The sequence below is a fragment of the Nannocystis sp. genome (genome assembly GCF_016714285.1).
In the GTDB taxonomy this organism is placed as follows: Bacteria; Myxococcota_A; Polyangia; order Nannocystales; family Nannocystaceae; genus Nannocystis.
In genome coordinates this window covers 1-230,686 of record NZ_JADJNN010000008.1, presented here as the reverse complement: position 1 = coordinate 230,686, position 230,686 = coordinate 1, and the positions used below count along the sequence as shown (strand labels likewise).

Annotated in this window: 183 protein-coding genes, 2 tRNA genes, 1 pseudogene and 1 riboswitch (1 of these 187 cut by a window edge); of the genes and pseudogenes, 110 read left to right on the top strand and 76 right to left on the bottom strand. The window is 72.2% G+C overall.

Going from position 1 to position 230,686, the window contains the following annotated elements; translation table 11 throughout:
- A protein-coding gene (locus tag IPJ59_RS16090) for an aldo/keto reductase (protein WP_293272379.1) crosses the window boundary here: on the top strand, window positions 1-485 show its 3' portion. The gene continues 238 nt to the left of window position 1, outside the view; 485 of the gene's 723 nt are visible here — the last part of the coding sequence; its start codon lies beyond the left edge, outside the window; it ends in the stop codon at window positions 483-485.
- 333 nt (window positions 486-818) lie between these two features.
- Here the strand turns inward: IPJ59_RS16090 and IPJ59_RS16085 are convergent, their stop codons facing one another.
- The 4 genes from IPJ59_RS16085 to IPJ59_RS16070 all read right to left on the bottom strand — a co-directional run bounded on the left by IPJ59_RS16085 (window position 819) and on the right by IPJ59_RS16070 (window position 5,129).
- Window positions 819-3,218 (bottom strand): SPFH domain-containing protein, encoded by a 2,400-nt coding sequence (locus IPJ59_RS16085; protein ID WP_293272378.1) that lies wholly within the window; start codon window positions 3,216-3,218, stop codon window positions 819-821.
- A 107-nt stretch (window positions 3,219-3,325) separates the two neighbouring features.
- Window positions 3,326-4,225 carry a hypothetical protein gene (locus tag IPJ59_RS16080; protein ID WP_293272377.1) on the bottom strand — a complete coding sequence of 300 codons (900 nt, stop codon included), beginning with the start codon at window positions 4,223-4,225 and terminating at the stop codon, window positions 3,326-3,328.
- On the bottom strand, window positions 4,222-4,533 hold the full coding sequence (locus IPJ59_RS16075; protein WP_293272376.1) for a hypothetical protein: 312 nt from the start codon (window positions 4,531-4,533) through the stop codon (window positions 4,222-4,224). Before IPJ59_RS16075 ends, IPJ59_RS16080 begins: the two co-directional genes overlap by 4 nt.
- Window positions 4,534-4,547: 14 nt before the next feature.
- The gene (locus IPJ59_RS16070; RefSeq protein ID WP_293272375.1) at window positions 4,548-5,129 is read right to left on the bottom strand and encodes a hypothetical protein; all 582 of its coding nucleotides are present in this window, start codon (window positions 5,127-5,129) and stop codon (window positions 4,548-4,550) included.
- A 140-nt stretch (window positions 5,130-5,269) separates the two neighbouring features.
- On the opposite strand from IPJ59_RS16070, the gene IPJ59_RS16065 reads away from it, so the two are divergent.
- Window positions 5,270-8,461: a serine/threonine-protein kinase gene (locus tag IPJ59_RS16065; protein WP_293272374.1), complete on the top strand. Its 3,192-nt coding sequence runs from the start codon at window positions 5,270-5,272 to the stop codon at window positions 8,459-8,461.
- Window positions 8,462-8,480: 19 nt separating this feature from the next.
- Here the strand turns inward: IPJ59_RS16065 and IPJ59_RS16060 are convergent, their stop codons facing one another.
- On the bottom strand, window positions 8,481-9,206 hold the full coding sequence (locus IPJ59_RS16060; protein ID WP_293252236.1) for a hypothetical protein: 726 nt from the start codon (window positions 9,204-9,206) through the stop codon (window positions 8,481-8,483).
- A 90-nt stretch (window positions 9,207-9,296) separates the two neighbouring features.
- Window positions 9,297-10,115 (bottom strand): hypothetical protein, encoded by an 819-nt coding sequence (locus IPJ59_RS16055; protein ID WP_293252234.1) that lies wholly within the window; start codon window positions 10,113-10,115, stop codon window positions 9,297-9,299.
- A 104-nt stretch (window positions 10,116-10,219) separates the two neighbouring features.
- On the opposite strand from IPJ59_RS16055, the gene IPJ59_RS16050 reads away from it, so the two are divergent.
- Window positions 10,220-11,173, top strand: coding sequence for a hypothetical protein (locus IPJ59_RS16050; protein WP_293272373.1), 954 nt, complete (start codon window positions 10,220-10,222; stop codon window positions 11,171-11,173).
- Window positions 11,174-11,224: 51 nt separating this feature from the next.
- On the opposite strand, the gene IPJ59_RS16045 is transcribed toward IPJ59_RS16050, so the two are convergent.
- Both IPJ59_RS16045 and IPJ59_RS16040 read right to left on the bottom strand, forming a co-directional pair.
- Window positions 11,225-12,214 (bottom strand): aldo/keto reductase, encoded by a 990-nt coding sequence (locus IPJ59_RS16045; protein WP_293272372.1) that lies wholly within the window; start codon window positions 12,212-12,214, stop codon window positions 11,225-11,227.
- Window positions 12,150-14,222, bottom strand: coding sequence for a hypothetical protein (locus tag IPJ59_RS16040; RefSeq protein ID WP_293272371.1), 2,073 nt, complete (start codon window positions 14,220-14,222; stop codon window positions 12,150-12,152). Before IPJ59_RS16040 ends, IPJ59_RS16045 begins: the two co-directional genes overlap by 65 nt.
- Window positions 14,223-14,316: 94 nt before the next feature.
- On the opposite strand from IPJ59_RS16040, the gene IPJ59_RS16035 reads away from it, so the two are divergent.
- Together IPJ59_RS16035 and IPJ59_RS16030 are read left to right on the top strand one after the other, a co-directional pair.
- Entirely contained in the window at window positions 14,317-14,769 is a 453-nt protein-coding gene (locus IPJ59_RS16035; RefSeq protein WP_293272370.1) for a hypothetical protein, read from the top strand.
- A 13-nt stretch (window positions 14,770-14,782) separates the two neighbouring features.
- On the top strand, window positions 14,783-16,417 hold the full coding sequence (locus IPJ59_RS16030) for a hypothetical protein (protein WP_293272369.1): 1,635 nt from the start codon (window positions 14,783-14,785) through the stop codon (window positions 16,415-16,417).
- A 60-nt stretch (window positions 16,418-16,477) separates the two neighbouring features.
- Here IPJ59_RS16030 and IPJ59_RS16025 read toward each other — a convergent pair whose 3' ends face one another.
- Both IPJ59_RS16025 and IPJ59_RS16020 read right to left on the bottom strand, forming a co-directional pair.
- Window positions 16,478-17,371 carry an aminotransferase class IV gene (locus IPJ59_RS16025; protein WP_293272368.1) on the bottom strand — a complete coding sequence of 298 codons (894 nt, stop codon included), beginning with the start codon at window positions 17,369-17,371 and terminating at the stop codon, window positions 16,478-16,480.
- A gap of 16 nt (window positions 17,372-17,387) precedes the next feature.
- Window positions 17,388-18,113, bottom strand: coding sequence for a polyprenol monophosphomannose synthase (locus tag IPJ59_RS16020; protein WP_293252222.1), 726 nt, complete (start codon window positions 18,111-18,113; stop codon window positions 17,388-17,390).
- 276 nt (window positions 18,114-18,389) lie between these two features.
- Here IPJ59_RS16020 and IPJ59_RS16015 point away from each other — a divergent pair, with 276 nt between their 5' ends.
- From IPJ59_RS16015 to IPJ59_RS15960, 12 genes are all read left to right on the top strand, one after another.
- On the top strand, window positions 18,390-19,007 hold the full coding sequence (locus IPJ59_RS16015; protein ID WP_293252220.1) for a PilZ domain-containing protein: 618 nt from the start codon (window positions 18,390-18,392) through the stop codon (window positions 19,005-19,007).
- A 5-nt stretch (window positions 19,008-19,012) separates the two neighbouring features.
- Entirely contained in the window at window positions 19,013-20,869 is a 1,857-nt protein-coding gene (locus IPJ59_RS16010; RefSeq protein WP_293272367.1) for a hypothetical protein, read from the top strand.
- A 201-nt stretch (window positions 20,870-21,070) separates the two neighbouring features.
- Complete coding sequence (locus IPJ59_RS16005) at window positions 21,071-21,571, top strand: DciA family protein (RefSeq protein ID WP_293272366.1); 501 nt, start codon at window positions 21,071-21,073, stop codon at window positions 21,569-21,571.
- Window positions 21,572-21,905: 334 nt separating this feature from the next.
- The gene (locus IPJ59_RS16000; RefSeq protein WP_293272365.1) at window positions 21,906-22,964 is read left to right on the top strand and encodes a globin family protein; all 1,059 of its coding nucleotides are present in this window, start codon (window positions 21,906-21,908) and stop codon (window positions 22,962-22,964) included.
- Between the two features lie 109 nt (window positions 22,965-23,073).
- Window positions 23,074-24,117, top strand: coding sequence for a hypothetical protein (locus tag IPJ59_RS15995; RefSeq protein ID WP_293272364.1), 1,044 nt, complete (start codon window positions 23,074-23,076; stop codon window positions 24,115-24,117).
- Window positions 24,118-24,216: 99 nt separating this feature from the next.
- On the top strand, window positions 24,217-25,998 hold the full coding sequence (locus tag IPJ59_RS15990; protein ID WP_293252210.1) for an alanine/glycine:cation symporter family protein: 1,782 nt from the start codon (window positions 24,217-24,219) through the stop codon (window positions 25,996-25,998).
- A 320-nt stretch (window positions 25,999-26,318) separates the two neighbouring features.
- Window positions 26,319-27,686, top strand: a complete 1,368-nt coding sequence (locus IPJ59_RS15985) for a TrpB-like pyridoxal phosphate-dependent enzyme (RefSeq protein WP_366524603.1) — start codon at window positions 26,319-26,321, stop codon at window positions 27,684-27,686.
- A 425-nt stretch (window positions 27,687-28,111) separates the two neighbouring features.
- The gene (locus IPJ59_RS15980; protein ID WP_293272362.1) at window positions 28,112-30,127 is read left to right on the top strand and encodes a GAF domain-containing sensor histidine kinase; all 2,016 of its coding nucleotides are present in this window, start codon (window positions 28,112-28,114) and stop codon (window positions 30,125-30,127) included.
- Complete coding sequence (locus tag IPJ59_RS15975) at window positions 30,124-31,542, top strand: tryptophanase (protein ID WP_293252204.1); 1,419 nt, start codon at window positions 30,124-30,126, stop codon at window positions 31,540-31,542. Before IPJ59_RS15980 ends, IPJ59_RS15975 begins: the two co-directional genes overlap by 4 nt.
- A 130-nt stretch (window positions 31,543-31,672) precedes the next feature.
- Window positions 31,673-32,140 (top strand): response regulator, encoded by a 468-nt coding sequence (locus IPJ59_RS15970; protein WP_293252202.1) that lies wholly within the window; start codon window positions 31,673-31,675, stop codon window positions 32,138-32,140.
- Window positions 32,141-32,353: 213 nt separating this feature from the next.
- On the top strand, window positions 32,354-32,737 hold the full coding sequence (locus tag IPJ59_RS15965) for a hypothetical protein (RefSeq protein WP_293252200.1): 384 nt from the start codon (window positions 32,354-32,356) through the stop codon (window positions 32,735-32,737).
- A gap of 101 nt (window positions 32,738-32,838) precedes the next feature.
- On the top strand, window positions 32,839-34,200 hold the full coding sequence (locus IPJ59_RS15960; protein ID WP_293252198.1) for an alpha/beta hydrolase-fold protein: 1,362 nt from the start codon (window positions 32,839-32,841) through the stop codon (window positions 34,198-34,200).
- A gap of 79 nt (window positions 34,201-34,279) precedes the next feature.
- Here IPJ59_RS15960 and IPJ59_RS15955 read toward each other — a convergent pair whose 3' ends face one another.
- Entirely contained in the window at window positions 34,280-35,575 is a 1,296-nt protein-coding gene (locus IPJ59_RS15955) for a vWA domain-containing protein (protein ID WP_293252196.1), read from the bottom strand.
- A gap of 513 nt (window positions 35,576-36,088) precedes the next feature.
- Here IPJ59_RS15955 and IPJ59_RS15950 point away from each other — a divergent pair.
- A complete protein-coding gene (locus tag IPJ59_RS15950; protein WP_293272361.1) occupies window positions 36,089-36,934 on the top strand; it encodes a ribulose phosphate epimerase in 846 nt (281 codons plus the stop codon).
- A gap of 37 nt (window positions 36,935-36,971) precedes the next feature.
- On the opposite strand, the gene malQ is transcribed toward IPJ59_RS15950, so the two are convergent.
- The gene (gene malQ, locus IPJ59_RS15945) at window positions 36,972-38,600 is read right to left on the bottom strand and encodes a 4-alpha-glucanotransferase (protein ID WP_293272360.1); all 1,629 of its coding nucleotides are present in this window, start codon (window positions 38,598-38,600) and stop codon (window positions 36,972-36,974) included.
- 110 nt (window positions 38,601-38,710) lie between these two features.
- Here malQ and glgX point away from each other — a divergent pair, with 110 nt between their 5' ends.
- Both glgX and glgB read left to right on the top strand, forming a co-directional pair.
- Window positions 38,711-40,813, top strand: a complete 2,103-nt coding sequence (gene glgX / locus IPJ59_RS15940) for a glycogen debranching protein GlgX (protein ID WP_293252192.1) — start codon at window positions 38,711-38,713, stop codon at window positions 40,811-40,813.
- Window positions 40,814-40,955: 142 nt separating this feature from the next.
- Window positions 40,956-43,409: a 1,4-alpha-glucan branching protein GlgB gene (gene glgB / locus IPJ59_RS15935; protein WP_293272359.1), complete on the top strand. Its 2,454-nt coding sequence runs from the start codon at window positions 40,956-40,958 to the stop codon at window positions 43,407-43,409.
- A gap of 146 nt (window positions 43,410-43,555) precedes the next feature.
- On the opposite strand, the gene IPJ59_RS15930 is transcribed toward glgB, so the two are convergent.
- The gene (locus IPJ59_RS15930; RefSeq protein WP_293252188.1) at window positions 43,556-44,293 is read right to left on the bottom strand and encodes a 4'-phosphopantetheinyl transferase family protein; all 738 of its coding nucleotides are present in this window, start codon (window positions 44,291-44,293) and stop codon (window positions 43,556-43,558) included.
- A gap of 92 nt (window positions 44,294-44,385) precedes the next feature.
- Between IPJ59_RS15930 and hemH the strand changes: the two genes are divergently transcribed.
- From hemH to IPJ59_RS15915, 3 genes are all read left to right on the top strand, one after another.
- A complete protein-coding gene (hemH, locus tag IPJ59_RS15925) occupies window positions 44,386-45,456 on the top strand; it encodes a ferrochelatase (RefSeq protein ID WP_293252186.1) in 1,071 nt (356 codons plus the stop codon).
- Between the two features lie 120 nt (window positions 45,457-45,576).
- The gene (glk, locus tag IPJ59_RS15920) at window positions 45,577-46,554 is read left to right on the top strand and encodes a glucokinase (RefSeq protein ID WP_293272358.1); all 978 of its coding nucleotides are present in this window, start codon (window positions 45,577-45,579) and stop codon (window positions 46,552-46,554) included.
- A 50-nt stretch (window positions 46,555-46,604) separates the two neighbouring features.
- Window positions 46,605-47,144, top strand: coding sequence for a hypothetical protein (locus IPJ59_RS15915; RefSeq protein ID WP_293252182.1), 540 nt, complete (start codon window positions 46,605-46,607; stop codon window positions 47,142-47,144).
- 119 nt (window positions 47,145-47,263) lie between these two features.
- Here the strand turns inward: IPJ59_RS15915 and IPJ59_RS15910 are convergent, their stop codons facing one another.
- Window positions 47,264-47,761, bottom strand: coding sequence for an NUDIX domain-containing protein (locus tag IPJ59_RS15910; protein ID WP_293252180.1), 498 nt, complete (start codon window positions 47,759-47,761; stop codon window positions 47,264-47,266).
- Between the two features lie 64 nt (window positions 47,762-47,825).
- On the opposite strand from IPJ59_RS15910, the gene IPJ59_RS15905 reads away from it, so the two are divergent.
- Genes IPJ59_RS15905 through IPJ59_RS15895 form a run of 3 tightly spaced genes read left to right on the top strand, consistent with a single transcriptional unit; the run spans window position 47,826 to window position 50,926 of the window.
- Window positions 47,826-48,338: a DUF507 family protein gene (locus IPJ59_RS15905; RefSeq protein ID WP_293252178.1), complete on the top strand. Its 513-nt coding sequence runs from the start codon at window positions 47,826-47,828 to the stop codon at window positions 48,336-48,338.
- Window positions 48,338-49,150, top strand: coding sequence for a hypothetical protein (locus IPJ59_RS15900; RefSeq protein WP_293252176.1), 813 nt, complete (start codon window positions 48,338-48,340; stop codon window positions 49,148-49,150). Before IPJ59_RS15905 ends, IPJ59_RS15900 begins: the two co-directional genes overlap by 1 nt.
- A gap of 12 nt (window positions 49,151-49,162) precedes the next feature.
- Entirely contained in the window at window positions 49,163-50,926 is a 1,764-nt protein-coding gene (locus IPJ59_RS15895) for an acetate--CoA ligase family protein (RefSeq protein ID WP_293272357.1), read from the top strand.
- 163 nt (window positions 50,927-51,089) lie between these two features.
- Here the strand turns inward: IPJ59_RS15895 and IPJ59_RS15890 are convergent, their stop codons facing one another.
- The 3 genes from IPJ59_RS15890 to IPJ59_RS15880 form a co-directional block, all read right to left on the bottom strand.
- Window positions 51,090-52,352 carry a CCA tRNA nucleotidyltransferase gene (locus IPJ59_RS15890; protein ID WP_293272356.1) on the bottom strand — a complete coding sequence of 421 codons (1,263 nt, stop codon included), beginning with the start codon at window positions 52,350-52,352 and terminating at the stop codon, window positions 51,090-51,092.
- Between the two features lie 67 nt (window positions 52,353-52,419).
- A complete protein-coding gene (locus IPJ59_RS15885) occupies window positions 52,420-52,965 on the bottom strand; it encodes a hypothetical protein (protein WP_293252170.1) in 546 nt (181 codons plus the stop codon).
- Window positions 52,966-53,098: 133 nt separating this feature from the next.
- The gene (locus IPJ59_RS15880; protein WP_293272355.1) at window positions 53,099-53,713 is read right to left on the bottom strand and encodes a TetR/AcrR family transcriptional regulator; all 615 of its coding nucleotides are present in this window, start codon (window positions 53,711-53,713) and stop codon (window positions 53,099-53,101) included.
- A 47-nt stretch (window positions 53,714-53,760) separates the two neighbouring features.
- Here IPJ59_RS15880 and IPJ59_RS15875 point away from each other — a divergent pair, with 47 nt between their 5' ends.
- Together IPJ59_RS15875 and IPJ59_RS15870 are read left to right on the top strand one after the other, a co-directional pair.
- Window positions 53,761-55,065, top strand: coding sequence for an ABC1 kinase family protein (locus tag IPJ59_RS15875; protein WP_293252166.1), 1,305 nt, complete (start codon window positions 53,761-53,763; stop codon window positions 55,063-55,065).
- Between the two features lie 63 nt (window positions 55,066-55,128).
- Window positions 55,129-55,686, top strand: coding sequence for a hypothetical protein (locus IPJ59_RS15870; protein WP_293272354.1), 558 nt, complete (start codon window positions 55,129-55,131; stop codon window positions 55,684-55,686).
- Between the two features lie 8 nt (window positions 55,687-55,694).
- Here the strand turns inward: IPJ59_RS15870 and polA are convergent, their stop codons facing one another.
- On the bottom strand, window positions 55,695-58,502 hold the full coding sequence (gene polA / locus IPJ59_RS15865) for a DNA polymerase I (RefSeq protein WP_293272353.1): 2,808 nt from the start codon (window positions 58,500-58,502) through the stop codon (window positions 55,695-55,697).
- A gap of 212 nt (window positions 58,503-58,714) precedes the next feature.
- Between polA and IPJ59_RS15860 the strand changes: the two genes are divergently transcribed.
- Together IPJ59_RS15860 and IPJ59_RS15855 are read left to right on the top strand one after the other, a co-directional pair.
- The gene (locus IPJ59_RS15860) at window positions 58,715-59,029 is read left to right on the top strand and encodes a hypothetical protein (RefSeq protein WP_293252160.1); all 315 of its coding nucleotides are present in this window, start codon (window positions 58,715-58,717) and stop codon (window positions 59,027-59,029) included.
- Window positions 59,030-59,043: 14 nt separating this feature from the next.
- Window positions 59,044-59,673, top strand: a complete 630-nt coding sequence (locus IPJ59_RS15855; RefSeq protein ID WP_293252158.1) for a class I SAM-dependent methyltransferase — start codon at window positions 59,044-59,046, stop codon at window positions 59,671-59,673.
- A gap of 4 nt (window positions 59,674-59,677) precedes the next feature.
- On the opposite strand, the gene IPJ59_RS15850 is transcribed toward IPJ59_RS15855, so the two are convergent.
- The gene (locus IPJ59_RS15850) at window positions 59,678-61,816 is read right to left on the bottom strand and encodes a chloride channel protein (RefSeq protein WP_293272352.1); all 2,139 of its coding nucleotides are present in this window, start codon (window positions 61,814-61,816) and stop codon (window positions 59,678-59,680) included.
- Between the two features lie 78 nt (window positions 61,817-61,894).
- Here IPJ59_RS15850 and IPJ59_RS15845 point away from each other — a divergent pair, with 78 nt between their 5' ends.
- The gene (locus IPJ59_RS15845; RefSeq protein ID WP_293252154.1) at window positions 61,895-62,398 is read left to right on the top strand and encodes an alpha/beta fold hydrolase; all 504 of its coding nucleotides are present in this window, start codon (window positions 61,895-61,897) and stop codon (window positions 62,396-62,398) included.
- 7 nt (window positions 62,399-62,405) lie between these two features.
- Here IPJ59_RS15845 and IPJ59_RS15840 read toward each other — a convergent pair whose 3' ends face one another.
- Window positions 62,406-65,090, bottom strand: coding sequence for an MMPL family transporter (locus IPJ59_RS15840; RefSeq protein ID WP_293272351.1), 2,685 nt, complete (start codon window positions 65,088-65,090; stop codon window positions 62,406-62,408).
- A gap of 122 nt (window positions 65,091-65,212) precedes the next feature.
- Between IPJ59_RS15840 and IPJ59_RS15835 the strand changes: the two genes are divergently transcribed.
- On the top strand, window positions 65,213-65,668 hold the full coding sequence (locus IPJ59_RS15835; RefSeq protein ID WP_293252150.1) for a YybH family protein: 456 nt from the start codon (window positions 65,213-65,215) through the stop codon (window positions 65,666-65,668).
- A 148-nt stretch (window positions 65,669-65,816) separates the two neighbouring features.
- On the top strand, window positions 65,817-67,127 hold the full coding sequence (locus tag IPJ59_RS15830; protein WP_293272350.1) for a vWA domain-containing protein: 1,311 nt from the start codon (window positions 65,817-65,819) through the stop codon (window positions 67,125-67,127).
- Window positions 67,128-67,232: 105 nt separating this feature from the next.
- Here IPJ59_RS15830 and IPJ59_RS15825 read toward each other — a convergent pair whose 3' ends face one another.
- From IPJ59_RS15825 to IPJ59_RS15745, 17 genes are all read right to left on the bottom strand, one after another.
- Window positions 67,233-67,700, bottom strand: coding sequence for a CBS domain-containing protein (locus tag IPJ59_RS15825; RefSeq protein ID WP_293252146.1), 468 nt, complete (start codon window positions 67,698-67,700; stop codon window positions 67,233-67,235).
- Window positions 67,701-67,789: 89 nt separating this feature from the next.
- Window positions 67,790-70,822, bottom strand: coding sequence for a hypothetical protein (locus tag IPJ59_RS15820; RefSeq protein WP_293272349.1), 3,033 nt, complete (start codon window positions 70,820-70,822; stop codon window positions 67,790-67,792).
- A gap of 109 nt (window positions 70,823-70,931) precedes the next feature.
- A complete protein-coding gene (locus IPJ59_RS15815; protein ID WP_293272348.1) occupies window positions 70,932-74,045 on the bottom strand; it encodes a hypothetical protein in 3,114 nt (1,037 codons plus the stop codon).
- Window positions 74,046-74,059: 14 nt separating this feature from the next.
- Window positions 74,060-74,968 (bottom strand): alpha/beta fold hydrolase, encoded by a 909-nt coding sequence (locus IPJ59_RS15810; RefSeq protein WP_293252140.1) that lies wholly within the window; start codon window positions 74,966-74,968, stop codon window positions 74,060-74,062.
- Between the two features lie 142 nt (window positions 74,969-75,110).
- Window positions 75,111-76,946: a phosphoenolpyruvate--protein phosphotransferase gene (gene ptsP / locus IPJ59_RS15805; protein ID WP_293272347.1), complete on the bottom strand. Its 1,836-nt coding sequence runs from the start codon at window positions 76,944-76,946 to the stop codon at window positions 75,111-75,113.
- On the bottom strand, window positions 76,943-77,221 hold the full coding sequence (locus tag IPJ59_RS15800; RefSeq protein WP_293252136.1) for an HPr family phosphocarrier protein: 279 nt from the start codon (window positions 77,219-77,221) through the stop codon (window positions 76,943-76,945). Before IPJ59_RS15800 ends, ptsP begins: the two co-directional genes overlap by 4 nt.
- A complete protein-coding gene (locus IPJ59_RS15795; RefSeq protein WP_293252134.1) occupies window positions 77,218-77,676 on the bottom strand; it encodes a PTS sugar transporter subunit IIA in 459 nt (152 codons plus the stop codon). Before IPJ59_RS15795 ends, IPJ59_RS15800 begins: the two co-directional genes overlap by 4 nt.
- The gene (rapZ, locus tag IPJ59_RS15790) at window positions 77,669-78,607 is read right to left on the bottom strand and encodes an RNase adapter RapZ (RefSeq protein WP_293252132.1); all 939 of its coding nucleotides are present in this window, start codon (window positions 78,605-78,607) and stop codon (window positions 77,669-77,671) included. The genes IPJ59_RS15795 and rapZ overlap by 8 nt, the downstream gene beginning before the upstream one ends.
- A 1-nt stretch (window position 78,608) precedes the next feature.
- A complete protein-coding gene (hprK, locus tag IPJ59_RS15785; RefSeq protein WP_293252130.1) occupies window positions 78,609-79,655 on the bottom strand; it encodes an HPr(Ser) kinase/phosphatase in 1,047 nt (348 codons plus the stop codon).
- Window positions 79,656-79,802: 147 nt separating this feature from the next.
- Window positions 79,803-80,465, bottom strand: a complete 663-nt coding sequence (gene hpf / locus IPJ59_RS15780; protein ID WP_293272346.1) for a ribosome hibernation-promoting factor, HPF/YfiA family — start codon at window positions 80,463-80,465, stop codon at window positions 79,803-79,805.
- Between the two features lie 27 nt (window positions 80,466-80,492).
- Window positions 80,493-81,956: an RNA polymerase factor sigma-54 gene (gene rpoN / locus IPJ59_RS15775; protein WP_293272345.1), complete on the bottom strand. Its 1,464-nt coding sequence runs from the start codon at window positions 81,954-81,956 to the stop codon at window positions 80,493-80,495.
- A 159-nt stretch (window positions 81,957-82,115) separates the two neighbouring features.
- Window positions 82,116-83,750 (bottom strand): CTP synthase, encoded by a 1,635-nt coding sequence (locus IPJ59_RS15770; RefSeq protein ID WP_293272344.1) that lies wholly within the window; start codon window positions 83,748-83,750, stop codon window positions 82,116-82,118.
- A gap of 69 nt (window positions 83,751-83,819) precedes the next feature.
- A complete protein-coding gene (locus IPJ59_RS15765; RefSeq protein WP_293272343.1) occupies window positions 83,820-85,340 on the bottom strand; it encodes an acetyl-CoA carboxylase biotin carboxylase subunit in 1,521 nt (506 codons plus the stop codon).
- Window positions 85,341-85,393: 53 nt separating this feature from the next.
- Window positions 85,394-85,708, bottom strand: coding sequence for a hypothetical protein (locus IPJ59_RS15760; protein WP_293252120.1), 315 nt, complete (start codon window positions 85,706-85,708; stop codon window positions 85,394-85,396).
- Window positions 85,708-86,268 (bottom strand): DNA-directed RNA polymerase subunit omega, encoded by a 561-nt coding sequence (gene rpoZ / locus IPJ59_RS38700; protein WP_293252118.1) that lies wholly within the window; start codon window positions 86,266-86,268, stop codon window positions 85,708-85,710. Before rpoZ ends, IPJ59_RS15760 begins: the two co-directional genes overlap by 1 nt.
- A 165-nt stretch (window positions 86,269-86,433) precedes the next feature.
- Window positions 86,434-86,865 (bottom strand): tellurite resistance TerB family protein, encoded by a 432-nt coding sequence (locus IPJ59_RS15750; protein ID WP_293252116.1) that lies wholly within the window; start codon window positions 86,863-86,865, stop codon window positions 86,434-86,436.
- 141 nt (window positions 86,866-87,006) lie between these two features.
- The gene (locus IPJ59_RS15745) at window positions 87,007-88,620 is read right to left on the bottom strand and encodes a hypothetical protein (protein ID WP_293252114.1); all 1,614 of its coding nucleotides are present in this window, start codon (window positions 88,618-88,620) and stop codon (window positions 87,007-87,009) included.
- Between the two features lie 216 nt (window positions 88,621-88,836).
- Window positions 88,837-89,046: riboswitch (cobalamin riboswitch) on the top strand.
- Window positions 89,047-89,205: 159 nt separating this feature from the next.
- On the opposite strand from IPJ59_RS15745, the gene IPJ59_RS15740 reads away from it, so the two are divergent.
- The 9 genes from IPJ59_RS15740 (at window position 89,206) to IPJ59_RS15700 (ending at window position 100,948) form a co-directional block, all read left to right on the top strand.
- Window positions 89,206-91,425, top strand: coding sequence for a TonB-dependent receptor plug domain-containing protein (locus tag IPJ59_RS15740; RefSeq protein ID WP_293272342.1), 2,220 nt, complete (start codon window positions 89,206-89,208; stop codon window positions 91,423-91,425).
- Between the two features lie 3 nt (window positions 91,426-91,428).
- Window positions 91,429-92,712 carry a hypothetical protein gene (locus IPJ59_RS15735; protein WP_293272341.1) on the top strand — a complete coding sequence of 428 codons (1,284 nt, stop codon included), beginning with the start codon at window positions 91,429-91,431 and terminating at the stop codon, window positions 92,710-92,712.
- 2 nt (window positions 92,713-92,714) lie between these two features.
- Complete coding sequence (locus IPJ59_RS15730) at window positions 92,715-93,935, top strand: LVIVD repeat-containing protein (protein WP_293272340.1); 1,221 nt, start codon at window positions 92,715-92,717, stop codon at window positions 93,933-93,935.
- Entirely contained in the window at window positions 93,932-94,837 is a 906-nt protein-coding gene (locus IPJ59_RS15725) for an ABC transporter substrate-binding protein (protein WP_293272339.1), read from the top strand. Before IPJ59_RS15730 ends, IPJ59_RS15725 begins: the two co-directional genes overlap by 4 nt.
- 72 nt (window positions 94,838-94,909) lie before the next feature.
- Window positions 94,910-95,908 carry a FecCD family ABC transporter permease gene (locus tag IPJ59_RS15720; RefSeq protein WP_293272338.1) on the top strand — a complete coding sequence of 333 codons (999 nt, stop codon included), beginning with the start codon at window positions 94,910-94,912 and terminating at the stop codon, window positions 95,906-95,908.
- Window positions 95,909-96,488: 580 nt separating this feature from the next.
- A complete protein-coding gene (locus IPJ59_RS15715) occupies window positions 96,489-97,535 on the top strand; it encodes a hypothetical protein (protein WP_293272337.1) in 1,047 nt (348 codons plus the stop codon).
- A gap of 127 nt (window positions 97,536-97,662) precedes the next feature.
- Entirely contained in the window at window positions 97,663-99,231 is a 1,569-nt protein-coding gene (locus IPJ59_RS15710; RefSeq protein ID WP_293272336.1) for a hypothetical protein, read from the top strand.
- Between the two features lie 120 nt (window positions 99,232-99,351).
- The gene (locus IPJ59_RS15705) at window positions 99,352-100,383 is read left to right on the top strand and encodes a 3-oxoacyl-ACP synthase III family protein (RefSeq protein ID WP_293272335.1); all 1,032 of its coding nucleotides are present in this window, start codon (window positions 99,352-99,354) and stop codon (window positions 100,381-100,383) included.
- Window positions 100,384-100,459: 76 nt separating this feature from the next.
- Window positions 100,460-100,948, top strand: coding sequence for an OmpA family protein (locus IPJ59_RS15700; protein WP_293252098.1), 489 nt, complete (start codon window positions 100,460-100,462; stop codon window positions 100,946-100,948).
- Here the strand turns inward: IPJ59_RS15700 and IPJ59_RS15695 are convergent.
- The gene (locus IPJ59_RS15695) at window positions 100,932-101,504 is read right to left on the bottom strand and encodes an RNA 2'-phosphotransferase (protein ID WP_293252096.1); all 573 of its coding nucleotides are present in this window, start codon (window positions 101,502-101,504) and stop codon (window positions 100,932-100,934) included. The two genes, IPJ59_RS15700 and IPJ59_RS15695, sit on opposite strands and share 17 nt — an antisense overlap.
- A gap of 535 nt (window positions 101,505-102,039) precedes the next feature.
- On the opposite strand from IPJ59_RS15695, the gene IPJ59_RS15690 reads away from it, so the two are divergent.
- A complete protein-coding gene (locus IPJ59_RS15690; protein WP_293252094.1) occupies window positions 102,040-102,639 on the top strand; it encodes a CAP domain-containing protein in 600 nt (199 codons plus the stop codon).
- Between the two features lie 321 nt (window positions 102,640-102,960).
- Here the strand turns inward: IPJ59_RS15690 and IPJ59_RS15685 are convergent, their stop codons facing one another.
- The gene (locus tag IPJ59_RS15685; protein WP_293252092.1) at window positions 102,961-103,443 is read right to left on the bottom strand and encodes a hypothetical protein; all 483 of its coding nucleotides are present in this window, start codon (window positions 103,441-103,443) and stop codon (window positions 102,961-102,963) included.
- Between the two features lie 45 nt (window positions 103,444-103,488).
- On the opposite strand from IPJ59_RS15685, the gene IPJ59_RS15680 reads away from it, so the two are divergent.
- The 8 genes from IPJ59_RS15680 (at window position 103,489) to IPJ59_RS15645 (ending at window position 116,284) form a co-directional block, all read left to right on the top strand.
- Window positions 103,489-104,382, top strand: a complete 894-nt coding sequence (locus IPJ59_RS15680; protein ID WP_293272463.1) for a DUF4159 domain-containing protein — start codon at window positions 103,489-103,491, stop codon at window positions 104,380-104,382.
- Window positions 104,383-104,556: 174 nt separating this feature from the next.
- The gene (locus IPJ59_RS15675) at window positions 104,557-106,965 is read left to right on the top strand and encodes a hypothetical protein (protein WP_293272334.1); all 2,409 of its coding nucleotides are present in this window, start codon (window positions 104,557-104,559) and stop codon (window positions 106,963-106,965) included.
- A gap of 162 nt (window positions 106,966-107,127) precedes the next feature.
- Window positions 107,128-107,580: a co-chaperone GroES gene (locus tag IPJ59_RS15670; protein WP_293252086.1), complete on the top strand. Its 453-nt coding sequence runs from the start codon at window positions 107,128-107,130 to the stop codon at window positions 107,578-107,580.
- Entirely contained in the window at window positions 107,577-110,219 is a 2,643-nt protein-coding gene (gene sppA / locus IPJ59_RS15665) for a signal peptide peptidase SppA (RefSeq protein ID WP_293272333.1), read from the top strand. The genes IPJ59_RS15670 and sppA (IPJ59_RS15665) overlap by 4 nt, the downstream gene beginning before the upstream one ends.
- A 12-nt stretch (window positions 110,220-110,231) precedes the next feature.
- Window positions 110,232-111,500, top strand: a complete 1,269-nt coding sequence (locus tag IPJ59_RS15660) for an AAA family ATPase (protein ID WP_293272332.1) — start codon at window positions 110,232-110,234, stop codon at window positions 111,498-111,500.
- 204 nt (window positions 111,501-111,704) lie between these two features.
- The gene (locus tag IPJ59_RS15655; protein WP_293272466.1) at window positions 111,705-111,932 is read left to right on the top strand and encodes a hypothetical protein; all 228 of its coding nucleotides are present in this window, start codon (window positions 111,705-111,707) and stop codon (window positions 111,930-111,932) included.
- A 19-nt stretch (window positions 111,933-111,951) separates the two neighbouring features.
- Entirely contained in the window at window positions 111,952-114,936 is a 2,985-nt protein-coding gene (locus IPJ59_RS38695) for a M16 family metallopeptidase (protein WP_293272462.1), read from the top strand.
- A gap of 67 nt (window positions 114,937-115,003) precedes the next feature.
- Window positions 115,004-116,284: a hypothetical protein gene (locus IPJ59_RS15645; RefSeq protein WP_293272331.1), complete on the top strand. Its 1,281-nt coding sequence runs from the start codon at window positions 115,004-115,006 to the stop codon at window positions 116,282-116,284.
- Between the two features lie 64 nt (window positions 116,285-116,348).
- On the opposite strand, the gene IPJ59_RS15640 is transcribed toward IPJ59_RS15645, so the two are convergent.
- The 3 genes from IPJ59_RS15640 to IPJ59_RS15630 are packed head-to-tail and all read right to left on the bottom strand — an operon-like array spanning window position 116,349 to window position 122,432.
- Window positions 116,349-117,083 (bottom strand): hypothetical protein, encoded by a 735-nt coding sequence (locus IPJ59_RS15640; RefSeq protein ID WP_293272330.1) that lies wholly within the window; start codon window positions 117,081-117,083, stop codon window positions 116,349-116,351.
- Window positions 117,084-117,134: 51 nt separating this feature from the next.
- On the bottom strand, window positions 117,135-119,813 hold the full coding sequence (gene sppA, locus IPJ59_RS15635) for a signal peptide peptidase SppA (protein WP_293272329.1): 2,679 nt from the start codon (window positions 119,811-119,813) through the stop codon (window positions 117,135-117,137).
- Window positions 119,814-119,852: 39 nt separating this feature from the next.
- Window positions 119,853-122,432, bottom strand: a complete 2,580-nt coding sequence (locus tag IPJ59_RS15630; protein WP_293272328.1) for an endonuclease MutS2 — start codon at window positions 122,430-122,432, stop codon at window positions 119,853-119,855.
- Between the two features lie 154 nt (window positions 122,433-122,586).
- On the opposite strand from IPJ59_RS15630, the gene IPJ59_RS15625 reads away from it, so the two are divergent.
- The 10 genes from IPJ59_RS15625 to IPJ59_RS15580 all read left to right on the top strand — a co-directional run bounded on the left by IPJ59_RS15625 (window position 122,587) and on the right by IPJ59_RS15580 (window position 130,724).
- The gene (locus IPJ59_RS15625; protein WP_293272327.1) at window positions 122,587-123,042 is read left to right on the top strand and encodes a Na+/H+ antiporter subunit E; all 456 of its coding nucleotides are present in this window, start codon (window positions 122,587-122,589) and stop codon (window positions 123,040-123,042) included.
- A 4-nt stretch (window positions 123,043-123,046) separates the two neighbouring features.
- Complete coding sequence (locus IPJ59_RS15620) at window positions 123,047-123,310, top strand: MrpF/PhaF family protein (protein ID WP_293272326.1); 264 nt, start codon at window positions 123,047-123,049, stop codon at window positions 123,308-123,310.
- Window positions 123,311-123,313: 3 nt separating this feature from the next.
- The gene (mnhG, locus tag IPJ59_RS15615) at window positions 123,314-123,634 is read left to right on the top strand and encodes a monovalent cation/H(+) antiporter subunit G (protein ID WP_293252064.1); all 321 of its coding nucleotides are present in this window, start codon (window positions 123,314-123,316) and stop codon (window positions 123,632-123,634) included.
- Complete coding sequence (locus tag IPJ59_RS15610) at window positions 123,631-124,836, top strand: Na(+)/H(+) antiporter subunit B (RefSeq protein WP_293272325.1); 1,206 nt, start codon at window positions 123,631-123,633, stop codon at window positions 124,834-124,836. Before mnhG ends, IPJ59_RS15610 begins: the two co-directional genes overlap by 4 nt.
- Window positions 124,833-125,312: a cation:proton antiporter subunit C gene (locus tag IPJ59_RS15605; RefSeq protein WP_293252060.1), complete on the top strand. Its 480-nt coding sequence runs from the start codon at window positions 124,833-124,835 to the stop codon at window positions 125,310-125,312. Before IPJ59_RS15610 ends, IPJ59_RS15605 begins: the two co-directional genes overlap by 4 nt.
- The gene (locus tag IPJ59_RS15600) at window positions 125,305-126,816 is read left to right on the top strand and encodes a monovalent cation/H+ antiporter subunit D family protein (protein ID WP_293272324.1); all 1,512 of its coding nucleotides are present in this window, start codon (window positions 125,305-125,307) and stop codon (window positions 126,814-126,816) included. Before IPJ59_RS15605 ends, IPJ59_RS15600 begins: the two co-directional genes overlap by 8 nt.
- A gap of 76 nt (window positions 126,817-126,892) precedes the next feature.
- On the top strand, window positions 126,893-128,476 hold the full coding sequence (locus tag IPJ59_RS15595; protein ID WP_293272323.1) for a monovalent cation/H+ antiporter subunit D family protein: 1,584 nt from the start codon (window positions 126,893-126,895) through the stop codon (window positions 128,474-128,476).
- On the top strand, window positions 128,473-128,706 hold the full coding sequence (locus tag IPJ59_RS15590) for a hypothetical protein (protein WP_293252054.1): 234 nt from the start codon (window positions 128,473-128,475) through the stop codon (window positions 128,704-128,706). Before IPJ59_RS15595 ends, IPJ59_RS15590 begins: the two co-directional genes overlap by 4 nt.
- A complete protein-coding gene (locus IPJ59_RS15585; RefSeq protein ID WP_293272322.1) occupies window positions 128,699-130,492 on the top strand; it encodes a Na(+)/H(+) antiporter subunit D in 1,794 nt (597 codons plus the stop codon). The genes IPJ59_RS15590 and IPJ59_RS15585 overlap by 8 nt, the downstream gene beginning before the upstream one ends.
- 16 nt (window positions 130,493-130,508) lie before the next feature.
- Window positions 130,509-130,724, top strand: coding sequence for an MbtH family protein (locus IPJ59_RS15580; RefSeq protein ID WP_293252050.1), 216 nt, complete (start codon window positions 130,509-130,511; stop codon window positions 130,722-130,724).
- Between the two features lie 138 nt (window positions 130,725-130,862).
- On the opposite strand, the gene IPJ59_RS15575 is transcribed toward IPJ59_RS15580, so the two are convergent.
- The 4 genes from IPJ59_RS15575 to IPJ59_RS15560 all read right to left on the bottom strand — a co-directional run bounded on the left by IPJ59_RS15575 (window position 130,863) and on the right by IPJ59_RS15560 (window position 137,199).
- Entirely contained in the window at window positions 130,863-133,946 is a 3,084-nt protein-coding gene (locus IPJ59_RS15575; protein WP_293272321.1) for a serine/threonine-protein kinase, read from the bottom strand.
- A 110-nt stretch (window positions 133,947-134,056) separates the two neighbouring features.
- A complete protein-coding gene (locus IPJ59_RS15570) occupies window positions 134,057-135,337 on the bottom strand; it encodes a carboxypeptidase-like regulatory domain-containing protein (protein ID WP_293252046.1) in 1,281 nt (426 codons plus the stop codon).
- 43 nt (window positions 135,338-135,380) lie between these two features.
- A complete protein-coding gene (locus IPJ59_RS15565) occupies window positions 135,381-136,493 on the bottom strand; it encodes a phosphohexomutase domain-containing protein (protein ID WP_293272320.1) in 1,113 nt (370 codons plus the stop codon).
- A 25-nt stretch (window positions 136,494-136,518) separates the two neighbouring features.
- Entirely contained in the window at window positions 136,519-137,199 is a 681-nt protein-coding gene (locus tag IPJ59_RS15560) for a phosphohexomutase domain-containing protein (protein WP_293272319.1), read from the bottom strand.
- Between the two features lie 244 nt (window positions 137,200-137,443).
- Between IPJ59_RS15560 and IPJ59_RS15555 the strand changes: the two genes are divergently transcribed.
- From IPJ59_RS15555 to IPJ59_RS15535, 5 genes are all read left to right on the top strand, one after another.
- Window positions 137,444-139,681, top strand: coding sequence for an ABC transporter permease family protein (locus tag IPJ59_RS15555; protein WP_293252042.1), 2,238 nt, complete (start codon window positions 137,444-137,446; stop codon window positions 139,679-139,681).
- 124 nt (window positions 139,682-139,805) lie between these two features.
- Window positions 139,806-140,636, top strand: coding sequence for a polyamine aminopropyltransferase (gene speE, locus IPJ59_RS15550; RefSeq protein WP_293252040.1), 831 nt, complete (start codon window positions 139,806-139,808; stop codon window positions 140,634-140,636).
- Between the two features lie 69 nt (window positions 140,637-140,705).
- Window positions 140,706-142,157, top strand: coding sequence for an MYXO-CTERM sorting domain-containing protein (locus IPJ59_RS15545; RefSeq protein WP_293272318.1), 1,452 nt, complete (start codon window positions 140,706-140,708; stop codon window positions 142,155-142,157).
- 11 nt (window positions 142,158-142,168) lie between these two features.
- On the top strand, window positions 142,169-143,398 hold the full coding sequence (locus IPJ59_RS15540; RefSeq protein WP_293272317.1) for a hypothetical protein: 1,230 nt from the start codon (window positions 142,169-142,171) through the stop codon (window positions 143,396-143,398).
- Between the two features lie 114 nt (window positions 143,399-143,512).
- Window positions 143,513-144,229: a hypothetical protein gene (locus IPJ59_RS15535; RefSeq protein ID WP_293272316.1), complete on the top strand. Its 717-nt coding sequence runs from the start codon at window positions 143,513-143,515 to the stop codon at window positions 144,227-144,229.
- Window positions 144,230-144,600: 371 nt separating this feature from the next.
- On the opposite strand, the gene IPJ59_RS37810 is transcribed toward IPJ59_RS15535, so the two are convergent.
- Window positions 144,601-146,025, bottom strand: coding sequence for a thrombospondin type 3 repeat-containing protein (locus IPJ59_RS37810; RefSeq protein ID WP_366524601.1), 1,425 nt, complete (start codon window positions 146,023-146,025; stop codon window positions 144,601-144,603).
- 117 nt (window positions 146,026-146,142) lie between these two features.
- Window positions 146,143-147,210: a choice-of-anchor L domain-containing protein gene (locus tag IPJ59_RS15520; protein WP_293272315.1), complete on the bottom strand. Its 1,068-nt coding sequence runs from the start codon at window positions 147,208-147,210 to the stop codon at window positions 146,143-146,145.
- Here IPJ59_RS15520 and IPJ59_RS15515 point away from each other — a divergent pair.
- From IPJ59_RS15515 to IPJ59_RS15500, 4 genes are all read left to right on the top strand, one after another.
- Complete coding sequence (locus IPJ59_RS15515) at window positions 147,188-147,550, top strand: hypothetical protein (protein WP_293252028.1); 363 nt, start codon at window positions 147,188-147,190, stop codon at window positions 147,548-147,550. The genes IPJ59_RS15520 and IPJ59_RS15515 overlap by 23 nt on opposite strands.
- A gap of 38 nt (window positions 147,551-147,588) precedes the next feature.
- Window positions 147,589-149,004, top strand: a complete 1,416-nt coding sequence (locus tag IPJ59_RS15510) for a M23 family metallopeptidase (RefSeq protein WP_293272314.1) — start codon at window positions 147,589-147,591, stop codon at window positions 149,002-149,004.
- Window positions 149,005-149,016: 12 nt separating this feature from the next.
- A complete protein-coding gene (locus IPJ59_RS15505) occupies window positions 149,017-149,871 on the top strand; it encodes an MBOAT family protein (RefSeq protein ID WP_293272313.1) in 855 nt (284 codons plus the stop codon).
- 166 nt (window positions 149,872-150,037) lie between these two features.
- A complete protein-coding gene (locus IPJ59_RS15500; RefSeq protein ID WP_293272312.1) occupies window positions 150,038-151,795 on the top strand; it encodes a proprotein convertase P-domain-containing protein in 1,758 nt (585 codons plus the stop codon).
- 129 nt (window positions 151,796-151,924) lie between these two features.
- Here IPJ59_RS15500 and IPJ59_RS15495 read toward each other — a convergent pair whose 3' ends face one another.
- Window positions 151,925-152,776, bottom strand: a complete 852-nt coding sequence (locus IPJ59_RS15495) for a transglutaminase domain-containing protein (RefSeq protein ID WP_293272311.1) — start codon at window positions 152,774-152,776, stop codon at window positions 151,925-151,927.
- Window positions 152,777-152,943: 167 nt separating this feature from the next.
- Between IPJ59_RS15495 and IPJ59_RS15490 the strand changes: the two genes are divergently transcribed.
- Window positions 152,944-153,291: a hypothetical protein gene (locus tag IPJ59_RS15490; RefSeq protein ID WP_293272310.1), complete on the top strand. Its 348-nt coding sequence runs from the start codon at window positions 152,944-152,946 to the stop codon at window positions 153,289-153,291.
- A gap of 305 nt (window positions 153,292-153,596) precedes the next feature.
- Here IPJ59_RS15490 and IPJ59_RS15485 read toward each other — a convergent pair whose 3' ends face one another.
- Both IPJ59_RS15485 and mnmG read right to left on the bottom strand, forming a co-directional pair.
- Window positions 153,597-154,457, bottom strand: coding sequence for an acyl-CoA thioesterase (locus IPJ59_RS15485; RefSeq protein ID WP_293272309.1), 861 nt, complete (start codon window positions 154,455-154,457; stop codon window positions 153,597-153,599).
- Between the two features lie 30 nt (window positions 154,458-154,487).
- Window positions 154,488-156,269, bottom strand: a complete 1,782-nt coding sequence (gene mnmG, locus IPJ59_RS15480; protein ID WP_293272308.1) for a tRNA uridine-5-carboxymethylaminomethyl(34) synthesis enzyme MnmG — start codon at window positions 156,267-156,269, stop codon at window positions 154,488-154,490.
- An 89-nt stretch (window positions 156,270-156,358) separates the two neighbouring features.
- On the opposite strand from mnmG, the gene cobA reads away from it, so the two are divergent.
- The 4 genes from cobA (at window position 156,359) to IPJ59_RS15460 (ending at window position 160,745) form a co-directional block, all read left to right on the top strand.
- Complete coding sequence (cobA, locus tag IPJ59_RS15475) at window positions 156,359-157,927, top strand: uroporphyrinogen-III C-methyltransferase (protein WP_293272307.1); 1,569 nt, start codon at window positions 156,359-156,361, stop codon at window positions 157,925-157,927.
- Window positions 157,928-158,019: 92 nt separating this feature from the next.
- The gene (locus tag IPJ59_RS15470; RefSeq protein ID WP_293272306.1) at window positions 158,020-159,144 is read left to right on the top strand and encodes a tetratricopeptide repeat protein; all 1,125 of its coding nucleotides are present in this window, start codon (window positions 158,020-158,022) and stop codon (window positions 159,142-159,144) included.
- Window positions 159,145-159,280: 136 nt separating this feature from the next.
- Window positions 159,281-160,108, top strand: a complete 828-nt coding sequence (locus tag IPJ59_RS15465; RefSeq protein WP_293252010.1) for an SCE4755 family polysaccharide monooxygenase-like protein — start codon at window positions 159,281-159,283, stop codon at window positions 160,106-160,108.
- Window positions 160,109-160,127: 19 nt separating this feature from the next.
- Window positions 160,128-160,745: a class I SAM-dependent methyltransferase gene (locus IPJ59_RS15460; protein ID WP_293252008.1), complete on the top strand. Its 618-nt coding sequence runs from the start codon at window positions 160,128-160,130 to the stop codon at window positions 160,743-160,745.
- Between the two features lie 146 nt (window positions 160,746-160,891).
- Here the strand turns inward: IPJ59_RS15460 and IPJ59_RS15455 are convergent, their stop codons facing one another.
- From IPJ59_RS15455 to IPJ59_RS15445, 3 genes are all read right to left on the bottom strand, one after another.
- Window positions 160,892-163,384 carry a hypothetical protein gene (locus IPJ59_RS15455; RefSeq protein ID WP_293272305.1) on the bottom strand — a complete coding sequence of 831 codons (2,493 nt, stop codon included), beginning with the start codon at window positions 163,382-163,384 and terminating at the stop codon, window positions 160,892-160,894.
- Between the two features lie 20 nt (window positions 163,385-163,404).
- Window positions 163,405-165,192, bottom strand: coding sequence for a serine/threonine-protein kinase (locus IPJ59_RS15450; RefSeq protein WP_293272304.1), 1,788 nt, complete (start codon window positions 165,190-165,192; stop codon window positions 163,405-163,407).
- A gap of 161 nt (window positions 165,193-165,353) precedes the next feature.
- On the bottom strand, window positions 165,354-166,610 hold the full coding sequence (locus tag IPJ59_RS15445; RefSeq protein ID WP_293272303.1) for an endonuclease/exonuclease/phosphatase family protein: 1,257 nt from the start codon (window positions 166,608-166,610) through the stop codon (window positions 165,354-165,356).
- Window positions 166,611-166,829: 219 nt separating this feature from the next.
- Between IPJ59_RS15445 and IPJ59_RS15440 the strand changes: the two genes are divergently transcribed.
- From IPJ59_RS15440 to IPJ59_RS15430, 3 genes are all read left to right on the top strand, one after another.
- A complete protein-coding gene (locus IPJ59_RS15440) occupies window positions 166,830-168,170 on the top strand; it encodes a M16 family metallopeptidase (RefSeq protein WP_293252001.1) in 1,341 nt (446 codons plus the stop codon).
- Between the two features lie 150 nt (window positions 168,171-168,320).
- On the top strand, window positions 168,321-169,703 hold the full coding sequence (locus IPJ59_RS15435; protein ID WP_293272302.1) for a M16 family metallopeptidase: 1,383 nt from the start codon (window positions 168,321-168,323) through the stop codon (window positions 169,701-169,703).
- Window positions 169,704-169,760: 57 nt separating this feature from the next.
- Window positions 169,761-170,651, top strand: coding sequence for a S1 family peptidase (locus IPJ59_RS15430; RefSeq protein ID WP_293251998.1), 891 nt, complete (start codon window positions 169,761-169,763; stop codon window positions 170,649-170,651).
- A gap of 62 nt (window positions 170,652-170,713) precedes the next feature.
- On the opposite strand, the gene IPJ59_RS15425 is transcribed toward IPJ59_RS15430, so the two are convergent.
- Window positions 170,714-170,977: a hypothetical protein gene (locus IPJ59_RS15425; protein ID WP_293272301.1), complete on the bottom strand. Its 264-nt coding sequence runs from the start codon at window positions 170,975-170,977 to the stop codon at window positions 170,714-170,716.
- A gap of 88 nt (window positions 170,978-171,065) precedes the next feature.
- On the bottom strand, window positions 171,066-172,520 hold the full coding sequence (purB, locus tag IPJ59_RS15420) for an adenylosuccinate lyase (RefSeq protein WP_293272300.1): 1,455 nt from the start codon (window positions 172,518-172,520) through the stop codon (window positions 171,066-171,068).
- 118 nt (window positions 172,521-172,638) lie between these two features.
- On the opposite strand from purB, the gene IPJ59_RS15415 reads away from it, so the two are divergent.
- Window positions 172,639-173,289, top strand: a complete 651-nt coding sequence (locus IPJ59_RS15415) for a sigma-70 family RNA polymerase sigma factor (protein ID WP_293272299.1) — start codon at window positions 172,639-172,641, stop codon at window positions 173,287-173,289.
- Window positions 173,286-174,161, top strand: coding sequence for an anti-sigma factor (locus tag IPJ59_RS15410; protein WP_293272298.1), 876 nt, complete (start codon window positions 173,286-173,288; stop codon window positions 174,159-174,161). Before IPJ59_RS15415 ends, IPJ59_RS15410 begins: the two co-directional genes overlap by 4 nt.
- Window positions 174,162-174,226: 65 nt before the next feature.
- Here the strand turns inward: IPJ59_RS15410 and IPJ59_RS15405 are convergent, their stop codons facing one another.
- On the bottom strand, window positions 174,227-175,552 hold the full coding sequence (locus IPJ59_RS15405) for an Lcl domain-containing protein (RefSeq protein WP_293251988.1): 1,326 nt from the start codon (window positions 175,550-175,552) through the stop codon (window positions 174,227-174,229).
- Window positions 175,553-176,022: 470 nt separating this feature from the next.
- On the opposite strand from IPJ59_RS15405, the gene IPJ59_RS15400 reads away from it, so the two are divergent.
- The 4 genes from IPJ59_RS15400 to IPJ59_RS15385 are packed head-to-tail and all read left to right on the top strand — an operon-like array spanning window position 176,023 to window position 181,489.
- The gene (locus tag IPJ59_RS15400) at window positions 176,023-177,981 is read left to right on the top strand and encodes a response regulator (protein ID WP_293272297.1); all 1,959 of its coding nucleotides are present in this window, start codon (window positions 176,023-176,025) and stop codon (window positions 177,979-177,981) included.
- A complete protein-coding gene (gene hflX / locus IPJ59_RS15395) occupies window positions 177,978-179,894 on the top strand; it encodes a GTPase HflX (protein ID WP_293272296.1) in 1,917 nt (638 codons plus the stop codon). Before IPJ59_RS15400 ends, hflX begins: the two co-directional genes overlap by 4 nt.
- Window positions 179,891-180,934: an undecaprenyl-diphosphate phosphatase gene (locus IPJ59_RS15390; RefSeq protein WP_293272295.1), complete on the top strand. Its 1,044-nt coding sequence runs from the start codon at window positions 179,891-179,893 to the stop codon at window positions 180,932-180,934. The genes hflX and IPJ59_RS15390 overlap by 4 nt, the downstream gene beginning before the upstream one ends.
- Window positions 180,935-180,946: 12 nt before the next feature.
- Window positions 180,947-181,489, top strand: a complete 543-nt coding sequence (locus IPJ59_RS15385) for a DUF1003 domain-containing protein (RefSeq protein ID WP_293272294.1) — start codon at window positions 180,947-180,949, stop codon at window positions 181,487-181,489.
- Between the two features lie 32 nt (window positions 181,490-181,521).
- Here IPJ59_RS15385 and IPJ59_RS15380 read toward each other — a convergent pair whose 3' ends face one another.
- From IPJ59_RS15380 to IPJ59_RS15370, 3 genes are all read right to left on the bottom strand, one after another.
- Window positions 181,522-183,381 carry an alpha/beta hydrolase-fold protein gene (locus IPJ59_RS15380; protein ID WP_293272293.1) on the bottom strand — a complete coding sequence of 620 codons (1,860 nt, stop codon included), beginning with the start codon at window positions 183,379-183,381 and terminating at the stop codon, window positions 181,522-181,524.
- 50 nt (window positions 183,382-183,431) lie between these two features.
- A complete protein-coding gene (locus IPJ59_RS15375; protein ID WP_293272292.1) occupies window positions 183,432-184,973 on the bottom strand; it encodes an FG-GAP repeat protein in 1,542 nt (513 codons plus the stop codon).
- A gap of 93 nt (window positions 184,974-185,066) precedes the next feature.
- A complete protein-coding gene (locus IPJ59_RS15370; protein WP_293272291.1) occupies window positions 185,067-185,414 on the bottom strand; it encodes a hypothetical protein in 348 nt (115 codons plus the stop codon).
- Window positions 185,415-185,477: 63 nt separating this feature from the next.
- Between IPJ59_RS15370 and IPJ59_RS15365 the strand changes: the two genes are divergently transcribed.
- Both IPJ59_RS15365 and IPJ59_RS15360 read left to right on the top strand, forming a co-directional pair.
- The gene (locus IPJ59_RS15365) at window positions 185,478-186,404 is read left to right on the top strand and encodes a hypothetical protein (protein ID WP_293272290.1); all 927 of its coding nucleotides are present in this window, start codon (window positions 185,478-185,480) and stop codon (window positions 186,402-186,404) included.
- 43 nt (window positions 186,405-186,447) lie between these two features.
- The gene (locus tag IPJ59_RS15360; RefSeq protein WP_293272289.1) at window positions 186,448-187,977 is read left to right on the top strand and encodes a serine/threonine-protein kinase; all 1,530 of its coding nucleotides are present in this window, start codon (window positions 186,448-186,450) and stop codon (window positions 187,975-187,977) included.
- Window positions 187,978-188,063: 86 nt separating this feature from the next.
- Here IPJ59_RS15360 and IPJ59_RS15355 read toward each other — a convergent pair whose 3' ends face one another.
- Window positions 188,064-188,537 carry a hypothetical protein gene (locus tag IPJ59_RS15355; RefSeq protein ID WP_293251966.1) on the bottom strand — a complete coding sequence of 158 codons (474 nt, stop codon included), beginning with the start codon at window positions 188,535-188,537 and terminating at the stop codon, window positions 188,064-188,066.
- A 101-nt stretch (window positions 188,538-188,638) separates the two neighbouring features.
- On the opposite strand from IPJ59_RS15355, the gene IPJ59_RS15350 reads away from it, so the two are divergent.
- Window positions 188,639-189,313: a hypothetical protein gene (locus IPJ59_RS15350; protein WP_293251964.1), complete on the top strand. Its 675-nt coding sequence runs from the start codon at window positions 188,639-188,641 to the stop codon at window positions 189,311-189,313.
- Here the strand turns inward: IPJ59_RS15350 and IPJ59_RS15345 are convergent.
- The 3 genes and pseudogenes from IPJ59_RS15345 to IPJ59_RS15335 all read right to left on the bottom strand — a co-directional run bounded on the left by IPJ59_RS15345 (window position 189,306) and on the right by IPJ59_RS15335 (window position 192,685).
- Window positions 189,306-190,684: pseudogene (locus tag IPJ59_RS15345) on the bottom strand (dihydrolipoamide acetyltransferase family protein). The gene IPJ59_RS15350 and the pseudogene IPJ59_RS15345 overlap by 8 nt on opposite strands.
- 93 nt (window positions 190,685-190,777) lie before the next feature.
- Window positions 190,778-191,758 carry a pyruvate dehydrogenase complex E1 component subunit beta gene (locus IPJ59_RS15340; protein WP_293251960.1) on the bottom strand — a complete coding sequence of 327 codons (981 nt, stop codon included), beginning with the start codon at window positions 191,756-191,758 and terminating at the stop codon, window positions 190,778-190,780.
- Window positions 191,759-191,761: 3 nt separating this feature from the next.
- Window positions 191,762-192,685 carry a thiamine pyrophosphate-dependent enzyme gene (locus tag IPJ59_RS15335; protein WP_366524607.1) on the bottom strand — a complete coding sequence of 308 codons (924 nt, stop codon included), beginning with the start codon at window positions 192,683-192,685 and terminating at the stop codon, window positions 191,762-191,764.
- A gap of 379 nt (window positions 192,686-193,064) precedes the next feature.
- Here IPJ59_RS15335 and bioB point away from each other — a divergent pair, with 379 nt between their 5' ends.
- Together bioB and IPJ59_RS15325 are read left to right on the top strand one after the other, a co-directional pair.
- Window positions 193,065-194,168 (top strand): biotin synthase BioB, encoded by a 1,104-nt coding sequence (gene bioB, locus IPJ59_RS15330; protein ID WP_293251956.1) that lies wholly within the window; start codon window positions 193,065-193,067, stop codon window positions 194,166-194,168.
- A gap of 82 nt (window positions 194,169-194,250) precedes the next feature.
- On the top strand, window positions 194,251-196,008 hold the full coding sequence (locus tag IPJ59_RS15325; RefSeq protein WP_293272287.1) for a monovalent cation:proton antiporter-2 (CPA2) family protein: 1,758 nt from the start codon (window positions 194,251-194,253) through the stop codon (window positions 196,006-196,008).
- 96 nt (window positions 196,009-196,104) lie between these two features.
- Here IPJ59_RS15325 and IPJ59_RS15320 read toward each other — a convergent pair whose 3' ends face one another.
- The 5 genes from IPJ59_RS15320 to IPJ59_RS15300 all read right to left on the bottom strand — a co-directional run bounded on the left by IPJ59_RS15320 (window position 196,105) and on the right by IPJ59_RS15300 (window position 200,843).
- A complete protein-coding gene (locus tag IPJ59_RS15320; RefSeq protein ID WP_293272286.1) occupies window positions 196,105-197,322 on the bottom strand; it encodes a pyridoxal phosphate-dependent aminotransferase in 1,218 nt (405 codons plus the stop codon).
- 34 nt (window positions 197,323-197,356) lie between these two features.
- Window positions 197,357-197,938, bottom strand: coding sequence for an RsmD family RNA methyltransferase (locus IPJ59_RS15315; protein WP_293272285.1), 582 nt, complete (start codon window positions 197,936-197,938; stop codon window positions 197,357-197,359).
- 201 nt (window positions 197,939-198,139) lie between these two features.
- Complete coding sequence (locus tag IPJ59_RS15310) at window positions 198,140-199,144, bottom strand: hypothetical protein (protein WP_293272284.1); 1,005 nt, start codon at window positions 199,142-199,144, stop codon at window positions 198,140-198,142.
- A gap of 35 nt (window positions 199,145-199,179) precedes the next feature.
- A complete protein-coding gene (locus IPJ59_RS15305) occupies window positions 199,180-200,046 on the bottom strand; it encodes a hypothetical protein (protein WP_293272283.1) in 867 nt (288 codons plus the stop codon).
- A gap of 119 nt (window positions 200,047-200,165) precedes the next feature.
- Window positions 200,166-200,843, bottom strand: coding sequence for a Coq4 family protein (locus IPJ59_RS15300; RefSeq protein ID WP_293251944.1), 678 nt, complete (start codon window positions 200,841-200,843; stop codon window positions 200,166-200,168).
- A gap of 71 nt (window positions 200,844-200,914) precedes the next feature.
- Here IPJ59_RS15300 and IPJ59_RS15295 point away from each other — a divergent pair, with 71 nt between their 5' ends.
- A complete protein-coding gene (locus tag IPJ59_RS15295) occupies window positions 200,915-201,562 on the top strand; it encodes a TetR/AcrR family transcriptional regulator (protein WP_293272282.1) in 648 nt (215 codons plus the stop codon).
- Window positions 201,563-201,660: 98 nt separating this feature from the next.
- Here the strand turns inward: IPJ59_RS15295 and IPJ59_RS15290 are convergent, their stop codons facing one another.
- Complete coding sequence (locus IPJ59_RS15290) at window positions 201,661-203,721, bottom strand: hypothetical protein (protein WP_293272281.1); 2,061 nt, start codon at window positions 203,719-203,721, stop codon at window positions 201,661-201,663.
- Window positions 203,722-203,875: 154 nt separating this feature from the next.
- Here IPJ59_RS15290 and IPJ59_RS15285 point away from each other — a divergent pair, with 154 nt between their 5' ends.
- The 8 genes from IPJ59_RS15285 (at window position 203,876) to IPJ59_RS15255 (ending at window position 212,782) form a co-directional block, all read left to right on the top strand.
- On the top strand, window positions 203,876-205,081 hold the full coding sequence (locus tag IPJ59_RS15285; protein WP_293272280.1) for an NAD(P)-dependent oxidoreductase: 1,206 nt from the start codon (window positions 203,876-203,878) through the stop codon (window positions 205,079-205,081).
- 46 nt (window positions 205,082-205,127) lie between these two features.
- A complete protein-coding gene (locus tag IPJ59_RS37805; protein WP_366524605.1) occupies window positions 205,128-205,454 on the top strand; it encodes a sirohydrochlorin chelatase in 327 nt (108 codons plus the stop codon).
- A 918-nt stretch (window positions 205,455-206,372) separates the two neighbouring features.
- Window positions 206,373-206,786, top strand: a complete 414-nt coding sequence (locus IPJ59_RS15280; RefSeq protein ID WP_293272279.1) for a hypothetical protein — start codon at window positions 206,373-206,375, stop codon at window positions 206,784-206,786.
- Between the two features lie 58 nt (window positions 206,787-206,844).
- The gene (locus tag IPJ59_RS15275) at window positions 206,845-207,585 is read left to right on the top strand and encodes a hypothetical protein (RefSeq protein ID WP_293272278.1); all 741 of its coding nucleotides are present in this window, start codon (window positions 206,845-206,847) and stop codon (window positions 207,583-207,585) included.
- Window positions 207,582-209,075, top strand: a complete 1,494-nt coding sequence (locus IPJ59_RS15270) for an NCS1 family nucleobase:cation symporter-1 (RefSeq protein ID WP_293272277.1) — start codon at window positions 207,582-207,584, stop codon at window positions 209,073-209,075. Before IPJ59_RS15275 ends, IPJ59_RS15270 begins: the two co-directional genes overlap by 4 nt.
- 234 nt (window positions 209,076-209,309) lie before the next feature.
- Window positions 209,310-210,257, top strand: coding sequence for an NAD-dependent epimerase/dehydratase family protein (locus IPJ59_RS15265; RefSeq protein ID WP_293272276.1), 948 nt, complete (start codon window positions 209,310-209,312; stop codon window positions 210,255-210,257).
- A gap of 146 nt (window positions 210,258-210,403) precedes the next feature.
- Entirely contained in the window at window positions 210,404-211,990 is a 1,587-nt protein-coding gene (locus IPJ59_RS15260) for a hypothetical protein (protein WP_293272275.1), read from the top strand.
- 78 nt (window positions 211,991-212,068) lie between these two features.
- The gene (locus IPJ59_RS15255) at window positions 212,069-212,782 is read left to right on the top strand and encodes a hypothetical protein (RefSeq protein WP_293251924.1); all 714 of its coding nucleotides are present in this window, start codon (window positions 212,069-212,071) and stop codon (window positions 212,780-212,782) included.
- Window positions 212,783-212,799: 17 nt separating this feature from the next.
- On the opposite strand, the gene IPJ59_RS15250 is transcribed toward IPJ59_RS15255, so the two are convergent.
- Window positions 212,800-213,615, bottom strand: a complete 816-nt coding sequence (locus IPJ59_RS15250) for a hypothetical protein (RefSeq protein ID WP_293251922.1) — start codon at window positions 213,613-213,615, stop codon at window positions 212,800-212,802.
- 92 nt (window positions 213,616-213,707) lie between these two features.
- On the opposite strand from IPJ59_RS15250, the gene IPJ59_RS15245 reads away from it, so the two are divergent.
- Window positions 213,708-216,167 (top strand): heavy metal translocating P-type ATPase, encoded by a 2,460-nt coding sequence (locus IPJ59_RS15245; RefSeq protein WP_293272274.1) that lies wholly within the window; start codon window positions 213,708-213,710, stop codon window positions 216,165-216,167.
- Here IPJ59_RS15245 and IPJ59_RS15240 read toward each other — a convergent pair.
- The gene (locus tag IPJ59_RS15240; RefSeq protein WP_293251918.1) at window positions 216,118-216,651 is read right to left on the bottom strand and encodes a cyclic nucleotide-binding domain-containing protein; all 534 of its coding nucleotides are present in this window, start codon (window positions 216,649-216,651) and stop codon (window positions 216,118-216,120) included. The genes IPJ59_RS15245 and IPJ59_RS15240 overlap by 50 nt on opposite strands.
- 168 nt (window positions 216,652-216,819) lie before the next feature.
- Here IPJ59_RS15240 and IPJ59_RS15235 point away from each other — a divergent pair, with 168 nt between their 5' ends.
- The 5 genes from IPJ59_RS15235 to IPJ59_RS15215 all read left to right on the top strand — a co-directional run bounded on the left by IPJ59_RS15235 (window position 216,820) and on the right by IPJ59_RS15215 (window position 220,528).
- Entirely contained in the window at window positions 216,820-219,165 is a 2,346-nt protein-coding gene (locus IPJ59_RS15235; RefSeq protein WP_293272273.1) for a peptidylprolyl isomerase, read from the top strand.
- A gap of 154 nt (window positions 219,166-219,319) precedes the next feature.
- Window positions 219,320-219,502, top strand: a complete 183-nt coding sequence (locus IPJ59_RS15230) for a hypothetical protein (RefSeq protein WP_293251914.1) — start codon at window positions 219,320-219,322, stop codon at window positions 219,500-219,502.
- Between the two features lie 202 nt (window positions 219,503-219,704).
- A tRNA-Gly gene (locus IPJ59_RS15225) sits at window positions 219,705-219,776 on the top strand.
- A 46-nt stretch (window positions 219,777-219,822) separates the two neighbouring features.
- Window positions 219,823-220,029, top strand: a complete 207-nt coding sequence (locus tag IPJ59_RS15220; RefSeq protein WP_293251912.1) for a hypothetical protein — start codon at window positions 219,823-219,825, stop codon at window positions 220,027-220,029.
- A gap of 40 nt (window positions 220,030-220,069) precedes the next feature.
- Window positions 220,070-220,528 (top strand): HNH endonuclease, encoded by a 459-nt coding sequence (locus tag IPJ59_RS15215; protein ID WP_293251910.1) that lies wholly within the window; start codon window positions 220,070-220,072, stop codon window positions 220,526-220,528.
- 87 nt (window positions 220,529-220,615) lie between these two features.
- Here the strand turns inward: IPJ59_RS15215 and IPJ59_RS15210 are convergent, their stop codons facing one another.
- The 3 genes from IPJ59_RS15210 to IPJ59_RS15200 form a co-directional block, all read right to left on the bottom strand.
- Window positions 220,616-220,936, bottom strand: coding sequence for a hypothetical protein (locus tag IPJ59_RS15210; RefSeq protein ID WP_293251908.1), 321 nt, complete (start codon window positions 220,934-220,936; stop codon window positions 220,616-220,618).
- Window positions 220,937-220,961: 25 nt separating this feature from the next.
- Window positions 220,962-221,879 (bottom strand): ATP-binding protein, encoded by a 918-nt coding sequence (locus tag IPJ59_RS15205; RefSeq protein WP_293272272.1) that lies wholly within the window; start codon window positions 221,877-221,879, stop codon window positions 220,962-220,964.
- Between the two features lie 97 nt (window positions 221,880-221,976).
- Window positions 221,977-223,977: a serine/threonine-protein kinase gene (locus IPJ59_RS15200; RefSeq protein WP_293272271.1), complete on the bottom strand. Its 2,001-nt coding sequence runs from the start codon at window positions 223,975-223,977 to the stop codon at window positions 221,977-221,979.
- A 96-nt stretch (window positions 223,978-224,073) separates the two neighbouring features.
- On the opposite strand from IPJ59_RS15200, the gene IPJ59_RS15195 reads away from it, so the two are divergent.
- The 5 genes from IPJ59_RS15195 to IPJ59_RS15175 all read left to right on the top strand — a co-directional run bounded on the left by IPJ59_RS15195 (window position 224,074) and on the right by IPJ59_RS15175 (window position 229,605).
- Window positions 224,074-224,147: transfer RNA gene (locus IPJ59_RS15195), tRNA-Pro, on the top strand.
- Window positions 224,148-224,654: 507 nt separating this feature from the next.
- Entirely contained in the window at window positions 224,655-226,925 is a 2,271-nt protein-coding gene (locus tag IPJ59_RS15190) for an RCC1 domain-containing protein (RefSeq protein ID WP_293272270.1), read from the top strand.
- Window positions 226,926-227,151: 226 nt separating this feature from the next.
- Window positions 227,152-227,619, top strand: a complete 468-nt coding sequence (locus tag IPJ59_RS15185; RefSeq protein ID WP_293272269.1) for a hypothetical protein — start codon at window positions 227,152-227,154, stop codon at window positions 227,617-227,619.
- 301 nt (window positions 227,620-227,920) lie between these two features.
- A complete protein-coding gene (locus IPJ59_RS15180) occupies window positions 227,921-229,093 on the top strand; it encodes a hypothetical protein (protein ID WP_293272268.1) in 1,173 nt (390 codons plus the stop codon).
- Between the two features lie 272 nt (window positions 229,094-229,365).
- The gene (locus IPJ59_RS15175; protein WP_293272267.1) at window positions 229,366-229,605 is read left to right on the top strand and encodes a hypothetical protein; all 240 of its coding nucleotides are present in this window, start codon (window positions 229,366-229,368) and stop codon (window positions 229,603-229,605) included.
- Window position 229,606: 1 nt separating this feature from the next.
- On the opposite strand, the gene IPJ59_RS15170 is transcribed toward IPJ59_RS15175, so the two are convergent.
- Window positions 229,607-229,732, bottom strand: coding sequence for a hypothetical protein (locus IPJ59_RS15170; RefSeq protein ID WP_293272266.1), 126 nt, complete (start codon window positions 229,730-229,732; stop codon window positions 229,607-229,609).
- Window positions 229,733-229,913: 181 nt separating this feature from the next.
- Between IPJ59_RS15170 and IPJ59_RS15165 the strand changes: the two genes are divergently transcribed.
- Complete coding sequence (locus IPJ59_RS15165; protein ID WP_293272265.1) at window positions 229,914-230,195, top strand: hypothetical protein; 282 nt, start codon at window positions 229,914-229,916, stop codon at window positions 230,193-230,195.
- The last annotated feature ends 491 nt before the right edge of the window (window positions 230,196-230,686 follow it).

The following is a 230,686-nucleotide window of genomic DNA, read 5'->3' as shown; positions in this document are numbered from 1 at the left end:
ATTTGAAGGAGACCGGGACCCGCGATCGCGTGGTGCTGGCGACCAAGTTCGCGTTCAGTCCGGGCCCCGGCGATCCGAACGCCGGCGGCAACGCGCGCAAGAACATCTACCGCGCGCTCGAGGGCTCGCTGCGCCGGCTGCAGACCGACTACATCGACCTGTACTGGCTGCACGCATGGGACGGGCTGACGCCGGTCGAGGAGGTGATCGGCACGCTGACCGACCTCGTGCGTGCGGGCAAGGTCCGCTACATCGGCCTGTCCGATGCCCGTGCGTCCCCCCCACCTGGCCGAGTGCCAACCTCAGCGGATCCTCCGTCCGCTGGAACGCACTCAACGCAGCCATCCCGGCGGCGATCGAGCTGGCGGGCGTGTGCCCTGGCCCTGCGCGCTGCTGTCGGCAGTACAGCCGCCCGGGCCGGGCCCCGAGGGCAGGCTCGGGGCCCTGCAGACCTCGGAGAACCCGGCCTTCCTCAAGCTGTTTAGCAGGCCTGGGAGATCCAGGTGCTGACGCGTCCGGGCTCGACCTCGCAGGTCGCCTCCTGGGTCCCGCGCCCGGTGACCTCACGATCGGCGCACCCCGAGCAGCTCGCGGCAACCGGGCGCCAGCCCGCCCTGGCGGCGGCTCGACGGCGGGGCCGCTGTGCACCCCTCTTAGCCCGGGATGAGCATGCAGACCGGCGGCACCGCGGTGCACGCCGAGCCGCGCTGGTATCGCAAGCGACGCTGAAGCAACGGCGCGGACGAGGTCGTTCGCGCCGTTTCTTCACCACCGCGGTGTCGGAGTACGCGGACCGCTTCCGGTCCGCGCCGTCGCGCTCAGGTCTTGCTCGCCTCGACGGCCTTCGCCTCGAGCAGGCGGGCCAGCGGCGTCCCGCGCAGCAGCCGGCTGAGCACCTCCGACACGCTCTCGCCGCCGAGGATCGCCAGCGGGGCCATGCTCTCGGCCATCTTGCCGGCCAGGGCCTTGTCGCCGAAGGCCTGCAGCGCCGCGATGAGGTCCGGCGAGACCGCGTGGGCCTTCTCGGCCACCGCGCTCACCTCGGCCGCCAGCTCGCGCAGCTTCTGCTCGAGCTTCTGCTGCGCCAGGGACAGCTCGAGCTCCTGCGCCGCCTTGCGGCGGGCCAGCTCGGCCTGGTGGATCGTCCCCACCCGCTCCTGCTCGGTCAGCAGCGCCGTCTGCTGGCGCTCGTGCAGCTCGATCTTCGCCGCCTGCTCGGCCAGCTGGTGGCGCAGCAGCTGCTCGACCTCGAGGGTCTTGAGCCCGCTCTGCTTCTGCCGCGTCTGCGACTGCAGCTCCGCGATCTGCTGCCCGATCGACTCGCTCTGCCGGGTCGCCTCGAGGCGGCGCTGCTCGGCGGCCAGCTGCAGCGTCTGCTGCACCGCCGCGTGCTGGGCCTGGACCAGCAGCTCGGCGATCGTCTCGTCGCCGATCGCCACCTCGAGCACCTCGACGTCGTAGATGCGCATCCCGTTCTCGTCGAAGCGGCGACCCGGGCGCTTGCTGTCCTCGCCGACGGTGCCGAGCACGATGTCCCGCAGCACGCTCACCGCGTTGGCGTAGAAGTGCTCGATCCCGTGGCGCTTCACCGCGTGGCGGATCAGCGAGCGCAGGTGGTCGGTCAGGAACTTCACGTAGTTCTCCACCTCGAACCAGCGCGCCGGGTCGCCCTCGAAGTTCACCCGGTACGACAGCTGCAGGTGCACGCGCACGAGATCGAGGGTCTCGGCCTCGACGACGTCGGTCACCTTGTTGTTGAGCGTGCGCAGGTACACCGTCTTGTAGAGGTTGGCGTCCGACTTCGGCGTGCCGGTCGACAGCTCGAGCACCTGCAGGTTCTCGTCGTACTCGAGCAGGCGGGTGTGCGGCCCGCTGACGACCTGGCGCTCGCCGGTCTTGCTGACCACCAGCACCGCGTAGCCGGTCCACACGTCGATCGCCACGGCCCCCTCGAAGCGGGTGTCGAGCACGATCGTCCGCGGCCCGGTGAAGTTCTGGTTGCGGTTGAAGTCGTCGCCCGCGAACTCGTTGGGCGGCGGCGGCGGGGCCTGGGTCTCGCGGGTGGCGATCGCCCCGGACGCGGCCTTGGCCGCCGCCGGCGCGCCCGCGGGGGCCTTGGCCTGGGCCGGCGCCGGCGCGCTCAAGGCCCCGGCGTCGGCCGTCAACGGCGGCGCGCTCTGGGCCGCCAGGCGGCGGTTGTGCTCGTAGGCCTCGCGGTTGCCGGGGAACCACAGCGCGACCGTCTTCGGGTCGAGCACGCGGCGCACGATCACCTCGCGCCGCGGGTCGGGCAGGAACATCGCCGGGCCGCGCACCAGGCTGATCTTGCCGTTCATGCGGTCGAGCACGTAGCGCGCCTCGCCGGCCGGGATCGCGACCGCGTGGTGCTTCTCCTGATCGCCGTACTTGACGATCGCGTGCTCCGTGCGCGGGAAGTAGATCATCGTGTCGCGGCCGGTCAGGAAGATCTCGTCGCCGACCTTGTAGGCGACGCCGTTCTCCTCGTAGGGCGCGATGACCTTGAGGTACAGGCCCGAGTTCTCGTTCAGCTCGATCGCCCGGAACTTCCGCGAGCCCCGCATCCGCACGATCACCTCGGTCGGCTTGGGGAACACCACGTCGGGCCCGACGATGAAGCGCTTGGAGCCGTTCTCGTCGAGCAGGATGCAGTACTCGAGGCGCTCGAGCGTGACCGCCTCGCGCACGTAGTTGCCGTCGACGTCGGGCACCACCTCGACGCCGGTCGGCGGGATGTAGAACGACACCTCGGTGCCGCGGATGACCAGCAGGTTGCCCATGGTCAGGTCCGGCAGCGCCTCGAGGTGCTTGATCCCCTCCCCCTCCGGCTCGCCCTCGCCGGTCTTCTGCGGCTTGATCACCGCGTTCTTCCAGTTGGTCTTGGCCGCCTCCTCGTCGTACACGCGGACCAGCAGGTACTGGTTCGAGCGCAGGTGGTGGCCCTGCAGCACGCGCACCATCTGGCCCGGCCACAGCGCGAAGGACACCGGCCCCGGGATGTTCACCTTGCGGCCGGTGTCGAGGTTCGGCAGGTTGTTGAGCGCCCCGGTCCGCGGGTGGCTCTTGTCCGACGCCGGGTTCTTGACGACCAGGTACCAGCCCTCCGGCGCGATCGAGATCATCTGGATCGCCTGATCCAGCGTCTTGCGATCGAAGCGCTTGGTCCCCGAGTCGAAGACCACCGGCACATCGAACCGCACGCGAGCGGGCACTCGCGCGCGCGTCCTGGATGCACGACTGCATCGTTTCGATGCAGCCCGGCGCGCTGCACCGAAACGATACAGCGGCGCGTGCCTGCAGGACGAGCTCAGCGCGAGCGCAGCGCTTCGCGGATCTTCGCCAGCGCAAGGTCGAGGCGGGCCAGCGGCACCGACACCCGCGTCGGCATCCCGCCGCCAAGCTCGAGCAGCGTCACGAAGTTCAGCCCGCTGTCGAAGCCCGCCGCGATGTTGACGGTCGTCCCGTCGACCACGATCGCCACGCTCGCCCGCCGCTGTCCGAGCAGCAGCAGCTCCGTCTTGTCGAAGGGCCGCGGGTGGCTCGGCAGGTGCAGCAGGGCGATGTCATCCTCGACCGTGTAGCGCGACGCCAGCGCGACCGCCTCGCTCGCGCGCTGATCGAAGTCCGCCGCCGCCGCGACGATCGTGTCGTGCTCGACCCCGGGTCGCAGGCCGCGGCACAGCCAGTGGACGATGCGCTGCTTGAGCACCGCGTCGTCGAAGTGCACCCGCAGCGCCTTGTCGATCAGCTGGGCCCGCGGGCTCACCTCGCCGACGCGGGTGTCGACCGCGCGGGCGTCGGCGTCGGCCCCCGGGTAGGGCTCGCGTCCGCCGAGGATCCACTTCGCCGCCGCGTACAGCCCGTCGAGGTCGAAGTGGGCGACGATCGTGTCGATCGGGCCGGTCCGCGCGACCAGCTCGGGGGTGATGATCTCCGGGCACGCGCCGTGCTCGGCCTTGGTGTGCAGCACGAAGCGATCGTCGCCGCGGTACTGCGCGTGCAGGTCGTGGTCGTGGTGGTCGACCCAGCGAGCCAGGCGCGGCCCGAGCTCCTTGAGGAAGCGGCCGGTGATCTTGGCGAAGCCCGGCCCGCCCATGCCGTCGGCCGCGAAGGCCAGGTCGAGCACCACCACCCGCCCCCGCAGGTCCGCCGCGCGCGGCAGCTTGCGCGGGCTGGCGAACACCAGGTCGGGCGGGAGCTCGCTCAATCCAGGGCCGCCCTCGCGGCCTGCAGCTCACCGAGCGCGTGGCTGTCCCCGGCCGCAGTGGCCGCGGCGACGCCCCGCGTGAACACCTCGCGCGCGCCATCGCGGTCGCCCCGCGCGAGGCGAGCGTTGCCCGCCATCAGGTAGGCCGGCACGTAGCTCGGGTGGCGCGTCATCAGCTCCACGAACGCCGCGTCGGCCTCGGCCGCCAGACCCCGCTTGCTGAGCTCCATCGCCAGCCCGTAGCGGGCGAAGGGGTCGTCTGGCTTGTCGGCCACGAACTTCTGCAGCAGCGCCAGGCGATCCATCACGCGTGCTCCTCGGCTCAGGCCGCCGGCTGCGTGGTGATCATCGGCGTCGGCGAGCGCTGGGCCTTGGGCTTGTACGAGAGCTTGTGCGCCTCGACGTACTTCGCCGCCGCGTCGGCCGACATCCCGAGCGAGGTGAGCACCTCGGGCGTCTGGTCGTAGACCGGCGTCTCCTGCAGGTGACCGACCAGCAGCAGGTAGGTGGCCACATGCGCCGCCGGGTACTTCTTGAGCAGCTCCGCCACGCCCTCGCGCAGCTGGGCCTCGTCGCGCGTGGCGCAGAAGTCCTCGTCGGTCTCACCCTGGCGGTGCTTCACGCCGAGGAAGTCGAGGTAGTCGACCAGCATGCTCCGGTGGTGGCGCATCAACCACTCGAGCAGCAGCGCCAGCGCCAGCTGATCGTTGCCCCCGCCGAACTCGGCGTCGAAGCGCTTGCGCCACGCGCGACGACGGGCGGACTGGGTGTACGCGGTCTCCGGGACGTTGACGCTGCAACCACCCGCCTTGAGGACGGCGCGGACTTCCTTGCCGGACAGCTCGTCGTAGTACGCGTCGATGTGTCCCTGGCCAAGGTGCTGACAGATCTGGATCGGCTTCACGAGTATTTCCTGGGGCGAACGGGCGCACACCCTACTCCGCGGCCCCGCGCGAACGCAAGCCGCGGGCACCTGCGCCGGTGTTCAGGATCGCCCGCCCCTGCGGCCGCCACTCGCCGCGATTTTCAGGGATGATCCCCGCGGTGGATGACTCCGAGGTCACGCGCATCGATCAGGTCGGTGATGGCCCGCGCGACCGGTCACAAGTCGGGTCGGGTGCCCTGTCGGGCCTCGGGTCCCATGGCGGCCCGCATGTCCCGGCCACGGCGCCCGGCAACGCCGTCGACCTCGCCCTCCCGCGGGCCACGCTGCCCGCGCCGACGCCGACGCACATCGATCGCTTCGTGATCGTGCGCAAGCTCGGCGAGGGCGGCATGGGCGTCGTCTACTACGCCTTCGATCCCGAGCTCGAGCGACCCGTCGCGCTCAAGCTGCTGCGCCCCGCGATGCGGAGCGAGCACCACAGCCAGGGCGAGGCCCGCCTGCTGCGCGAGGCCCAGGCCATGGCCCGCCTCTCCCACCCCAACGTCGTCCAGGTGTTCGACGCCGGCAAATTCGCCGACGCCGTGTTCCTCGCCATGGAGTACGTCGCCGGTCGCGATCTGCGGGCCTGGCTCACCGCCGAGCCGCGGACCTGGCGACAGATCGTCGGCGTGTTCCTGCAGGCCGGCCAGGGCCTGGCCGCCGCCCACGCGGCCGGCGTGGTCCACCGCGACTTCAAGCCCGACAACGTCCTGGTCGGCGACGACGGCCGGGTCCGCGTGCTGGACTTCGGCCTCGCCCGCCCGCCGCGCGGCGTCCCCGATCTCGATGAGCACGTCGAGACCACGCCCTCGCCGAAGGTCACGCTCACGCAGGTCGGATCGTTCATCGGCACGCCCGCGTACATGTCGCCCGAGCAGCACCTGTGCCAGCCCGCCGACGCCCGCAGCGATCAGTTCGCCTTCTGCGTCGCCCTGTTCGAGGCGCTCTACGGCCGCCGCCCCTTCACCGGCCGCACCGCCGCCGAGATCCGCGTCGCCGTGTTCCGCAGCCTCGAGCTGCCGGTCGAGCTGCGCCCCGTGCCCGGCCACCTGCGTCGCCTGCTGATCCGCGGCCTCCAGCGCGCCCCCGCGGACCGCTTCCCGAACATGCCCGCGCTGCTCGCCGCCCTCGCGGCCGACCCGGCGCGCCGCTGGCGACGACTCGGCCTCGGCGGCGCCGCCCTCACCCTCGGCTTCGCGGCCGCGATCGGCTCCGGCTACCTCGCCGCCGAGCAGCGCTGCGACCACGGGGCCGAGCGCGTGCGCAAGGTGTGGGACGAGGACCGCGCCGCGGCGGCCCGCGCCGCCTTCCTCGCCACCGGGGTCGTCTACGCCGCCGAGACCTGGCCCAAAGTACAGGCGGAGCTCGACGCCCACGCCGCCGCGTGGTCGCAGCAGCGCGACGACTTCTGCGCCGCGACCCACCTCCGGGGCGAAGCCTCGAGCGAGCTGCTCGACCTGCGCAACCGCTGCCTCGACACCAACCTCGACGAGCTCGACGCCCTGGTAGCGACCCTCGTCACCGCCGACGCGGCGACGGTCGAGCGTGGCCTGCAGCTGGTCAGCAGCCTCACCCCGCCGGGGCGCTGCGCCGAGGACCGCTTCGTGCGTGAGCGGGTCGCCCCGCCCGGCGACCCCGCGCTCGCCGATGTCGTCGCCCGCGCCCGCACCCACCTGGCCCGCGCCGCCGCCCGCCGCGAGGCCGGCCGGCCCCGCGACGCCCGCGAGATCGCCAGCGCCGTGCGCCGCAGCAGCGAAGACCTCGACTACCTCCCGCTGCGCGCCGAGGCCCTGCTCGAGCTCGGTCGCAGCGAGGAGGCCACCGCCGACTACGAGCTCGCCCGCGGCCACCTCGCGTCCGCGTATCACCTCGCCCTCGGCATCGCCCACGACAGCGTCGCCACCGACGCCGCGATCACCCTCAGCCTCGTGCACTACCGCGTGGCCCGCTTCCCCGAGGCCTTCGCCTGGTCCGAGCACGCGCGCAGCCTGCTGCAACGCACCGGCGAGCCCCCCGACCAGCGCGTCTGGTACCTCCTGTACCGCAGCTACATCCAGACCCGGCTCAGCCTGTTCGTCGACGCCATCGCCGCGGCCAGCGAGGGCCTCGCGCTCGCCGAGGCCAGCTTCCCCGCGAACGACCCTCGCACCGCCCGCATGGTCGCCGGCCTGGCCCACGCGCGCTGGGCCGGCGGCAGCCCCGACGAGGCGCTGGCGCTGTTCCTGCGCAGCCAGGAGATCCTCCGCGCCGGTGTCGGCCGCGAGCACCCGTCGCTCGCCAGCGCCGGCATCAACATCAGCTCGATCCACCTCCACCGCCACGAGTGGAGCGAGTCCCTCGCCGCGCTGCGCCCGACGATCGAGCTGATGGAGCGCGCCTACGGCCCCGACAGCCCCAACGTCGCCGACTGTCTCATCAACCTCTCATCGATCCTCGCGGCCCGCGGCGAGCTGCGCGAGGCGGTCGCCGCCAGCGAACGGGCCGCCGCGATCTACCTCCGCCGCAACGGCCCCACCGGCCTGGCCATCGTCGCCTTCATCCAGCTGGGTGAGCTCCAGACCCAGCAGGGCCGCCACGACGCGGCCCTGACCACCCTGCGCCGCGTCCTCAGCTTCCGCCGCGACGCGCCCCCGCCCGAGCGCGCCCAGGTGCACATCCTCATCGCCGACGCCCTCGCCGACGAGCGCCGTGGCGAGGCCGCCGAGCTCGAGTACCAGGCCGCCCTCGATCGCGTCGGTCAGGACCCCGGCCGCGACATCCGTCGCGCCGTGCTCCGCGGCCGCGCCCGCCTCGCCCGCGATCGCGGCCAGCCGGGCGAGGCCATCACCCTCGCCCGCGAGGCCCTCGCCCTCGACGACCCCGAGCCCCGCCGCGACCGGGACGAGCAGGCCTCCCTCGACAACGTGCGCGCCATCGTCCTGCACGAGCTCGGCGCGGCCCTCCTTGCGACCGGCCAGATCGAGCCGGCGCTGCTCGCCTGCAAGGAGGCGCTGGCCCTCGCCGAGCTGTCCCATGGGCCAGGTGCACCGCTGACCTTGCGCGCGCGCCTGTGCGTCGCCCGCGTCTACCTCGCCCGTGATCAACGGGCCGCCGCCCGGGATCTGCTCATCCAGGCCGGCGAGCAAGTCGCCGGCGGCGAGCATGCGCCGGCCCTGCGCGCCGAGGTCCAAGTCGCCCTCGCCGACACCCTCGAGTTCGACGATCCCGAGCGCGCCGCCAGGCTCCGCGCCGCCGCCATCGCCTACCTCCGCGCCGCCGGCCCGGCCTCCGCCCGCGACCTCGACGCCGCGCCGGCCCCAGCGCGCCCGTGATCGCCTCGCGCCGAGCGGGCTACAGCTCGTCGACCGGCAGCTGCATCTTGCCCATCTTCTCGGCCACGTCCCGCGCCGGCCGCTTGCCGCCCATCATCGGCCGCCGCCTCGGCGGGTCATCGGGCTGCTTGGTCGCGGGCTCATCCTTCGCCGCGGGGTCGCAGGGCACCAGCGTCGGCTTCGGCTCCGGCGCCGCCATCACCAGCCCCTGCACCTCGCGCTCCGGCTGGGCCTCGATCACCGGCACGCGGCCCTCCTCCACCACCGGCTCGGCGATCGTCTCGCCCTCGCCCGACATCCGGCACAGCGCGTGCCCGGCCGGCAGGTGGAAGCTCGTGAAGGGCCCCGTCGTGTAGATGCATCCACCGTCCACGCTCGCCACCGTGCTCTCGCGGACGGTCTCGATGATCGCCTCGCCGAGCCCCTGCAGCGGCGCCTCCCCGTGCGGCGTGCAGGCGGCCAGCGCCGCGGCTGCGAACGCCGTCCGCACGATCTTCCGCGTCAGGCTCGCCCGCGGCACCAGGTCGCGAAAGCGCAGGGTCCCGTCGGCCTCGCTGCTGTAGCGCACGCACAGGTGCTCCTTCGCCTTCGCCGCGAGCAGCGCCTGCGCCTCGTCGTGCGCCATCGCCGAGAGGTTGTGGACGTGCTTCTGGCACACCCCGCAGAAGCGACGCGCCGCGTCGCCCTGCATCGCCTCCCACGACTCGTGGCAGGGGCTGTCGATCGTCACGGTGTTGCTGTGCATGGCGGCCTCGCTAACGTGCGGGTCGATGGCTGGTTCTCCCAGCTCAATCGTGGCTCAATCGTGGCTCAATCGTGGCTCAATCGTGGTGGCTCAATCGTGGCTCGGGGCGATCTTCCCCATCAGCTCGCGCTCGGGCTCCGGCTCCGGCGCCGCGATGTCCCCCATCAGGGGCGTGCGCTCCTGCGGCTGCTTCGGCGGCCGGGGCGGCTCGGGCGGGGCGATGTCCCCCATCTTCTCGTGGCCCGGCTCGCCCGGCGGCGGCGGAGCGAAGCCCGGCTTCGGATCGCAGGGCTCGAACGGGCTCACGTGCGGAGGCACCGCGATCGCCTCGCCCATCTTCACCTGCTCGACCGGCGCGACGGTCGGCGGCGGCAACGGCGGCTCGTCCATCACCCGCATCGGCGGCGGCGCCCCCATCATCGGCATCGGCTCCGACTCGATGCGCACCGCCTCGAGCACGCCCTTGCACAGCGCGTGGCCCGGAGGGAAGTGGAAGGTCGTGAAGGGCCCGGTCGTGTAGTCGCAGCCGCCGTCCGGCGTCGGCACCGTCTCCTTGCGGATCGACTCGATGACCTCCTGACCCAGCTCGCCCACCGGCCCCTCGCCGTGCGGCGTGCAGGCGGCCAGCAGCGACGCCGCGAAGGCCGTCCGCACGATCTTCCGCGTCAGGCTCGCCCGCGGCACCAGATCGCGAAACCGCAGCGTCCCGTCCGCCTCGGCCGTGTAGCGCACGCACAGGTGCTCGCCCGCCTTCTCGCGCAGCAGCGCCTGCGCCTCCTCGTGCTTCATCGCCGAGAGGTTGTGCACGTCCTTCTGGCATACGCCGCAGAAGCGACGCTCCGCCTCGCCGGACATGGCGTCCCAGGACTCGTGGCAGGGGCTGGCGATCGGGAGCGTGCTGCTTCGCATGGCGGCGGGCGAACGCGTGTCTCGGCCCGGCGTTCTCAAACTCCGGGCCCGCGTGCGTGAACCCAGCGTATCTCAGCCCGTGGCAAGCCTGCTATAGCAGCGGCGTGTCGTCTGCCACCGATGCCATCGCGCGCCTGCGTGACCAGCCTGCGTTCGCGACCGAGCTCGCGCGCGTGATCTTCGACGCCGTCCTCGCCACGCCGGTCCGCGAGTTCATCGCCCCGACCCGCATCGTCCCCGCCTTCGTCGCCGGCCTGCGCCGCAGCGTCGCCGCGATCGACCCGGAGCAGCTCGCCGCCGCGATCGCCCGCCGCCGCGCCGCCGCCGTCGCCCGCCCCGGCCCGCTCGCCGCCCAGCTCCCGCCCGAGCTCCAGAAGGCCCTGCAGACCGCCCTGCGCCGGCCCTTCACCCCCAGCCGCGAGCTCGTGCGCGCCGCCATCGACCACGCCGGCATGCGGGCGCTGCTCCGCAGCGTCCTGCAGACGACCATCCTCGACTTCGCCACCCGCCTGCGCACCGCCATGCCCGACACCGGGTGGATCCCCGGCGCCGGCATCCGCTCCAAGCTCATGGGCGTCGCCAAGGGCGTCGCCTCCGTCGTCGGCGCCGAGATCGAACATCAGCTCGAGGACCGCGTGCGCAGCTTCGTCGACGGCGCCCTCGGCCGCGCCCTCGACCTCATCGTCGAGCGAGCCAGCGACCCGCGCTACGCCGCCGACATGGCCGCCTGGCGCGGCGACGCCGTCCGCTCCGTCCTCGCCCTGCCCGGCTCCGTCGTCCTCGCCGAGCTCCACAAGCTCGACCCGCAGGCCCTCGCCGCCGACCTGCACGCCGCGGCCCGGGCCCTCGCCGAGTGGGACCGCCTCCCTGACGAGGCCAGCGCCGTCCTCCAGTCCCTGGTCGACGAGTTGGAGGCCCGCAGCGTCGGCGAGCTGCTCGGGCCCGGCCAGGTCGACGCCTGGCGCGCCCCCCTGCACGGCGAGCTCGAGCACCACCTGCGCCGCCTCTTCGTCGACGCCGGCTTCGCCGATTGGCTCACGCGCCTGCTCGATGGCTGACCCTCAGGACATGTCCTGGCAGACATGTCCTGAGCACCAGCTCCCCAACCATCAGACCCCGCCGCCGCGCCGCCGATCGATGAGGTCGGGCGCGTCGCCGAAGGTCACCTTCTGCACCCAGTCGGCGGCCGCGAAGTCGTGCGGGAAGCCGAGCTCGATCGCCGAGGCCGCGTCGAGGCGCGCGATGGCCTCGGGCGCCAGGGTGAAGTCGAGGCAGGCGAGGTTGTCCTCGACCTGCGCCAGCTTGCGCGCCCCGACGATCGGGATCACCGACGTCGGCCGCTGGCGCAGCCAGTTCAGGGCCACCTGCGCCGGCGGCTTGCCGAGCTCGCCCGCGACCTGCGTCAGCGCCTCGATCACCCCGCGGGTGCGGGCGTTGAGGCGACCACCCGCCATCTGCGAGCGCCCGGTGTCGACCGCCGCGCCGTCGGTCACGGTGTGCTTGCCCGACAGCAGCCCGGCCCCCAGCGGCGACCACGCCGTGACCGTCACGTCGAGCGCCGCGGCCATCGGCAGCAGCTCACGCTCGACCGCGCGCTCGATCAGGCTGTACTCGACCTGCAGCCCGACGAAGCGGCTCCACCCGCGCAGCTCGGCGATCGTGTTGGCGCGCGAGACCACCCAGGCCGGCGTGTCCGACACCCCGATGTAGAGGATCTTGCCCGCCCGCACGAGGTCATCGAGCCCGCGCAGGACCTCCTCCGTGGGCGTCACGAAGTCCCAGATGTGCACCCAATACAGATCGATGTAATCGGTGCCGAGCCGCTTCAGGCTCTTCTCGACCGCCTGGACCATGTTCTTGCGGCTGTTGCCGCTGGCGTTCGGATCCCCGTTGGCCGTGCTCAGCGAGTACTTGGTCGCCAGCACCACCCGGTCGCGATCTCCCGCAATGCACTCGCCGACGATGCGCTCGCTCATGCCCTCCATGTACTTGTTCGCCGTGTCGACGAAGTTGCCCCCGCGCGCGCGATAGGCGTCATAAATCGCGCGACACACCGCGGGCTCGGCCCCCATCGCCCCCCACGTGTTGCCGAAGGTCATCGTTCCGAGGCAGATCTCCGAGACGCGGAGACCACTGTGTCCGAGCAGTTTGAAGCGCATGCGGAAGGCACGGTATCACGATACGATGCGCCCGAAACGAAGGTGAGAACCCCCCATGGCGAATCGTCTTGAAGTGCAAGTACGCAGCGATGATGGCCTCGTCGCCGTCGTTCACACCTTCCCCGCCGAGCTGATGGCCAGCGGATCCGCGGCCCGCAAGAGCTTCAACACGGCCCGCGCCGCGGTCGGCGTGCACCTCTTCCTGATCGGCGAGCGCGACTACCACGTGCAGCTGAGCCCCGCCCCGGACAACGCCCGCACGATCCTCTCGCTCGCCCTCGGCAAGCGCGTGCAGGTGCACTTCGCCGGCCGCAGCAGCAGCGTGCGTCGCCACCTCGTCGCCATCGGCGGCCTGCCCCCGCGCCCCGTCGCCGCGCCCACCCCCGCCGCGCCCGAGGCCCCGCGCAGCGCCCTCGACCTCACCGCCGCCGTGCACGGCGCACCGCCCCTCTTCCTGCTCGCCGACGGCACCCTCGCCGGCAACGCCGAGGGCCCCGCCCCGGTGTGGCTCGACGCCCTGCCCGTCCTCGTCACCGCGGCGCGCTGGGTCTCGACCCGCCGCACCACCAGCTTCGAGTGCCTGTTCCCCGCCAGCCCCTTCCACCCCGAGGAGCCGCTGCGCCCCGAGCGTCTGAGCCCGACCCAGGCCCAGGCCCTGCTCGCCCAGCTGAACGCGGTGCTCTCGGCTGCTGCCCCCGGAGCCGCCAACATCGATCCGCTCGACGCCGCCCAGCTGCGCTCCGCGGCGCTCACCGTGCTCTCGCACATCGTCGCCACCGTGCTCAAGGATCCCAGCTTCCGCGCCGTCGCCGACCTCGCCGCCGCCCGCATCTTCGCCCTCATCGCCGCCGAGACCGGCCCCAAGGCGCGCCCCGATCTGCGGGCCCACGCCATCTCGCTGCTGTCGATGCGCGGCCCGGCCCTGCGCCCCGACGATCAGAAGCAGGCCGAGGCGCTGCTGCGCGGCCTCCGACGCGCCGCCCCGCCCTACGCCGAGCTCACCGGCACCTGGCGCTTCGTCCTCAACTCCGCCTCCGAGTTCTTCCCCGGCGAGGTCAAGATCCTCGAGAACAAGTACCACTTCACCAAGGCCGAGCTCCCCGCCGACGCCCCCGCCAGCCCGCTCTCGTGGGGCGACGGCTACCACGTCCTGCGTGCCCCCTTCCGCGGCCCCGACGGCCAGGACATCCTGCTCTTCGTCCGCTCCGCCTCGCCGCGCGACGAGAACGTCGAGATGGGCAGCGCCTACTTCCACGGCCTCGTCATCAGCCGCCACGCCAACCTCGGCGCCTTCGACATGCGGGCCGCGCTCACCCAGGTCACGCAGGCCGGCTACAAGCTGATGATGAACTGCCAGTGCGCCGGCCTCACCACGCGCTTTGCGATCTCCCGCCTGTTCCCCGACGCCGACATCTACTCCTCCTGGGACAGCACCTACTTCAACACCGGCGCGAACGACGAGACCACCGCCAGCGAGGGCATCGACTGCTTCCACGCGATCCTCCAGGGCATGGCCGCCCGCGAGGACTTCGCCGCGATCGACCTCCGCATCCAGAAGGCCCAGTGGCACCACAAGCAGAGCCGCACCCCCGGCTTCGTGCAGTTCATCGGCCCGGCCCACCCGCTGATCGTCGCCCGCTACGAGGACATCAACCGCGACGGCAAGGCCGACTTCTATGACGGCTTCCTCGATCTCCGCGTCGTCGAGATCGCCGAGGCCATCCGCGACTCCGCCACCCCGCGAAACCCCGGCGTCGCCGCCTCGCAGATCGGCGGCGACGCGGCCCGCGGCCTCAGCTGGGCCGCCGGCAGCCTCAACCGCGTCGCCCAGTACTCCGAGCTGTGGGACGGCCTCCCCGGCCAGGCCGAGAACTTCTATGTGTTCCGCGCCGCCGGCTTCTACGACGCCGTCGATCCCCCGCGCGACGTCCCCTCGGGCAGGCCCCACCCGCCCCGCGCCCCCCGTCGACCTCGCCAGCGCTCCCGCCGTCGTCCGCTACATCCCCGACCCGCGGGTCAAGGACGGCCTCTCCGCCGACGTCATGTTCCACGCCACCCTGGCCCACAGCGCCCAGGAGCTCAAGCGCCTGCTCGTCGCCGCCGACGCGTACTGGCGCGCCGTCGACCTCGGCTACCTCGCCGACGCCCCGCTCGACACCCGCGGCGGTCAGCGTGCCGGCCTCCTCCTCCTGCTCGCCGGCCTGCTCGAGTTCCCCGCCGACCCGAACCTCCTCGACGGCCTGTGGGAGCAGGCCCTCGACATGCTCCGCATGCCCCGCCTCTCGCGCTCGCTGGTCCGCCGCTGCATCGACGAGGAGGACCACGCGCAGAGCAACTATTACGGCTCGGCCCGCGGAGTCATCGCCCTCATCGGCACCGCCGACGCCCCTGGCGGTGTCCTCAAGGAGGCCAGCCCGGTCGCCTTCGACGACATCATGAGCGACAGCCCCGAGGTCGGCCGCGCCCGTCCCCTCAAGCCGCCCGCGACCGCGTGATATCGTGCGGGCGATGCTCGCACGCACCCGCACCACCCTCGCCTCCACCCTGCTCCTCGCCGCCGCCTGCGGCGACAGCAGCTCCGCCTCCGGCAGCGCCTCCGCCTCCGAGAGCGGCACCGGCACGAGCAACGCCACCACCAGCAGCGACAGCGACGACACCCCGACCGGCGACCTCCCCACCACCAGCGCCAGCGCCAGCGCCAGTGCGGGCAGCAGCAGCGGCGGCACGCCCGTCTGCGAGCCCGGCCAGACCGTCGCCTGCGACTGTCCCGAAGGCCAGGTCGGCACCCAGACCTGCAGCGACGGCGGCGACGAGCTCGGCCCCTGCGTCTGCCCCGAGTCGGTCTGCGGCGACGGCGAGGTCAACGGCGCCGAGGCCTGCGACGACGGCACCAACGACGGCGCCTACGGCGGCTGCCTGCCCGACTGCAGCGCCCTCGGCCCGCACTGCGGCGACGCCGAGGTCAACGGACCGGAGGCCTGCGACGACGGCAACGCCGTCGACGGCGACGGCTGCAACGTCGACTGCGTCCAGTCGGGCAGCGAGCTGTGGACGGAGTACTACCCCGGCGACGACGCCGGCAACGCCCGCGCCCGCGGGGCCGCGGTCGACGCCGACGGCAACGTGATCATCGTCGGCGAGGAGTTCGTCGTCGGCGAGAACGCCAACGCCTGGGCCCGCAAGTACAGCCCCGACGGCGACATCCTGTGGAGCTTCAGCTGGAACGGCGACAGCAACGGCGACGACATCCTCCACGCCGTCGCGGTCGCCCCCGACGGTGACCTCGTGATGGTCGGCGAGACCTACGTCGCGGGCGACGGCGCCGACATGCTCTTCCTCAAGCTCGGCCCCGACAGCAAGCCCGTGTGGCAGATGACCTACAGCAGCGACTCCGGCCTCGGCGACCGCGCCTTCGGCGTCGCCGTCGATCCCCAGGGCAACATCGCCGTCACCGGCGAGGAGTACAAGCTCATCGGCCTGCACAACGTCTGGACCCGCCTGATGGACCCCGACGGCCTCGAGATCTGGACCGACACCTACGACGCCAACGCCGGCAACGACGCCGGCAACGCCGTCGCCTTCACCGAAGGCGGCGACCTCATCGTCGCCGGCAACATCTACGTCCCGATCGGCCTCGCCGACCTGTGGCTGCGCAAGTACTCCGCCGCCGGCAAGGAGCTGTGGACCCGCACCGCCGACCACATGAAGGGCAACGACCTCTGGCACGCCGTCGCCGTCGACAACGACGGCAACATCGGCCTCGTCGGCGAGGTCTACGAGGTCGCCGGCCTCGCCGCGATCCTGAGCGCCAAGTACAACGCCTCCGGCTTCGAGGTGTGGGCGAAGATCCAGGACAGCGACGGCGGCGACAACGACATCGGCCACGGCGTCGCCTTCGACGCCAGCGGCAACCTCATCGCCGTCGGCGAGGAGTACACCGCCAACGACTTCGCCCGCACCTGGGTCCGCAAGCACAGCCCCGCCGGCGACGAGCTGTGGACGCAGATCCACGACGGCGTCGACGCCGGCAACGACATCGCCCGCGCCGTCGCTATCGACGCCAGCGGCCACATCTACGCCGCCGGCGAGGAGTACCGCGTCGGCCAGTTCGCCGACGTGTGGCTCACCAAGTACGCCCCGTGAGCCCTCAGCGCAGCAGGTCGTCAACCCCGCCCGCGACCTCGACGGACCCCTGATACCGCCTCAGCGCAGCAGGTCGTCAGCCCCGCCCGCGACCGCGTCGATGTACGCCTGATACCGGATCAAGATCCGCCGCGTCACCGGCCCGACCCCGCCCGCGCCGACCCGCTGCCCGTCGAGCGTCGTCACCGGCATCGCCCCGCGCACCGACGAGGTCAGGAACACCTCGTCCGCCGCCCGCAGCTCGTCCGGCCAGATCTTCGTCTCGCGCCACCCGATCCCCAGCTCCGTCGCCAGCGCCAGCACCAGCGCCCGCGTGATCCCCTCGAGCAGCCCGGTCGCCAGCGCCGGCGTCAGCAGCTCGCCCGCGCGGACCATGAACACGTTGCTGGTCGCCCCCTCGGCCACGTCGCCCGCGGGGCTGCACAGGATCGCGTCCTCGGCCGCGCTCTCGGCCGCCTGCCGCAGCGCCTGGATGCTGTTGAGGTAGTTGCCCGTCTTCAGCGTCGGGTCCAGCGAGCGCGCGCTGATCTTGTGCACATCGACGATGCGCACCGACAGCCCCGCCTCGTACAGGGCCGCCGTCGGCAGCTTCAGCTCCTGCACCAGCACCACCAGCAGCGGCGACGACGACACCCGCGGGTCGAGCATCAGCGGCCCCGTCCCGCGGGTCACGATCACCCGCACGTAGCTGTCGGCGTTGCCCGAGGCCGCGTGCGTCTCGGCGATCGCCGCCCGCAACGCCACGTCCGTGAACGGGATCTCGAGCCCGATCCCCAGCGCGCTGCGGCGCAGGCGATCGAGGTGGCGCGCCAGCTCGACCGGGCGCCCGCCCGCCGTACGCAGCGTCTCGTACACGCTGTCGCCGTAGAGGAACCCGCGGTCGAACACGCTGACGCTCGCCTCCCCTGGATCGAGCACACGCCCCGCGCTGGACAGATAGACCTTACTCGCCACGCCTCACTCCTTCCGCTCACGCCGCTCGCCGCAGCCGCCACACCAGCCGCAGCGCCTCGGCCGCGATCGCTGGCGTCATCTTCGAGGTCCCGCGCGTACGGTCCGGAAACACGATCGGCAGCTCGCGCAGCACGAAGCCGCGGCGGTGCGCCCGGTGCTTCATCTCGATCTGAAACCCATAGCCGCTGGCCGCCACCGCCGCGAGATCGAGGTCCTCGAGCACGGCCCGCGCGTAGCACACGAAGCCCGCCGTCACGTCGCGCACCGGCACGCCCAGCAGGGCCCGCGCGTACAGCCCGCCCGCCCGCGAGATCAGCCGCCGCCCGAAGCCCCAGTCGACCGTGCCCCCGCCGCGGACGTAGCGCGACCCGATCGCCACGTCGGCCCCGGCCGCGCACGCCGCCAGCAGCCCCGGCAGGTACTTCGGGTCGTGCGAGAAGTCGGCGTCCATGCTGACGAAGTGCGTCGCCCGCCACGGGTCCGCGAGCCCGCGACGAAACCCGTCGAGGTACGCCCGCCCGAGCCCCTGCTTGCCCGCCCGGTGCAGCACCGACACCCGCGGCTCGGCGAGCGCGAGCTCGTCGGCCAGCGCGCCCGTCCCGTCAGGACTCGCGTCGTCGATCACGAGGATCCGCCCCGTCGGCAACGCGACCAGCGTCGCCGCCACGATCGCCGCGAGGTTCTCGCGTTCGTTGTACGTCGGGATCAGGACCAGCGGCCGCTGCTCGCTCGGCTCGGACACGCCGCCACCTTGGCAGCCGCCCCGCCCCGCCGCAAGACCCGCCGCCCCGCCACACCACAAGACCCGCCTGCGCCGCTCACGCGCGTCGGCCCGCGCCGATCCTCGCTCGCGGCGCCCGCCGCTCGTGGTCCGCAAGATCCGCCTGCGCCGCTCACGCGCGTCGGCCCGCGCCGATCCTCGCTCGCCGCGCTTGCGAGCGCGAGCCCGGTGCTGTTACCTTGCCGGCCGACGAGCATCGCCTCTCGCCCACGCCGGGCACCAGGACCGTACTCCACGTTGCGAAGAATCCGCTGTCACTACCTCTCCGGAGAGGCCTTCATCGCCGCGCTGCTCCCCAGCGAGGAGCAGGGCCTGCAGGTCTACACCACCGAGCGCTTCGAGCCCGGCGAGGAGCTGCTCTGCGAGGTCTTCTTCACCGGCCTGCCCGGCAAGCTGATGGTCCGCGCCGTCGGCAAGAAGTGGCACAACGCCCGCCCGCGCCTGCGCGTGCGCGCCGGCGGGGTGCTCCGCTGCGTCGGCAGCGAGTGGCGCAAGCTGCAGTTCCTGCGTGATGTCGCGAGCGGCCGCACGAAGTTCGACCAGCGCCGCCGCCACATCCGTCAGCCCGTGCTCGTCGAGATCCGCCTGCGCCGTCAGGGCGAGTCCGACTTCACCGCCGCCACCATCTCCGAGATCTCCGAGGTCGGCGCCCTGCTGCTCACGCCGACCCCGCTCACCGTCGGCGAGGAGCTCATCGTCGAGATCACGCCCCCCGGCAGCGCCCGCCCGCTCGAGGTCCAGGCGATCATTCGCAACACCGATCACGAGCACGGCGCCGGCATCGAGTTCATGGCCCGCGACATGGGCGGCGTCACCCGCCTCCGCGAGGTCATCCGCCGCCTCGTCGACGAGTGATTCGCATGCGCCGCCTCGTCCTCGCCTCGCTGGTCGCCTCGCTGGTCGCCCTGTCGGCCTGCGCCGACGAGCCCGACCCCACCGGCCTGCCCGAGCCGCTCGCGCGCCACACCGTCGCCGCCGTCCCACCACCTGCCGCCCCCGCGCCCGCCGCCCTGCCCGCGCGCATCGACACCTGCGAGCAGCTCGCCGTCGCCGCCGCCGTGCACCCACCCGACGCCGCGATCCTCCTCGACCTCTGCCCGACCACGCCCACGACCCCCGCGATCCTCCGCCACGCCCTGCGCATGGCCGACTCGCCCGCCGCCGCCGCCGCCCTCGCCCCCCGCCTCGCCGCCACCCCCGACCTCGCCGGCATCGCCCGCCTCGTCGCCCTCGATCGCGCCGACCCCAGCCTCGCCCCGCTCACCGAGCTCCCCGACCCCGTCACCGCCACCGTCAGCCCGGTCACCGACGCGGTGCTGGCCGCCGTGCAGCTGGCGATCGTCCAGCAGACCCAGAGCGGCCTGTCCCAGGACCAACGCACCCGCGCCACCGCCTACCTCGCCCGCGTCCACCACGAGGCCCTCCTGCAGCTCGGCCTCGCCGACGAGCCCCTGCCCCCGCTCGCCCGCGTGCTCGCCGGTCGCTTCCTCCACTTCGGCCGCGAGCTGTGTCGCATGTACTGGCAACGCCGCGTCGCCGGCCTCGAGGCCCTGTTCGCCAGCACCGAAGCCCAGCTCCTCACCACCGTCCTCGCCCTCGAGCGCACGCCGCACTTCAGCGCCGACGCCCTCCTCGCCGTCGAACACCAGCGCACCCGCCGACACCTCCAGGGCAGCGGCGTCGCCGAACGCCTCGCCCGCAGCGGCGGCCCGGGCCCAAGCGCCCTGCTCCCCCTCCTCCACGAGTTCGACCGCCTGTTCGACCACCGCTTCGTCGAGCTCGTGTTCCAGCGCGCCCTCTTCCTCGCCGGCGAACCCCCGAGCCCGCACGGCGTCGCCCCCGTCGCCGAGATGCTGCGCGCCCAGCTCGCCGACCGCGACCTCCTCGAGTACGCCGACCTGCTCGAGCGCCGCATCGACGAGACCCGCGCCCTGAGCCCCGCGCCGCCCGAGCAGGGCAGCCGCCCCCTACCGCCCCGCGTCCCCCTCACCTGGCCCGAAGACCAGGCGATCGCCGAGCTCGCCGCGACCTGGCTGCGCACCGCCGCGAGCAGCCCCACGGCGACCACCACACCGCCACCGCCGCCGCCAACAGCCCCACCGAGCTCACCCGCCGCCACGCCCTCGCCCGCGCCGCGCTGCTGCTGCGCGACCGCCCCGACGCCGCCCGCGCCCTGCTCCGCCGCGAGCTCGACGCCCCCGCCCGCGATCCCATGCGCGTCGGCCTGCTCCTCGATCTCCTGGCCCGCCTCGACGACGAGAGCCTCGCCGGCCTGCGCCTCCGCGTCGCCGCCGCCGCCCCGATCGACGACAGCCCGGCCAGCGACGACGCCCGCCGCCGCGCCTTCGCCCTCGCCGCTCGCGACGCCCGCCTGCTCCCGCGCTGACAGCCTGCTCCCGATCACCTGTCCCTCGGGACATGCGCATTCGCACCTGTCCGTTGCAACCTGCCCCTTCGCACCTGTCCCTCGGGACCTGCCCCTTCGCACCTGTCCCTCGGGACCTTCGCACCTGAGTTCCCGACCGCGCCCGGCCCTTCGCTCACGGCCCCGCGACGCAGGCCCGGCGCTCGTAGACCGCGATCTCCCCCGCGGGCGCCGCCAGCATCGCCGTCTCCCCCCGACGCAGCCGCACGCGCCGGGCCACGCGACCACCGTCTCGACCACCGTCTCGACCATCGCCGACCTCGACGCGAACACGGCCACCGCGGGCGCGTGAGCCCTCCGCGCACTCGCCCGGCACCAGCGCCGCGCCGCCGATCCGCAGCACCTGCGGCGCGTCCGGCCCCGCCAACACACACAGCCGCGGCGGCCCATCGGGCGCGCAGGCCGAGGACGACACCCGTCGCCACGCCCCGTCCCCGGCGCAGCCCCCCGCCAGCACCACCAGCGCCGCGAGGATGTGGCAGATTGCCCGGACATGGCCCGCGCCCGCGCCCGTGGAAGACCCCAGGCCCCCTCGCCCATGGCCGCGGCGCTGTGGGAGCTCGTGCGCCGCCACGTCGGCGACGACACCATCCGCCTCATGCAGGTGCGCGAGCTGTGGCCGCGGATCGCCGGCCCCGGCGGCGCCGCCCTCGAGGCCCACAGCTGGCCCGCCAGCGTCTCCGGCGATCTGCTCACCTTGAACGTGCATGACAGCCAGTGGCTACACGAACTGACCTATCTGCGCCAGGATCTGCTGCGCCGCCTCGGCGAGCTCGCGCCTGGCATTCGCCTGCGTAGCCTGCGTGTCCGGCTCGGCGAGGTCCCGCCCCTGGCGATCCGCCGCCCGCCCGAGACGCAGCTCCCGCCGCCCCTGCCAGCGCCCCGCTTCTCGCCCGAGCCCGACGAGGAGACCCGTCGCGCGCTCGATGCCGTCGCCGATCCGGAGCTCAAGCAGCTCATCGCCGGCGCGCGGATCATGCTCGGCCGCGGCTGATCCCTCGCGGCGATCCGCCGCCCGGGCCACGCCGTGGCGCTGCACCTCCGCGACCATGATCCTCGCCGCCCCTCACGCCACACCCCGCGCAAGCCGCTGCGCATCGGCGCCGCGCTCGCAACTGCCAGCGCACCAGCGCGAGCTCGACGCGGCCCACGACACGCACTCGCCCCTCGACCCGTGGCACACTGGCCCGCGGGCGGAGGTACTTCGCGCCCGGGCGACGCTGCAGCGCATGACACATTCTTGGACGCCGGACCCGCTCGCGGGGTCCTCCGGCCGCGTTCGCCCGCGAAGCACCTTGCGACCCACTAACCCAGGAGAAGTTGAACCCATGGCCCTTCGAATCTTCACATCCCTCGCCCTCGTCGGCGCCGTTGGCCTCCTGCCAGCCTGCGTGGTTGGCGGCGGCGACGACACCGAAAACGCAAGCACCTCCGGCAGCCCGACCAGCGCGACCGAGACGGCCAGCGCCACCGACACCCCGACCGGCAGCGCCACCGACACCCCGACCGGCAGCGGCTCCACCGGTGAGCCCGCCGACGGCCCGATCTGCACCAACTTCGGCGGCCAGGCCGGCGTCGAGGCCGTGATCAACAGCTTCGTGGGCAAGGTCCTCGTCAACGAGGGCATCAACGCCTACTTCCTCACCACCGACGTCGACGGCGGCAACCTCACCAACTGCCTCGCGACCCAGGTCGGCGCGGCGGTCGGCTGCGCCGGCGTCGTCTACGGCTGCATGGACATGAAGACCGCCCACGCGGGCATGGGCATCTCGACCGCCGACTTCACCGACCTCGCCACCGACTTCGGCGCGGCGATGGACGAGGTCGCGACCCTCACGGCCGAGGACAAGGCCGCCGTGATCGACGTGCTCGCCGGCATGGCCCCCGACATCGTCGAGGACGCCAACAACGACGTCACGGTCTACCAGCGGATCGGCCGCAAGCCCGGCATCGCCAGCGTCATCGGCGGCCTCGAGGACGCCGACAGCTTCGTCCCCCTCGTGGCCATGGACGCGACCATCAACAGCTTCTTCGCCACCTCGGACCTCACGCGCCTCAAGACCTGCCTGGTCCGCCAGGTCGCCAGCGCCACCGTCGGCGGCGCCAAGCCGATCGCCGACATCTACGGCAAGGAGGTCGACGCCCCGGCCCCCGCCGATCCAAACGTCGGCGCCGCCAAGCCCTGCCTCGACATGATCACCTCGCACAAGGACCTCCTCGACGGGATGGCCATGGGCATCGAGAAGGCCGACTTCGACGCCCTCGTCGGTCACCTCTTCACCGCCATGACCAACAAGGGCGTGACCCCCGACGACCAGAACGCCATCGCCGGCGCCCTCGGCCCGCTGTGCGCCGACATCGTCACCGTCGACCCCGACAAGTGCTAGGGCTTCGCCCTCCGCGCGCCGCCGTCGACCTCGTGCCGACGGCGGCGCTTTCCGTCCACCAGCCCCCGGGCGGCGCTTCGCCGCACTTTGGGTAGCTTCACCCCTGGCCATGCACCCATCGCTCCGCTCGCGCACCCGCTCCGTTCCTGTCCCTGGCCTCGTTCACTTCGCCGGCCTCGTCGGCGTCACGGGCCTCGCGCTCGGCCTCCTCGCCTGCAGCGAGCCCACGCCCCAGGCCCCGCCGCCCGCCGAGAACACCGCGCCCACAACCGACAAGAACCCGCTCGCCGGCCTGTCCTCGCTGCTGCCCGGCCAGGCGCCCGAGGCGTGGAAGTTCGAGTTCAAGGACCCCGGCCCCGGCCCGCGCGCCCCGGTCACCGTCGCCTTCGAGGCCACGATCGGCAGCTCGATGTTCCCGGAGATCGAGAGCCTCGTCTACAAGCGCAACCTCAAGTGCGCCGACACCTCGATCCGGGCCATGATGGACAAGCGCCGCGAGTCCGAGAAGGCCCGCATCGCCGACGCCAAGGCCCGCGGCGAGGATGCAGTCACCGCCGCCTCGTGGGTCAACAAGCGCAGCAAGCGGGAGGCCAACCCGCAGCTGCGCTTCAGCTGCCCCAAGGTCTCCAGCGACCAGCTCGGCGACCGCGCCCGCACGCCCTCGACGGGCCGCCTCCTCTACGTCTTCGACGACGCCAGCTACCCGCTGCGCCACGCCTCCTACCAGCGCACCCACAAGGATCAGGCCCTCGCGCTCAAGGACTTCGAGGAGACCAGCGCCAACTTCACCCGCCTCTACGGCCCGCCCACCAAGACCTTCAAGGCCGAGCTCCCGAAGCCCGACAAGGACGGCAAGGTCGAGTTCCCCGGCGCCATCAACTACGAGAGCTCGTGGGAGTTCGCCGACCTGCTCGCGCGCGTCAACATCCTCCGCTACGGCGACCTCGTCACGATCGGTGAGCGCGTCGAGGTCCCGCACGGCCTCCGCCCCGACGCCCCGCGCTTCGTCGACGGCAAGGTGGCCCCGCCCACGCCAACCCCGGCGTCGGCAGCAGGCCCGAGCGATGCAACTGCCCCGAGCGATGCAACTGCCCCGCCCGCTGCCGCCCCGCCCGCGCCCGCACCCGCGCCCGAGCCCACCAGCAAGCCCTGAAGACGCCGCCACCCCGCGTAGGGCGGCCGCCATCGCCGGCGTTGCGCAGCGCGCCGGCCCCCTGTCATCATCCCGGTCGCCCGGCGAAGGGCACATGCAATGGACGCGCTGCGCACGGGCCTCAACGACTGGCTGACCGCCATCAACGCGGTGATCTGGCACGACAGCGTGCTCTACATCGTCCTCGCGGTCGGCCTCCTGTTCACCATTTGGAGCGGCTTCTGCCAGTACCACGCGCTGACCCACGGCGTCCGCGTCATCACCGGCGCCTACGATGACGCCCGCGACCCCGGCGCCATCAACCACTTTCAGGCCCTCTCCGCCGCGCTCTCGGCCACCGTCGGCCTCGGCAACATCGGCGGCGTCGCCGTGGCGATCGCTCTCGGCGGCCCCGGTGCCGTGTTCTGGATGTGGGTCGTCGGCCTCGCCGGCATGGCCCTCAAGACCACCGAGGTCACCCTGTCGATGCTGTTTCGCCGCACCGACAACCCCGACGAGCCGAGCGGCGGCCCGATGTGGGTCATCGACGACGGCCTGCGCCAGCGCAGCCCCAAGCTCGCCTGGCTCGGCCGCACCCTCGGCGTGCTGTTCTGCATCACCCTCCTGATCTCCACGATCACCGGCGGCAACATGTTCCAGGCCTGGAACGTCGGCGTCGTCACCGAGGAGTCCTTCGGCGTGCCGCAGCCGATCGTCGGCGTGATCCTGGCGGTGCTGGTCGGCCTCGTGATCCTCGGCGGCATCAAGCGCATCGGCGCCTTCGCCGGCGCGATCGTCCCGGCGATGTGCGGCATGTACCTGATCGCCGCGCTCTACGTGCTCGGCCACACCATCGGCGAGGTCCCCGGCATCCTCCGCCTCATCGTCGTCAGCGCCTTCAACCCCGCCGAGGCCAGCGGCGCCTTCGTCGGCGGCACCTTCGGCATGGCCGTGCTGTGGGGCATGAAGCGGGCCCTGTTCTCCTGCGAGGCCGGCCAGGGCTCCTCGCCGATCGCCCACTGCGCCGCCAAGACCACCGAGCCCGTGCGCGAGGGCGTGGTCGCCGGCCTCGAGCCCTTCATCGACACCATCGTCGTCTGCACCCTCACCTCTCTGGTGGTGCTCTCGAGCGGCGCCTGGAACCGCGACGGCGAGGCCGCCCTCGTCACGCCGCCGGGCTTCGTCGCCGTCGAGCCCGGCGTGTGGGACCTGCCCGACACCCCGCTCCCGCCCAAGCGCCCCGAGAGCCTCGCCATCAGCGGCAGCGACTGGCGCCTCGGCGACAACGTCTTCCTGCTCGCCCGCTACGGCGCCGTCGACGTCGGCAGCGGCACCGACCTGCGCCGCGTCACCGGCACCGTCGTCCGCGTCGACACCCACGGGCCCGACGACACCAACGGGCCCGACGAGGGAGATCGCCTTGCCGTCACGTGGGCCCCCGTGGGCGCCCCCGGTGGCCCGCTCGCCGTCGCGCCGACGCTCCACACAACCGAGGTCTACAAGGACTACGTCGGCGCCGCCCTCACCAGCCACGCCTTCGATCGCGTCTCACCGGGCCTCGGCAAATGGATGGTCGCGATCGCGTCGTGGCTCTTCGCGGTTTCGACCATGATCTCGTGGGCCTACTACGGCGAGCAGGGCATGGTCTACATGGCCGGCCGACGCAGCGTCCTCCCCTACAAGATCTTCTACTGCGTCAGCATCGTCGTCGCCTGCGCCGGTGTCATCACCACCGAGGAGGAGCTGGACAACATCACCGCCGTCGGCACGGGCATCATGCTGTGGGTCAACATCCCGATCATGCTGCTCTTCGGCGGCGTCACGATGACCGCCTACCGCGGATACTTCGCGCGCCTGCGCGCCGGCGAGTTCCCCGTCCGCCCCCACCAGCCCCGCCCCTGACCCGCCTGACTGGCCACCGCGGGCCATCAATCGGGCCACCGATCAGGCCGCCGATCAGGCCGCCGATCAGGCCGCCCCGGTCCAGCACCCCTCGGGCGTTCGCGCGCGACGCGGCGATTCTGCCAGTGACCCTTGGGACATGTCCCAAGAGTCATCCTGCGAGCACCGCCGCGCGCCGCACCGACGCGTGTACGCGCATCGACCCATCGCGACGACCACGCTCCGCCGCGAAGTCGCGCCGCTCGCCGTGCAAGCGATCGACGATCGAGTGTTCCCGCGGGCTTGTGACCGCGATATCATGGGCCGCATTGGAGCCGCGAATGACTGAGTCCGTGACGCGATTCGACCTGCCACAGAGTGCGATCCCGACCCGCTGGTATAACATCCAGGCCGACCTGCCGCGACCGCTACCCCCGGTGCTACACCCGGGGACGCATCAGCCGATCGGACCCGCGGACCTCGCCCCGCTGTTCCCGATGGAGCTGATCAAGCAAGAGGTCAGCCGCGAGCGCTTCATCGAGATCCCGGAGGAGGTCCGTGAGATCTACAAGCTGTGGCGCCCGACGCCGCTGCTGCGCGCGCGCCGGCTGGAGAAGGCCCTCGGGACCACCGCCCGGATTTATTACAAGTACGAGGGCGGCTCGCCGAGCGGCAGCCACAAGCTCAACACGGCCGTCCCGCAGGCGTTCTACAACAAGCAAGAGGGCGTGCAGGGCCTCACCACCGAGACCGGCGCGGGCCAGTGGGGCACCGCCATCTCGCAGGCCTGCAACTTCTTCGGCCTCGAGTGCTTCGTGTGGATGGTGCGCGTCAGCTATGACCAGAAGCCGCACCGCCGCTCGATGATCCAGAGCTTCGGCGCCACGGTCAACGCGAGCCCGAGCAACCTCACCAACTGCGGCCGCGCCATCCTCGAGAAGGACCCGAACAACACCGGCTCCCTCGGCATGGCGATCAGCGAGGCCGTCGAGGCCGCGGCGACCAGCGGCGGCAAGTACAAGTACGCCCTCGGCTCGGTGCTCAACCACGTCCTGATGCACCAGACCATCATCGGGCAGGAGTCGATGCTGCAGCTCAAACGCGCCGGCGACTACCCCGACATCGTCATCGGCTGCACCGGCGGCGGCAGCAACTTCGCCGGCATCGCCCTGCCCTTCGTGCGCGACAAGCTGGCCCACGACAAGGACATCCGGATCCTCGCCGTCGAGCCGGCCGCCTGCCCGAGCCTCACCCGCGGCGTCTATGCCTACGACTTCGGCGACGTCGCCGGCATGACCCCGCTGATCAAGATGCACACCCTCGGCGCCGCCTTCATCCCGCCGCCGGTGCACGCGGGCGGCCTGCGCTACCACGGCATGGCCAGCATCATCAGCGAGCTCTACGATCAGAAGATCATCGAGGCCCACGCGGTCCGCCAGCTCGAGGCCTTCACCGCGGCCCGCGTGTTCCTGCGCAGCGAGGGCATCGTCCCGGCCCCCGAAGCCTCCCACGCGATCGCCCAGGTCATCCGCGAGGCGACCAAGGCCACCGAGGCCGGCACATCGCCCGTCATCCTGTTCAACCTCTGCGGCCACGGCCACTTCGACATGTCGGCCTACGACGCGTTCAACAACGGCAGCCTCGCCGACTACGAGTACCCGGCCGAGGCGATCGAGGCCGCGATGGCGGCCCTGCCCAAGGTCGACTGAGATCCTGCACGTGCCCGCCGCGCCAGCGGGCACGTGCAATGCACCGGCGTCGCCACCGACGTCAGCCAGTGCGGCGGCCAATGCGGCTCCCAATGCGGCGGCCAATGTGTCATTGCGGCGGCCATTGCGTCGGCCAATGCGTCGGCCAATGCGGCGCCCTTTGTGTCGCCACCGAACGCAACGCCGCGGCGCGCGACGTCGCGCGATGCACCCGGGCGCATCGCCGATGCCGAGCCCAGCGCCGCAGCCACGTGCATCCGCGGACGATGTGTGCCGAGCCGCGCGGCGAACACATGCGCCCGCCGCGAGCCTCGCTCACATCACCGCGGCCTCGCGGCCCCACGCGACCTGTGTGCATACACCGGCGTCCGCTGTGGGCCGCAGCGCCGCCGTTTCGCTTGTGTTTGCCGTCCGCATCCCCGACCATGGCCACCCAGGTGCATTCGAATGAGACAGCTTCGGTGCATGCCCCCGACGAGTCCAGACCGCTCGTGCTGTGCTCGCGCTCGTTCGCCGAGTCCCCGCTCGCGGCGGCTGGCGCCGGCCTCCCTGGCGAGCTGCGAGCGCTCGACCGTGCCGAGCTCGAGCGGGCCCTGAGCAACCGCCGCGGCCGGCCGCTCGTCGTGCTGCTCGACGAGGCGCTGCAGGGCACCGAGCTGCGCGTCGCCCCCGGACACACCTTGCGGGTGCTCGCGCTGCTGCCCGCGCCCGCGGCCGCGAACCTGCGCGAGCGCCTCGGCGACGCCCTCTCCTTCATCCTCCCGCCCGACGGCGACCCGCAGGCGCTGGCCGTCGCGCTGCGCTGCGCCGTGCGCGAGGCCGCCGCCGCCGACCGCTGCTTCGCCCTCGAGCACGAGCGCCGCCGCCTCGCCGGCGAGATCACCAAGCTCAACCGCATCGGCATCGCCCTGTCCGCCGAGCGCGACCCGGAGCGCCTGCTCAACTTCATCCTCACCACGGCCCGCGACTTCACCAGCTCCGACGCCGGCTCGCTCTACATCCTCGAGCGCGACGACGAGGGCCAGGGTCGCCTGCGCTTCACCAGCTCGCAGAACGACTCGCTGCCCGACCTCGAGCTCGTCAAGTTCGCCATCCCCGTCAGCAAGTCGACCCTCGCCGGCTACGTCGCCGCCACCGGTGAGCCGCTCAACATCCCCAACGTCTACGAGCTCGACCCGCGCGCCGAGTTCAGCTTCAGCCCCGCCTTCGATCAGCGCACCGGCTACCGCACCCGCTCGATGCTGGTCCTGCCGATGAAGAACCAGGAGGACCGCGTGATCGGGGTGCTCCAGCTCATCAACCGCAAGACCTCGCGGGCGGCCGAGCTGCGCGCCGGCAACATCGACGAGGTCGTCATCCCCTACGACGACCAGTCGCTCGAGCTCACCCTCTCGCTGGCCAGCCAGGCCGCCGTCTCGCTGACCAACAACCAGCTCTACGACACCGTCAAGGAGCAGCTGCACGAGCTCAAGACCTCGCAGGCCCAGCTGGTCCAGAGCGAGAAGCTCGCCAGCCTCGGCCAGCTCACCGCCGGCGTCGCCCACGAGATCAACAACCCCCTCGCCTTCAGCCGCAACAACACCCACCTCGCCCACGCCCGCGTCACCTCGGTCAGCCGCCGCCTGGCCGCCACGAACTGGCTCGCGCGGGTCGACGGCCCGCAGTCGGAGCGCATCGCCGCCGGCCGCACCACGCTCGAGAAGCTGGCCCAGGACAAGGCCCTCGCCGCCGACGTGAAGGACGTCAGCAACGAGCTCGGCTCGCTCCCGCCGCCGCGGCAGCTCGACATGCTCCGCGACTTCTTCACCTACGTCCTGCGCCGCAAGGAGGCCGACGAGGGCTCGATCGAGGAGCTGCTCGCGCGCACGCAGAAGGTGCTCGAGGAGAGCTTCATCGGCCTCGATCGCATGGCGGAGATCGTGCTCGGGCTGCGCAATTTCGCCCGACTCGACGAGGCGCAATTCCAGACCGCAGACATCGACGAGGGCATCCGCCAGACGCTGATGATCCTCGGCAACAACGCGCGCGACAAAGGCGTGACTTTGGTGTCCGAGCTGCGGCTGGCACGCCCGCACTCGTGCTTCCCAGCGAAGCTGAACCAGGTGGTACTAAACCTTGTGAACAACGCCATCGACGCGTGTCAGCGTGGAGGGGAGGTCGCGGTGCGCACACGCGAGAACGAGGGCTTCGTCGAGATCACGGTCTCGGACAACGGCGAGGGCATCAGCGAGGCGAACATGTCGAAGATCTTCGACCCGTTCTTCACCACCAAGCCGGTCGGCAAGGGCACGGGGCTCGGCCTCTCGATCAGCTACCGAATCATCATGGAGCACCGCGGCACCATCTCGGTGCGGCGCAACGATCCGACCGGCGTCACCTTCCTCATCCGCTTCCCGGTGGATGCGGAGGCGCCGAAGACCACCTCCGTGGGGAGCACATGAGGAAACCTGAGCGACAGATCATCCCGTACCGGGCCAAGGTCGTCGAACCGATCTCGCTGCTGCCGTACGAGGAGCGGGTCCGCAGGATCGAAGCCTGCGGCAACAACCTGTTCCGCCTCGGCTCGCACGAGGTCTACATCGACCTCATCACCGACAGCGGCACCGGGGCCCTCTCGGTCCATCAGATGGGCCGCATGATGATCGGCGACGAGGCCTACGCCGGCTCGCGCTCCTTCTTCGAGATGGAGCGGCAGATCCGCGAGTCGATGGGCTACCGCTACACCATCCCGGTCCATCAAGGCCGCGCCGGCGAGCGGGTCTTCGACTTCGTGCTGATCAAGAAGCACATGATCGTGCCCGGCAACTCGCACTTCGACACGACCAAGGCCCACATCGAGTTCGCGGGCGGTCGCGCGATCGACTGCACAATCGACGCCGGCCGCACCTCGGAGGGTTACCACCCCTTCAAGGGCAACATCGACATCCCCCGCCTCGAGAGCGTCATCCGCGAGTACGGCGCCCGCCACGTCGCCTACGTGCTCGTCACCGTGACCTGCAACTCCGGCGGCGGCCAGCCGGTGTCGATGGCCAACATCCGCGAGGTCCGCCGCGTCGCCGACCAGTACGGCCTGCTCGTGGTCCTCGACGCCGCCCGCTTCGCCGAGAACGCCTACTTCATCAAGACCCGCGAGACCGGCTACGCCCACAAGTCCGTGCCAGAGATCGTGCAGGAGATGTGCTCGTACACCGACGCGTGCATCATGAGCGCCAAGAAGGACGCGCTGGTGCCGATGGGCGGCTTCATCGCGGTGCGCGACGACCTCCTGTACGAGCGCCTCAAGGCCCCGACGATCCTGTTCGAGGGTTTCTACACCTACGGCGGCATGTCGGGCGCTGACATGGAGGCGCTGGCCCAGGGCCTGCGCGAGGTCACCGACGAGTCGTACCTGGCCTACCGCATCGGCCAGGTCCGCCGCTTCGGCGAGCTCCTGCAGAAGTTCGGCGTGCCGATCGTCGAGCCGATCGGCGGCCACGCGGTCTTCATCGACGCCCGCAAGTTCTTCCCCGGCGTCCCCGAGGACGAGTTCCCCGCGCAGCTGCTGTGCGCCGAGCTCTACAAGGAGGGCGGCGTGCGTGCGGTCGAGGTCGGCAGCGTGCTCATCGGCCGCGACCCCGACACCGGCGAGAACATCCGCCCGAACCTCGACCTGTGCCGCGTCACCATCCCCCGGCGCGTCTACACCTTTGAGCACCTCGAGTACGTCGCCGACGTAATCCGCAGCGTGTTCGAGGAGAAGGGCCCCAAACTGCGCCACGGCCTGCGATTCGAGGTCGAGGCGCCGGGAATCCGCCACTTCGCGTCCACATTTCGCTACGTACGCGGCGCGGACGGTGGTACAGGAGACCTACCGTGAGCGCGCTCTCCCCAACGAATGACACCATTGGGACCGCCACGGCCAGCCCGGCCCGTGCCCATGCCCATGCCCAATTGGTTCCCCGACATTCGGCCCGTCCGCGGCGCAGGCCGAGACAGCGAGGTATCGCATGAGTTGGAAGGAATACCAGAAGACCGGCGCCCTCGGGACCGAGAACAAGAAGACGCTGACCCTGCTCATCGTCGACGACGAGCGCGGCATCCTCAACACGCTTGAGGAGAGCTTCCGCGACATGTTCAAGGTCCACACGGCCAACTCCGGCGCCGAGGCGCTGCAGATCTTCCGCGATCAAGAGATCCACCTCGTCCTCAGCGACCAGCGCATGCCGGAGATGACCGGCGTGGAGCTGTTCGGCAAGCTCAAGGCGATTAACCCGACGCCCGTCCGCATCCTCATCACTGGTTATGCGGACATCAATGTGGTTATCCGCGGTCTCAACGAGGGCCTCATGTGGCAGTACGTCACCAAGCCCTGGGACACCGAAGAGCTGAAGACGCTGCTTCGCCGCGCGGCCCAGCACTACCTCAAGGAGAGCCAGAAGGACGAGCCAGACCCGATCCGGGGCCTGAGCTTCTGAACGCTCGGCGACCCGCCGGGCCCGCGAACGCGCCAGCAGACGTCGTTTTCCTGGCCTGATTTGGCCAGCCTGGGGCCGCCCGCGACAGTCCAGCGCCACCTGGGCCCGGGTTGAAAATTTGATGGAGTCAGCCCCGGAAGCGAGTTAGGATGCCGGGGCGTTCGGCTTGGGCCGCGAGACCGCGACCGCCAGAGATCACGAAGGAACCTCGAAATGAACCTGAAGACCGTAAATGCACTGATGGCCGAGGTCGAAGACGGCTTGCAGGGCGGCTTGGCTGCCGCGGACGTGTTCAGCAAATCGTCTGGCATGTCCGTCGCCGGCATCCGCAGCTCCCCCAAGGCCTGCGCCCTCTTCAACATCCTGTGCGAGCGCATCGGCGAGACGATCAAGAAGTCCGGCCTCCCCGTGCCTGACTACCTCCACCAGACCATGCTGCGCCTCGGTGAGGACGGTCAGGTCATGATCGTCGTCATCGACCTCGACCCCAAGTACCGCTGGGGTATGGCCGTCGATTGCAGCAAGGCCTCGCTCGGTATCCTCGTCAGCGTCGTCATCCCCGACACCCTCCCGCGTCTGCGCGAGGCGCTCCGCTAGCATTCGCTGGCACTTCCTCCGCCATTCACTTCGAGGCGTCCGACCGCACTGCGGCCGGGCGCCTTGTGATTTTCGGCGACGAAGCTGCTACAAGCGCGCGCGTGCGCCTCCCCCCGCTCCTCGCCACGCTGGCACTCACAGTCTGCTCGCCCGACGCGGGCGGCCCCTCGACCACCCAGGCCAGCTCGACCGACGGCCCCGACTCGTGGGCCACGACCGTGGCCACGAGCACCGGCGAGCCGACCCCGACCACCGACGCGAGCACGAGCAGCGCCACCACCGACGTCGCCACCACTGACGCCACCACCGACGACGCCACCACCGGCGGCCCGGCGCTGCCCGACGACGAGGCGCTGCTGCGAATGGCGATCGCCGGCGAGGTCGACCCCGACGAGGCACTGCAGACGATCGCCGGGCGCGGCGGCCTGCCGGTGCAGAGCCAGGGCGGCAGCTACCTGTTCGCCTGCCTGTGCGGCCCGGGTCAGTGGCAGCTCGCGGGTGACCACGACGCCTGGGCCGGCGCCGACCTGCAGCAGACCGGCGCGCTGTGGTGGGCCGAGGCGGAGCTGCCCGCGCCCGACGGCAGCCGCTACAAGTTCCACGACCTCGCCGCCGACGACTGGATCGCCGACCCACTCGGCCGCCGCTACGACTACGACGCCAACGGTCGCATCTCGCTCGTGCGCGCCAGCGCGGCCCACCTCGAGCGCTGGTTCGGCCTCGAGGGCGCCGGCCTCGGCCCACGGGATCTCCAGGTGCTGGTCCCCCAGGACGGCGCCTTCACCCACGCGCTCTACGTCCACGACGGCCAGAACCTCTTCGATCCCGAGGCCGCCTTCGGCTACTGGAAGCTGCAGGAGAGCGCCCCGCCGGAGCTGCTGCTGATCGGCGTCGACAACACCCCGGCCCGCCTCGACGAGTACACCCACGTCCCCGACATCATCGACATCGACATGATCGGCGGGCAGGCCGAGGCCTACGCGGAGCTGGTCGACGGCGTCATCCGGCCGCGCATGGAGGCCGCCTACGGCGAGGCCGCGGTGGTCGGCACCATGGGCTCCTCGCTCGGCGGACTGGTCTCGCTGGTGATCGCCGACCTCTACCCGCAGCGCTACGCGATGGCGATCAGCCTCTCGGGCACCATGGGCTGGGGCTCGATCTCCCTGCACAACGAGACGATGATCGAGCGCTACGCGGCCGCCGGGAAGCGGGACTTCGCGATCTACATCGACTCCGGCGGCCAGGGCACCTGCGGCGACGCGGACATGGACGGCGTCGACGACGACGACCCGGGCGCGGCCGACAATTACTGCGAGAACGCCCAGCTGCGCGACGTCCTGACCGGGCTCGGCTACAGCGAGGGCGACGACCTCTGGTACGTCTACGAGCCCGGGGCGATGCACAACGAGGACGCGTGGGCCCAGCGCGTCGGCGTGCCGATGCAGCAGTTCGTGGGCCTGTGAGCGGGAGGCGCCTCGCCGCGGTGCGAGGCGCAGTCCCTCGCCGCGGTCGCGCTTCGTCCGGCCCCACGCGGGCGCCCGGTCACTGGGCGATGATCGTCTCGCAGCCGAACTTGATCGCCATGCTGGCCATCGGCGCGAGCTGGATCTTGGCGCAGGTCTGCGGGCACACGAGGATCTTGGTCGGCATGTTCGGGTCGTCGTAGTACCAGCCGTCGACCACGTCGGCGCAGGCGGCCGGGCTGTCGACCTTGCCGATCGGGAGCACGTTGCCCATGCCGTCGTTGAAGTCGACGTTGACCTTGTCGTAGTCGATCACGTCCTCGTTCATCGGCTTGGGGATCGCCCACTCGCAGGCCAGGCCCGCGTTCTGGATCACCTCGGTCGAGAGCGTGTTGAACACGGGGGTGAAGTCCTGCTTGCACAGGTCGCCGTATACGCCGTCGGTCTTGTTGATGAGCTCGAGGTAGACCTTGCCGGCCGCGGCCGTGAAGGCGCAGCAGACCGGGTCACTGACGCACCACAGCACGTCGCCGGAGTCCTTCGCGCCGACGATCGCGTGGAACTTGTAGTCCTTGTAGCTGGGGTCCAGCGCCTTGAAGGCGGTGTCGAAGGCGTTGGCCGCGAGGTCGCTGTCGTCGTCGGAGACGACGACGATGTGCTTGCTGGCGTCGACCCGCATCTGGTCCTTCCAGTCGGGGTGGTGGTCGAGCAGCTTCTGCAGCGGGTTGTTGCTCCCGACCTCGTCGTTGATGTGGAGGAACTTGGGCAGGTTGGTGTCCTTGGCCGGGCAGCCGCCGCTGCCGAGCGGCTTATCGATGCACATGCCGGTGCTGCCGCTGATGGCCGAGATCAGGACCACGTGCACGTCGATGCCGCTGTTGATGATCTTGGTCGAGAAGGCGTTCATGTTGGCCTTTACGCTGGCGGCCTCGATCTGCATGCTGCCCGAGTTGTCGATCACGAAGATGATGTCGGCGGGCTGCTTCTTGTTCATCGCCTTCTCGGCGATCTCGGCGCAGTCGCCCGTGCTGCCGCCCGTGTCGGGGTCGACGGTCGTCACCGGACTTGTGGTGCTGCTGGCGCTGGTGACCGCGCTGGTGCTGCCGGGGTCGTCGCTGGTGGCCTCGCCGGTCATCGGAGCGGTGGTCGCTGGACCGGTCTCACCGGCCTCGGCGCTGCCGCTGCCGCCGGTCGGCTCGGGGGCGCTGTCGCTGGTGTCGCTGGCGCTGGCGCTGCCGCTGACGGTGGTGACCGAGGTGGCGACCGTGGGGCTGCTGCCCTGGCCGCCGGAGTGGCTCGAATCACCGCCGTCGGCGCAGGCGAGGAGGAGGAGCGGTGCGGTGAGGATGAGCGGGAGGCGGTGCGCGAGCGACATGGGCGGAGACTCCAGCACCGCGCATACGTCAGTCGCTCGCCCACTTCAAGAGGGCTTCACGCTGGCTTCCAGCGGGACGGGTGCATGGGCGGAGCGCAGTGAGGCCCAGCATCGTGCGATGAACTACGTAAATATCTGCATGTGAAACGAAGATGCGAGGAATGATGGCCGTGGACCTCGGAAGGGCCGGGAGATCGCGGCTGGACGGGATGCCGGTCGTGGGCTTCAGGGATCGGACGACTGAGCTGCGGGGCGGTCGGGCGAGTCGTCGGGGCCTGTCACTTTGGTCATGCGGTCATGGGGTCATGGGTCATGGGGGTCATGGGGGTCATGGGGGTCATGGGGGACACGGGGGCCGCGGCTGGCACGAAGGACAGGTGGGTTGACGCGGCGGGGTCCGGCGTGATGATCTGAGGGCCGGCGAAAGGGATTGGGATGATGAATAAAATTGGGCATTTACGCGCGTTTGGGTTGGTCTGTCTGGTCGCGGCTGCGTGCGGCGACGACAAGGGGATGACGGCGTCGGAGGGGTCGAGCGGCGGCGCCACAGACGGCGCCACCAGCACCCCGACCAGCGATCCGGGCACCACAGGCGACGCGGGCACCACCACCGACACACCGACCACGGACACGCCGACCACGGACACGCCGACCACGGACGCGTCGACCACGGACGATCCGACGGGCGGAGTTAACGTCGAGTGCGACGCGATCCAGCAGGACTGCCCGGAAGGATCGAAGTGTACGTCCTACGGCAAGATCCCCGGCGACGCGTGGAACGCCAACAAGTGCGTGCCAGTGATGGGAACGGGCCAGGCCGGTGACGACTGCGCCGTCGAGGGAATGGACATGTTCAGCGGCATCGACAACTGCGCGAAGGGGCTCATCTGCCTCAGCGTCGACGCCGAGCTGAAGAACGGCGCCTGCGTCGAGTACTGCTCGAAGGATCTGGACTGTCCCAACACGTCGAATGGCGACGGCCTGTGCTTCGCCGACGCGAACGAGGGGACCCTGCCGATCTGCCTGTCGCTCTGCGATCCCTTGCTGCAGGACTGCCCCGGTCAGGGCGCGTGCTACGGCGACAGCATGTCGGGACCGCCGGGGTTCTGCTTCACGCCCGACCCGAAGAACGGCGGCATGGACGGCGATGCGTGCAGCTTCGCCAACGCCTGCTTGCCCGGCCTCAACTGTGCCGAGGCGGCCACTCAGGAGGGCTGCGTGACGATGGAGTACGGCTGTTGCGCCCCCTTCTGCGCGCTCGACGAGATGACCTGCACCGGCGCGGAGGAGTGCGTGCCCTTCTACATGATGGCGTTCCCGGGCTACGAGAACGTCGGCATCTGCGTGCTGCCGGGCTGATTCGCGTTCGTGTGAGCGGCGCAGTCGACCCCCGCGCCTAGTGTGGGCGCGGGCGGTCGCGGTGGGTGGCGTCGATGGCGGCGCCGAGGCGGGTCAGGGCAGCACGGACGCTGCGGTCGCTGGCCATCGCCTCGATCGGCTTGGGCAGGCGGTAGGTCCAGTTGCTCGGCTTGACGGTGCCGGGGACGTTGATGCGGTCGCGGGTGCCGAGCAGGTCCTGCAGGAGCAGCAGCACCAGCTCGGAGCCGGCGCCGCAGATCAGGCGCAAGAGCGCGGCGTGCAGGTCGACGGTGAAGCGCTTGCCTGGCGCCGGGGACATGTCGCGAAGGACAGGTAGCTGGAGCGCCGCGGCGCGCTCGGGCTCCGAGAGGTGGGTCCACCACGCGGCGACCGGGGCGGTGTCGTGGGTGCCGAAGCAGGCGACGCTGCGGGCGGGGTAGCTGGCGGGGTCGCGGAAGACCTCGCCGTCCTTCTCCCAGATGAGCACGCGGTAGCCGGGGGCGCCGAGCTTGGCGAGCGCGGGGCCGACGTACCCGGGGACGGAGCCGAGGTCCTCGGCGACCAGGCGGGCGCCGGTCTCCGCGGCCGCGGCGATCATGGCCCCGACCACGCGCTCGCCGTGGAGGCGCTGGCTGTGCTCGTCGGGCGGGTCGAAGCGGGCGGGGACCAGCTTGCCCTTGGCGTCGCGGCGGGCGTCGTAGGGGCGCATCGCGGTGCGGAAGAAGCCGACCAGGTGGTCGACGCGGAAGCGGTCGTAGAGCTCGCCGCTGTAGCGGGCGCGGCGGCGCAGCCAGGCGAAGTCGTTGCCGGCCATGACGCCCCAGTAGTAGGGCGGCAGGCCCCAGTCCTGGCCGTCCTCGTCGAACTGATCGGCGGGGCAGCCGACCGACATGTCGAGGCGAAACTCGCGGCGCTCGGCCCAGACGTCGGCGGAGTCGCGGTCGACCATGAAGGGGAGGTCGCCCATGATCTCGACGCCCTGGTGGCGCAGCGCGGCGCGGGCGTCGGCCCACTGGCTGTGCGCGAGCCACTGGACGTACTTGAAGTAGAGGACCGCGTCGCCGAGGCGGGCCTCCTCCTGGCGCAGCGCCGCGGCCTCGCGCTCGCGCAGCGGGGCCGGCCACTCCCACCACGGCTTGCCGTGCTGGTCGTCCTTGATCGCGCGGTAGAGGGCGTAGGCGTCGAGCCAGCCGCGGTGGGCGGCGACGAAGGCGTGGAAGCTGCGGGCCCGCGGGGTCGGGGTGTGGGCCCGCAGCTCGTGGTGATGAAAGCGCTTGAGGCCGGCGATCAGGGCGTGGCGCTTGAGCTCGCGGACGGCCTCGTAGTCGACGCCGGGGGCGGCGCGCAGGGCGTCGAGGCGGCGCGCGCCGTCGTGGCCGAGCGCCTCGACGTTGGCGAGCGCGCGCAGGTCATCGACGGCGGTGAGGCTGATGTACATCGGGTCGATGCCGAAGGCCGAGAGGGCGCCGTAGGGCGAGGTGTTGCCGCCGGCGATCTCGTTGATCGGGAGCAGCTGGATCAGGCCGACGCCGGCGGGCGCGAGCAGGCGGGCGAGCGCCGGCAGGTCGCCGATCTCGCCGATGCCCCACGAGCTGGCGCTGCGCAGCGAGAACAGCGGCACGGTGACGCCGACGATCCGGCGCGCGGGTGAGGGCGAGGCGTTCATGGCGACGGAGGTATCAGCTGGGCCATGGCCCGCAAGCAAAAAGCGGGGGTCGGCGGCGTCGCGGCGCTCACGCGCGGCGGCGCTGCGCCGACGATACAGTGCTCGCCACGATGTCAGGACCTGTGTTGAGGGCGCTGCCGGGCGCAGACCAGCCGCTGGGGGCGCACTGTGAGGCGGGTGGGATCAACGTCGCCGTCTACTCGTCGACGGCCTCGCGGATCGACGTGTGCCTGTTCACCGGGGTCGACGCGGCACCCTCGGCGACGATCGCCCTGCCGGGGCGCAGCGGGCACGTGCACCACGGGTTTCTGCCGGGGCTGGTGGCCGGCCAGCTGTACGGGCTCAAGGCGCACGGGACCTTCGCGCCGGAGGCGGGGCTGCTGCACGACCCGCAGCGGCTGCTGGTCGATCCCTACGCGCGGGCGATCGCCTGGCCGAGCGAGGCGCCGCCGGTGCTGGCGGGTGGCCCCGAGCCGACGCTGCTGGAGCGCTGCAACGCGGCGATGGCCCCGAAGTGCGTCGCGCTGGCCGACGACTTCGACTGGGGCGACGACCGGCCGCCGCGACGGCCGTGGAGCGAGACGCTGATCTACGAGCTGCACGTGAAGGGCATGACGCAGCTGCACCCCGGCGTGCCACCGCGGCTGCGCGGGAGCTACATGGGGCTGGCGACGACGCCGGTGATCGAGCACCTGCGATCGCTCGGGGTGACGGCGGTGGAGTTGTTGCCGGTGCACGAGATCTTCGACGAGCCGCACCTGCAGCAGCGCGGGCGGGTCAACTACTGGGGCTACAGCACGCTCGGCTTCTTCGCCCCGAGCGCCCGCTACGCCCACGACCGCCGGCCCGGGGCAGCCGTGCATGAGTTCAAGGCGATGGTGAAGGCGCTGCACGCCGCGGGCATCGAGGTGCTGCTCGACGTGGTCTACAACCACAGCTGCGAGGGCGGGGCGAACGGTCCGATGCTGTCGCTGCGCGGGCTCGACAACCGCAGCTACTACCTGCTCGACCCCGACGACCCGCGGCGGACGATCGACTTCACCGGCTGCGGCAACACCCTGAACCTGCGCCACCCGCAGACGCTGCAGCTGGTGCTCGACAGCCTGCGCTACTGGGTGACCGAGATGCACGTCGACGGGTTTCGCTTCGACCTGGCGCCGGCGCTGTCGCGGCGCGGCGCGGAGGTCGAGCGGGCCAGCGCCTTCCTGGCGGCGCTGCATCAGGACCCGGTCCTGCGCGGGGTGAAGCTGATCGCCGAGCCGTGGGACACAGGCCCCGGGGGCTACCAGCTCGGCGGCTTCCCGCCGCCGTGGCGCGAGTGGAACGACCGCTACCGCGACGGCGTGCGCCGGTTCTGGCGCGGCGATCCGGGCCAGCTCGGCGAGCTGGCGTACCGCCTCAGCGGATCGTCCGACCTGTTCCAGCGACCCGGACGCGGGCCGCACACGAGCATCAACTACGTGACCTGTCACGACGGCTTCACCCTGCGCGACCTGGTCTCGTACACGCGCAAGCGCAACGAGGCCAACGGCGAGGGCAACCGCGACGGCCGCGACGACGAGCTGGCGGCCCACTGGGGCGTCGAGGGTCCGAGCGACGATCCGGACATCGCCGCCACGCGGGCGCGGATGGTCCGCAACTTCGCGGCGACCCTGGCGGTGTCGCTCGGCGTGCCGATGCTGTGCGCGGGCGACGAGCTGGGTCGCAGCCAGGGCGGCAACAACAACGCCTACTGTCAGGACAACCGGGTGTCGTGGATCGACTGGGCCGCGGCCGACGCGGAGACCCTGGCGTTCTTCCGCCACGCGCTGCGCCTGCGCCAGGCGGCGGTGCTGCGCCGCGGCCACTTCTTCACCGGCGCGGGCCTGCCGGGCAGTCGCCTGCGCGACCTGTGCTGGTTGCGACCCGAGGGCGGGGAGCTGCGCCCGGAGGACTGGTCGACGGGCAAGGCGCTCGGGATGCTGCTCGGCGGCGACGCGATCGGCGACGCGATCGGTCCGGGCGCGACGCTGCACGGCGAGAGCTTCCTCGTGTTGATCAACGGATCGGCCAAACCGTTGCACTTCGCCCTGCCGCCGGTCGCGTCGGCGTGGGCGCGGCTGATCGACACGCGGGTGGCCGAGACCGTCGCGCTGCCGCTGAACGCTGGACAGACGCACTACGAGATGGCGCCGCGTTCGCTGGTGGTGCTGTGGATCACCGCGGCGACCTGAGCCGCCCACACCGATGGGGCACAGCTGCCGGCGCCGTTGGGGGCGCCCGTCCGCAGACCGCGGCGAGGCCGTGACCGAAAATTCACGCGTCAGGGTTCTCTTCGCGGCGGCTCCCCGGTAAAAGCGCGTCCGACGAGGTGGCATGAGCAAGCGTCCGCGGCAACCATCGAGGGAGACGAAGCAGGGCACGGCGCGGGCGAAGCCCAGGGCAGCGGCGGTGCTGGCCAGCAACGCCGACTCGATCCTGTACCTGCCCGACGATGCACCTGTCCCGAAGGCCAGGCCGGAGCAGGCCGAGGCGGAGGCCGAGGCCGCGGTGACAGTCGACGTCTCGGGCGATGAGGTGGCCGTGCAGACCGAGGCGATCGTGTACCTCGGCGACGATGTACCTGTCCCGAAGGACAGCCCCGCCGAGGTGCTCGCGGCCAGCGCGGACGCCATCTTGTATCTGCCCGACGAGGTACCCGAGGTGCCCGAGGCGCCCGCAGATCCGCGGCTTTACCTCGCGCGGCCGACCCAAGACCCCAGCATCAGCGCCGACGACCTGCACTACCTCGCCGAGGGCACGCACCTGCGGTTGTATGAAAAGCTCGGCGCGCAGCTGCTCGCCGAGGGCGGCGTGCAGTTCGCGGTGTGGGCCCCGAACGCGCGCCACGTCAGCGTGATCGGCGAGTGGAACGACTGGGACCCCTTCCGCCACCCGCTCGCGCGCGGCGGCGGCGGGCTGTGGATCGGGCGCGTCGCCGAGGCGGCGGTCGGGATGCTCTACAAGTACCGTGTGATCGGGATGCGCGGCGAGGTGCTCGACAAGGCCGACCCCTGCGCGCTGGCCACGGAGCTGCCGCCGCACACGGCCTCGCGGATCGCCGACCTCGAGTACGCCTGGCGCGACGACGCGTGGCTGCGCGAGCGGGCCGCGCGGCAAGGTCGACACGCGCCGATCTCGGTCTACGAGCTGCACCTCGGCTCGTGGCTGCGCGGGCCCGAGGGCGCGTGGCTCGGCTACCGCGAGATCGCGGCGAAGCTGGTCGCGCACGTGCGGGCGCTGGGCTTCACCCACGTCGAGTTCATGCCGCTCACCGAGCACCCCTTCTACGGATCGTGGGGCTACCAGACCAGCGGCTACTTCGCCCCGAGCGCCCGCTACGGCGGGCCGCAGGCGCTGATGTACCTGATCGACGAGCTGCACCGCGCCGAGATCGGGGTGATCCTCGACTGGGTGCCGGGCCACTTCCCGGGCGACGCGCACGGGCTGCACCGCTTCGACGGCACCTATCTCTACGAGCACCGCGACCCGAGCCGCGGCGTGCACCCGGACTGGAACACGCTGATCTTCAACCACGGGCGCCACGAGGTGCGGGCCTTCCTGCTCAGCTCCGCGTCCATGTGGATCGAGCGCTATCACGTCGACGCGATCCGGGTCGACGCGGTGGCCTCGATGCTCTACCTCGACTACTCGCGTCAGCCCGGCCAGTGGCAGCCGAACGCGCACGGCGGGCGCGAGAACCTCGAGGCGGTCGCCTTCCTGCGGGCGCTGAACCAGACGATCCACGCGCGCCACCCGGGCGTGATCACGATCGCGGAGGAGTCGACGGCGTGGCCGCTGGTCACCGGCCCGGTCGAGCGCGGCGGCCTCGGCTTCGATCTCAAGTGGGACATGGGCTGGATGCACGACAGCCTGCGCTACCTCGGCCGCGACCCCGTCACGCGCGCGCAGCACCACAACGAGCTGACCTTTCGCATGTGGTACGCGTACAACGAGCGCTACATGCTGCCGCTGTCGCACGACGAGGTCGTGCACGGCAAGGGCTCGCTGATCCGCAAGATGTACGGGGACACGCCCGCGAAGTTCGCCGGCCTGCGCCTGCTGCTCGGGTACATGTTCAGCACGCCGGGCCGCAAGCTGCTGTTCATGGGCGGCGAGTTCGGCCAGGTGCGCGAGTGGAGCCACGAGCGCGAGCTCGACTGGGAGCTGCTCCGATCGCCGGCGCACGCGGGCGCGCTGCGCTGGCTGCGTCGCGTGGCCCAGCTCTACCGCGCCGACCCGGCGCTGCACGAGCTCGACCACGATCCCGCGGGCTTCGAGTGGATGGTGGTCGACGATCGCCAGCGCAGCCTGGCGGTGTACATGCGCCTGCCGAGCCGCGGACCGGTGATGCTCGTGGCCCTGAACTTCACCCCGGTGACGTGGACGGAGCAGCGCATCGGCGTGCCCGCCGAGGGGCGCTGGACCCTGATCGATCGCAGCGACGCGGCGGCCTACAGCGGCGATGAACAGACGGCGATCGTGTCGCTGGCAGACAGCTTCGAGGCCGAGCCCGAGCCAGCCCACGATCGGCCCTTCTCGCTGCGCATCACCCTGCCCCCGCTGACTTGCCTGCTGCTGCGCGGGCCGGAGGCGGGCGAGCTGCGCGTCGCGGCCGAGCGCCACCGGGCCGAGCGAATCGCCCGCGAGACGGCGGCCGCGGCCGAAGATCTGGCGCGCGAGGCCGAGGCCGCGGAGGCAACGGCTGAAGCGGCACGTGAGGCCGCCGAGGCCGCCGCGCGGGTCGCCCGCGTGGCCGCGGCGATCGCCTCGGAGCTGGCCGGCGAGTAGCTCAGGCCCGGCGCCTGGCCACAGCGATCGCCGCGGCGCTGGCCGGCGAGTCGCTCCGCTCTCGTCGCGGCGATCGCCGCGGCGCTGGCCGGCGAGTCGCTCCGCTCTGGTCGCGGCGATCGCCGCGGCGCTGGCCGGCGAGTCGCTCAGGGCCCGGGCACGACCCAGCGCATCTGCAGCTGCGCCGGCGTACCACCGGGGTCGCGCACCGCGAGCGCGAGCTTGTGGCGCTCCGTCGGCGCGTGCAGGAACAGCTGCCAGCCGCTCGCGTCGTCGCCGAGGCTGGGGTCGATCGTCAGGCCGATCGCGGCGTCGTCGAGCGCGTAGGCGAAGGCGTGCAGCGAGATCGCCAGGCCCATGCCGCGGGCCTTGATGTACGCCTCCTTGAGCGTCCACAGCTCGAAGAAGCGGCCGTGCTGGCGATCTGCAGGCAGCGCGCGCAGGGCCTGGACCTCGGCCGGGGCGAAGAAGTGCTCGGCGATCTGGTCGGTGTGCGAGCGACGCCAGGTGTCCTCGACGTCGACGCCGAGCTCGGGGCCGCGGGCGACCGCCACCGCGACCAGGCCGTCGGTGTGCGAGAGGTTGAAGCGCAGGTCGCCGAGGCCGTGCTCCGGGTCGATGTCCGGGCGGCCCCACTGGTTCTTGACGAAGCGCCAGTCGGGGCGCTCGACGGCGGCGTAGCGGGACAGGGTGCTGCGCACGAGGGCGCGGGCGACCAGGAACTGGTGGCGGTGCCGGTCGAACAGGAAGCGGGCGTGACGGGCCGTCTCGTCGGCGTTCATCCACCCGGCGTAGCTTGCGAGCAGCGCCGGGTCGGTGATCGACTCCGGGGTCGTCAGCCACACGTGCACGTCGCCAGGGGCGAGCGGGATCAGGTCCGCCACGCGCGCACGGTGGCAGGCCGCGCGGGCCGCGGTCAAGCCGCGCGCGATGGTTGCAGGGCCGGCCGCGCAGGTCCACCATGGCGCGCCTCGCCATGCCCAGCTCGACTGTCGGCGTCCTCCTCGTCAACCTCGGCACCCCCGACGCCCCGCAGGCGCCGGAGGTGCGCCGCTACCTGCGTGAGTTCCTGTCGGACCCACGCGTGCTCGACATCTCGGCGATCGGCCGCTGGCTGCTGCTGAACCTCATCATCCTGCCCAGACGCCCGGCGCGCTCGGCCGAGGCCTACCGCAAGATCTGGGGCCCCGATGGTTCGCCGCTGCTCTCGCACAGCCGGGCGCTGTGCGAGCAGGTCCGCGCCGCGCTGCCGGACCTGCAGGTCGAGCTGGCGATGCGCTACGGCAACCCGTCGATCCGCGCCGGCCTCACCGCGCTGCGTGACCGCGGCTGCGATCGCATCGTCGTGTTTCCGCTGTATCCGCAGTACGCCGCGAGCTCGACCGGCTCGACGGTGGAGGCGGTGTATCGCGAGGCCGCCGGGCTGTGGAACACGCCCTACCTCAGCGTCGTGCCGCCCTTCTACGACGACCCCGGCTTCATCAACGCCTTCGCCGAGGTCGGCGCCCCGGTGCTCGCGGAGCTGCGCCCCGATCACGTGCTCTACAGCTTCCACGGCCTGCCCGAGCGGCACATGCACAAGAGCGACGTGTCGGGCCAGCACTGCCTGCGCCGCGACGACTGCTGCGCGCAGATCGTCGCCGCCAACCGCCACTGCTACCGCGCGCAGTGCCACGCGACCGCGGCGGCGCTCACGGCCCGCCTCGGCCTCGATCCAGCGAGCACCTCGCTGAGCTTCCAGTCGCGGCTCGGCCGCGCGGTGTGGATCCGTCCCTACACGGACATCGTGCTGCCCGAGCTGGCGCGCCGCGGGGTCAAGCGCGTGGCCGTGTTTTGCCCGGCCTTCGTGGCCGACTGCCTGGAGACCCTCGAGGAGATCGGCATCCGCGCCGAGGCCGACTTCAAGGCGGCCGGCGGCGAGGCGCTGCGCCTGGTGCCGAGCCTCAACGCGCACCCCGCGTGGGTCCGCAGCGCGGCGGCCCTGATCCGCGAGACGGCGCCGCACGGGCGCCGCATGCTGCCAGTCGCGGGCCCCGGGCTCGCCTGACACACAACTCTCGGTCACGCGAAGAGGTATCCGCGAACAACCTGCGGCGCCAGTGTGGCGATCGGGCCTCCGCACCGGCGATGCCTTGCCCCCTCGCCCGAGATCGATGTAAGCACCCGCATGCAGGTTTTGGCCGGGGACATCGGCGGCACCAAGACATCGCTCGCGATCTACGCGCAGCAGCGCGGCCAACCGCCGACCATGCTCCGCGCCGCCCGCTACCCGAGCCAGGGTCCCGGCCTCCTGCCGATCGTGCGTGACTTTCTCAGCGCCGGGCGTGAGTCGGTGCGCGCCGCCGTGTTCGCGGTCGCCGGCCCGGTGCTCGCCACGCGTTGCGAGCTCACCAACCTCGGGTGGCAGCTCGACGCCGACGACCTCTCGCGCGCGCTCGGCCTGCCTGTCGCCCTCATCAACGACTTTCACGGCGTCGCTCTCGGCGTCGGCACGCTCGCCGACGATCAGCTCGACTGGTTCCAGCCCGGCGAGCGCGACCCCCACGGCGTCGTCGCCGTCCTCGGCGCTGGCACTGGCCTCGGCGAGGCGATCCTCGTCCCCGGCCCGGGCGGCGCCCGCATCATCAGCGGCGAGGGCGGCCACGCCGACCTCGCCCCGCGCGACGACCTCGAGATCGACCTCCTGCGCCACCTCCTCGCCCGCCACGCCCACGTTTCTTACGAGCGCGTCCTGTCCGGCCCCGGTCTGGTCGCCCTCTACGAATTTCTGGTCGCCCGCGGCCACGCCCCCGAGCTGCCCGCGACGCGCGAGCACATGGCCCAGGGCGACCCCGCCGCCGTCATCGGCACGCTCGGCGTCGGCGGCGACGACCCGGCCTGTGTCCGCGCCGTCGACCTCTTCGCCGGCCTCTACGGCGCCGAGGCCGGCAACCTCGCGCTCAAGACCTTGCCGGGCGGCGGCCTCTACCTCGCCGGCGGTGTCAGCCTGCGCCTGCGCCCGCGCCTGCGCGCCGGCTTCCTCGCCGGCTTCCTCGCCAAGGGCCGCATGTCGGGCCTGCTGCGCCGGATCCCCGTCGCCCTCGTGCTCGACCCCGAGGTCGGCCTACGGGGCGCCGCGCTCGCGGCCGCCGGCCTGATCACGTGATCGCCGGCCTGTCCTTTCCACCCTGTCCTTTCCACCCTGTCCTTTCCACCATGTCCGAAGCGCCATCCACGATCCCGGAGCCCGAAGTCAGCGCCCTGATCGCCGCCCAGCGCCGCGAGCTGCGGCGTCGGCGAGCGTGGATCCTGGGCGCACGCCTGGGCGGGCTGGCCTTCGCCGCCTGGTACCTCGAGATCCTCATCATCGAGGGCAAGGACGCCCCCTTCTACATCACCGTCAACCTCGCCGCGATCGCCACCGGCCTCTCGAGCCTGGTCGCCTTCAACTACTACGACCCGCCGCTGCTGGTCCGCAACCTGCACGGCGCCGACGGACCGCTGCGCCGGGCCAGCATCGCCGCCCTCGATCGCATGCGTGAGCAGCTGCTCGCGCCGCTGCTTCAGGACCTCGGCATCGCTGAGCCCGAGCGCGGGCGCCTGGTCGCCACGATCGACGCCGACGATCTGGTGCGTCGGACCGCCGACAAGCTCCGCGGGGACCGCAAGAGATTCGGCCGGATCTACCTCGCCATCTACCTCCCGCTGCTGCTCGGCTTCATCGTCCTGGTCGCCACCTACCAGGCTGTCCCTTGAGCCAGGCGCGCCCGCGGGCCTCGCACGGGCGCGCCCTCGCGCGACCGCGGCGCTCGCGGTGAGCGCGCGGCGTCTCGCCTCGCCGCCGCCGGACCCGCGCGGGACCGATCTCCAGGCGTCTAGGGGCCCGTCTGCCTCGGTTTTTCGGCTCCGGCCACGAACGCCGGCGTGTGCTTGCCCGCGGCCAGCTCGGCCAGGAAACCACGATCCGCCGCGAGAAACTCGGCGAGCGGCAGCGCCGTGCGATCGAAGGCGTGGACGCTGGCTCCGTCGGCGGCGCGCACGAGGCTCGGCCAGCGCTCGCCCCACGCCGACGCGTCGACGTGATAGACCACAAGCAGGACCTCCGGGCCTGGCGGCGGATACACGTGGTGGAGCACCTCGGCGACAGCGAGCGGCGTGAGGAGGCGGGCGTCCGGGCCCCACTCTTCCGTGAGTTCGCGGGTCAATGCGGCGCGCGGCGCCTCGCCGTGTTCCACCTTTCCGCCGGGGAGTTCCAGGCGGCCGGCGCCGTGGCTGGCGCTCGCGGGCCGACGCTGCACGAGCAGCCGACCGGGGCCGATCCAGACGAGCCCGGCGACGACGACGAGGCGGGGCTGGGAGGGGAGCGTGGGCATGTCGGAGCTCAGTAGCCCAAGCTGGACGCTCGGAAAAGCAGCGCCTATCCTGCGGGCCATCCCCATGCGCCTCTTTCCAGCGAAGATCAACACCATCGTCGAAGCCGTGAACAAGACACTCGTGGACTCCGGGGACCTCGAGGTCAGCGACCGCGACGAGTTCAAGCGCGACGTGGAGTCGATCCTCAAGGAGTACCTCCGCAAGGACCGCGAGATCACCAACCGGGCCAAGGACGAGCTCGAGCGGCGCCACCTGCCCTACTCCGATCTGTTCAAGACCAAGCGCACGATCGCCGAGGAGCAGGACTTCGGCATCGGCGACGAGTCGGTCACCTGGATCTGCAGCCAGCTCCTCGAGCTGTTCATGCGCTCGAGCTTCGTCAGCGAGGTCTATGCGGAGGACACCGCGATCCGCAAGAAGCTCAAGGAGCTGCTGCGCAGGCACATGCAGGCCGACGACGACATCGACCGCGAGGTCCGCCGCCACCTCAAGCACCTCAGCGAGAACACCAGCACCTTCGAGATCGAGTACGCCCGGCAGCTCGAGCTCATCAAGCGCAAACACGGTCTAGAGTAATGGCTCACATCCTGGTCTACGCGCAGCGAACTCCTCAGGGGATCCACCCCGGCAGCGCCGCCGCGCTGTGTCTGGCCCGCGACATCGCCAGCGATCGCGGCGCCTCGATCACCGCCGTCTGCCCGGGCGACGCCGGTCGCGCGGACCAGTTCGTCATCGGCGCGGTCAGCCGCTACGGCGCCGACCTCCTGACCTTCTGCGGCCCCGCCGGCATGCGCCCGCTGCAGGAGCGCCTGCGGCCGCTGGTCGTGTTCGTGCCGCACACCGAGGAGGGCCTGGCCGCCGCCGAGGGCCTCGCGGGCGGCCCCACCGAGACCACCTGGCTGCAGGACCCCGCGATCGAGTGGGACAACCTCGCCGCCGTCACCTCGATCGTCGCCGGCACCCTGCCCTGGTACGAGCTGCCCTCGATCATCGACGCCGAGTACGACAACGAGGCCAGCCTCGTCGACCTCCCGGACTGGGTCGCCCGCCTCGACGGCCACGCCGGCCGCGGCCCGCTCCGCTTCTTCGCCAGCCACGACCTCGACGCCAGCACCCGCGCCCAGCTCGGCTCGCTCGGCGCGCGCCAGGCCCCCGCCGAGTACCTCGAGCACCACGACAGCGGCACCTTGCTGTGGCTCAGCAACGCGGCCAGCGGGTTGCCGGAGGTGCTGCGCCAGCGCGGCCCCGGGGCGCGCGTGATGTACTTCCCCGGCGCCGACGGCCAGTTCAACGCCAGCTGGTCGGCCGCCGACTGGGTCGTCCCCGGCCCCTGGCCCGAGGCGATCAAGCAGCTCCACAGCGACCTGTGGAAGCCCGTCCTGGCCTAGAGGGGCTGAGGAGTGACGCCGCCGGCGACAGCGCTCCAGGCCCTGCTCGCGCCCGCCGCGACGGCGACGCTCATCGCCGAGGCCGCCGCCCCGCACGTGCGCCTGCCCGGCGAGCTGCTGCGCGACGCGGAGCTCGCCCGCCGCGTGCGCGACCACGGCGCCCTCGTCGTCGTCGTCCACAGCCTCGGCCCCGCCCTGCTCCGCGCCCTCCGCGAGCGCCCCCCTGCCCTCCTGGTCGTCACCGGCCCCGCCGAGCCCGGCTCGCTCCCCGCCCTCCCCGACACCCTGCTCCTCGGCCCCGACGCCCGCCTGCAGATCGGCCCCACCGGCGACACCGTCGCCTGCGCCACCGCCCCCGCCGAGCTCGCCGCCCTGCTCGCCGCCCTCGCCTCCGACCCCGCCTCCGACGACCTGTCCCAAGCGCCAGCTCACCTGTCCCAAGCGCCAGCCTCCACCGACCTGTCCCCGCGGACAGATCACCTGTCCCAAGCGCCAGCCTTGCCCGCGGGCGTGCGCATGGCCGCCTGCCCGACCCCGCCGTGGTGGCCGCTGTGGCTCGCCGACCCGCAGCTCGCGGGCACCCGCGCGCTCGGCTTCGTCGCCGCGGCCAGCCTGCACCCGGGCTGGGCCCGCTGGGCCCGCGCGGCCGGCGACGCGGCCGAGCACGCGATCGTCCCGCTCGGGCTCCCGCCGGCCCGCCTCGACCTCCCCCGCGACCCCAGCCTCGCCGCCGCCGTCGCCGCCCACGCGCTCGAGCGCTTCACCGGCCCGCTGTTCCCGAGCCCGCAGCTGCTGGCCCTGCTGTGTGCGCCGCCTGCACCTGTCCCCGAGGACAGCCACGATCCGGGCCTGCTCGCCCGCTGGGCCCAGGCCCGCCGCGCCCTGCCGACCCTCGGCGCCGCCGTCGGCATGGAGGCGCCGCTGCCAGGCCCAGGCCTCGCCGCGCCGACGGCCGCCTTCCTCGCCCAGGCCGCGCTGCTGCGGCGCCGGCAGACCCGCGCCCTCCTGGCCGCCGCGCCCGAGCTCGCAGCCCCGCAGCAGGACCCCGCCGCGATCGCCCGCGCCGAGGAGGTCCTGCGCGGCGCCGGTCAGGTGCTCTCGGAGCACGAGAGCAAGGTCGTGCTCCGCGGCTTCGGCGTCGAGATCACGCGCCAGGCGGTCGCCAGCTCGGCCAGCGGCGCGGCCCAGTACGCCGACACGATCGGCTACCCCGTCGTGCTCAAGGCCGTCAGCCCCGACCTGCGGCGCAAGCAGGAGCTCGGCGCGGTGGTCCTCGGCCTCACCACCAGCGCCGCGGTCCGCCGCGCCTACGCGACGATCGTCCACAACGTCGAGACCCACGCGCCGACCGCCCACCTCGACGGCGTGCTGGTCGCCGAGCAGGCCCCCGAGGGCCTCGAGCTGCACTGCGGCGCGATCCGCCTGCACACCGGCGAGATGGCGATCTTCGGCCGCGCCCTCGGCCTGTCGCCGCCGGCCGAGCCCTGCTTCGCCCTCGCCCCGCTCGCCCCCGCCGACGCCCGCCTGCTCGCCCACGCCGTGCTCGCCCGCGTGCCCGCCCTGCGCCGCGCCAGCGACCCCGGCGTCGCCGAGCTCGCCGCCCTGCTGCTGCGCCTCGACGCCCTCGTCCAGCACTTCGACCGCGACCTGTCCCCGGGGACATCCGGCCGCCTGATCAGCGTCGAGCTCAGCCCCCTGCGCCTGATCGGCCCGCCGCGCGGCTACCTCACCCTCGACGCCCGCATCGTCCAGCGCGCCCACCTCGAGGGCAGCTGACACGCCTGCGCCGAAGGCCATGTCCCGGCGGACATGTCCCAACCGACATGTCACGCCGCGAGCGCACACCCCGGGCACACCTCGCAGCAGCGAGCGTCGAGGGTCGAATGCCGCCGCTCGCACGCGGGCCTTGGGGACACCTCGCAGCAGCGCTCGTCGACTGTCACGCCGCGAGCGCGCGGGCCCGAGCCAGCAGCAGGTCCGCGGTGTTGCGCGCCGGCTCCTCGAGCACCCAGTCGAGCAGCGCCGCGAGCAGCTTGCCGAGCCCGGGCCCCGGCGCGGCGATGCCGGCCGCGACCAGCTCCTTGCCGCCGATCGCCAGCTCGCCGACCGCCAGCGCCGCGCCGCGGACCGCCTCCTCGATCGTGACCAGCTGGGCCCACTCGCGCGCCAGCAGGTCGGTGGCGTCGGCGAGGTGACGCCGGCCGAGCGCCGCGGCGAGCCGCCGGATCGCCAGCGGGTCGCGCAGGCGGCCGAGCGGCGCGATCGCCGGGTCGGTCAGCGAGAGCAGCCGCGCCCGCTCGTCGCGGCTCGGCTTGAGCCCGTCGACGATCGCCTCGATCTGCCCCCGCTGCTCGCGCAGCGGCCACAGCAGCCGCGCCAGGCGGACCACGGGGTCGGGCCGCATCAGCTCGATCGCCGAGATCGCAGCGTCGGCCTCGACCCGCGACACCGGCCCGAGCACGCGCGGCCAGATGCCGGTCTCGTACATCGGCTCGAGGCCCAGCGAGGGCCGGCGCGCGGCCAGCAGCTTGAACAGCTCGACGTGCACCCGCTCGCGGCTGACCCGGTCGAGGATCTCGAGCGCCCCGCCGATCGCCGCAGCCGTGCCCTCCTCGAGGCGCATCTCGAGGGTCGCGCACAGCCGCACCGCCCGCATCGCCCGCAGCCCGTCCTCGCCGAAGCGGGCCGCCGGATCGCCGACCGCACGCAGCAGCCCGCGGCGCAGGTCGGCGAGGCCGGCGAAGCAGTCGGTGAACACCCGCGTGATCGGGTTCCAGGCGAAGGCGTTGATCGTGAAGTCGCGGCGGGCCAGGTCGTCGGCCAGCGCGCGCAGGAAGCGGACCTCGCTCGGGCGCCTGCCGTCCTCGTAGCTGCCCTCGCCGCGGAAGGTCGTGATCTCGATGTGCAGGCGCAGGTCGCCGCGGCCGTGCACGACAGTGACGGTGCCGTGTTCGATGCCGGTGGGGATCGTCCGGCGAAACAACGCCTGCACCTCGGCCGGCGTGGCGCTCGCGGCCAGGTCCCAGTCGCCGTGCGTGCGCCCGAGCAACGCGTCACGCACGGCCCCGCCGACCAGCACCGCCTCGTGCCCGGCGTCGTGGAGGATCTGCGCCACCTCGAGCAGCGCGTCCGGGATCGCCACCCGCGACAACACGGCGGCGGCGGCCTCGACGGTGACGGGCAGGTCCTGCGGGCTTCTCACGCGCCCGAAGCTAGCGGGCGCGCGAGGAATTTGCGAGCCCGCTGGACCTCGCCCGCGTCGCGCGCGATCAGGCGGCCTCGCTCATCCCGATCAGGACGCGGGCCTGCTGCGCCCACGCGCCGAGGTACACGACCATCACCACACCGGCGACCTTGAAGGCCTCCTCCGGCACGTGCTCCTGCAGCAGCAGCACGCTGGTGCCGATCAACGCGCCCATGCCGATGAGCCCGCAGAGCACCACGTTGAGCCCCGCGAACACGCGGGCCACGTTGGCCCGCCGCGCCGCATCGACCACGCGGCTGAGGATCGCCCGGTGCAGGCCGTACACGATCCCGCCGCCGAGCAGCAGACCGGCCGCCGCGCGCATCATGCTCTCCGGGGCGCGATCGACGATGAGCCCGTAGAGCCCGAGCGCCAGCGCCATCAGCACGACGTGCAGGCCGATCGTCATGAAGTAGTAGACCGCCACCTTGAGCCCGAGCTGCGGATCCGGGGCGCCGCCCTCTCGCGCCTGCCGCCAGCGCAGCAGCACGTACACGAAGGGGAACAGGGGCACGAGGCTGTAGGCGAACAGCATCATCACGAACACGCCGCCGAACATCTCCATCATCATGCAGAGCGCTCTATCAGGAGCGCGGCGCATCTGCCAGTGGCGCGGCCACGTGCCCGTGCGTGCCCGCAGAACAGCGAACGCGGGCGATGGGCGGAGTCGCGGCCCGGGCCCTCGCCATCGACCACGCCTGCGCTCAGGCGAGGGCGAGTCGACGCAGGTGGGCGATGGTCCGCTGAAAGCAGCGCGCGAGCGGCTCGCGGCCCTCGCCGTCGAGCCAGCGATCGACCCCGGCCACGATCGTGGCGACGATCGCCCCCGCGAACACCCGCGCCGCCAGCGGGTCGGCGGCGCGGCGCGACGCCAGCAGCACCTGCTCGAGCGCCAGCCGCAGCATGACCGCGTCGGCGGCCGCGACCACCTGCAGCGCCGGCGTCGCGCGGATGAGCCGACCCCGGCGCAGGATGCGGGCCCGCTCGTCGCGGTAGATCGCGGCGAGCGACCCGACCAGCGCCCGCTGCACCGCCGCGAGCACCTCGTGCTCGGCCAGCTCGGCCGCGATCGCCTCGAGCAGCATCGGGTCGTACTCGTCCCACAGGACCAGGCGCTCCTTGCTGCCGAAGTTGCGGTAGATGGTCGCCGGGCCGACCTCCGCCGCGCGGGCGATCGCCTCGATCGAGACCTGCTCGAAGCCCTGCGCCTCGAAGAGATCGAGCGCCACGGCCTGGATCCGCGCCATCGACTCCAGCCGCCGCCGCGCCCGACCGTCGATCTTCGCCGCCGGTTTCTCGTCTGGACTTTTGGTAGTCACTCTCACATGATAGTGACTATCACATCTTGGGAACATCAGGAGGACGCATGACCAGCGAAAATTTCACGGCGGAGTTGCGGGCGCGGATGCTTGGACAGGCGGAGGCGGTGCCGACCTCGACGATCGGGCGCATGTGGCGGACCGGCCGCAGCGCGGTGGGCCTCGGCTCGGCGCTGCTGCGCGGGCGCCGGGGCGACGACCTCGACCCCGAGGCGATCGCCGAGCTGGTCGCCCGCCTCGGCGGGCTCAAGGGCGTGGCGATGAAGGCCGGGCAGATGCTCGGCTACGTCGACGCCAGCCTGCCGCCCGAGCTGCAGGGCATGCTCTCGCTGCTGCAGACCGCCGCGCCCTGCACCGAGTTCTCCGCGGTCGAGGCCCGCCTCCGCGAGGCCCTGGGCGAGCGCGCCGACCTGCTGCTCGCGGGCATGGAGCGGGCCCCGATCGCCGTCGCCAGCATCGGCCAGGTCCACCGCGGGCGGCTCCCTGACGGCCGCGAGGTCGCTATCAAGGTGCGCCACCCCGGCATCGAGGCCGCGATCGCGGCCGACTTCCGCGCCGCCGGCGTCGGCAAGCTGTTCGCCGCGGTCTCCGGCGCCGCGTCGATCCGCGACTGCATCGAGGAGGCGCGCGAGGCCTTCCTCGGCGAGTGCGACTTCCTGGGCGAGGCGGAGCAGCAGCGGCACTTCGCCCGCGCCTTCGCCGGTGACCCGGTGATCGTGGTGCCCGAGGTGATCACCGAGCTGTGCGCCGCGTCGGTGCTCGTCACCCGCTGGACGCCCGGGCGCTCACTCGCCGACTTCCTCGCCGGCGCACCCACGCAGGCCGAGCGCGACGCCGCCGGCGCGGCCCTGTTCCGCTTCTGGCTGCGCAGCTTCTACCGCGACGGCCTGTTCCACGCCGACCCCCACCCCGGCAACTTCGCCTTCCTCCCCGACGGCCGCATCGTCGTCTACGACTTCGGCTGCGTCCGCCGCTTCGACCCCGCGATGCGGCGAGGCTTCGCTCGCCTGGCCGCGGCGACCCGCGACGACGACGAGCCGGAGCTCCTGGCCGCGATCGCGGCGATCGGCGGACATGCCCCAAAGGACAGGCACGGTCGCGATCACGTGCGCCAGCTGCTGCGCGCCTTCTTCGCCCCGCTGCTGGCGCCAGGCAAGCGGCGCATCGCGCCCGACGCGGGCCTCGCCGGCCCCGGCGTCATGCGGGACAAGCGGGCCATCATCAACCTTCGCCTCCCCGGTCGCATGTTGTTCCTGTTTCGCCTGCGCTTCGGACTCTACGCCGTGCTGGCGCGCCTCCAGGCCGAGGTCGACTGGGCCGCGCTCGAGAGCGAGTGGGCGCGCGAGGCGTGACGCTGGCACCGGCCTGCGATCGTGGCAGTGGTCTGGGCGGGTCCGGACCCGTACACTCGCCGCATGCATGTTCTATCTTCCTACCGATTAGCCTCCACCCTCGCTGCTCTGGTCTGCCTCGGCGCCTGCGGCGACTCCGGCGACACCAGCAGCGCCGGCTCGAGCAGCGGCGCCACCGAAGCTGCGAGCACCACCAGCGCCTCGGCCTCCAGCACCACCGACGTGCCGACCACCACCGGCGAATCGGCGAGCACGTCGGGCGTCAGCGAGGGTCAGTCCACCAGCGGCGACAGCACCTCGGCGGGCACCGACCCGGTCACCACCAGCGGCCCCGACACCGACCCCGGCAGCACCGGCGGCGGCAGCACCGGCAACATCGACCAGTGCATGCCCGACCCCCAGGACGACCCCTGCACCAGCTGCACCAAGGCCAACTGCTGCGACCAGGCCACGGCCTGCCAGGCCGATCAGGACTGCGCCTGCGTGTTCGAGTGCGTCGGCATGGGCGGCGATCCAATGACCTGCCTGGGCGAGTGCATGGTCGACCCGTTCATGAACCCGGTCGTCCTCGCGGCGTACATGTGCGTGATGGGCAGCTGCGGCGCCGACTGCGGCCTGTGATCTCCTGATCAGCCCTTGCAGGCCGCCCAGCTCGTGCCGCGCCCCGCGTCGACGTGGAGCGGCACGCTGAGCTCGGCGGCCTGCTCCATCAGCGGCCGCGCGATCGCCACGAGCTCGTCGGCGCGGGCCGCCTCGCACTCGAAGATCAGCTCGTCGTGGACCGTGAGCAGCATCTGCGCCCACGTCACCTCGCCGAGCCTGGCCTCGACCGCGATCATCGCCCGCTTCATGATGTCGGCCGCGCTGCCCTGGATCGGCGTGTTGCGGGCGATCCGCTCGCCGTAGTTGCGCGACGCGCCCTTGCGGGCCAGCTCCGGGATCCGCCGCCGCCGCCCGAAGATGGTCTCGGCGTAGCCGCGCTGGTCGGCGATGTCGACCAGCTCGTCAAGGTAGCGCGTGATGCCGGGGATCTTCTCGAGATACGCCTTGATGTAGCTGCCCGCCTTGCCGCGCGGGATGCCGAGCGAGCGCGACAGGCCAAACGCCGTCTGCCCGTAGATCACGCCGAAGTTGACCGCCTTGGCCACGCGCCGCTGCTCCGGCGTGACCTCGGCCTCGGGCACCGCGAACACCTCGGCGGCGGTGCGCCGGTGGACGTCGACGCCATCGCGGAAGGCCGAGACGAAGTTCTTGTCGCCCGAGAGATGCGCCAGGATCCGCAGCTCGATCTGCGAGTAGTCGAGCGCGACCAGGACCTTGCCCGGTCCGGCGACGAAGGCCTCGCGGATCCGCCGGCCGATCTCGGTGCGGACCGGGATGTTCTGCAGGTTCGGGTCCTTGCTCGAGAGCCGCCCGGTCTGCGCCACCGCCTGGCGGAAGCTGGTGTGCAGCCGACCGGTGCGCGGGTTGACGGCCTGCGGCAGCGTGTCGATGTAGGTGCCCTTCAGCTTGGTGAGGGTCCGGTACTCGAGGATCGGCCCGACGATCGGGTCGAGCTGCGCCAGCTCCTCGAGCACCGCGGCGTCCGTGCTGTAGCCCGTCTTCGTCTTCTTGGTCGCCTCGAGCCCGCGCTCCTCGAACAGGAACTTCTGCAGCTGGAGCGGCGAGTCGGGGTTCAGCGGGTGGCCGGCCTCGGCCTCTATCTCGGCGCGCAGCTTGTCGATCTCGGCGCCGATCGCCTTGCCCTGGGCCGCCAGCACCTTGATGTCGACCGCGACCCCGCGCTCCTCGAGCTTCTCCAGCACCCGCGACAGCGGCATCTCGAGCTGGTCGAAGAGGGCCGCGATCGCGGGCCCGGCCGCGTCGAGCGAGGCCCGCAGGTGGCGCCCGAGCTGGCCGGTGAGCAGCGCCCGCTCGCACGCGTACGCGGCCGCCTGATCGATCTGCGCGCCGGCAAAGGACACCGCCTTCTTGCCCTTGCCGAGCACCGACTCGTGCGTGAGCGTGGTGTAGGCGAACAGGTCCTTGGCCAGCTCGGCGAGGCTGTGGCTCGCGCGCGCCGGGTCGAGCGTGTACGAGGCCAGCTTGGGGTCGCCCGCGAGCCGCGGCAGTTCGACGCCGAAGCGGCGCAGCACGATCGCCTGGAACTTGGCCGCGTGGGCCCACACCGGCAGCGCCGTCAACAGCGGCCGCAGCAGCTCCAGCGCCCGCTCGCGCGTGAACTGCCCGGCCAGCAGCGCGTCGCCGGTGTGCCCGACCGGGATGTAGGCGGGCCACATCTCGTCGCCCGATTCATCGGCCGCGGCCGCGTGCGGAGCGATCGCCAGACCGACCAGATGCGCCTGGGTCGCGTCGCCGACGTCGACCGTGACCTGCAGCGCCAGCTCGCTCGCCTTCGCCAGGGCCGCGGCGATCCACACCTTCAGCGCGGCCTCGTCGGCGGCGCGGAACAGCCGCAGCCGCGTGCGATCGAGGACCAGCGGCGCGCCGGGCCGCAGCTCGAGCGGGCCCTCGGGGCCGCGACCCGCCTGCGCCGCGACGGCCCGCGCCGAGCGACCCGACAGCGAGCGCACCCCAAGCGGCGCGAAGAAGGCGTCCATCACCTCGGCGTTCGGACCATGGTCGACCAGGCTCTCGAGCGGCGGCAGGTCCGGCACGTCGCGCACCAGCTCCACGAGCTTGCGGCTGAGGCGGGCCGCGGCGACGCTGGCCTGCAGCACCTCGCGGCGCTTGGCCTGCTTGATCGATCCGGCCGCGGCCAGGAGCGCCTCGAGTGACCCGAACTCGGCGAGCAGCCCAGCCGCCGTCTTGGGGCCGATGCCGGGCACCCCGGGGATGTTGTCAGAGCTGTCGCCGGTCAGCGCGAGCAGGTCGCCGAGCTGGGCCGGCGGCACGCCCCACTTCTCCAGCACCTCCGCCGACCCGAGCAGCTTCTGCTTCATCGTGTCGTAGAGCAGCACCGGCGGGCGCGTCTCGCTGCCGTCGTCGACCAGCTGCATCAGGTCCTTGTCGGACGACAGGATGACGACGCGACGCCCGAGCTTCTGCGCCTGCATCGTGTAGGTCGCTATGATGTCGTCGGCCTCGTAGTTGACGGCCTCGATCGCCGGCAGCCCGAGCGCCGTGGTGGCCCCGCGTACCAGCGGCATCTGCGGGATCAGGTCCTCGGGCGGCGGCGGACGGTGGGCCTTGTAGTCGGGGAACAGCGCGTTGCGGAAGGTCGGCCCGCTATGGTCGAACACCGCGACGAACACCTCCGGCGCGAACTCCTTGCGCAGCGCCTGGATCATGCGGACAAAGCCGTGCAGCGCGTTGACCGGGACGCCCGCGGGCGAGGTCAGCGACGGCAGGGCGTGGAAGGCCCGGAACATGAAGTTGCTGCCGTCGATCAGGAAGACGCTGCCAGGGCCGCCTTGAGGCTTCGCGGGGGTGCTCACGTCCGCGCTTTACCACCGGGGGCCGCGCTTGACCATCCTGGCGTTATGCTCACGCCCTGACCGCCGCAGCGCAGCAACCTGGGAGCCACGCCGCCCTGCGCGAGCGTCTGCGTCAGCTGCGGCTGTCGCTCGCCCTGCTCGTCCTGCTCGGCCTCGCTGCGCTGGTCGGTGCGACCCACAGCGCCCCGCGCTCGACTGGCAGCTCCGCCGCGTTGATCGGTCACATCGCCCTCTGGCTCGCGGCCCAGCTCGCGCTGATCGCCGCGCTGGTGCTCGGCCTGCGCTGGCTCCGGCGCCGTCGCTTCGGCGCCCTGCCCTCCACTCGCCTGCGCCGACCGAGCGACGTCCTGCTCCACGTGGGCGCCGGCCTCGGCGGAGCGCTCGCCTTGCTCGGCTTCCTGCCCGCGATCGCGGCCGGCAGCGCGGCCGGCAGCACCACTGGCCTCGACTGGGCGATCGCCGGCACCGGCCTCGTGCTCCTGGCCGTGGGCCTGCGCGCCGCGGCCTTGCACGTCACGCGCGCCTAGCCGTAGCCTCGCGCATGGCCCGGGGACGATTCGGCGTGTGGTACGAGCGCCAGCTCCTGGCGCGGATCCTCGATCGCGGGATGCGAGGCGTCGATCCGCTGCGCGGCGAGCTGCTCGCCCCCGCTTCGGGCCGCGTGATCGAGATCGGCTTCGGCACCGGCGCCAACCTCCCGCACTACCCCGCCGCTGTCACCTCGCTCGTCGCGGTCGAGCCGAGCGAGGGCCTCGCCGCCCACGCTCGCGCCCGCCTGGCCGAATGGGGCCGCCCCTCCACCGTGATCGTGCAGTCCGGCGCGCGCCCGCTGCCGCTGCCCGACGCGTCCTTCGACGCCGTCGTGATCACCTTCGTGCTGTGTTCGGCCCGCCGCGTCCCGGCGCTGCTGGCCGAGGCCCGCCGCCTGCTGCGACCCGGCGCGCCGCTGCTGCTGGCCGAGCACATCGCCGCCGCCCGCGGCCCGCTGCGCCTGGCTCAGCGCCTGCTCCGTCCAGCCTGGCAGCTGTGCCTCGGCGGCTGCGATCCGACCCGCGACCCGCGGCCCGACCTGATCGCCGCGGGCTTCGATGTCAGCGAGCTGCGCGAGCAGCCGCTCGACCTCCCGATCGTCGTGCGCCCCGGTCTCCTCGGCTGCGCGCGCGCCCGCTGAAGCCTCACCGCAGCCGCCGCGCCTTGAGAAATTGCTCGCGCGTCCCCACCGCCGCGAGCACGTCGCCCTCGCGCAGCGCCGCGTTCGGGTCGACCGGCAGCACCGCGTCGCCACGCAACCACTCGAGCACGGTGACCCCGGTCTCGCCGCGCAGGTCGAGCGCCGCGAGGCTGCGCCCGGCCCAGCGCCGGCTGACCACCAGGTGCTCGAGGATGATGCCCTTGCCGAGCCCGACCTCGTGGCCCGGCGCGCCCTCGCCGTGCAGGTGCACCGCCTCCTCTTGCTCGCCGAGCACCTTGTCGCTGTAGTGCGCGAGCAGGTCGCCGCGCCGCAGCACGCCGAGCAGGTGGCGCTCGTCGTCGACCACCGGCAGCACCTCCATGCCCGAGCGAGCCGAGGCCAGCATGGCGCCGGCGAGGGTGTCGCTGGTGTACAGGTACGGCAGGCCGGCGGTGCCCATCACGTCGATCGCGGTCGAGCCCGCGTGCAGCTCGCCGGTCAGCATGCGGCGCGCCAGCTGGTTGCCGTTGATGAAGCCGATCACCGCGCCGCCGTCGTCGACCACGAAGGTCGCGCGCATGTCGGCCTCGAGGCTGGCCTTGCGGATCGTCTCGAGGTCGGCCGCCGACGCGAGCACGGCCGGGGCCGGCAGCATCAGGTCGGCGACGTGGCCGCGCTTCATCACCTCGACCTCCGCCTCGTGCCCGAGGATCACCCCGCGGCTGCGCAGCGTGTCCTTGAAGAAGCTGAGCGGGTAGGTCCGGCGGGCCACGAACACCGCCAGGATGCAGCCCAACATCAGCGGCAGGATCACCGCGTAGTCCTGCGTCAGCTCGAAGATCATCACGATCGGGGTCAGCGGCGCGTGCATCGTCGCCGCGAAGATCGCCCCCATCCCGACCAGCGCGTAGACCCCCGCGCTCTCGACCCCGGGCCCCAGCGCCGCCTCGGCGATCACCGCGACCACCGTGCCCAGGCACGCCCCCACGTACAGCGACGGCATGAACACCCCGCCGAAGCCGCCGCTGCCGACCGTCATCGCGGTGGTCACCAGCTTGAGCCCGCCGAGGGTCAGCGCCAGCTTCCAGCCGAGGCTGCCGTCGAGCGCGCGCGCCAGCGTCGAGTGGCCCGCGCCGAGCAGCTCGTTCGACACCAGCGCCGCCAGCAAGCCGACGCCGAGCGCACCGATCGCCGGCTTGACCCACAGCGGCGCGCGCAGCTGATCGAACCAGCGGGTGGTCACGATCATGGCCCGCCCGAAGGCCGTGCCGACCACCCCGGCGATCGCCGCGAGGGCCACGAAGAACAGCATCTCGGCGAGCATGCCGTCGCCGTGCTGGACCGCGTGGAAGGTCAGGTGCTCGCCGCGGATCGCGTGCGAGGTCAGGGTCCCCGCGACCGCCGCGACGATCAGCGGCACGAACACCGACATCGTGCCCACGTTGCCGCCGATCGCCCCGCCGAACACGATCTCGACGGTGAAGATGACCCCCGCCAGCGGCGCGTTGAAGGCCGCCGCCAGGCCGCCCGCGCAGCCGGCCCCGACCATCGACAGGTGCCAGCGCATCCGCAGGCCGAAGAAGCGCGCCAGCACCGATCCGACCGCGGCCCCGATCGCGACCGAGGGCCCCTCGTGCCCGCACGATCCACCGCTGCCGATCGTGATGCCGGTGCCGACCCCCACGACCACCGCCTGGCGCCCGCCGATGCGACCGCCGCCGCGGGCGATCGCCTCGATCACCGCCGGGATCCCGAGCACCGTCGGCTGGCGGATCACCCGGCGCAGCAGCAAGTGCAGCCCGCCCGCGAGCAGCCCGCCGAGCACGGGTACGCCGACCACCACGGCCCAGCGCAGCAGCGGGTCGCCGCCCTCGTCGCGCGGGAACAGCTCGAAGGCGTAGCCGATCCACGCGAGCAGGGCGCCCGCCGCCGCCCCGCTGGTGACGCCGACCACCGCCGCCATCAGGATGAGGAACACGTGGTCGTCGCGGATCACGAGGGCCAGGCGGTCGCCGATCAGCAGGCCCAGCTGCGACCACAGCCCCGCCACCCGCGAGCTCGTCGGCAGCGCCTTGAAGTAGCCCGTCGCCTGCAGGTCGACCTCGGGCCGCGGCTTCGCGGGCGTGGGCTCGGACGGGTCCATCGCAGCGCCCACAGTAACAAGTCCGGCGCCCGCGGGTCAGCACCCGGCGCGCCCGATCTCCGGCACACTGGGGCGCGCATGCCTGTCCAGGTGCCTGTCATTTTCTGCCACGGACTCGAGAGCAGCCCGCACGGGCGCAAGTACCAGGCCCTGCTCGCCGCCGGCCTCGCCCCGATCTCACCGGACTGTCAGGGCCAGGACCTCGCGGCCCGGGTCGCCACCCTGCTTCCGGTGCTGCGCGCCCACGACGACGCCGTCGTGGTCGGCTCGAGCTACGGCGGGATCGCGGCGCTGTGCGCCGCGATCCAGCACGTCGAGGCCGGCGGGCGGGTCCGCGGCCTCTTGCTGTGCGCCCCGGCGCTGCTGCGCTTCGAGCCGCCGGCCGACCGCATGCGCCTCTACCCGCCGGCGCCGACGATCATCATCCACGGGCGCGGCGACGAGGTCGTGCCGGCGCGGGTCAGCGAGGACTTCGCCGCCGAGTACCCCGAGGTCCGCCTCGAGCTCGTCGACGACGGTCACACCCTCGCCGGCAGCATCGATCGCATCATCGCGGCCACGCGCGAGCTGCTGGGCGCCTGAGCCCGCCTCACTTCGCGCGCCCGAGCACCGCGAGCAGGGCCGGCAGGACGATGAGGCTGGCGAGCAGGCAGGCGCTGATGCCGATGACCATCGTCAGGCCGAACAGGCTCTGCCCGCCGTAGTCGCCGAGCATCAGCGCGGCGAAGCTGGCGATCGTCGTCAGCGCCGAGAGCACCACGGCCCCGCCGGTCCCGCGGATCAGATCCTCGAGGCGAGCGACCCCGTGGGCCGCGGCGCTGCCCTGCGCGCGGTTCATCAGGTGCACGCCGAAGGCCGTGCCGATGCCGATCACCAGCGGCAGCGCGACGATGTTGGCGACGTTGAAGTTGAGCCCGATCGCCGCCATCACGCCGAGCATCCACAGCCAGCCGAGCGCGGTCGGCATCAGGGCCAGCGCCGCGTCGCGCAGGCCGCGGAGCTGGACCACGACGATGAGGAAGATGAGCACCGCCGACAGTCCGGCCGCCTGGCGGAAGCCGGTGACGATCATCGTCTCGTGCAAGTTGATGTTGATCGCCAGGCCCGACACGTCGGGGTCCACGGCGGCGACCGCCGCGTGGAAGGCCCGGCCGTTCGCGCCGTCCCAGGCCGAGCCCGACGGGATCACGTAGAGCGCCAGCGCCGAGCCGTCGCGGGCGACGAAGCGCTCGCGGAACAGCAGCGGCAGGTCCGAGGCGGCGTAGCTGCCGCGCTCGGCGACCGCGCGGGCCGTCGTCACCGCCCGTCCGAGCGGCCCGGCGAGCCGCGGACCGACGTCGGCGAGCCGCTGCTTGCCGGCCTCGTCGAGCGACGTGAGCCGCTGCTTGAGCCCGCGGAACGCCGCGATCGCGGCGTCGACGTCGGCGGTCGGCTGCCCAGCCTGGTCGACCCCGAAGCGGACCTCGTCGAGCGCGTCGACGATGGCGCCGACCTTCGGCGCGAGCTGCTCCGGCGTGGTCCGTACGGCCGCCAGCTTGGCGAAGTCGGGCGCCCGGTCGAGCGCCGCGAGGCCGCCGCGCAGGGCCTTGAGTCGGGCCTCGTCGAGCACCGGCAGCAGGTCGCTCGCCGTCTGCACGCCGCCGACCTCCGGCAGGGCCCGCAGCCGGGTCGCCATCGCCTGCGCCGTGGCGACGTCGGGCGCCGTCACTTCGGCGTAGACCGGGCTCATCAGCGGGTCGTGCTCGAGCACGTCGATCGCCTGGGCGCTCTCGGTGCCCGGCGGCAGGAAGTCGAAGTAGCGCGAGTTGAAGCCGATCCGCGGCAGCCCGATCGCCCCCGCGACCCCGCCGGCCAGGCCGAGCAGGAGCAGCGGAACGCGGAACCTGGCGATGAAGCGGGTCAGCGCCGCGAAGCCCGGCGGCTCCTTCTGCACCTTGGCGACGCCCATACCGGCGCGGCGCAGCAGCAGCGCCGGCAGCACCAGCAGCGAGGTCAGGACCATGCACACCAGGCCGATCACGGTGATGAGGCCGAGCTCCGCGTAGGCGGTGAATTCGGTGAGCAGCGTCGACAGGAACGCGACCGCGGTGACCAGCGCGCCGACCACGATCGCCGGTCCGGTCTGGACCACCGAGGCCTCGATCGCCGCGCGATTGTCGGCCCCGGCCCGGCGCTCCTCGTTGAAGCGGTAGATCACGTGGACCGCGAAATCGATGCCGAGCCCGAGCAGCACCGCGACGAAGCTCGAGGTGATCAGGTTCAGGTTGCTGTACGCCAGGCGCACGTAGGCCAGCGTCAGCGCCACGCCGTAGATGAGCGGCACCTGGGCGATGAACATCTGCCGCAACGAACGCAGCATCACCAGGCACAGCAGCACGATCGCCAGCGCCGACGCGACGCTCGACTTGAGCATGCCCCGCTGCAACATCTTCTGCTCGTCGACGATCATCGCCGGCAGACCCGTGAGCTTGATCGTCACGCCCGCCGGCGCCTCCGCCAACACCTCGGTCTTGATCGCCTCGATGCGCTGCACCGTCGGCGCCACGTCCGAGACCTCGTCGCCGGCGAAGCGCGGGAACATGGTGACGACGTGGTGCTCGCCGTCGACGGTGGTCAGGTAGCCGCGCGCGTCCCGGCCGCGCACCGCCGGGGCCTGGCCCGCGAGGCGAGCCATGACGTCCTCGCCAGCGAGATAGGCGTCGAAGCTGCTCGCCATGCTCACCAGCCCGCGCAGGCCCTCGGCCACCTTCGCGGGCGCCTGCGCCGGCGCGCTGCCGTCGAGCCCGGCCTGGATCTGCTGCTCGATCGCCGCGAACCACGCCGGCGCGCCGCCCTCGATCAGATCGGCGAGCGGCAACCCTTTCGGCAGTCCCGCTGCGACCTCGGCCAACGCCTCGGGCTGCTGCAGCAACAGCACCTCGGCGACCTCCTCCGGGCCGACCCGCGCGAGCACGCGACCCGCGAGCCCTGGATCTTGCTCGAGCCGCGTCGTCAGCGGATCGATCAGCGCCTGCCGCTGCTCCGGCGTGCCGCCCGAGATCAACAGCACCGGCGCGTCCGGATTGCCGAAGCGCTCATAGAAGCGGAGCATCCGCGCCTGGTCCGGGTTCTCGGCCGACACCAGCCCGAAGCGCGAGGTGCTGACCCCGAGCCCCGAGGCGATGTAAGCCGCGACAGCGACCAGCACGCCCGAAACCGTGAGCACCAACAGGGGCCGCTGCAGCGGCACCGCGACGATGCGAGAGAGGATCCGTGTAGCGAGCGGCACAGCCATCGCGGGGACCTAGCTATACCAGGGTAGGAGGGCCCCCGCAGCCTGTCTCCGCGCGTGTGACATGCAGCACACCTCGGCACAGACCCCGGCATTCGGCCGCCCAGGCGGTATCCTCGCCGGCCATGCGAGGCCTCGCGTTCGTGCTCGCCGCAGGCCTGGCCTGCGCCCACGCCACGCGAGGGTCCGACTGGCAACGCGACCGGGCCGCGATCCTCGAGTTGTTGCGCGCGCAGCAGGACGCGTGGAACCGCGGCGATCTCGAGGGCTTCTTGCGCGGCTACGATCCGGGCCCCGATCTCGTGTTCACCTCGGGCGGCCAGATCCGTCGCGGCCTCGCCGAGACGCGGGCCCGCTACCAGGCCCGCTACGGCGCGGACCGACAGACGATGGGCCGGCTCGAGTTCGCGATCCTCGACGTCCGCGCCCTCGGCCCGGGCGGCGCCGTCGTCCTCGGCCGCTGGCGCCTCACACTCGAGCCCTCGCACGAGACCCGTGGAGGGGTCTTCAGCCTGGCATTATTGCGCACCGACGCGGGCTGGCGCATCGTCCACGATCACACCTCGGCCGCACCGAGCTGAAGTCCCGTCACCGCGATGCGAGGGCCGCAGCGGCGGCCACAGCGACCCCGCACAGCGGCGTTCTGGGGCCGAACTTTGGCCCGCCGCGGCGATAGCGGTGCTGTATAGTCGCGGGGTTCTACAGACACGAGCTTTACGGAGTATGGCCATGCGAATCGCGTCGGTTTCCCTGATCCTTGCGACCTCTCTTCTAACCCTGGCGTGCGGCGACAACGGGTCCGGCACCGAGTCCCAGACGACCACCCAGACCGCGACCTCGCTGACCACGGTGCCCCTGACCACCGGGGACACGACCGAGGCCGCCCCCACTGGCAGCGCCACCGATGCCACCGGCGGCAGCGGCGGCGCCACCGACACGGCCACCACCGACACGCCCACCACCGACGCGAGCACGACGAGCCCGGTCGGTAGCACCACCGAGCTGACCGCAACCACCGATCCGAGCGGCTCGAGCACCGGGGGTCCGCCCTGCGAGGAGATCAAGGCCACGCTCATGCCGATCCCGCCGAACATCATGCTCGTGCTCGACAAGTCGGGCTCGATGGTCGCCAACCCGTCCGGTCTGTGGGACCACGACGCCGACCCCAACACGCCGAAGATCACCCGCTGGAACAGCCTCTACCAGGTCGTTCAGCTGGTCGTCACCGACTACAACGACTCGATCAACTTCGGCGCCAACCTGTTCCCGTCGACCGCCGCCCAGCAGAAGTACGACGCCTCCGCCTGCGTCGTCAACGCCAACGTCGAGATCCCGGTCGCGGCGAAGAACAAGGACGCGATCCTCAACGGCATCCCGCAGGCCGGCGACACCTTGCTCAAGGGCGGCACGCCGACCGCGTCCGGCATCACCGCGGCGCTCAACCACCTCAAGACCCTCGACCCGCAGGTGCCCGCCGCGATCTTGCTCGTCACCGACGGCGCGGCCAACTGCGCGATGGGGGCCCAGCCCCCGCCGCTGTTCGAGAGCTACGACCAGAACCTGCACACCATCGTCCAGAACGCCCTGGCCAACGACAACATCGCGACCTACGTCGTCGGCATCGACACCAAGGACGTCGTCAGCGACAACGCCCAGGACGGCAACCCCAACGCCACCAACACCTACCAGAAGCTCAATGAGCTCGCGGTCGACGGCGGCAAGCCCAAGGACGACCCGAACGAGAAGTTCTACAACGCGGTCAACCAGATCCAGCTCAAGGCCGCCCTCGACGCGATCGCGGCCGACGCCCTGTCGTGCTTCATCCCGCTCGAGTCGCAGCCGGGCTTCCCCGACGAGACCAAGGTGAAGATCGCCATGATGGAGATCCCCCACGTCATGGACTGCAACACCGAGAACGGCTGGGTCTACGAGGACGACGGCATGGGCCTCTACACCGGCATCCGCCTGTGCGGCACCGCGTGCGACAAGCTCAAGATGGAGAAGGCCGCGGACGTCGAGTTCTACTGCAGCGCCGGCTGATCGCCGCCGGTCGCTCGCATACTCCCCGGGGGCGCTCCCCGTTCGGCACCCCGCCCAGGTCTCTGGCGCGGGGTGTTCGTGCGTCGGCCACGCGATACCGGGCGATCAGGGCGTAAGCGCGGACCAGCCGAGCGCCACCGACTCGATCGTGATGTCGCTGGTGCGAGGCTGGCGCAGCTGATGAAGCGCGCGCAAGGTGTCGGAGCGGGTCACGATGCCGACGACGCGCCCGCCGTCGATGACCAGCACGCGCCGCCCGCATTGGTTGCTGAACATCGAGACCACACGGAACAGGTCGGCCGTGGGCTCGACGACCGCAAATTCGCGGGCCATGTGATCGGCGACGCGGCCAGGCTCCTCGCCGTTGAACACCGCGCCGGACAGGGCCTGCATGCAGCCCTCGTGGGTGAGCACGCCGAGGATGCCGCCCTCTGCGTCGAGCACCGGGGCGCCAGAACAAAGGTAGCGGGTCAGCACGCCGACGGCGTCGCTGATCTCGGCCTCGGGCCGCAGCGTGTGAACCGTACGGCTCATGAAGTCGGCGGCGGCAGGCATCGGAGTGGTGCTGGTCATGGGTACCTCTCTTCCGACCCACAAGCGTGCGCCAGATCGCCGATCCGGCAAGGCAGCGCCGGCGCCTCATGAGGCGCGTCGCGGCCGCGCTAGAAGCTGCGCGCGACCATCGCCCGGAAGGTGTCGAGGCCGTACTTGGTGTCGAAGCCGTGGGCGTACTGCAGGAACAGGTCGATGCTGTCGAGGTAGCCGACCTTGAACGACAGCACGAGCGACGCGCCGACGCCCCACTTGAGCGCCTGACGGGTGAAGCGATCGCTCCACGCCCCGCCGAGGTCGGCGAAGGGGATCGCGGTGATGCGGCGCATGAACAGCGGCAGCGTGCCGACGCCGCGCTCGACGTCGGCGATCGGGATGCGGTACTCGCCGTTCAGGACGGCGTAGTAGCGGCCCGCGAAGGCGCCGGGCTGGAAGCCGCGCAGCACGCCCGCCTCGCTGTAAGGGTCGCGCACCAGCAGCGTGCGGATCACGTCCTCCTGCTGCGAGTAGCCGCCGACGTAGTAGGCCCCGCGGCGAGCCAGACCGCCCGCCGAGGCCCCGCCGACGATCCGCAGCGCGAGGTTCTGGTGCCCGCGCCACGGCATGCGGATGACCTCCGCGTAGCTGCCGCTGACCTGCAGGTCGCCGAGGCGGCCGCCCAGGTGCTGGTCGACGATCGACAGGCGCGCGCCGGCGGAGCGGCCCGTCTCGCTGCCGTAGCCGAACTTCACCGTGCGCAGGTTGTCGTAGTTGAACGCGAGGTCGACCTGACCGAGGCCGCCGACCTCGGGCTGCTGGGAGGCCGGCGCGTTGGGGTCGACCGGATCGGCGGCGTCGAGGTTCTTGAAGTGGCTGTAGTTGTACTCGACCCGCGCGCTCGCGTTATGGATCGGGTGGCGGATCACCGGCACGCTCATGCTGGCGTTGAAGCGCGTCACCTGCTCGCGGTAGCCGCTCACCCGGTAGCCGGACTCGCCCTCGGGGCTGTCGTAGTTGTAGCGCTGGAAGCCGTTGCGCTGGGCGAAGGCGCGGCCGAAGCCGACGCCGAAGCTCGGCAGCAGCTGGCTGTAGTTGTAGGCCACCGACCCGACCGGCGCGTGGAAGGCCGTCGTGTAGCCGCCGCGCGCGGTGAGGGCGTGGAAGCCGAGCACGTCCGTGACCTGAAAGGTCGCGCCGATCTCGGTGCCGAACAGCGACGAGCTGATGTCGGCCACGGCCGGCAGCAGGGTCCGCGGGAACATGGTGCGGATCGGCTGGTAGCGCCGGCTCCGCGGCGACAGCGGCCGCTCCTGGCCGGGCGTCAGCGCTGGCGTCGGATCGTCGATGGCCGGCAAGTCGTCGGTCACCGGCAGCGGCGCGAAGAACTCGGCCGGGTCGAGCTTCATCACCCACAGGTCGTAGCCCTGCGCGGAGAAGCCGATGTACACCACGCGCTGGCCGTCGTTGCTGACCACCGGCTCGAAGGCGCCGCCGATCACGTTGGTGACCTGCTGCACCCGCGCGCTCTCCACCTCGTAGGCGTAGATGTTGAACACGTCGTCGCGATCGCTGGCGAACAGGATGTACGCGCCGTCCGGGGTCCAGCAGGGCTCGGTGTCGAGGAAGCGGTCAGCGGTGATCCGCGTGGTCTGCTGCGACTCGCGGTCGTAGACGTAGATGTCGCGATAGCCGCCCTCGCGCCAGCCGGAGAAGGCGACGCGCCGGCTGTCGGGGGCCCAGCGCGGCGAGAACACCTGGGCGATGCGATCGTCGCCCAGCGTGACCTCGCTGATCACCCGCGTGTTCAGGTCGAGGAAGGCGAGCCGCGACTGGGCCGCGTCGTTGCGCGAGAACACGACCGTGCGGCCGTCCGGAGCGACGTGCGGGTCGCGGCTGCGGGCGCCGCGGGTGAGCGACTCGACGTTGTTGCGGTCGCCGCCCCGCCACAGCACCAGGTCGTTCCACGAGTAGCGGAAGTCGTACTGGTGCGAGACCTCGTAGACCATCTCCTGGGTGCCGAGGATGAACGATCCAGAGGCCGCGTCCTGGACCTCGACCACGCGCTCGATGTCGAGGTTCATGCCCTGGCGGCCGACGCCGATGCCCTCACGGATGCGACCACCGGTCGATCGGATGCGGCGGATGCCGGGGTTGCTGTGGCCGTCGTCCTGATAGAAGTAGACGTGCTGGTCGTCGGCCGACCAGAAGGGGTGGCGGTTGAACTGGCCGGAGGCGGAGCTGCTGGTCTGGTAGGTCAGGCGCCGGCCCTCGCGGATGCCGCGGGCGCGGATCGCCCGGGCCTGGCCCTCGAAGCGGCGGGTCAGGTCGAGCTGGAACTCCTGCCACAGCTGATGCCAGTCGACGCCGAGCACCTTCTCGATCGCGCGGTTGATCGCGAAGGGGATCGCCTGGCCGCCGAACACGTGGCTCAGCTCGCGCAGCTTGTCCTCGCCGAAGCGGGCGGCGATGTAGTGCATGAAGTGCAGGCCGTAGAGATAGGCCGAGGTGCCGTGCGGGAACACGTTGGCCCCGCTCGAGACGCGGTCGAGCGGGAGGAAGCCGTGCTCGAGCACCGCCATGCGCAGCATCATGTCGAACTGCGTCGAACGGTGGCGGCCCATCGAGGTCAGGTGCGACTCCTCGTAGCTGGCCAGGCCCTCGACCATCCAGCGCGGCTGGATCAGGTTCGGCGACCACACCTTGCCGAGCACGCCGAAGCCGACCACCGCGTTCACCAGGCGCGGGATGCCGTGCACCGTGTCCAGGTGGACCACGTGCGTGTACTCGTGGGTCAGGAGGATGTCGAGCCAGTCGTCGTAGCTCTCGAGCACCGACATCGAATTCGGCGCGGTGAGGTTGGCCTGCAGCCGCGGGAACGGCACCGCGTTGGCGACCCCGTTGGCCTCGTCCGTGCTGTCGACGAGCGTCACGTGGGTGCGCAGGAACGACGCGTGCCCGAGGCCGACGGTGAGCCGCGCGTGGGCCCGCTCGAGCAGCATCCCGGCGCGTGAGGCCGCGTCCTCGCTGCCCTGGTAGTAGTGAATGTTGAAGTGCTCGGTCTGCAGCGTGCGCCACTTCAGGTCGCGGCTGTTGCCGGCCGCCTCGCGCGGCGCCAGCCCGAGCAGCAGCGCCAGGAACGCGAGTGCGAGGCGGAGGACGGGCACGCGGGCGCCAGCTTAACACGCCCGGCGGGCCCGGTACGGCCCCGGCGGGTCGCCCCCGGCAGCGAGCCGCACGCTGCTCCTCGGCCCTCCCTGGGCCTGCGGCGGGCGCCTAAAAGCTGCGGGCGACCAGCACGCGCAGCAGATCGCCGCCGATCGTGGGATCGAAGCCGTGGGCGTAGGTCAGGAACAGGTCGATGGTCTCGCGGTAGCCGAGGCGAAACGAGAACACCAGCGACGCGCCGGCGCCGACCTTGAGCAGGTCGCGGGTGAGCCTCCCGGACCAGGCGCCGCCGTAGTCGAGGAAGGGGATCGCGGTGACGCGGCGCATGAACAGCGGCAGCGAGCCCATGCCGCGCTCGACGTCGGCGAGCGGGATCCGGTAGTCGACGTTGAGCACGAGGTAGTAGGCGCCCGCGGTGCCCGCGGGGACGAAGCCGCGGAGCGTGCCGGCCTCGGCGAAGGGGCTGCGCAGCAGGAAGTCCTGGATCACGCGGTTCGGCAGCGGCGTGCCATAGAGGCGGAAGGCCCCGAGGCGACCGAGGCCGCCGGCCGAGGCGCCGCCGCCGAGGCGCAGCGCGAGCACCTGATGACCGCGCCAGGGCATGCGGATCCGCTCGCCGTAGCTCGCCGACGCCTTGATGTCGCCGTACTGGCCGCCGAGGTGACGGTCGACGATCGACAGGTTGAACGCGGCGTGGCGGCCGGTCTCGCTGGCGTAGCCGTAGGTGACGCTGCGCAGGTTGTCGTAGCGCAGCGACAGGCTCAGGCTGCCGACATCGCCGACCGCGGGCGGCACCGAGGTCGGCGCGTTGGGGTCGATCGCCTCGCGATCCTCGTTGAGGTCGCGCAGCCGCGAGAACTCGTAGGTCGCGGCTGCGCTGGCGCTGTGGATCGCGTGGCGGACGATCGGCACCGACACCGAGGCGCGCACCACCGTCTGGCGCTCGCGGTAGCCGGTGAGCAGGTAGGGCTCGAAGACGCCGTCGCGCGACGCGTGGTCGTAGTTGTAGCGGACACCGCGGTCGTCGTAGACCCTCAGGTCGCGGACGAAGGCGAGGCTGAAGGTCGGGAGCAGCTGGCTGTAGCTGTAGCTCACGGCGCCGACCGGCTCGCGGTAGCGGAGGTAGTCGCGGAAGCTGGCGCTCAGGCTGTGGAAGCCGACGACGTCGGCGATGTCGAGCTTGAGGCCGAGGTCGACGCCCTGACCGCTGTTGCCGAAGTCGAACGAGGCCGGCAGCAAGACCCGCGGGAAGAAGGTGCGGATCGGCTGGTAGCGACGGGCGCGCAGCGAGGGCGCCCGGCGGTGCAGGGCCGGCAACTCGGGGGTCGGGTCGTCGGCCTGCGGCAGGTCCTCGGAGATCGGCAGCGGCGTGAAGAACTCGGCCGGGTCGAGCTTCATCACCCACAGGTCGTAGCCGGTGGAGGAGAAGCCGACGTAGGCCAGGCGCTGGCCGTCGTTGCTGACCACCGGGTCGAAGGCGCCGCCGATCACGTTGGTCACCTGCTGCACCCGGCCGGCCTCGAGGTCATAGGCGTAGATGTTGAAGACATCGTCGCGGTCGCTGGCGAACAGCAGGTAACGGCCGTCGGGGGTCCAGGTCGGCGACATGTCGAGGAAGCGGTCGGCGGTGACCCGCTCGCGGGCGCCGGTGTCACGATCGTGGATGTAGATGTCGCGATAGCCGTCGCGGTGCGCCGAGAAGGCGACCCTGCGGCTGTCCGGCGAGAAGCGCGGGCTGTACAGCTGCTCGACGCGGCCAGCCGGGGCAAGCTCGCGGACCTCGCGGGTCGGGAGATCGAGGAAGGCGAGCCGCGACTGGGCGATGTCGTTGCGGATGAACACGACGCTGCGGCCGTCGGGGCTGACGTGGGGGTCGCGCGCCCGCAGGCCGGAGGTCAGCTGGATGAGCTCGCCCGGGCTCTGACGGGCGGCCTGGGCGTCGGGGTCGGCGGGGTGCCACAGGAACAGCTCGTTCCAGCTGTAGCGGAGGTCGTGCAGGTTGCCCTGCTCGAACACGATGTCGCCGCCGGAGCCCGGCACGAGGTTCGGCGTGCACGAACCCTGGGCCTCGATGACGCGCTCGATGCCGCGGGTCATGCCCTGGCGACCGACGCCGATGCCCTCGCGGATCTGTCCGCCGCGCGCGGCGATCCGGCGCACGCCAGGGTTGCTGTGGCCGTCGTCCTCGTAGAAGTAGAGGTACTGATCGTCGGGCGACCAGGTCGGGTGGCGGCTGAAGCTCGAGGCCTCGCTGGCGGTGGAGAAGGTGAGGCGTCGACCCTCGCGGATCCCTCGCCCGCGGATCGCCCGCGCCTGGGCCTCGAAGCGCCGGGTGATGTCGAGCTGGAAGTCCTGCCAGAGCTGCTGGAAGTCGACGCCATAGACCTCCTGCACGGTGCGGTTCAGGCTGTAGGGGATCGCCCGGCCGCCGTAGCGGTGGCTGAGCTCGCGCAGCTTGTCGTGGCCGTAGCGGGTGCCGAGGTAGTGGATCAAGTGCAGGCCGTAGAGGTAGACGGTGGTCGTCTGCGGGAAGATCGTGGCCGGCGCGGAGATGCGGTCGAGCGTCGGGAAGCCCTGCTCGAGCACGGCCATGCGCAGCATCATGTCGAACTGCGTCGATCGGTGGCGGCCCTGGCTGGTCAGGCGCGACTCCTCGTAGGTCGCCAGGCCCTCGAGCACCCAGCGCGGCTGGAGGCCGTTCGGCGGCCAGACCCGGCCGATCACGCCGAAGCCGAGGATCGTGTTGAGCACCCGCGGCAGCCCGTGGATCGTGTCGTTGTGGACGATGTGCGTGTACTCGTGGCTGAGCAGGGCGTCGAGCCAGTCGTCGTAGCTCTCGAGCACGGACAGCGAGTCGGGGGCTGTGACGTTGGCGTCGATGCGCGGGAAGCTGAACACGGTGGCCCGGCCGTTGGCCGAGTCGGTGGCGTCGGTCATCACGACGTGGGTACGGATCCTCGGGCTGTGGCCGAGGCCGACGCTGAGGCGCGCGTGGGCCCGCTCGAGCACCATCGCGGCCCGATCCGCGGCCGCCTCGGCGCCGGCGTAGTAGTGGATCTGGAAGTGCTCGGTGGTCAGCGTCTTCCACTTCAGGTCGCGGCTGTTGGCGGCGGCTGTCCCCGGGGACAGGCAGCAGAGCAGCAGCCACAGCGCCGAGCACAGCCACAGCCAGCGCGGCGTTGGCCGGGCCCGGCGAGGCGACGTCGGTCGGGCGAGACGCACCGCGAGCGAGGGTATCAGGGATGGGCGGAGGCGCCCACGCCGGCGCCGTCCAGGTGCTGGCGCAGCAGCGCGGCGAGGGCCTCGGGCTGCTCCTCGGGCGGCGTGTGGCCGCAGCCCTCGAGCCACCGCAGCGTCGCCCCGGGGATCGCGGCAGCGACGCGATCGGCGTGCTCGCGCGGGACGATGCCGTCGCGGTCACCCCACACGACCAGCGTCGGAGCAGTCAACGCGCGCATCCGCGGCAGCATGCCCGCCATGGTGTCGGCGCCGAGCAGTTGCATGAGCATCGCGTGGGCCGCCTCGCGCCCGCCGCTGCGCGCGAGCCGGTCCCAGTAGATGTCGACGTCGGCCTCGTCGACCAGCCGCTCGCTGGAGAAGGCGCGGCCGAGGTAGCGGCGCAGCTCGTTGCGGCGGTACATGTTGTGAAACATGTAAGGGCCGATGCGGGGCACCGTCGCCAGGCGGCCCTCGATCGGCACCGGCATGGCGAACAGGGTCGGGTCGACGAGGACCAGGCGACGCACCCGCGCGGGCGCGGCGTCGGCGAGGCAGACGGCGATCGCCCCGCCCCACGAGTGACCGACGAGGTCGACCTGCGCGAGCCCGAGGCGATCGAGCAGCTCCTGCAGCGCGGCGGCCAGCCAGCGCGGGCTGTAGTCGGCGCACAGCACCGGCGGCGGGCGGTCGCTGTCGCCGCAGCCAGGCAGGTCAGGCGCGAGCACGCGGTGGTCGCTGGCGAGCTCGGGGATCAGGCGGGTGAAGCTGTGGCTGGTCACCAGCAGGCCGTGCAACAGCAGCACCGGCGGCCCACCGGGCGCGGCGGGGGCGGCCGGGCCGTGGTCGCGGAGGAAGACGCGGCCGAAGGAGAGCTCGACCAGGCGCGAGGCGTCCCGGAGGCTGAGCGAGAAGCCCGGATCCCTCACGCGCGCCTACCTGACCGCGAGGACAGGTCCCTTCGCACCTGGCGCATGGGACAGGCGGTCGCATACACCTGGCGCACGGGACCGGCGCCCGCCGCATACACCTGGCGCACGGGACAGGCGCCCGGCGTGGCGTGGGCCGGGCTCACGGGGTCGGATCTCCGCCGCTGTTCTGGCCGCCGCCGTGGAGCAGGTGCTCCGGGAAGCGGGCGTGCATGGCCGCGAACACCAAATCCTCGGCCTCGCGGCCCGACTGGGCCTGGAGCGCGCGCTCGGCCAGCGCCTTCATCTCGGCCGAGGTCGACGAGCGGATGATGTTCTTGATCACCGGGATGGCGCTCGGGTGCATCGACAGCTCGGTGACGCCGAGGCCGATGAGCACCCAGGTGTAGCGCGGGTCGGCGGCCATCTCACCGCACAGGCTGACGGGCACCTGGTTGCGCGCGCCGGCCTCGGCGACCGACTTGATGAGGCGGAGGATCGCCGGGTGCAGCGGCTGGTAGAGGTAGGCGACGGCCTCGTTCTCGCGGTCGATCGCCAGGGTGTACTGGATGAGGTCGTTGGTGCCGATGCTGATGAAGTCGACGCGGCGGGCCAGGATGTCGGCGATCAGCGCGGCGGCCGGGGTCTCGACCATGATGCCGATCGCCAGGTCCTCCGAGTGGGCCATGCCGGCGGTGGCGAGCTGGTCGCGCGCCTCCTCGATCACCTCGAGGCCGGCCTCGAGCTCGTCGACGCTGCCGACCAGCGGCAGCATGATCGCCAGCGGGCCGTGGACCCCGGCGCGCAGCAGCCCCCGCAGCTGGGCGAGGAACATGCCGCGCTCGCGCAGCGCCAGCCGCAGCGAGCGCATGCCCATCGCCGGGTTGTTCTCCTGCTCGAAGTCCAGCAGCTCGCTCGACTTGTCGGAGCCGAGGTCGAAGGTGCGAAACACCACCGGGTAGGGCGCGCAGCGGTGCAGCACCAGCTTGGCGGTCCGGTAGTGCTCCTCCTCGGTGGGGAGGGCGTCGCGGTTCATGAACATGTACTCGCTGCGGTACAGACCGACGCCCTCGGCGCCGTAGCGCAGCGCGAGGTCCAGCTCCTCGCTGATCGCCAGGTTGGCGCGCACGGTGACGTGCAGCCCGTCGGTGGAGATCGCCGGGAAGGCGTGCTCCTTGCGCACCTTCTGCTCGAAGGCGTTGTAGCGGTCGCGCTGACCGGCGTGGTGGGCGACCTCCTCTGCCTCGGGGCGGACGATGACGTGTCCGTGCACGCCGTCGACGACGACGAGGTCCCCCGAGTCGACGATCGCCAGGATGTCCTCGATGCCGACCACCGCGGGGATCTGCAGCGAGCGGGCCATGATGGCGCTGTGTGAGGTGCGGCCGCCGACCCCGGTGATGATGCCGACGACGTGGCAGCGGTGCAGGCGGGCGGTGTCCGCCGGGCTCAGGTCGTGGGCGACGACGACGCTGCCGGTCGGGGGGTCGAGCTCGTCCGGGTGGTCGCCGAGCAGCGCCTGCAGCACGTTCTCGGTGAGGAAGGCGATGTCGCTGCCGCGCTCGCGGAAGTACTTGTCGTCGGCGTTCTCGAGGGTGGCGATGATCTGGTCGGTGGTAGCGGTGAGCGCCCACTCGGCGTTGGCCAGCTCCTCGCGGATGATGGTCTCGGTGTGGAGGATGAGGTCCGGGTCGCGCAGCATCATCTGCTGCGCCTTGAGGATCTGGCGGTGCTCTCCGTGCGGCAGGCGGGCCTTGATCTGCTCGAGCTGCTGGCGACAGCTGCGGAGCGCCTCGTGGAAGCGCTGGATCTCCGCCTCGACCTCCTCGCGCTCGATCTTGGTGCGCGGCACGTGCACGCGTCGGCGGTCGACCACGTAGGCCGGGCCGATGCCGACGCCGGGGCTGGCCGCCGCGCCCTCGAGGTCGCGACGAATGCGCAACGCGGCCACCTTGTAGAGGCCGGAGAAGCCCGAGCCGCCGTCGGGCCCGTCGTTCACAGCTCGCCGAACCCGCTGGAGATGAGCTTCGAGAGGGCGTCGTAGGCCTTGTCGGCGTCGACGCCCTCGCAGCGCAGGCCGATCGTGCTGCCCTGCGAGCAGGCCAGCATGAGCACGCCGAGGATGCTCTTGGCGTTGACCTCGGTGCCGTCCTTCGAGATCCACACGTCGGCCTTGTACTTGTTGGCCATGGACGCGAACTTGCTGGCCGCGCGGGCGTGCAGTCCGAGCGGGTTGACGATCTCAAATTCGCCGTTCATCCGCGGCTTGCTCATGCGGGCTCCTTGCTTGCAGCGTGCTGGGGGGGTTGCGGAGGCTTCGGGGAGGTCACGGTGATCGCCCGGCGGGCCGAGGCGCCGCAGGCCTCAGCGAGCTCGGCGGGCGTGTGCGTGCGGCGGTCGAGGGTGGCCAATTTGAGCAGCATCGCCAGGTTGAAGCCGGCCAGGACCGCGAGCGGGTGGCCCTCGGCCATGCGGATCCCGCAGGCGCAGGGGCTCGCGCCGAACATGTCGGCGATCAGCAGCACGCCGGCGCCGTGGTCGGCGGCCACGACGGCGGCGCACATACGGGTGCGCAGGTCGGCGTCCTCGCCCGCGCCCGCGTCGACCGCGACGACCCCGGTGAGCGCGTCGCCGACGATGCCCTCGGCCGCGCCGAGCAGCGCGCTGGCGCTGCGCCCGTGCCCGACCAGCACCACCCCGACGGTCACCCCCTGAGACGCATCAGCCACGGTCTGTGACTCCTCCATACCCTGCCCTCCCCTCGCCCGTCGGCTCGCCCGCGTGATCGCTGCCCGTCTCCGCGGACAGCTCACGGTGGCGCACCACGATCCGCGGCGGCGGCCGGGTCAGCGGCTCACCACCAGCCGGCGACTGCAGGCGATCGGCGAGGGCTTGGATCATCGCCACCGAACGATGCTGCCCGCCGGTGCAGCCGAGCGCAACGGTCAGATGGGAGCGGCCCTCGCGCACGCTGCGCGGCACGACGAAGCGCAGCAGGGCCTCGAGGTGATCCAGCAGGGTCTGGGCGTCGGGCTGATCCAGCACGTAGCGGGCGACCGGGGCGTCGAGGCCGGTGCGGGGGCGCAGCTCGGGCACGTCGTAGGGGTTTTGCAGGAAGCGGAGATCGAAGACGATGTCGGCGACGCTCGGGATGCCCGACTTGAAGCCGAAGGACATCAGGACCAGGTGCAGCAGGCCGCCGTCGCTGCCGTAGCGGTCGCGGATCATGTGCCGCAGCTCGCGGGCGCGGAGGGTGCCGGTGTCGATCGTGGCGGTGGTGCGCGCGCGGAAGGCCGTCATCAGCTCGCGCTCGCGCTGGATCGCGGCCGGCAGCTCGCCCATCGGGTGCTTGCGCCGGGTCTCGGAGTAGCGGCGCAGCAGGACGTCGTCGGGCGCGTCGAGGAACAGGATCTCGACGCGGTGGCCAGCGGCGAGCAGCTGCTGGTGGACGCCGGAGAAGTGGCGCAGCAGCGAGTCCTCGCGGGCGTCGACGCCGACCGCGGTGCGCCGCTCGGCGTCGGTCTGCGCGAGCAGCTGGGCGAGCTGCGGCAGCAGCGGCACGGGCACGTTGTCGGCGCAGTAAAATCCGAGGTCCTCGAGCGCCGCGAGGGCGGTCGACTTGCCGGCGCCGCTCATGCCCGTGACGACCAGAAGCTCCACCCTACTCAACCTCCGGGATCGGCATCGCCTGCGAGTTCTGGCGCGGCTGGGCGACCGGGACGTCGGCCCGCGGGGGGATCGTGCCAGTGCCACGGATCGCCACGCCACGGGCGCTGGCGGCGATGCGGGCGTTGATCTTCTCCTGGAACTCGCGGGCGCTGTCGTGGCCGCGGTACTTGAGCAGCTGATTGCGCGCGACCACCTCGATCAAGGAGGCGATGTTGCGACCGGGCCGCAGCGGGATGCGGGCCAGCGGCACGTCGACGCCGAGGATCGGCCACACCTGCTGCTCGGTGCCGAGGCGATCGTAGTCGTCCTCCTGGATCTCGCTGAGCTCGACGACGACCTCGATCTTCTTGTTGTCGCGGACCGCGGCGACCCCGAACAGGTGGGTGATGTTGAGGATGCCCATCCCGCGGATCTCCATGTGGTGCTGGTGCATCTCCAGCGCCGAGCCCCACACCGTGTCGGGCGCGCGTACCGTGACCTCGACGATGTCGTCGGCGACCAGGCGATGGCCCTTGAGGATGAGGTCGAGCGCCGCCTCGCTCTTGCCGACCCCGCTGCGGCCGATGAGCAGCAGGCCGACGCCGAGCACGTCGATGAGCACCCCGTGCAGCGTGGCCCGCGGCGAGAGCAGCTCCTCGAGCCTGCGCACCAGTCGCGAGATGAAGGTGGAGCTCATCAGCGAGGTGCGCAGCACCGGCACGCCGTGGCGGCGCGCCGCGTCCATCAGGAAGTCCGGCGGGTCGAGCCCGCGGGTGATCGCCAGAGCGCAGATCGGCCGCTGCAAATAAGCCTCGAGGCCGGCGTCGACGACCTCGCGCGGGGTCGACAACAGATAGTCGATCTCGGTCAGACCGAGGATCTGCATGCGGTCGGGGTAGACGTGCTTGACGAAGCCGGACAGGGCGAGGCCCGGCTTCTGGATCCGCATGTGGGCGATCTTGCGGTCGAGCGAGCCCCAGTCCGACAGGAGCGTGAGGTGCAAGGTCTCCGACGAGGCCTCGAGCAATCGGCTGACCTCGATGGAGGCTTCACGGCGCATCGTCGCGAGCATACCAGCAGGCGGACACGCCAGGGCCCCGCATCGAAGCTCCTGCGCGCGTCCGCTGCGCCCGCGGCGACGGGCCTGGTCCTACCACGCGTCGACTGGCCCGTCCGTGGCGCCTGCCGCGGCACCTGCCGTGGCCCTCTATTGGCCTCTATTGGCCTCTGGCCCTTGGCCCTGTTGGCCCTCGGGCTGCGGCTCGATGAGGCCGAAGTTGCCGTCCTCGAGCGCGTAGACGATCGTGATGCTGCCGCTGGCGGCGTTGGTGAACACGTAGAACTGCTTGTGCAGCAGGTTCATCTGCATGATCGCGGCGTGGACCGTCATGCGCTCGGCGTGGAACTCGCTCTGGCGGATGATGTGCGGCGAGCTCTCGGGCGGCGCGGCGGACTCGTGGGTGGCCGCGTGGTTGTTCGCGGCGGGGAGGTGCGCCTCGTCCTCCTCGATGTGCCGGTCGGTCACGCTCTCGGCGGCGATGACCCCGAGCTTGACCTTGGCGGTGCGGCCTTCATCAGCCTTGTGGTGCTTGATCCGGGCCTTGTAGCGCCGGACCTGCCGCTCCATCTTCGCCAGGGCCATGTCGACGGAGGAGTACATGTTCTCCGTCGCCTCCGAGGCGTGGAGCTGGAGGCCGTTGCGCAGCGTGACGTCGAATGAGGCGCTGTGCATGATCTTGTCGACGCTGAACGTGCAACTGATCCGCAGCGGGTCGGCGAAGTAGCGCTTGATCTTCTCCAGGCGCTCCTCTGCGTAGCCCCGCAGGGCGTTGGAGGACTCCATCTGGCGAAACACGAAGTGGGTCTGCATCGGCGGCACCTTCTTGGTGAGGGGACTTCAGAACAGCTTGCGGCGCTTCGAGCTCGAGAGCACACGGAGCTGCTCCCTGTACTTGGCAACCGTTCGCCGCGCGATGTCAATACCCTCCTGCTCGAGCAACTCCACCAGCTTCTGATCGCTGTACGGGTGGGCAGCGTCCTCGGCGTCGATCAGCTTCTTGATCCGGGTCTTGACGGCCTCGCTGGCCAGATCGTCGCCGGTGGTGCGGCTGATCCCCGCGTTGAAGAAGTACTTCAGCTCAAAAATTCCCTGCGGCGTGTGGACATACTTGTTGGTCGTGACCCGCGACACCGTGGACTCGTGCATCTCGATGTCCTCGGCCACATCCTTCAGGATCAGCGGGCGCAGGTGCTGCGCGCCGCGCTCGAAGAACTCGCGCTGGAACTTGAGGATGCTGCGGGTAACCTTGAGGATCGTTCGCTGCCGCTGCTGGATCGAGCGGATGAGCCACTGCGCCGAGCGCATGCGTTCGTGGATGTAGTCCTTGGCCTTGGGGTGGCCGCCCATCGCCTCGCGGTACATCGCGCTGATGCGCAGCTTGGGCACGCCCTCCTCGTTGAGGCTGACGACGAAGTCCTCGGCGACCTTGACGATGTACACGTCCGGCGTGATGTACTGCGCGGCCTCCGAGCTGTAGGCGCGGGCCGGCCGCGGGTCCATGTGCTGGATCACCTTGGTGGCCTCGTAGACCTCCTCGAGCGCCTCCCCGGTGTCGCGCGCGACGGCCGGGTAGTTGCGGATCTCGAGGTTGTGCAGGTGCTTGGCGATGATGGCCAGGACCAGCGGATCCTCGATCGGGTGCTCGGGGTGGTGGGCCTGCACCCACAGGCACTCGGCCAGGTTGCGCGCGAGGATCGCGAAGGGGTCGAGCTGCTGCAGGCGGCGGATGACGCCCTCGACCTTGAGCGTGGAGTAGCCGAGCTTGCGCGCCACGGCGATGGTCGAGCCGTCCATCAGGTAGCCCGCGGGCGACAGGTTGCGGACCAGATACTCGGCGATCTCCTCGTCGGCCTCGCTGTAGTTGGACAGCCGCACCTGCCACAGCAGGTACTCGGGCAGCGTCTCGGCGCGCGTCAGCGTGGCCTCGAAGGAGGGCTGCTCGTCGCCCTCGCCGCCGCCCGTGGCCGGCGTGAACGGCGTGCTGTCGGCGTAGACCTCCCAGTCGACGCTGTCCTTCGGCGGCTCATCGGCCTTGAGCGGCTCGCTCGGGCTGGTCGGCTCCGGCGCGGTCTCGCTGGGCTGGTCGACGGCGTCCTGCAGCTCGACCGAGGAGACCGGCTCCTCGACCGTGGTCCCGAGCTCCTGCGCCTCCTCGAGCAGCGGGTTCTCCATCAGCTCGTCGCGCACCAGGTCGCTGAGCTCCATCCGCGACAGCTGCAGGAGCTTGATCGCCTGCTGCAGCTGCGGCGTCATGACGAGCTGCTGGCTCATCCGGATGTCCTGACGCATGTGCAGTGCCATGGAACTCGCCTCGCTGAGCCACCACGGTACCAGAGCAGCAACAACCGGGCCAAGGCTCAAACACCTGGCTTGCCCGGCAGTACGGCGTTACTTGCGGGATTTGTGGCGCCGCGGAGATCGGTCCCGCGCGGCATCGCCACCGCCGCGCCCGCGGGCGCCTCAGGTGCGCGTGCGCTGATACTGCAGCGACGCCGCGATGTAGGCCGTGAACAACGGGTGCGGCGCGGTCGGGCGGCTCTTGAACTCCGGATGGAACTGGCAGCCGACGAAGAAGGGGTGGGTCTCGGGCGCAAGCTCGATCATCTCGACCAGCGAACCGTCCGGCGAGACGCCCGAGAGCCGCAGGCCGGCGCGCTCGAGGCGCTCGCGGTAGCGGTTGTTGAACTCGAAGCGATGCCGGTGACGCTCCGAGATGCGAGACTTGCCGTAGATCCTGGCCACCAAGCTGCCGGGCGCGAGCTCGCAGTCGTAGGCGCCGAGGCGCATCGTGCCGCCCTTCTCGGTGACGCTCTGCTGCTCGGCCATCAGAGCGATCACGGCGCCGTCGAGGTTCGGGTCGAACTCGCTGCTGTGCGCCCCCGGGAGGTCGGCGAAGCTGCGGGCGTACTCACAGACCGCCATCTGCATGCCGAGGCAGATGCCGAAGAACGGGATCTTGCGCTCACGGGCGAAGCGGATCGCGGCGATCTTGCCCTCGCTGCCGCGCTCGCCGAAGCCGCCGGGCACCAGCACACCGCCGAGGCGACCGAGCTGGACGTCCGCGCCGCCGGCCTGGACCTGCTCGGCGTCGACGTAGACGATTTCGACCGCGGCGTTGTTGGCGATGCCGCCGTGGATCAGCGCCTCGTGCAGGCTCTTGTAGCTCTCGGCGAGGTCGACGTACTTGCCGACCACGCCGATGCTGACGCGCTGGCGCGGGTTCTCGAGCGTGTGGACGATGCGTTTCCACTCGTCGAGCTTGGGCTCGCGCGACCAGATGTTGAGCAACTCGCAGATCTTGTCGTCGAGGCCCTCGCCGTGGAGCACCAGGGGCACCTTGTAGATCGTGTCCTGGTCGGGCAACGACATCACGCTGTCGGCTCGCACGTTGGTGAACATCGCCAGCTTGTCGCGGGTGGCCCGCGAGATCGGCTCCTCGGTGCGGCAGACCAGGATGTCCGGCTGGATCCCGATCTCCCGCATCTTCATGACCGAGTGCTGGGTCGGCTTGGTCTTGATCTCGCCGGCGGTCTTGATGAAGGGCAGCAGCGTCAGGTGCACGAACACGGTGTCGCGTGCGTCCAGCTGCAGGCGCAGCTGCCGTATCGCCTCGAGGAAGGGCAGGCTCTTGATGTCGCCGACCGTGCCGCCGATCTCTACGATGAGGAGATCGAGGCCCTCCGAGGCGGCGAGGATGCTGGCCCGGATCTCGTTGGTGACGTGGGGGATGACCTGGACCGTCTGGCCCAGGTACTCGCCGCGACGCTCCTTGCGGATCACCGACTCGTAGATCTGTCCCGAGGTGTAGTTGCTGTGCCGCGTCATGCGGTGCGACACGAAGCGCTCGTAGTGCCCGAGGTCGAGGTCGGTCTCGGCGCCGTCATCCGTGACGAACACCTCGCCGTGCTGCGTCGGGTTCATCGTGCCCGGGTCGACGTTGAGGTACGGGTCGAGCTTCTGCAGCCCGATGTTGAGGCCGCGAGCCTCGCGCAGCGCTCCCATCGACGCGGCGCACAGCCCCTTCCCCAGCGAGGAGACCACGCCCCCGGTGACGAAGATAAATTTGGTGTGCTTGACCCGAGTCGCCGTTGCCACGGGACGGGGTTTTGCCACGATCGCTCGCGTCGATCCACGCCGCCAGGCCTCGCGTCACCGGCGGCTGGCTCACGCCCGACGCCAGCCAACGGCGCGACGCCACGGCGAAGTAGCCGCAGAAACAGCGCCAGACGCTGCGACGCCACCCCGGCCGACCGCGGCCGCCGCGTGCACCGCCGCCGCCGCCGCGATCGCCTGGCTCTCGGCCTCGGCGATCGGCAGCTCGGCGGTCAGCGCTGGATGTTGCTCGATGTAGCGGGTCGAGAAGTCGCCGCGGAGGAAGTCGGGCTCGGCGAGCACGCGCAGGTGAAACCCGAGGTTGGTGGCGATGCCCAGCGCGACCGTCTCGCGCAGCGCCTCACGCATGCGTCGGAGGGCGCTCGGGCGATCGGGTCCCCACACCGTCAGCTTGGCGATCATCGGGTCGTAGAAGTTGGACACAACGCTGCCCTCGGCGACCGCGCTGTCGATGCGGATGTGGGCGCCCACCGGCCAGCGCAGGCGCCGGAGCTCGCCCGGGCTCGGCAGAAATCGGTGGGGATCCTCGGCGTAGAGGCGGCACTCGATCGCGTGGCCTCGCAGCTCCACGTCGGCCTGCGAGTAGCCGAGCGGCTGCCCGGCGGCGACGCGGATCTGATCCCACACCAGGTCACGGCCGCAGGTCGCCTCGGTGACCGGGTGCTCGACCTGCAGGCGAGTGTTCATCTCGAGGAAGTAGAAGCGCGGGCCCTCGGGGTGCTCCTCGAACAGGAACTCGACCGTGCCAGCGCCGCAGTAGTCGACCGCCCGGGCCGCGCGCACCGCCACCTCGCCCATCGCCGCGCGCACCGCTGGGGTCATCTGCGGGCTCGGGCTCGGGCTCTCCTCGATGACCTTCTGGTGCCGGCGCTGCACCGAGCAGTCGCGCTCGTTGAGGTAGACACAGCCGCCGTGGCGGTCGGCCATCAGCTGGATCTCCACGTGACGCGCGGCGAGCACGGCGCGCTCCATCAGCATGCGGTCGTCGCCGAAGGCGGCCTTCGCCTCGCGCGCGGCGCCCTCGTAGGCGCGGCGCAGCTCGCTGGCCTCGTGGACGATGCGCATGCCCTTGCCGCCGCCGCCCGCCGAGGCCTTGAGCATCACCGGGAAGCCGATCGAGCGCGCGGCGGCCTCGACGGCGGCCATCGAATCGAGGTCGTTCACCCCGGGCACCACCGGCACGCCGGCCGCAGCCATGGCCTTGCGCGCGCCGATCTTGTCGCCCATCACCTCCATGGCCCGCACGTCGGGGCCGATGAAGACCACACCCGCCTGGCGGCACGCCTCGACGAAGTGGGCCCGCTCGCTGAGGAAACCGTAGCCCGGGTGGATCGCCTCGGCGCCGGTGGCCCGCGCCGCGGCGAGGATCTTGTCGACGCGCAGGTAGCTCTCGGCCGACGGCGCCGGCCCGATGTGCACCGCCTCGTCAGCCTGCTGGGCGTGCAGGGCGTCGCGGTCGGCGTCGCTGTAGACGGCGACGGTGCGGATGCCGTACTCGGCGCAGGTCCGAAACACCCGCAGGGCGATCTCACCGCGATTGGCGACCAGGATCTTTCGAAACGGCGGAGTCATGGCGCGACCCCGCCTTAGCACAGGCGCGGCCGACCGCGGCGGCAAAACCACGGCTAGCGGTGGCCCGGCACCGGTCGCGGCGACGTGGCCGGATCGCCCTGGCCCGCGCTCGGAGCCTTGGGGGGCTCGAGGACACTGGCCTTGCTGCCCGGCATCTGGTCGAGCTTGCTCGGCGGCCCCGCCAGCGAAGACGCCCCGACCACCGCGACCCCAGGAGGCGACGGCCGCTGCTCTGGATCACCCAGCAACTCGGCCACCGCCGGGGGCGGCGGCGCGGGCCACAGGGGCGGCGGCGCCTTGTCGACGCACCCGCACAACAGCAGCCCGCCGGCCACGCCGACCAGGCGGCGGCGCGACCTGGCGCCCACTATTCCTCGTCCTCGGCCTCTACGGGCTCGACCTCGTCCTCGAGGCCAGCGTCGAGATCCTCGAGACCAGCGGCCTCGTCGTCGATGTCGGCGGCGGCGACCAGGTCGGCCTCCTCGTCGTCGGCCGGGGCCTCCTCCTCGGTGTCGGCGTCCTCGACGTCGACCGGCTCGTCGCTGTCGGTCGTCTCGACGGGGGCCAGGCCCACCTTCTCGAAGTCGGCCGAGAGCTCGGGGATCACGTCGCCCTCCTCATCGGCCTCCTCGCCCTCGATCACGCTGAAGGCGGCGGCCTCGAGGAAGGTGTTGTCGCTGCTGGTGAGCTTGAGCTTCTGCCGCTGCTCCTCGATGAACTCGGTCATCACCTCGGCGACATCCTCGTTGTAGCGCACCGACCCGGCCCCGATCTCCCGCAGCGCGGTGACGGCCCCCTTGTTCTCGCAGTCGATCAGCGGCGTGCCGCGATTCTCGAGCAGGGCCCGCGCGCGCCGGGCCGCGAGGATGGTGAGCGCGAAGCGATTGGGGATTCTCTCGAGGCAGTCTTCGACGGTGACGCGAGCCATGGGCGGCGGAGTATGCGGGCCTGCGCGCGCCAACGCAAGTCCCTGGAAACCTCGCTCGCCGCCCTGCGGGCCGATCCCGGCGCCTCGCACCATCGCCCGAGCCGACGCGAGCACAACCCAGCGCCGCGAGCCCCTCGCAACGCTCAAGGAAGCGATCCCCGCGGCTCACATCTCGACGAGCAGCTGTTGCCCGCGGTCACGCAGCTCGAGGCTGTCGCGGACCCAGCGGATGAAGCCCTTGGCGTGCTCGGTCTGGAAGTTGAAGGCGTCCGCGAGCGACAGCAACGCGTCCATCTCGCCATCGACAAGCTTGTTGTCGGCGAGCGCCGCGCAGACCGCCTGGTAAAAGAGGAAGAGGCGAGCCTCGCGGTGCTGCACGGCGCGAGCGACCTGCATCAAGTCGTTCGGCGTAGAGAACTCCCGACGCACCAGATCGCGCTCCTCGGGGAGCAGCATCATCTGGCCCATCAGCTCCTCGACGAAGTGCTTCTCGCTGTCCGAGACCTGGTTGTCGCGCGAGGCCATGATCGCCACGGCACGGGCGACGGCCACCTGCTCCTCGGGGGTGATGAGCTCTGCGATCGGGAAGTCGAGCATCTGGCTTTCTCCAGCTCCGGCCTAGAGGCTATCCCAAGTCGCCTGCGCTGCCTAGCACGGCGACACGGGCCCGATCAGGGCCCGATCGGGGCAGCCGCGACCGCCCCCGGGGAGATCCCGCGACTTCGCGGACATCGCCGCCTAGCGCGCGTCTCGCAGGCGATCCGGGTGGTGGAGGCGACGGATCGCCGCCGCCTCCACGCGGCGCTCACCCTGCTCGTCGCGCAGCTTCACGCTCACGAGCTCGCGCTCGTCGAAGCCCGCCGGCAACGCGGCGACGATGTTCCGGGTCGCGTAGTGCGGGCGCACGCTGACCTGCGCCTGCGCCTCGACCTCGCCGTCCGTGAACTCGAAGATCACCGAGTGCGTCGCGCTCGCCTCGCGCGACGAGCTCAGCCCGCCGGGGCCGGTCCACCACATCTGCTTGCCGTCGGGGTCGACCGCGGCGATGAGCACGCCGCCACCGGCGCCCGCCGGTTGCCCCGCGCCCGACTTCTCCCACTGGCTCAGCGTCACGATGCGGTTGTATGTCGCGTTCCACTGCCAGTCCGAGACCCAGACCTGCCCGCAGTAGCTCATGTAGTCCGAGTTGGCCGTCGGATGGCGCAGCTTGTAGTCGCGGACGCCAAAGCCCCACACGCCGATGCGCCCGTCCTCGTGGGGATAAGTCGGATCCGTGCCCTGCGCCTGCACGCCAGCGCCGGCGCAGTACACGTGCTGCCGCCCCTGCGTGTGTCCGATCTCGTGGACGAAGGTCTCGGCCGCGTTCCCGATGAGCTGCCCGGCCGCGGCGCGCCAGTGGGCGTCGCCCGGATCGGGCCCGGTGATGTCGGCCGCGAGCCCGACCGTGCACCCGCCCTGGATCCCGCCGTCGCCGATGCAGCCGTGGCAGCTGTCGAACAGCGCGTAGTAGTAGACGTTGTCGTCGGCCGCCTCGACCGTGCGCAGCTGACTCATCTCGTTGACCAGCTGGCTCAGGCCGCCGAAGCTGACCATGTCGTAGTCGACCTTGTACGGCGCGTGCACCTCGAGCTCGAGCGACGCGATGCCGTTCTGCTGGAACAGCGCGTCCTCGAAGGCCTTGCGCTGCGCCTCGCCATCGACCTTCTGGTTGCAGCTCTCGTAGCTGTAGTCGATCGGGACCAACACCACGCGCATCTCGGTGAAGGCCGACTCCACCCCGACCGGGCCCGGCCCGTCCTTGAGCGCCACCGGCGTCGGCGCCTCGGGCAGCCCCTCCTGGCCCGGCGCCGCCTCCCACAGCTCGATCTGGTACTTGAGCCCCGGCACGATCACGTCCGCGTGCACGCCGAAGTAAAAGGTCGAGGTCAGGTCGCCCACGAACGAGTCCTCGCTGATCGTCACTGTCTGTTGCAGCGTCTGGTCCACGCCTCCGCCGCTCAGCATCAGGCGCGCCTCGATCGGCCGCGGGGTCCAATCGTCGGGCACGTCGACGAAGGCCCGGATCAGCGTGTCGCGGCCCTTCGGGATATACGAGGTGCGGTCCTTGCCGCCGACCGGCGCGCCCTCCTTCCCGATCGGCACCGCCACCCCCGGGTTGGCCTCGACCGCCGTGATCACGATCCCGCCGCGCGCCGGAAACGGCACGAAGGGCTCGCCGGTCGTCGGGTCCTCACCGCCGCTCGTGCTCGCGGCCTCCGTCGTGCCGCCCGCCTCGTCCCCGGCCTTGTCGTCGCCACACCCGGTGGCGAACGCGGTGATGAAAATACAGGAAGCAGAGAGCGCGTTTCTCATCTACTGACCTTATTTTTGTTTTGTGGGTATTGCAACCCGCCACAGGTCCGACCCGGGTCCGATCCTCACTCGAAATGCCACTAATGTCGGCTCCCACGGGCCAGCCAGCACGTTTCTCCGTCCCCGTACGCATGCGCGCGTGAGAATCCCAGCAAGTCCGCGCGTGCGTCGTTGACAAGCGCGCGCTTGCGAGCGACAAGTGCGCCGTTCCCTGACAAACAGACTCGAGCGCACGGTCGTCCCGGGCCCAGGGCCCAGGACGCGAAAGAGGGAAGTCGGTGCAACACCGACGCGGCTCCCGCCACTGTGAGAGGCGACGAGATCGACACGCAGCCACTGCGAGCTCCTGCACCCGCAGGACCGTGGGAAGGCGTCGATCGAGGATGACCCTTTAGCCAGGAGACCTGCCCTGCGCTCCCCCGCCCTGACAAGGCGGCAGGTCCCTGCGCCCACCGGCGCGGACGACCTCGGTGAGACGGGAGTTCACTCGCCATCGTCCCCAAGATCCCCACGCCCTCGCGCGCCCACGGGCGCCGCAGCTTCATTCGCGTCGCCTACGTGCGGCTCGCGATACGTGTCGCCTGCGTGCGCCTCGCGCCTGCGTGCGCCTGCGCGGCCGCCCTGCTGACCACCCGCGAGCTCCGCGCCCTCGCGCCACCTGTCCCAAAGACCAGCCCCGCTGTCCCAAAGACCAGCCCCGCTGTCCCAAAGACCAGCCCAACCCAGCCTGTCCCAAAGACCAGCCCGCCCTACCGCACCGTCGTCGCCCACGGCCGCGGCGACGGCCTCGACGCCCAGCGCCGGCAGGACGCCGCCAGCCCCGGCTTCGCCACCAGCATCGAGCTCGCCAACCCCACCGGCGCCCGCCCGGCCGACGGCCTGCCCGAGCTGCTCGGTCGCAGCGCCGGCGCCACCGTGCGCTCACTCGGCGGCCTCGGCCAGTTCTCCGCCCTCTCGCTGCGCGGCTCCTCAGCCCAGCAGGTGTCGGTCTTCCTCGACGGCGTCCCGGTCGGCGGCAGCGGCGGGGTCGTCAACCTCGGCGACCTCCCGCTCGACAGCCTCGGCCGCGTCACGATCCACCGCGGCCTGGTCCCGGTCGCGTACGGCGGCGCGGCGATCGGCGGCGCCCTCGATCTCGGCAGCGACCTGCGCTGCGACCCGACCCGCCGCCGCTTCGGCGCCGTCCTCGGCCTCGGCTCCTTCGGCGCTAGCGAGGCCCGCGCCAGCACCTCCCTCCCGCTCGCCCCGCGCCGCCGCGGCCCCTGCCTCGACCTCCGCATCGGCCACGCCGGCGCCACCGGGGACTTCAACTTCCACAACCTCGGCGAGACCCTGCAAGACCCCCGCGACGACCACAACGAGCGGCGCCAGAACAACGACTACGACCGCCTGCTCGCCCAGCTCGCCGTTCACGGCCGCGCCGGCGCGTGGCGCTACAGCGTCCAGGAGCTGCTGCTCAACAAGCACCAGGGCATCCCCGGCCTCGCCACCGGCCAGCAGGCGCGTGCCACCAGGCTGGACACTCTGGTCGCCCGCAGCGTCGCCCGGGTGCGCCGCGAGCTCGGCGACGACGGCGGTCGCCCCGGCCACGTCGACCTGGTCGCCGGCTTCGCCGTCGAGCGCACCCGCTACCGCGACCCGCTCGGCGAGGTCGGCCTCGGGGTCGACGACCAGCGCACCCGGAACCTCGACCTCTACCTCTCGCCGCGCCTCACCCTCGATCTGTGGCGCGGCGCCCAGCTGCTCGCCATGGCCGACGCCCGCCAGGAGTGGAGCCGCGTCGACCAGCGCCTGCTCACGCCGCCCCAGGGCGACAGCAACCGCCAGCGCGTCAACCTCGGCCTCGGCCTCCAGCTCGATCAACACCTCGCCGGCGATCGTCTCCACCTCCAGCCGATCGTCCGCCTCGACGTCCTCCGCAGCCGCTTCGCCGTCCCCGCCGGCAGCGGCGAGCAGAACGACCAGGGCGCCGACCACCTCGAGCTCGGCGCCAGCCCGCGCCTCGCCGCCCGCCTCGGCCTCGTCCACGGCCTCTCCCTCCGCCTCGCCGGCGGCCGCTACTTCCGTCCCCCGAGCCTGCTCGAGCTGTTCGGCGACCGCGGCTACATCGTCGGCAACGAGGGCCTGCGACCCGAGCGCGGCAGCAGCCTCGACGGCGGCTTCATCCTCGACCTCACCCGCGCCCGCACATCCCTCTACGCCCACGCCGCTGGCTTCGTCACGTGGAGCGACCGCCTGATCCAGTGGCAGCAGGCCGGTCCCAGCCTGCGCCCCGTGAACGTCGCCCGCGCCCGCGTCTCCGGCTTCGAGACCAGCGCCGCGCTCCGCCTGCTCCGCGGCGACATCCGCCTGTCCGCCAACTACACCCTGCTCGCCCCCGTCAACCTCGGCGACGACCCCTCCCAGCGCGGCCAGCCCCTGCCCGGTCGCCCGCGCCACGAGCTGTTCGCGCAAGGTTCTTTCGGACATGTCTTCAAGGCCAGGCGCACCGATCTCGAGCCGCGCCTGGTCTACAGCTTCGACTACGCGGCCCGCACCTTCCTCGACCCGAGCGGCCGCTACGAGGTCCCGAGCCGCGCCCTCCACGGCCTCGCCGTCGAGCTGCACCTCGCCCGCCGCGTCCACCTCGCCGCCGAGGTGCGCAACCTCTTCAACCTCCGCACCACCACCTGGCGCCCGCCGATCGCCGGCGCCCCCGCGATCACCGTCCCCGTCTCCGACTTCTTCTTCTACCCGCTCCCCGGCACCAGCCTGTGGACCACCCTCCGCGTCGAGCTCGACGCCCCGGCCCGCCACGAGACCTGATCCATGCTCCGCCCCACCCTCCCCGTCCTCCTCCTCCTCTCCGCCTGCCACACCAACACCGGTCACGGCACCGGCGACAGCGCCGAAGCTGGCACAACAGACATGTCCGAAAGCACAGGTGAAACCAGCCAGACCAGCGCGCCCACCACCGCACCGACGAGCACCGACGCCACGACCGACACCGCCACCACCGGCGACCCGGCCCCCGTCATCGAGCTCGACGCCCCCTGCGCGCTCGGCCCGACCACCGCGACCCGCCTGGCGATCCTCACCAACAACCTCATGGACCCCGCCAGCGTCCACGTCCTCGACCTCGCCAGCAACAAGCTCACCCCCGACATCGCGCCCGCCCCCGCCGACTCCGCGCTCGCGTGGGGCGACGGCAAGCTGGTCATCATCGGCCGCTTCGGCTTCAACAGCCTCGACATCCTCGACGGCGACACCTGGGCCGCCAAGCCCACGCTCATGGTCAGCGTCGACGGCGTCGCCGACCCCAACCCGCAGGCCCTCGCCTTCGGCCCCGACGGCCGCGCCCACCTCACCGCCTTCGCCAGCGCGCAGCTCCCCGTCTACGACCTCGACCTCCCGGCCGCCGAGGCCAAGGTCGACGCCCTCAGCCTGATCGACTTCGCCGACCGCGACGGCAGCCCCGAGCCCGGCCTCGCCTTCACCTGCGGCGAGGCCCTGTTCGTCGGCGTCCAGCGCCTCGTCAACTTCAACCCCGTCGACCTCAGCTACCTCGTCGCCATGAACCTCGGCACCGGCGAGCCGATCGACGTCGACCCGAGCACCCCCGGTGAGCAGGCGATCGCCCTCCTCGGCCCCTGGCCCAAGCAGGCCCGCCTCGACCCCGCTGACCCGAGCGGCCACACCATCCTCGTCCTCACCTCCGGCATCGAGCGCGTCGACCTGGCCCATGGGACATCCAGCTGGGCGGTCGACCCCGCGGTGCTCGCCGCCGCCGGCATCGACGGCTTCGATCCGATCGGCTTCAGCGTCGCCGCCGACGCCACCAGCATCGACCTCCTCGCCACCGACGGCGACTACCCGGCCGCCGCCGTCTTCCGCGTCCGCCTGGGCGAGCAAGCCCCGAGCGCGCACAAGCTGATCCCCGGCCTCACCGCCCGCGACAAGGCGATCGAGCGCGTCGGCGAGCTCCTGTGGGTCGGCGACGCCGCCACCGACAACCCCCGCCTGCGCAGCTTCGATCTCAGCGAGGATCCCCCGGTCGAGGCCGACCCGATCGCCACCCCCGGCGACCCCTACCTCCTGCTCGCGATCCCCTGACCATGCGCCGCCCCCTCGCACCTGTCCTCGCGGCCAGCCTCGTGTTGGCCTGCGCCCCACCCGACGACGACGCCAGCTCCGCCGCCAGCGACACCAGCGACACCGGGGCCGCCCCCCCGCTCGCGGGCCCACCCGAGCTCGACGAGGCCTGCGTCGGCGAGCTCAGCGACCCGACCCGCCTCGCCATCACCACCACCGACTTCAGCACCGGCGCGCTCAGCATCCTCGACCTCGCCACCGGCGAGCTCCACAAGGACCTCGCCCTCGCCACCACCGACTCGCTCCCTGTCTTCAGCGACGGCCGCCTGATCGTCCTCCACCGCTACACCTTCGACGCCCTCGACCTGCTCGCGCCCGACAGCCTCGCCCTGCTCGGCCAGCAGAGCCTCGCCGTCCCCGGCGTCCAGAGCAGCAACCCGCACGCGGTCACCGTCGTCGGCGACCTCGCCCACGTCACCATGTTCGGCGCCCCGCGCGTGCAGATCGTCGACATCGCCGACCCCGCGCGCCCGAGCCTCGCCGGCCACATCGACCTCGCACCGCTCGCCGACGCCGACGGCAACCCCGAGGCCCACCTGGCGATCCGCTGCGGCGACACGCTCTTCGTCAGCGTCCAGCGCCTCGACCAGAACCAGCTGCTCGCGCCCACCGACACCCGCGACCACCTCGCCCCGATCGACCTCCCGAGCCGCCGCCTCCACGACCTCGATCCCGCGAGCCCCGGCGTGCAAGCCATGCCCCTGCTCGGCCTGTGGGCCCGGCAGTGGCGCCCCGACCCCGCCGACCCCACCGGCCACAGCGTCCTGATCCTCACCACCGGCCTCGAGCGCGTCGACCTGGCCCAGCGCACCTCCACCTGGGCCGTCGACCCCGCCCGCCTCGCCGCGATCGGCCTCGCCGACTACCAGCTGCCCCAGGCCTTCGACCTCGACGCCGAGCACCGCCACGCCTACATCGCCAGCTACAGCGCCGACCTGTCCCAGGTGCTGCTCCTGCGCGCCAGCCTCGACGACGACGCGCCGATCGTCGAGGTCGCCCGCGGCCTCCAGTCGGTCGGCCCCACCCTCGAGATCGTCGGCGACACGCTATGGTTCGGCGACGTCACCCCCACCGCCGCCGGCATGCGCGCGTGGGACCTGCGCGCCGACCCGCCGACCCCGCGCTTCGCCGGCACACCGATCGCCACCGGCCTGGCCCCCTACGCCGCCACCCCGCTCCCATGACCACCTGTCCCTCCGGCCAGATCACCTGTCCCTCAGGACAGCATCGTCGCGCCCCGCTCCTCGCCGCGCTGCTGCTCGCCGCCTGCGCCCCGACCCCGACCCCCAGCACCGGCCCGGCCCACCGCGTCGTCTCGCAGACCGTGCTGAGCGACGAGATCCTGTGGAGCCTCGGCCCGGCCGCGCGCGCCCGCGTCGTCGGCGTCAGCAGCATGGCCGATGACCCCCGCTACAGCCGCGTCGCCGGCCAGTGGCCGCCCGAGCTCCCGCGCCTCGCCGTCACCAGCGAGGGCCTGCTCGCCCGCGACCCCGACCTGGTCGTCATCGCCAGCTTCAGCGCCCCCGAGATCAAGGCCCTCCTCACCGCCCACCGCGTCCGCCTGCTCGAGCTCGACAGCTTCACCGGCTTCGCCGACTACCGCCGTCAGCTCCGCCTGCTCGCCGCCGCCGTCGAGGCCAGCCCCGCCGCCGAGGCCAGCATCGCCAACCTCGACCGCCGCCTCGCCGCCCTCGCCGCCCACAGGCCCGACCCCGCGCCCACCGCGGTCGCCTGGGGCGACGGCCACACCAGCGCCGGCGCCACGACCTTCGCCGACGTCGCCGCCGCCGCGGGCCTCGTCAACCTGCCCGAAAGCGCAGGTCTCTCGGGACATGTCCCTGTGGCCATGGAGCGCCTCGTCGCCTGGGACCCCGAGGTCATCGTCATCGCCTGCCCCGCCGCCGAGGCCGACGACCCCGCCTGCCCCGCCGCCGAGGCCCGCTTCGCCGCCGGCCCCGGCATCGCGGCCACCCGCGCCGCCCGCGACGGCCGCATCATCGCCATCCCCGCCCGCGACCTCGGCGGCACCGGCGAGGGTATGATCGTCAGCGCCGAGCTCCTGCAGGCCCGCGTCCTCGCCCGCTGACCCGCTGACCTCCGCCTCGGCCCGCTCGCTGGCCCACGACTCCGCCCGCCCGCGTCCTCGCCCGCCAGTCCCATGCGCCTGCGCCACCTCACCGCCCTGCTCCTCCCCGCCGCCCTGCTCCTGGCCCTCGGGACAGGTCCCGGCGAGGTCGGCCTCGACGAGGCCCTGCGCAGCCTGCTCGCCCACCTCGGCCTCGGCGACCCGCTCCCACCGCTGCGCGACGCGATCGTCTGGCAGCTGCGCCTGCCCCGGGCCCTGCTCGCCGCGCTCGTCGGCGCCGCCCTGGCCTGCGCCGGCGCCCTCACCCAGGGCCTGTTCCGCAACCCGCTCGCCGACCCCGGCGTCCTCGGCGTCAGCGCCGGGGCCATGCTCGCCGCCGTCATCGGCTTCCTCCTCGGCGCCGAATCCAGCGGCCTGTGGGTCACCCCGCTGCTCGCCGCCGCCGGCGCGGGCCTGGTCCTCGTCATCCTCCTCGCCCTCCACCGCGCCAACCACAGCCTCGCCACCCTCCTGCTCTCCGGCTTCGCCCTCGGCACCCTCTGCGCCGCGATCGCGACCCTCTGCCTCGCCCTCGGCGCCCAGCGCTGGGACCTCGGCCTGCGCGTGATGCAGTGGAGCCTCGGCAGCTTCGAGGGCCGCACCTGGATCCACCTCGCCTGGGCCCTGCCCCCCTGCGTCCTCGGCCTCGCGCTCGCCGCCTCGCTGCGCCGCGACCTCGACACCCTCCACCTCGGCCACGACGTCGCCGCCTCGCTCGGCGTCGACCTCGTCCGCCTGCGCCGCCGCACCGTGCTCGCCGTCGGCCTCCTGGTCGGCGCCGCCACGGCGATCAGCGGCGTCATCGCCTTCGTCGGCCTGCTGGTCCCCCACCTCGCGCGCATGCAGGGCGGCCCCGGTCACCGCCACTTGCTGCCGCGCGCCGCCCTGCTCGGCGCCGTGCTCGTCCTCCTCGTCGACACCCTCGCCCGCGCCTTCACCAGCGTCGTCCTCCCGCCGGGCGTGCTCACCAGCCTGCTCGGCGCCCCGCTGTTCCTGTGGCTGCTGCGCCGCCGCGGCCTCCGCGAGCTGTGATCAAAGCTGTCCCGAAGGCCAGCCTCGCTCACCGTCCACGCCGCGCACAGCCTGGCGCTTGGGACATGTCGACAAGGACATCTGCGGCGCGCCGCGGCGCCGGCCCGAGCGCCGCGAGCGCGCCGCGCGTAGCGATCAGGCGCGCCGACCCACCGCGTCGATCACCCGCCCCGCTTGATCTGCGCCGGAGCACGCGTGCACGCGGCCGTTTCGCGCCGCGCGACGACGCCGCAAGCGACATCGACCCTGCCAGTGCGCGCGACTCTCGAGCTCGCGCGGGGGCTGGCAGTGACACCACTACATCTTGCGAGCGCGCCGCGATCGCGGTCCACAACTTGTGGCTGGCACATTCGATCGAGCCCGCGCGCACACACAATCTGACAGTGAAACAGGGCCCGCGAGCCGGGCGGGAATGTCCCGCATAAGCGCGTCTTTGGGCCCCTGCGGGCGCATCTAAACCCTCCGCGATCGGCAAAAAATTTCGCGTGGCTATGGACTGGAGACACTGGATCGGTTTCTCCTTGGTGTCCTGGAACACGTCGGCGGTTGCCGCCGAAGGGAGAGTGCCGGAATGCGATTGGTGCAACTGACAGCCCTGGCCTACTGCATCGGCTTCTTGACCGATGTCTTCGACGATGGAGCCAGTGCGAAGATGGATGAAGCGGATGGGACGCTGCCCGGTCGGCACATCGCCGCCGACAACCTCGACGACGCCATCAGCGCTCCGGCGCCTCTGATGCCGGTCCGCGTCGACCGCGATCCTGAAGGCAGCTTCATCGACGACCGCGCGGCCGTGCAGGGCCTGCTGCCTTGCGCCTGCGTCCACGGCGTCAACGACAAGCGCCCCAAGCTCACCCGCACCGAGCAGGTCCGGACCCACCGCGTCATCGCCCACGTCGCCAAGCGGCTCAAGGCCAGCGACGAGTTCCACAAGCTGCTCCAGCTGGTCGCCGCCCGCGAGTCGAGCCTGCAGCAGGGCCTCGTGCACCGCCTCTCGCCCGACCTCGAGGGCAGCTACTCCGCGTGGCGCAAGATGCAGAAGACCTACGAGGGCAACCCCCACGCCGCCGACCCATCGGTGTGGCAGACCTACGGCCTGTTCGGGATGAACTCCAACTACTTCACCCTGGTCTGGGACAAGACCGCCGACCCCCGCATCCTCTGCGACGCGATCGTCGACGTGCTCGTCTACCGCCGCGCCGCCGCCCGCATGATCCGCAAGGCCGGCGGCAACATCGTCTGCAAGGACGAGCAGGGCAAGCCCTTCAACTACACCACCAAGGCCACGTGGGAGACCGTCCACCGCGCCGTCAGCGGCGGCAAGCTGTGCCCCAGCAAGTACGAGGAGACCGCCGCGACGATGAAGCGCTTCTTCCGCGGCCGGGCCCAGAAAGTCGGCCTCAACCCGGACCAGGCCGTCACCCTCAAGATGCTGGGCGTCGAGCCCGACAAGGGCCTCGACGGCACCCCGTGGACCGATCAGGACCAGCTCCTCACCGGCCTGTGGAACGAGTTCGAGGCCGCCCAGGCCAGCGACGAGGCCGAGCTCCTCGCCGCCGAGGAGGCCAAGGCCGAGCGCGTCAAGACCCGCCTCGCCGCCCGCACCGCCCGCAAGCAGCCCCGCTGACCCACGGGCTCGCACAGCGACGGCATCGCCCCCGCGGCCACGTCCCTCCGCGCTGCCTCCAGGGCGCGCCCCGATCCCGGCAATCCCCGCGCTGGCGGAGACTTAGGCGCTTGGTTATCCTGGCCCCGTGTACGCAGCTCCGCTCCGGCTCACCTTAATTTTAGCCTCGTGCGCCCCCGCGATCCTGGCCCTGTCCGCGTGTGACCCCGAGGACATGTCCGCAAGGACAGATCCGATCGCGGTCCCCAAACCGGTCCCCGCCGGCCCCTCAGATTTCACCACCCCCGATCCCTCCGCGCAGGTCTGCGGCGACACCTTCGACCTCGACCCGCGCCGCTCGCTCGCCGTCACCGATGAGGCCCTGCTCGCCGGCTTCACCTTCACCCGCGTGATGGACCAGATCGTCGAGACGGCCGCCAAACCCGGCCTCACCCGCGAGGCGCTCTATGGCCGCTGGTGGGACTATATGAACACCTCCGACGCCGCCGCCTTCCCCGAGGCCCTCCACTGCGACGACACCGTCATCAAGGGCAAGAACTCGCTCGGCGCCTTCCCGATCCAGTGCCCGCGCCCCGAGGGCGCGCTCGCCTTCACGGACCCCTTCAGCGACCCGGACAACAACCCCGACAGCTACATCCCGATCGGCCTGTTTAACCGCTTCGACCTCGCCCGCACCGACGGCAGCAACTGCGGCGAGTACCGCATCGTCTTCGCCAAGCGCTCCGGCACCTTCGACTCCCAGAACCGCAACCTCATCATCTTCGAGGCCAGCCTCCCGAACCCCTTCCCCGCCTGCGGCGTCGAGGGCTGCCGCCCGATCGCCCAGGCCTGGGCCAAGCTCAGCGACATCGACTCCGAGGCCCTGCGCGCCAAGGCCCTCGAGGACTTCTACTTCGGCGACGGCGCCGGCGCTGGCCCGGTCGTCCACGCCGACAACTACGGGCCGAAGGGCGGCCAGATCCGCACCAACAGCTTCATGCCGGACCCGAACCTGTGGCAGCTCCGCGAGTTCGTGTTCTCCCACGAATGCGGCTTCGGCCCCTGCATCAAGCCCACCCTCGTCAAGAGCAACCCCTTCCCCCAGCTGTTCGCCGACCCCTCCCCCGGCAAGGGCGGCGAGGCCTTCAAGAAGTGGTTCCTCAAGCAGGTCCCGAACCTCGAGGTCACCGACGTCAACCGCTTCTTCCTCACCGACGTCGGCACCTTCAACGCCGGCCAGAGCAGCTCCGAGGGTGTGTTCGACATCTACCGCCTGCAGTCCGGCGACGGCACCCCCTTCCGCGACGCGATCCAGGCCGCGATCACCAAGCCCGGCGTCACCACCGACCAGATCCTGAACCGCACCCTCACGCTGTCCTGCGCCGGCTGCCACGAGCACGCCAACACCCCGGAGAACGGCGACCTCGGCGGCGGCCTGCAGTGGGCCCCCACCCTCGGCTTCGTCCAGACCACCGAGGAGTTCACCGAAGACGGCGAGTTCGGCCTCCGCTTCCCGCTCTCCGAGCAGCTCGACCAGATCTTCCTGCCCCACCGCAAGCAGGTCCTCGAGGACTTCCTGACCAAGGCCGCCTGCAGCAATTGCGACGCCCTCAAGATCAAGCTGTTCGGCACCAAGATCGTCGACCCTCACAAGTTCGACCCGCCAGGCCCCAAGGCCCCCGGCCTCACGCTCGGCGGACCCCCGCGGACCCACTGACGCGTCGGCGAGCTCGTGACGCTCGCGGGCATCGAGGTCTCACGCCCGGCCGACCCACGGACCACTGTGGCGCCCGCGCCCGCGTGTTAGACTCCGCCGCACTTTCGCCGGAGCAACGCCGTGGTTCAAGCCTACATCTCGGGGACCGGCTTCTACGTCCCCCCGCGGGTCGTCACCAACGACGACCTCATCCGCAACTACGGCGTCGACACCACGAGCGAGTGGATCGTCCAGCGCACCGGCATCGAGGCCCGGCGCTTCGCCGACGAGGGCGTCGGCACCTCCGACATGGCCGTCCTCGCCGCCCGCGACGCCCTCGCCGCCGCCACGCTCCAGCCCCACGACCTCGACCTCATCATCGTCGCCACCCTCTCCCCCGAGCATGCCTTCCCCGGCAGCGGCGTCTTCCTGCAACAGAAGCTCGGCCTGTGCGACGGCGACAACGCCAAGTTCGTCCCGGCCCTCGACGTCCGCAACCAGTGCTCGGGCTTCCTCTACGCGCTGTCCACCGCCGTCGCCCACGTGCGCGCCGGCATGGCCAAGCACGTGCTCGTGTGCGGCGCCGAGACCCACTCCGCCGCCCTCGACCTCTCCACCGACGGCCGCACCGTCTCCTCCCTGTTCGGCGACGGCGCCGGCGCCGTCATCGTCTCCGCCACCGACGCCGACCGCGGCGTGCGGGGCGTCTACCTCGGCGCCGACGGCCGCTTCGCCGAGGTCCTCTGCCAGAAGATCTGGGACATCCGCAAGCGCCCCTTCATCCCCAAGAACCCCGACCGCTCCGGCACCGTCGCCCCCGAGATGCTGTGGGCCAGTATGGACGGCAAGCTGGTGTTCAAGCACGCCGTCGGCACCATGCTCGGCGCCCTCATGCGCGCCTGCGGCAACAACAACATCGGCATCGAGGACATCGACCTGTTCCTGTTCCATCAGGCGAACATGCGGATCAACCAGTTCATCGCCCACCAGCTGCACGTGCCGGACGAGAAGATCCCGCACAACATCCAGCGCTACGGCAACACGACCGCGGCCACGATCCCGATCCTGCTGGCGGAGTCCGAGCGCAACGGCAAGCTGAAGCCCGGCATGAAGGTGGCGCTGGCCGCGTTCGGCTCCGGCTTCACCTGGGGCTCCGCCATCATCGACTGGTAGCCCGCCCACGAGTCCGCGGACTGGCAGCCGCACGCCCTCGGTTCACGCCCCGCGGTCCCCGGTATAAAGTGCGGCCATGGTCCGCCGCACCGCCCTCGCCCTCCTGCTCCTCGCCGCCTGCGCCGGCCAAAACAAGGCCGGCGGCACCGGCAGCCAGCCGCCGCCCCCCGAGCTCGCCGCCGTCTACTACGAGTCCGGCTCGAAGAAGCTGGACTTCGCCGACCGTCCAGCCGTCGCCCAGGCGGCCGCCGAGCTCGAGCGCAACCCCGAGCTGCACGTCCTCCTCATCGGCCGCACCGACTCCACCGGCAACGCCAACGGCAACATGCAGCTCGGCCTCCAGCGCGCCCACGAGTTCCGCCAGGCCCTGCTCAACAAGGCCGCCGGCAAGGTCGACCACACCCGCGTGCACATCGGGTCGCGCGGCCAGGCCGAGCCCACCGCCAGCAACGAGAACGAGGACGGCCGCAAGCTCAACCGCCGCGTCGAGTTCTACTTCTACTATCCCGACGGCACCCCGCTGAAGTCCCGCTTCGCCAGCCCGGTGATCATCGAGGGCGAGTAGCCGCGCCCGTCGCCGCGTGCACGCGCAGATACGCCGGCGCCACCGCCTCGACCAGCCACACGCCGTTGTCGCTGCAATAAAACAAGCTCCCCGCCGCGTGCATCGCCGCCGCGTCGATCACCAGCAGCACAGCCCGCCCGCGCCGTCCGCCGACCCGCCGCGCCGTCGCCTCGTCCGCCGACAGGTGCACGTGATGCCGCTGCATCTTGCGCAGCCCCTCGCGCTCGATCGCCGGCAGGCTCGCCGCCGTCGTGCCATGAAACAGCCGCGCCGGCGGCGTCTGCGGGCGCAGCTGCAGGTCGACCGCGACGCTGTGCCCCTGGTTGGCCCGGATCCGCCGCCCCTCCGCATCGAAGGCGAAGCGCTGCTTGTCGCTGCCAGCCACGACCTCCGCCAGCAGCTCGCGCGAGATCACCACACCCCGCCGGGCACACGCCGCCAGCAGCCCGTCGACCGGCACCCAGCCCCCCGCCTCGAGCGTCAGCCCCAGCCCCGCCGGGTCGTGGCGCAAGTGCTTGCTGAGGAACTTGCTGATGCGGACCAGGTCGCCAGCCACCACCACAGCTTCGCCGATCGCGGCCCTGACAGCGACGTCAGACCGCCGCCCGATGCTCCCTGGCAGCGATGTCCGGCCGCCCCCTCGCGGTCCCGAGCACCCGCGAAAAATCCCTCATGATCTCGAAGCTATGCCCCGTGGACCACAGCGTGCAACCTCGGTCGACGTGGATGCGACGAACCCCGCCTCCACAACTTTCCTTGGCTTATTTGCCCGCGCTCCCGACTTGGCTTACTCCGCTTACACCTTGGCTTCTCACTCGCTTACCTTGACCTAACCCTTACGCCTCCTGAGACACTGCCGCTGCCCCGTCGGGCCTGGGACCCCCCCAGGCCCGACATGTTTTTAAGCCCCGCGCGGGGTCCTGCCTCGCGCGTGTGATCGACGCCCCAGGTCCTGCCTCACCTCGTACTGCGCCCCTGCCTCGCGCGTGTGATCGACGCGACCCCGAGGTCCTGGCTCGCCACGTGTCGAGCCAGCGCCTCGCGTGTGATCGACGCGCCCCAGGAACGTGGGGTCCTGGTACCCTCACCCGGTGCTGCGCCCCTGCCTCGCGCTCCTCCTGCTGCTCCCGGCCTGCGACCCGCCGACGGACATGCCCGCCGACGAGCCGCCCGCGGTCCCCAGCAGCGAGCGCTGCGATCCCGTGGCGACCTGGGAGGCCGCCCCCGCCGAGCTCGCCCTCCTCGCCGAGATCAACGCCCTGCGCGCCCAGGGCGGCCGCTGCGGCGACCTGGCCTACCTGCCCGCCGCGCCGCTCCGCTTCGCCCCGGCCCTGCGCTGCGCCGCCCGCCTCCACAGCCAGGACATGCAGACCCGCCAGTTCGTCGGCCAGGTCGACCCCGACGGCGTCAGCACCGGCACCCGCCTCGACGCCGTCGAGCACCCCGCCAGCACCTACGGCGAGAACGACGGCTTTACCGTCCTCGACGACGGCGAGCCCGAGCGCAGCGACCTGGCCGCCGCCGCCGACATCGCCGCGAGCTGGGCCGACAACCCCGGCAGCTGCTGGAAGCTCCGCGCCCGCGAGCTCGAGGAGATCGGCATCGGCGCCTTCGCCGGCGACTTCACCGCGAAGGACGCGCTCGCGCCGGTCCACGGCTACTACTGGGCCGCGATCTTCACCGCGCCGTGAAGCCGTCGATCCGGTCGCCTCCGGCGCGCCTTCGCCAACCAGCGCGCCGCCCCCCCCCGCCCCCCCCCGCAGCGGCGAAAGTGACAGTACCACGGCGCATCTGCCACCAGCACCAGCAGCGATCCTGCCACCAGCGACACCACCGTCAGGGGCGGCGCGCGGCGGAAGTTGCCCTGGTGTCACAATCGTGGCCGAGGGCGCGGGCCTCTGTCCCGAAGCACCTGTCCTCCAGGCCAGCCTCGCAATCTGTCCCGAAGCACCTGTCCTCCAGGACAGCCCCGTAACCTGTCCCGAAGCACCTGTCCTCAAGCCCGTACCGCATCACCCGGCCCGCTCGAGCAGCGCCAGGTGATACGCCTCCGCCGCCCCGCGCCCCGACAGGTCCGTCCCGAACGCCATCTCCTGCGCGGCCATCAACGCCGCGATCCGCCGGTTCGCCAGCCCGAGCGCCTCGCGGTCGCCGACCGCCCCCACGCGCGTCACCAGCAGCGCCGCCCGGGCCTCGCGGTAGGCCGCCAGCGCCGTCTGCGAGCCCGCCTCGCTGCCCTCCGTCGCGGCCCCGATCGCCAGCAACCTCGCGATCGCCGCCTCGTCGTGCCCCGCGATCGGCACCCGCCAGCGCGCCGCCCGACCGAGGTGCACGATCTCGAGGTCGACGCGCCCCGCCGCCGCCGCCTCGTCCGCCGCCACCAGCTCGGCCCGGCCCTCCCACGCCGCCCGCACCAGCAAGGGCCCGACCACGCCGATCGCCAGCGCCACAGCCCACGCCGCCCCCACGAGCCACCTGCCCAACCCCACCACCACGCCGATCACGATAGCGACAGCCCGCGATCCCCCACAAGCCGATGCATCCGCGCCCCTGGCGCTGTCCCGCGCCGCCCCGCGACTGCGTTATCCTGCCGCCGCGATGTTCACCCGCAGGCACTGGCTCGGCGGCGCACTCGGGGCTCTCGGCGGCGCAGTCCTGGTCCCGGCGGCGCCACGGCCCGCGCCGCCGCGCCTCCGCAAGTCGACGACGACGACCCCTTCGCCGCCTTCACCCAGGGCAGCGACTGGCGCGAGCCCGAGACCCTCCTCCACGTCGACCTCCCGCAGCTGCAATACCCCGGCCGCTGGAACCCGCGCCCCGGTGCCATGCGCGAGCTCGCCAGCGAGCTGCGCCTGCGCACCCGCCTCGAGCCCCTGCGCGAGCCCAGCACCGTCGCCGCCGGCTCGCCCGCGCTGTTCGCCACCCCGTTCCTCTACGTCGCCGGCGAGCAGCAGCTCCCCCCGCTGGGCGACGCCGGCGAGGCCCAGCTCGGCCGCTTCATCGACCAAGGCGGCATGATCGTCTTCGACGCCGCCGACGGCGGCGCCGACCCGGGCTTCGAGCGCGACGTGCAGGCCCTGCTCGCCCGCATCCTCCCCGGCTCGCCCCTCACCCCCGTCGCCCGCGACCACGTCCTCTACCGCTCCTTCTACGTCCTCGACGAACCAGTCGGCCGCACCCGCGCCTTCAACCACGCCCTCGGCGTCCAGGAGGAGGGCCGCCTCAAGGTCCTGCTGGTCCGCAACGACCTCGGCGGCGCCCTCGCCCGCGGCCCCGACGGCCTCCACAGCTTCCCCTGCACCCCCGGCGGCCCGCAGCAGCGCGAGTGGGCCACCCGCTTCGCCGTCAACATCCTGCTCTACGCCACCTGCACCGACTACAAGGCCGACCGCGCCCACGTCGAGACCCTCCTCCGCACCCGCCGCTGGCGCTGACCATGCCCCGCCCCACCTGTCCCACACGCCCTGTCCCAGAGGCCAGCCGAACCTGCCTCGAGAGCCAGGTCCTGCCCCGCCCCACCTGTCCCACGCGCCCTGTCCCAGAGGCCAGCCGAACCTGCCTCGAGAGCCAGGTCCTGCCCCGCCCCACCCCGGAGCTGCGCCGCTAGCATGGAGCGCTGGCGCCTCGTCGCGGGCCACGTGCCGGACCCGCTGGCCCTGACCCTCCTGGTCGTGTGCCTCGCCATTGCCGTCGTCGAGGCCGCGCTCGCGCTCCGCGGCGCCGGCCCCGGCCGGCCCGCGCTGCCCCGCCGCACCCGCCTCGGCCTGTTCACCCTGCGCATGCTCGGCCTGCTGGCCCTGCTCACCGTCGGCCTCGAGCTCACCCTCGCCCGGGAGACCGTGCGTCCGGTCGGTCCGCGCGTCGCCGTGCTCGTCGACGCCAGCGCCAGCATGGCCCTCGCCGACGCCGAGCGCCCCGGCGCCAAGACCACCCCGCGCATCGATCGCCTGCGCAGCTTCTGGTCCGCCGGCGCCCCGGCCCGCGCCGCCTGGCGCGAGCAGGGCCTGTCCCCCGGCCTGCGCAGCTTCGCCGATCGCAGCCGCCCGATCGCCGAGACCGACGCCGACGAGCTCAAGGTCCCCGTCGACGGCCCCGCCTCCGACCTCGCCCGCGCCCTCGCCGAGCTCGCCCAGGCCCCGGACGCCGGCGAGCCCGGCCTCGCCACCGACGACCCCCGCCCGCTCGCCGCCGTCCTCGTGCTCTCCGACGGCCTGTTCGAAGGGACAGGTACCTACGGCCAGCCCGCCCAGGACCCGCTGCTCCTGGCCGCCCGCGCCCTCGGCGTCCCGATCACCACCGTCAGCGCCGGCGCCCCCGCGATCCGCGACGTCGCCGTCGCCGAGCTCCACGCCGGCGAGTTCGCCTTCGTCGAGAACGTCACCGAGTTCAGCGCCGACCTGATCGCCCACGGCCTCGCCGACACGCCCGTCGACGTCGACCTGCGCCGCGACGGCGCCCTCGTCGCGAGCACCCGCGTCACCCTCGCCGCCGACGGCGTCCCGGTCCCCGTGCGCTTCGAGGTCGCCCCCGACCGCGTCGGCCAGTTCGTCCACGAGATCGCCGTCCGCCCGCTCCCCGGCGAGGCCACCCTCGCCAACAACCGCCGCGCCTTCGTCGTCAAGGTCCTGCGCGACAAGGTCCGCGTGCTCCACGTCGCCGGCCGCCCCGACTGGGACGTGCGCGCGCTCCGGACCCTGCTCGGCCGCGACCCCAACGTCGAGCTGCTCAGCTACTACATCCTGCGCAGCGTCGAGGACGCCGACCGCGACGACCCCTCCGCCGAGCTCAGCCTGATCGCCTTCCCCACCGACGAGCTCTTCAAGGAGCAGCTCGGCTCCTTCGACCTCGTCATCCTCCACAACTTCGACGCGATCAACCATCAGGTCGGCGTCTACCTCGGCGACATCGCCAGCTACGTGCAGGAGGGCGGCGCCCTCGTCGTCATCGGCGGCGACATGGGCCTCGCCACCGGCGACTACCCCGGCGTGCTCGCCACGACCCTCCCCGTCGACACCCGCCGCCCCACCGGCACCCTCACCGACAGCTACCGCCCCGCCCTCAGCGACGCCGGCCGACGCCACCCGATCACCGCCTGGCTCGCCGCCCTCCCGCCCGACTGGTCGACCCTCCCCGCCTTCGACAGCTACAACCCCGTCCAGCTCGCGCCCCACGCCGCCAGCATCGCCAGCGCCGTGCTGCTCACCGCCCAGGGCGGCGCCCCCCTGCTCGCGATCGCCGAGCCCGGCAAGGGCCGCAGCCTCGTCCTCGCCACCGGCGCCACCTGGCGCCTCGGCTTCGCCGCCGACCTCCCGCTCGTCGACGGCGCCCGCCCCTACGACCTCCTGTGGCTCGGCGCCGTCCGCTGGCTGCTGCGCGACGCGGCCGCCGAGCGCCTCAGCCTCGAGACCGACCGCCCGAGCTACCTCCGCGGCCAACCAGTCACCCTGCGAGCCACCGCCCTCACCCCCAGCTACGCCCCCGAGCCCGCCGTCCCGCTCGCCTGGGAGGTCCGCCCGCTCGGCGCCGTCGAACCCGCACCGGCGAACAACAACAGCCCCGGCCCGCCCACCTTCCTCCTGTCCGAAGGGACATGGACCACCGACGCCCTCGGCCGCGCCAGCGACACCTTGCCCGGCCGCCTCCCCGTCGGCGCCTACGAGGCCATGGCCTGGAGGACAGGTCCTTCGGGACAGGTCGACGGCCCGCCGCCGGCCCGCGCCCGCCGCGTCTTCCTGGTCGACGAGCCCGGCCACGAGCTCGCCCGCGTCGACGCCGACCCCGGCGAACAGCGCCTCCAGGCCCTCGCCGAGGCCACCGGCGGCCGCTTCCTCCGCGCCCGCGACGGCGACGCCCTGCCGAGCTCCTTGCCGCTCGCCGAGCTCGGCGACGAGGGCCCCGGCCTGCGCATCGACAGCCGCCGCAGCGTGCCGCTGTGGGACGGCCCCTGGGCCCTCCTGCTCGCGCTGATCGGCCTCGGCGGCGAGGCCCTGCTGCGCCGCCGCGCCGGCCTCCGCTGATCGCCTGACTTGCGCGAGGCCCTGCTGCGCCGCGTCGGCCTCCGCAGAGCGCCCGACTTGCCATGCTGCGCCGCGTCGGCCTCCGCGGATCGCCCGACTTGCCCTGCTGCGCCGCCGCACCGGCCCCCGCGGATCGCCCGACTTGCGGTACAGTCGCGGCCGATGTCGAATAAGCCGCGCAAGCGCCCCGAGGATGGGCCCGAGATCGTCGTCACTGACTCCGCCGGACCCGAGCGCCCGCGCAAGGTCTCGCGTCACATCCAACCGCTCGGCCCGCGCGTGTTAGTCCGCCTCGTCAAGACCCCCGACCGCAGCGAGTCCGGCCTCTATCTCCCCGCCGGCGCCAAGGAGAGCCACAGCGAGGCCCTGCTCGCCGAGGTCGTCGAGGTCGCCCGCACCCAGCCCAAGGCCGCCTACATCGCCGACGACGACGACGACGACGACGACGACGACACCGGCCTCGGCGCCAACGTCAGCGGCATCCCGGTCGGCGCCCAGGTCCTGTTCGCCAAGGACCAGGGCATCGCCGTCCCGTGGGACGAGACCCTCCGCCTCCTCTCCGTGCGCCACGTCCTGGCGATCGTCGACATCATCCCCGAAGACAACCTGCAATGAGCACCCTGTCCCCAAAGCCAGGTCCACGGGGCCCGCTCGTCGTCGTCGCCCTCGTCGCCACGCTGACCACCCCCGCCGCCGCGCAGCAGCCGGTCGCCGTCGACCGCGGCGCCAGCGACGGCATCGACCGCCCGATCCACGACTACTCGGGCGAAGGCGACGCCAGCAGCCTCGAGCTAAACCCCGCCCTGCTCTCGGCCGTGAAGGGCCTCGACGCCGTGATCATGGGCTACCGATCGACCTCCGCGTTCACCCGCGGCTCGGGCGTCGGCGGCTTCCTCGGCCTCAACCTCGGCCTCGGCTTCGCCACCGGCCTCGGCGTCCAGCGCGTGCTCCCCAGCTTCGGCGGCAACTACACCGACAGCCGCGCCGCCCAGAACCCCGACTTCACCAAGGTCTCGTGGGGCCTCAGCGCCGGCGACGGCAAGGTCGCCGCCCTCGGCCTCGGCCTGCACTGGATGCTCGACCGCGGCCAGAGCCTGCGCCGCCCCGACCTCGACCTCGGCCTCCTCGTCCGCATCCGCAACTACGCCTCCGTCGGCGCCGTCGCCCGCCTCGGCCCCGCCGACCTCCAACCCGAGGGCAGCCTCCCGCAGGAGTTCGCCGTCACCGGCGAGCTCGCCCTGCGCCCGCTCGGCACCCGCATGCTCGAGCTCGCCGGCGGCGTGCGCACGCGCTGGCGCGGCAACCCGGACATCGTCACCCCGCAGTTCGGCGAGTACCTCGGCGTCCTCCCGCGCGGCCGCGTCGCCTTCCGCTACCAGGGCATCGAGCTCGCCGGCGAGGTCGAGCAGGTCCGGGCCCACATCCTCGACCGCAACACCTACGCCGTCGTCGCCGACGCCAAGGCCGTGCGCGGCTCGGTCGCCCTCGCCGTCTCGTGGGACCTCATGACCGTCCGCGCCGGCATGCACGCCGGCCTGTCCGGCGGCGTCGACGGCTTCGGCCTCGCCGCCCGCTTCAGCAGCGCCCGCCAGGGCCGCGTCTTCTGGCCGCGCCTGGTCGACGCCGAACGCATCGACCTCTCCGCAGTGAAAGGCGAGCGCGCCCTCATCCGCCTGCTCGAACGCCTCGCGCGCGCCGAGCAAGCCGGCCCGCGATCGATCCTCCTGCTCGACGCCCGCGCCGCCAAGCTCGGCTGGGCCAGCCTGCAGGAGCTCCGCGCCGCGCTCATCCGCGTCCGCAACGCCGGCGGCCACGTCTTCGCCTACCTCGAGGGCGGCGACCTCAAGGACTACTACCTCGCCAGCGCCGCCGAGCAGGTCTACATCCACCCCGCCGGCGAGCTCGCCACCTTCGGCCTCTCCTCCACCACGCTCTACTTCAAGGGCGCCCTCGAGAAGCTCGGCGTCAACGTCGAGGGCCTCTACATCAACGAGTACAAGAGCGCCCACGAGCGCTTCACTCGCAGCGGCCCCTCCGAGCCCGACCGCCAGCAGCGCGAGGCGATCCTCGACGACACCTACGCCCAGATCCTGAAGGACATCGCCCAGGCCCGCGGCCTCGCCCAGAACCAGGTCCGCGGCCTCATCGACGAGGCCCCCCACGGCCCCGAGCAGGCGCTCGCCCACAAGCTGGTCGACAAGGTCGTCCACCGCGACGAGGTCATCGAGTCGATCTCCACCGCCGTCGGCGCCCGCGTCAAGTTCGCCAGCTTCGGCGAGACCGACCCCGAGCTCCCCACCTGGGCCAACGCCCCCTACACCGCCGTCGTGCTCGTCGAGGGCACCATCATCGACGGCGAGAGTCGAACGATCCCCTTCCTCAACATCCAGTTCGCCGGCGCCGACACCCTCGTCCAGCAGCTCCGCAACCTCCGCGCCGACCCGATGTGCAAGGGCATCGTCCTGCGCGTCAACAGCCCCGGCGGCTCCGCCCTCGCCTCCGATCTGATCTGGCGCGAGGTCTCGCGCACACAGGAGGCTCACGAGAAGACCCCGCGCAAGAGCCCTCCGATCGTAGTGTCCATGGGCGACGTCGCCGCCAGCGGCGGCTACTACGTCGCCATGGGCGCGCGCCAGATCTTCGCCCAGCCCACCACGATCACCGGATCGATCGGCGTCGTCAGCCTGCACTTCGACCTCTCCGGCATGCTCGCCAAGCTCGGCATCTCCACCAGCACCTTCAGCCGCGGCAAGAACGCCGACATCGCCAGCCTCTACAAGCCCTTCAGCGAGGACCAGCGCGCCCGCATGGACGCCTCCATCCGCCGCGTCTACGACCTGTTTCGCCGCCGCGTCGCCGAGGGCCGCAAGCTGACGATCGAGCGCGTCGACGAGCTCGGCCGCGGCCACGTCTACTCCGGCACCGACGCCAAGGACCTCAAGCTGGTCGACGAATTCGGCGGCCTGCGCGAGGCCGTCGCCGCCGTCCGCAGCAAGGCCGGCGTCCCCGCCCGCATTGAGCTCGACCTCCGCGTCTTCCCCCGCCAGCGCCGCCTCGTCGACATCCTGCTCGAGCAAGTCATCCCCCAGCCCGGCGACGATGGCCTGCGCACCCGCCTCCAGTCGCGCCGCGACGCCAAACAACAGCTCCCCCTCGCCCTCTCCGCCGCCCTCGCCCGCCTGCCGCTCGCCCTCCTGTTCCTCCCGCAAGACGAGGCCCTCGCCCTGCTCCCCGGCCTCGTCGAGGTGGAGTAGCCCATGCCCGGCGTGAAGCTCAAACACCTCAAGATCCACCAGTACAGGAACGTCCGCCCCGGCACGGAGCTGCGCTTCGACGACGGGATTAATTTGGTGCTCGGCCAGAACGGGTCGGGGAAGACGACGCTGCTTGGCCTGATCAGCTGCGTCGCCAGCAACGACCTTTCACCCCTCAAGAGCGAAGTATTCGACATTGAATACACGCTCGACGCCGATCCGTTCCTGGCGACCTTCCGCATCAGCAACTTAGCCGCCGGCGATGACTCTCGCGGGCCCCAAGAACCTGCGTTCAAGTATGACGTTAGGCTCGCGCGCCACGACGTGACTGCCAAGTGCACGATTACAGGCACACCATCCGAGACGACGGTGTTCGATGGCAGCAAGTCTCACTTGCTACCGTCGGCATCACCTTTTCGCGTCGGCTTTCTGTTCCCCAATTTTGTTGACCGGGCCTCCCCCTTTCACGCAGCTCCCCCGCGCCTGCTCCTCCCCGATCTGTCGCGCTTTGACGAATCGCTGGACGCCTATCTGGCCATGACCGGGCGTGCTCCCGTGTCCCAGAATGCGGGCGCACCGGCGATCGCCAAGGTGGATATCGTGCAAACGGGTGAGCACATCACCCCTCGCCGGAGCACGTTCTTTCCCCTGGATACCGCCCCGCTGGTGCCACTCGCACACAAGAGCCCCGCGGGTGAACTCTGGGTCACGCCCGAACCAGATGCATCGGTCAACCGCCCTGGTCTGAAGTTTCTCGGCGACGTGGCAGCTCTTATCGGATTCCGAAGCGCGACCTGGGCACCCCTGATACGGCAGAGCAAGGTCCCGCCATCAGGGGGATCACGGAGCTACGAGGTTCAAGGCTCCGCATTCACCTTCACGCGCCACAACGGCGATACGATCGATCAGGATCTCCTCAGCTACGGCCAAAAACGTCTCCTGGCCTTCTATTACTATCTTGCCACGGCCGAACATTTCGTCATCGCCGACGAGCTCGTCAACGGCCTCCACCACCGCTGGATCGCCGCCTGCATGGAAGCGATCGGCGACCGCCAAGCCTTCCTCACCAGCCAGAATCCTCTCCTCTTCGAGTACGTCGAGTTCGACTCGATCGAGCAGGTCCAGTCCTGCTTCATCAACTGCAAGTCCGAGCTCGTCGACGGCGCCGAGCAGCTCGTCTGGCAGAACATGCCCCGCGACGACGCCGAGAGGTTCTACCGCGGCTATGAGGCCGACATCGAGAGCATCGGCGACATCCTGATCAACCGAGGTCTGTGGTGAGTGACGAGATCCTCGACCACGTCCGCGTTCGCCTCGCCCTGAAGGGCGTACCTGACGCGGAGATCGATGGCCTCATGACCCGCTATTTCACGCTTGTCCCCTACTGGGAACTCGAGGCATGGCTCTACCAGAACACCGACCGGGCTCTGCAGTTATGCCGACATACTGCAGACTGTCGGTGCCCCGAGCTGCTCGCAGCCTGGCGTGCGGACCGTTCGCTGCTCGACGACGAGGCCCACCCTCCGATCAGCTCTCTGCCTCGGCAAGCGTCACAACGACACCCTCCTCGAGGGCTATCCGACAGCTGATGTCGTCGCCGCAAACACGTCGCTCGCAGCCGCCGTCAACACGCTCCTCGCCTGCGACGCCCTCCTCCGCGCAATCGAGCGCACCTACGAATACCTCCCCGACCCAGGAACCCCGCCGGCGTGAGCCGCACCCGCCTCCTGCTCTGCCTCGCGGCCCTCCTGGCCTGCGCCCCTCGTCCCAGCGACATGACCGAAAGCACCGCCACCTCCCTCCTCGCCCCCCCGTCGCCCCCGCACCGGCGGCCCCACCGCGATCGCCTACGCCCCCGACGCCCCGCCCCCTCCCCACCCCGCTCCCCGACGACCCTCTCGCCGTCACGATCCACCGCCTGTCCAACGGCCTCACCGTCTACCTCAGCGTCGACCGCGAGCAGCCCCGGATCTCCGCCTGGATCGCGATTCGAGCCGGCAGCCGCCACGACCCCGCCCACTCGACCGGCCTCGCCCACTACCTCGAGCACATGATGTTCAAGGGCACCGCCAGGCTCGGCACCCTCGACGCCGACGCCGAGCGGCCGCACCTCGCCCGCACCGCCGCCCTCTACGATCGGCTCCCGCGCTCCACGCCCGGCGAGCGCGCCGCGATCCTCGCCGACATCGACGCCGCCACGCAGTCCGCGGCCGTCACCGCGATCCCCAACGAGCTCGACCGCCTCTACGCCGGCCTCGGCATCCTCGACGTCAACGCCTTCACGACCGACGACACCACCGTCTACATGGCCGACCTCCCGGCCGCGCGCCTCGCCGCGTGGGCCCGCGTCGAGGCCGAGCGCCTCGCCGCGCCCACCTTCCGCCTGTTCCTCCCCGAGCTCGAGGCCGTCTACGAGGAGAAGAACATCAGCCTCGACACCCCCGAGGACCGCATGGACGAGGCCCTGCGCCTGGCCCTGTTCCCGCGCCACCCCTATGGCACCCAGACGATCCTCGGCGACGCCGAGCACCTGCGTAACCCCGCCCTCGCCGAGATGGTCGCCTACCACCGACGCTGGTACCTCCCCAACAACGCCGCCCTGATCCTCGCCGGCGACCTCGACCCCACCGCCGCCCTCGCCGCCCTCGAGCTGGCCTTTGCGACATGGTCTCCGGGACAGCTCCCACCACCCCCGCCCGGCGCCCTCGACGGCCCCGTCGGTCGCATCGAGCGCATCATCACCGCCGAGGGCGAGCAGTCGGTCACCCTCGCCTGGCGCACCGTCCCCGCCGGCCACCCCGACGAGCCCGCGCTCGCCGTGCTCGCCGAGCTCGTCGACAACGACGTCAGCGGCCTGCTCAACGTCCGCCTCCTGCTCTCGGGCGAGCTGCCCGACGCCGACGGCCACGGCGAGCAGCTGGTCGACGGCGGCTACTTCGCGCTCACCGGCGTCGCCCGCGACGACCAGAGCCACGCCGAGGTCGAACGCCTCCTGCGCTCCGTCATCACCGACCTCAAGGCCGGCGCCTTCACCCAGGCCGACATCGACGCGATCGTCCTCCACGAGCAGATCCGCGAGCAGATGGCCCGCGAGTCCAACAACGGCCGCGTCAGCTGGATCGCCGACGCCTACCTCGAGCGCCGCAGCTGGCCCGAGCACGTCCGCTTCGTCGCCGCCATGGCCCGCGTCACCCACGGCGACATCCTCCGCGTCGCCGCCACCTACCTCGGCGCCGACCACGTAGCGATCGTGCGCAAGCGCGGCCGCCACGACCCGCCGAAGATGCCCAAGCCGGTCATCACCCCGGTGCCGATCGACCCCGCCCGCATCAGCCGCTTCGCCGCCGAGCTGCTCGCCGAGGCCGCCCCCGACCCCGACCCCGTGTGGCTGCAAGAAGGCCGCGACTACACCCGCCGCAGCACCCCCGCCGGCCCCCTGATCGCTGCCCAGAACCGCCGCAGCGACCTGTTTTCCCTCACCCTCCGCTTCGAGCTCGGCACCCGCCAGCGCCCGCTCCTCGGCCACGCCCTCGACCTCCTCGCCCTCTCCGGCGCCGGTGACCTCGACGCCGAGGCGCTCCAGCGCCGCCTGTTCCAGCTCGGCACCACCATCGACACCGACTGCGGCGCCGACCAGACCCGCATCTTCGTCACCGGCGTCGACGAGCACCTCGAGCAGAGCCTCGCCCTCCTCGACACCTGGCTGCGCCGCCCCGGCTTCGACGACGACACCGTCCGCGACCTCCTCGCCAACACCCTCAGCCTCCGCCGCGACGAGCAGGACGACCCCGAGGCGCTCGCCGAGGCCCTCGCCGAGTACGCCCGCCGCGGCCCCGCCAGCGACATCCTCACCCGCCCGGGCGACCGCCAGCTCCGCCAGGCCCGCGGCCCCGAGCTCGCCCGCGAGCTGGCTGTCCTCGCGGACAGCTCGCGTCATCACCTCTACTTCGGCCCCCGCATCGCCGACGCGTTGGTGACCGCCCTGCCCGCGAGCGCCGGCAAGCCCGTCGCCCCGCGACCGCCCCGAGCCCTGCGTCCACTCGCGACCCCGACAATTTTCTTCCTCCACCGCGACATGGCCCAGGCCCAGATCGAGGTCGCCCTGGCCAGCCCGCCGCTGCCCCGCAGCGATCGCCCCGCGGCGCGCCTGCTCAACCAGATCTTGGGCGGCGACATGAGCGGCCTCGTGTTCCAGCAGATCCGCGAGGCCCGCGGCCTCGCCTACAGCGCCTCCGGCCTGCTCATCGCCGGCGCCCGCGACATCGACGGCGCCGCCCTGCTCGGCCGCCTCGGCACCCAGGCCGACAAGAGCCGCGAGGCCCTCACGCTCCTGCTCGAGATCCTGCGTGCCCCCGATCCCGGCGACGATCGCATCGCCGCGGCCCGCGTCGCCCTCACCCGCGAGATGGTCGCCACCCGCATCCCCCCGCGACGCGTGCCCGACTGGGTCCAAGTATGGGCCGAGCGCGGCGAGACCGGCGACCCGCGTGCCTGGGAGCTCGCAACCCTGCAGTCGCTCGCCGCACCGCAGCTGCAAGCTTTGCAGCACCACTTCACCGCCCCCGCGATCGTCAGCGTGCTCGCCGATCGTCGGCGCATCGACCTCGCCGCGCTGCGCCAGCTGCTGCAGGCCGAGCTGGTCGAGCTGCGCGCTTCGGACATCTTCCCCTACGCGGCCCCGCAGACCGCAACCCCCGCGCGCGACGCCGGACCTTGACGCGGCCGCCCGCCCGCGAACATCATCGACCGACGGCGTATCGCCGTGTTGGTCTGGAGGTCTCGTCATGGCTTATCGCATCACTCGCGCCCGCAGCATCGCCGCCGGCTTCGTCGGCCTCAGCTTCACCACCAGCGGCTGCATCGACGGCGAGATCGCCGACGACGACGGCTGCGCCGAGTTCTGCGGCACGGACACCTACAGCGACACCGGCCCCTACAGCGAAGAGGGCCCCTATTGCAGCGACTACGACTGCTACACGGACGAGGGCTACTACCCGACCACCGGCTACACCGACGAGGGCCCCTTCCCCGACACCGGCTATGACACCGGCTACGACGAGGGCTACTACCCGACCACCGGCTACACCGACACGACCACCAGCACGAGCAGCAGCACGTCGATCGACACCGACACCACGCTGAGCACCAGCACCACGGGCACCGACACCGACACCGGCACCGGCACCGGCACCGGCACCGGCACCGACACCGGCACGGGCACGGACACGGGCACGGGCACCGACACCGACACCGGCACCGGCACCACCGGCGACGTCGACGCCTTCCCCCCGGCAGGCGCCTTTGGCGACGAGATCTTCGGCGTACAGGAGGTCGACCTCATCGGCACCTGGAGCCTCCAGTGGGCCCCCGACAACACCACCGGCGACTCGATCCTCACCATCGACGACAACGGCAATTTCACCTGGCGCGAGACCTCCGCCGACTGCAGCGTCGACACCCTCGCCACGGGCTTCCTCTGGGTCGAGCCCGGCCAGCTCGTCATGCACGTCGACACCTGGGAGCGCCAGCTCCCGTGGGACACCCTCGGCGTGCTCGGCGAGGAGTTCCCCGCGCCCTTCCGCCTGCGCATGACCTACGCCCTGCTCGGCCCCAACCTCGGCCTCGCCGGCCCCGACCACCTCACCACCGATCTGTACACCGGCCGCGCCCAGCTGCAGGAGCAGAGCCAGGGCATCTACATCGCCGGCAAGTGGAGCGGCGAGGCCGAGCTGACCGCCGTCCCGATGGGCGAGCAGTTCGCCAAGGTCATCGTCCGCGACCGCTTCATCAGCACCCTCGACATCGAGCCCGGCATCAACCCCGAGAGCACCGGCATCGTCGTCCACGACCAGGTCTTCTGGGCCGCCGACCCCCCGATCGGCGGGCCCACCATCTTCGAGAACGGCAACTGGACCTGCCTCAACGGCTGCCCGCAGCCAGCAGGCGCCACCCTCATCAACGGCGGCAACCTCTACGCCTACGGCCCCTACGCCGCCTACCAGCGCCTCATGGTGTTCGCCACCGGCCGCTCCTTCAAGCGCGACGTCGACACCGACTGTCCCTGATCACCGGCCTCGCCGGCCTCGCCGGCCTCGCCGGCCTCACCGGCCTCACCGGCCGTCGCCGACATCACTGGTTGCCCGCGTCGGGGTCGAGCAGCCGCTCGACCTCCCCGGGCTGGCTCCCCAGCACCTTGCGCGACAGCGAGAAGAACAGCTCACGCTCCCGGCCGCCGCGCCGGCTCGCCCGCAGCAGCGGCACCAGCGAGTGCAGCGCGCGCACGCGCTCGGCCGTGTCGAGCGTCATCAGCCGCTCGACCAGCGCCTCGAAGGTCGGCGGCGAGTGCAGCAGCTCCGACAGCTCGACCCGCCGCCCGACCGGGATCGGCAGCCGCTCGAGCAGGTTGTCGAAGTGAATCGCCTCGTGAAAATCGAGGTGCCCGTCGAGGTTCACGAACATCGCCGCCAGGCTCACGGTGAGCTCCGCGCGCGCGTGCGCCTGCCGGGTCCAGGTCTCACGCCAGCGCGCCACCACATCGAGGTCCACGCCGACTCGCCGGGCGATGCGGTCGTGCACGCTCGCCTCGATGTCCGTCCCGACCCCGTCCGCCAGCGCCATCTGCCAGCAGCGCCGCAGCAACTCCTCGCCGCTCCCCTCCGGCAGCGGCCTGAGCTCACCGAAGCGCTGCTCCAGCTGATCCTGGTCGGAGAGAATCTCCATCCACACCTGCTGGTCCGCCTCGCTCAGGGTCGACCCGACGTAGCGGAGCACCTCGTCCCACTCGCCGATATCGAGGATCTCATCGGCATGGGCCACGAGCCCGCATCCCACCAAGGTCCACTCCTGTTCGGGCGTGAGCGCCATGAAAACCTCCGCGTGGCTGGAGGGTACCGAAAAACGAGGCGCGGGGGTCGCTTACTCCAGGGTGACGACCTCCTCCGCCATCGCCAGCGGCTCCGGTCCCGACATCCACCACACGGTCGCGGGTAAACGCCGCAGCACCCAGAGCAGCGCGCCGTCGACGAGCTCCGCCCCAGCCACGGACCCGCCACGCAGCCCCAGGGGCGACGGCAGGCGCAGCCCGAACAGCGCGTCGATCTGCTCCACCAGATTCGGCGGCCGCGGATAGTGCCGCAGCTCGCCGTCCGTCGGCCCCAGCTTGGCCAGCGCCCGCGCGTGCAAAACCGCCTCGCGCAGGCCGCCGTACGCGTCGACGAGGCCGATCTCCTGCGCCCGCACCCCGCTCCAGATCCGCCCGCGCGCCACACGGTCGACCTCCGCCGGCGCCATCGCCCGCGCCCGCGCGACCCGCTGCACGAAGATCTGGTACTGCGCCTCGATGCCGCTCTGGGCCGCCGCGCGCTCCTCCGGCGTGTACGGCTTCCACCACGAGTACAGCCCCGCCTTCGCCCCCACGCTGATCTCATCGACACCGACGCCGAACAGCTTCAGCGTGCCCGACAGGTCGACCTTCGGCCGAAAGATCCCGATGCTCCCCGTCCGCGTCAGCGCGTCGCTGAAGATGTACTGCCCCGCCGTCGCCACGTAGTAGCCGCCCGACGCCGCCACGTTGCCCATCGAGATCACGACCGGCTTCACCTTCGCGGTCCGCTCGAGCGCCCGCGTCATCGCGTCGGCCGCCGCCACTGACCCGCCCGGGCTGTCGATGCGCACGACCACCGCCTTCACCCGGCGATCCTCCCGCAGCGCGTCGATCTGCTTCACCAGCGTCTCGCTCCCCGCGAGCTTGCTGCCGACGATCGGGATCTCGAGGCTCACCCCGTCGCTCATCGTCCCCTCGATGTGCAGCACCGCCACCTGCGGCCCCGGCCCGTACGCCTCCGCGTGCGCCGGTCGCTTGCCCGGCGCCTTCAGCTTCACCCGCCGCCCGAGCCAGCTCCCGAGCCTCGCCTCGAGCTCGTCGACGTACGCCAGCTCGTCGACCAGCCCCACCCCGAGCGCCCCCTCCGGGGCGTGCGGCGCCGCGTCGACCCAGTCCGCCACCTGCTTCTCCGTCTTCCCGCGTCCGCGCCCGATCAGGCGTACGAGGTGATTCCACGTGTCCGTCACCAGCAGCTGCCGCTGCGTCGCCGACGGCTCGCTGCTGCTGCGCAGCTCGAACTGCTCCGGCCGCGACTTGTACTCCGCCACCCGCACGAACTCCGCCCGCGCCCCCAGCTTCGCCAGCAGATCGGCGAAGAAGAACACCTCCACCCGCAGCCCGACGATCGACAGCCGCGAGTTCGGGTGGCTGAAGATCCGCTCCGCCGCGCTCGCCAGGAAGTACTCGCGGATCCCCCCGCCGCGCAGATACACCGCGACCCGCCCGCCGCGCGCCCGCAGCCGCAGCAGCGCCTCGCGCACCTCCTCGATCTGCGCGTAGCCCAGGCGCAGCGTCTCGACCTCGAGCAGCAGCAGCGCCCCGTGCTGCTCGCCCAGGCGATCGATGAGCTCGACCAGGCGGAACATCCCGCGGTCCCCCGCGTACGCGCCGACGTCCACCCGCAGCGCCTCACCTGTCCGATCGGCCAGGCTCGCATAGCGCTCCGCCGACACCCGCAGCTTGCCCGCGAAGCCCTGCACCCCCGCCGCCCCGCCACCACCGCTGCCGAACGAAGGCGCCACCGCCAGCCCGACATTCGCCAGGTCGAACTCCACCCCCGTCATGAAGCGCAGCCCCGCGGCGGACCCCGACGCCGTCGCGCTCGCGTAGCGCTCGCCCTCCGCGAACACCCGGACCCCGCGCCCGCCCGCCTCCACGCGCACCCGCGGCGAGAGCACCGGCAACGCGTAACGCGGGTCCAGCACCGGCTGCACTGGCACGATCCTCGCCCCCACCGCCAGCTCGAGCGCCCGCGTCCCGCGGATCGGTCGCAGCGCCAGCTCCGGGTCGAGCTCGAAGGGCTGGACCACCGCCGGCAGCGACGGCACGATCGTCGCGTCCCCGTGCGCCCGCGGCATGTTGATCGCCCGCGCCACCAGCCCCACCGCGACCACCCGATGCGGCCGATACCCGATCGCCAGATCGACCTGGTTCAGGTCGTCCGCCGCCAGGTTACGCGCCGACCACAAGCGACTGTACGACAGCCCGAGCGCCAGCCCCGGCGCCCAGCGCATCAACGGCAGCGCCGCCGACAGCGACACCTTGTGATACGGCAGATCCGCCGCAGTCCGCCCGCCGAGCTCGTAGGCCGCGACCTGCCCCTGCGGGAACCACACGCTGGTCGGCCGCAGGTGCTGGTACCCGATCCCGAGCGCCAAGAAACTCTCCGCCACGCTGCGCCCGAACAGCTTGAGCGACAGCGGCAGCGCCACGAAGGCCCCGACCCCGCTGCCGCGCCGCTGCGCCGTCGCCCGCGTCCACGACCCCTCGATCACCCCGCCGATCGCCTTCAAGAAGCCCATGTTCGCGGGATTGGCCACCACCGCCGCCGCGTCCGCCTCCCCGGCCACGTTGGTGCGCGTGCGATCGACGTCCCGCAGCAGCGAGCGACCCTCCCCGGTCGCGTCCCCTGGCAGCAGCGGCGGAGCAGCCACCACCGGGCTCGCCAGCGTCAGCACCACCAGCGCCGCCCATCCTGAACCTCGGGACATGTCCCATCCTACCTCCGCCCGCGCGCCACCGTCACCCCGTCACAGCCCGAGCCACGCCACCGTCACCCCCTCGCCGCCCTCCACCGGCAGCCCTGGCCGCGACTTGCGGACGAAGGCCAGCGCCGCGAGCTGCTCGCGCACCGCCTTCTTCAGCGCCCCCGATCCGTGCCCGTGGATGATCACCACGACCTCACGATCGCGACGCATCGCCTCGTCGAGCATCAGCTCCATCATCCGCAGCGCGTCCTCGGCCCGCTCTCCACGGACATCCACGCTGTTGTCGATCCCCGGCACCACCGCCAGCGCCTCCGCCCCGAAGTGCTTCGCCGCCTCCGAGCTGTCCCACTGCTTCATCGGCGCCGCCGCCTGCGACTTCACCTTCACCCGCGCTGGCTCCTTCGTCGCCCGCAGGTCGGCCAGCGCCACCGTCGTGCGCACCGTCCCGAGCTGCACCACCACCTTCTCCCCCTTCACCGACACCACCTCGCCCTCGCTGCCCAGCGTCGCCAGCCGCACCCTGTCGCCGGGTTGCAGCTGCCTCGGCGGTCGCCCCGGCACCGGCGCCACCGGCTCCCGCTGCTCCGCCAGCTGGGCCCGCGCCTCGCTCACCCGCGCCGTCAACTGCTCCGCCGTCGCCGCCACCGCGGGCAGCTCGCCGCCCTTCTGCGCCTTGCGCAGCGCCTTGCGCTGCTCCGTCAATTCCCCGTGCAGCGCCCGCAGCTCGCCCGCGGCCTGCTCGTACGCCTTTTGCTTGCGGCTCTTGCTCTGCTCGAGCAGCGCCGCCTCCCTGCGCGCCACCTCGCGCCCGCGATCCGCCAGCGACCTGCGCTCCTTCTCCACGTCCGCCCGCGCCGTGATCAACGCGTCGCGCTCGCTCACCACCTGTTGCAGCAGCGCGTCCACCTGCAGGCGCTCGTCGTCCAGCAGCGACGCCGCGTGCACCAGCACCCGCTCCGGCAGCCCCAGCCGGCGCGCCACCGTCAGCGCGCTCGACGGCCCCGGCACCCCGAGCAGCAGGCGAAAGGTCGGCCGCATCGCCGCCAGGTCGAAGCCCACCGACGCGTTCACGAAGCGCCCCGGGTGCGCCACCGCCAGCAGCTTCAGCCGCTCGTAGTGCGTCGTCGTCACCACCGTCGCCCCGTGCTGCGTCAGGTCGAGCAAGATCGACTCCGCCAGCGCCGCCCCCTGCTCCGGCTCCGTCCCGACCGCCACCTCATCGAGCAGCACCAGCGTCCCCGCCCCGTCGCTCGCCGCCGAGTCCAGCGCCTCGCACACGTGCCGCATGTGCGCCGAGAAGGTGCTCAGGTTCGCCGCGATCGACTGGTCATCCCCGACATCCGTCACGATCCGCCGCACCAGCGGCACGCAGGCCGCCCCCTTCGTCGGCAGCCGCAGGCCCGCCTGCGCCATCAGACAACAGATCCCCAACGTCTTCAGCGCCACCGTCTTCCCGCCCGCGTTCGGCCCGCTGATCACCAGCGCCGCCCCCACCGTGAGCAGCAGCTCGTTGGCCACCACCTCCACGCCCGCAAGCAACATCAGGGGGTGCCGCGCCTGCGGCAACCAGAACACCCCTCGCCTGTCCTCCGGGACATCCTCGCCCACCCGCGGCGCCACCCCGGCGTAGCGCTCCGCCAGCCGCAGCCGCGCCTGCACCGCGTCGATCGCGATCAGCTGCTCCTGATTGTCCCGCAACGACCCCGCCGCCGCGTGCACCAGCCGGCTCAGCTGCTCCAGCACCTTGCGCTCCTCGGCCGCCGCCGCCAGCTGGGCCTCGCGCAGCGCGTTGTTCTCCTCCATCAGCGCCGCCGGTTCGACATACAAGGTCTGCCCCGACGCGCTCGAGTCATGAATGATCCCCGCCACCGCGCCGCGCCGCGAGAACGCGTCGGCCCGCACCGGCAGCACCAGCCGCCCCTCGCGTTCGGTGTAGAAGCTGTCCTGCAGCGCCTCCGCGATGCCCGGCTGCTTCATCAGCCGCTGCGCCACCTTGGCGATCTGCACCCGCAGCTCCCGCACCCGCCCGCGCGCACGCGCCAGCGTCGGGCTGGCCCCGTCGACCACCGCCGGCGCCCCGTCCGGCCCCTCGGGCCCCAGCGATCGCCCGAGCGTCGCCATCAACTCGCGATGCACCCGCAGCGCCGCGACCCGCAGCCCGATCGCCGCGACCCCCGGCTCGCTCGCGTAGCCCCGCTCCTCACGCGCCGCCGCGTGAAGGTCGACGCACACCGCCGCCGCCCGCAGCTGCTGCAACACCGCGTACAGCTCGCTCACCTCGAGCATCAGCCCACGCGTCGCCCTCGGCGCGACCTCGAGGAGATCGCTCGTCTGCGCCAACGCCTCGCCGAGCCCCGGGGATCCCCCATCCGTCGCCTGCACGGCGAGCATCGCCGCGAGCCCGTCCTGCTCCCGCAGCCGCAGCGAAACAGCGTCCGCGTCGGCGCTGCGGCCCGCCACACTGCCCGCATACTCAGCCGCGGACAGCAGCCCCCCGTTCGCGCCCTCGAGCTCCGCCTCGAGCCGGGCCAGCGCCATCGGCGAGCGCAGCCCCTCCGCGAGGCGCACGCACAGCAGCGGCCAGCCGAGGTGCAGCAGCGATCCGTGCATGTCGGGACTCATGGGCCGGGGATGATGCCACCAATGCCCCGGGTGCCGACCAGGTCCGCGGCCCGCCGATCAAGCGCCCCGACCGACCCGCCGAGCGCGATCTTTCCCATAGGCACGTCTGGCGCAAACGGATAGCGTCATCTTGCCGATGATGCCCGCCTTGTCCTTGTTCCTGCTTCTGGGCGTGTTTTGGGCGCTGCTCTCAGGGCAGTTTCACAACAACTTCCTGATCGTCGCAGGCGTGCTTTGCATCACCTTCATCGTGTGGATCAGCCGCCGCATGGGCGTGCTCGACGACGAGGGCGTGCCCGCGCGCTTCTACCCGCGCACCCTCCTCTACCTGCCCTACCTGACCTGGCAGGTGATCCTTTCCAACTGGGACGTGTTCAAGCGGATCTGGTCGCCCTCGCTGCCGATCGACCCGCGCATGGCCTGGGTCGACTACAGCACCCGCCACCCCTTCGTCACCACCACCTACGCCAATTCGATCACCCTCACCCCCGGCACCGTGACCGTGATCGTGGAGGAGCGCCGCATGCTCATCCACTGCCTCACGCCCGACGCCGAGAGTGGCCTCAAAGAGGGTGACATGGAGCGTCACGTCAAGACGCTGGAGGACTAACCGCGTGCAGTGGGTCTACCTCTTCACGGCCATCGCCCTGCTGATCGGCCTCTTCATCATCCTGATCCGCGCCGTCGTCGGTCCCACCGTCTACGACGTCATCCTCGCCACCAACGCGATCGGCACCAAGACGATCGTGTTCGTCACCCTGCTCGGCTACATCAGCGGCCGACCCGAGTTCATCGACATGGCGATCATCTACGCGTTGATCACCTTCATCACCACGGTCGCGATCCTCAAATTCGCCGAAAAGGGCCGCCTGGACTAGCCCATGCACTGGAACGAGATCGTCACCACCGTCCTCCTCGCGCTCGGCTGCGTGGTCTCGCTGACCGGCTCGCTGGGCCTCCTCCGCATGCCGGACTTCTACACCCGGCTGCACACCTCCGGCAAAACCGACTCGCTCGGTCAGTTCCTGATCCTCATCGGCCTGGCCTTCGTCACCCCGGACGTCCTGACCTGCATCAAGGTCGTCTCGGTCGGCATGATCCTCATGATCGCCGCCCCGACCGCCACCCACGCGATCACCAAGGCCGCGCACCTCCACGACCTGCGCCCCTGGACCCGGAGCGACCCGGGAGGTGAGCCGTGACCAGCGTCGTCCTCATCGACACCGTCCTCCTCCTCCTCGTCACCGTCACCGCGATCGCCATCATCGAGGTCCGCAACCTCTACACCTCGGCGATGTTGACCTCCGTCTACTCGCTGCTGATGGCCCTCGTGTGGGTCAACATGCACTCGATGGACGTCGCCTTCACCGAGGCGGCCGTCGGCGGCGGCATCTCCACGATCCTCCTGATCGGCACCCTCGTCCACACCGCCCGCGAGGAGAAGCCGCTCAAGGTCCGCGTCCACTGGAAGGCCGCTGTCGTCACCGCCCTCACCGGCGCCGCCCTCATCTACGGCACCTTCGACATGCCGCGCTTCGGCGACCCCAAGGCCCCGATCCACCACTTCCGCGTCCCCGAGATGATGGCCCAGACCGTCGGCTTCGTGAACGGCACCAAGGGCAAGCAGGCCCCGCCCGAGGGCTTCGATGCCCGGGCCTACCGCAGCTTCAACGGCGCGGTCACCAGCGTCCCCGACGACCCCAAGGACACCGCCTGGCGCGAGACCTCCGTCCTCGCCCAGCACGGCATCATCGTCCCCGAGGTCCTCGGAAGCCATCCTCAGCACGCCGAGGCCGGCCACCACCTCCACCCGCCCGACGACTTCAACGGCCACGTCCCCAACTCGGTCACCTCGCTGCTCGCGGCCTACCGCGGCTACGACACCATGTTCGAGACGACCGTCATCTTCACCGCCGGCGTCTCCCTGATCATGCTGCTGCGTCGCCCGCGGCGCGAGGGTCAGGCCCAGAAGTCCGCCCCCCTGCTCGACCAGACGATCCTCCGCGTCGTCAGCAAGATGTCGATCCCCTTCATCCTCCTGTTCGGCCTCTACGTCATCACCCACGGCGAGCTCGGCCCCGGCGGCGGCTTCCAGGGCGGCGTCGTCATCGCCTGCGCCTTCATCCTCTACGCCCTGATCTTCGGCCGCCCCGCCCTCTACCGCGTGCTCCCGCCGCCCGTCATCGACATGCTCACCGGCCTCGGCGTCCTCGTCTACTCCGGCACCGGCGCCGCCTGCCTCCTGCTCGGCGGCAAGTTCCTCGACTACTCGATGCTCGACACCGTCAGCCCCGGCGAGGGCGAGGCGCTCGGCATGACCCTCGTCGAGTACGGCGTCGGCATCACCGTCAGCATGGTCATGCTCAACATCTTCAACCAGCTCGCGGAGGAAGAGTCACGATGACCGGCGTCCTCGGCATCTACAACTACTGGATCTACGTCATCTTGATGATGATCGGGCTCTACGGCGTCATCGCCAAGCCGAACCTCATCAAGCAGGCCATCGCCCTCGGCCTGTTCCAGACCGGCATCTTCCTCTACTACATCTCGATGGCCGTCATCGACGGCGGCACCGCCCCGGTGTGGACCACCGTGCAGGACGGCGCCCAGAAGTTCCAGGGCCCCTACGACAACCCGCTCCCGCACGTCCTCATCCTGACGGCCATCGTCGTCTCGGTGTCGGTGCTGGCCGTCGCCCTCGCCCTCATCATCAACATCAAGCGCCGCTACGGCACCATCGAGGCCGACGAGATCGAGGCGATGGACATCGCCGACCGCCTCGCCGAGTTCCACGCCGGCGCCGCCGCCGACGCCGTCGACGAGGCCGCCGCCGAAGGCCACGGCCTCGAACACGCTCACGGGGGCCACCACCATGGTTGACGTGCAAGCCCACCTCCCCGTCCTCATCGTCACCGTCCCGCTCATCGGCGGCATCCTGACGATCGCCACCGGCCGCGGCTGGAAGCCCTGGGCCTGGGCCACCTTCCTCACCGGCACCGTCTTCTACTTCACCATCCGCCTGATGATGCAGGTGCTCGCCAGCAAGACCGGCATGGTCAGCTACGAGCTCGGCAACTGGCCGCGCCAGTGGGGCATCGAGTACCGCGTCGACGCCCTCAACGCCTTCATCCTCCTCATCGTCGGCGGCGTCGGCTTCATCACCACCATCTACGCCAAGCTCAGCGTGGAGAAGGAGATACCGGCCGACCGCGTCAACTTCTTCTACGCCGTCTGGGTCCTCGCCATCACCGGCCTGCTCGGCATCACCGTCACCGGCGACGCCTTCAACGTCTACGTCCTCCTCGAGATCTCGTCGCTCACCGTCTACGCCCTGATCGCCATGGGCAAGGACATGCACCGCGGCGCGCTCACGGCCAGCCTCCGGTACCTCATCCTCGGCAGCGTCGGCGCCAGCTTCATCCTGCTGGGCATCGGCTACCTGATGATGATCACCGGCACGCTCAACATGCAGGACATGCACGACCGCCTCATGAGCGTGCCGGGCATCCTCGAGAGCCGCACCGTCCTGGTCGCCTTCGCCTTCCTGCTCGCCGGCCTCGGCATGAAGATGGCCATGTTCCCGCTGCACATGTGGCTGCCGCGGGCCTACACCTACGCCCCCTCGGCCGTGTCCGCGCTGCTCGCCGCCACCGCCACCAAGGTCGGCGTGTACATGGCCTTCCGCTTCCTCTTCACCATCTTCGGCGTCGGCTTCAGCTTCGGCATGATGCCGAGCGGCCTGGTCCTGCTGCTGTGCGCCTCGGCCGGCATCCTCGTCACCGGCGTCACCGCGATCCGCCAGACCAACCTCAAGCGCATGCTGGCCTACTCGAGCGTCGGCCAGCTCGGCTACATCGTCCTCGGCTTCGCCCTCGCCAACCTCCACGGCATCGCCGGCTCGGTCGCCCACATCTTCAACCACGCCGTCATGAAGGGCGGCATGTTTATGGCCCTCGGCGCCGTCGTCTACCGCACCGGCCGCTGCGACATCCGCAGCGTGCGCGGCCTCGGCAAACAGATGCCGCTGACCCTCGCCGCCTTCACCGTCGGCGGCCTCGGCCTGATCGGCTTCCCGCTCACCGCCGGCTTCATCAGCAAGTGGTACCTGGTCCAGGGCTGCCTCGAGCGCCCCGGCGGCTGGCCGCTCGCCGCCGTCGTCCTCATCGGCTCGCTGCTCGCCGTCGTCTACACCTGGCGCGTCGTCGAGGCCGCCTACTTCCAGGAGCCCGACCCCGGCACCCCGCCGGTCGAGGAGGCCCCGCTGATGATGCTCATCCCGATGTGGACCCTGATCGGCGCCAGCATCTACTTCGGCATCAACGCCACCTTCACCGGCCACATCGCCCTGACCGCCGCCCGCTCGCTGCTCGGAGGTGCCCCGTGACCTTCGACCTCTCCCCGCCGCTGCTGGCGATCTACATCCCCCTGACCGCCGCCCGCTCGCTGCTCGGAGGTGCCCCGTGACCTTCGACCTCTCCCCGCCGCTGCTGGCCATCTACATCCCGCTGATCGGCGCCCTCCTCATCGCCCTCGCCGGCCGCTGGGCGAACCTCCGCGAGGGCATCACCCTCGGCACCGCCGCGGCCCTGTTCTACACGGTCATCGGCATCGTCCCCCGCGTGCTCGCCCCCGACTTCTGGGCCGGCTACGCCAAGGCCCCGCCGCTGCGCCTCATCGAGGTCGTCCCCAACGTCTTCCTCGAGCTCAAGGTCGAGCCCCTCGGCATGATCTTCGCGCTCATCGCCAGCGCCCTGTGGATCCTCAACTCGCTCTACTCGATCGGCTACATGCGCGGCAACCAGGAGCGGCACCAGACCCGCTTCTACGTCTGCTTCGCCCTCGCCATCAGCAGCGTGATGGGCCTCGCCTTCGCCGGCAACCTGTTCACCCTGTTCGTCTTCTACGAGATGCTGACCCTCACTACCTACCCGCTGGTCGCCCACAAGGGCACCGCGGAGGCGCTGCGCTCGGCCCGGACCTACCTCGGCATCCTCGTCGTCACCTCCGTCTGCTTCCTCCTCGCCGGCATCATCGCCACCTACGCCTACACCCACGACCTGTCCTTCAAGCCAGGCGGCGTGTTCACCAAGGCCCTGGCCTCCGGCGAGCTCTCGGCGCCCGTCCTCGGCACCCTGTTCCTCCTCTACATGTACGGCATCGGCAAGGCCGCGCTGATGCCGATGCACCGCTGGCTGCCCGCCGCCATGGTCGCGCCGACGCCGGTCAGCGCCCTGCTCCACGCGGTCGCCGTCGTCAAGGCCGGCGTCTTCACCGTCGTCAAGGTGATCGTCTACACCTTCGGCCCGCTCACGCTCATCAAGTACCACCAGGGCAGCTGGCTCATCTACGTCGCCGGCGCGACCATCCTGATCGCCTCCTTCATCGCCCTGTTCCAGGACAACCTCAAGCGCCGCCTCGCCTACTCGACGGTCAGCCAGCTGTCCTACGTCATCATCGCCGCGGCCCTGCTGTCGCCGATCTCGATCATGGCGGCCGCCCTCCACATCGCCGCCCACGCCTTCGGCAAGATCACCCTGTTCTTCGCCGCCGGCTCGATCTACACCGCCGCCCACAAGACCGAGGTCAGCCAGCTCGACGGCATCGGCCGGCGCATGCCCTTCACCATGGGCGCCTTCACGATCGGCGCCCTGTCGATGATCGGCCTCCCGCCGACCGCCGGCTTCATCAGCAAGTGGTACCTGCTGACCGCCGCCTGGGAGACCGAGTACGCCTTCGTCGTCGGCGTCATCATCCTCAGCACCCTGCTCAACGCCGGCTACTTCCTCCCGATCATCTACCGCGCCTTCTTCCGCCCCTCGCCCCGCGCCGCCAACCCGGGCCGCCACGCCAGCTCGACCGACGGCCTGTTCGGCGACGAGGACGACCACAGCCACGCCCACGGCCACCACGGTGAGCACGGCGAGGCGCCCTGGCCGATGGTCCTCGCGCTGTGCTGCACCGCCGCCGCGACCATCGCCTTCTTCTTCTACTCCGACCTCGCCATCGACCTCGCCACTCAGCTCCGGAAAGGCCTGCTGCCGTGAAGCTCGAAGATCCTGCCACCATCCGCATGCTGTGGGTCGTGTCGCTCGTGGTGCTCGCCGTGCTCGTCGCCGCCGACGCGGCCGTCGAGCACCACCCGCACTTCGGCGTCGACGGCGGCTTCGCGTTCCACGCCTGGTACGGCTTCGCCGTGTGCGCCGGCATGGTCCTCGTCTCCAAGTTCGTCGTCGGCCTCCTGCTCAAGCGAAGGGACACCTACTACGATGACTGAATCCGTCGGCCTCCCGCCCCCGGGCGTCATCCTCATCCTCGGCGGCCTGCTGCTCCCGCTGCTTCGCCGCGCCGCGCCGGCCGTCGCCCTGCTGCTGCCGCTGCTCACCCTCGGCTACATCTGGGCCCTCCCGGGCGACCTCAGCGTCACCCTGCCCTTCATGGACCAGCAGCTGACGGTCCTCTCCTGGCAGCCCGCGACCCGCGTCTTCGCCACCATCTTCGCGCTGATGGCCTTCGGCGGGGCCCTCTTCGCCCACCCGATCACCGGCCTCGCCAGCGAACGCGGCAAGCGCTGGCGCGTCGAGCTGCCCGCCGCCTTCGTCTACGCCGGCAGCGCCATCTGCGTCACCTTCGCCGGCGACATCCTCACCCTCTTCATGTTCTGGGAGCTGATGGCCGTCGGCTCCACCGCCGTCGTCTGGAGCGCCGGCACCGAGGGCTCCGCCCGCGCCGGCATGCGCTACGCCCTGGTCCACCTCGTCGGCGGCGTCGTCCTGATGGCCGGCATCCTCGCCCACGTCTTCGCCCTCCAGTCGCAGGGCGTACCCGACCCGCTCGCCCTCTCCCACTTCGCCTTCGGCCCCGCCGGCTTTGACGCCCTGTCCTGTGGGCCAGGTGACGTCGCCGCCTGGCTCATCCTGCTCGGCGTCCTCGTCAACGCCGCCGCCCCGCCGCTCGGCGCCTGGCTGGCCGACGCCTACCCTGAGGCCTCCGAGAGCGGCACCGTCTTCCTGTCCGCCTTCACCACCAAGACCGCCGTCTACGTCTTGATGCTGCTGTTCGCCGGCACCGAGCTGCTCATCTACGTCGGCCTCGCTATGGCCGTCTACGGCATCGTGTACGCGATCCTGGAAAACGACATGCGGCGGATCCTCGCCTACTCGATCGTCAACCAGGTCGGCTTCATGGTCTGCGGCATCGGCATCGGCACCGCCATGGCCCTGAACGGCGCCGCCGCCCACGCCTTCGCCCACATCATCTACAAGGCGCTCCTCCTGATGTCGGCCGGCAGCGTGCTGTACATGACCGGCAAGCGCAAGTGCACCGACCTCGGCGGCCTTTACCACTCGATGCCGATCACCATGGTCTGCGGCATCGTCGGCGCCCTCGCCATCTCCTCCTTCCCGCTGACCTCCGGCTTCGTCACCAAGTCGATGATCAACCAGGCCGCGGCCGACCAGCACCTCGCGCTGGCCTGGTTCGTGCTCACCGCCGCCTCGGCCGGCGTGTTCCTGCACGCCGGCATCAAGTTCCCGTGGTTCGTCTTCTTCCAGAAGGACTCCGGCCTGCGCCCGCCCGACCCGCCGTGGAACATGCGCGCCGCGATGATCTTCTTCGCCGCCCTCTGCGTGCTGCTCGGCGTCCCCGGCGTGTACCAGCCGCTCTACGCGATCCTCCCCTTCCCGGCCCCGGCCGACGTCGAGCTCTACGTCCCCTACACCGGCGCCCACGTCCTCTCCCAGCTGCAGCTCCTGCTGTTCTCGGGCCTCGCCTTCTTCGTGCTGCTCCCGGTCCTCAAGCGCACCCTGACGATCACCCTCGACAGCGACTGGTTCTATCGCACCCTCGCGCCCGCCAGCTGGAAGCACCTGCTCTCGCCGCTGATGCGCGCCTTCGGTGAGGTCCGCGACGGCTTCATCGGCGGCCTCCCCGACGACCTCAAGCGCCTCGTCTACTCCCCGCCCGCCGAGGAGTCGTGGTTCCGCGAGTGGGGCCTCGGCGGCGCGATGATCACCATCACCGGCATCCTCTTCGTCTACCTCGTCCTCGGCTTCGTGCCCTGAACGATCGGAGCGCAGCATGTCCAGCGAAGACCGCGAAGACGACACGATCTACAAGGTCGTCGTGAACCACGAGGAGCAGTACTCGATCTGGCCCTCCGAGCGCGAGCTGCCGCTCGGCTGGAAGGAGGCCGGCAAGCAGGGCCCGAAGGCCGAGTGCCTCGATTACATCAAGGAGGTCTGGACCGACATGCGCCCGCTCAGCCTCCGCAAGAAGATGGAGCGCGACGAGTAGACCTGTCCCTCGGGACAGCCCGAGCCAGCTCAGCCAGCAAGAGCCCGCTGAGCCAGCGCAGCTCAGCCAGCTCAACCCGAGCTCGCTCCGGCGCAGCCACGCCGCCGCGACGAGCATCTCGTCGCGCGGCGCTGCAGGCTACTTTCCCGCCGCCTTCTTCTTCGCCTCGGCGAGCGCCGCCTTGGCGGGCTTGTCCTTCTTGCGCAGCGCGGTCGCGGCCTTGTAGGCCTCGACGGCGTCGGTCCAGCGACCGAGGCCCGCGAGCGTCTGCCCGCGGAGCATCTGCGCGTCGAAGCTCTTGGGGTTAACCTTCGTGACCTCCTCGATCAGCGGCAGGATCTCGTCCCACGCCTTCATGTGGCGCAAGATCCTGCTCTCGGTGAGCACGGCCTCCGTGAACGGTGCGATCGCGTCCTTGTTGTCCGGGGCCAGCACGAACAGCTCGCGCAGGAAGGCCGCGGCCTCGTGCGCGTGCTTGTCGGCCAGCTCCTTGCTGCCCTTCGCCAGCAGGCCCTCGACCGCCTTGCCGCGAAGGCGAGCGATCGCCTCGTTGCCCGCGTCGAGCGTGGCCAGCTGCTGCAGGTACTCCGAGAGGTTGTTGCCCGCCGGCGCAGTCAGCCGGCCCTCCCCCAGCGCGAGCTCGGCGCGGGTCACGATCACCATCGGGTCGTGCGTCGGTGCCGGTGGTGGGACCGGCGGCTCCGGCTCGACCGTGTCGGGCTCATCGGGCTCGGCCACATCGGCGCTGGTCTTCACCACGACCTCGCCACCCTTGGCGTCGGGCTTTGGCGGCACCGGACCGCCGCCGAACAGCTGCGGGTACAGCAGCACCGCCGCGATGATCAGCGTGCCGCCGGCCACCAGCCACAACCAACCGTTCGAGCTCTGCTGCACCGGCTCGACGACGTCCTGCTGGGTCGGTCGCTCGACCAGCGGCTCAGGCGGCCGCTGCACTGACGATGGCTCCCGACGCTCCTCTCGCATCGCCGTCACCGGCGTCAGCCCGCTGGGGCCGCTCGCCGGGCCCGTGCGTGGCCCCGAGGCCGACGCCTCGTTGCTGACCGGCGCCCGCATCGACGAGCTCGACGCGCTCTCCGGCGGAGGCGGTAACGGCAGGTTCGCCGATCGCTCCGACGTGTCCAAACGGGGCACCCCGGCGCCAGCCAGCGCCGCCGCGACGGCGCTCTTCACCGGTCGCGGCGCCTTGCTGTCGAGCGCCCGCAGCAGCTCAACCTCGAGCACCCGCATCGACGACGGCCGCTCCTCGGGTCGCCGCGACAGGCAGGCCGCGATCACGTCGGCGAGCCCCTCGGGCACGTCCGGCGCCACATCCGTGACCCGGGGCGCGTCGCGTGCACCCTTCTGGATCAGCACGTCGATCGCGTTGCGCCCCTTGTACGGCAGACGCCCGCTCAGCGTCTCGAACAGCACCGCCCCGAGCGCGTAGATGTCACACGCCGGGTTGGCCTCGGCGCCAGCGGCCTGCTCGGGGGCCATGTAATCGGGCGAGCCGATGATCAACTCCTGCTGTGAGGTGGTCGTCGACGGCTCGCTGTCGACGTGCGAGCAGATGCCGAAGTCGACGACCTTCACGAAGTCGAGGTCGCCCTCCTGCGCCACCAGCACGATGTTGCTGGGCTTGAAGTCGCGGTGGATGATCCCCGACTCGTGCGCCGTGCCCAGCGCGCGGCACACCTGGCTGGCCACGTGGACGGCCCGCCCTGGCGAGATGCGACCTTCCTCCTGGATGATCGTCGCCAGGCTCTGGCCATCGAGCAGCTCGGTCACCGCGTACACGGCCCCGTCGTCGAGCTTGCCGATGTCGAACACCTGCGCGATGTTCGGGTGCTTGAGCTCCTGCGCCGCCTGGGCGTCGGCCATGAAGCGGGCCATCACCTCCGGTTCGCGGGCATAGATCTCCGGCAGCACGCGCAGCGCACACGGAACCCCACGCTCGGTGTCGCGGGCCCGATACAGCGCGCCCATGCCGTCGAAGACCTGCAGGTCCTCGACCCGGTAACGACCGGCGACGACGGTACCCCAGCGCTGTTCTGCCTCCTCCCGGGTCGACGCCGTGGGCTTCGCTGTGTGGCCGCTGAGAAGGCCCATTTCCTCGATATCCGCCATCCTGCTCTCGCTTGCTGCCCGTCGGCCCCGGCGTGGGATGTCCATGGAGTCCGAAAGGCTGACGGCATCCTGCCCCCGACCTTGCTCCCGGACCCTGGAGAAATCTTCGCGAACGTAGCTCGCGTAGTCGTGAGTCTCAAATTTGTGGTCTCGCGCGAAGATGTCGCGCATAAACCCGCCAATCCGGTCCGTATCACAGCTCGGATAATTTCGCGCGAGGATCTCCGAAAGGCTCGCACGGAAGCGGTCCGCCGTCTGATAGCGCTGCTCTCGCTCGGTCCCGAGGGCCCGCAACACGATCGAGTCGAGGCCATCCGGTATCTCAGGGACCAGCTCCGAGGGCGCCCGCACGAACGGGTCACGGGCGGCCGCGAGCGTCGCGCCGTGGCTCGCCACGCTCGCGGAGAACAACTGCCGCCCCGTGAGTAATTCCCAGAGCACGATCCCCGCCGCATAAATGTCGGTGCGCCGGTCGACCGCCTGACCCCGGGCCTGCTCCGGCGAGAGGTAGTTGAAGCGGCCGAGCACCCGCCCCGGGCTCGTGATCTCCGAGCGCAGCACGCTCTTCGCCAGACCGAAGTCCGTCAGCTTCACCTCGCCGCGGTAGCCGACCAGGATGTTCGGCGGTGAGATGTCACGATGGACCAAGCCGAGCCCCATCGCGTCGTGCACATACGCCAGCCCGCGGAGCAGCTCGCGGACCACGAACACCGCGATGTCGACCGGGATCCGCCGCTGCAGCTGTGCGCAGCGGTTCCACACCGCCCGCAGGTCCTTCCCGTCCACCAGCTCCATCGCCAGGTAGAGCTGACCCTCCACGGCCCCGACATCGAACACCTGTACGAGGTTGGCGTGATTCAGGCGCACGACCACACGAGCCTCATCGAAGAAGCGGCGACCGAGCGCGCCGTCCTCATCAGCATCGGCGTCGGCGAGCAAGGTCTTGACCACGCACAGCTTCTCGAGCCCGCCATGCTCGCCAGCCGCCGCGAGGTACAGCGCGCCCATCCCCCCGCGGGCCATCTCGCGGAGCAGTACGAACTTCCCGAAGCCCCGCGGGAACTCGTCATGATGGGTCGCTGCCTCGTCGCGCACGCCTAGGGCGCGTTGTACACGATGTCGACCCGGACGATCGTCCTCGTCGCGCACGCCTAGGGCGCGTCGTACACGATGTCGACCCGGACGATCGTCCTCGTCGCGCACGCCTAGGGCGCGTCGTACACGATGTCGACTCGGTGGACGATCGCTCCGCCCGCCTCGCCGGCTCCCGCCGCTACCTCGATCTCGCGCCGCTGCGTCCCCGAGCCAGGAGCCCGGATGACCAGCGCATAGCGACCCGGCGCCACATCCTCCGCCTGCACCCGTCCGTCTGCGTCCGTGCGGGCGCCCGCAAACGGCCCACCATCGACCAGCGCCCCGGCCACCCCATCCCCGCCGTCGCGCCGCACAACCTCAATTACCAGGGTCGGTCCCTCTGCCGGACGATCGCCGACCAGCGTCACCTCGGTCCCCGCGTCCACCTCGTTCGCCGTCGCCAGAGTGACCCCGTCCTGGAGCACCCGCAGGTCGTAGCCCCCCTCCCCCAGCTCGGCCAGCGCGAAGCTCCCGTCCTTCACCACCGCCTGGTGCACCTCGTATCCGCGCACATGCGAGCGCGCCAGCACGCGCGCCCGCGGGTACGCCCGACCCTCCGCATCCCGTACCGTACCCCGCAGCGCCGGCAACGGCGGCAACAGGGTCACCTGCCAGTCCTCCTGCCCGAGCTCGACGGCTCGCTCGACGCTACGAAACCCGGGGGCGCGAGCCACGAGCACCAGCGCGTTGTAGGCCGGCACCTCCGCCGCATCGCCGACTTCACAGCGCCCGCTGGCCTCCCCGCAGGGATCACAGGGCGGCCGCTCGACGCGGGCGAAGCCAAAGCCCCCCTCCGCGTCGCTCGTCGTGGTGCTGGTCGTAAACGGCGGCAGCGCGGTCGGGTCGTCGTCGCTCCCGCGCCGGACCATCAGGCGGGCCCCGGCCACCGGCTGTCCCTCCACGTCGACCACAGTCCCGACGATCCGCTCCAGCGGCCGCGCCGTCACCATCTGCTCGCTCTGATTCGGCTCGAACACCCACGGCTCGCGCGGCAACAGGTGCGTATGGCGGAATTCAGCGCAGACCAGGCCCCGGCAACCGGGCCCGACGAACTGCCCCTCCTCGCCGACCTCGACCACCCCGGCGTCGATCGGGAAGCTGTGCGACCCCCCCCTCGGCAGACAATGAAGGATCACCCGCCCGTCGGTCACCGGCATCCCGTCGCTGTCGACGATCCGCCCCCGCACCTGGCCAACGCCGCTGCGATCCGCCTCACCACGGCTCCCGATCCCCATCGACCCGCTCGCCGACCCGCCGGCCACGGCCGACCGCCGGCCGGTGCGCTTGCCGGAACCGGCCTTGCCCACCGGCACATCACTCCACCACAACCACAGAAGCAGCGCCGCCAGCACCAGCGAGAGCCCTGCGATCCACCGCCTCACATCTCCCCCTAGCTCAGGCCAACAGCGGCTGCATGATCGCTCGCGCGGCCGCCTCTGCCTCGCGCAGCACCCGTTCAATCAGCCCGTCGATGTCCAACCTCACCGCCGCGAGCTGGTCCAGCGGCAAGTTGGCGGCGCTGCGGGCCAGCGCATAGACCTTCAACTTGGGCTCCGTCCCACTCGGCCGCAGCACCACCCGACAGCCACGACCGTCCCCCTCGAGCTCAAAGCTGAGCACGTCGCCGGGCAGGTCGCGGGTGACCGAACCGGTGCTCCGCGGCTGCGAGCGGTCATCGACCCGAACGACCGCCAGCCCGGCGAAGCCTGCCGGAGGCGCCGCTCGCCAGGTCTCCATCACATGCGAAATGGCGCGCCGACCAGCGAGGCCAGGCGCCACCAAATTAGCTGTCTTTTCGAGGTGATACCCGTAACGGCACCAGATCCTCTCGAGGTTATCGAACAGCGTGCGTCCCTCGGCATGGGCCACCGCAGCGCACTCCGCCAGCAACAACGCTGCGATCGCCCCATCCTTGTCGCGGATGTCGTCCCCCCGGACATAGCCGTGACTCTCTTCGCAGCCAAAAATCAGAGTCTTCTCTGGACGTTCAGCCATCATCCCGGCGTGATGCTTGAACCCCACCAGGAGATCGTCGACCACCTCGACCCCGTGTGCCCGTGCCATCGCCGCGAGCAGGGGCGTGGTCACCAGCGTCGTCAGCACCCAACCGTTCGGCGGCAGCCGCCCGGCCATGTTGTCGAGCACATGGTCGAGCATCAGCACCCCGAGGCGATTGCCGTCGATGGCCACCATCCCGCCATCCCGGCCACGAACGGTCGCCCCGAGCCGGTCCGCGTCCGGATCAGTGGCCAGCACCAGCTGCGCCCCCACCGACTCCGCCAGCGCCACCCCCATCGCCATCGACACCGGCAGCTCCGGGTTGGCCGACGCCACGGTCGAGAACCGTCCGCCGTCCGGATCACACTGGACCGCGACCAGGTGCACGGTCAGACCACGGGCCTTGAGCACCTCGCCCGCGCTGGTGTGCCCGACCCCATGCAGCGGCGTGAACACCAGCGAGAAGCCCCGCGCCTCGAGCGACCCCGGGACCACGCCCTGCGCCAGCACATAGTCGTGGTACGGCCGGTCCGCCTCACTCCAGCACCTGTTCTGGCGCGATCACATGGATGAGCCCCCGCGCCACGCCGACCCGCCCCGATGTCCCATCCCCCGCCGCGAGGATCGCCCGCATCAGCGCCGTGTCGCGCGCCCCAAGCACTTGCGCCCCGTCCGGTCCGTAGATCTTGATCCCGTTGTCCTCCGGCGGGTTGTGACTGGCGCTCACCACGACGCCCGCGCCACATCCCATGCGTCGCACGAGGAACGACAGCTCGGGCGTCGGTCGCGGCGCATCCAGGAGGATCACCGTCAGCCCGCCGGCCGCACACTCCTCGGCAACCGCATAGGCGAACTGGCGCGAGTGCATCCGCGTGTCGTAGACGATCGCCACCTGGGGTGTGTCCCCGGCCGCACGCAACGCGTCGACCACCCCCTGGGCCGTCTCGCGCACCACCACCGAGTTCATCCGATTGGGCCCTGGCCCGACCCGACCGCGCCGGCCCCCGGTCCCGATCGGGAGCACCTGCGAGAACGCATCCAGGAGCTCGGCCCGAGCCGCGTCCGAGCCCCCCGCGACCTCCGCGAGCAGGGCATCGAGCGCCGGTCGCTCGCTCGCATAATGAGGATCATCGATCCACCGGCGGACCGCCCGCTCGGTGTCGGCGGGCAGCCCCAGGTTGAGGGAGTCGAGGTGGCTGTGTGATGCGTCGGTCACGGGCGAAATCCTACCTCAAACTGCACAGAACTTGCTGCGCGGTGAAATCATCTCCTCGCGCGCGTCGTTCCATGGAACACTCAAGTGCTTCCGGTTGTCTGGTCGACCAGTTGAGCAAGGCGGGTCCATCGTGCACGACGATCATCAAACTACTCCTTCGCGCGCCGCACACGGGCCGCGCCCCCTCCTCCAGCGTCTGCGGCCGTTTCTGCGCCGTGACCTCAAACCTCGCGTCCTCTCGGCTGTGGTCGCCGCCACCCTGCTCAGCGGGCTGACCTGGCTCGGCACCTCCGCCCTGACGCGGATGGACAGCCCCGCCGCCCAGGACGTGCGCGTAGCCCTCGGCATGGAGCACCGCTTCGCGGTCTGCGATGGCCCTGGACAGCCAATCTGCTCGTACGACGACCGCGATCAAACCAACGTCGACCGCGAGTTCCAGGCCCAGCAGCGCGTCCGCGTGGCGATCCTCCACGAGCTCCGCGCCCGCGTCGACCAGGGCCTCGCCAACCTCAGCGCCGCCGAGTCGATCCTCAAGACCCAGACCGTCGACCTCGAGGGCGACCTCCTGGGCGGCCGTAAGGACCTCTCGGACCTCCTCCTCACCACCATCGACCTCCGCCCGCTGACCACCCGCGACGAGGACCTCCAGCGCAGCTCGGCGCTGCAAGTCGCCGCCTCCACCTTCGAGGTGCACGACGGCAAGATCGACGGCGCCAACATCGTCCTGCTCCGCGAGATCGAGGCCCAGCGCCGTCAGCTCCTTGGCCACGCCGATCGCCTCGACCGCCTCGCCCGCCGCGACGCCGGCTTCGCCATCGACACCAGCGGCACCGACCGGCAGGCCCTCTGGGCCGACCTCTTCAACGGCGATCCTTATGGCGCCGGTGGCGAGTTGGCCAGCTGGGTGCTCAGCTCCGGCGGCCTGCCCACGGTCTCGCAGAGCCTCGCCGGCCTCGCCCAAACAAACGCCAAGACCCTCGCAGAGGCCGTCTTCCGCAAGGACGACAAGATCTGGCAGAACGGCCTGGTCGACCCGATCGCCGAATTCACCAGCATCCAGAAGCCCAGCGTCCGCTACCGTTCCCCGGTCGACGACAGCCAGCGCTGGCAGCTGCTCGGCTCGGTCCTCCTCGGCTTCGCCTCGTTGATGCTCCTGCTCGTCGGCCCGGTCATCACCGCCACGCACACCGCCCGCGAGCGTGAGGCCGGCACCCTGCCGGTCCTGCGCATGACCGGCCTCTCCGCTGGCGACCTGGCTCTGGCCATGACCCTCGGGCCCAACGTCTTCGCCATGCTCGGCGGCGGCATCCTCCTGCTCATCAGCACCGTCATCCTCGGCCTCACCGCCGGACCGACCGCGCTGCTCATGCCGCTCGCCCTCATCAGCGTGCTCGCGGCGGCCACCCACCTCACCGCGATCGGCATCGGTGACGCCCTCGGCCACCGCGTCAACGCCCTCCTGGTCGGCGCCCTCATGGCGCTCGGCATCGCCGGCACCGGCATCGTCGGCGGCACTCTGGTCGGCGCCAACATGGCCAGCGCTGGCCTCCTGCTCGGGCCGCTGCCCGCCTCGCTCGGCGCCGTCGTCGGCCTGTCCGGCCTGCCCGGCAGCGAGAACCTCGCCATCGCCTCCGACCCCGAGCTCGGCCCGACCATGCTGGGCTACGCGCTCCTCACCCAGCTGATGATCGCCGGCATCTGCCTGATGAGCTGGCGCCGGCGCGTCGAGCAGGCCTGGGCCCCGTTGTTCCGTCCGGCCGAGGGCATCGCCCTCGCGATCGCCAGCATCGGCTGCTCCGCCCTCGCCATGGTCGACCTCTCGGCCCGCATCAACACCCAGAGCTTCGACAGCCTGAACCTCGTCACCTTCCTCGCCAGCGCCTTCCTCCTGCCGTTGCTCGGCTGGCTGCTGGTCGCCAGCCTGCGCCGCCCGGCCCGCGCTCACGCCGTACCAAGCCACATCGAGGCCCGCAGCGCCTTCCTCCGCTTCCAGGGCGTACTGGCCCTGACCATGCTGGTCGTCGGCATGGCCTACACCAACGTCATGGCCAGCTCGGGCCTCAACGGTGAGCAGTCCGAGGTCATGTGGGCCACGCTGGCCCAGGTCATCCTGGTCGCCGAGACGGCCGTCGCCGGCCTGCTCCTCAGCTCGCGTCGCCGCGACGGCAAGCTCGGCATCAGCATGGCCACCGGCGCCCTGCTGGTCGTCCAGATCGCCTTCGCCGTCCTGGTCTACCGCCTCGAGGTCGACCACGTCGCCATCACCCACAGCCCCGGCCTGCCCTTCCTCTACGGCATGAATGCCTCCCCCTACTGGGTCGCCCTGATGATCCTCGTGTGGGGCTCCGGCTTCGGCCTCATCCTGACCGCCCTCCTCCGCGAGCGTGACCGGGCCCAGGCCGCCGCCGCTGCCGAGGTCGAGGAGCCCACCAGCGAGGACGACAGCGAGGCCAACGATCGCCGCGGCCGCTGGCTGCATTAGCCTCACGGCCCCGTCCGGGGCCTGGGTCGACCGAGGCGGTCGATCCGGCCTCCGGCCGGCCGCGCTTGAGTCCCGGGCAGGGGCAGGGTAAGACCCCGCCGCCTGCCCGGCCCCGTTAACGCCCATGCCCTGGTTCTACGAGCCCTACCACGACATCTCCGCGATCGGCATCCACATCACCGAGCTGCGGCACCACGAGCAGAGCGCCTTCCAGGACATCAAGGTCTACGACACCGTCGGCCACGGTCGTCTGCTCCTGCTCGACGACATGGTCATGCTCACCGAGCTCGACGAGTTCGTGTACCACGACCTCATTACGCACATCCCGCTGTGCGTGCATGCGGCTCCACGCCAGGTGCTCGTGGTCGGCGGCGGCGACGGTGGCACTGTGCGCGAGGTCCTCAAGCACCCCGGGGTCGAGCGCGTGGTCCTCTGCGAGATCGACGAGCGAGTCACCCGCGTCTGCCAGCGATGGATCCCCTCGGTCGCCGGCCACCTCGACGACCCGCGGGTCGAGCTCGTCTTCAGCGACGCCGTCGACTACGTCCGCAGCCACGCCGGCACCTTCGACGCCGCCCTGGTCGACTCCTCGGAGCCGATCGGTCTCGCCGCGGGCCTGTTCGCGGGCAGCTTCTTCGCCGACCTGCGCCAGGCCCTGCGTCCTGGCGGGGTGATCAGCGCCCAGACCGAGTCGCCCTTCTACGCGGCTGCCACCGTCCGCGCCGTCTTCAACGAGCTGCGCGGCGTGTTCCGCGAGGTCCACGGCTACATCGGCAACATCCCCACCTATCCCGGTGGTTGCTGGACCTTCGCCCTCGCCAGCGACGATCGCAGCCCCGCGACCCTCGACGAGCGCCGCGCCCAGGCCCTGCGCTGCAACTACTTCAACCCTGCGATCGCCCGCGCCGCCTTTGCCCTCCCCGAGTTCACCCGCCGTCTCGTCGACCCCGCCTGATCGGGCGCGGGCCAGGTCACATCGCGCACGTTGCGAAACCGGCGGCCAGCCGTGATACGGTGCCTCCCGATGCTGCCGCGCCTCACAGTCCTGCCGTTCCTCCTCACCTGTCTGGCAGCGAACCCAGCCCTCGGTGCGCCAGATGAGCTCACCACCGCGATCCCCACCTCCGCGCCGTGGTACCGCCCCCAGGTCCTGAACGCGGACGCTCCGCCCCCTCTCGCAGCCCAGCCCGGCCTTCTCTACGTCAACTACGACGGCGGCAAGATGAACGGCTGCGGCTGGGGTAACAACGACCCCAAGAACAACTGCTCGGTCATCTTCCACGGCACCGTGCTGCCCTTCTCCGGCGACGCCGCCATGCGCGCCGCGGTCGTCCAGTACATCCGCAAGGACTTCAGCGACTTCAACATCCGCGTCACGGACATCCGCCCCGGCGACAACGTCGACTACGACATGGAGATGGTCGGCGACTGGGACCCCGCGCCGGACGGTGGCTTCGCGGGCGTCGCCCCCAGCATCGACTGCTTCAACGCCGACGGCGGCGAGGTCAGCTTCACCCTCGACTACAGCCCGAGCGCCGGGAGCATCGCCAAGGCGATCCTGCAGGAGGTCGCCCACACCTGGGGCCTCGAGCACGTCGACTCCACGGGCGACCTCCTCTACCCGACCACCGCAGGCGTCGCCGACCCGACCTACCAGGACGAGTGCTTCCAGATCGTCCAGCTCAACCAGGTCAACCAGGTCGTGCCCGACACCGGTCAGTGCAAGCAGCAGCACCTGCAGTTCTGCAACTCCGGCAACCTGCAGAACAGCTACCGCGAGCTGCTCCAGACCTTCGGCCCCTCCGTCCCCGATCTCACCCCACCCACCGTGCAGATCGTCGAGCCCGCCGCGGACGCCGAGCTCGAGGGCCCCTTCAACCTCCGGATCCAGGCCGCCGACGAACAATCTCCGCAGCTGCTCGCCCTCGGCATCGTCGGCGAGGGCCCGAGCGCCTTCAACCTCGACCCCGCCCACTACCCGAGCCCGAGCGACCTCAAGTTCCCGCTCAAGGGCCTCGCCGCGGGCGCCTACAAGGTCACCGTCACGGCCGAGGACGAGGTCGGCAACCAGAGCCAGACCCAGGTCGCCTTCACCGTCGTCGGCCCGCCCGCACCCACCACCGCCGGCGACGACACCGGCCCCGCCGACACCAGCTCGAGCGACGGCGGCGACGACGACACCAGCGTCCCCACCACCACCAGCGCCAGCGACGACACCGGAGCTCCGCCGGTCACCACCACCCCCGTCGACAGCGAAGTCGGCGGCGACCCGATGGTGGAGAGCGGCGACGACGGCTGCAGCTGCCGCCACGCCAGCCCGTCCGCGCTCGCCCTCCTCCTGCCCCTCGCCCTCGGCCTGCGTCGCCGCCGAACTCGCGGCGGGCGAAGGTCAGCCGTGGACCTTCGGCCTGCGGCGCCGTCGGTCGCGAGCATGACACGCACGCTGCCGGGTGCGCCGCGCCGCGAAGGGCGGTAGCCTGGCCTGCCATGCGCCCTGCGCTGCTCGCCCTCCTCGCGCTCACCGTCCCCGCGACCGCCCGCGCCGGCGTTCGCGTCCCGGCCGAGCTCGCCGAGGTCCCGGGCCGCCACCTCGCCACCGCACCGCTGCCGCTGGCTGGCCCCGACCAGCTCCCGCAGTCCGCAGGCCGCCCGCACCTCCTCTACGTCAACTTCGACGGCGCCGTCCTGCGTCGCGGCTGCGGCAACGACTCGCGCCACGACTGCAGCAGCCTCGCCGACCTCTTCCACGGCTACGTCGGTCCCTTCGTCGGCACCGAGCACCGCCGCGTCTCGATCGTCCAGGCCGTGCGCAAGGACCTCGCCGACTTCGGCGTCCGCACCGTCATCACCCGCCCGCCCGCCGAGCAGGGCTACACGATGGTCCTCTACGGCGACCTCGGCACCCAGACCTTCGCCGGCGTCGCCCCCTACATCGACTGCGGCAACCTGTGGGACAACGACACCTGCTTCGCGGGCGCCTTCCAGGGCTCGAACATCGGCTCGACGATCATCCTGCAGGAGGCCGCACACACCTGGGGCCTCGAGCACGTCAACGCCCCCTTCGACAACCTCCACCCCTTCGTCGCCCAGGCCACCCCGTCGTTCCAGGACCAGTGCAACAAGATCGTCGCCAACACCGACCTCGTCGAGGTCGGCGGCCAGTGCAACCTCGTGCACGAGAAATTCTGCGAGGCCGGCTACCAGAACAGCTACCGCGAGCTGCTCTACCTGTTTGGCCCCGCGGTGCCCGACACCTCGCCCCCGACGCTCACGATCACGAGCCCACCCGACCACTCGACCCACGTCCTGCCGGTCACGATCCCGCTGCTCGGCGAGATGAGCGACGACCTCGCGCCGCAGTACTACGACATCACCATCACCAGCGCCGGCAAGACCCTCTACGAGGGTGAGGGCTACAAGCTGGCGCTCGCGCTGCAGAACCCGCCCGCCGGTGAGTACGAGCTCAAGGTCCGCGTCGTCGACGACGGAGGCAACGCCGGTCAGGCCGCCGTGCACTTCACGATCCTCCCCGAGGGCAGCGAAGATCCCGACACGGACAGCGGCGCCGGCGACTCCGAGACCGACACCGCCGCCGACGACACCAACGCGGGCGGCTGCCGGGTCGCCAGAACGCCGTCGGACCTCCCGTCCCGCGGGCGCGGCCTGGCCGTCCTGTTGCCCCTCGCCTGGCTGGCGCGGCGTCGCCGACCGCGCTAAGAGTGGCCCGTCATGCCTCGCCGGACCCTCGCTCGTGGCCTCCGAATTGGCCTCCCAGACAGCCTCCGCATTGGCCTCCCAGACAGCCTCCGAATTGGCCTCCTGGCTGGCCTTGTGGGGGGCCTCGCCGCCTGTCCGCAGGCCAGCGAGCCCGCCCCGGAGTCACGTCGCGACGACGCCCCGCCGAACCCCAACGACAAGCGCATCGTCGCCGACACTGCTGACTATTACGTCGCCGAGAACGGCGTGCCGAACCCGCCCAAAGAACCCCCGACCCCCAACACCGGTCGGCCCGACGAGAGCAACGGCAACTGTCGCCTGTTCGCGCCGGAGCTGTCCGAGCCCGAGTGTTGCACGCGCCAGCTCGGCCTCGACGTCGAGGTCGTGAAGCGGGCCTGCGGCCTCAAGCTCTACCTCGGCGAGTCGTTCCACGCGACCTGCGGCTACTACTTCCTGCCCGACGCCGAGGCCTCGGGCGCCCCCCCGACCTGGTTTCGCCTCTCGCTCGTCCGCGGCGCCGACGCGCGTGAGGCCGCCGAGGCGCACGACCTCTTCACCCGCCGGCTCGCCAGCGACCCAAACTTCCGCTCCGTGCCGATCCCCGGCCTCGCCGGCGCCTACTGGAGCGAGCAGGACGACCTCCACTGGGCCTTCCTCCCCGGCTGGTCGGTGGTTCGCCAGTTCACCTGGCAGACCGGCGCCTGCAGCGACGAGGGCATCCGCGAGATCCTCGAGCACCTCGTCGACGCACCCGAGATCCCCGCCGGCTCACCGCGCCTGAGCAAGATCCCCGGCCAACCACCAGCACCACCGCCCACCGCCGCCGGCTAGCCCGAGCCGCCCGCGAACCACGCGAGGATGTAGAGCGCGCGAGCCTGGGCCAGCCGGCTACCACGTGGACACCCCCCGGTACGCCCTCGTATCCTCGCGCGATGCTCACCCGCCTGCTGTTCGCCGCGCTCTGTCTGCTCCCAGCGCTCGCGCGTGCCGACGCTGGCCCGCCCACGACCGACGCAAGCACCGGCGCCGCCACCGACGCCAGCACCGGCACCGAGACGATGCCGCCCGAGTACCACGCCTGCGGCTGCCGCGGCGATCAGCTCGGCGGCGGCTGGGCATTGGCCGTCGCCGTGCTCGGCGGCCTGGCGCTCGCCACGCCGCCTGGCGCTGCGTCGCCGCAGCGCCAGCTGAGCCGCCCGCGATTACTGCGGCAGGATCGTGCCGACCCCGGCGCCCCACCAGCTCTGGGCCTTCTTGCCGAGGTTGGTGACCACCTTCGTCATCGGATCGATCTTGATCACCGTGCCCGACGAGTCGAACGCGAGGATCAGCCCCTCCCAGCCGGCGAGCCCGTAGATTCCGAAGAAGCCCTGGGTGACCGCCAGCTCGTTCGTCGCCTTCCCGGTCAGCGCGTCGACCGTCACGATCACCGTGCCCGCGGCGCCGTTCTTGTTGACCGCCGCGTAGGTGCCGACGTTCTCGATCGAGAAGGCGTCGCCCGCCGAGGTGTAGCCCGGCCCGTAGCTGCCGAGCTTCTTGGCCGTCACGACCTTGTTCACGAAGGTCAGGTGGTTCCAGCTGCCGTCGTTGCCGATGCCGATCAGCGAGTCGTTGTCGGGATCGATGATCCCCGCCGGGATCCAGGTCAGGCCGTTGTAGCTGTTGTTGAGCGTGCCGAGGTCGAAGCACTTGGCGGTGGTCGGGTTGCACACGTACGCGCGGCCGAAGCTGACCCCGTACAGCACGCCGTAGCGGTCGATCGCGATGTCGGTCATCGAGTCGTTGCCGAGCGGCCACTGGAACGGCCCGATGGCGACCACGCTGTAGTCGACCACGTCGACCGTCGACAGCGCGCTCGACGAGTGGGCGTAGATCTTCTTGGGGATGACGATGCCAGGCTGACCGCCGTCGTCGGGGAACACGTCGGCGTCGTTGGGGATGGCGTCGCCGTCCTTGTCGTCGTCGCAGACATCGCCGATGAGATCCTTGTCGAGGTCCTTCTGGTCGGCGTTGGGGGTGATCGGGCAGTTGTCGACGCCGTTGAGGATCCCGTCCCCGTCCTTGTCGTCGTCGCAGAAGTCGCCGATTTTGTCCTTGTCGAGGTCCTCTTGCTTGTCGTTCGGCACCAGCGGGCAGTTGTCGTCCGGGTCGGGGATCGTGTCGTCGTCGTCGTCGTCGTCGCAGGCGTCGCCGACACCGTCGCCGTCAGTGTCCAGCTGATCCTCGTTCGCGACCTCGACGCAGTTGTCCTGGTCGTCCGGGATCTTGTCGCCGTCGCCATCGGCGGCCTCCACCCCCGTGGTGCCGCTGGTCTCCCCGCCCGTGCTCGTCTGATTCGGGTCATTCATGGTCGTGGTCGCGGTGTCGGTCGCGCTGTCGGTCGCGCTGATCCCCCCCGTGAGGATGTCTGTGGTCTCGCCGGTCCCGGACGCGCTCGTGGTCGGCGGCGCGGTCGTCGGGCCGTCCGTCGTCGCCGCGGCGCCGGTCCCCGGGTCACCGCTGGTGGTGCCCTGCTGGCCGGTGTCCCCGGAGGCCGTGATGGTGACGGTCTCGGTGAGGCCGACGTCCGCCGACGAACAGCCGACCGCACCACCGAGGACCACAGAAAGGGCGACATTCGCGATCACGATCTTGCGCATAGTCCAAACCACTCCTGGCGCGACGGTATCGCATCTCGCGCCGCGGCGTTAGCGGTCTGTCTGCGCGGAGGGGGAGACCTCAGGCCCGCGGACGAGCTCGCGCCCTCACTTACCCTCGCAGCACGGCGGGTGGCCCATCGTGCCGCACTTCGGGTCATCGGGCTTCTCGACGCACAGACCGCAGCACTTCGGGTGCTGCGGCTTGCCGCAGCTGGGGTCCTGTTCCATCGGCACGCAGCCGACGCAGCTCCAGCGCCAGTTGTCGAGCAGCGCCAGCGTCGCCTTGCTGCTGTCGCCCATGTCCATGATCGCGAACGCGAACACCAGGGTCTCGCCCGGGCTCGCCTGGGCGTTGATCGTCGCCCAGCCGGTCGAGCCGTGGCCCTCGAAGCCGGTCCCCGCCAGCTCCGGCGCGTCGCCGATGAAGCCCGCCGACTCCATCTCGGGCGCCAGCGCCGTCACAGTGAACGGCTGCTTGTTGATGAAGGTGACGTTCCCCGTGTACACCTCGCTGGTCGCCCAGCCGATGAACATGTCGTTGAACTTCTCGCCGACGAACTCCGGGTACTCCGACGAGAAGTAGGCCACATCGAAGCCGAAGCCGTGGGTGCCCGCCGGCACCGCCACCTCGAGGCTGGCCCACAGCAGGTCGTTGGGGTCCTCGTTGCCGAGCTTCCAGTTGGGGTCGATGCTGTCCGAGCAGTCGTGGACGCCGTCGCAGTCCTGGGACGGCGTGCCGCCCTTGCCCGAGTTGCTGCCGACCACCGGGCTCATCGGCGCCGGCAAGGCGTTCGGATCGTCCGGGTTGAAGTTGTTGTCGTTGTCGAACTGCGGCTTGGTCTCGATCAGCACCCCGTCGGGCTGCAGGTCGGCGATCCGCCCGGTGCTGATCACGAGGAACTTCTCGCCCTCTTGCGGACGAAACAGCAGCTTTCCCGGCATGTCCGGGTCCTCCGCCTCACCGAAGCCGCGGGCCACCTTGAACCCGTACTTGTTCGACTTGAACTGCATCTTTTGGATCGGGATCGTGTTCTCCAGCGCCCCCTCGCAGCCGAGCCCGAGCGCGTGGAAGGGGTCGTCGTCCTGGTCGTCGCACACCAGCAAGATCCCCGGCGCCTCGCAGACCTCCCCCGTCGTCATGTCGCCGGTGATGTCCGTCGTGCTGCTGTCCACCGCGCCCGTGCTGCCGGCCGTCGTCCCCGATGTGGTGCTGCCAACCTCGCCGCTGCTGCCCGTCGCGCTCGCGTCGCTGCTCCCCGTCGGCGTCTCGGTGGTCGTCGGCGTCGTCGGGCTCGTCGAGGTCGACATCACCGCCTGCGTCGTGCCCTCCATCGTGCCGACCCCGGGACCGAAGCTCACCTCCGTGTCGTCCGTGCCAGACCCGCAGGCGGTCGCCACCGCCAGCCACGCCGCCGCCCACTGCACCGAGGATAAGGATCGCATGCCCGCTACCATACCCGAGCCGTGCGCCGGCCTGCACGTGTCGCTGGCGGGCGCGTTTGACCGGCCGTGACATTGCCGGGGACGCGGCGATCGCGTTAGCCTGCGAGCATGTCGGCCCTCACCGCCCTCGTGCCGCGCAGGCCAGCCCGCACGCCGCCCCCGACCTCGACAACCACCTCGGTCTGGACCCGACACCTCGGCCTGACGCTGCTGCTCGCCGCCTGCGGCGACGCTGGCAACAACGGCTTCTCGTCCAGCAACCCGACCGGGATCACCGGGGCCAGTCAATCCACCGGCAGCTCCGGCGCGACCGCCAGCAGCGGCGACAGCGACGTCGGCAGCACCACCGGCCCGCCGACCACCGGCGACACCGCGAACACCAGCCCGCCCTGCGCCGAGCTCACCCTCTGCCCCGACGCGACCACCCAGGATCCCACCACCTCGCCGGACAGCACGGGCGACCCGACCCAGCCCGGCACCGCCACGGACAACGGCACGACCAACGACACCAACGACACCGGGCAGCCCGGCGACCCGTGCATGGGCGCCGGCGACGGCGAGTACTGCGGCGCCGCGCTCGGCGGCCTCGCCGATCACAACAGCGTCTACCAGTGCATCGGCGGCAACACCGTCAGCGCCACCCCCTGCCCGGCCGGCTGTGAGAACAACGCCTGCAAGCAGATCGCCCAGGACCCCTGCGCCTCGGCCCAGAGCGGCAACGGCAAGTACTGTGGCGGCACCCTGATGGGCGGCGATCCCGGCGCGCTCTACAACTGTCAAAACGGCGGCACCGCCAACAAGCAGACCTGCAAGAGCGGCTGCAAGGTCAACCCCCCCGGCATCGCCGACGCGTGCAACCCCGAGGGCGATCCCTGCCAGGGCGCCGCCTCGGGCGACGGCCCCTACTGCGGCGGCGGCCTCCCCGGCGGCGACCCCAACGTCCTCTACCAGTGCGTCGGCAAGGCCACCGAGAGCAGCGAGACCTGCGCCGAGGGCTGCCAGCAGAACCCGCCCGGCGTCGCCGACGAGTGCAAGCAGGTCCAGAACGGCGGCGACTGCTGCCTCGACACCCCGCCCGGCGTCGTCACCCAAAATTACAGCGCCTGCGGCGGCGGCGGCAGCCACTACGGCATCGACTACGGCACCGCCGTCGGCACACCGATCTACGCCGGCATGGCCGGCACCGTCGTCAGCTCCGCCCTGGGATTCCCCAACTGTTACAACAACGGCTGCACCCAGGCCTGCTGGAACGCCTTCAACTTCGTGAAGCTCAAGGCCGACTGCGGCGACCCCGACAACGGCGCCAACGACCTTTTCATCTACTACCTCCACATCAACGACCTCGCGCCCGGCGTCGGCAACGGCACCCACCTCGATCAGGGCCAGCTCATCGCCCACAGCGGCAACTCCGGCTGCTCCTCCGGCCCGCACATCCACATCGAGACCGCCTCCGTGGCCAAGGGCAAGAACGCGGTCCTCAACACCTGCGACTCCGTCAACCCGTCCTCCCGCTACTGCCCTTAGAGCCCCGGCCTCGTGCTCGCACTCCTCCTGCTCGCCGCCCTCGTCACCGCTGGTGCCCCGTGGCGACGCGGCCTCGGCCTCGGCCTCGCGGCCCTGCTCTTGCCGTGGAGCCTGGTCCTCCCGGGCGACCCGCTGCTGCGCGCCGTGGTCGCCTTGCTGGCCCTCTGGGGCGTCGCCCGCAGCTACGACCTCGCCGTCGCCCGCCGACCGATGACCCCGCTCGCGCGCATGGTCTTCGTCGTCGCCCTGATCGACACCCGCCGCCTGCAGTGGGGCCCCGCCCGCGTCGATCTCGGCGCCTTCCTCCGCGTCGCGCTGTGGGTCCCGCTCGGGCTCCTGGCCCTGTGCACCGCCCTGCTCCACGACCCCGGCCCGCTGCGCTGGGGCTGCGGCATGCTCGCGATGTACGCCCTCGGCGAGACCGGCGAGGCCCTGTTCCGCGGCGTGCTGGCGCTGCTCGGCGCCCACGGCCCGCCGATCCAGCGCACCCCGATCGCCGCGAGCTCGCTGCGCGAGTTCTGGGGCGAGCGCTGGAACCTGGTCGTCAACCGCTGGCTGCGCGAGCACTTCTTCCTGCCCTGGGCCCGCCGCCGCCGCCCTGGTCGCGGCCTCCTGCTCAGCTTCCTCGCCAGCGCGACGATCCACGCGTGGTTCATCGGCGTCGCCCTCGGCCCCGCGATGGCCGCCTCGATGGGCCTCTACTTCGTGATCCAGGGCGCCCTGCTGGCGCTCGAGCTGCCGCTGCGCGTCGCCCGTTGGCCTGCGGTCGCCGCCCACGCGTGGACGCTGGCCAGCATCGTGCTGCCCTCGCCCCTGTTCGTCGAGCCGATGCTGCACCTGTTCGCCGCGCCGGCCCGCCACGTGTGATCGCTGCGCGGCCGCACGGGCCGAACGGCAACCCAGCGCCGCCGGTCCAGTCGTGTGATCGATCGCGGCGCCATCCCCCACGTTTTGGGGTCGACGGCCCCCTCGCGCTCGCAGGCGCGACTCTGTATCATCGCCGCCTTTCGCCCCTGGCAAGGATTTTGGCTGTATGCACAAGAAAACTCTGAACCCCCTTTCGTCGAAGCTCGGCCTCGGCCTTCTGTTCGCCGGCCTCGCGCCGGTCCTGTCGGCCTGTCCGGCCAACCCCTCCCTCACCACCACGGAGGGCACGGAGACCGAGGCCGGCACGACGACGGACGACCCCAGCAACCCGACCACGACCAACACGACGCCGCCGACGACCGACACGGACACGCCGACCACGGACACGGCGACCACGGACAACAGCACCAGCGGCCCGTCGACGGACCCGAGCACCTCCGGCGATCCGACCACCGACACCACCACCGACACCACCACCGGCACCCAGGACAACCTGTGCACGCGCCTCGGCGGTGCCGGTGACGGCGGCATCAAGGACCTCGTCACCGCCTTCGTCGGCGGCGTCCTCCTCGACGACAAGATCAACGGCTACTTCCTCAACAACGACGTCGACGGCGGGGCCCTGATCGGCCTCGTCACCGACCAGCTCGGTGAGGTCGCCGAGTGCCCCGGGGTCACCTACGGCGGCCTGAGCATGCTCGAAGCCCACGCCGGCCTCGGCATCTCCGACCAGGACTTCAACGACTTCGCGGCCGACTTCGTCACCGCCCTCGACGCCCACCAGGGCATGCACCCGGAGCTCACGGACGCCGACAAGACCGCGATCCTCGACACCCTCGGCAGCCTCAAGGGCGACATCGTCGAGGACCTCACCAGCGACGCCACCGTCTACCAGCGCGTCGGTCGCAAGCCCGCGATCAAGGGCCTGATCGGCACCCCGGACCTCACGGACTCCTTCGTCGGCGTGGTCGCGGTCAACGACGCGATCAACACCTTCTTCGCCGCCAGCGACTTCGCCCGCCTCAACACCTGCCTCACCCGCCAGGTCGGCGGCATCGACGGCCCGACCAAGTACGGCCAGGAGGTCGACTCCCCCGGCGCCGGCATCGACGAGGGCGTCGGCGTCGGCAACGAGTGCCGCGACATGACCAGCTCGCACGAGATGCTCATGGACGCCGACATGACGACGATCACCATCGACGACTTCGGCGCCCTCGTCGGCGACCTGGTCACCGCGATGGGCACCGCCGGCGTCGCCGCCGGCGACCAGACCGCGATCCTCGACGCCCTCGGGCCGCTCTGCGACCAGATCGTCGTCGGCGCCGCCGAGAAGAACAAGTGCATGGGCAACAGCGAGGACGAGCTGGCCGAGGCCCCCGACCTCGCCCTCGCCCTCCTCGACGACAAGTACAACGGCAACCTCGACACGATGCTCTGCACCGACATCGCCATCGCCGAGAACGTCGACCTCGCCTTCGTCGGTAACGTCCAGCTCACCGTCGGGCTCGACCACCCGTGGATCGGCGACGTCACGATCAAGCTGCAGAGCCCCGCAGGCACCGTCCTCACCGTCCTCCAGCGCCCCGGCAACAGCGCCCTCCCGGACGACGGCACCGGCTGCTGCAACGACAGCTCCGACCTCAGCAAGGACTTCCCCGTCACCTTCAAGAACGGCGGCGTCACCAACGGGTCGAAGATGGGCACCACCATCGCCGCGGACAAGATCGTGTGCAAGGACGACTCGCTCTGCGAGTACAACCCGACCCACCTCAAGGGCCCGGGCGTCGACTTCAACGACTTCCTCGGCGAGGCGCCGGCCGGCGCCTGGAAGGTCTGCGTGGGCGACAGCAACCTCAAGGACTTCGGCACCCTCGACTACATCGGCCTCACCGTCACCAAGGTGAAGTTCGACCCGAAGCTCTGAACCACACCCTCCACCCCCTCATGGGAACCCCGGGCCCGGTCACGACGCGCGTCGGACCGGGCCCTCGCGCGTCTGGCCATCCCGCGTCTGGCCCTCGCGCTGGCCATCCCGCGTTTGGCCCTCGCGCGACTAGCCGCGATTCACCTCGAAGCCCGCGACCCCCGAGAAGTTCCCGAACGCCGCCGGCCCCGAGTACAGCAGGACCTCGTAGCGCCCGGGCGCCGGCAGCACGCAGCGCGCCGTCACCAGCGCCCCGTCGCTCACCTCGCACTCGCCCTCGGCCCCGTCCTTCGCCGCGAAGGTGACGCGAAAGAAGCGCCCCTGCGGGTTCTTCACGGCCATCTCGAACACCTCGTCGACGCTGACCTGCGAGCGGTCGGGCCGGACCAGCTCGAGGCCCTGGGCGTAGAACTCGCCGCGCAGCATCGGCGCGCGGAAGAACTCGCCGCGGCTGATCGGCGCCGGCAGCAGCTGCCAGTTGGGCGCGTCCGGGAAGTGACTGACCGCGAACACCCGCGGCGGCGCGAACAGGTAGCTGGTCTTGTAGCGCTTCGTGAAGCTGCGACCACTGACGCTGCCGGAGTCCCAGGTGGCGTCGATCAGGTGCCACACGTCGTCGATGCGCGCCGCGTTCCACGCGTGGCCCTCGCCGGTGAGGTCGCTGCCGTCCGTGCGCGCGTCGCCGCCGACCACCACGATCTCCTCCCCCGCCGCGTCCCCCAGCGCCGACAGCAGGTTCGCATAACCCGCGCAGACCCCGAGCCGCGTGACGAACACCGTCTCGGCGTCCTGCGGCGGGTAGCGGTGCTCCGCGTAGGCGACCGCGTCGTAGGCCACGCGGTCGGCCACATAGTCGTGCAGCGCCTTGATCCGCAGGCGCCGATCCGGCTCGCGCTCCGCGATGTACTTGCCGACCGCGACGATGCTCGCCTCGGCCTCCGCCGGCATGCCGAGCACCAGCGGATGCAGCGTCGCCGGCAACGGCCACTGCGGCCGCCACAGGCGCAGTCTCTGGCGTCGGCGTCGGCGTCGGCGTCGGCGTCGGATCGCCCGGCGTCGGCGCCGGTGTCGGTGTCGGCGTCGACCTGTCCTCAGGGACAGGCGGCGGAGGCGGCGGGCGGGTCTCGGCGATGTCCTGCGCGTAGGGGTTGGCGTGGACCGCCTCGTACAACCACTGCAAGCGGTCGGCCGCGAAGAACAGCCCCGCCCGCATCCGCTCGATCCGCGGCCCCTCGCGGCCATCGAGGAACCAGTCGCCGCGGGTCGACAGCGCCGCGAAGCTGGTCTCCGGGAAGCGCACCAGCAGGCCCGCCAGGACCGCCAGGTTGATCACCAGGGTCCGCAAGATCAGCCGATCCGCGAAGGTGAGGATCCGCGGCGAGGGCTTCGCCTTGCGCCCGCGCCACCACGCGCCGATCGCCTCCCACGCCAGCGGCGCCAGCGGGAACAGCAGCAGCCCGCACCCCAGCGCCAGCCACATCGGCCCGTTGCGGTAGGCCGCCAGCGACGACGCCATCCACACGCCGATCGCCGGGACCGCCACCACCGAGGCCACCCACGCCGCCTTCAGCGGCCACACGACGAGCGCACGCAACAGCCACGCAACCCGAAAAGACGCCATCGCGTCGCAGCATAGCAGCCCGCGATCACCCGCCACCGCCCACCACGTGATCCTCGACGCGGCCGCCGAACGCATCAGGCCGCAGCGGCACCTCCTGGCGCGAGCTCGCCCGCCGCGTCAGCCTGCCCGGCCCATCGGCGAACTCGCCGGCGCCGCGCTGGAGCTCAGCCCGCGACTGGCTCAACTAGCGCGTCGGCGCAGGATCATCACCTGCGTCCCGTACGCGATCAACTGCCGCGCCTCGTCCCAGATCTCGATGTCGGCCGTCGCGTAGCCGCCGCGCACCGCACGACAGCGGGCGTGGGTCAACAGCCACTCGCTCGTCGTGTCCTGCACGAAGTGCACCGTCAGGTCGAGGCTCGGCGCCGTGAAGGCCCGCGCCGGCGGCCCGATAAGCGAGCACATCGCCGGCGGCATCGTGTCGATCAGCGGCGGCAGGGCCAGCGGATCGAGGCGCCCGTCGGGCAGCCGCTGCGCGTGCAGGTAGCGGTACCAGTAGCCGCTGCGGTCGCCCTGGACCCACTCGTCGGCCCGCCACCACGCCGACCCGATCGCCCGCCGGTGATCGAAGTTGCGGATGAAGGCCGGGATGAAGGTCTGGTCGGCCGGGTCGATCGCCGGCAGCTCCCCCGGCTCCGCCACCACCGGCGCCGCGCACATCGTCGCGTCGACCACCGGCCGCTCGAGCCCGAAGGTCGCGATCAGCTCGAGCCCGACCTCGCCGCCGAACGCCGACAGCTGCGCCCGAACCTGGCTGGCCAGCGCCCCGCGCCGCAGCACCGTCACCGCGATCACCACCGGCCCCGCCGGCACCGGCGAGCAGAACACCGCCGTCGCCGACAGCGGCCGCACCCCGGTGTCCTCGCCCAACAGCCCCGGCCGCAGCCCCAGCTCGGCCGCGATCGCCCGCAACGCCAGCGTCACCAGGACCCCGCCCGACGGCAACAGGTAGTCCCAGTGCCGCGGCAGCGTGCACGCGTAGTGCCCCCCGCCGCGCGGCTCCACGGCGGTGTCGGCGGCGAGGTCAGCGGGGTGGCTCATCGGTTCCAGCTCCGGTTGATGACATGGCTCTCAGGACAGATTACTCAGGGCCGCGCGCGCGTGGGCCCACACGCACATCAGCGCCGCCGGCGTGATGCCGGGGATCCGCCCGACCTGCCCGGTGCTGGTCGGCCGCACGCGAGCCAGGCGCTCCGCCGCCTCGCTCGTCAGCCCCGCCAGCCGCCCGTAGTCGGTGTTCGGGTCGAGCGGCAGGTCGGCCGCGTCGCCGCGCAGGCGATCGACCTCCCGCTGCTGCCGCACGAGATAACCCGCGTAGCAGGCCTGGGCCTCGGCCCGCTCGCGCAGCCACGCCGGCCCCGGCCCCGGGTCGCGGCGCCGCTCGATCGCCGCCGCCATCGCGTTCACCTGCTCCGCCCGCGCCCGCGCCCGCTCGTGCCGCGCCTGTCCGATCAGACCTGCCGCAAAGGCCAGGTCGCACAGGCGCGCGTCGGCGTTGTCCTCGCGCAGCAGCAGGCGGTACTCGGCCCGCGCCGTGAACATCCGGTACGGCTCGTCGCAGCCCTGCGTCACCAGGTCGTCGACCAGCACGCCGATGTAGCCCTGGTCGCGCCCGACCTGCAGCGCCGGCCGCTCGCGCAGCCACAGCGCCGCGTTGGCCCCCGCGATCAGCCCCTGCGCCGCCGCCTCCTCGTAGCCCGAGGTCCCGTTGATCTGGCCCGCGAAGTACAGCCCCGGCAGGTCCTTGCTCGCCAGCGTGTGGGTCAGCGCCCGGGCGTCGACCGCGTCGTACTCGACCGCGTAGCCCGGCCGCAGCAGCACCACCCGCGACAGCCCCGCGATCGTGCGCAGGAACGCCTCCTGCACCGCCGCCGGCAGGCTCGTCGACACCCCGTTCGGGTACACGCTGTCGGTGTCCAGCCCCTCCGGCTCGAGGAACACCTGATGCCGCTCGCGCTCCGCGAAGCGCACCACCTTGTCCTCGATCGACGGGCAGTAGCGCGGCCCCCGGCCCGTGATCGCCCCCGAGTACATCGCCGACGCGTGCAGGTGGGCCCGCACCAGATCGTGGGTCGCGGCGCAGGTGTGGGTCAGGTGACAGTCGACCTGGCGCAGCAGCGGCGGCGGGTCGTCGTCCGGCGCCACGAAGCGCGGCGCCGGATCTTCGGGCGGCTGCAGCTCGATCGCCGGATCGCCGCGATCGATCGTCCGCCCGTCGAGCCGCGCCGGCGTCCCCGTCTTGAGCCGCTTGAGCGCGAAGCCCAGCCCGCGCAGGTGCTCCGCCAGCGCCAGCGCCGGCGCCTCGCCGACCCGCCCGCCCGGCGTCCGCTCGGCCCCCGTGTGCAGCACCCCGCCGAGGAAGGTCCCGGTCGTCAGCACCACCGCGTCGCCCGCGATCTGCGAGCCGTCCTGCAGCCGCACCCCGCCGACACGACCTGTCCCTTCGGCCAGGATCACCCCCGCCACCAGCCCCGCCACCACCGTGATCCCCGGCCCCGCCAACAGGGCCGGCTGCGCCAGCAGGGCCGCCCGCGCGAATTCCCCGTAGCGCCGCTTGTCGACCTGCACCCGGGTCGCCCGCACCGCCGGCCCCTTGCTGCGGTTCAAGATCCGCCCGTGGATCGCACACGCGTCGGCGGCCCGGCCCATGAAACCCCCGAGCGACTCGATCTCCTTGACCAGGTGTCCCTTCGCCACCCCGCCCACGCTCGGGTTACACGGCGTCTGCCCGATCGTCTCGAGGCTCCCCGTCACCACGACCACCTGCACGCCGACGCGGGCCGCCGCGAACGCGGCCTCGAGCCCCGCGTGCCCCGCCCCCACCACGACCACGACCGACCCCGCACCGCGCATGACGCCGCGGACCATAACACCGCCCAGGCCCCGCGCGGGAGCCCCAGCGGGCCGCCGCGCGGCCCCGGCTTTGTAATACACTCGCCGACGTGCCCGGCCTCGTGTCGATCGTCGGAGCGGGTCCCTGGGACCCCGAGCTGTTGACCCTCGCCGGGCGCGACCGCCTCGCCCGCGCCGACGTGGTGGTCGCCGACTACCTCGTCAACCCCGCGCTCTTCATGCACTGCCGCCGCGACGTGCAGCTCTACCAGCGCACCCAGAGCCCGCACGGCCCCTTCGCCAGCGAGGCCCACGGCCAGCCCGTCGTCGACCAGGACGAGATCCACCGCCTCCTGCTCGCCAAGGCCGGCGCCGGCCTCCACGTCGTCCGCCTCAAGGGCGGCGACCCCATGGTCTTCGGCCGCGGCGCCGAGGAGGCCCAGGTCCTGCGCGCCGCCGGCATCGACTACGAGTTCGTCCCCGGCGTCAGCGCCTCGATCGCCGCCGCCGAGGCCGCAGGCATCCCGGTCACCCACCGCGACCACAGCCCGAGCGTCACCATCGCCTCCGGCTACGAGGCCTACGAGAAGGGCGGCCGCGGCGTCGACTGGGAGCACCTCGCCCGCGGCACCGGCACCCTCGTGCTGATGATGTCGGTCAAGAATTGCCGCGACAACGCCGAGCGCCTGATCGCCGCCGGCCGCGACCCCGCCACCCCCGCCGCGCTGATCCGCTGGGGCACGCGGGGGATCCAGCGCACCGTCGTCGCCCCGCTCGCTCAGCTCGCCGACCGCGTCGACGCCGAGGGCATCCGCCCGCCCGCCGTGATGATCGTCGGCAGCGTCGTCGACCTCCGGGCCCAGATCGAGTGGTTCGAGCGCCGCCCGCTGTTCGGCCGCCGCGTCGTCGTCACCCGCGCCACCCAGCAGGCCGGCGAGCTGCTGCACATGCTCGCGGCCCACGGCGCCGACGCGGTCGCCTTCCCCTGCCTCGACCTCGCCCCGCCCGCCGACCTCGACGCCCTCACCCGCGCCGTCCGCGACCTGGGCGAGGTCGACGGCGTGATCCTCTCCAGCCCCAACGGCGTGCGCGCCTGGTTCGACGCCCTCGCCAGCACCGGCGTCGACGTCCGCATCCTCCACGGCAAGTGCGTCGCCGCGATCGGCACCGGCACCGCCACCGCCTGCATCGAGCGCGGCATCCAGCCCGACATCGTCCCCCACCAGGCCCGCGCCGAGGGCCTGGTCGACGAGCTCCGCGCCCGCGACATGCTCGCCCGCCGCTGGCTGCACGTGCGCGCCGACGAGGGCCGCGACCTGCTCGCCGCGGCCATCACCGCCGCCGGCGGCCGCTACCACCTCGTCATCGGCTACCGCGTCGTCCGCCCGCCCGTCCCGGCCATGCTGACCCGCTCGCTGCTCCCGCCCGAGCACGGCGGCGAGGGCTGCGACGCCATCTGCTTCGCCAGCGGCAAGACCGCCCGCCACTTCCTCGCCACCGTCGCCGAGGCCCACGGCGAAGCCGCCGCGCGCGAGCTGCTGGCGAGGGCCCAGGTCCTCGCCCTCGGCCCCGTCACCGCCGCGGCGATCACCGCCCTCGGCGTCCGCGTCGACCACGTCGCCGAGTCCACCGACGACCGCGCCATGCTCGCGACCGTGCTCGCCGCGCTCCAGCGCTGAACCAACCTGGCCCTCCCGCCATGTCCCTCCGGCCAGCCCAAGCTGCCCTTTCCGCCATGTTCCTCCGGCCAGCCGCAGCTGTCTCTTCCACCATGTCCCTCCGGACAGCCCAGCCAGCCGCTCGCAACCTGTCCCTCGGGACAGTCGCGCTCTGCCTCCTGCTCGCCTGCAAGCGCGAGGCCCCCGGCGCCGCGGTCCGCCCCGCGCACCCCGACACCGTCGTCCCCGCGCCCGCCCCCGACCCCTGCGCCGACACCTCGATCCCGCCCACCACCGACGAGGCCCTCGCCCGCGCCGCCGTCCTGCGCCGCTGCGGCGCCGCGCGGGCCGTCCTGGCGATCTACGCCGAGCTGCTGCAACGCGACCCGCGCCCGCGCTGGGCCCACGAGCTCGCCGCCCTGGCCCTCGCCGAGGGTCTGGTCCCCGAGGCCCGCGAGCTCCTCCAGGGCCCGAGCGCCCGCGTCGGCCTCGCCCTCCTCCACGTCGCCGCCTTCGAGGCCCGGGCCGAGCCCGCCGACCGCGACGCCGCGCGCAGCGAATTCCAGGCCGCCCTCGCCCTCGCCCCCGACGACCCCTACGCCCTCGCCGTCGCCCTGCGCCACGACCTCGCCCTCGCCGACCGCGAGCCCGAACGCCTCGCCCTCGCCGCCCAGATCTGCCGCGAACGCATCGTCGACGACAACCCCGCGGCCGACGGCGGCGACCCCCGCGGCGCCGCCCTGTTCGTCGCCAGCTGCGCCCGCGTCTCGCTCGCCGCCCACGAGCCCGGCGAGGCCCGCCGCCGCTTCGCCCTCGCCCTCACCCTCGACCCCGACGAGCCCGCCCCGCGCCTCAGCTGGGCCGCCGCCGAGCTGGCCGCCGGCAACGACCGCAAGGCCGCCGAGCTCTACGCCCCCGCCCTCGAGGCCCCCGCCGCCGTCGACCGCTACCTCGCCGGCCTCGGCCTCGGCGTCGCCCGCACCCGCCTGCACGACCCCGCCGGCGCCGAGCAGGCCTACCGCCTCGCCGCCGCCGCCCGCGACTGGCACCGCGGCGACCCGCCCGAGCGCCTCCCGCCCGAGCTGCAGTTCAACCTCGGCAGCGCCCTCGCCGGCCCCGGCGACAAGGCCCGCCACGCCGAGGCCCGCGCGCTGCTCACGGCGTACGTCGAGCGCCCCGAGGCCGACGAGCTCCGCCGCCTCCGCTGCCGTCAGCTGCTGCTCGAGCTCGCGGACTGAGAGCGCAACGCAGCAACCAGCGCCTGCTCGAGCTCGCAGAGTGACGGCACAACACATTCGCCACCCGCACGGTCCGGTGCCGCTGCGCCGGCGTGTTCCTGTCGCCGCCTGCGGCCCTTCGTGTATCGTCGCCCGCGTGCTCCCCCCAAGCTCGTCTCGTCGCATCCTCGCCATCGCCGCCCTCACTGCAGGCCTCGCCCCGGCCCTCGCGCAGGCCCACTTCGTCCTGCAGTCGCCGCCCGCCGTCTACGATCAGGGCCCGCTCGGTGACCCGCAGAAGGCCCCGCCCTGCGGCGCCGACGGCAACGAGGTCGCCACCGGCATGGTCACCGCCTACCAGGCTGGCGACACCATCACGGTCACGATCAACGAGACGATCTTTCACCCCGGCCACTACCGCATCGCCCTCGTCAGCGACCTCGCCGACATCCCCGCCGAGCCGCCGGTCACCGCGGGCGCGCAAGCCTGCGGCACCACGCTGATCCAGGATCCCCCGGTCTTCCCGGTGCTCGCCGACGGCGTCTTCCTGCACGACGCGCCCTTCGGCGGACCGCAGTCGATCGACGTCACCGTGCCCGACGGCATCAGCTGCACGAACTGCACCCTGCAGGTCATCCAATTCATGTCCGCCCACGGCCTCAACAACCCCGGCGGCTGCTTCTATCACCACTGCGCGGCGGTATCGGTGGAGGGCGGTGCGGTCGAGACGTCGACGAGCAGCGATGGCAGCACGAGCTCGCAGGCCGAGAGCAGCTCGGGCGCCGCCTCCGTCACGGGTGAGCAGCCGACGTCCGGCGGGGGCAATGAGGGCACGGCCGCTGGCAGCGATGGGAGCAGCTCGGACGGCGCGAGCGACGACAGCAAGGGCTGCGGCTGCGCCAGCACCAACAACACGAACCGCCTCGCCCCGCTCGCGGCGATGCTCGGCCTGCTCGGCCTCCGCACCCGCCGCCGCCGCGCCTGAGCGCTCGCACGGAGCAAGCATGAGCAGCCGCGATCACTGGGAGAAGGTCTACGCCACGAAAGCGCCGGACGGGGTGAGCTGGTACGCCCCGCACCTCGCTCGCTCGCTCGCCCTGATCGAGGCCACGGGGGTCGGCCCCGACGACGCCATCATCGACGTCGGCGGCGGCGCGTCGACTCTGGTCGACGATCTCCTCGACCGTGGCCATCGCCGCGTCACCGTGCTCGACCTGTCGCAGCACGCCATCGACGTCGCCCGCGAGCGCCTCGGGGACCGGGCCGCGAGGGTCGACTGGCGCGTCGCCGACGTGACCCGCGCCGACCTGCCCGACGCGACCTACGCCGTCTGGCACGACCGCGCCGTCTTCCACTTCCTCACGGACCCCGAGCAGCGCGCGCGCTATGTCGCGCAGGTCCGGCGATCGGTCCTGCCCGGCGGCCACGTCATCGTCGCCACGTTCGGGCCCGAGGGCCCGGAGAAGTGCAGCGGCCTCGACGTTGTTCGCTACAGCGACGACACCCTGCACGCCGAGTTTGGCCCCGCCTTCGTCAAGGTTGGGAGCGCCACGGAGCGCCACGTGACGCCATGGGGCAGCGCCCAGGAGTTCGTGTACTGCTACTGCCGGGTGACCGACTGACGCCCCCCAATCCGCGATATCCTCGCGCCGGCTCGTCCTCCCCCTGCCCCGCGACCTCACGATCGTCAGCATGACCGTCGGCCACCCCCCGATCATCGTCGACGTATTGCCCTGACCCGATCGTCGTCGCCGTATTGCCCAACCCCTCAGCGCACCCGCCCGCGCAGGTCCGGCACATACTCGAGCCGCGCCTCGTGCCGCTGCACCAGCCGCCCGAGCCCCGCGCGGCAGCTCTCGGCGCGCCCGTCCGGGTCGTCGCCCCACAGCGCCACCAGCTCGATGCAGCGGTGATACGCGTCGAACACCTCGCCGCGCCGCAAGTCGGCCAGGCGCTGCATCGTCGCCGCCAGCGCGGCCCCGTCCGAGCCCGCCGCGCTCTGCCCCGCGATCGCCCGCGACACCTCCTCGAGCAGGCCGATGTCCGCCTCGAACACCTGCGCCTTGCGGGCCTCGATCACCGCCGCGAAGCGGTCGCTCGCGCTGGTCTCCGCCGCCGTCCTCGCCAGCGCCACGTCGCGCCCCGCCCCCGGGTTGACCCCCTCGTACACCACCTGCATCCGCTGCACCTCGCTCACCCGCCGCTCGAACCACTGCCGCGATCGCGTCGGCTCGTGGCTGTCGGGCGGCCGGGTCAGCAGCGCCGCCTCGGCCCCGAGGTCCCCGAGCAGCAGGCTCAGCACCCGCCGCGCCGCCGCCAGCTCGGCCGGCGCCACCGCCAGCGGCGCCTCGAGCCCGTCCGGCCCCGGCCTCGCGTTGAGGAAACCCGCGGCCGCCTGCAGGTGCGCCCGCGCCTGCGTCACCTGACCGCGGTCCCGCGGCAGCACCCGCCCGAGCGTCCGGTCGCGCGTCACCTCGACGCACAGACCCTCGAGCGCCCCGACCGGGCACGAGCTGCGCATCAACGCCTCCGCCGCCCGCAGGTGGGCGATCGCCAGCCGCTCCTCCCCGCCGTCGCGCCCGAACTGTTGCAGGTACGCCGCCACCCGCTCGAGCGGGCTCCCGGGGCGCACCTCCGTACGAAACCGGATCGCCGCCGCCAGCCGCCGATCACCGCTGCGACGATCGCGGGTCAGCGCCGCCACCTGCTCCGCGTCGACCGTCCCGGTCACCAGCGCCAGCGCGATCGATCGCCGCCTCGCCTCGTTCGCCCGCGCGTCGCCCGGCGCCAGCGCCACGAAGCGGATGTAGTAGTCGCGCGCGTCCTCGACGTTCTGCACCCGCTCGTTGATCCGGGCCAGGCGCAGCAAGGCCTCCGCCGTCCGCGGCTCGCCGACGAAGCGGCGCAGCCACTCGCCGTAGCCGGCGATCGCCGCCGCGAAGGCCCCGCCCTCCTCGTGACACGCCGCCGCCTCGAAGCGCAGCGTCGACTCCGGCTGGCCTTCGGGACCGGTCTCTTCGGACATGTCCTCGAGGACCTGCGCGCACTCGGCGAAGGCCCCGCTCGCGCGCGCCGCCGCGGCCGCCTGCCACAGCGCCGCCGCCCGCAGCCCCGGCGTCGCCCGCCGGATCTCCTCGCCCGCCGGGGTCGCCAGGTGCCACGCCCGCAGCCGCTGCAGCTCGCTCGTGGTGGCGATGAGCCCCGCCCGCGCCCGCGCCTGCGCGGCCGGCGAGGCCGCCGGATCTTGCCAGCGCGCCTGCAGCGATCGCAGCAGCAGCAGCCCCGCCCGCGCCCCGACCGCGTCGCCGTCGCGCGCCCGCAGCACCTCGCGCAGCCCCGCCTCCGCCTCCGCCAGCCGACCGTGCCGCAGCAGCAGCTCGGCCCTATCGACCGCCACCGTCGCCGCCTCCGGCAGCTCGCGCGTCGCCGGCTCCCCCAGGTACAGCTCGTACGCCGCCAGCATCTGCGCCTCGGCCGGCGGCAGCGGGATCGTCACCGCCGAGCTCGGCCGCGTCACGCAGCGCCCGCCCGGGTCCGGCGCGCAGATCCACGGCTCGGGCGACCACGCCGTCGGCTGCCAGCCCGCCTGGTAGTCGAGCACCCGCCGCGTCGCCTCGAGCTGCTCGCTCGCTGCCATGCGCGCCTGCTCCGGCCGCAGCCCGCCGCGCCGCAGCGCCGCTGCGTGGTGCTGCTGCGCCGACGCGTAGAGCTCGGCCGCCAGCGTCTGCTCGCCGAGCTCGTTCGCGGTCCGCAGCGCCCGCGCCCAGTCGAGCCGCCCGAACGCGAAGTCCAGCTCCTGCTCCGCCCCCGGGAAGTGGCTCGCCAGCGCCCGGTAGGCCCGCTGCGCCAGGTCGTGGTCCTGCCCACCGCCGCCACGCGCACCCGCCTCGGCCCAGCGCCGCGCCGCCGCCAACAAGGCCGCCTCGGCCACCTGCCCGCAGGCCACGAGCTCGCCCGCCGTGACGCCGGACCCCGCCGTCCCGCCGCCCGCCGTGACGCCGGACCCCGCCCCACCCGCCGCGACCCAGCGCTGCACGAGCGCCTCGATCTCCTCCCACAGGTAGCGATCCGCGTGCCGCTCGAGCGCCAGCTCCACGACCGCCGCCTGCTGCGTGCACGCAGCGATCGCCGCCCCGCCGCCCGTCGCCGCCTGCTCGGCCGCTGGCGCGCTCGCTGCCGCCGTCCCCTTGCCCCGCGCCGCGCAGCCCGCGATCAACATGGCCGCGAGGACATGTCCGATCTGCCATGTCCTTCGGCGCATGTCCCGGGGGCCAGCCCGGGTCACTTCACGCCCTTGCAGCGGCCCTTGACCGAGTACCAGATCGCCTCCTCCGTCTCGCAGGCCGCGAGCGTCGGGAAGTCCATGCGCTGGTCGCCCATCTTGTCGTTGATGAAGTACCAGCCGCGGAACTTCGGCGCCTTGGCCTCGCGCACCAGCTTCTTCACCGCGTCGGGCAGATTCTTGTCGCCGATCGCCAGCACCACCCCGAGCGCGAGGCTCGACCCGACGCGGGTCGCCCCCGGCAGCTTGTGGATCGCCTTCACCCGCGCCGCGAAGTCCTCGCCCTCGAGCAGGTACACCCCGCAAGACCCGTCCGGCGTCGGCACCTGCGTCAGCAGCAGCGAGCTGGTGCGCTGCGCGTAGGCGCCGTCGATCGTCGCCAGCAGCAGCTCGGCCGCCCCCTTCCAGCGGCTCGCCCGGTCGCCCGCCAGGAACAGCCCCTCCGGCGCGTGCGTGACGCTCATCCCCTTCGGCACGATCTCCCCGAGCAGCTCGGCCAGCGCCGCCGCGTCCACGTGCTTGGGCTGGCCCAGCGCCATCCCCACGGGCTTCGGCGTCGGCGTCAGGGCCTCGACCGGCGGCGCGACCTCCTCGTGCCGCGTCGTCTCCGTCACCGTCGGCGGCACGACCTGCGCCGGCGTCTCCGGCTCCGACCCGACGTACAACGCCGCCCCCGCGATCAGCGGCAGCATCAACCCCGCCGCGATCATCAGCCCCTTGCGATCGCGCGGCTCGTGGCGGCGAACGATCGCCCGCAGCTCCGTCAGCAGATCCGCCAGCGCCGGGTAGCGGTCCGCCGGGTGCACCGACAGCCCGCGCTGCAGCGCCGCCAGCAGCTCCATCGGCGCGTCGCCCCGCTCGCGCGGCGCCTGCAGCCGACCGTCGACCACGTTCATCGTCAGCTCCGCCTGGGTGTCGCCGGCGAACGGTCGTTGCCCATACAGGCACTCGAAGCAGGTCACGCAGAACGCGAACTGATCCGAGCGCGCGTCCACGGCCCGCGCCAGGTGCTGCTCCGGCGCCATGTAAGCCGGCGTCCCGACCAGCGTGCCCGTCTGGGTCAGCGTCCGCAGGATCGGCGCCGTGTCGCCGCCGGCTCCGCCCGGCCCGCCCGCGCCCGATCGCACCGTCGGCCCGTCGACGTCGATCGCCGGCCGGGCCAGCCCGAAGTCCAGCACCCGCACCCGCCCGCCGACCTCGACGAGCACGTTGTCGGGCTTGAAGTCGCGGTGCACCAGCCCCACCGCGTGCGCCGCGGCCAGGCCCTCACCCGCGCCCAGCATCACCTCGACCACCTCCCGCCAGCCGCGCCTGCGGCCGCGAAAGTGGGCCTTGAGCGTGATCCCGTCGATCAGCTCCATGGCGATGAACACCCGCCCGAACGCCTCGCCCGCGTCGTACACGGTCACCACGTTCGCGTGCCGGATCTTCGCCGCCGCCTTCGCCTCGCGCAGCATGCGGGTGCGCCCCTCGGTCCCGTCCTCGCCGACGCGCAGCAGCTTGAGCGCCACCTCGCGGTCGAGCTGCGCGTCGTGGGCCCGGTACACCACGCCCATCCCGCCCGCGCCCAGCTTGCCGACGATGCGATAGCGGGCGATCACCGCGCCCGGCTCGAGCTCCGCCACCTCGGCGCCCGCGCCCTCGACTCGCCCCTCCACGGGCCCCGCCGCCTGCGTCCGGTCCTCACCGACGGGCACCGCCGCCGCCTCGCCACGCGCCTGGCGATCCGAGGCCGACACCAGCGTCCGCGCCTGCACGTCGATCGCCGGCTCGCGCACCGAGCTCATGTCCGCTGCGCCTCCACGGGCCGCGAATTTACCCGTCTCTCGCCCGCAGCGACAGGCCCACCCACACCCGCCCGCGCGACCACGCGCCCGCGCGACCACGCTTCGTGGCCGCCTCGTAGCTCGACACAGCATCGGCGACGTCGTGCGACGTCCGCGGCGCCCTAGTTCGCCAGCTCGAGGTCGACGAGGATCGGGTTGTGGTCGCTGATGATCTGCCCGTCGACCATCGGCCGCTCGATCACCTGCGGCGAGCGCGGTCGCAGCCCGGCGCCCGCGAACCAGTCGACCCGCAGCGGCACCCGGCCGTCCCACGGCTCGAGCCGGCGCTCGAGCCAGCCCATCAACCACCGACACACCGGCTTCGGCAGGTAGTCGAGGGCCTTGCGCGCCATCTCCGGGTCGTACACGTCGTAGTAAATGGTCCCGCGGGCGAAGTCGTTGAAGCCCTCGATCGCCAGCCCGCCCGCTCGCAGCGCGTCGAACACCTTGCGCTCGAGGATCTCCTCCGGCTTCATGTACTGCTCCACCGTGCCCTCGAAGCCGAAGCGCGTGAGCTTGTAGAGCATGTTGTAGAGCATCCCCTGGCCGCTGCCGAGGTCGTAGGTGTTGGTGTTGAGGTCGCCGCCGAGCAGCATCCGCTCGCCGCCGAAGCGCCGCAGCCGGGCGACGATCTGCCGCAGCTGGCCCGCCCGGTGCCGCGGCCCCGTGAAGGGATCGAGGTGCACCAGCGCCAGCGACAGCGGCCCGTCCGGCAGCAGCAGCTCGCACAGCAGCGTGCGCTTGTTGCCGATGCGCTTCTCGGTCGCGTGGAACTTGTCCTTGCGCTCCGCCAGGTCGACCGCCTCGAAGCGCAGCACCGGGAAGCGGGTCAGCAGGGCGCAGCCGTGCATCGCCTTGGTGTTCGGGATCCCGTGCCCGCGCTCGCCGCGGTCGCCCTCCGCCAGCACGATGTGATAGTTGGCGAACACGTAGCCCATGCCCAGCGCCGCCGCCAGCTCGCGCGGCACGTTGAGGTTTTGCGAGCGACCCATGCCGATGTCGACCTCCGTCAGCAGCAGCACGTCCGCCTCGCGCAGCACCGGGTCGTGGGTCAGCGCGTGCCGCAGCCCGGCGAAGCGCTTGCCTCGCTCGACGTTCCACGCCGCCACCCGCACCACGCCCGGCCGCCGCGCCGTCAGCGAGGTCCCGAGCGTCGGCTCGAGGTCCCACTCGAAGCCCCGCAGCACCCGCTCGAGCTGCGGCTTGATCTCGCGGTACACCGGGTCGCGCTCGAGCTTGCGGCGGGTCCGGATCGCCGCGATGTGGGCCAGCGCCTCCGTGAAGTCGTGGTCGAGCTCGAAGCGCGGCGGCAGGTCCGGCCGCACCACCTGGGGCGGGGTCTGGCGATCGCCGGAGGGAGGAGTCGAGGAGGTGGACAAGCGAGGCTCCGCGGCGGCCCGAGCATTACCAGATTTCTCTGCCGGCCTTCACGACCGCGGCGCCGCCCGCCCCGTACGGATCCCAGGCCCGCCCCGGCCCGAGTGTGCGCCGCCTTTCACGCTCCGCCGTCCCTGCGCGCCCCGCTTCGCGCCCACCCGATCGGACCGCGACCGGCCCTGCCCTTGACCCCCGCGACGTCGTCGCCCCATGGTCAATTCGTGCGCATCCTCGCCGCCCTGCTGCCCGCCTGGCTGGCCCTCGCGCCCGCGGCACCGGACCTCGCCCCCGCGACCCCGAGCTCCGCCCGCGCCCCCGGCGACGCGCACTACCACCTCGCCAACGGCCTCGAGGTCATCCTCCGCCGCGACGCCCGGCTCCCGCTCGTCGCCGTGCACCTGCGCTACCACGTCGGCGCCGTCGACGATCCGCCGCAGCGCCGCGGCCTCGCCCACGTCGTCGAGCACCTCATGTTCGCGGGCTCGCGCCACATCGACGCCGAGGCCCGCGAACGCGCCCGCGCCCGCGCCTTCATCCACCACGACAACGCCGAGACCGACCTCCACAGCAGCGAGTACTACACCCTCGCCCCGCAGGCCGGCCTCGCCACCGTGCTGTGGCTCGAGGCCGACCGCATGGGCTACCTGCGCGGCAGCACCGGCGCCCACACCCTCGCCTCGGTGCAGGCGATCGTCGCCCAGGAGCGCCGCCAGCGACGCGAGACCGACCCCCGCGGCGCCCGCATCGAGCGCCTGTTCGCCCGCCTCTTCCCGCCCGAGCACCCCTACCACCACACCGTCATCGGCCCGCACGCGGCGATCGCCGCGATCCGCCCCGCCGACGTCGACGCCTTCCTCGCCGCCCACTACACCCCGAGCAACGCCACCCTCACGATCGTCGGCGACCTCCCGCAAGACACCCGCGCCCAGATCGACCGCTACTTCGCCAGCATCCCCGGCTCACCTGTCCCCCGGGACAGGCGCCCGCGCCCGCTCCCGCCGCTCCCCGCCGACGGCCCGCAGCACGAGCGCGTCGCCACCGGCGGCCCGCCGAGCGCCCTGTGCGGCTGGGCCAGCCCGGGCCTGCACGCCGACGGCGACGCCGCCCTCGACGTCCTGTTCGCGGCCCTCCACGCCGGCGCCTTCCGCCGCCTCGCCGGCCCCGACGCCGCCCTCGTCGCCGCCCTGGGCGCCGAGCAGTTCAGCCAGCCGCAGCAGTCGGTCGCCGTCATCGAGCTGATCGGCCCGCCCGGCAGCGACGGGGCCCGCCTGCTCGCCGCGATCGACGGCGTGCTCGCCCGCGTCGCCGCCGGCGAGCTCGCCGAGCCCGAGCTCCGCCGCGCCCGCCTGCGCCTCGCCCAGCGCCTGCGCCGCGCCCCCCAGGACCTGCTCACCCGCGCCAGCCTCCTGTCTGGCTACGCCGCCGCATTCGGCGACCCCGACCGCCTCGAGCACGACCTCGCCCAGTGGCTCGCCGTCACCCCCGCCGACGTCGCCGCCGCCGCCAGGACCCTCCTCGCCGCCCCGCGCCGCGCCATCATCCTCGCCACCCCACCCACCTGAGCTGTCCCTTCGGCCATCCCCACCGGTCCCCTCCCACCTGTCCCTTCGGCCATCCCCACCTGTCCCTTCGCACCTGTCCCCGCGGCCATCCCACCTGTCCCTTCCAACCTGTCCCTTCGCACCTGTCTCCTCGCACCTGTCCCCCGCGCCATGTCTCGCGCCCTCGTCCTCACCCTCGCCGCCGCCACCCTCGCCTGCTCGGTCTGGCGGCGCACGCCGCCGCCGGCCCCGCCCGCGCCCGCGCTCCCGCCCGCGCCCGCCACCCGTCGCCTCGTCGTCGCCGACGTGCCGCTGCACTTCACCCCGATCACGCGCCCCGGCGCCGGCCCGCGCAGCGTCGCCCTCGGCCTGTCGCTCCGCCTCGGCCACGCCAGCGACCCGCCCGATCGCCCGGGCCTCAGCGCCCTCCTGCTCGGCCTCCTGCGCGGCCACGACGAGCGCGAGGGCAGCCTCGCCGCCGCCCTCGCCGACCTCGGCGGCGCGCCGCAGCTGCACATCAGCAGCTCGGGCGCCCTGCTCGCCACCGAGGTCCCCGCCGAGCACGCCCCCGCGGCGCTGCGCGCCCTCCTCGCTGCGATCCGCCGCCCGCTCGACCAGCCCGGCGACGCCGCCGAGCTGGCCGCCGAGTTGGCCGACATCACCGCCGAACTCGCCGCCGCCCGGGCCCGCGCCCGCGACGACCCAACAACCCTCGCGCTCGCCGGCCTGCGCCGCGTCAGCCTCCCGCCCGGCCACCCCCACGCGACCAGCGAGCTGTCCTCCGGGACATGGTCCTTGGAGCAGGTCCGCGAGCACGGCCAGCGCAGCCTCGGCCCCGCCGCGCTGACGATCGTCGTCGCCGGCGACGCCGACCCGCAGGCCCTCGTCGCCGCCGCCGCCCCCAGACTCGCCGGCTGGAGCGGCCCCGCCGACCCGCAGGGGCTCCCCGCCCTCGCGCCCGCCCCGCGCCGCGCCATCCACCGCATCGCCCGCCCGGGCCTCGCCCAGGCCGTCGTCGTGCTCGGCCGCGCCGCCGCGATCGCCGAGGACGACCTCGCCACCCAGGTCGCCGCCGACATCGTGCAGAGCGCCCTCGGCGAGCGCCTGCGCGACGACATGGCCGCGACCTACGGCGTCGAAGTGAGCCGCGAGCCCGCCCGCGGCCCGGGCCTGCTCCGCATCGTCACCCAGGTCGACGCCGCCGCCGTCGGCCGCAGCCTCGGCGTCATCGCCGACACCCTCGCCCGCCTGCGCCGCCAGGGCCTCGCTCCCGGGCTCGTCGCCCGCGTCTGCGTCCACGAGGCCCTGGAGCAGCTGTACCGCCGCCAGACCGACGCCGACCAGCTGCAGAGCCTCGCCCGCGCCCACTGGCACGCGCTCCCGAACGCTCGCCCCCCACCCTGCGACGCCGCCGCGGTCACCCGCTCGCTGCGCAGCCACTTCGCCCTCGACGACCTCCAGATCGTCGTCGTCGGCGACCCGTCCCTCGTCGACGCCCCGCTCGCCGACCTCGACCTCGGCCCGATCGTCGACCTCCCCGCCGCCAGCCTGTGATCACGGGCGCAGCATCGCTCACCGCGGCCCCACGGTGAACACGGTATGCTGGCCGCCATGCTGCTCTCCGGGCTCGCCGCCGTGATCGCCCTCGCCACCCCCACGGGCACCCTCACCGCCGTCCCACCGCCGCCCGTCCCGATCTACGGCGGCCAGGTCGTCGAGCCGGGCGCCTGGCCGGCGGTCGTCGCCATCACCCTCGGCAGCTCGCTGTGCACCGGCACCCTCGTCAGCCCGACCATCGTCCTCACCGCCGCCCACTGCCTCGAGTCCGAGCCCTCGCTCAGCAGCATCACCGTCCGCCGCGGCGACGACGTCAACTTCCCGGTCCCGGTCTACAAGGTCGCCGCCATCGGCTTCGACCCCGAGTTCTGCGGCGCGAAGAGCTGCAAGGAGGACATCCACGACTACGGCTTCCTCGTGCTCACCAAGCCGCAGTCCGACATCCTCGAGTTCCCGCGCCCGATCGCCGACCAGGACGAGTGGGACGAGCTCATGGCCGTCGACAACAAGGTCACCGTCGTCGGCTACGGCCTCAACGAGGGCGACATCACCGGCATCAAGCGCCAGGTCGACGTCCCGATCACCAAGTTCAGCGGCTCCGGCCTCGAGTTCCAGGCCGGCGGCATGGGCCTCGACTCGTGCCAGGGCGACTCCGGCGGCCCCGCCTTCGCCAAGCTCGCCAGCGGCGAGTACGTGCTCGCCGGCGTCACCTCGCGCGGCTACACCTGCGGCAAGGGCGGCTTCTACGCCGCGCCGATCGGCGGCCTGTGCTGGCTCGAGCAGGCCTCGGGCCTCGACCTGCGCCCGCCCGACTGCAGCGACTGCGACTGCATCAACACCGACCCCGAGCGCAGCAGCGGCTGCGGCTGCAACGGCAGCCCCGGCGAGCCCGCCTCGCTCGCCCTCCTGCTCCCGCTCGCCCTCCTGCTCCGTCGTCGCCGCTGACCTGTCCGCTCGGACAGCCTCACATCAAGTACGCCGGCCGCAACCTGTCCCCTCGGACAGCCTCACATCAGGAAGCGCCCGGTGTCCCCCGCGTCGTCGTCGTCATCGTCGTCGTCGTCGTCGTCGTCGTCGTCTACCGCGTCGTCGAGCTCCCCCAACTCGGGCTCGTCCGGGTCGTCGGCGAGCTCCTCGTCCGCCGGATCGATCTCGTCGTCGTCATCGTCGTCGTCGTCGTCCATCTCTTCGTCGAACGCGTCCTCGTCGAACGCGTCCTCCTCGTCGATCAGGCCCCACGGTGCGTCGCGCGTCGGATCGGTGTCCTGCACGCCGCGAGCATACACCGCGACCACGCGCGCGAATCAACCGGCGAGCGTCGCTTTTTTCTCCCGCCGCGAGCCCGCGAACGCCGGGCTGCTAGACCCGCACCCCCGGCACGAAGCGACCGCGACGCTGCGCGTGTGCGGCCAGCAGCGGCCCCAGCGTCTCGCCGAGAAATTCGTCGACCTGCTCCGGCGCGCGCCCGACGTAGCGCCGCGGGTCGATCGCCCCCGGGTTCACGTGCGGCGCCAGCTCCGGGTCGGCCAGCATGCGCGCGACCAGGTCGTTGCCCGCTCCCTCCTTCATGCCGGCCACCGCCGCCAGGCTGGCCGTGCGCACCGCCTCGTGCAACGCCTGCCGGCTCGCCCCCGCCGCCGTCCCGCGCATGATCACGTCCTCGGTCGCCATGAACGGCAGCTCGTCGCGCATGTTGGCGGCGATCACCGCCGGGTGGACGATCAGCCCGCCGCACACGTCGACCACCAGGTTCAGCACCGCGTCGGTCGCCAGGAACGCCTCCGTGATCACCAGCCGCCGGTTCGCGCTGTCGTCGAGGGTGCGCTCGAACCACTGATTCGCGTGCGTCTCGCGCGGGCTGCTCGCCAGCGAGTGGACGAAGCGCGCCAGGCTGCAGATCCGTTCGCTGCGCATCGGGTTGCGCTTGTACGCCATCGCCGACGACCCGACCTGGTGCGCCTCGAAGGGCTCGTCGACCTCCCGCTTGTGCGCCAGCAGGCGCAGGTCGGTCGCCAGCTTGGCCGCCGAGCCGCACACGTCGGCCAGCGCCGACACCACCCAGGTGTCGAGCTTGCGCGTGTAGGTCTGCCCGCTCACCGCGATCGACTTGGCGAAGCCCATCGCCGCGCAGACCCGTCGATCGAGCTCGCGGACCTTCGCGTGGTCGCCCGCGAACAGCCCGAGGAACGACGCCTGCGTCCCCGTCGTCCCCTTCACCCCGCGCAGCGGCAGGCGCTCGCACAGCGCCGCGATCGTCTCGAGGTCGAGGCCCAGGTCCTGCGCCCACAGGCAGGCCCGCTTCCCGACCGTCGTCAGCTGGGCCGGCTGGAAGTGCGTGAAGGCCAGGCAGGGCTGCTCGCGCTGGGCCCGGGCGAACTCCGCCAGCCGCTCGAGCGCCGCCACCAGCCGGTCCATCACCAGCTCGAGCCCGGCCCGGATCATCACCAGCTCCGCGTTGTCGGTGACGAAGCAGCTGGTCGCCCCGAGGTGGATGATCTTCGCCGCGTCCGCCCCCGCCACCTCGCCGAAGTGGTGCACGTGCGCCATCACGTCGTGACGCAGGCGGGCCTCGAGCTCGGCGACCCGGCCCATGTCGATCTGCTCGCGAGCGGCCCGCAGCGCCTCGACCTGCGCCGCCGAGATCGGCAGCCCGAGCCCCCGCTCGGCCTCCGCCAGGGCGATCCACAGGTCGCGCCACAGCAGCACCCGGCGCCGGTCCGAGAAGTTGGCCAGCATCGCCGGCGTGGCGTAGCGCTGGCCGAGCGGGCTCGTGTATGTTGCCTCGGGCTCCGTGACGGACGGTCGCGTGGTCATCGCGGCGAGAACATACTCGCCCCGGACCCCGTGATGGCGCGCCTGCCCCCGCGGACCGCCGCTCCACCCCCGCTCCGACACCGCTCGAGGAACACGAGAAAGCGCACGGGAATAGCCCATGACCCCCTCCGGTTCCGACCCCCGCATGGACGCCGCTGCTCGTCGCGCCTTCGAGGACACGGTCCTCCCCCAGCTGGACCGCGTCTTCGGCATGGCCCTCCGCCTGACCCGGAGCCGGGCCGAGGCCGAAGATCTCGCGCAGGACGTCATGGTCCGCGCCTACCGCTTCTGGGCCAGCTTCAAGCCCGGCACGAGCGTCCGCTCGTGGCTCTTCACCATCGTGCGCAACACCTTCATCACCCGCTATCACACCGCCAACCGCGACCGCATCGCCAACGGTGCGCTCGCCGTCCACCACGAGAGCGCCGACGACGACGGCGCCTGCGGCCCCGCCCCCGCCCACATGCTCACCCCGGAGCAGGCCCTCGGCCGCCTCGGCACCCGCGAGCGCATCGACGCCGCCCTCCAGCAGCTCCCCCCGGACTACCGCATGGCCGTCGCCCTCGCCGACATCGAGGGCCTCTCCTACAAGGAGATCGCCGAGGTCATGGAGTGCCCGATCGGCACCGTCATGAGCCGCATCTACCGCGGCCGCCGCCAGCTCCACACCCTCCTCTACCCCGCCGCCGTCGAGGCCGGCCTGGTCGTGGAGGCAAAGGCCGAGCCGCCCGTGTCGCTCGCCGCGTACCGCAAGCGAGGTCAAGCATGAGCCCCGAAGCCAAGTCCGCCAGCGACAGCCTCATCGCCCTCATCCAGCCCTTCGTCGACGACGAGCTCGGGCCCGCCGAGCGCGCCCGGGTCGAGGCCGTGCTCGCCGAAGATCCTGTCCTTCGGGACATGGTCGACGAGCAACGAACCGTCCGCCAGGTCCTCCGGGACATGTCCCGAGAGCCAGCCCCGCAGGCGCTGCAGGCCCGCGTCCTGCTCGAGCTCGACGCCGTCGACCGCGAGCACGCCGCCGAGGCCGAGCTCCGCCCCGCCGGTGAGCTCCGCCCGGGCCTCGCCGCCCGCCTGCGCAGCTTCCTCCGCGGCGCCGCCGTCATGGTCCCCGCCGGCGCCACCGCCCTCGCCCTCTTCCTGGTCACGCGGACAGGAACCGAGAGACATGTCCTCGAGGCCAGCCCGACCGTCGCCACCGCCGCGAGCACCGTGGCGACCGCCGCCCCGCTGATCGTCGGCGCCGAAGCTCCGGGCGAACGCCCCGCCGCCGGCGTGCGCCTGGTCGGCGCGGCCCTCCCGGGGGACAACCCCGAGCTCGGCGAGGCCCGCTCCGTCATCGTCAAGCGCCGCGTCGGCGCCCGCCTGGTGCTCGATCGCCATCAGCCCGCCAGGGGGCCCGCCAGGGGGCCCGCCAGGGGGCCCGCCGGCGCCGAGCAGCCCGGGCCGAGCCGCGCCCACGAGTACCGCGGCCGCAGCTACTGGCTCGGCCAGGTCCAGGGCCGGCCCGCCGTCGCCTTCGAGTCCGACGGCGTCCGCCACACCCTCAGCAGCGGCGACGAACAGACCCTGCGCGACGCCCGTGAGTACATGCTGCTGCTCAGCCTCGGCCACGCCCTCCGCGACGCCGAGCGCCCGCGCTGAGCCCCCGCACAAGGACCGTCACGGCTCGGCGCGCACACCACGGCCCGGCGCGCACGCACCAGCCGTCACGGCTCGGCGCGCACGCACCAGCCGTAGAGGTGCCCGCCCATCTGCGACATGTGCCCCGGCAGCCCGTTGCCGAGGTCCAGCGTCTTCATGTCCGAGGTGTGCGGCGTGGTCGTCCAGTAGTCGCCCGTGACGATGCCGACGAAGGGGTGCCCCGCCGGCAGCTTGGCCCCGCTCGAGATGTTGTAGTCGATCAGCGTCGTGATCTCGACGAGCGTCGGCAGCCGCCACCCGCCGACCCCGGCGATCGACTTGCCCGCGCACGCCGCCGCCGCGTCGGGGTACTGCACGCCGCTCGCCGCCGGCGCGCGCTCCCACAGCAGCCGCGTCTCCTGGTCGAGCACCGCCGCGTCGCCGAGGCGCAGCGCGAAGCGACCCACCGGACCGACCGGCCAGGCCGCGCCGAGGTCCATCTTGATGCAGCGACTCATCCCGTCGGACGCCGCCTTGTCGGCCCCGCCGACCACGCCGTCCGCGAAGCGCAGCGTCGCCGCGGCGCTGATGCTGCTCGAGTCGTTCGACCACATCTGCCGCTGATCATAGGGCGCCCACGCGTTGAGGAACGGGTGCCCCGCCGGTAGCTTGGTCTCCGCCGCGTTCATGTCGAGCAGCCCCGTCAGCTCGGCGATCGTCGGCAGCCGCCAGCCCGCCCCGTGCGCCCGGCACTCGATCCGGGCCGCGTGCCAGCCACCGATCCCGGTCGGCTGCCGCTTCCACAGCCGCCCTGTCTGCGCGTCCTCGACATCCGCCCCGATCACGTGGAAGCGCGGGTTGCTGTTCGGGTACGAGGTGTCGCCCCCGCCGCGCACGCACCACGCCCCGAGCTCGCTGGTCTTCATGTCGTGGAACATGTTGCCGTTGAAGACCAGGATCTGCAGCGCCCCTGTGTCCGAGGTCTCGGTCGACGACCAGTACGTCCCGGTCACGGTGAACGGGTGCCCCGCCGGCAGCGGCGCCTCCACCGGTCCGGACAGCAAACCCTTGAGCTCCTCGATGCGAGGCAGCCGCCAGTCGTCGTGGCCCCCGACAACCTTCGCATCGCACGCGGCCTTCGCCGCCGCGAACCCGTACTTGCTGGTCGCCGGCGCCCGCAGCCACATGCGCCCGGTCTGGTTGTCTCGCACCACCGGGCCGCCCGCTTGCGGCAACGTGACGAAGCGCCCGCCCCCGGTCCCCGGCGCCGGTTCCAGCTTGCGCGCGGGCTGCACTGCGACCTGCGGCGTCGTCTTCTTGAGCTGCGGCGCAGCGAGCAACGGATGCGCCACCAGCAGCCCCGCGCTGCCCACCGTGAGGGACACCAACACCGACCAATGACGCACGCCCATCGCAGCACCTCCCGCCAAAAACCGATCCTTCGTAGCCAGACCGCCGACCCCGGTCAAGCCACGCCGCCGCGCGTCGGCCCGCCGCTCTGGACACACGCGCGTCGCCACGCGCCACGGCCTGCGCCAAGGGACATGTCCAAAGGAACATGTCCAAAAGGCCCGGCCCCGACACCCGCCGCGCCCGGCTCGTCGACGCGGCGAGGTCCGGAGGTCTGGCTCCGGTCCCGGCCCGATCCGACGCGGCCCCCGGCCCGGCAACTCCCGCACCCGCGACCGTTCATCATGCGCCAAATCGCCCCGCGCCCCGCCATGGCCAGCAACGCCGCGCCTGGCCAGCAATTGCTCCTGGCCCAGGACCCGCCCCGACAGCCCGGCCCTGCACCCCACGACCCGCCCCCCGCGCCCCACCCCGCCTCGACTTTCGGCGCGCCTCTGGTCACAGCACCGGCAGGTCGGATAACCTGCCGCCCGTGTTCTCTGCCCTGATCATCGACGCTGACGGCAAGACTCCCGCCACCCTCAAGAGCATCCTCGCGCCGTACGGGTTCGAGTTCACGGTCACGGAGAACGGACCGGAGGCCGTCAACGTCGCCCGCCAGGCCGCGCCGGACATCATCCTCCTGCGCGCCGAGCTGCCGCTGACCACCGGCTTCTCGGTGTGCAACCGCCTGCGCCGCAACGAGGACACGCGCAAGATCCCGCTGGTGCTCTACTCGTCCAACGCCAGCGACGATGTCATCGAGCAGCACCGCAACCTCAAGACCCACGCCGACCAGTACCTGCGCCTCCCGGTCGACGCCGATCGCCTGCTCGCCGCCGTGCGCCCGTACTTGAACCTCGGCGAGCCCGGCCGCGCCGCCCCGGCCGCCGCCGCTGCGCCCGCGAGTCCGCGCCCGATCTCCCGCCCCGAGGCCCGCGCCCGCCCCCGCCTCGACGTCGAGCTCAGCGAGCCCTCCGGCATCCGAGCCCCGCCACCCGCCCCGCACCAGCAGTTCGAACGCGAGTTCGCCGACGAGTTCAACAACTTGACCGCCACCAGCGGCAACCAGACGGGTGAGCTCCGCGACGACGACGATCATACCGTCGCCGTGCGCCGCAGCGCCGAGCCGCCGGCCCGCTCGCGCAGCGGCGTCGTCAGCGAGGCCTCCGGCGCCAGCCGGATCTCCGGACCCGTCCCCGAGCTCGCCGTCGGCGACGGCGAGTCGTCCGGCGCCGGCTTCAAGGCCCAGCGCGAGGCGCTCCAGCTCAAGTCGCAGCTCAACGCCAAGAACCGCGAGATCCTCGCCCTCAAGGACGAGCTCGAGCTGCGTGAGCGCGCCGTCCTCGACGCCAAGAAGCACCACCGCGAGCTCCAGGCCCAGCTCGGCGAGCTCGAGACCCAGCTGGTCAGCTCGCAGGAGCAGGTCCTCTCCTCGCGCGAGACCGCCGAGGCCGCCCAGCGCGACAAGCAGACGCTGCTCAAGCGCGAGGAGGGCCTCAAGACCCGCCTCGAGGTCACCCTCAAGAAGCTCAAGGACACCGAGGCCCAGCTCGCCGGCGTCCAGCAGCAGCTCGCCCAGACCCAACAGCAGGCCGGCGCCGCCGCCACCGAGGCCCGCCAGCACATCGCCACGCAGGCCAGCCAGATCGCCGAGCTCGAGCAGGAGCGCGACGGCCTCGCCGCCCGCGTGCAGGCGCTCTCGGAGCAGGTCGCCGGCATCCACGAGGACCTCGAGAACACCCGCGAACAGGCCGCGAGCCTCGCCCAGCAGCTCGAGCTGGCCCGCCAGGAGCTCGCCGACGGCCTCGCCACCGCCCGCAGGGAGCGCGCCGCCGCCATCGCCTCGCTCGGTGATCAGCACCAGGCCGAGATCGACGAGCTCACGCAGGAGCACCGCATCACCGTCGACGGCCTGCAGAAGGAGCTCGCCGACACCCAGCAGCAAGCCCAGCACCTGCTCGCCGACACCCAGCAGCAGGCCCAGCGCCAGCTCGCCGACACCCAGCAGCAGGCCCAGCGCCAGCTCACCGCGGCCCAGCAGCAGGCCCAGCACGAGCGCGAGCGCATGTCCCAGCTGCTCGCCGAGACCGAGGAGAACGCCCGCCTCCAGATCTCCCAGCTCACCCAGAGCCTGGCCGCCACCGAGGACAGCGCCCGCGCCGAGATCCAGCGCCTCACCCACAACCTCGCCACCGCCGAGGCCCACGCCCGCGCCGAGATCCAGCGCCTCCAGCAGGCCGCCGACATCGCCGCCGACCAGGCCCAGAGCCAGGCCGACGAGGCCGCCGCCAGGATCCGCGAGCTCGTCGCGATCCAGGACGACCTGACCGGCAACCTCGAGCGCGCCGAGGCTGGGCTCCACCGCCGCCGCGAGGCCGCGCTGCACGCCCAGCAGGCCCTCGCCGTGGCCCTGCGCGTGCTTGACACCGGCGACAGCGACGCCTCGTGAGCGACCCGATCGTCCACGGCGACACGGCGAACCTCAAGAGCAGCCAGGCCCGCGCGCTGCAGCGGCTCGGCGCGCGCCAGGTCCCGCCGACGAGCGTCATCTCGGCCGTGCTCGCGCGCGACCTGCTCGAGCTCTCGCACCAGCTCAACCGCCAGCTCGGCCTCTTCATCGACCGCCGCGGCCGCGTGCAGCGCGTCATCCTCGGCGACGCCCACAGCCTCGCCCTCCCGGAGTTCACCCGCGTGCGCGGCCAGGGCGGCCGCCTGCGCGGCGTCCGGCTGGTCCTCACCCACCTGGTCCCCGACCCGCCGACCCGCGAGGAGCTCGCCGACCTCGCCAAGCTGCGCCTCGACCTCCTCGCCGCGATCCACACCGGCCCCGCCGGCGTCCAGATCGACCTCGCCAGCCTGGCCCCGCCACAACCTGGCTCAAAGGACATCTTCGTCGTGCGCGGCTTCCCGCGCGTCCCGCTCGGCGTGCTCGCCCGCGACGACGACGACCCCGGCCACACCACCGGCATGCGGCCCGCCGCGGACATGCCCTCCGACTTCCTCGGCTTCATCCGCGACCTCGAGGCCGGCCTCGTCGCCGCCACCGCGGGCGCGCGCGCCGAGTCGCAGGGCACCCGCGCCATGGCCCTCATGATCCACCAGGGCGAGGGCCCCGAGCTGCACGCCCGCGAGCAGGAGCTGCGCGAGCTGTGCCGCACCGACGGCCTCCACTTAGTCGACCTCGCCACCCAGCGCCGCCCCGGCCCCGACCCGCGCACCTTCTTCGGCCAGGGCAAGCTGCGCGACGTGCTCGTGCGGGCCCTCGCCCAGGACGTCGAGCTCCTGATCTGCGACCCCGACCTCACCCCCTCGCAGGCCCGCGAGATCGGCGAGCGCACCGACCTCAAGGTCATCGACCGCACCACCCTCATCCTCGACATCTTCGCCCAGCACGCCACCTCGGCCGACGGCAAGCTGCAGGTCGAGCTGGCCCAGCTGCGCTACCTCCTGCCGCGGATGATCGGCCACGGCACCGCCATGTCGCGGCTCGCCGGCGGCATCGGTGGTCGCGGCCCCGGCGAGACCAAACTCGAGATCGACCGCCGCCGCGCCAAGGAGCGCATCCACGACCTCGAGCGCCGCCTGCTCGCGCTCAAGCAGCGCCGCGACCAGCGTCGGGCCCTGCGTCGGCGCACCGGCGTGCCCGTGGTCGCGATCGTCGGCTACACCAACGCCGGCAAGAGCAGCCTGCTCAACACCGTCACCGACAGCGCCGTCGTCGCCGAGGACAAGCTGTTCGCCACCCTCGACCCCAGCGTCCGCAGGATCCGCTTCCCCAAGGACTACGAGGTCGTCCTCCTCGACACCGTCGGCTTCATCCGCGACCTCCCCCCCGCGCTCGTCCAGGCCTTCTCCGCCACCCTCGAGGAGGTCGCCGAGGCCGACCTCCTGCTCGTCGTCGTCGACGCCAGCGACCCCGACCAGGACCAGCAGCGCGCCACCGTCGAGGCGATCCTCGGCGAGATCGGTGCCGGCGCCGTGCCCCGCCTGTGGGTCTACAACAAGATCGACCGCCTGGGCCCCGACGAGCTCAACCACCGCCGCGCCGACGCCGACCGCCACACCTACTTCATCAGCGCCAACGAGCGCCGCAGCACCGCGGCCCTCATGCGCGCGATCGACGAGCAGCTGTGGGAGCGCGGCGTCGTCGAGCGCGCGCGCGCGGCTGTCCCGGAGGACAGCTCCGCCGAGCACGCGTCCGCGGCTGTCCCGGAGGACAGCTCCGCCGAGCACGCGTCCGCGGCTGTCCCGGAGGACAGCTCCGCCGAGCACGCGTCCGCGGCTGTCCCGGAGGACAGCACGCGTCCGGCTGTCCCGGAGGACAGCTCCGCCGCCAACGAGGCCCCCGCGGAGGATGCGTGAGCGACCCCGGCATGGGCCCGCTGCTGGCCCTCGCCCTCGGCGCACTCCAGGGCGTCGCCGAGTTCCTCCCGATCTCCTCCTCGGGCCACCTCGCCCTGGCCCAGACCTGGCTCGGCGTCGACGCGGCCAGCGGCGGCCACACCTTCAACATCGTCGTCCACGCCGGCACCCTGGTCGCCGTCCTGCTGTTCTACCGCCACGACCTCGGCGCCCTCGCCCGCGCCGTGTTCCAGCCGCGCCAGGTCGCGATCGTCCACCACACCGGGACCCCCACAGCCCCCGTCGGCGACCCCCTCGCGCTCGCCGACGACCTGTCCAATGGGGCAGGTTCACGGCCAGGCCCACACACTGGCCCCGCGCTCGCCGACGACCTGTCCGATGGGCCAGGTGCTAACCCTGGCCCCCCACCTGGCCCCTCGCGCGACCTGGTCCCCGCGCGCGTCGGCCCGCCGCTGAACACCGCCCGCGCCCTCCTGTTCGCCCTGATCGTCGGCACCCTCCCGCTGGCCCTCGCGCTCAGCGACACCACCATGGCGATCGTCCTCGCCGCCGAGACCAGCACCCGCTGGATCGGCTGCGGCTTCCTCATCACCGCCGCCCTGCTCGCCTTCTCGCACCGGCGCGACGACAGCGTCGCCAGCCTCGAGGCCCCGCGCCCGTGGCAGGGCCTCGTCATCGGCCTCGCCCAGCTGGTCGCGATCCTCCCCGGCGTCTCGCGCAGCGGCACGACCATGGCCGCGGCGATGGCCCTCGGCCTCGGTCGCCTGCCCGCGGCCCGCTTCTCCTTCCTGCTCGCGATCCCCGCGATCCTCGGCGCCTCGCTCAAGGAGTCGCTCGACCTGTGGCAGCACGGCAGCGCCACGAGCATCGCCCCGACCAGCTACGCCCTCGGCTTCGCCGCCAGCTTCGCGGTCGGCAGCCTGACCCTGCGCGCCCTCATGACCCTGCTCGTGCGCGTCGGCCTGCTCCCTTCGTCCCCTACCTGTCGTCCTGGGCCTCGCCGTGATCGCCACCTCCTGAACCGCAGACCGCCGGTGTAGGCTCGCCAGGCCATGCAGCCCCCCGAGCCGACCGGCGACCCCCGTGAACTCGACGCCCAGGAGCTCCGCGTCGTCGAGGCCCTGCGGGCCGGAACGGCGATCAGCCGCGACGTTCAGCAGGCCCTCGACGACGAGCGCACCTTCGGCGAGCGCATCGCCGACCGCATCGCCAGCTTCGGCGGCTCGTGGACCTTCATCCTGATCTGCCTCGGCGTGCTCGCCGTGTGGATCGTCTTCAACATCTCGCTCGGCCGCGGCGCCTTCGACCCCTTCCCCTTCATCCTGCTAAACCTCGCCCTGTCGATGCTCGCCGCCCTCCAGGCCCCGGTCATCCTCATGTCGCAGAACCGCCAGGCCGCCCGCGACCGGGCCGACGCCGCCCACGACTACGAGGTCAACCTCAAGGCCGAGCTCGAGATCCGCTACCTCCACGAGAAGCTCGACCTCCTGCGCGAGCGCCAGTGGTCCGAGCTCGTGCAGATGCAACAGCAGCAGATCCAGCTGCTCGAGCGCCTGCTCAGCGAGGCCCGCCGCGACGGCCAGCCGGCGCCCTGAGCCGCAGCGCCCCCGCGGCCCTCACCCGTCGCTCAGCGCACCAGGATCGCCACCCGACGCAGCTCGAGCAGCTGCCAGTCGAGCCCCAGCTCGAGCCCCGGGATCGTCAGCTCGCCCGTCGCGTTCGCGCTCGCCTCGCCCGACTGCGCGCCGAAGCGCCACGCCACCACCTCGCCCGGCCGCAGACGAAACGCCTGCACTCGCCGCGGCGTCACGTCGACCACCACCGGCAGCTCGCCGTCGAAGCGATCGCCACGGCTCGGGTACCCGGCCGCCGGCGCATCCTCACCGTCGCCGTCGTGGACGTGCAGCGGCACGGCGAAGCGGTCGAGCGTGTCGACGATCGCGGTCGCGTCCCAGCGCAAGAAACGATTGAGCGCCCCCGCGATCTCGCCGTTCCAGCCGGTGTCCCCCGCCACCTCCAGCACGCCCGCGTAGCCGGCGTTCACGTCCCAGCTCTGCTTGCCGTTGCCGCCGCCGTCGCCCGGATCGCCGTCCGCCGACGACAGGCTGAAGGCCGGGAACGCGAGGTCGCTGCGCAGGAAGCTGGTCCCGTCGTAGATCGGCGAGAAGCTCTCGTCCCACCAGCCCGCGCCGAGCTTCGGGTCCGCCGGACCGTGCGCCCCCTCGTCCCACACCGCGAGGTGCCCGACCGCCAGCCCCTGCAGCGCGTCGTAGAAGCGCTCGCCGGTCCGCGGGCTCGCCCGCACCGCGGCCCCGAAGTGGATCGTCGGGTCGTCCTTGCCGTGCCGCACGAACAGGTACTGCTCGCGCGCCTCCGCCGACGTCGCCAGCACCCACGTCAGGTCGAGGCTGTCCCACACCGGCGCGTCGCTCGGACCCCACAGCCCCTCGAGCTGGGCCACGCGGGACGGCCGGTGGTTGCGCGGCACCGACTGCCCGAGCTGCGCGCTCAGGTACGCGAAGTGCCGCGCGTACCACAGCCCCAGCGTCATCGCCCCGGCCCCGCCCATCGAGCTCCCGGCCACGTACACCCGCCCCGCGTCGGCCTGCGGATACGACTCCAGCACCCAGCCGAGCAGGTGCATCACCCGCCGCTGCGTGTAGTCCGGCACGTCCACGCCGAGCGGGTCGGCGTCCGGCAGGCCGGCGTCGTAGCCCCACCAGTAGGTGTTGTCCGGGTCGTGCGGGCCGATGCGAAACTCGCTGGCGCTGCCGCTGCTCGGCGGCGTCGCGGTGCCGATCCCGTGCAGCCCGATCCGCACCGGGAAGCGCTCAGCCTCGTCCATGAACGCCGGCACCATCACGAACGCAGCGAACTCCTGGCCGGCGTTGCCCGGGCTCGCCAGGTAGTCGTCCGGGATCTGCGACAGGGTGATGCGAGTGAAGCCGTCGAGCTCCTCGACCCCGAGGATCTCCGGTTCGGGCGGACGGATGCTGTCGCTCGCCGCGACCTCCACCGCGAGCGTGCTGCGGCGCGCCCCGTCGTCGGCGACGATCGTCACCGTCCATTGCTGCCCGCCCTGGATGAAGTCCGGCCGGAACCGCAGCACCCGCGCCGGCTCGTCCCAGCTGGCCCCGGGCGGCAGCCCCAGCGCCCACACCCGCAGCGGATCGCCGTCGGGATCGTGGACCGTCAGCGCCAGCGCCAGCGACTCATCCTCTGCGACGCTCTGCGGCCCCGGGTCGACGATCTCCGGCGCCTGGTTGCCCGCGTCCAGCATGCGCCCCTCGGACTCACCGCCGCTGCTCTCGCCGACCTCGCCGCTGCTCTCACCCGCCGCGCCCCCGCTGCCGCCGCTGCCCCCGCTGCCCTCGATCTCACCGCCCTCGCTCGCCTCCTGCGCCACCGCCCCGGTGTAACAGCCAGCGACGAGCGCGACCCACATCATCCCGATCCCGATGATCGCTGCCGTGTTGCGTGTGTGCATGGCCGGCGTTCGTCCGCGACGCCGCCCTCGTTGCAGCGGCAATGAAACTCTTACATCCCGACCCGGCGACTCGCCACCCGTCGCCTGCGCAAACTCAGCAGCAGCGCGAAGCACCACGCGGCGGCGACGCCGCTGGGCCGCGTCGCCCCGCAGGCGCAGCCCGCCTCACCCGGCTCGAAGCTCACGCCCGGCGGGCCCGTCCCGCTGCTGCCTTGCTCTGGACCGCCGGTCGTCGGCGTCGTCGCCGCCCCGCCGCTCGACCCCTCGCCCCCGCCGCTGCTCGAGCCGGCCACCGCGCACAGCGACACCTCGGCGCACACATCCTCGCAGCAGCGGGCCTCCGCCCCGCAGTCGAGGTCGTCGACGCAGCCCTCCCCGACCGCCTGCAGCAGCCCGAACACCTGCGCCGAGCCAGGCGCCTTGCTCATGTTGGGCGGATTGGCCGGCGCGTCGTCGAAGGGCGCGCCGAGCAGCGCCGCCTGGTCGGACAGCGCCGCGCCGACGCCGAGCAGATCGCCCGGCACCCCGTCGTCGGCCCGCAGCGCCGCCAGCATTGTCAGCGCCTCGCCGCTGCCGCGAAACAGGTACCCGCCCCCGCGCGAGCCGATCGCGTCGACGAACTCGTAGCCCCAGCCGGCCACCAGCGCGTGCTCGGACGTCAGCGCCACCCGCCCGCCGAACACCTCGAACATCGTCGGCTCGTCCGCGGTCAGCTCCTGCGTCTGCGTCCAGGTGTCGCCGCTGCGCACGAACAGGTACGCCGCCCCGAGCTGACCATTGCGGCCGTACGCCCCGACCAGCACCCGCTCCCCCGCCACCGCCACCGTCTGCCCGAAGAAGTCGTCGATCACCCGGTCGCCCGCGATCACCAGCTTCTGCGCCTGCGTCCACGTCGCGCCGAAGCGCGTCCACACATAGGCCGCCCCGCGCGCCCCCTCCTTGCCTGGCGCCCCGATCACCGCGATGTCGCCGTCGACCGCGATCGCCAGCCCGAAGCGATCGCCGGCCTCGCTGTCGACCGGCGTCAGCGTCTGCGTGGCGACCCAGCTGCTCGCCTCGTCGAACACATGGGCCTTGCCCGTCACCATGTCGACCGGCGGCAAGCTCTCGACCGTCTCGCCGACCAGCACCTGCCCCTGCGCCACCCCGACCGCCGCGCCGAAGCGGGCCCCCACCGTCGGCAGCGGCGACCCGAGCAGCGTCGCCATCGTCCAGCCGAGCCCCCGCGTGTAGCGGTACAGGTAGGTCTGCCCGACGGCGTTGGCCCCGGGCGCCCCCACGGCCAGCAGATCACCGCGGATCGCCAGCGAGCTCCCGAGCGCCCGGTTCGGGCTCGTCGTCGTCAGCTCGTCGTAGGTCAGCGTCACCGTCCAGGTGTCGCCGCTGCGCTGCAGGAGATAGAACGCGCCCGCGCCCAGGTACACCGAGGTCCGCGTCGGCGCGCCAATCACCGCGAAGTCGCCGTCGACCGCGATCGCCGACCCGAACTGATCGCCCGCCCCGCGCACGGGCGCCACGATCGGCTGCTGCTGCGCGTGCACCGGCACCATCGCCGCCGCCACCACCGGCACCAGCCCCAGCCCCAGCCACAACCCGCGCCAAAGGCCCGCCGACCACAGCCGCCCCAGCCCCTCACGGCGCCGCCTCCGGGAAGCACAGCGACGCCGTCCCGCCATCGACGCCTGTCACCGCGGCGCAAAGATGTCCTCGGGACATGTCTCTCCGTCCATGCACGAAAGGACACACAGGTGCCGCTCGCCGACCCCCGCGCAGCGAGCCGGCGCGTCGCCGTCGGCCGGCTCCGGACAGCCCGCGTCGTCCTCGCAGGCCAGCGTGCACAGCCCGCGCAGGCCGCTGTCCGCCGGCGGCAACAGGCAGCCGAGCAGCCCGGCCTCCGCGCAGCTGTCCGCGCTCAGGCACGGCGTATAAGCCAGGAAATCCGGCACGAAGCAGCCGAGCAGCCCCCCGAGAGCCAGCCCCGCGGCGCCCCTCAGCGAGCGCCGGCCGGCTCGTCGCTGGCTCCGCGCGAACATCGGCCGATGCTATCACCCTCGTCGGCTTGCACCGGGGCCGGCCATCGGTGATCCTGCACACCGGTGTACCTTGCGGCTCGCATTTGCCCGCGAAAGCGCCAGGATCGCGGCCCAGCGGGCCTGCAGGCGGGTGCCCGCCAGGGCGCCAGGGGCCTGCGGACCCTGATCGCCGCCGTCGTCCTCGCCCTCGCGACCCCGGCCCACGCCGGCGCCCACAGCAGCGAGGCGCCGCCATCCGACGAGCGCGCCCGCCTGGAGGCGATCTACGGCGCCGCCAACGAGGCCACCCAGGCCGGTGACTTCGCCGCCGCCGCCGACCGCTACGCCGAGGTCCTCGCCCTGCTCGTCGAGTCGCGCGAGACCCACGAGAGCCGCGCCCTCGCCCTCCTCGACAGCGTCGCCGCCCGCCGCCAGGCCCACGCCCGCAGCCACGACCCCGCGCAGCTGTGTCGCGCCCGCACCCTCGTCCGCGACTACCTCGCCGCCGCCGACGCGGCCCACGGCCTCGCCGCCCACGAGCTCGACGGCGTGCGCCAGGCGCTCCAGCTGCGCGACGAGCTCGACGCCCAGCTGGCCGAAGCGACCTGTCCCGAAGACCAGCCCGTCGCCGAGGTGCCACCGCCGCGTGCACCCCCGCTGCGCCTCGCCCCCGCCCCGGTCCCCGGCCCCGACCCGCGGGTGATCGCCGGCGCCGCCCTGCTCGGCGCCGGCGGCCTCTGCCTCGCCCTGTTCGCCACCGGCCTCGGCGTCGGCGCCCACGCCGAGTCCCGCCTGCGCGACGAGCGAGCCGCCGATCCCGGGCGCGATATCGACGCCCTGCTCGCCGAGGGCCTGATCCAGCGCGGCCGCGCCGGCAACCGCCTCGCCGTCGTCGGCGGTGTCCTGGCTGGCGTCACCCTCGTCGCCGGTGCGGCCCTCATGGCCCTCGCCAAGACGCGGCCGCGGACCCGCGTCGCCGTCGGCCCCGGCGGCCTCGGTCTGCGCTTTTAGCCAACGTTCACGCGCTCAAACCTGGCTAGGATCCCGGGGCTCGATGGTCCCGACCACACCCCCTGCGTCCGACAGCCTGCCCGCCGGAGCCCTGCGCTTCGACGACCCGGTCGGCACCGTGATCGCGGACCGCTACCGCATCCTCGAGCACCTCAGCGACGGCGGCATGGCCACCGTCTACCTCGCCGAGCACGTCGCCGTCGGCCGCCAGCTCGCCATCAAGATCCTCCACCCCGACCAGGCCGTGCAGCCCGACGTCGTCCGTCGCTTCCTGCAGGAGGCCCGCGCCGCCTCGCTGGTGCGAAACCCCCACGTCGTCGACATCATCGACGTCGGCTTCACCCCCGAGGGCCTCGCCTACATGGCGATGGAGCTGCTCGACGGCGAGGACCTCGCGACCCTGCTCGCGCGCAGCGGCCCGCTCCCGTGGGCCCGGCTCGGCCCGATGGTCCTGCAGATCTGCGACGCCCTCACCGCGACCCACGCCCGCGGCATCGTCCACCGCGACATCAAACCCGAGAACTGCGTCGTCACCGACTTCAACGGCGCCCAAGACTACGTCAAGATCATCGACTTCGGCATCGCCAAGGACCTCGCCGGCAACCTCCACGGCGACCGTCCGCGCACCGTCAGCGGCTCCGTCTACGGCACAGCCGCCTACGTCGCCCCCGAGCTCCTCTCCGGCAAGACCGCCGACCACCGCGTCGACATCTACGCGCTCGGCATCCTCATGTACGAGCTCCTCCTCGGCGAGCGCCCGTTCACCGGCGAGGCCCTCGCCGACATCCTGCTCGGCCACCTCCAGCACCGCCCGGCCCCGCTGCGCAGCAAGATCCCCGCGCGCGTGTCCGAGGCCGTCGACGCCCTGGTCCTCCGCAGCCTCGAGAAGGACCCCGCCCAGCGCTTCCAGAGCATGGCCGAGCTCGCCGAGGCCGTCGCCGCCACCCTCGATCCCGACACCCTGCAGATCGCGATCGAGAGCGGCGCCGTGCCGACCGGCTCGTACCTCACGGCCATGCGCCGCGAGGCCTCGCGCGCCCACCGACCCGTCCCCCCGACGCGTCGCCGTCCCCTCGGCATCTACCTCGGCGCCGCCCTGCTGGTCGTCCTCGCGACCGGCGCGCTCACCTGGGCCCTCATCCCCGCCGCGCCCGAGCAGCTCCAGACCGACGCCCCCGCCCCGCCGCTCGCGCTCGCCGAGCCCGTCCCTGCGCCGCGCCTGCCCCTGCACCTCGCCCCGCCCGCCCCGCCTGCGACCCGCGCTCCGCCCCCGCGCGTCGAACCAGCCGCGAGCGAGCCGCCCCGCCCCGTGCGTCTGCAAGTCGCCGCCGTGCGCAAGGAGATCGACCGCAAGATCGCCCCGAAGGCCCGCGCCTGCCTGGCCCAGCACACCCGCCTGATCAAGGGTCAGCAGTTCCCGGTCCGCGTCGAGATCGACCCCAGCGGCGCCGCCCGGGCCACCGCCACCCTCGCCAGCAGCCCGGCCGCCCGCTGCATCGCCGACCTGTTTCGCCGCCACCGCTTCTCGCAAAACCAGGGCGGCCTGACCCTCGACCACGCCTTCACGCCCTGATCGCCGATCACCGCTCGGCGATCCGCGAGCACCGATCTTCGGGGCAGCGTCGGCGATCAGCGATCGTGCCCGGTGACGGCCCGCCGTCACGGCTGCGCGGGCGTCGGCGCGAGACGAACCCCTGGCCGCAGCGACGCGCTCGGCCGCGGCGCACGCGGCCTGAAGTACTCCGGATGGCGATTGCGGTGGCGCTCGACCGCCACACCGAACGGGATCGCCGCCAGGAAGCCCGCGCTCATCACCCCGCCCGACACCGCGAACACGGCCGGCATCCCGGGTGGCGGCGCCGTGTCGGCCGGTCGCGCCAGGTTGGCGTTGGCCAGCAGCATCCCGAGCCCGACGATCCCGAACGCGAGGCTGGTCGCCAGCCCGGCGATCAACGCCCGGTCGCGGTCCAGCACCTGCTGCCGCGTCGTCCGCCCCGATGACCCCGACGCCCCCGACGAACTCGATGCCACCGGCATCCGCAGCTCGCCGTTGGTCCGCCGCGGCCCGCTCGCGCACGCCAGCGGCGCCACGACCACCGCAGCCACGAGGAGAATTCGAGGCAGTCCCCGCACGTCGCCACCCTACCACGGACCCGCGCTACCCCGACACCCCACCGCCGCGAGCAAGCCCGCGCCCACCGGCCCCCCCGCCGCCGCATGCTAGCGTGCCCGCCTTGTTCAGCTCGCTCGACTGCGTCGACCTCGTCTACACCGACCCTGCGGGCCGCACTCGCTGGCTGCAGACCGACCACCGCCGCCCCGCCCACATCGAGGCCGAGCCCGAGCTCTCCCTGATCTACGCCGCCCTGCGCCTGCGCTCGCCGCGGCGCGACTTCCCGATCGATGCTCCGCCACCTGTCCTCGAGTACAGGTGCCAGCATCTGCCGCCCGCCTTCCTGCGCGCCGCGATCGCGGCCGCCGGCGCCGAGCTGTGGACCGACGTCCATCACCCCTTCGCTGGCGTCCCGCCCGACCTCACCGCGATCGTCCGCCTCGCCCTCGCCGGCCTCGCCACCCGCATCGCGCGCGATCGCGGGCTCGGCCGCGACCTCGCCGGCCTCGCGCAGCTCGAGCAGGCCACCCCGATCGTCCTCCGCGACGCCGACGAGCTCCGCCACTGGCGCGCCGTCGTCGAGCTCGCAGCCTTCGCCGGCGAGCTCCTGCGAGCCCGCCACGGCGGCCGCTGGATCCTCGACGACGAGCACGCCGCCCTGTCCCTCGCGTTCCTCGCCGCCGACGACCCCACCCCGATCGACCTGATCGAGCTCGCGATCCAGCGCGTCGAGGGCGACGCGAGCACCAGCCTCGCCGCCCTCGTCACCGCGGTCAGCGGCCGCTCGCTCAGCTGAACATCGCCAGCGGCGCCTCGAGCAGCGCCTTCAGCGTCTGCAGGAAGCGGGCGCTGTCGGCCCCGTCGAAGGCCCGGTGGTCGGAGCACATCGTCACGCGCATGACCTTGCGGATCACCACGGCCCCGTCCTCGACCACCGCCTCGTCGGCCGTCGCCCCGACCGCGAGGATCGCCCCCTCGCCCGGGTTGATCACCGCCATGAAGCTCTCCACGCCGAGCATCCCGAGGTTGCTGATCGTGAAGGTGCTCCCCGCCATCTCCTCCGGGCGCAGCTCCTTGGCCTTGGCCGCAGGCCGAGGTCCCGCGTCTCGCGCGAGATCGCCGTGATCGACTTCTGCTCGGCGAAGCGGACCACCGGCACCACCAGCCCGTCGTCCAGCGCGACCGCCACGCCGACGTGGATGTCGCCGTGCTCGACGATGCCGGCCTCGGTGTAGTTGGCGTTCACCTTCGGGTGCTTGCGCAGCGCCTTGGCGCAGGCCAGCACGATGAGGTCGTTGACGCTGACCTTGGTCCCGTCGACCGCCGCGTTGATCTCGGCCCGCACCGCCAGCGCCCGGTCCATGCGGATCGCCGTCGTGAGGTAGATGTGCGGCGCCTCGCGCTTGCTCTGGCCCATGCGCTTGACGATCGTCTTGCGCATCTGGCTCAGCTTGATCGTCCGCGCCGGGCGCGACACGTAGGGCCGCCCGTCGGCGTCGACCTCGGCCGTCGCCGCACCCACGGACTTCACGGCGGCCGCGGCCGTCGCTCCCCCCGAGCGCGTCCCCGCAGCAACCGGCGCCGCAGCAGCGCTCGTCCCCGCAGCCGCAGCGGTCGCTGGCGGCTTGCCAGCCGCCGCGATCGCCTGGTCGACGTCCGCCTTCACGACCCGCCCGTGCGGGCCGCTGCCGCTGATCTCGCCGAGCTCGAGGTCGTGCTCCCGCGCCAGACGCCGCGCCAGCGGCGACGCCGGCACCCGCGCGCCGTCCCCGGCTGGCTTTTTGGACATGTCCTTCGCTACCTGGCCTTCGGGACTGCTCGCCGCCGCCTCGGCCACCGCCGCTGCCGGCTTGCTCGCCTCAGCCGCCGCTGCCGGCTTGCTCGCCTCAGCCGCCGGCGTCGCCGCTGCCGGCTCGCTCGCGCCAACACTCGCGCCGGCACCCGCGCTCGCCCCGTCCGGGCTCTCGCCCGCCTGCCCGAGCACGGCGATCGGCGCCCCGAGCGGCAGCGTCTCGCCCTCCGTCGCTATCAGCTTGAGCACGACGCCCGAGTCGAATGACTCGAACTCCATCGTCGCCTTGTCGGTCTCGATCTCGGCGATGACCTGGCCGCGCTTGACCTTGTCGCCGACCTTGATCCGCCACTTGGCGATCACGCCCTCTTCCATCGTGTCGCTGAGTCGCGGGAGCTGGACCACGGTTGCCATGGCGTCTGTTTCCTTCTGTCGCTTCTATCGCCCGTTATCGCCCGTTATCGCCCGTTATCGCTTGTAGAGCACCTTTTTGACCGCCGCGAGCCCCTTCTCGGGGGTCGGCAGGCACAGGTGCTCGAGGTTCTCGGCGTACGGGAAGGGCACGTCCTCGTAGCACTCGCGCAGCACGGGCGCGTCGAGGTGGTCGAAGGCCAGCTCCTGAATGCGGGCGATGACCTCGCAGCCGACCCCGCCGTAGGGCCAGCCGTGGAACAGCACCACCGCGCGGTTGGTCTTCATCACGCTGGCGAGGATCGCGTCGGTGTCGAGCGGCCGCAGCGTCCGCAGGTCGATCACCTCGACCTCGATGCCCTCCTTCGCCGCCAGCTCGGCCGTCTTCAGCGAGATCGGCACCGCCTGCCCCCAGGTGATCAGCGTGACGTGCTTGCCCTCGCGCTTGATGTCGGCCTTGCCGATCGGGATCGTGTACTCCTCGTCGGGCACCTCGCCCTTCACCGAGTACATCAGCTCGGCCTCGAGGAAGACCACCGGGTTGTCGTCGCGGATCGCCGACTTGAGCAGCCCCTTGGCGTCGTAGGGGGTCGCCACCGCGACCACCTTGAGCCCGGGGATGTGCGCGTAGAACGGCTCGAATGCCTGGCTGTGCGTCGAACCCAGCATGTGCGCCGCTGCGTTCGGCCCGCGGAACACGATCGGCACCCCGAACTGCCCGTGCGTCATGTGCCGGATCTTGGCCGCGTTGTTCAAGATCTGGTCGAAGGCCACGGCCGAGAAGTTGAAGGTCATGAACTCGATGATCGGCCGCAGCCCGCACATCGCCGCCCCGATCCCGACCCCGGCGAAGCCGGTCTCGACGATCGGCGTGTCGATCACGCGCCGCGCCCCGAACTGCTCGAGCAGCCCCTCGCTGGCCTTGTACGCCCCGTTGTAGTGGCCGACCTCCTCGCCCATGAGGAACACCCGCTCGTCGCGGAGCATCTCCTCCTTCATCGCGTCGCGGATGGCTTGACGGATCTGCAAGATGGCCATGGCTTACTCCCCCACCAGGATGTTCTCGAAGCGCGCCTCGGGCGGCGGCTGCGGCGTCGCCTCGGCGAACTCGTAGGCCGCGTCGACCTCGGCGATGATCTTCGCGTCGTGCTGCTCGAGCGTCGCCTCGTCGAGGCCGTGCAGCTGCTGCAGCGCCAGCAGCGTGCGCTCGAGCGGGTCCTGCAGCCGCCAGGTGTCGACCTCCTCCTTCTGCCGGTACTTCGCCGGGTCGCTCATGCTGTGCCCGCGGAAGCGGTACGTGATGAGCTCGAGCAGGCTCGGCTGGTTGTCGGCCCGCGCCCGGTCCACCGCCGCGGCGATGCGGGCCCGCGTCTCGTGCACCGAGGTCACGTGAAAGCGGTCGCTGTGAAACCCGTAGCCGGCCGCCCGCGCCGTGATGTCCTCGACCGGCACGCTGCGCTTGAGCGGCGTGCCCATCGAGTACTGGTTGTTCTCGACGACGAACACGATCGGCAGCTTCCACACCCCCGCCAGGGTCATGCCCTCGTGCACCGGGCCGATGCCGACCGCCCCGTCGCCCATGAACACCAGGGTCACCGCGCCGTCGCCGGTGTACTTGCTGGCGAAGGCGTGCCCCGTCGCGACCGGGATGTGGTTGCCCACGATCGCGTAGCCGCCCCACAGCTGGTGCGCCTTGTCGAAGAAGTGCATCGACCCGCCCATCCCGCCGACCAGCCCCGCCGCCTTGCCGAACAGCTCCGCCGCGCAGGCCTTGATGTCGCTGCCGAGCGCGAGGGCGAAGCCGTGGGTGCGGTACGCCGAGACGACCCGGTCGTGGGCCGCGATCGCCTGCTTGGTCGCCACCGCGATCGCCTCCTGGCCGATGTAGAGGTGGAGGAAGCCGCTGATCTTCCCGCGCGTGTACGCGCGCGCGGCAGACTCCTCGAAGCGACGGATCCGCAGCATCGCCAGATAGTCGCGCAGCGTGTCGTCCTTGCTCTGGCCCTTGAACTGGGCGGCGATCTCGGCGGCGGCGTGCTCCGCCGTCGTCGTCGCCGCGGCCTCGGATGTAGCAGTGGATGCGGTCATCACGATCTCCCCCTCGCAGGGCGCCGGGAGGGTAACACAGCTCCCCCGCCGCGATAGCCTCCCCGGCCGCGCGAGGCCCCCTCCTGCCACCGCGCTCGCCTCCCCTCGGCCGCACGAGCCCGCAGACCACCGCGATCGCCTCCCGCCGGCCGCACGAGCTCCCTCCGACCACCCGCGCAGGGCCATGCACGCCGCCGTCGCAGCCTGAGCGCTGCGCACTCGGCCACGCCGGTCGCCTGCGGTATATCTCGCGGCCATGCAGCATGAAGCGCGGCCCCTCGATCTCCCCGCCCCGCACGCGATCGCCGATCGCGTCCTCGCTGGCGAGCTCGACGCGCTCGACGCTGCCAGCCTGACCCGCTACCTCGCCGGTGAGCACGACACCTGGGAGCTCATCGCCGCCGCCGACCGCGTCCGCCGCGGGCGCTTCGGCAACCACGTCCACCTCTGCTCGATCGTCAACGCCAAGCAGGGCGGCTGCCCCGAGGACTGCGGCTTCTGTGCCCAATCGAAGCACTTCGACACTGGCGTCAGCGCCGAAAAATTCCTCACGCACGATCAGATGGTCAGCGCCAGCCTGCGCGCCCAGGCCCAGGGGGCCAGCGCGCTCGGCCTGGTCACCGCCACCCGCGGCTACGAAGACGGCTCCCGCGCGCTCGAGCACATGGTCGAGGGCATCCGCGCCGTGCGTGAGGCCGGCTTCACCGAGGCCCACGCCTCGCTCGGCTTCGTCAGCAAGGCCGGCCTGCAGCGGCTCAAGGACGCCGGCATGACCGAGTTCAACCACAACCTCGAGACCGGCCGCGGCTACTTCGGCGAGGTCGTCACCACCCACAGCTACGACGACCGCATCGCCACCATCCGCCACGCCAGGGAGCTCGGCCTGCGCACCTGCGTCGGCGGCATCATGGGCATGGGCGAGCGCCCCGAGCACCGCGCCGAGCTGGCCATGGACCTGCGCGCCCTCGACGTCGACGAGGTCCCGATCAACTTCCTCGTCAGCGTCGACGGCACCCGCCTGGCCCGCTCCGAGCCGCTGCAGCCGCTCGAGATGCTGCGCATCATCGCCTGCTTCCGCCTCGCCCTCCCGCGCCAGAACATCTTCATCGCCGCCGGTCGCCAGCACCTCGGTCAGCTCCAGCCGCTCATCTTCAGCGCCGGCGCCTCCGGCATGATGATCGGCGACTTCCTCACCACCCCCAACCGCTCGGTCCAGGACGACCTCGACATGCTCGCCCAGCTCGGCCTCGAGGGCTCCGTCTGCGGCGCCCCGCGCCCCGAGCTCGCCGCAGCGGCCGCTTCCCCCCGTGCGCCGGTCCGCCGCCTCCCCGTCCTCGGCGCCCGCCCCGAGCTCGCGTAATCACCACCGCCGGGATGCAGCTCGCCCAGGCCACGATCTTCCTCGCCGCCGCCCGCGAGCTCGCGTAACCATCACCGCCGGGATGCAGCTCGCCCAGGCCACGATCTTCCTCGCCGCTGCCGTCGTCGCGGTCCCGGTGTTCAAGCGCCTCGGCCTCGGCGCCGTGCTCGGCTACCTCGCCGCGGGCGTGGCGATCGGCCCCTCCGGCTTCGGCTTCATCCACGAGGTCGACTCCACCCTCCACTTCGCCGAGCTCGGCGTCGTCCTGCTCATGTTCCTCGTCGGCCTCGAGCTGCAGCCCGCCCGCCTGTGGCAGCTGCGCGCCCAGGTGTTCGAGTACGGCGGCCTGCAGGTGGCCGTCAGCGCCGTCCTGCTCGCGCCGATCGTCTGGCTGCTCGGCCTGCCCCCGAGCGCCGCGATCGTCACCGGCCTCGCCCTCGCCCTCTCGTCCACCGCGATCGTCCTGCAGATCCTCGCCGACCGCCACAGCCTCTCCACGCCCCACGGCCACGCCGCGTTCGGCATCCTCCTGTTCCAGGACGTCGCCGCCAGCCCGCTCCTCGCCGTCCTCCCCCTGCTCGGCACGGCCCGCGCCGCCGAGGCCGCCGGCCGCAGCGGCCTCGCCCAGGTCGGCCTCGCCCTCGGCGTCATCGTCAGCCTCGTGTTCGCCGGCCGCTACCTGCTCGGCCCGCTGTTCCGCGTCGTCGCCGGCACCCGCATCCGCGAGCTCTCCGCCGCGCTCGCCCTCCTCATCGTCCTCGCCACCGCCATCCTCGTCGAACAGGTCGGCCTGTCGATGGCCCTCGGCGCCTTCCTGGCCGGCGTGCTGCTCGCCGACTCGCCCTACCGCCACCAGCTAGAGGCCGACATCGACCCCTTCAAGGGCCTCCTGCTCGGCCTCTTCTTCGTCGCCGTCGGCATGTCGGCCCGCCTCGGCCTGCTCGCCGAGCAGCCGCTCACCCTCGCCGGCCTGGTCCTCGCGCTGGTCGCCGTCAAGCTGCTCGCCGTGCTCGTGCTCGGCCGCCTGGTCTTCAAGCTGCCGCGCCACGGCGCCCTCGACCTCGCTATCGCCCTGTCCCAGGGCGGTGAGTTCGCCTTCGTCGTCTGCAGCGCCGCGATCGCGGCCGGCGTGTTCGACCGCCCGACCGCCGACATGCTGATCCTGGTCGTCACCCTGTCGATGGTCACCACCCCGCTGCTCTTCCTGCTGCGCGACCGTCTGTCCCGAGAGACAGCCGCAGATCCGCGCCCCTTCGACACCATCGACGAGGCCCACGGGGTCATCATCGCCGGCTTCGGCCGCTTCGGTCAGATCGTCGCCCGCGTGCTCCGCATGGCCCGCGTCGGCTTCACGGCGCTCGAGGTCAGCCCGACCCAGATCGACTTCGTGCGCCGCTACGGCAGCAAGATCTTCTACGGCGACGCCGCCCGCCTCGACCTGCTCCACGCCGCCGGCGCCCACAAGGCCCGCCTCCTGATCGTCGCCGTCGACGACACCGAGGCCGCGCTCCACATCGTCCAGCACGCGCGCCAGCACTTCCCCCAGCTGCGGATCCTCGCCCGCAGCCGCAACCGCCAGCACAACCACGCGCTCGTCGCCGCCGGCGCCGACACGGTGATCCGCGAGACACTCGTGTCCAGCCTCGAGCTCGCCGAGCAGGCCCTCACCGAGCTCGGCCGCGCCGACGCCCACGAGCTCACCCTCGCCTTCCGCCGCTGGGACGAGCGCGTCCTCGCCGAGCAATTCACCCTCCGCGACAACGAGCAGGCCCTGATCGCCCACGCAAAGCAGTCCGCCGACGAGCTCGAGCGCCTGTTCGAGACCGACGCCCGCGTCTGAGCTTCGCCGCGACGAGACCTCAGGCCCGCGCCGTCGCCAGCCCGCCGATCGCCTCGCCGACGAGCGGCACGAGCTCCGCCGCGCCGCGACGAGACCTCAGGCCCGCGCCGTCGCCAGCCCGCCGATCGCCTCGCCGATCCGCACAAGCCCGGCCCGCAGACTCTCGTCGTCGGTCGCATACGAGATGCGCAGGAACCCGGGCGTGCCGAAGGCCGTGCCCGGCACCGTCGCCACCAGCTTCTGCTCGAGCAACCAGGTCGCCAGCGCCAGATCGTCCGCGAAGGGCGTGCCCGGCCCGAGGTGGCGCGAGATGTCCGCGAACAAATAGAAGGCCCCGTCCGGCGCGAAGGTGTCGACCCCCGGCAGCGCCTGCAGCCCCGCGAGCATGAACTCGCGGCGCCGCGTGAAGGCGGCGTGCATCGCCTGCACCGCCGGCTCGCAGCTCGGGTCGCGCAGCGCGGCGAGGGCCGCCACCTGCGAGGTTGTCGCCGCGCCCGAGGTGACGTGCCCCTGCAGCCGCGACGCCGCCGCGACCACCTTCGCCGGCGCGAGCATGAAGCCGATGCGGTAGCCCGTCATCGCGAAGCTCTTGGACACCCCGTCGATCACCACGATCTGCTCCGTCACCCCGCGCAGCGCCGTGAACGCGCTCGCGTGCACGAAGTCGCCGTACACCAGCCGACGATAGATGTCGTCGACCAGCAGCCAGCACTGCGGCGCCACCCGGGCCATCACCTCGCCGAGCGCCCGCAGCTGGGCCGCGCTGTAGCCGGCGCCCGTCGGGTTGGTCGGGTTGCCGATCACGACGAAGCGCGTCCGCGGGGTCAGGGCCGCCGCCAGATCGTCCGGCTGCAGGCGCCAGCCGTCCTCGCGCCGGGTCGACACGACCACCGGCACGCCGTCCCCGAGCTTCACCATGTCCACGTACGAGACCCAATACGGCGCCGGGATCACGACCTCGTCGCCCGGCGCCAGCGTCACCGCGAACAGGTTGGCCAGGCTGTGCTTCGCCCCGCACGACACCAGCAGCTCGCTCCGCAGCACCGGCCGCTCGTGGTAGCGACCGAGCTCGGCCGCCGCCGCGTCACGCAGCTCGGGCATCCCCGCGACCGGCGTGTAGTGCACCGGCCGCGTGGCCAGGAACTCGGTGAGCGCCGCCGTGACCGCGGCCGGCGGGCGGAAGTCGGGCTCGCCAGCGCTGAAGTTGAGCACCGCCTTGCCCTGCGCCCGCAGCTCGCCCGCACGGGCGGAGATCGCCAGAGTGGGCGACGAGCTCAGCATGCCGGCGCGAGCGTTGGTGGGTAGGTCGATCATCGGCGTCGCCTCGGGGTTTTCGGGTGTCCCCAGCTTAGCGGCTGGAGCCGCCGTCCCAGCGGACAAAATCCACCCCGGCCTGACCGTAGTGACGCGAGGTCTCGACGGTGAACCCCGCCGGCCACGCGGGCAGGCGAGTCGCGCGATCGTACCCGCACACCAGCGTGGCCCCCGGGACCAGCAGACCCCCGCTCAGGCGCGCCGCCACGATCGGCAGCACGGCCGTGGTGATCGCGTAGGGCGGATCGACCAGGACCAGCGAGAAGGGCCCGCCGAGCACCGCCACCGGGCGCAGCAGCAGCTCGCAGGCGTCGCCCGCGAACAGCCGCACCCGATCTTCGAGCGCGAACTCACGGAGCTGCGTCCGCAGGTGGGCAAGCACCTTCGGGTGCTGCTCAAACATCGTGGCCCGGGCTGCGCCGCGGCTCAGCGCCTCGATCGTCAGGGCCCCGCTGCCCCCGAACAGATCGAGCACCACCATGTCCGGGAGCCCGAGGTGCAGGCGATCGAAGATCGCCCCCCGCACCTTCGACCCGGTCGGACGCAGGCCCGCGATCGCAGCCGGCAGCGGCCGAAGCACCCGCCCGCGCAGCGTCCCTGCACCGATCCGTTGCATCGTCCGGGGCCATAGCCCAGCGCGCCCCCTCCTGTAAAGCCGCGCCCTCGGCGCGCCACCTGCCCCCTCGACCTCGGCCGCGCCGATCCACCTGGCCTTGCAGACATGTCCGTGGGGCCAGGCGAAGCGCCCCCCTCAGGACGGAGTCAGCAGCCGAGGCCCCACGGACATGTCCCTGAGGCCAGGCGAGGTCTCACCCGCTCAGGACGGCGCCAGCACCAGCCCGGGCCGGCGCAGCACCGCCGCGACCTCGGCGTGCAGCGCCTCGTCCTCGCGGCTCAGGCGGTCCCAGCCGGCCTTCAGCTGGCGACGCCGACGCACCGCCGCGATCACGACCAGCGGCGACAGGGCGGCGAAGGGCAGCCCGCCAGAGCTGATCACCGGGAACCACACGAAGCGCCCCGTCAGCCCGCTGCGCCACTCGCCGTCGAGCTCCCCGAGGCTGCGGTCGAAGGCCTTGACGAACGCGGCCTCGAAGTTGGTGCCGCGGCGCAGCTCGGTCATCAGCTGGCGCAGGTCGGAGCCGTCGTCGCGGTAGCGGAGGTGGTTCACGAAGTCGCGGGCCGCCGCGTAGCTCACCGTGACCGCGATCGGGTCGATGCCGTGGAAGTTGTCCTCGAGCTGATCGAGCGCCGGCACGCCGGGCCCGAACACCGCGCCCGCGAGGGTCTGGCTGCGCAGCAGATCGATCTCGTTGCCGAAGCTCTCGGCCACGCCCTCGTGGAACCAGCGCGGCAGCTCCTGCCCGCCCGTGGCCCGATACAGGGCGACGTGGGCCATCTCGTGGCGCAGCAGCGAGTCGAGGTCGCTGAGCGAGCCGTCGGGCGCGTGCTTCGAGATCACGATCTCCCCGCTCTCCGAGTGGGCCACACCCGCGGCCCAGCGCGGCATGCCGGTGCCCTCGGCGATGCGCCCCGCGTGGGCCACGAAGTTGATCGTCAGCCGGTCGTCGAGGTCGCCGGCCAGCGCCTTCTCGATCTCCCGCCACGAGCCCGGGATGTAGTCCGCCAGCTCGCGCGCCTCGTCGGCCAGGCTCGGGTCGTAGCGCAGCGTCACCCGCCCGACGATCAGCTCGCTGCTCGCCGTCGACAGCTGCCAGCCCGCCAGCGTGCCCGACTCCGCGTGTGCCACCCCGACGGGGCCCACGAACAGCCCCACGAACAGCCCCACGTACAGCAATACAGCCGCCACGAGCGCGAGGGACAAAGAAATGAACCAGCGCCCGAAACGTGCCGCAAGCGTCATGGCCCCACTGTGAGCACGACCGTCTCGCGGCGCAAGCTGTTGACCACAACCAGCACGATCGCCAGCCCGACGACCACGATCGCCCCGCCAGCGATGAGGCCCGTCTTCACCTTGCGGCTGATCCTCACCTTGCGCTCGCGGGCCCCGCCGCGGACGAGCGCCCGATGTTCCTCCCACAGTACGCCGATGAGGGCCGGCTCACCTGCGGCCTCCTTCCCCCGGAGCGCCAGCTCACGGTCGAGGCGGCAGTCCCGGGGCACCAACACCGGCTCGGGTCGATCGGGCATGTACTCGAGCAGCAGCACCAGGTCGTCGCGACGCTCGCGGCAGATCGCCCGCCCCTCGCCCGCCCCGGCCCGCAGGCGGCGAACCAGCGTCGGCGGCGCCTGCGAGGCCCGGGCGGCGCGCTCGAGCGCGTCGACCACCGCCGTCTCCGCCTTCGAGCCCGGCGCCGAGGGCCCGAGCCCGACCGCCACCGTGACCAGCTCTGGACCCCCATCCTTGATCGCAGCCGTCGGCGCCGGCACCCGCGGCGCCGCGGGCATCCCCTCGGCCGCCGACCGCGGCGTCGACCTGTCCCCAGAGCCAGCCGACCTGTCCTCCGGGCCAGCCGACCCCGACCTGTCCTCCGGGCCAGCCTCTCCCGACCTGTCCTCCGGGCCAGCTGACCCCGACCTGTCCCCGGAGCCAGCCGACCTGTCCTCCGCGCCAGCCTCTCCCGACCTGTCCTTTGGCGCAGGTCCCTCGACCGCGAGCGGCACATCGGCCGCGCGCTCGCTGACCGGCGCCGCGTGCAGCGGGCGCGCCGGCCCGCCCACCGCGATCAGCGAGGAGGCGAGCCAGAGACAGGCGAGGCGGCGCACGGGCCCGCGTTCTCGCGCGCGCGCCCGCGGGTGTCAACCGCGGGCGCCATTCGCCCGCTCCACCGCGTCGTCACCCCCGCACGCCCATCGCGGCGATTATTCCCCCGCCGCAGCCACGCTCACGCCGCCATCGCCGCGACCCGCACGTCCTCGTCACGCACGCCGAAGTGGGCCCGCACCTCCGTGAGCTGCCAGCCCAGCATGCTGGCCCAGTCGGCGCCGAACAGCGGCCGCAAGCTCTGCCCCAGCCGCCAGCCGCGGACGATCGCCTCCATCCGCCGCGTCAGATCCTCCGGCGCCAACAGCAGCCCGTTGAGCAGCCCCGCCGACAGGAGCACCGCGCCCAGCGGTGAATCCAGCTGCGCCATCGTGAACGCCTGCAGCCCCAGCTCGCCCGCGACGTCCGTCTCGAAGCCCAGCACCGTGTGCCACACGTCGTGGGTCCGCTCCATGTGCAGCTTGAAGCGATCGACATCTGTGACGACCTGCTCCGCATCTCTGTGATAGAGCCCGTGCGGATCGAGCCCACGCTGGTCGAGGAAGGCCGCGAAGGCCCGCCCCAGGCTGCCCGCGGGCATCGCCCGCAGCGCCACCAACTCGACCTGGAGCGGCGCCATCGACCCGGCCATATACTCCGCGACTCCCGGCCGACCCAGCATCTCGGTGAGCCCCGGCGGCGGCTCCTTCGGGTCGGCCAGCGCGTCCGCGAGGGCGAACACCAGATCAAGGCGACCCGCGTCGCGGACGAGGCGGATGTACGTGCTTCCAAAGCGCAACAGCTTGACGATCTTTCGCATGGTGGCCTTTCCTTTTTGGCTTGCGAAGAAGATGAGCCTTTGCTCAGATATTCGCCACTCGCGTTCTCCCGATGCCCACCCCCACCCGCCCGAAAGCCCACAAGAAGCGTCCCCAGCCCCGCCGCAGCCCGATCCAGGGTCGAGCCCAGGCGACCGTCGAGGCGATCCTCAAGGCCGCGGCTCAGATCCTCGAGCGCCACGGAGCCGAGGCCGCCACCACCAACGCGATCGCCGAGCGGGCCGGCGTCAGCATCGGCTCGCTCTACCAGTACTTCACCGACCGCGACGCCCTCATCGACGAGCTGGTGCGCCGCCACATCGCCGTCATGAGCAGCGTCCTCGGCGAAGCCCTCGCCGGCATCCGCGACCGCCCGCTGCCCGGCGCGGTCGCCCAGCTGGTCGCCGCCATCGTCGCCGCCCACCGCGTCGCCCCGCGCCTCCACCAGGCCCTCCACCAGTGCGCCGCCCGCCAGGCCAGCGCCAGCATCGACCACTTCGAGACAGAGCTCGAGCTGCGGGTCGGCGAGGCCCTGCGCGCCCGCAGCGAGCTCCGCCTCGCCGCCCCCGAGCTGCTCGGCGCGGCCCTCGTGCAGGCCCTCGGCGGCCTCGTCCGCACCACCCTGCGCCGCGACCCCGAGCGCCTCGACGACCCCGCGATGGCCGCCGCCATGACCGGCATGATCCTCGGCGCCCTCGACCACGCCCCGCGCCACCCCTGACCCGGGCCCTCAGGTCCCTCGCGCCAGCCCGGCCCCGGGCCTCAGGTCCCTCATGCCAGGCCCTGCCCCCCCTCCGGTCCCCTGCGCCCTGCAGCGCCTCAGGTCCCCCGCGCCGGACGCTTGCGCTCCGCGAACCAGCTCCGGTACCGCTGCATCTTCGCCTGCTGCTCGGCCGGCGCCGTGCGCCCGCAGGTCCTCGCCTCGTCGCTCCCCGGCTTCGCGCCCCAGCGCAGCTCCGGGCAGTCGTTCGGGTTGTAGGCCGCCTCGAGCGCGCTCGCCCGCGTCATCAGATCCGCGAGCGTCAGCCCCCACGTCGACCCGTCGCTGCGCCGGTACTCGAAGCGAAAGCGCGGCGCGGCCAGCAGCTCCCCGCGCGCCTGCTCGAGCTTCACGATCAACTCGTCCAGCCCCGGCCCCTCGGTCACCCCGAACACCGCCGGCTGGCGCCGCACCTTGTCCGAGAAGCCGCGCACCACGTCCATCGCGATCAGCAGCCGCAGGTCGCGTGCCGGCGTCGAGTACGACTCCCACGCCCCCGTCGTCTCGAACACCTTGAAGCCCTCCGGCATCGCCACCGTCGCGCCCGGGTTCTTTTTAAAGTAGTCGTCGCCGTTGGCCACCGAGGTCACGCGCACGCGGGCCTGCTCGAACAGCGCCGCCACGGCCTCCTCCTGGGCCAGCAGCGCGTCGCGGGTCCCCGGCGTGATGATGCGCTCCATCGCGTCATAAAAGGCCGGCGCCGCCAGCTCGGCCTGCGCCGGCGATCCATCCCCGTAGCCCGGCGCCCCGGCGATCTCCGCGTCGGTCATCTGCGCCGCCACCCCGTCCCTCACCACCACCGGACGAAAGTTCTTGAACCCCGATCCGCCGAGCCCCGGGTCCGGGTTCCACAGGAAGTTGCCCTCCCAGAACCGCTTGCGCGTGATGCTCCCGTCCGGCTGACCGTCGACCGCGTACAGCACCCCCGGTCGACCACCTGTCCCTTCGAACAGCTCCACCAGCACCAAAATATGCCCGTAGGGATCCGCGTACACCGTGCCCGGCCGCAGCGCCCGGCGATCGAGGCGCACCGGGTACAGGTCGCTGCGCTCGTCCGTCATCGCCACCCGCCCGTTGCCCGTATGCACCCCCCACGCCAGCGTCCGCCGCAGGTAGTACTGCACCGCCCCGAGCTGCCCCGGCTGCGGCCCGGTGCCGTCCTGCGGCGCCGCGTTGTCCGTCCCCTCACCGCAGCGCGGCGCCTTGCCCGGGCTCCCGCGCGAGCAGCCGCGGAACACGAAGGGCAGCCCGCGCTTCCACGCGTAGTACGCCCGCAAGAAGTACGGCACGTCGGCGCAGTCCGGCCGCATCGCCAGCCCGGTCGGGTGCTTCGCGTCCTCGTCCCAGCCGAGCGACCCATGCAGCAGGTTGCGCCCCGCGTCGCTCGTGATCTGGTCGAGCGCCGTGGTCGCCAGGTCGGCCCCGAGCTCGGCGTGGAACAGCTCGCGCAGCCACGCCGAGTACAGCGCCTCCTCGCCCGCGTCCCACCCGCGCACGCTCGGCCACGCCTGATTCCCGGGCGCCGCCGGCGGGGCCTCGCGCGCCGCCGCGGCCCGCACCTTGACCCGCAAGCACGCGCGCCCGACCCCGCCGCGCCCGGCGACCACCGTCAGCTCGCCGGCCTGCGTCGGCGTCAGGCGGACGATCGTCGCCGCCGGCACACCAGTCCGAAAGGACATGTCCGCAGGGACACCCTCCCCCGCCTCCTGCACCCGCGGCCCCGCGTCGACGCGCACGGCGATCGCCGCCTCGTCGTCGAGCGTCGCCGCCAGGATCGTCAGCTGCTGCCCGACCACCGCCCGCTGCGGCACCACCAGCAGCCCGTAGCCCGGATCGTCCTGCGCCGGGCAGCTGCCCGCGTCCGCCGGCCCCGGCCTCGCCGCGACCGCTTGCGCCACCACGCCCGGCCCCGCAGCGCTCGACCCACCAGCGAGACCCGCAACACCCGCGATCCCACCACCGGTCCCCGCACCCGCAGCCGGCGGCCCCGCGCTGCGCTCCTGCCCACCGACCGCCCCGCTCGCCGGCGGCGGCGACGGGCTGGCCGACGGCGCCCGCTCGCCCGCCCCGCAGCCGAGCAGCCACAACGAACCCCACAGCAGTCGCTCCGCGCCACGCACGGCCCCACACATACCGGGATCTCCCGCCCACCGCCAGATCCGCGATCCACCCGCTCCTGCACACCGCACGCCGATCCGCCGCCTGCCAGACACGACCCGCCCACCGCCAGATCCGCGATCCACCGCTCCCCGCGCCTGTGATATCTCTGCGCGCATGCTGGTGCTGATCGCCGACAAGTTCCCGACCCAGGGCCGCGACATCCTGGCCCGCACAGGCGAGGTCGTGTACCGCCCCGAGCTCGGCGAGGCCGACCTGCCCGCCGCGATCGCCGAGACCCGCGCCGACATCCTCGTCGTCCGATCCACCGTCGTCAACGCCGCCGCGATGCAGGCCAGCGCCAACCTCTCGCTGGTCATCCGCGCCGGCGCCGGCGTCAACACCATCGACCTCAAGGCCGCCAGCGCCCGCGGCATCTTCGTCGCCAACTGCCCCGGCAAGAACGCCATCGCCGTCGCCGAGCTCACCATGGGCCTCCTCCTCGCGCTCGACCGCCGCATCGTCGACGCCACCCTCGAGCTGCGCCAGGGCACGTGGAACAAGGGCAAGTTCGGCAAGGCCCGCGGCATCAAGGGCCAGACCCTCGGCCTCGTCGGCTTCGGCGTCATCGCCCGTGAGGTCGCCGTCCGCGCCCGCGCCTTCGGCATGAAGCTCCTCGCCTACGACCCGCAGATGCCCGGCCCCGAGCTCTACGAGCACCTCGGCGTCACCCCCCAGCCGTCCCTCGCCGATCTCCTCTGCGCCGCCGATGTCGTCAGCGTCCACGTCCCCTTCAACAAGGCGACCCACCACCTCATCGGCGCCGAGCAGCTCGCCCTCCTGCGCCCCGGCAGCATCGTCCTCCACACCTCGCGCGGCGGCGTGGTCGACGACGCCGCCCTCGCCGCGGCCGTGCGCAGCGGCCAGCTGCGCGCCGGCCTCGACGTCTTCGAGGGCGAGCCCGCCGACAGCAAGGCCAGCTACCACAGCCTCGCCGCCGACCTCCCGGACATCTACGCCACCCCGCACATCGGCGCCTCCACCGAGCAGGCCGAGGCCGCGATCGCCGAGGAGGTCCTGCGCATCGTCCACGACTACGCCGCCCACGGCGTGGTCCACCACAGCGTCAACCTCGCGGACCGCAGCACCCGCTACAGCCTCGTCATCCGCCACCTCGACCACGTCGGCGTGCTCGCCGGCGTGCTCACGGCCCTGCGCGAGGAGCAGGTCAACGTGCAGAACATGAGCAACATCATCTTCGCCGGCGGCCAGGCAGCCTGCGCCACCATCACCTTCGAGCAGGAGCCCACGCCCGCCCTCCTGCAGCGCCTGCGCGACCACGCCTCGATCCTCGCCGTCGAGCTGCGAGCCGCCCGCGCATGATCGCCGACGCGATCGTCCTGCTCGCCCACGGCAGCCCCGACCCCGACTGGCTCGCCCCGGCAGAGCGCACCGCGGCTCGCCTGCGCCTGCTCAGCCCGCCACGCCGGTCCACGTCGCCACCCTCGAGCACGGGCCCACCCTCGCCGCCGCGATCGCCAGGCTCGCCACGGACCACCGCACGATCGCCGTCGTCCCCCTGTTCCTCAGCCCCGGCGGCAAACACATCAAGCGCGACGTCCCCGCCCTCATCGCCGCCGTCCAGGCCGCATACCCGCAGCTGACCCTCCACCTGAGCCCCGGCGCGATCGGCATGGACGAGCCCGTGCTCGACGCCCTCGCCGCCGCCGCCCTGCGCCGCGCCCAGCTGCCCTGAAGGCCGACCCCTCGCTATCGCAGGTCCGCGAATATCAAGGCACGGACCGGCCTATCACAGCAGGACTCCGCGAGTATCGTGGCACGGACCGGGCTATCACAGCAGGACTCCGCGAGTATCCTCGCTATCACAGCAGGACTCCGCGAGTATCGTGGCACGGACCGGGGCGGGTCCGGCGGGCGCGCGCGTATCCTCGAGAAGCCGGATGTCCGACGGGGGGTTCGCCCTCAGACAGGGCGGGTTCGCCTTTGGAGAACTTCGTTCTCCACGGCGCCCCTTGACTCGGTCGACCCCCCCGTCGGCCCCCCGGCAAGCGAAGCCTCCGCTAAAGGACGGTACGATCGGCGTCGCCGAGGCCGGACCCGCCCCGGCCCTGAGACTCGTAACCTGCCTCTTCGGACAGGAACGAAAGGTGCCACACGGCGACCACAACTCATTCACATTGCATGCATCACGGCGTCGCCGAGGCCCGCCCCGGCCTGAGACTCGCAACCTGCCTCTTCGGACAGGAACGAAAGGTGCCACACGGCGACCACAACTCATTCACATTGGACGCATCACGGCCTGCTTCGAATGGAGTTGCATCCTCTGCAGCCACGACGATTGTTGCGGCGACATGGGCCCGACAGCAATGTGCGCGCCCGACACGGACGCTCCGCAGGACTGCCCCGGACCCATTTGAGTGCATTGAACGGTGAGCGCTTCGAGGCTCACAGCAATGCGACATATCGAGTGCAACCCGTCGCATTCGCTGCTACATACCGCGCAGCGACGTCACCCCATTCAGGGCCGGGGTGGGGCCGGCTCTCGGCGACGCCGACCGCCTTGCCTTTAGCGGAGGCGTCGCTCGCCGGAGGGCCGGCCCCACCCCGGCCCGTGCCCCACCGCCCGCGCTCCCACCCAGGTTATCGTCCCACCATGCACCGCCTCCTCCTCCTCGGCGCCCTGCTCCTCGCCTGCACCGCCCCGACCGAGCCGACCAAGCCCGCCGCCCCGACGCCACCGACAACCCCGACCGCACCCACCCCACCGACGCCTCCGACACCACCACCCCCAATCGCCGAAACCCCACCGACGCCTCCGACACCCCCACCCCCGCTCGCCGAAACCCCACCAACTCCACCGCCCGCCGCCCCGCCCCCTCCGCTCGCCGGCCACCGCGACCTCCACCCGCGCCCCGGCCTCGGCGACGGCTGCGTCGAGATGTACTCCGCCTGCAGCCCCGACGGGAAGGGCGCCCAACGCTGTACCGGCGCCCGCTACGACCTCGACTGCGGCCAGACCGGCAAGGTCCCGAACGGCGGCGACAAGGTCCGCTGCGTGTGCCCCTGACGTCCTGCTTCGTCGGCCCCGTGGACAGCCCGCGGCCGCCCGGCGTACACCCGGGCTCATGACTCGCCTTCTCCTGGTTCTGCCCCTCCTCGCCGCCTGCGGCCCCGACAAGGCCGACAGCACCGGCGAGACCGCCGGCACCAGCAGCACCGCCGGCGCCACCGACGTCACCACGACCCCCGACGACACCGGCGACGTCCCGACCAGCCCGCTCTCGAGCGACACCACCCCGTCGACCACCACCGACAGCGGCCACGACACCGGCCACGACACTGGCCTCGCCACTACGCACGCCAGCATCACCACCCACGCCGCCACCAGCGACGCCACCACCGGTGAGACCAGCACCACCGGTGAGACCAGCACCACGACCAGCACCACCGACACCACCACCGGCGTCGACCTCGACGCCCAGTACGCCGCCTTCTTCTTCGCCGGCGGCCTCGACCACGTCCTGATCCACAAGGCCGACGTGGTGAACGATCGCTGCACCACGCTCCACGTCGCCCACCCCACGCAAGGCGACCCCAACCTCAAGATCGTCGCCCCCGCCGAGTGGGGCGCCCAGAACGCCAACATCACCCAGGGCGTCGCCGGTTGCCTCGACGGCATGCCTGGCAACATGGGCGTCGCCGCGATCGCCGGCGCTGGCACCGTCGACTTCATCATCGACCCGATGCTCGGCTGCCCGCACACAGTCGACCTCGACCTCACCCTCGACTTCCCGCAAGACATGCCCTGGGTGCCCGCCAGCGAGCCGATGCAGGTCACTGACCTCCCGGTCCAGAACTGCCCGTGACCATCCCCGGTCCGCCACCACGAGCGTGCCCGACCACCGACCCGGTCCTCCACCACGAGCGCAGCGCGCCAATGACCACCGACCCGGTCCTCCACAACCCCGACCTCGCGCCCACCCGCCCCGACGAGCGGACCTGGAACCGCTGGCACCTCGCCGCCCTGTGGGTCGGCATGGCCGTGTGCGTCCCGACTTACATGATGGCCGCCTCGCTGGTCGACAGCGGCATGAATTGGTGGCAGGCCATGCTGGCGATCCTGCTCGGCAACCTCGTCGTGCTGGTGCCGATGATCCTCTGCGGCCACGCCGGCACCCGCTACGGCGTCCCCTTCCCCGTGTTCGCCCGCGCCTCCTTCGGCGTGTTCGGGGCCCACGTCCCGAGCCTCGCCCGCGCCCTGGTCGCCTGCGGCTGGTTCGGCATCCAGACGTACATCGGCGGCGAGGCCATCTCCGCCATGGTCGGCATCCTCTGGCCCGGATGGCTCACCCTCGGCGGCGGCGCGACCTTCATCAGCCTGACCCTCCCGAGCTGGATCTGCTTCGTCGCCTTCTGGCTCATGAACGTCGTGTTCGTGTGGCGCGGCACCGACTCAATCAAATGGCTCGAGAACTTCGCCGCCCCCTTCCTCATCGTCGTCGGCCTCGCCCTGCTCGGCTGGGCCGTCAGCGCCGCTGGCGGCCTCGGCACGATCCTCGCCCATTCAGCGAGCCTCGTCACTGAATCCGAGTACAGCGGCCTGTCCTGGTTTATCCACGTGTTCCTCCCCGGCCTCACCGCCATGGTCGGCTTCTGGGCCACCCTCTCGCTCAACATTCCCGACTTCACCCGCTATTGCAAGGACCAGCGCGAGCAGCTGCTCGGCCAGCTCTACGGCCTGCCGACCACCATGCTGCTGTTTAGCTTCATCGGCGTCGCCGTCACCTCCGCCACCGTCCTGCTCTACGGCCACGCGATCTGGAACCCCGTCGACCTCGTCGTCCGCCTGGCCCACGACGCCGATAGCCCCCTGCTCGCCTTCGTCGCAATGTTCACACTCGCCGTCGCCACCTTGTCCACCAACATCGCCGCCAACGTCGTCGGCCCCGCCAACTCGATCGCCAGCGCCTTCCCCCGCCGCGTCTCGTTCCGCAGCGGCGGCCTCATCGCCGCCGTCCTCGGCGTCCTGCTCTGCCCCTGGCTGGTCCTCGATATGTACATCGGCTGGCTCGTCAGCTACTCCGGCCTGCTCGGCTCCGTCAGCGGCGTCCTGCTCGCCGACTATTGGCTATTGCGCCGCACCCAGCTCGACCTGGACGGCCTCTACGACAGCCGCGGCCCCTATCGCTATACCCGTGGATTTAACCTCAAGGCCATCGCCGCGATGCTGCTCGGCGTCGCCGTCGTCCTCGCCGGCAAGCTCATCCCTGGCGCGCTGTTCCTGTTCCAGGGGGCGTGGTTCTCGGGGGTCCTGGTGTCCGGCGCGGCGTACTTGCTGCTGATGCGGCGCGGCTGAGATCCGGGATGTCCGGCGCTGCTGATGCGCCGCCCCTGAGATCGGCCGCCCCGCAGCCGCGGGCGCGATCGCTGCCAGTCCGCGCCTGCGAGCCCACACCCCCGAGAAACGCCGTCCAGCGGCCACCCCACGCGAGCGCCCACCTCGCTCGGCCCTGGCGCCACGGCACGCGCTCGCACATGCCCCTCCCGCCCCTGCTGCCGGCCGCCCGGCGATCGTGATATGGGAGCCTCGATGACAAGCCAGGGCCTCCACGTGGTGTTCGGGTCGGCCGCTCTCGGCCAGGCGATCATGCGCCAGCTCGTGGCCCGCGACCTACCTGTCCGAATGGTCAGCCGCGGCGGCAACCTGCAGGCCCCGGCCGGCGTCGAGGTCGTCCGCGCCGACGCCTCCGACCCCGCCGCCGCCACCAAAGCGGCCCACGGCGCCGCCGTCCTCTACCACACCGCCGCCCCCGACTACACCCGCTGGGCCGAGCTCTACCCGCCGATCCAGCGCGGGGTCATGGCCGCCGCCGAGGCCAGGGGCGCCCGCCTCGTCAGCGCCGAGAGCGTCTACGCCTACGGCCCCGTCGCCGGCCCGATGACGGAGGACCTCCCGTACGCCGCCACCACCCGCAAGGGCCGCCTGCGCGCCGAGATGTCCAACATGCTCCTCGAGGCCCACGCCGCCGGCAAGCTGCGCGCCGCGATCGGCCGCGCCCCCGACTTCTACGGCCCGCTCGCTACCACCACAACCATCTACGGCGACCGCGTCTTCTACCCCGCGATCGCCGGCAAGAAGGTCGCCGTCATGGGCAAGCTCGACCTGCCCCACACGTTCATCTACCTCGACGACTTCGCCCGCGGCCTCATCACCCTCGGCAGCCACGAGGAGGCCATGGGCCAGGTCTGGCACCTCCCCTGCGCCCCGACCCTGACCCAGCGCGAGCTCCTCACCCTGATCTTCCAGGCCGCCGGCAAGCCCCCGAAGCTCGGCGAGGCCCCCGGCGCCGTGTTCAAGATCCTCGGCCTCTTCATCCCCGTCATGCGCGAGCTCTCCGAGCTCCTCTACCAGTGGGAGCGCCCCTACCAGTTCAGCCACGCCAAGTTCGAGCGAGCCTTCGGCGCCGAGGTCACGCCCCACGAGCGCGCCGTCGCGGCCACCGTCGCGTGGTTCCAGGCCCACCCGCAGAAGCGCTGAATCCGTCGGCTCCACCGCCCGACCCCAGCACTCAACGTCTCACCGCCCCGCGCTCCCCGCATCCCGCGCCCGATCGCCTGCCCGCTTCTGGCGTGCGCTCCCCGCAGCGGCGACATCCCGCGCCCGATCGCCTACCCTCGCCGCGGATGACCTTCCTCGCCCGCACCCTCGCGCTCCGCGGCCTCCTGCTGCTCGCGCTCGTGCTCGCGGGCCTCGGCATCGGCGCCGGGCGTCGCGCCTTCATCCGCCAGTTCTTCGTCGACGGCGCCGTCGCCGACGACGCCCCGGTGTGGCCGCGCGCCCCGATCGGCGCCGGCGTCGAACCAGTCGTCCGCGTCCGCGTCGTCCTCCTCGACGGCCTCTCGCGCAGCCACGCCGCCGGCCTCCCGCACCTCTCCGAGCTGTGCGCCCGCGGCCAGGAGCTCCACGTCGACGTCGGCTTCCCGACCGTCTCCCTGCCCGTGCAGCACGTCCTGTGGACCGGGCGCACGCAGCAGCAGTCGGGCGTGCAGTACCACGTCGGCGGCCTCCCCGAGCCGCCCCGCGCCGCGCTCCCGCGTCAGGTCGACAGCGTCGCCGTCGCCGAATCGCACCCGGAGATCGTCCACGCCTTCGGCTTCAGCCGCGCCCTGCCGCAATGGGACGCGAGCGACGACCCCACCTCCGACGACCTGCCCAACTGGCGCGCCCACGACTTCATCCCCACCGCCCACGCCGCCGTCACCTCGCCGGCCCGCCTCGCGTTCGTCCACGTCCTGCGCGTCGACGAGGCCGGCCACCGCAGCGGCGCCGCCTCCCTCGACTACGCGACCGCGGCCGCGTGGGCCGACAGCCTCCTCGGCGTCCTCCACACCGCCGCCCCCTCCGACCCCGGCACCCTCTGGCTCGTGCTCTCCGATCACGGTCACCGCGCCGCCGGGGGCCACGGCGGCGCCGAGCCGGAGATCCGCATCGTCCGCGCCTGCCTGTTCGGCGGCGCCGTGGCCCCCGGCCTGCCCGCGCTGGTCCACCTGGTCGACCTGTCCCGCGCCCTCGCCGACGCCCTCAGTGCCGAGCTCCACCCCGAGGCCCGCGGCCGGCCCCTCGCCGCCGCCCTCCAGGACCCCGCCCGCGGCGCCACGATCCCCCGCCCCGGCCCGCTGCGCTGGACCGTCGCCGGCCTCATCATCATCCTCGCCAGCCTGTCCCTGAGGACAGGTCGTTCGCACCATGTCCCATGGACCAGCCGCCTCGCCCTGCTCTCACCGCCGCTCGGCGGCCCGCGCTGGCTCCCGCCCGCCCTCGGCGTCGGCTGGCTCCTGCTCGCCCTCCTCGGCGTGACCGCCGAGTGCGGCTGGCCCTCGCTCTCCAACCCCGCCGTCTACCCGCCGCAGGGTCAGGCCATGCTCTACGCCAGCGGCCCCGGTCTGCTCGGCCTGCTGGTCCTCGCCGGCGTCGCCGTGTGGCGCTGGGACTGCAGCGACGCTGCCCTGCTGCGCGCCGCCCTGGTCCCCTGGGCCCTCATCACCCTCGCCGCCCTGGTCCTCTGTCGCGCCCCGGACGCCCTCCTGTTCGCCACGCCGCCGCTGATGCCGAGCAGCACCGGCCTCGCCAGCATGCTGCTGGTCCAGGGCCGGGCCGCCTGCTTCCTGCTGGCCTTGCTCCTGGCCCTGCGCGCCTGTCGGCAGTTGTGGCTGCGCCGCCGCAAGGCCCCGGCTCCGGCCCCCGCCCCGGCCCCGCGAGTTCCCGCTTGACGCTGCGCTCGCGTTGTCGATAAGACAAAGCGAGGCTGGCGCTCGCAGATCAGGCGCGCCCCCGGAGGGTCGTTGACAATGCACTACTTATCGTCCGCTCACCGCCTGCGAGGCTCCGTCGCGCTCGTCTCCCTGCTCTCGCTGGCCAGCGCCTGCGGCGACGACAAGTCCAACGTCTCCGGCTTCTCCAGCAGCATCAGCGCCAGCCAGCCCACCCAGGCCAGCTCCGACCCCAGCGCCACCGGCGGCGAGACCGGCGGCGTCACCACCGGTGAGGTCAGCGCGACCACCCAGGGCCCCGGCGAGACCAGCAGCGACCCCGTCACCACCACCGGCGTCGACCCCAGCACCACCACCGGCGTCGACCCCAGCACCACCAACGTCGACCCCAGCACCACCACCGGCGTCGACCCCAGCACCACCAACGTCGACCCCAGCACCACCACCGGCGACCCACCCGACCCGAAGGACCCGCAGCCCGCCGACGGCCTCTACGAGTCCTGCCTCGACAACACCCCCTGCAACGTCAACCTCACCGACGGCTGCTTCACGATCACCGACGCCATGACGATGAAGGTCATCGACGGCTACTGCACCCTGCTGTGCAACCAGGTCGCCGACTGCGGCCCCGCGCCCAAGGCCCCCGCCGTCCAGGAGTGCCTGACGATCAGCCTGAACCCGGCGCAGAAGGTGTGCGCCCTCAAGTGCACCGGCGTCGCCGACTGCCCGATCGGCATGGCCTGCACCGGCCTCGCCCTGCCCAACAACATGAACGGCAACTACTGCACCTGAGCCCGCGCCCGCGACCCTCAGGTCGGGCAGCTCAGATCCAGCGACGCGCACTCGCCGGTCGTGAACGGCGGCGCGTAGGCGTCCGGCGGCGGCTGACCGGCGGCGAAGTCGACGAAGCCAAACACGCACTGGATCAGCGACGCGGTGTCCGGCGCCGCCAGACAGTCGTCGAAGTAGCTACCTGGCTGAAGGGTCAGCTGGCCCGAGCGACCGACCGCCCCCGACTCCGGGCAGCCCTGACAGTCCACCTCCCACTCGATCAGCACCGTGCCCTTGCCCCCGCTGTACACCTGCATGTAGTTGATGCCCTCGTCGCCCATCTCGCCCCACAGCACCTCGAACCTGCCGGGCGTCCCGTCGCGCAGCGCCGTCAACATGCACAGCGCCGCCGCCTCGCTCTCGAACGCCTCGATCGCGTCGTAGCCCATCCCCCACACCCGATCGCAGGGCGTCGCCAGCGGACAATTCTGCAGCGGGTAGGCGCAGCCGACATCGATCTCGAAGCAGGTCACCGGGTTAACCTCCACACCGCAGCCCGGGCACTCGAAGGCCCAGCGCTCGATGCACTGCGTCACCGGGCACGCGTCCAGCCCGACCGGCGAGCAATCCACCCCCGCGGTCTCGCCAGTCCCCTCGCTCGCCGCGCCGGTCCCGTCGCTCGTCGCGCCGGTCCCGTCGCTCGTCGGCGTCATCGTCGTCGACCCGCCCGTCACCGTCGTCGACCCGCCCGTCGCCGTCGCGGACTCGCCGGTCTCGCTCGTCGAGGACGGGTCCTTGCCGCCCGAGGGTCCGCACGCGAACAACAACAAGGCCGCGACCGAAATGCGATGCATCGGCGTGACGATCGCCGCGACCCCACCAGCACGTCCAGCAATTTCACACGCCGCGCTCACCCCGCCGCCGACTCGGCGATATGCTCGGCTCCGTGCCCGCCGCCGACGACCCCGAGTTCGAGCTGGCGATCGCCGGGCTGCGCTGCGCCAACTGTGCGAACACCGTCGAACGCGCGCTCACCAGCGTCCCCGGCGTCGCCGCGGCCGCCGTCAACTTCGCCAGTGAGACCGCCCGCGTGCACCTGGCGACCCCCGGCACAGTCACTCGCGGTGAGCTGGTCGCCGCCGTCGAGGCCGCCGGCTACAGCGTGATCGCGGGCAGCGAGGGCGGCGACGATGCCGAGCTGCTGGCCCGCGCCGCCGAGCTCGCCAGTCAGCGCCGCCGCGTCCTCGTCGGGATCGCCTGCACCGCCCCGCTGATGGTCCTCGGTATGGGCCGCGACTTCGACCTGCTCGGCGCCTGGACGGCCGCCCCGTGGCTCCTGTGGCTCCTGCTGGCGCTCGCCCTGCCGGTCCTCGCCTACACCGGCGCGCCGCACCTGCGCGGGGCCTGGCACGCGCTCAAGGCCCGCGCCGCCACCATGGACGTCCTGATCAGCCTCGGCGCCGGCGTGGCCTTCCTCGCCAGCGTCCCGGTGGTCGTCGCCGAGTCCCTCGGCAGCCACGCTCTCGGCCACCACGTCCACTTCGAGACCTCCGCCGCGATCATCACCCTCGTGGGCGTCGGCCGCCTGCTCGAGACCCGCGCCCGCGGCCAGGCCGGCGCCGCGATCCGGGCCCTGCTCGCGCTCCGCCCCGCCACCGCCCGGGTCCGCCGCGACGGCCACGAGCTCGAGATCCCCGCCGCAGAGGTCCGGGTCCGCGACACCGTGTTGGTCGCCCCTGGCGCCGCGATCCCGGTCGACGGCGTCGTCCGCAGCGGCGCCTCCGAGGTCGACGAGAGCATGCTGACCGGCGAGAGCCGCCCCGTCGGCAAGACCACCGGCGACCCCGTCACCGGCGCCACCGTCAACGGCGACGGCGCCCTCGAGATCGAGGCCACCCGCGTCGGCGCAGCCACGGCCCTGGCCCAGATCGTCCGCCTCGTCCGCGCCGCCCAGGCCAGCAAGGCCCCCGTGCAGCGCCTGGTCGACCGCGTCGCCGCCGTGTTCGTCCCCGTCGTCCTCGCCCTCGCCGGCCTCACCTTCACGCTGTGGTGGCTGCTCGCCGACCAGGGCGCCGGCGCGGCCCTCCTGCGCGCCGTCGCCGTCCTCGTGATCGCCTGCCCCTGCGCCCTCGGCCTCGCCACCCCGACCGCGATCGTCGTCGGCACCGGCGCCGCCGCCCGCCGCGGCGTCCTGTTCAAGAACATGGCCGCGCTCGAGCGAGCCCAGGCCCTGCGCACCCTCGTCCTCGACAAGACCGGCACCCTCACCCGCGGCCGCCCCACGCTCAGCGCCCTCGCGCCCGCCCCCGGCGTCGACCCGCGCGAGCTCCTCCGCCTCGCCGCCGCCGCCGAGCAGCGCAGCGAGCACCCGCTCGCCCGCGCGATCGTCACCGCCGCCCGCGACGCCGGCCTCGAACTCCCCGCCAGCGACAACCTCCGCGCCGTCGGCGGCCACGGCCTGCGCACCCGCGTCGGCGGCCACGACCTCCTCATCGGCAGCGAACGCTGGCTCACCAGCAACCACGTCGACACCACCGCCCTCACCGCCCTCGCCGCCGACCTGTCCGCCGGGACAGCCACCGCCAGCGCCACGATCAACCTGTCCCAAGAGACATCAAACCTGTCCCCCGGGACAGCCGCCACCCACCTGTCCCAAGCGACACCCGACCTGTCCGCCGGGACATCCACCGCCACCGCCACCCACCTGTCCCAAGCGACACCCGCCCTCCTCGCCCTCCCCGCCGCCGCCCTGCAGGCCCCGCAGACCCTCGTCTGGCTGGCCCGCGACGGCGCCCTGCTCGGCCTGCTCGCCCTGGCCGACGCCCTGCGCCCCGAGGCCGCCGAGGCCGTCGCCACCCTGCGCCGCGCCGGCCTGCGCGTGCTCATGCTGACCGGCGACCACCGCCAGGTCGCCATCGCCATCGCCGCCCAGGCCGGCATCCCCGCCGCCGACGTGATCGCCGGCGTGCTCCCGGCCGACAAGGCCGCCGCGATCGTCACGCTCCAGCGGGACGGCCCGGTCGGCATGGTCGGCGACGGCATCAACGACGGCCCCGCCCTGGCCCAGGCCGACCTCGGCGTCGCCATGGGCAGCGGCGCCGAGGTCGCGATCCACGCCGCCGACCTCACCCTCATGCGCAGCGACCTCCGCGGCCTGCCCGAGGCCCTGGAGCTGTCGCGCCGCACCCTCGCCGTGGTCCGCCAGAACCTGCTGTGGGCCTCGATCTACAACCTCGTCCTGATCCCGGTGGCCGCCGGCGCCCTCTACCCGATCGCCGCCGCCCCGGGCTTCCTGCGCGCGCTCCACCCCGCCCTCGCCGCCCTGGCGATGGCCCTCAGCAGCCTCACCGTCGTGCTCAACTCGCTGCGTCTGCGTCGCCTGGGAGCCCCTCCAGCCGGCGCATGATCGCCTCGAAGCGCCGCTCGTCCACCGTCACCAGCCCGAGCTGCTCGAGGTCCGGCTCGTCCTCCGGCTCGCCGCGCGTCAGGGCCCGCAGCCGCATCGCCACCGTGATCCCCAGCGCCCGGTAGAAGCGGGCCGCGAACCCGACGTCCGTCTGCAGCCTGCGCGCGACCTCCGAGCGCGCCACCGCCAGCACCTGCGAGGCCCGGGCCGCCCGCACCGTCGCCGACGGCGGCCGCGCGTCGAGATACGACAGCTCCCCGACCAGCTCCCCGCGCTGGATCACCGACAGCGACCGCTCCGTCGCCCCCGTCGCGCTCTGCGTCACGAGAAAGGCCCCCGAAAGAATGATGTAGAGGAACGGCGTGCGCAGCCCCTCCTCCACCAGCGGAGCCACCGGCGGCACGCTCAGGCGCAGCCCGACCTGCACCAACCACTCGATGTCGCTGTCGTCCAGCAACGACAGAATATGCACCGACCTCGCCATGCCCCCACGCTATCAGGCGCGCCCCGCCGCCGCCACCGCGCTATCAGGCACCCCGCACCGCGCTAGCAGGCACGCCCGCCGCGACCCCGCGCAACCCATCCCGCTCGCAACATTGTTCTCTCGCTCGCCCGCAGTCCCTCGCAACATTGTTCTGTACACTCGCCGACGATGCGCCCGGCCCTCGCCCTCACGACCCTGAGCTGCCTGCTCGCCTGCGCGCCCCCGCAGGTCCCCGCTGCGCCCCCGCAGGTCCCCGCCGCGCCCCCCGGCCCCGCCCCAACCACGACAACGATCCCCGCGACCCCCCTCTTCGAGCTCGAGCTGCTCCGCGACAGCGCCCCCCTCATCGCTCGCCTCGGCGACCCCGATCCCGGCCCGGTTATCCTCGCCCTCGCACGCGTCGGCGACCCGCCGGCGATCGCCGCCCTGCTCACCCTGCTCCGCGGCGACGATCCTCGCCGACGCGAGCACGCCGCGCGTGCGCTCGGCATCGCCGCCCTCCTCGACACCGAGCTCACCGACCTCGACGCCGCCCTCCTCACCGCCTGGCCGCGCGCCGACGCCGACGAGCGCCGCGCCATCGCCGAGGCTCTCGGCCGCCTCGGAGGCCCCGCATCTCTGCCCGTCCTGCGCGACGCCCTCGCCCCGACCGCGAGCCCGGCCCTGCGCAGCACCGCCGCGATCGCCCTCGGCGTGCTCGGTCGCCGCAAGCACCCGCTCGACGCCCCGACCCGCGCCAACCTCCTCGCCCTGGCCAGCGACCCCGCGCTCACCTACGCCGCCCTCTACGCCCTCGCCAACGAGCACACGCCGCCCCCCGATCCGTCGATCCTCGCCCTCCTGCGGGACCACACCCGCAGCAGCGACCGCGAGCTCCAGCGCCTCGCCCTCGCCGGCCTGGTCCGCCGCAGCGCCACACCGCCGCTGCAAGCCTGCCTCACCCGCGAGCTGCCCGCCGCCGCCAGCGACCCGCGCCGCCTCGCCGCCCTCATCGCCCCCGATCGCCAGACCGCCGTCCTCGCCGTCCTCGCCTGGGCCCGCAGCAGCATCGCCGACCGCACGCAGGACGAGCCCCAGCGCCTCGCCCACGCCCGCCAGCTCCACGCCGCCCTCGCGTGCCTCGCCAGCGAGACCACCGCCCCCTCGATCCGCGAGCGCCACGCCCTCGAGCAGCTGCGCACCGCGATCGATCGCAACACCACCACGACCACCAACAACTCGCCGATCAACCCACCCGCCACGACCAACAACAACACACCAACGAGCCCACCCACCGCGACCAACAACAACTCGCCCACGAACCCACCCACCAACGCAGCCAACCTCGACGACGCCCGCCGCGAAGCTCGTCGTCGCCTGCTCGCCCGCATCGACTGCCAGCTCGCCGCGCGCCTCGCCCACGACCCGCGCTGGCGCCCGCCGCTCGTCTGCCAGAGCCCGCTGCTGCGCCCCGGCGAGCGCGAGGCCCACGAGCTCGGCCCGCTGATCCACGGCTTCGGCGGCCCCTGGCCCGCGCGCGCCGCCCGGCTCGACGCGCTCCTCACCGCCACCGATCCACAGCTGCGCCTCGCCGCCGTCGCCGCTCTCGGCCCGCTGTGGCACGACCCCGCGACCACCACGATCGTCCACGCCTGGCTGCTGCGCGCCCTCGCCGACCCGGTCCTCGGCGTCGTCGGATCGGCCGCCGATGTGATCGCCGCACCGCACGACAAGCCACCGACCCACGCCAAGCCATCGCTTCTCGCCGCCAGCGATCCGCTGTGGCAGCGCCTCGCCGCCCTCGCCACCGCCCACGCCGCCCGCGAGCCCGAGCTGCACAGCACCCTCCTCGCCACCCTCGCGGCCACCGGTGTCGCCGCCGGTCTCCCCGTCTGCGAGGCCAGCCGCGCCCACGCCAGCCCCGCCGTCCGCAAGGCCGCCCGCGCCTGCGTGCAGCAGCTCCGCGGCCAGGGCCAGGGCCAGGGCCCCGCCGCGATCGCCACCGCCCCCGACCCGGGCCCGGGCAACGCCGCCTCGATCGCCACCGCCGCAGCACTGCCCCCGCCGCCGCTCGACCCGCGCAGCCTGCCCGGCGCCCCGATCCGCTGGATCCTCAGCACCGAGGTCGGCGACCTCGAGATCGACCTCGACCCCACCGCCGCGCCCTGGGCCGTCGCCGAGATCGTCGCCCTCACCCGCCGCGGCTACTACGACGGCCTCCGCTTCCACCGCGACGTCCCGGGCTTCGTGCTTCAGGGCGGCGACCCCGACGGCAACGGCTGGGGCGGCCCCGGCTTCGTGCTCCCGAGCGAGCCCGGCGACCACGCCTTCGATCGCGGCGCGGTCGGCATCGCCGACGCCGGCAAGGACACCGGCGGCAGCCAGTTCTTCTTCATGCACGCCCGCGCCCCGCACCTCGAGGGCCGCTACACCTGGATCGGCCGCCTGCGCCCAGACCAGCACGGTCATCCCGATCGCCTGGACGCCCTCGCCCTCGGCGACCACATCCTCCGCGCCCGCATCGCGCCGCCCTGATCCGGAACAAACCCATCAGAACGAAAGTGCGCATATAAGCAGGCCCCGCGGACCGGCCACAAAATTATCACCGCATTCGTACAATCGTCGCGTTCAGGTGCTTGACAGCGGCGCGGCGTTCGGGAACACTGCCCGCCTGTAAAAGAGGTGAACCATGCTTTCCGTCCACGACATGCCGCTTCGCGCCCAGCTCCCGATCGCCGCCCCAGTGCAGGCGAAGGGCCTGTTCGCCGCGAACGATGCGAGCGAGTCGGGACGAGGTCGCTGGTTCGCAGGTACGGCGCCAGGCCACACAGGTTATCACCTGCAGGCCAGCCCCGACCTCCGCAGCGAATGAGCCCCGCTCGCTGAGCGAGCGAGCGCCCCCCGACATCGGGGCACCCCGACATCGGGGCACCCCGACATCGGGACACCCGCTCGATCGGCCCTCCGTCGGACCGCGGCCCGCCGTCGCAGCTCCGCAAGTACCCACATATCCGTGGGCGCTGATTCGCCGCGGCATTGGCCCGTCGCGGCCACACCCGTCGATCCATCGATCTGCGTGCAAGGTGCTGGTGGCCGCACGCCTCCCTGCCACGGAGGAAGCGAGGGTTCAACTCCCTCTGCGCGCTTTATCTCTGTCCATTCATCCATCGCTCCGCCGAGAAGGAGGCCGTCATGCGCACGATCCACGCCGATATCACGGTCCGCACCGAGGACCACTGCATCCCCCTCTCCCCGGCCCGCCTGCGCGAGCTGTGCATCCGCACCGGCGACCGCGTGCGCCTGGCCGGCGGCGACATGGAGGTCGAGGCCCAGGTCGAGCTGCGCCGCGGCGGCCCGGTCGCCGTCCCGCAGTGGAGCACCCTGACCTACCGCGATTGATCCACCGACCACCCGTTCCAAGCCGAAAGGAGGCGCCGTCATGTACGTCAAGCTGAAACACGAATACGACACCCTCACGCCCCGCCCGGAGCGCGGCCCCGAGTTCTACCTGGCACGCCATCTGCGCAAGATGGGCCTGCGCCAGGGCAAGGGCGACGGGCGTCTGGGCCGGCTCCGGGAGACCGCACGCTACAAGAAGACCTCCGTCGCCGACGTTATCCACGACCGCCTCGATGTCTGCTTCACCAGCGAGTTCCGCCACTACCTCTGGCACGTGCGCACGCTCTGCACCTACTGCGGCGCGCGCCTGTGCAAGCGCGAGGTGACGCGGGACCACGTGGTCCCGCGCTCGCGCGGCGGCAGCAACCACCCGGACAACCTGGTGCCCAGCTGCGGCCCGTGCAACCGGGCCAAGAGCGACAAGCCGCTGTGGCGCTTCATGCTCGAGCGCGGGCGCCCCGATCTCCGGATCGCCCGCCCGCGCCGCGCCGCCGCGTGAACCAGCGAGGCCAACATCCCGCGGCGGCGCACGCCGGCCCCCTCATCCCAGGGCCTCGCGTCGCGCCGCCGCGGCGACCCGTCACGCTCAGCGCTGGCGCTCGGCGACCTTGCGCGCCGCCGCCAGCTCGCTGCCGAAGCTGTGCTGCATCGCGTCCATCTTCTCCTGCAAGCTGCGGTTCTCGGCCCGCAGGGTCTGGATCTGATCCGACAGCGCGTCCCACACGTGCTCGAGCGCCTTGGCCACCAGCTCCTCGGGGTTCGGCATGTGGCCGCTGCCACCCGAGCCGCCGCCGCCGCCGACGCTCCCCGTCAACGGCCTCGGCCGCCGGATCGCGCTACACAGCTCGACCAGCGGGGTCTTCGGGTCATCGCAGCTATTCGTGGATGCAGTGAGCAGGTCTGGCATGTCTCGGTCCTTCTGGTGGCCTCGCTCAGCGCGAGGGTCCCGGGTAGCGGCGCAACCATGTCTCGAGGATCTCCGTGATCTCGCGCAGCGACGCCTCGTTCGCGAAGTATCGCAGGGCCGCCCGCGCGTGCGGCAGCGCCTGCGTCGGCGCCCGCTGCTTCAGCGCCTCGAAGCACAGCAGGTGCAGGTCGGCGGTGGAGGCGTCCTCCCGCCGGCCCTGCGGGTCCCAGCGCTCGAGCGCGCGCTCGGCGACCAGGACCGCCGCCGCCGGCCGCCCCAGGGCCAGCAAGGCCTCCCCCTCGCGGGCCGCCAGATCGACCCGCAGCGCCTCGCCGGCCGCCTCCGCCAGCCCCGGCTCGCCCAGCAGGGGCACCGCCGCGGCCACGAAGCGCAGCGCCAGCGCCGGCTGCTCGCGCGTCACCGCCAGCCCGGCCGCGTTGCGGTACGCGATCAGCAAGCGAGCTGCCTCTCGGGACAGGTGCCCCTCCGGCACCGCGAGCAGCTCGCTGTAGGCGTCCAGCGCCGCCGTCGCGTCGCCCGCCGCGAACGCGGCCCGGGCCACCAGGTCGAGCACCGCCCCGCGGTAGCTGCGGACATCGGCCGGCAGGGCCCGGTCGCGCAGCAAGGCCCGGGCCTGCCGCGCCAGCGCCCCCGCGCCCGCCATGTCGCCCCGCAGCTCGGCGACCTGCGCCGCCGCGAGCAGCAGCTGCGGCCGGTACACGCCGCGCCCCGCCCCGCCCGCCCCGCCCGTAGAGATCGCCAGCCCGCGCCCGATCGTCGCCTCCGCCGCCTCCAGCTCGCGCAGCTCGAGCTGCACCTCGCCGAGGTTGACCAGGAACTGCACCAGCTGCGGGTGCTCCGGCCCGAGCTCCTCCTCCGCCAGCGCGAGCCCCCGCGCGAAGCGCCCGGCCGCCCCCGCCGCATCGCCACGCAGCCGCTGCACCCGCCCGAGCCGCAGCTCGACCAGGCCGCGACGCAGCGGCCCGGCCCCCTCCTCGGCCGCCGCGCCCCGCTCGAACAGACTCTCGGCGGTCGCCAGCTCACGCGCGTCGAGGGCGATCGCCCCGAGGTACTCGAGCCCCTCCGCCCAGCGCCGACCGCGACGCTCGTCGAGCCGCGCCAGCTTGTAGCCGAGGACCGCGAACCACGCTGCCGTCGGCGCTGCGCTGCCCGTGGGCCATCGCCACCCGCACCAGGCGCAGATAAATGTCCGCCGCGAGGTCGTGCAGGTCGTGCCGCTCGGCCAGCCCCGCCGCCTCGCGCAACGTCGCCTCGGCCGCGTCCGCGTTCGGCCCGTAGGTCTCGGCGCGGGCCAGCTGGTACAGCGCCGCCGCCAGCGTCGGCGCATGACCGATCTCCCGGACCCGCCGCACCGCGCTCGCGGCGATCGCCTCACTCTCGGCGTAGCGCCCGAGGATCAGCGCCGTCTCGGCGCGGGCCAGGTCCGCCTCGACCCGGCTCACCGCCTCGCGCGCCGCGGGCGACGGCGGCGCGGCCCCGTCGGCGAGGCGCAGCGGATCGGTGCACGCCGCCACCCGATCGCTGTCCGGCAGCGCCCCGAGGTCGAGCTCGAGCGCATCGCCAGCCGTCACCCGATCGACCACCAGGTCGAACACCGCCCGCTGCTGCGCCAGGCAACGCAGCCCGCGCCGCAGCGCCGGCGCCGGCAGCCCGCCCGCCACACCCGCCGCGCACAGCTCGACCCGCGCCGCCCGCCAGCGGTCCGCGAACTCCCCCAGTCGCCCCGCGATCGGCCCGGGCAGCGCCGACCACGTCACCGGCAGCTCGTCCGCCAACTCGCTCGCACACTGCTCGCGCGGCGACACTGGCGTCGCCGGCAGGGCGAGGAACCACAGCCCGACCAGCGCCAGCGCCCCCGCCACCCCCGCGAGCCCGATCCACGGCCGCAGCGGCCGCACGTCGAGCTCCGCCAGCAGCGCGTGCATGTCCGCGAAGCGATCGTCCGCCCGCGGCGCCAGCCCGCGCCGCAGCGCCTTCAACACCCGCCGCGGCACCCCCCGCAGATCCTCCGGCGGCCGGATGTCCCCGGCCAGCGCCGCCTCGTTGTACTCGAACAGATCGGCGCCCATGAACGGCAGGTGCCCGAGCAGCGCCTCCCACAGCGCGACGCAGAAGCTGAACTGATCGCTGCGCCCGTCGGTCGGCACGCTCCGCAACTGCTCGGGCGACATGTAGCGCGGCGTGCCGACGATCGCCCCCGTCGCCGTCAAGCTGTCCCCCGACCCCGGCTCCGACATCGCGTCGCTCACCGCCACCGCAGCGGGCCGTGGTCCGCCAGACCCCGGCGCACCGTCGATCACCTCGCCCGCATCGCGCCGCGCGTGCGCCAGCCCGAAGTCGAGGACCCGCACCCGCCCATCCTCGCCGAGCATCGCGTTGCGCGGCGTGAAGTCGCGGTGCACGACCCCCTGCGCGTGCGCGGCCGCCAGCCCGAGCCCCGCCTGGCGATACACCGCCAGCACCTCCGGCCACGCGTGCGGCCCTTGCCGCCGCCACGCGTCGAGGTCGACCCCGGCGATGAACTCCATCACCACGTAGATCTCGTCGAGGTACTCGCCCGAGTCGTGGATCTGGACCACGTTCGGATGCGACAGCGTCGCCGTCAGTCGGGCCTCCCGCAGCAGCCGCCGCCGGCTGTCCGGGCTCGATCGATCGGGCCGGACCAGCTTGATCACGCTCTTGCGATCGAGGTCCGGGTTGTAGACCGTGTACACCGAGCCCATCCCGCCGCGCCCGAGGTGATCGAGGATCTGATACTTCCCGATCCGCGGCCCGCCCTCGCCGCGCCCGGCCCCGTAGAGCCGCGTCTCGAGCTGCGCGCGCGCCAGCTCGGCGTCGACGTCGAAGCCCGGCCGACCCACCCGCGCCGTCGCCTGACCCGAGCTCGTGCCGGTCATCGCCAGCGGATCGATCGACGCGCCCGAGGTGTGCAGCGGCGGCCCCGACGATCGCGTGGCCTTCACGCCCGGCGACTCGGGCACACCCGTCGTATCGCCGAGATCTGCGTCCGACGGCTTCATCGCGGCGTGCAGCCTAACGCCCCATCGCACCCGCAGCCAGATGGCAGCGAAAAGCCTTTGACAAGCGCCCGGGGCTCCTATAAACACCCTCCTCCTCGGGGCGTAGCGCAGTCTGGTAGCGCACCTGGTTCGGGACCAGGGGGTCGGAGGTTCGAATCCTCTCGCCCCGACAGCAAGCAGATCGTCGACCGGCCTGAAGCTTCCCGCTTCGGGCCGCGACCTTTTAAGGCCCCCGCCCCAACTGCCGCTCCCGATCCTCGCCGACCGAGCACGCGGGGCGAGGCTGCCTGGGCCGGTGAGCGGGGGCCCCACGACCGACAAGCACTCGCGCGTGCCACACCACGCCCGCACCGAGCGGGGCGCCGACGCTGTCCGCCCGGGGACAAGGGGCCGACGGCGAGGGCGCAGCGGGAGGACCCGGGGCTCGCGCGCAGACGCCCCTCGGCCGCCCGTCCCCGCGACCCCAGGGTCGGTGAAATCAACCTGTCCATCGGGACAGATGGGCGGCGAGCACGTGCCCCGGGAGGACCCGCGTCGCAGGGCCCCACAGTCCGTCGGCCCCCTCCCCGGCCCAGGCAGCCTCGCCCCGCGTCGCCCACCCGAGCCCAGCACGAGCCCAGCCCGAGCCCAGCACGAGCATTGCAGTCCAATGCGCGCCACCCACATACTGCTGCTCGATGCCCGCCCGTAAGCTCCTGCTCGCCCTCCCCCTGCTCGCGCTCGCCGCCTGCGACGAGGGCCCCCGCGGCTACGGCACGCACACCCCGACCAAGACCGGCACCACCCCGAGCAAACCGACCGGCAGCACCGGCACCGCCACCAAGCCCGGCCCCGGCACGGGCACCCAGGTCAGCCCCTTCGGCCCCCCCGTCGAGATCGCCGCCGGCGGCGATCATGCCTGTGCCCGCAGCGAGAACGGCAGCGTCGACTGCTGGGGCCGCGGCAGCAGCGGCGAGCTCGGCGACGGCAACCTCCGCGACAGCCCCAAGCCCGTCGGCGTCCGCGGCCTCGCCGACGCCGTGCAGCTGGCCCTCGGCACCAGCCACAGCTGCGCCCGCACCCGCGACGGCCAGGTCGTGTGCTGGGGCAGCAACGTCCACGGCCAGCTCGGCGACGGCCAGGGTCGACCCGGCTCGCGCAGCGCCATGCCGGTGGTCGTCCGCGGTATCAACGACGCCACCGACCTGCGCGCCGGCGACGACCACACCTGCGCCCTGCGCCGCAGCGGCGGCGTGGTCTGCTGGGGCGACAACCGCGGCGGTCAGCTCGGCAACGAGGTCCGCACCGCCTGGGTCACGCCGACCCAGGTACCGGGCCTCACGGACATCATCGAGGTCGCCCCCGGCGCGCAGCACACCTGCGCCCGCACCCGGGCCGGCAAGGTCCTGTGCTTCGGGACAGGTCCCGAGGGACAGCTCGGTGACGGCGCCAGCAAGCACAGCGCGCCCGCCCCCGTCAGCGGCCTCGCCGACGCCACGATCCTCGTGTCCGGCGGCGACCACAGCTGCGCCCTGCGCCGCGCCGGCACCGTGATGTGCTGGGGCAGCGGCTTCGGCAAGACCCCCGTCGCCGTCGCTGGCGTCGACAAGGTCGCCGAGCTCAGCGCCGGCGGCGGCCACACCTGCGCCCGCAGCAAGGGCAACCTGCTGTGCTGGGGTCACAACGAGCGCGGCCAGCTCGGCGACGGCACCCGCGACAGCCGCAACACCGGCGCCCCCGTGCGCGGCCTCCCCGACGCGATCGGCCTCGCCGCCGGCGCCCGCCACACCTGCGCCCTCACCCACACCGGCGGCGTGCAGTGCTGGGGCAGCAACGACGCCGGCGCGCTCGGGGCCGGCCTGCTCCCCGGCGGCGGCGACGACGGCCAGGCCGGCACCGTCCGCAACCTCACCGACGCCACCGACCTCAGCAGCGGCAACGCCTTCTCCTGCGCCGTCGCGGCCGGCACCGTCCAGTGCTGGGGCGCCGGCGGCCTCGGTCAGCTCGGCGACGGCACCCTCGCCGACCGATCTCTGGCCCAGCCGGTCCCCGGCATCAGCGACGCCGTCCAGGTCGCCGCCGGCGACGGCCACGTCTGCGCCCGCCGCAGCAGCGGCCAGGTCTCCTGTTGGGGCCAGAACGGCAGCGGCCAGCTCGGCGACGGCAGCAAGACCATGCGCAACAAACCAACCACGGTCGACGGCATCGCCGACGCCGTCCTCATCGCCGCCGGCGGCGAACACAGCTGCGCCGCCCGCCGCTCGGGCCCGGTCCTGTGCTGGGGAAAGAACGCCACCTACCAGCTCGGCAACGGCAAGAAGGACGACAGCGCCCGCCCCGTCGGCGTCGCCGGCAACCTCGGCCCCGTCACCCAGCTCTCGCTCGGCACCACCCACAGCTGCGCCCTCCTGGCCGGCCGCCGGATCATGTGCTGGGGCGGCAACTATTTCGGCCAGGTCGGCAGCGGCCACACCGTCGGCTACTCCGAGATGCCGAGCCCCACCGGCGTGCAGAAGGTCGACGACGCCGTCGAGCTCGCCGCCGGCGACGACCACACCTGCGCCCGCCGATCGACCGGCGCGATCGCCTGCTGGGGGAAAGGCGACCTCGGCCAGCTCGGCGCCAACATCACCAGCAACTGGTCGACCCGCGTCCCCGTCAAGGACCTCTCCGGCGCCACCGCCCTCGGCTCCGGCCGCGCCTTCAGCTGCGCCGCCGGCCCCGGCCGCGTCATGTGCTGGGGTAACAACACCAGCGGCCAGCTCGGCAACGGCTCACGCACCGGCGCCAAGGTCCCCGTCGCCGGCCAGGCCATCGCCGACGTGCTCCGCCTCGCCGCCGGCGTCGACCACGCCTGCGCCCTCCGCAGCGGCGGCCGCGTCATGTGCTGGGGCAGCAACCAGCGCGGCCAGCTCGGCGACGGCACCACCGCCGAGAGCCTCGCCCCCCTCGCCGTCGCCCTGCCCTGAAGGACAGGTCAGCGAACCTGACACGTCGGCCGGGGCAAGTTCGGCGGCGCCGAAGTACACATGGTCATCGATCCCCAGCTCGGTGTATTGGCTCAGCGTGAACGAGACAGGTGGGTTAACGAATGGACGGACCGACGTGCCGATCCCGCGTCCACACCATTGCCAACGCCGGCTGCATCGGATACATCGTCGCCATGTCGCTGATCGAGCATCTGGAGGGTCCCACGTGGCGAGAATTTCTGTCGAGGACATTCTCTTACACGCTCGACGTCCCGAGACCGATCCGCATCAATGGGTCGGAAGCTCGGTGGACGACCTGCGTACATGGCTACGCACGGGCAGTGTCCCCCATGCCAGGATGCGCCTGGGTGATCAGGCGAGAGAGCGGCGGCTCTCTACCGATCATCAGGCGGAGCTCATCGCTGCGTTCGATGCTCTCGTCGAGCAGCATCGCCCGCAGCTCTTCCGCCTGGCTGGCAGTGGAGTCATCCCGGCTCCTGTTGCGCGCCAACTCCACGCTGGATTCCCTACTGAACTGGACGTCCTCGATTGTCTCGCGCGGATGGCCGCCGGAGAGCGACCGTTCGAGGACTGGATGCGCCGGAACGGCCGCAGCGAGGAAGATATTGCGGTGGTGTACGCGGCCATCGACGGCTGGCTGGCCCATCAGCGTGGTGATCGCACCTTGAATTGATCAGGGCACGGCGTCCACTACTGCGGAACAGAGCTCCGCTCACCTTAATGCCGTCTGAACCGAGCATGCGTACGATTTCACCAATGTCTCGTTTGATCGCCGAACGAATCGCAAGCTGCGCCGCAAAATCAGTGTTCCGAGTGAAAGGCATTCCAGATCGGTCGCTGGCGCCCCCGGCGGCGAGCGGGGTGGTCCACCCGTGCCAGAACGGCGTGGACCACCCGCCGTCCGCCCGCTACAGTGTGGAATGCCCACCCCCCGAAGCACGCTCGCCGCGGGACCACGGTACCGACTCGCAGGCTTGTTCACGGCGCTGCTCGCCGGATGCGCAAAGGACACTCCGGGCTCGGATGAGGAGCAGACGTACGGGTGCAATGGCGGCTGTTCGTGCGACCACGCATCCGCGGATGTCTTGCTCTCGGCAGCGGACTACGCGTTGTGGCAGCAGGGTGAGGGCCCGCCGACGACTAGCGGAGACGGCGGCTCAACTTCGACGACGACAGCCACGTCCGGCATCGACAGCTCGACGTCGCCGATGACCGACACCACGACGGGGGACGCCGCCTCGTCGTCATCAACCGACACCACCACCGGGGATGGTGGATCGTCGTCAACGACCGTCACGACCGGGACCGACGCGACGACATTCGGGGTGGAACCGACCGGCGGTGACCTAAACGACGAGCTCTGCGCCGCACTGTGCCAGCACTACACCGCCGCCGACACCTGGGGCCTCTACTGCACCCTCGCCGACGACGCACCGCCCGATGAGGTCCACGTCGTGTGCACCTGGACGACCGGCTGCGACGGCCGCCGCCACGCGTGCCTACGCTCGTCGGGCGAGGGAATGGGCGCCGACCCGCTGACGGCCTGGCTCGCGCGCGCAGCCCACGACGAGGCAGGCTCCGTTCACGCTTTCGACGCCCTTCACAGCGAGCTCACCGATCACGGCGCGCCGGCCTCGCTGCTTCGCCGCGTGCGCAGGGCGGCCGCCGACGAGCGCCGCCACACCATCGCCGTCGATCGGCTCGTCCGAGCCCGTCGCGGTGCCTGGCGGCGTCCGCGGGTCCATCCGATGCCTACTCGCGGCTTGCGGGCCCTGGCGATCGAGAACGCAGTCGAGGGCTGCGTTCGTGAAACCTGGGCGGCCCTGTCCGCGGCGCACCAGGCGGCACATGCCAGGAACCCGGCGATCCGTACTGCCATGCTCACCATTGCAGCCGATGAGCGCCGCCATGCCGAGCTCGCCTGGGCGATCGACGCATGGGTTCTTGCTCGGCTCGGCGCCGCCGATCGACGGGCCGTCGAGTTCGCGCGTTCGGCCGCCGCGTGCAGCTTGCGGCGAGGACTGGCGGCACGTCGACTTCCGCCCGCAGTTTTCATCGATGCCGGCGTGCCACACGGCGCATCAGCGCTGAGGCTCGTAGCCGGCCTTGCGGCGGCACTGTGGCGGAGTCATCCTCCGCCGGGCTGATCTCCCCGTTCGGCGAGGCCGAGTCCCGCGACTACATGGTGTTCGGCGGGGCCCGCGTTGGCGGCGTGGCTGGGCTCGTTCACCATGCCGTAGCGCTCGCGCCGCTGGATCCTCGTTCCCTTATCCATGGCAAAACCATGGCAACGGCCTCGGCTCGATCGGGGCCGTTGTCAGCCTGGGTGGCCCGCCTGCTCGCCGCCTTCAGCGACCGCTTCGGCGCCGCCCCGCACGACGCCGACCCCTGAGCGCCAGCGATACGATATCGTCGCACGATGCTCCCCCGTCGCCTCGCCCTCGCCCTCGCCGTGACCGCCTGCGGCCCGACCCCCGCGGACACCAGCGATACCAGCGACACCAGCGCGACCAGCGATGCACCCGCCAGCACCACCGAGCCCACCACCGGCCCCGACGCGCCCAGCGTCTGCCTCACGCCCCACCTGAGGGCATCGCCGTCGCCACCAACGCCGCGCAATGTATCAACTCCGAGGACGCGGGCGGCGCCATCGAGCTGACCTACGAGACCTGGCCCGAGCTCGTGTACGACGACTGCTCCCACGCCGAGGTCGAGGTCGACGTGCCCTGCGTCGCCACCGCCATCGACGAGCAGACCACCGCCGTCGCCATCACCCTGCGCTGCACCGACGACGCCGCCGAGGCTCACGAGCTCACGCTCACTGTCACCGACCGGCTCTGTTCTTCCCGGTCTGCACCGGCGACAGATGCGCCTGCGCTACGCGTTCAACGACTAGGCTGCCCGAACGGCGCCACAGCGAAACCCTGGTGCTGCGCGCCGCCGCCACCGAAGCGATCCTCGTCGCCATTGTCAACCGCATCGAGCCTCCTGAGCTGCCCGCTCGACCTCGCCGTCGCCGACGACGCCGGCTGCGAATCGAGCTCCAATTCCTGCATCACCACCACGCGCTCCGCCGCACGCATCAGCGAGGCGATGTCGGCACCGCCCCTCGTCTATGACGGCACCCGGCGGATCGCCGGGCTCGGCGCGCGTTATGTCGTCCAGCCCGAGCTGGTCTTCGAGACCTCGCCCGAGGGCTGCGAGACCTTCTCCAGCGTCGAGATCTTGCTGGCCCGCGTCGATCCATAACGCCCGCCGGCCCCGGCCCCGGCCCCGGGTCGGCCTCCGCGAGCACATCACGCAACTTCTCACGCGGCGACGCTCAACCTGTTCGAAGGCCAGATGCAAGGCACCGAGACAGAGGTCGAAGGCGACCAGATCCGGGCGGCGGCCCGCGGTCGTGGCAGCAGGAGCAGGAAGTGTTGCTCGAGGGGCGGTGTGAATCGACACAAAGCACCTCGGAGATATCCTTCGAGACCAGAAAGCCGCCATTGTGCAGGTTCAAAAAATCCGGGTGTCGCCCATCCCGTGCATCGAGGCTGCGTGCGAGGACTGCTTCGCATGCGGCACGCGGTCGACGGCTTCTACTACCACGTGCAAAAGTTCAGACCCGAGAGCCTGCGGGCGTTCGCCGATGAAGCCTACGCCGAGCCGCGAATGCGAGCCTTACGACCCTCCCTATCGTACCATTACAGCACCTCGCCGTAATCCTCGAAGGTCTCTCGGCGGACGATGTCTTC

Bases quoted from the DNA above. Each gene is read 5' to 3' on its own strand.
- IPJ59_RS16060 (WP_293252236.1), bottom strand. From the start codon at position 9,206: ATGCACAGCAACACCGTGACGATCGACAGCCCCTGCCACGAGTCGTGG.
- IPJ59_RS16055 (WP_293252234.1), bottom strand. From the start codon at position 10,115: ATGCGAAGCAGCACGCTCCCGATCGCCAGCCCCTGCCACGAGTCCTGG.
- IPJ59_RS16045 (WP_293272372.1), bottom strand. From the start codon at position 12,214: ATGACCTTCGGCAACACGTGGGGGGCGATGGGGGCCGAGCCCGCGGTG.
- IPJ59_RS16035 (WP_293272370.1), top strand. From the start codon at position 14,317: ATGTTCCACGCCACCCTGGCCCACAGCGCCCAGGAGCTCAAGCGCCTG.
- IPJ59_RS16030 (WP_293272369.1), top strand. From the start codon at position 14,783: ATGCTCGCACGCACCCGCACCACCCTCGCCTCCACCCTGCTCCTCGCC.
- IPJ59_RS16010 (WP_293272367.1), top strand. From the start codon at position 19,013: ATGCGCCGCCTCGTCCTCGCCTCGCTGGTCGCCTCGCTGGTCGCCCTG.
- IPJ59_RS16005 (WP_293272366.1), top strand. From the start codon at position 21,071: ATGGCCCGCGCCCGCGCCCGTGGAAGACCCCAGGCCCCCTCGCCCATG.
- IPJ59_RS16000 (WP_293272365.1), top strand. From the start codon at position 21,906: ATGGCCCTTCGAATCTTCACATCCCTCGCCCTCGTCGGCGCCGTTGGC.
- IPJ59_RS15995 (WP_293272364.1), top strand. From the start codon at position 23,074: ATGCACCCATCGCTCCGCTCGCGCACCCGCTCCGTTCCTGTCCCTGGC.
- IPJ59_RS15990 (WP_293252210.1), top strand. From the start codon at position 24,217: ATGGACGCGCTGCGCACGGGCCTCAACGACTGGCTGACCGCCATCAAC.
- IPJ59_RS15985 (WP_366524603.1), top strand. From the start codon at position 26,319: ATGACTGAGTCCGTGACGCGATTCGACCTGCCACAGAGTGCGATCCCG.
- IPJ59_RS15980 (WP_293272362.1), top strand. From the start codon at position 28,112: ATGGCCACCCAGGTGCATTCGAATGAGACAGCTTCGGTGCATGCCCCC.
- IPJ59_RS15975 (WP_293252204.1), top strand. From the start codon at position 30,124: ATGAGGAAACCTGAGCGACAGATCATCCCGTACCGGGCCAAGGTCGTC.
- IPJ59_RS15970 (WP_293252202.1), top strand. From the start codon at position 31,673: ATGAGTTGGAAGGAATACCAGAAGACCGGCGCCCTCGGGACCGAGAAC.
- IPJ59_RS15965 (WP_293252200.1), top strand. From the start codon at position 32,354: ATGAACCTGAAGACCGTAAATGCACTGATGGCCGAGGTCGAAGACGGC.
- IPJ59_RS15955 (WP_293252196.1), bottom strand. From the start codon at position 35,575: ATGTCGCTCGCGCACCGCCTCCCGCTCATCCTCACCGCACCGCTCCTC.
- IPJ59_RS15950 (WP_293272361.1), top strand. From the start codon at position 36,089: ATGACGGCGTCGGAGGGGTCGAGCGGCGGCGCCACAGACGGCGCCACC.
- malQ (WP_293272360.1), bottom strand. From the start codon at position 38,600: ATGAACGCCTCGCCCTCACCCGCGCGCCGGATCGTCGGCGTCACCGTG.
- glgX (WP_293252192.1), top strand. From the start codon at position 38,711: ATGTCAGGACCTGTGTTGAGGGCGCTGCCGGGCGCAGACCAGCCGCTG.
- glgB (WP_293272359.1), top strand. From the start codon at position 40,956: ATGAGCAAGCGTCCGCGGCAACCATCGAGGGAGACGAAGCAGGGCACG.
- hemH (WP_293252186.1), top strand. From the start codon at position 44,386: ATGCCCAGCTCGACTGTCGGCGTCCTCCTCGTCAACCTCGGCACCCCC.
- glk (WP_293272358.1), top strand. From the start codon at position 45,577: ATGCAGGTTTTGGCCGGGGACATCGGCGGCACCAAGACATCGCTCGCG.
- IPJ59_RS15915 (WP_293252182.1), top strand. From the start codon at position 46,605: ATGTCCGAAGCGCCATCCACGATCCCGGAGCCCGAAGTCAGCGCCCTG.
- IPJ59_RS15910 (WP_293252180.1), bottom strand. From the start codon at position 47,761: ATGCCCACGCTCCCCTCCCAGCCCCGCCTCGTCGTCGTCGCCGGGCTC.
- IPJ59_RS15905 (WP_293252178.1), top strand. From the start codon at position 47,826: ATGCGCCTCTTTCCAGCGAAGATCAACACCATCGTCGAAGCCGTGAAC.
- IPJ59_RS15900 (WP_293252176.1), top strand. From the start codon at position 48,338: ATGGCTCACATCCTGGTCTACGCGCAGCGAACTCCTCAGGGGATCCAC.
- IPJ59_RS15885 (WP_293252170.1), bottom strand. From the start codon at position 52,965: ATGATGATGGAGATGTTCGGCGGCGTGTTCGTGATGATGCTGTTCGCC.
- IPJ59_RS15875 (WP_293252166.1), top strand. From the start codon at position 53,761: ATGACCAGCGAAAATTTCACGGCGGAGTTGCGGGCGCGGATGCTTGGA.
- IPJ59_RS15870 (WP_293272354.1), top strand. From the start codon at position 55,129: ATGCATGTTCTATCTTCCTACCGATTAGCCTCCACCCTCGCTGCTCTG.
- IPJ59_RS15855 (WP_293252158.1), top strand. From the start codon at position 59,044: ATGGCCCGGGGACGATTCGGCGTGTGGTACGAGCGCCAGCTCCTGGCG.
- IPJ59_RS15850 (WP_293272352.1), bottom strand. From the start codon at position 61,816: ATGGACCCGTCCGAGCCCACGCCCGCGAAGCCGCGGCCCGAGGTCGAC.
- IPJ59_RS15845 (WP_293252154.1), top strand. From the start codon at position 61,895: ATGCCTGTCCAGGTGCCTGTCATTTTCTGCCACGGACTCGAGAGCAGC.
- IPJ59_RS15840 (WP_293272351.1), bottom strand. From the start codon at position 65,090: ATGGCTGTGCCGCTCGCTACACGGATCCTCTCTCGCATCGTCGCGGTG.
- IPJ59_RS15835 (WP_293252150.1), top strand. From the start codon at position 65,213: ATGCGAGGCCTCGCGTTCGTGCTCGCCGCAGGCCTGGCCTGCGCCCAC.
- IPJ59_RS15830 (WP_293272350.1), top strand. From the start codon at position 65,817: ATGCGAATCGCGTCGGTTTCCCTGATCCTTGCGACCTCTCTTCTAACC.
- IPJ59_RS15825 (WP_293252146.1), bottom strand. From the start codon at position 67,700: ATGACCAGCACCACTCCGATGCCTGCCGCCGCCGACTTCATGAGCCGT.
- IPJ59_RS15800 (WP_293252136.1), bottom strand. From the start codon at position 77,221: ATGAGCAAGCCGCGGATGAACGGCGAATTTGAGATCGTCAACCCGCTC.
- hprK (WP_293252130.1), bottom strand. From the start codon at position 79,655: ATGCGCCGTGAAGCCTCCATCGAGGTCAGCCGATTGCTCGAGGCCTCG.
- hpf (WP_293272346.1), bottom strand. From the start codon at position 80,465: ATGCAGACCCACTTCGTGTTTCGCCAGATGGAGTCCTCCAACGCCCTG.
- rpoN (WP_293272345.1), bottom strand. From the start codon at position 81,956: ATGGCACTGCACATGCGTCAGGACATCCGGATGAGCCAGCAGCTCGTC.
- IPJ59_RS15765 (WP_293272343.1), bottom strand. From the start codon at position 85,340: ATGACTCCGCCGTTTCGAAAGATCCTGGTCGCCAATCGCGGTGAGATC.
- rpoZ (WP_293252118.1), bottom strand. From the start codon at position 86,268: ATGGCTCGCGTCACCGTCGAAGACTGCCTCGAGAGAATCCCCAATCGC.
- IPJ59_RS15750 (WP_293252116.1), bottom strand. From the start codon at position 86,865: ATGCTCGACTTCCCGATCGCAGAGCTCATCACCCCCGAGGAGCAGGTG.
- IPJ59_RS15745 (WP_293252114.1), bottom strand. From the start codon at position 88,620: ATGAGAAACGCGCTCTCTGCTTCCTGTATTTTCATCACCGCGTTCGCC.
- IPJ59_RS15735 (WP_293272341.1), top strand. From the start codon at position 91,429: ATGCTCCGCCCCACCCTCCCCGTCCTCCTCCTCCTCTCCGCCTGCCAC.
- IPJ59_RS15730 (WP_293272340.1), top strand. From the start codon at position 92,715: ATGCGCCGCCCCCTCGCACCTGTCCTCGCGGCCAGCCTCGTGTTGGCC.
- IPJ59_RS15725 (WP_293272339.1), top strand. From the start codon at position 93,932: ATGACCACCTGTCCCTCCGGCCAGATCACCTGTCCCTCAGGACAGCAT.
- IPJ59_RS15720 (WP_293272338.1), top strand. From the start codon at position 94,910: ATGCGCCTGCGCCACCTCACCGCCCTGCTCCTCCCCGCCGCCCTGCTC.
- IPJ59_RS15700 (WP_293252098.1), top strand. From the start codon at position 100,460: ATGGTCCGCCGCACCGCCCTCGCCCTCCTGCTCCTCGCCGCCTGCGCC.
- IPJ59_RS15675 (WP_293272334.1), top strand. From the start codon at position 104,557: ATGGAGCGCTGGCGCCTCGTCGCGGGCCACGTGCCGGACCCGCTGGCC.
- IPJ59_RS15670 (WP_293252086.1), top strand. From the start codon at position 107,128: ATGTCGAATAAGCCGCGCAAGCGCCCCGAGGATGGGCCCGAGATCGTC.
- sppA (WP_293272333.1), top strand. From the start codon at position 107,577: ATGAGCACCCTGTCCCCAAAGCCAGGTCCACGGGGCCCGCTCGTCGTC.
- IPJ59_RS15645 (WP_293272331.1), top strand. From the start codon at position 115,004: ATGGCTTATCGCATCACTCGCGCCCGCAGCATCGCCGCCGGCTTCGTC.
- IPJ59_RS15640 (WP_293272330.1), bottom strand. From the start codon at position 117,083: ATGGCGCTCACGCCCGAACAGGAGTGGACCTTGGTGGGATGCGGGCTC.
- sppA (WP_293272329.1), bottom strand. From the start codon at position 119,813: ATGTCCCGAGGTTCAGGATGGGCGGCGCTGGTGGTGCTGACGCTGGCG.
- IPJ59_RS15630 (WP_293272328.1), bottom strand. From the start codon at position 122,432: ATGAGTCCCGACATGCACGGATCGCTGCTGCACCTCGGCTGGCCGCTG.
- mnhG (WP_293252064.1), top strand. From the start codon at position 123,314: ATGCACTGGAACGAGATCGTCACCACCGTCCTCCTCGCGCTCGGCTGC.
- IPJ59_RS15605 (WP_293252060.1), top strand. From the start codon at position 124,833: ATGACCGGCGTCCTCGGCATCTACAACTACTGGATCTACGTCATCTTG.
- IPJ59_RS15600 (WP_293272324.1), top strand. From the start codon at position 125,305: ATGGTTGACGTGCAAGCCCACCTCCCCGTCCTCATCGTCACCGTCCCG.
- IPJ59_RS15585 (WP_293272322.1), top strand. From the start codon at position 128,699: ATGACTGAATCCGTCGGCCTCCCGCCCCCGGGCGTCATCCTCATCCTC.
- IPJ59_RS15580 (WP_293252050.1), top strand. From the start codon at position 130,509: ATGTCCAGCGAAGACCGCGAAGACGACACGATCTACAAGGTCGTCGTG.
- speE (WP_293252040.1), top strand. From the start codon at position 139,806: ATGCCCTGGTTCTACGAGCCCTACCACGACATCTCCGCGATCGGCATC.
- IPJ59_RS15545 (WP_293272318.1), top strand. From the start codon at position 140,706: ATGCTGCCGCGCCTCACAGTCCTGCCGTTCCTCCTCACCTGTCTGGCA.
- IPJ59_RS15540 (WP_293272317.1), top strand. From the start codon at position 142,169: ATGCGCCCTGCGCTGCTCGCCCTCCTCGCGCTCACCGTCCCCGCGACC.
- IPJ59_RS15515 (WP_293252028.1), top strand. From the start codon at position 147,188: ATGTCCGTCGTGCTGCTGTCCACCGCGCCCGTGCTGCCGGCCGTCGTC.
- IPJ59_RS15510 (WP_293272314.1), top strand. From the start codon at position 147,589: ATGTCGGCCCTCACCGCCCTCGTGCCGCGCAGGCCAGCCCGCACGCCG.
- IPJ59_RS15500 (WP_293272312.1), top strand. From the start codon at position 150,038: ATGCACAAGAAAACTCTGAACCCCCTTTCGTCGAAGCTCGGCCTCGGC.
- IPJ59_RS15485 (WP_293272309.1), bottom strand. From the start codon at position 154,457: ATGAGCCACCCCGCTGACCTCGCCGCCGACACCGCCGTGGAGCCGCGC.
- mnmG (WP_293272308.1), bottom strand. From the start codon at position 156,269: ATGCGCGGTGCGGGGTCGGTCGTGGTCGTGGTGGGGGCGGGGCACGCG.
- IPJ59_RS15470 (WP_293272306.1), top strand. From the start codon at position 158,020: ATGTCCCTCCGGACAGCCCAGCCAGCCGCTCGCAACCTGTCCCTCGGG.
- IPJ59_RS15460 (WP_293252008.1), top strand. From the start codon at position 160,128: ATGAGCAGCCGCGATCACTGGGAGAAGGTCTACGCCACGAAAGCGCCG.
- IPJ59_RS15455 (WP_293272305.1), bottom strand. From the start codon at position 163,384: ATGCGCCGAAGGACATGGCAGATCGGACATGTCCTCGCGGCCATGTTG.
- IPJ59_RS15450 (WP_293272304.1), bottom strand. From the start codon at position 165,192: ATGAGCTCGGTGCGCGAGCCGGCGATCGACGTGCAGGCGCGGACGCTG.
- IPJ59_RS15435 (WP_293272302.1), top strand. From the start codon at position 168,321: ATGTCTCGCGCCCTCGTCCTCACCCTCGCCGCCGCCACCCTCGCCTGC.
- IPJ59_RS15430 (WP_293251998.1), top strand. From the start codon at position 169,761: ATGCTGCTCTCCGGGCTCGCCGCCGTGATCGCCCTCGCCACCCCCACG.
- purB (WP_293272300.1), bottom strand. From the start codon at position 172,520: ATGACCACGCGACCGTCCGTCACGGAGCCCGAGGCAACATACACGAGC.
- IPJ59_RS15415 (WP_293272299.1), top strand. From the start codon at position 172,639: ATGACCCCCTCCGGTTCCGACCCCCGCATGGACGCCGCTGCTCGTCGC.
- IPJ59_RS15410 (WP_293272298.1), top strand. From the start codon at position 173,286: ATGAGCCCCGAAGCCAAGTCCGCCAGCGACAGCCTCATCGCCCTCATC.
- IPJ59_RS15405 (WP_293251988.1), bottom strand. From the start codon at position 175,552: ATGGGCGTGCGTCATTGGTCGGTGTTGGTGTCCCTCACGGTGGGCAGC.
- IPJ59_RS15385 (WP_293272294.1), top strand. From the start codon at position 180,947: ATGCAGCCCCCCGAGCCGACCGGCGACCCCCGTGAACTCGACGCCCAG.
- IPJ59_RS15380 (WP_293272293.1), bottom strand. From the start codon at position 183,381: ATGCACACACGCAACACGGCAGCGATCATCGGGATCGGGATGATGTGG.
- IPJ59_RS15370 (WP_293272291.1), bottom strand. From the start codon at position 185,414: ATGTTCGCGCGGAGCCAGCGACGAGCCGGCCGGCGCTCGCTGAGGGGC.
- IPJ59_RS15360 (WP_293272289.1), top strand. From the start codon at position 186,448: ATGGTCCCGACCACACCCCCTGCGTCCGACAGCCTGCCCGCCGGAGCC.
- IPJ59_RS15340 (WP_293251960.1), bottom strand. From the start codon at position 191,758: ATGGCCATCTTGCAGATCCGTCAAGCCATCCGCGACGCGATGAAGGAG.
- IPJ59_RS15335 (WP_366524607.1), bottom strand. From the start codon at position 192,685: ATGCTGCGGATCCGTCGCTTCGAGGAGTCTGCCGCGCGCGCGTACACG.
- bioB (WP_293251956.1), top strand. From the start codon at position 193,065: ATGCAGCATGAAGCGCGGCCCCTCGATCTCCCCGCCCCGCACGCGATC.
- IPJ59_RS15325 (WP_293272287.1), top strand. From the start codon at position 194,251: ATGCAGCTCGCCCAGGCCACGATCTTCCTCGCCGCTGCCGTCGTCGCG.
- IPJ59_RS15320 (WP_293272286.1), bottom strand. From the start codon at position 197,322: ATGATCGACCTACCCACCAACGCTCGCGCCGGCATGCTGAGCTCGTCG.
- IPJ59_RS15315 (WP_293272285.1), bottom strand. From the start codon at position 197,938: ATGCAACGGATCGGTGCAGGGACGCTGCGCGGGCGGGTGCTTCGGCCG.
- IPJ59_RS15300 (WP_293251944.1), bottom strand. From the start codon at position 200,843: ATGCGAAAGATCGTCAAGCTGTTGCGCTTTGGAAGCACGTACATCCGC.
- IPJ59_RS15295 (WP_293272282.1), top strand. From the start codon at position 200,915: ATGCCCACCCCCACCCGCCCGAAAGCCCACAAGAAGCGTCCCCAGCCC.
- IPJ59_RS15285 (WP_293272280.1), top strand. From the start codon at position 203,876: ATGCTGGTGCTGATCGCCGACAAGTTCCCGACCCAGGGCCGCGACATC.
- IPJ59_RS15280 (WP_293272279.1), top strand. From the start codon at position 206,373: ATGCACCGCCTCCTCCTCCTCGGCGCCCTGCTCCTCGCCTGCACCGCC.
- IPJ59_RS15275 (WP_293272278.1), top strand. From the start codon at position 206,845: ATGACTCGCCTTCTCCTGGTTCTGCCCCTCCTCGCCGCCTGCGGCCCC.
- IPJ59_RS15265 (WP_293272276.1), top strand. From the start codon at position 209,310: ATGACAAGCCAGGGCCTCCACGTGGTGTTCGGGTCGGCCGCTCTCGGC.
- IPJ59_RS15260 (WP_293272275.1), top strand. From the start codon at position 210,404: ATGACCTTCCTCGCCCGCACCCTCGCGCTCCGCGGCCTCCTGCTGCTC.
- IPJ59_RS15255 (WP_293251924.1), top strand. From the start codon at position 212,069: ATGCACTACTTATCGTCCGCTCACCGCCTGCGAGGCTCCGTCGCGCTC.
- IPJ59_RS15250 (WP_293251922.1), bottom strand. From the start codon at position 213,615: ATGCATCGCATTTCGGTCGCGGCCTTGTTGTTGTTCGCGTGCGGACCC.
- IPJ59_RS15240 (WP_293251918.1), bottom strand. From the start codon at position 216,651: ATGGCGAGGTCGGTGCATATTCTGTCGTTGCTGGACGACAGCGACATC.
- IPJ59_RS15235 (WP_293272273.1), top strand. From the start codon at position 216,820: ATGCGCCCGGCCCTCGCCCTCACGACCCTGAGCTGCCTGCTCGCCTGC.
- IPJ59_RS15230 (WP_293251914.1), top strand. From the start codon at position 219,320: ATGCTTTCCGTCCACGACATGCCGCTTCGCGCCCAGCTCCCGATCGCC.
- IPJ59_RS15220 (WP_293251912.1), top strand. From the start codon at position 219,823: ATGCGCACGATCCACGCCGATATCACGGTCCGCACCGAGGACCACTGC.
- IPJ59_RS15215 (WP_293251910.1), top strand. From the start codon at position 220,070: ATGTACGTCAAGCTGAAACACGAATACGACACCCTCACGCCCCGCCCG.
- IPJ59_RS15210 (WP_293251908.1), bottom strand. From the start codon at position 220,936: ATGCCAGACCTGCTCACTGCATCCACGAATAGCTGCGATGACCCGAAG.
- IPJ59_RS15200 (WP_293272271.1), bottom strand. From the start codon at position 223,977: ATGAAGCCGTCGGACGCAGATCTCGGCGATACGACGGGTGTGCCCGAG.
- IPJ59_RS15190 (WP_293272270.1), top strand. From the start codon at position 224,655: ATGCCCGCCCGTAAGCTCCTGCTCGCCCTCCCCCTGCTCGCGCTCGCC.
- IPJ59_RS15175 (WP_293272267.1), top strand. From the start codon at position 229,366: ATGCTCCCCCGTCGCCTCGCCCTCGCCCTCGCCGTGACCGCCTGCGGC.